This window comes from Streptococcus cristatus (assembly GCF_003943515.1).
GTDB lineage: Bacteria > Bacillota > Bacilli > Lactobacillales > Streptococcaceae > Streptococcus > Streptococcus cristatus_D.
In genome coordinates this window covers 346,029-576,714 of sequence record NZ_RJPT01000001.1, presented here as the reverse complement: position 1 = coordinate 576,714, position 230,686 = coordinate 346,029, and the positions used below count along the sequence as shown (strand labels likewise).

237 protein-coding genes, 2 tRNA genes, 10 pseudogenes and 1 riboswitch (2 of these 250 only partly in view) are annotated in these 230,686 nt (G+C 42.0%); of the genes and pseudogenes, 49 read left to right on the top strand and 200 right to left on the bottom strand.

The window, feature by feature from the left end; genetic code table 11:
* Positions 1-377, top strand: partial view of a nucleoside tri-diphosphate phosphatase gene (gene ntdP, locus D8791_RS03095; protein ID WP_005590859.1) — the 3' portion only. The gene continues 157 nt to the left of window position 1, outside the view; the window shows 377 of its 534 coding nt (coding positions 158-534); its start codon lies off the left edge, out of view; its stop codon occupies positions 375-377.
* A gap of 186 nt (positions 378-563) precedes the next feature.
* Positions 564-881 carry a DUF960 domain-containing protein gene (locus D8791_RS03090; protein ID WP_045498988.1) on the top strand — a complete coding sequence of 106 codons (318 nt, stop codon included), beginning with the start codon at positions 564-566 and terminating at the stop codon, positions 879-881.
* Between the two features lie 57 nt (positions 882-938).
* Here D8791_RS03090 and D8791_RS03085 read toward each other — a convergent pair whose 3' ends face one another.
* Positions 939-1,373 (bottom strand): GNAT family N-acetyltransferase, encoded by a 435-nt coding sequence (locus D8791_RS03085; protein ID WP_125446208.1) that lies wholly within the window; start codon positions 1,371-1,373, stop codon positions 939-941.
* A 62-nt stretch (positions 1,374-1,435) separates the two neighbouring features.
* Here D8791_RS03085 and D8791_RS03080 point away from each other — a divergent pair, with 62 nt between their 5' ends.
* Positions 1,436-1,861 carry a MarR family winged helix-turn-helix transcriptional regulator gene (locus D8791_RS03080; RefSeq protein WP_125446207.1) on the top strand — a complete coding sequence of 142 codons (426 nt, stop codon included), beginning with the start codon at positions 1,436-1,438 and terminating at the stop codon, positions 1,859-1,861.
* A 117-nt stretch (positions 1,862-1,978) separates the two neighbouring features.
* Here the strand turns inward: D8791_RS03080 and D8791_RS03075 are convergent, their stop codons facing one another.
* The 4 genes from D8791_RS03075 to D8791_RS03055 form a co-directional block, all read right to left on the bottom strand.
* Entirely contained in the window at positions 1,979-3,520 is a 1,542-nt protein-coding gene (locus tag D8791_RS03075; RefSeq protein ID WP_125446206.1) for an ABC-F family ATP-binding cassette domain-containing protein, read from the bottom strand.
* Between the two features lie 250 nt (positions 3,521-3,770).
* On the bottom strand, positions 3,771-4,427 hold the full coding sequence (locus tag D8791_RS03065; RefSeq protein ID WP_125446205.1) for a CBS domain-containing protein: 657 nt from the start codon (positions 4,425-4,427) through the stop codon (positions 3,771-3,773).
* 277 nt (positions 4,428-4,704) lie between these two features.
* On the bottom strand, positions 4,705-5,559 hold the full coding sequence (locus D8791_RS03060; RefSeq protein ID WP_125446204.1) for a bifunctional methylenetetrahydrofolate dehydrogenase/methenyltetrahydrofolate cyclohydrolase: 855 nt from the start codon (positions 5,557-5,559) through the stop codon (positions 4,705-4,707).
* A 139-nt stretch (positions 5,560-5,698) separates the two neighbouring features.
* Positions 5,699-5,929 (bottom strand): DUF1797 family protein, encoded by a 231-nt coding sequence (locus tag D8791_RS03055; protein ID WP_005592360.1) that lies wholly within the window; start codon positions 5,927-5,929, stop codon positions 5,699-5,701.
* Positions 5,930-6,170: 241 nt separating this feature from the next.
* Between D8791_RS03055 and D8791_RS03050 the strand changes: the two genes are divergently transcribed.
* Positions 6,171-8,444, top strand: a complete 2,274-nt coding sequence (locus D8791_RS03050; RefSeq protein WP_125446203.1) for an ATP-dependent Clp protease ATP-binding subunit — start codon at positions 6,171-6,173, stop codon at positions 8,442-8,444.
* A gap of 125 nt (positions 8,445-8,569) precedes the next feature.
* Here the strand turns inward: D8791_RS03050 and D8791_RS03045 are convergent, their stop codons facing one another.
* The 8 genes from D8791_RS03045 to D8791_RS03010 form a co-directional block, all read right to left on the bottom strand.
* Positions 8,570-10,624 (bottom strand): cation:proton antiporter, encoded by a 2,055-nt coding sequence (locus tag D8791_RS03045; protein ID WP_125446202.1) that lies wholly within the window; start codon positions 10,622-10,624, stop codon positions 8,570-8,572.
* A gap of 12 nt (positions 10,625-10,636) precedes the next feature.
* Positions 10,637-10,891, bottom strand: coding sequence for a hypothetical protein (locus D8791_RS03040; protein ID WP_015605557.1), 255 nt, complete (start codon positions 10,889-10,891; stop codon positions 10,637-10,639).
* 47 nt (positions 10,892-10,938) lie between these two features.
* On the bottom strand, positions 10,939-11,487 hold the full coding sequence (gene mnmM / locus D8791_RS03035) for a tRNA 5-(aminomethyl)-2-thiouridylate-methyltransferase MnmM (protein ID WP_125446201.1): 549 nt from the start codon (positions 11,485-11,487) through the stop codon (positions 10,939-10,941).
* A complete protein-coding gene (mnmL, locus tag D8791_RS03030) occupies positions 11,481-12,428 on the bottom strand; it encodes a tRNA modification radical SAM protein MnmL/YtqA (RefSeq protein ID WP_125446200.1) in 948 nt (315 codons plus the stop codon). The genes mnmM and mnmL overlap by 7 nt, the downstream gene beginning before the upstream one ends.
* Positions 12,429-12,487: 59 nt before the next feature.
* Positions 12,488-12,787, bottom strand: coding sequence for an MGMT family protein (locus D8791_RS03025; protein ID WP_185760544.1), 300 nt, complete (start codon positions 12,785-12,787; stop codon positions 12,488-12,490).
* 102 nt (positions 12,788-12,889) lie between these two features.
* A complete protein-coding gene (locus tag D8791_RS03020; protein WP_125446198.1) occupies positions 12,890-13,540 on the bottom strand; it encodes a phosphatase PAP2 family protein in 651 nt (216 codons plus the stop codon).
* On the bottom strand, positions 13,530-14,087 hold the full coding sequence (locus D8791_RS03015) for an ECF transporter S component (protein ID WP_015605562.1): 558 nt from the start codon (positions 14,085-14,087) through the stop codon (positions 13,530-13,532). Before D8791_RS03015 ends, D8791_RS03020 begins: the two co-directional genes overlap by 11 nt.
* Before the next feature lie 144 nt (positions 14,088-14,231).
* Positions 14,232-14,369: riboswitch (FMN riboswitch) on the bottom strand.
* Positions 14,370-14,449: 80 nt separating this feature from the next.
* Positions 14,450-14,959, bottom strand: a complete 510-nt coding sequence (locus D8791_RS03010; RefSeq protein ID WP_185760543.1) for a tRNA (cytidine(34)-2'-O)-methyltransferase — start codon at positions 14,957-14,959, stop codon at positions 14,450-14,452.
* 305 nt (positions 14,960-15,264) lie between these two features.
* Between D8791_RS03010 and trkA the strand changes: the two genes are divergently transcribed.
* Both trkA and D8791_RS03000 read left to right on the top strand, forming a co-directional pair.
* Entirely contained in the window at positions 15,265-16,614 is a 1,350-nt protein-coding gene (gene trkA / locus D8791_RS03005; RefSeq protein WP_125446196.1) for a Trk system potassium transporter TrkA, read from the top strand.
* A gap of 4 nt (positions 16,615-16,618) precedes the next feature.
* Complete coding sequence (locus D8791_RS03000) at positions 16,619-18,058, top strand: TrkH family potassium uptake protein (protein WP_125446195.1); 1,440 nt, start codon at positions 16,619-16,621, stop codon at positions 18,056-18,058.
* A gap of 47 nt (positions 18,059-18,105) precedes the next feature.
* Here the strand turns inward: D8791_RS03000 and tnpA are convergent.
* Together tnpA and D8791_RS02990 are read right to left on the bottom strand one after the other, a co-directional pair.
* Positions 18,106-18,486: pseudogene (gene tnpA / locus D8791_RS02995) on the bottom strand (IS200/IS605 family transposase).
* Between the two features lie 197 nt (positions 18,487-18,683).
* Positions 18,684-18,863 (bottom strand): annotated as a pseudogene (locus tag D8791_RS02990) (hypothetical protein); the annotation flags it as partial.
* Between the two features lie 151 nt (positions 18,864-19,014).
* Here D8791_RS02990 and D8791_RS02985 point away from each other — a divergent pair.
* Both D8791_RS02985 and D8791_RS02980 read left to right on the top strand, forming a co-directional pair.
* On the top strand, positions 19,015-19,809 hold the full coding sequence (locus tag D8791_RS02985; RefSeq protein ID WP_125446194.1) for an ABC transporter ATP-binding protein: 795 nt from the start codon (positions 19,015-19,017) through the stop codon (positions 19,807-19,809).
* Between the two features lie 50 nt (positions 19,810-19,859).
* A pseudogene (locus D8791_RS02980) lies at positions 19,860-20,049 on the top strand (beta-carotene 15,15'-monooxygenase); the annotation flags it as partial.
* A 294-nt stretch (positions 20,050-20,343) separates the two neighbouring features.
* On the opposite strand, the gene D8791_RS02975 reads toward D8791_RS02980, so the two are convergent.
* From D8791_RS02975 to D8791_RS02955, 5 genes and pseudogenes are all read right to left on the bottom strand, one after another.
* Entirely contained in the window at positions 20,344-21,120 is a 777-nt protein-coding gene (locus tag D8791_RS02975) for an ABC transporter permease (protein ID WP_125446193.1), read from the bottom strand.
* A complete protein-coding gene (locus tag D8791_RS02970) occupies positions 21,107-22,060 on the bottom strand; it encodes an ABC transporter ATP-binding protein (RefSeq protein WP_125446192.1) in 954 nt (317 codons plus the stop codon). The genes D8791_RS02975 and D8791_RS02970 overlap by 14 nt, the downstream gene beginning before the upstream one ends.
* Complete coding sequence (locus D8791_RS02965; RefSeq protein WP_125446191.1) at positions 22,060-22,656, bottom strand: TetR/AcrR family transcriptional regulator; 597 nt, start codon at positions 22,654-22,656, stop codon at positions 22,060-22,062. The genes D8791_RS02970 and D8791_RS02965 overlap by 1 nt, the downstream gene beginning before the upstream one ends.
* Before the next feature lie 231 nt (positions 22,657-22,887).
* Positions 22,888-22,998 (bottom strand): annotated as a pseudogene (locus tag D8791_RS02960) (SAM-dependent methyltransferase); the annotation flags it as partial.
* A gap of 99 nt (positions 22,999-23,097) precedes the next feature.
* Entirely contained in the window at positions 23,098-24,711 is a 1,614-nt protein-coding gene (locus tag D8791_RS02955; protein ID WP_061910604.1) for a ribonuclease Y, read from the bottom strand.
* A gap of 277 nt (positions 24,712-24,988) precedes the next feature.
* Between D8791_RS02955 and D8791_RS02950 the strand changes: the two genes are divergently transcribed.
* Complete coding sequence (locus D8791_RS02950) at positions 24,989-25,471, top strand: S-ribosylhomocysteine lyase (protein ID WP_125446190.1); 483 nt, start codon at positions 24,989-24,991, stop codon at positions 25,469-25,471.
* A gap of 96 nt (positions 25,472-25,567) precedes the next feature.
* Here the strand turns inward: D8791_RS02950 and D8791_RS02945 are convergent, their stop codons facing one another.
* The 6 genes from D8791_RS02945 to D8791_RS02920 all read right to left on the bottom strand — a co-directional run bounded on the left by D8791_RS02945 (position 25,568) and on the right by D8791_RS02920 (position 31,478).
* A complete protein-coding gene (locus D8791_RS02945) occupies positions 25,568-26,257 on the bottom strand; it encodes a response regulator transcription factor (protein ID WP_125446189.1) in 690 nt (229 codons plus the stop codon).
* A 9-nt stretch (positions 26,258-26,266) separates the two neighbouring features.
* Positions 26,267-27,691 (bottom strand): NADP-dependent phosphogluconate dehydrogenase, encoded by a 1,425-nt coding sequence (gene gnd, locus D8791_RS02940; protein ID WP_048766212.1) that lies wholly within the window; start codon positions 27,689-27,691, stop codon positions 26,267-26,269.
* Positions 27,692-27,853: 162 nt separating this feature from the next.
* Positions 27,854-29,317, bottom strand: a complete 1,464-nt coding sequence (locus D8791_RS02935; protein WP_125446188.1) for a flotillin family protein — start codon at positions 29,315-29,317, stop codon at positions 27,854-27,856.
* 181 nt (positions 29,318-29,498) lie between these two features.
* Positions 29,499-30,182: a Bax inhibitor-1/YccA family protein gene (locus tag D8791_RS02930; protein ID WP_125446187.1), complete on the bottom strand. Its 684-nt coding sequence runs from the start codon at positions 30,180-30,182 to the stop codon at positions 29,499-29,501.
* A gap of 19 nt (positions 30,183-30,201) precedes the next feature.
* The gene (locus tag D8791_RS02925; protein ID WP_048766208.1) at positions 30,202-30,693 is read right to left on the bottom strand and encodes an HDIG domain-containing metalloprotein; all 492 of its coding nucleotides are present in this window, start codon (positions 30,691-30,693) and stop codon (positions 30,202-30,204) included.
* A gap of 44 nt (positions 30,694-30,737) precedes the next feature.
* A complete protein-coding gene (locus D8791_RS02920; protein ID WP_125446186.1) occupies positions 30,738-31,478 on the bottom strand; it encodes a TrmH family RNA methyltransferase in 741 nt (246 codons plus the stop codon).
* A gap of 141 nt (positions 31,479-31,619) precedes the next feature.
* Here D8791_RS02920 and D8791_RS02915 point away from each other — a divergent pair, with 141 nt between their 5' ends.
* Positions 31,620-31,898, top strand: coding sequence for an acylphosphatase (locus tag D8791_RS02915; protein WP_125446185.1), 279 nt, complete (start codon positions 31,620-31,622; stop codon positions 31,896-31,898).
* A gap of 81 nt (positions 31,899-31,979) precedes the next feature.
* Positions 31,980-32,900, top strand: coding sequence for a membrane protein insertase YidC (yidC, locus tag D8791_RS02910; RefSeq protein WP_125446184.1), 921 nt, complete (start codon positions 31,980-31,982; stop codon positions 32,898-32,900).
* A 270-nt stretch (positions 32,901-33,170) separates the two neighbouring features.
* On the opposite strand, the gene D8791_RS02900 is transcribed toward yidC, so the two are convergent.
* Positions 33,171-34,106, bottom strand: coding sequence for a dihydroorotate oxidase (locus D8791_RS02900; protein WP_125446183.1), 936 nt, complete (start codon positions 34,104-34,106; stop codon positions 33,171-33,173).
* Between the two features lie 222 nt (positions 34,107-34,328).
* On the opposite strand from D8791_RS02900, the gene gdhA reads away from it, so the two are divergent.
* From gdhA to D8791_RS10290, 3 genes are read left to right on the top strand one after another with little or no spacing between them, the layout of a single operon-like run.
* Positions 34,329-35,675, top strand: coding sequence for an NADP-specific glutamate dehydrogenase (gdhA, locus tag D8791_RS02895; RefSeq protein ID WP_005590909.1), 1,347 nt, complete (start codon positions 34,329-34,331; stop codon positions 35,673-35,675).
* A gap of 31 nt (positions 35,676-35,706) precedes the next feature.
* Positions 35,707-36,192, top strand: a complete 486-nt coding sequence (locus D8791_RS02890) for a GNAT family N-acetyltransferase (protein ID WP_125446283.1) — start codon at positions 35,707-35,709, stop codon at positions 36,190-36,192.
* Complete coding sequence (locus D8791_RS10290; RefSeq protein ID WP_185760542.1) at positions 36,193-36,333, top strand: hypothetical protein; 141 nt, start codon at positions 36,193-36,195, stop codon at positions 36,331-36,333.
* A gap of 66 nt (positions 36,334-36,399) precedes the next feature.
* On the opposite strand, the gene D8791_RS02885 is transcribed toward D8791_RS10290, so the two are convergent.
* From D8791_RS02885 to D8791_RS02855, 7 genes are all read right to left on the bottom strand, one after another.
* Positions 36,400-37,044, bottom strand: a complete 645-nt coding sequence (locus D8791_RS02885) for a TetR/AcrR family transcriptional regulator (RefSeq protein WP_125446182.1) — start codon at positions 37,042-37,044, stop codon at positions 36,400-36,402.
* Between the two features lie 16 nt (positions 37,045-37,060).
* Complete coding sequence (locus D8791_RS02880; protein ID WP_125446181.1) at positions 37,061-38,065, bottom strand: NADP-dependent oxidoreductase; 1,005 nt, start codon at positions 38,063-38,065, stop codon at positions 37,061-37,063.
* A 264-nt stretch (positions 38,066-38,329) separates the two neighbouring features.
* Positions 38,330-39,070 carry a M15 family metallopeptidase gene (locus tag D8791_RS02875; RefSeq protein ID WP_312023723.1) on the bottom strand — a complete coding sequence of 247 codons (741 nt, stop codon included), beginning with the start codon at positions 39,068-39,070 and terminating at the stop codon, positions 38,330-38,332.
* Entirely contained in the window at positions 39,067-39,756 is a 690-nt protein-coding gene (locus D8791_RS02870) for a histidine phosphatase family protein (protein WP_125371891.1), read from the bottom strand. The genes D8791_RS02875 and D8791_RS02870 overlap by 4 nt, the downstream gene beginning before the upstream one ends.
* 108 nt (positions 39,757-39,864) lie before the next feature.
* On the bottom strand, positions 39,865-40,566 hold the full coding sequence (locus tag D8791_RS02865; RefSeq protein ID WP_125446180.1) for a histidine phosphatase family protein: 702 nt from the start codon (positions 40,564-40,566) through the stop codon (positions 39,865-39,867).
* A 109-nt stretch (positions 40,567-40,675) separates the two neighbouring features.
* Entirely contained in the window at positions 40,676-42,013 is a 1,338-nt protein-coding gene (locus D8791_RS02860) for a PFL family protein (RefSeq protein ID WP_125446179.1), read from the bottom strand.
* A gap of 11 nt (positions 42,014-42,024) precedes the next feature.
* On the bottom strand, positions 42,025-42,291 hold the full coding sequence (locus D8791_RS02855; RefSeq protein WP_125446178.1) for an ACT domain-containing protein: 267 nt from the start codon (positions 42,289-42,291) through the stop codon (positions 42,025-42,027).
* A gap of 243 nt (positions 42,292-42,534) precedes the next feature.
* On the opposite strand from D8791_RS02855, the gene D8791_RS02850 reads away from it, so the two are divergent.
* On the top strand, positions 42,535-45,816 hold the full coding sequence (locus D8791_RS02850; RefSeq protein WP_125446177.1) for an LPXTG-anchored zinc carboxypeptidase: 3,282 nt from the start codon (positions 42,535-42,537) through the stop codon (positions 45,814-45,816).
* A gap of 227 nt (positions 45,817-46,043) precedes the next feature.
* Here the strand turns inward: D8791_RS02850 and D8791_RS02845 are convergent, their stop codons facing one another.
* The 3 genes from D8791_RS02845 to D8791_RS02835 all read right to left on the bottom strand — a co-directional run bounded on the left by D8791_RS02845 (position 46,044) and on the right by D8791_RS02835 (position 47,705).
* Entirely contained in the window at positions 46,044-46,382 is a 339-nt protein-coding gene (locus tag D8791_RS02845) for an inorganic diphosphatase (RefSeq protein WP_125446176.1), read from the bottom strand.
* A gap of 181 nt (positions 46,383-46,563) precedes the next feature.
* A complete protein-coding gene (locus tag D8791_RS02840) occupies positions 46,564-46,782 on the bottom strand; it encodes a TnpW family protein (protein ID WP_125446175.1) in 219 nt (72 codons plus the stop codon).
* Positions 46,783-46,940: 158 nt separating this feature from the next.
* On the bottom strand, positions 46,941-47,705 hold the full coding sequence (locus tag D8791_RS02835; protein ID WP_125446174.1) for a class I SAM-dependent methyltransferase: 765 nt from the start codon (positions 47,703-47,705) through the stop codon (positions 46,941-46,943).
* Positions 47,706-47,910: 205 nt separating this feature from the next.
* Here D8791_RS02835 and D8791_RS02825 point away from each other — a divergent pair, with 205 nt between their 5' ends.
* A complete protein-coding gene (locus tag D8791_RS02825; protein ID WP_306453057.1) occupies positions 47,911-48,093 on the top strand; it encodes a tyrosine-type recombinase/integrase in 183 nt (60 codons plus the stop codon).
* Between the two features lie 82 nt (positions 48,094-48,175).
* Here the strand turns inward: D8791_RS02825 and D8791_RS02820 are convergent, their stop codons facing one another.
* The 24 genes and pseudogenes from D8791_RS02820 to D8791_RS02700 all read right to left on the bottom strand — a co-directional run bounded on the left by D8791_RS02820 (position 48,176) and on the right by D8791_RS02700 (position 71,570).
* On the bottom strand, positions 48,176-49,057 hold the full coding sequence (locus tag D8791_RS02820; RefSeq protein WP_001018995.1) for a class II fructose-bisphosphate aldolase: 882 nt from the start codon (positions 49,055-49,057) through the stop codon (positions 48,176-48,178).
* A 172-nt stretch (positions 49,058-49,229) separates the two neighbouring features.
* Positions 49,230-49,315, bottom strand: a tRNA-Leu gene (locus D8791_RS02815).
* Positions 49,316-49,446: 131 nt separating this feature from the next.
* The gene (gene rbfA / locus D8791_RS02810; protein WP_005590924.1) at positions 49,447-49,797 is read right to left on the bottom strand and encodes a 30S ribosome-binding factor RbfA; all 351 of its coding nucleotides are present in this window, start codon (positions 49,795-49,797) and stop codon (positions 49,447-49,449) included.
* A gap of 329 nt (positions 49,798-50,126) precedes the next feature.
* The gene (gene infB, locus D8791_RS02800; RefSeq protein WP_125446172.1) at positions 50,127-52,934 is read right to left on the bottom strand and encodes a translation initiation factor IF-2; all 2,808 of its coding nucleotides are present in this window, start codon (positions 52,932-52,934) and stop codon (positions 50,127-50,129) included.
* 16 nt (positions 52,935-52,950) lie between these two features.
* A complete protein-coding gene (locus D8791_RS02795) occupies positions 52,951-53,250 on the bottom strand; it encodes a YlxQ-related RNA-binding protein (RefSeq protein ID WP_125446171.1) in 300 nt (99 codons plus the stop codon).
* Positions 53,243-53,539: an RNase P modulator RnpM gene (rnpM, locus tag D8791_RS02790; protein ID WP_045498837.1), complete on the bottom strand. Its 297-nt coding sequence runs from the start codon at positions 53,537-53,539 to the stop codon at positions 53,243-53,245. The genes D8791_RS02795 and rnpM overlap by 8 nt, the downstream gene beginning before the upstream one ends.
* Positions 53,540-53,550: 11 nt before the next feature.
* Positions 53,551-54,786: a transcription termination factor NusA gene (gene nusA, locus D8791_RS02785; protein WP_312023724.1), complete on the bottom strand. Its 1,236-nt coding sequence runs from the start codon at positions 54,784-54,786 to the stop codon at positions 53,551-53,553.
* A 61-nt stretch (positions 54,787-54,847) separates the two neighbouring features.
* Complete coding sequence (gene rimP / locus D8791_RS02780; RefSeq protein ID WP_185760541.1) at positions 54,848-55,336, bottom strand: ribosome maturation factor RimP; 489 nt, start codon at positions 55,334-55,336, stop codon at positions 54,848-54,850.
* Between the two features lie 146 nt (positions 55,337-55,482).
* Entirely contained in the window at positions 55,483-57,357 is a 1,875-nt protein-coding gene (pknB, locus tag D8791_RS02775; protein ID WP_125446168.1) for a Stk1 family PASTA domain-containing Ser/Thr kinase, read from the bottom strand.
* Positions 57,354-58,094 (bottom strand): Stp1/IreP family PP2C-type Ser/Thr phosphatase, encoded by a 741-nt coding sequence (locus tag D8791_RS02770; RefSeq protein WP_125373759.1) that lies wholly within the window; start codon positions 58,092-58,094, stop codon positions 57,354-57,356. Before D8791_RS02770 ends, pknB begins: the two co-directional genes overlap by 4 nt.
* Before the next feature lie 18 nt (positions 58,095-58,112).
* The gene (gene rsmB / locus D8791_RS02765; RefSeq protein ID WP_185760540.1) at positions 58,113-59,429 is read right to left on the bottom strand and encodes a 16S rRNA (cytosine(967)-C(5))-methyltransferase RsmB; all 1,317 of its coding nucleotides are present in this window, start codon (positions 59,427-59,429) and stop codon (positions 58,113-58,115) included.
* Positions 59,419-60,357, bottom strand: coding sequence for a methionyl-tRNA formyltransferase (gene fmt, locus D8791_RS02760; RefSeq protein WP_125446166.1), 939 nt, complete (start codon positions 60,355-60,357; stop codon positions 59,419-59,421). Before fmt ends, rsmB begins: the two co-directional genes overlap by 11 nt.
* Positions 60,358-60,457: 100 nt before the next feature.
* Entirely contained in the window at positions 60,458-62,863 is a 2,406-nt protein-coding gene (locus D8791_RS02755) for a primosomal protein N' (protein WP_125446165.1), read from the bottom strand.
* Between the two features lie 51 nt (positions 62,864-62,914).
* Entirely contained in the window at positions 62,915-63,229 is a 315-nt protein-coding gene (rpoZ, locus tag D8791_RS02750) for a DNA-directed RNA polymerase subunit omega (RefSeq protein WP_005590937.1), read from the bottom strand.
* A gap of 26 nt (positions 63,230-63,255) precedes the next feature.
* Positions 63,256-63,888: a guanylate kinase gene (gene gmk, locus D8791_RS02745; RefSeq protein ID WP_005590938.1), complete on the bottom strand. Its 633-nt coding sequence runs from the start codon at positions 63,886-63,888 to the stop codon at positions 63,256-63,258.
* A gap of 112 nt (positions 63,889-64,000) precedes the next feature.
* Entirely contained in the window at positions 64,001-64,534 is a 534-nt protein-coding gene (locus tag D8791_RS02740; protein WP_125371540.1) for a DUF177 domain-containing protein, read from the bottom strand.
* Between the two features lie 145 nt (positions 64,535-64,679).
* Positions 64,680-66,065, bottom strand: coding sequence for an amino acid permease (locus D8791_RS02735; RefSeq protein ID WP_185760539.1), 1,386 nt, complete (start codon positions 66,063-66,065; stop codon positions 64,680-64,682).
* Between the two features lie 185 nt (positions 66,066-66,250).
* Positions 66,251-66,444 (bottom strand): annotated as a pseudogene (locus D8791_RS02730) (DUF7716 domain-containing protein); the annotation flags it as partial.
* Entirely contained in the window at positions 66,441-67,184 is a 744-nt protein-coding gene (locus D8791_RS02725; protein ID WP_125446163.1) for a GNAT family N-acetyltransferase, read from the bottom strand. The pseudogene D8791_RS02730 and the gene D8791_RS02725, both read right to left, overlap by 4 nt.
* A 20-nt stretch (positions 67,185-67,204) precedes the next feature.
* Positions 67,205-67,903 (bottom strand): 3-oxoacyl-ACP reductase, encoded by a 699-nt coding sequence (locus D8791_RS02720; protein WP_125446162.1) that lies wholly within the window; start codon positions 67,901-67,903, stop codon positions 67,205-67,207.
* Positions 67,896-68,132, bottom strand: coding sequence for a DUF2829 domain-containing protein (locus tag D8791_RS02715; RefSeq protein ID WP_125446161.1), 237 nt, complete (start codon positions 68,130-68,132; stop codon positions 67,896-67,898). Before D8791_RS02715 ends, D8791_RS02720 begins: the two co-directional genes overlap by 8 nt.
* A 95-nt stretch (positions 68,133-68,227) precedes the next feature.
* Positions 68,228-69,373 (bottom strand): tyrosine-type recombinase/integrase, encoded by a 1,146-nt coding sequence (locus tag D8791_RS02710; protein WP_125446160.1) that lies wholly within the window; start codon positions 69,371-69,373, stop codon positions 68,228-68,230.
* 233 nt (positions 69,374-69,606) lie between these two features.
* Positions 69,607-70,593 carry a RhuM family protein gene (gene rhuM, locus D8791_RS02705; RefSeq protein ID WP_125446159.1) on the bottom strand — a complete coding sequence of 329 codons (987 nt, stop codon included), beginning with the start codon at positions 70,591-70,593 and terminating at the stop codon, positions 69,607-69,609.
* A gap of 212 nt (positions 70,594-70,805) precedes the next feature.
* On the bottom strand, positions 70,806-71,570 hold the full coding sequence (locus D8791_RS02700; RefSeq protein ID WP_125446158.1) for a helix-turn-helix domain-containing protein: 765 nt from the start codon (positions 71,568-71,570) through the stop codon (positions 70,806-70,808).
* A 167-nt stretch (positions 71,571-71,737) separates the two neighbouring features.
* On the opposite strand from D8791_RS02700, the gene D8791_RS02695 reads away from it, so the two are divergent.
* The 8 genes from D8791_RS02695 to D8791_RS02655 all read left to right on the top strand — a co-directional run bounded on the left by D8791_RS02695 (position 71,738) and on the right by D8791_RS02655 (position 76,431).
* A complete protein-coding gene (locus tag D8791_RS02695; RefSeq protein WP_125446157.1) occupies positions 71,738-71,935 on the top strand; it encodes a helix-turn-helix domain-containing protein in 198 nt (65 codons plus the stop codon).
* 13 nt (positions 71,936-71,948) lie between these two features.
* Entirely contained in the window at positions 71,949-72,587 is a 639-nt protein-coding gene (locus D8791_RS02690; RefSeq protein WP_125446156.1) for a Rha family transcriptional regulator, read from the top strand.
* Between the two features lie 468 nt (positions 72,588-73,055).
* The gene (locus D8791_RS02685; RefSeq protein WP_125446155.1) at positions 73,056-73,553 is read left to right on the top strand and encodes a hypothetical protein; all 498 of its coding nucleotides are present in this window, start codon (positions 73,056-73,058) and stop codon (positions 73,551-73,553) included.
* 162 nt (positions 73,554-73,715) lie between these two features.
* Positions 73,716-74,048, top strand: coding sequence for a DNA-binding protein (locus tag D8791_RS02675; protein WP_125446153.1), 333 nt, complete (start codon positions 73,716-73,718; stop codon positions 74,046-74,048).
* On the top strand, positions 74,041-74,322 hold the full coding sequence (locus tag D8791_RS02670; RefSeq protein ID WP_125446152.1) for an XRE family transcriptional regulator: 282 nt from the start codon (positions 74,041-74,043) through the stop codon (positions 74,320-74,322). The genes D8791_RS02675 and D8791_RS02670 overlap by 8 nt, the downstream gene beginning before the upstream one ends.
* Entirely contained in the window at positions 74,309-75,112 is an 804-nt protein-coding gene (locus D8791_RS02665; protein WP_125446151.1) for a putative phage replisome organizer, read from the top strand. Before D8791_RS02670 ends, D8791_RS02665 begins: the two co-directional genes overlap by 14 nt.
* 15 nt (positions 75,113-75,127) lie before the next feature.
* Entirely contained in the window at positions 75,128-75,952 is an 825-nt protein-coding gene (locus D8791_RS02660) for an ATP-binding protein (RefSeq protein WP_125446150.1), read from the top strand.
* A gap of 20 nt (positions 75,953-75,972) precedes the next feature.
* Positions 75,973-76,431, top strand: a complete 459-nt coding sequence (locus D8791_RS02655) for a hypothetical protein (protein WP_125446149.1) — start codon at positions 75,973-75,975, stop codon at positions 76,429-76,431.
* A 1,329-nt stretch (positions 76,432-77,760) separates the two neighbouring features.
* On the opposite strand, the gene D8791_RS02645 is transcribed toward D8791_RS02655, so the two are convergent.
* The gene (locus D8791_RS02645) at positions 77,761-78,114 is read right to left on the bottom strand and encodes a type II toxin-antitoxin system PemK/MazF family toxin (protein ID WP_125446148.1); all 354 of its coding nucleotides are present in this window, start codon (positions 78,112-78,114) and stop codon (positions 77,761-77,763) included.
* On the bottom strand, positions 78,098-78,313 hold the full coding sequence (mazE, locus tag D8791_RS02640; RefSeq protein ID WP_125446147.1) for a type II toxin-antitoxin system PemI/MazE family antitoxin: 216 nt from the start codon (positions 78,311-78,313) through the stop codon (positions 78,098-78,100). The genes D8791_RS02645 and mazE overlap by 17 nt, the downstream gene beginning before the upstream one ends.
* Positions 78,314-78,446: 133 nt before the next feature.
* Between mazE and D8791_RS02635 the strand changes: the two genes are divergently transcribed.
* Entirely contained in the window at positions 78,447-78,881 is a 435-nt protein-coding gene (locus tag D8791_RS02635; protein WP_125446146.1) for a DUF1492 domain-containing protein, read from the top strand.
* 1,331 nt (positions 78,882-80,212) lie between these two features.
* Here the strand turns inward: D8791_RS02635 and D8791_RS02630 are convergent.
* From D8791_RS02630 to D8791_RS02510, 22 genes and pseudogenes are all read right to left on the bottom strand, one after another.
* Positions 80,213-80,668, bottom strand: coding sequence for a GNAT family N-acetyltransferase (locus D8791_RS02630; protein WP_125446145.1), 456 nt, complete (start codon positions 80,666-80,668; stop codon positions 80,213-80,215).
* A 17-nt stretch (positions 80,669-80,685) separates the two neighbouring features.
* The gene (locus D8791_RS02625; RefSeq protein ID WP_125446144.1) at positions 80,686-81,111 is read right to left on the bottom strand and encodes a GNAT family N-acetyltransferase; all 426 of its coding nucleotides are present in this window, start codon (positions 81,109-81,111) and stop codon (positions 80,686-80,688) included.
* A gap of 63 nt (positions 81,112-81,174) precedes the next feature.
* A pseudogene (locus tag D8791_RS02620) lies at positions 81,175-82,184 on the bottom strand (S41 family peptidase).
* 51 nt (positions 82,185-82,235) lie between these two features.
* Complete coding sequence (locus tag D8791_RS02615; protein WP_125390256.1) at positions 82,236-82,481, bottom strand: hypothetical protein; 246 nt, start codon at positions 82,479-82,481, stop codon at positions 82,236-82,238.
* Positions 82,482-82,570: 89 nt separating this feature from the next.
* Positions 82,571-83,026: a hypothetical protein gene (locus D8791_RS02610; RefSeq protein WP_125390175.1), complete on the bottom strand. Its 456-nt coding sequence runs from the start codon at positions 83,024-83,026 to the stop codon at positions 82,571-82,573.
* A 6-nt stretch (positions 83,027-83,032) separates the two neighbouring features.
* Positions 83,033-83,533 carry a hypothetical protein gene (locus tag D8791_RS02605; protein WP_125390176.1) on the bottom strand — a complete coding sequence of 167 codons (501 nt, stop codon included), beginning with the start codon at positions 83,531-83,533 and terminating at the stop codon, positions 83,033-83,035.
* A 219-nt stretch (positions 83,534-83,752) separates the two neighbouring features.
* Complete coding sequence (locus D8791_RS02600) at positions 83,753-84,400, bottom strand: imm11 family protein (RefSeq protein ID WP_061422405.1); 648 nt, start codon at positions 84,398-84,400, stop codon at positions 83,753-83,755.
* Positions 84,401-85,178: 778 nt separating this feature from the next.
* Positions 85,179-85,565: a Cdi1I family immunity protein gene (locus D8791_RS02590; protein WP_125390178.1), complete on the bottom strand. Its 387-nt coding sequence runs from the start codon at positions 85,563-85,565 to the stop codon at positions 85,179-85,181.
* Positions 85,566-85,679: 114 nt separating this feature from the next.
* Entirely contained in the window at positions 85,680-86,021 is a 342-nt protein-coding gene (locus tag D8791_RS02585) for a barstar family protein (protein WP_446677526.1), read from the bottom strand.
* Positions 86,022-86,152: 131 nt separating this feature from the next.
* Positions 86,153-86,578 carry a PIM7 family immunity protein gene (locus D8791_RS02580; protein WP_125390180.1) on the bottom strand — a complete coding sequence of 142 codons (426 nt, stop codon included), beginning with the start codon at positions 86,576-86,578 and terminating at the stop codon, positions 86,153-86,155.
* Positions 86,579-86,588: 10 nt separating this feature from the next.
* Positions 86,589-86,771 (bottom strand): hypothetical protein, encoded by a 183-nt coding sequence (locus tag D8791_RS02575; protein ID WP_125390181.1) that lies wholly within the window; start codon positions 86,769-86,771, stop codon positions 86,589-86,591.
* Between the two features lie 16 nt (positions 86,772-86,787).
* Positions 86,788-87,105 carry an Imm40 family immunity protein gene (gene imm40, locus D8791_RS02570; protein WP_125390182.1) on the bottom strand — a complete coding sequence of 106 codons (318 nt, stop codon included), beginning with the start codon at positions 87,103-87,105 and terminating at the stop codon, positions 86,788-86,790.
* A gap of 109 nt (positions 87,106-87,214) precedes the next feature.
* Complete coding sequence (locus D8791_RS02555; RefSeq protein WP_260471672.1) at positions 87,215-89,491, bottom strand: RHS repeat-associated core domain-containing protein; 2,277 nt, start codon at positions 89,489-89,491, stop codon at positions 87,215-87,217.
* 227 nt (positions 89,492-89,718) lie between these two features.
* Positions 89,719-90,141 (bottom strand): hypothetical protein, encoded by a 423-nt coding sequence (locus tag D8791_RS02550; protein WP_125390183.1) that lies wholly within the window; start codon positions 90,139-90,141, stop codon positions 89,719-89,721.
* Positions 90,142-90,165: 24 nt separating this feature from the next.
* The gene (locus D8791_RS02545) at positions 90,166-90,591 is read right to left on the bottom strand and encodes a hypothetical protein (RefSeq protein ID WP_125446140.1); all 426 of its coding nucleotides are present in this window, start codon (positions 90,589-90,591) and stop codon (positions 90,166-90,168) included.
* Positions 90,569-92,209 carry a hypothetical protein gene (locus D8791_RS02540; protein ID WP_223367642.1) on the bottom strand — a complete coding sequence of 547 codons (1,641 nt, stop codon included), beginning with the start codon at positions 92,207-92,209 and terminating at the stop codon, positions 90,569-90,571. The genes D8791_RS02545 and D8791_RS02540 overlap by 23 nt, the downstream gene beginning before the upstream one ends.
* 329 nt (positions 92,210-92,538) lie before the next feature.
* Entirely contained in the window at positions 92,539-93,078 is a 540-nt protein-coding gene (locus tag D8791_RS02535) for a T6SS immunity protein Tdi1 domain-containing protein (protein WP_125390185.1), read from the bottom strand.
* A gap of 12 nt (positions 93,079-93,090) precedes the next feature.
* Positions 93,091-93,567 (bottom strand): hypothetical protein, encoded by a 477-nt coding sequence (locus tag D8791_RS02530; protein WP_125390186.1) that lies wholly within the window; start codon positions 93,565-93,567, stop codon positions 93,091-93,093.
* Positions 93,568-93,571: 4 nt separating this feature from the next.
* Complete coding sequence (locus D8791_RS02525; RefSeq protein WP_185760538.1) at positions 93,572-95,311, bottom strand: pre-toxin TG domain-containing protein; 1,740 nt, start codon at positions 95,309-95,311, stop codon at positions 93,572-93,574.
* Positions 95,301-95,960, bottom strand: a complete 660-nt coding sequence (locus D8791_RS02520) for a DUF4176 domain-containing protein (RefSeq protein WP_125446138.1) — start codon at positions 95,958-95,960, stop codon at positions 95,301-95,303. Before D8791_RS02520 ends, D8791_RS02525 begins: the two co-directional genes overlap by 11 nt.
* The gene (locus tag D8791_RS02515; protein ID WP_061422386.1) at positions 95,957-96,241 is read right to left on the bottom strand and encodes a hypothetical protein; all 285 of its coding nucleotides are present in this window, start codon (positions 96,239-96,241) and stop codon (positions 95,957-95,959) included. Before D8791_RS02515 ends, D8791_RS02520 begins: the two co-directional genes overlap by 4 nt.
* 11 nt (positions 96,242-96,252) lie before the next feature.
* Complete coding sequence (locus D8791_RS02510) at positions 96,253-96,678, bottom strand: hypothetical protein (RefSeq protein ID WP_061422385.1); 426 nt, start codon at positions 96,676-96,678, stop codon at positions 96,253-96,255.
* A gap of 288 nt (positions 96,679-96,966) precedes the next feature.
* On the opposite strand from D8791_RS02510, the pseudogene D8791_RS02505 reads away from it, so the two are divergent.
* Positions 96,967-98,352 (top strand): annotated as a pseudogene (locus tag D8791_RS02505) (IS1182 family transposase).
* A gap of 91 nt (positions 98,353-98,443) precedes the next feature.
* Here the strand turns inward: D8791_RS02505 and D8791_RS02500 are convergent.
* The 16 genes and pseudogenes from D8791_RS02500 to D8791_RS02425 form a co-directional block, all read right to left on the bottom strand.
* Positions 98,444-99,844 (bottom strand): amino acid permease, encoded by a 1,401-nt coding sequence (locus tag D8791_RS02500; RefSeq protein WP_125446137.1) that lies wholly within the window; start codon positions 99,842-99,844, stop codon positions 98,444-98,446.
* Between the two features lie 131 nt (positions 99,845-99,975).
* Positions 99,976-101,964: an ABC transporter permease gene (locus D8791_RS02495; RefSeq protein WP_125446136.1), complete on the bottom strand. Its 1,989-nt coding sequence runs from the start codon at positions 101,962-101,964 to the stop codon at positions 99,976-99,978.
* On the bottom strand, positions 101,957-102,724 hold the full coding sequence (locus D8791_RS02490) for an ABC transporter ATP-binding protein (RefSeq protein WP_125446135.1): 768 nt from the start codon (positions 102,722-102,724) through the stop codon (positions 101,957-101,959). Before D8791_RS02490 ends, D8791_RS02495 begins: the two co-directional genes overlap by 8 nt.
* Before the next feature lie 535 nt (positions 102,725-103,259).
* Positions 103,260-103,391 (bottom strand): hypothetical protein, encoded by a 132-nt coding sequence (locus D8791_RS10575; protein ID WP_005590956.1) that lies wholly within the window; start codon positions 103,389-103,391, stop codon positions 103,260-103,262.
* 195 nt (positions 103,392-103,586) lie between these two features.
* A complete protein-coding gene (locus D8791_RS02480) occupies positions 103,587-103,934 on the bottom strand; it encodes a class Ib ribonucleoside-diphosphate reductase assembly flavoprotein NrdI (RefSeq protein WP_125382193.1) in 348 nt (115 codons plus the stop codon).
* A gap of 9 nt (positions 103,935-103,943) precedes the next feature.
* Positions 103,944-104,288, bottom strand: coding sequence for a hypothetical protein (locus D8791_RS02475; protein ID WP_125446134.1), 345 nt, complete (start codon positions 104,286-104,288; stop codon positions 103,944-103,946).
* A 178-nt stretch (positions 104,289-104,466) separates the two neighbouring features.
* On the bottom strand, positions 104,467-105,033 hold the full coding sequence (locus tag D8791_RS02470) for a TetR/AcrR family transcriptional regulator (RefSeq protein ID WP_125446133.1): 567 nt from the start codon (positions 105,031-105,033) through the stop codon (positions 104,467-104,469).
* 184 nt (positions 105,034-105,217) lie between these two features.
* Complete coding sequence (locus D8791_RS02465; protein ID WP_125446132.1) at positions 105,218-105,619, bottom strand: DUF3021 domain-containing protein; 402 nt, start codon at positions 105,617-105,619, stop codon at positions 105,218-105,220.
* A 10-nt stretch (positions 105,620-105,629) separates the two neighbouring features.
* Positions 105,630-106,085 carry a LytTR family DNA-binding domain-containing protein gene (locus D8791_RS02460; RefSeq protein ID WP_125446131.1) on the bottom strand — a complete coding sequence of 152 codons (456 nt, stop codon included), beginning with the start codon at positions 106,083-106,085 and terminating at the stop codon, positions 105,630-105,632.
* 20 nt (positions 106,086-106,105) lie between these two features.
* The gene (locus D8791_RS02455) at positions 106,106-106,969 is read right to left on the bottom strand and encodes an ABC transporter permease (protein ID WP_125446130.1); all 864 of its coding nucleotides are present in this window, start codon (positions 106,967-106,969) and stop codon (positions 106,106-106,108) included.
* Positions 106,970-107,187: 218 nt separating this feature from the next.
* Positions 107,188-107,836: pseudogene (locus D8791_RS02450) on the bottom strand (ABC transporter ATP-binding protein); the annotation flags it as partial.
* 148 nt (positions 107,837-107,984) lie between these two features.
* Positions 107,985-109,985: an ABC transporter permease gene (locus tag D8791_RS02445; RefSeq protein WP_125446128.1), complete on the bottom strand. Its 2,001-nt coding sequence runs from the start codon at positions 109,983-109,985 to the stop codon at positions 107,985-107,987.
* Complete coding sequence (locus D8791_RS02440; RefSeq protein WP_015605636.1) at positions 109,966-110,745, bottom strand: ABC transporter ATP-binding protein; 780 nt, start codon at positions 110,743-110,745, stop codon at positions 109,966-109,968. Before D8791_RS02440 ends, D8791_RS02445 begins: the two co-directional genes overlap by 20 nt.
* Before the next feature lie 83 nt (positions 110,746-110,828).
* Positions 110,829-111,587, bottom strand: a complete 759-nt coding sequence (locus D8791_RS02435; protein ID WP_125446127.1) for a TraX family protein — start codon at positions 111,585-111,587, stop codon at positions 110,829-110,831.
* Between the two features lie 111 nt (positions 111,588-111,698).
* Positions 111,699-112,679, bottom strand: coding sequence for a sensor histidine kinase (locus D8791_RS02430; protein ID WP_125446126.1), 981 nt, complete (start codon positions 112,677-112,679; stop codon positions 111,699-111,701).
* Positions 112,663-113,349: a response regulator transcription factor gene (locus tag D8791_RS02425; RefSeq protein ID WP_037615348.1), complete on the bottom strand. Its 687-nt coding sequence runs from the start codon at positions 113,347-113,349 to the stop codon at positions 112,663-112,665. The genes D8791_RS02430 and D8791_RS02425 overlap by 17 nt, the downstream gene beginning before the upstream one ends.
* Positions 113,350-113,554: 205 nt before the next feature.
* Here D8791_RS02425 and D8791_RS02420 point away from each other — a divergent pair, with 205 nt between their 5' ends.
* Positions 113,555-114,814 carry an NRAMP family divalent metal transporter gene (locus D8791_RS02420; RefSeq protein ID WP_125446125.1) on the top strand — a complete coding sequence of 420 codons (1,260 nt, stop codon included), beginning with the start codon at positions 113,555-113,557 and terminating at the stop codon, positions 114,812-114,814.
* 118 nt (positions 114,815-114,932) lie between these two features.
* On the top strand, positions 114,933-116,138 hold the full coding sequence (locus D8791_RS02415) for a DUF2974 domain-containing protein (RefSeq protein ID WP_125446124.1): 1,206 nt from the start codon (positions 114,933-114,935) through the stop codon (positions 116,136-116,138).
* 61 nt (positions 116,139-116,199) lie between these two features.
* Here the strand turns inward: D8791_RS02415 and D8791_RS02410 are convergent, their stop codons facing one another.
* The 4 genes from D8791_RS02410 to metG all read right to left on the bottom strand — a co-directional run bounded on the left by D8791_RS02410 (position 116,200) and on the right by metG (position 121,312).
* Positions 116,200-117,516 (bottom strand): McrC family protein, encoded by a 1,317-nt coding sequence (locus D8791_RS02410; protein ID WP_125446123.1) that lies wholly within the window; start codon positions 117,514-117,516, stop codon positions 116,200-116,202.
* On the bottom strand, positions 117,497-118,615 hold the full coding sequence (locus tag D8791_RS02405; RefSeq protein WP_446677525.1) for an McrB family protein: 1,119 nt from the start codon (positions 118,613-118,615) through the stop codon (positions 117,497-117,499). Before D8791_RS02405 ends, D8791_RS02410 begins: the two co-directional genes overlap by 20 nt.
* Positions 118,616-118,790: 175 nt before the next feature.
* Positions 118,791-119,117, bottom strand: a complete 327-nt coding sequence (locus tag D8791_RS02400; protein WP_125446121.1) for a hypothetical protein — start codon at positions 119,115-119,117, stop codon at positions 118,791-118,793.
* A 197-nt stretch (positions 119,118-119,314) separates the two neighbouring features.
* Positions 119,315-121,312, bottom strand: coding sequence for a methionine--tRNA ligase (metG, locus tag D8791_RS02395; RefSeq protein ID WP_125446120.1), 1,998 nt, complete (start codon positions 121,310-121,312; stop codon positions 119,315-119,317).
* A 365-nt stretch (positions 121,313-121,677) separates the two neighbouring features.
* Between metG and D8791_RS02390 the strand changes: the two genes are divergently transcribed.
* Positions 121,678-122,148 (top strand): DUF805 domain-containing protein, encoded by a 471-nt coding sequence (locus tag D8791_RS02390; RefSeq protein WP_125446119.1) that lies wholly within the window; start codon positions 121,678-121,680, stop codon positions 122,146-122,148.
* Positions 122,149-122,272: 124 nt separating this feature from the next.
* Here D8791_RS02390 and D8791_RS10570 read toward each other — a convergent pair whose 3' ends face one another.
* The 29 genes and pseudogenes from D8791_RS10570 to D8791_RS02230 all read right to left on the bottom strand — a co-directional run bounded on the left by D8791_RS10570 (position 122,273) and on the right by D8791_RS02230 (position 147,503).
* Positions 122,273-122,530, bottom strand: coding sequence for a hypothetical protein (locus D8791_RS10570; RefSeq protein ID WP_223367634.1), 258 nt, complete (start codon positions 122,528-122,530; stop codon positions 122,273-122,275).
* Positions 122,531-122,903: 373 nt separating this feature from the next.
* Positions 122,904-123,740, bottom strand: coding sequence for an energy-coupling factor transporter transmembrane component T family protein (locus D8791_RS02380; RefSeq protein WP_125446118.1), 837 nt, complete (start codon positions 123,738-123,740; stop codon positions 122,904-122,906).
* A pseudogene (locus D8791_RS10720) lies at positions 123,733-124,536 on the bottom strand (energy-coupling factor ABC transporter ATP-binding protein); the annotation flags it as partial. The gene D8791_RS02380 and the pseudogene D8791_RS10720, both read right to left, overlap by 8 nt.
* 27 nt (positions 124,537-124,563) lie before the next feature.
* Positions 124,564-125,418: pseudogene (locus D8791_RS10715) on the bottom strand (ATP-binding cassette domain-containing protein); the annotation flags it as partial.
* Positions 125,419-125,424: 6 nt separating this feature from the next.
* Entirely contained in the window at positions 125,425-126,186 is a 762-nt protein-coding gene (locus D8791_RS02370; RefSeq protein ID WP_125446116.1) for a nucleoside phosphorylase, read from the bottom strand.
* Positions 126,187-126,802: 616 nt separating this feature from the next.
* On the bottom strand, positions 126,803-127,162 hold the full coding sequence (locus D8791_RS02360; protein ID WP_125446115.1) for a TfoX/Sxy family protein: 360 nt from the start codon (positions 127,160-127,162) through the stop codon (positions 126,803-126,805).
* A gap of 9 nt (positions 127,163-127,171) precedes the next feature.
* Positions 127,172-127,588 (bottom strand): VOC family protein, encoded by a 417-nt coding sequence (locus D8791_RS02355; protein ID WP_125390212.1) that lies wholly within the window; start codon positions 127,586-127,588, stop codon positions 127,172-127,174.
* Positions 127,589-127,644: 56 nt separating this feature from the next.
* Positions 127,645-128,448: a helix-turn-helix transcriptional regulator gene (locus D8791_RS02350; protein ID WP_125446114.1), complete on the bottom strand. Its 804-nt coding sequence runs from the start codon at positions 128,446-128,448 to the stop codon at positions 127,645-127,647.
* A 156-nt stretch (positions 128,449-128,604) separates the two neighbouring features.
* Positions 128,605-129,591, bottom strand: a complete 987-nt coding sequence (gene trhO, locus D8791_RS02345) for an oxygen-dependent tRNA uridine(34) hydroxylase TrhO (RefSeq protein ID WP_125446113.1) — start codon at positions 129,589-129,591, stop codon at positions 128,605-128,607.
* 136 nt (positions 129,592-129,727) lie between these two features.
* Positions 129,728-130,219 carry a DUF6773 family protein gene (locus D8791_RS02340; RefSeq protein ID WP_125446112.1) on the bottom strand — a complete coding sequence of 164 codons (492 nt, stop codon included), beginning with the start codon at positions 130,217-130,219 and terminating at the stop codon, positions 129,728-129,730.
* Between the two features lie 9 nt (positions 130,220-130,228).
* On the bottom strand, positions 130,229-130,906 hold the full coding sequence (locus tag D8791_RS02335) for a CPBP family intramembrane glutamic endopeptidase (protein WP_125446111.1): 678 nt from the start codon (positions 130,904-130,906) through the stop codon (positions 130,229-130,231).
* Entirely contained in the window at positions 130,903-131,379 is a 477-nt protein-coding gene (locus D8791_RS02330; RefSeq protein ID WP_125446110.1) for a DUF6773 family protein, read from the bottom strand. The genes D8791_RS02335 and D8791_RS02330 overlap by 4 nt, the downstream gene beginning before the upstream one ends.
* A 44-nt stretch (positions 131,380-131,423) precedes the next feature.
* Positions 131,424-131,918, bottom strand: a complete 495-nt coding sequence (locus D8791_RS02325; protein WP_125446278.1) for a DUF6773 family protein — start codon at positions 131,916-131,918, stop codon at positions 131,424-131,426.
* Positions 131,919-131,937: 19 nt separating this feature from the next.
* Positions 131,938-132,135: a helix-turn-helix transcriptional regulator gene (locus D8791_RS02320; RefSeq protein ID WP_125446109.1), complete on the bottom strand. Its 198-nt coding sequence runs from the start codon at positions 132,133-132,135 to the stop codon at positions 131,938-131,940.
* Entirely contained in the window at positions 132,119-132,310 is a 192-nt protein-coding gene (locus tag D8791_RS02315; RefSeq protein ID WP_125446108.1) for a potassium transporter, read from the bottom strand. Before D8791_RS02315 ends, D8791_RS02320 begins: the two co-directional genes overlap by 17 nt.
* A 134-nt stretch (positions 132,311-132,444) precedes the next feature.
* The gene (locus tag D8791_RS02310) at positions 132,445-133,008 is read right to left on the bottom strand and encodes an ECF-type riboflavin transporter substrate-binding protein (protein WP_061910022.1); all 564 of its coding nucleotides are present in this window, start codon (positions 133,006-133,008) and stop codon (positions 132,445-132,447) included.
* 11 nt (positions 133,009-133,019) lie between these two features.
* Positions 133,020-133,865, bottom strand: a complete 846-nt coding sequence (locus tag D8791_RS02305; protein ID WP_062005582.1) for an SAM hydrolase/SAM-dependent halogenase family protein — start codon at positions 133,863-133,865, stop codon at positions 133,020-133,022.
* Positions 133,866-134,089: 224 nt separating this feature from the next.
* A complete protein-coding gene (locus D8791_RS02300) occupies positions 134,090-134,683 on the bottom strand; it encodes an MptD family putative ECF transporter S component (protein ID WP_125405287.1) in 594 nt (197 codons plus the stop codon).
* A 513-nt stretch (positions 134,684-135,196) separates the two neighbouring features.
* Positions 135,197-135,889: a methionine ABC transporter permease gene (locus tag D8791_RS02290; RefSeq protein WP_005591809.1), complete on the bottom strand. Its 693-nt coding sequence runs from the start codon at positions 135,887-135,889 to the stop codon at positions 135,197-135,199.
* A 1-nt stretch (position 135,890) separates the two neighbouring features.
* A complete protein-coding gene (locus D8791_RS02285; RefSeq protein WP_062005501.1) occupies positions 135,891-136,955 on the bottom strand; it encodes a methionine ABC transporter ATP-binding protein in 1,065 nt (354 codons plus the stop codon).
* Positions 136,945-138,321, bottom strand: a complete 1,377-nt coding sequence (locus tag D8791_RS02280) for a M20/M25/M40 family metallo-hydrolase (RefSeq protein WP_125405284.1) — start codon at positions 138,319-138,321, stop codon at positions 136,945-136,947. The genes D8791_RS02285 and D8791_RS02280 overlap by 11 nt, the downstream gene beginning before the upstream one ends.
* Positions 138,322-138,527: 206 nt before the next feature.
* Positions 138,528-139,403: a MetQ/NlpA family ABC transporter substrate-binding protein gene (locus D8791_RS02275; RefSeq protein WP_125446107.1), complete on the bottom strand. Its 876-nt coding sequence runs from the start codon at positions 139,401-139,403 to the stop codon at positions 138,528-138,530.
* A gap of 86 nt (positions 139,404-139,489) precedes the next feature.
* Positions 139,490-140,323, bottom strand: coding sequence for an amino acid ABC transporter substrate-binding protein (locus tag D8791_RS02270; RefSeq protein WP_125446106.1), 834 nt, complete (start codon positions 140,321-140,323; stop codon positions 139,490-139,492).
* A 204-nt stretch (positions 140,324-140,527) separates the two neighbouring features.
* Complete coding sequence (locus D8791_RS02265; RefSeq protein ID WP_125446105.1) at positions 140,528-141,664, bottom strand: amidohydrolase; 1,137 nt, start codon at positions 141,662-141,664, stop codon at positions 140,528-140,530.
* Positions 141,665-141,769: 105 nt separating this feature from the next.
* Positions 141,770-142,864, bottom strand: a complete 1,095-nt coding sequence (locus tag D8791_RS02260; protein ID WP_185760534.1) for a DUF4352 domain-containing protein — start codon at positions 142,862-142,864, stop codon at positions 141,770-141,772.
* 451 nt (positions 142,865-143,315) lie between these two features.
* The gene (locus D8791_RS02250) at positions 143,316-143,885 is read right to left on the bottom strand and encodes a hypothetical protein (protein ID WP_125446103.1); all 570 of its coding nucleotides are present in this window, start codon (positions 143,883-143,885) and stop codon (positions 143,316-143,318) included.
* 29 nt (positions 143,886-143,914) lie between these two features.
* The gene (locus D8791_RS02245; RefSeq protein ID WP_125446102.1) at positions 143,915-144,325 is read right to left on the bottom strand and encodes a peptide deformylase; all 411 of its coding nucleotides are present in this window, start codon (positions 144,323-144,325) and stop codon (positions 143,915-143,917) included.
* A gap of 80 nt (positions 144,326-144,405) precedes the next feature.
* On the bottom strand, positions 144,406-145,305 hold the full coding sequence (gene scrK, locus D8791_RS02240; RefSeq protein ID WP_062123547.1) for a fructokinase ScrK: 900 nt from the start codon (positions 145,303-145,305) through the stop codon (positions 144,406-144,408).
* Between the two features lie 311 nt (positions 145,306-145,616).
* Positions 145,617-147,503, bottom strand: a complete 1,887-nt coding sequence (locus tag D8791_RS02230; RefSeq protein WP_005591796.1) for a sucrose-specific PTS transporter subunit IIBC — start codon at positions 147,501-147,503, stop codon at positions 145,617-145,619.
* Between the two features lie 195 nt (positions 147,504-147,698).
* On the opposite strand from D8791_RS02230, the gene D8791_RS02220 reads away from it, so the two are divergent.
* Positions 147,699-149,153 carry a sucrose-6-phosphate hydrolase gene (locus tag D8791_RS02220; RefSeq protein ID WP_048792259.1) on the top strand — a complete coding sequence of 485 codons (1,455 nt, stop codon included), beginning with the start codon at positions 147,699-147,701 and terminating at the stop codon, positions 149,151-149,153.
* On the top strand, positions 149,134-150,099 hold the full coding sequence (locus D8791_RS02215; protein WP_125372473.1) for a LacI family DNA-binding transcriptional regulator: 966 nt from the start codon (positions 149,134-149,136) through the stop codon (positions 150,097-150,099). Before D8791_RS02220 ends, D8791_RS02215 begins: the two co-directional genes overlap by 20 nt.
* 276 nt (positions 150,100-150,375) lie before the next feature.
* Here D8791_RS02215 and D8791_RS02210 read toward each other — a convergent pair whose 3' ends face one another.
* The 8 genes from D8791_RS02210 to D8791_RS02175 form a co-directional block, all read right to left on the bottom strand.
* The gene (locus tag D8791_RS02210) at positions 150,376-154,194 is read right to left on the bottom strand and encodes a pullulanase (RefSeq protein ID WP_125446101.1); all 3,819 of its coding nucleotides are present in this window, start codon (positions 154,192-154,194) and stop codon (positions 150,376-150,378) included.
* A gap of 396 nt (positions 154,195-154,590) precedes the next feature.
* Positions 154,591-154,797 (bottom strand): hypothetical protein, encoded by a 207-nt coding sequence (locus D8791_RS10565; protein ID WP_125446276.1) that lies wholly within the window; start codon positions 154,795-154,797, stop codon positions 154,591-154,593.
* A gap of 55 nt (positions 154,798-154,852) precedes the next feature.
* The gene (locus D8791_RS10560) at positions 154,853-155,068 is read right to left on the bottom strand and encodes a hypothetical protein (RefSeq protein ID WP_125446100.1); all 216 of its coding nucleotides are present in this window, start codon (positions 155,066-155,068) and stop codon (positions 154,853-154,855) included.
* Positions 155,069-155,719: 651 nt separating this feature from the next.
* Positions 155,720-156,157, bottom strand: coding sequence for a transcription antitermination factor NusB (nusB, locus tag D8791_RS02195; protein ID WP_185760533.1), 438 nt, complete (start codon positions 156,155-156,157; stop codon positions 155,720-155,722).
* Positions 156,150-156,539, bottom strand: a complete 390-nt coding sequence (locus D8791_RS02190; protein WP_045500744.1) for an Asp23/Gls24 family envelope stress response protein — start codon at positions 156,537-156,539, stop codon at positions 156,150-156,152. Before D8791_RS02190 ends, nusB begins: the two co-directional genes overlap by 8 nt.
* A 30-nt stretch (positions 156,540-156,569) precedes the next feature.
* On the bottom strand, positions 156,570-157,130 hold the full coding sequence (efp, locus tag D8791_RS02185; protein ID WP_125446098.1) for an elongation factor P: 561 nt from the start codon (positions 157,128-157,130) through the stop codon (positions 156,570-156,572).
* 61 nt (positions 157,131-157,191) lie between these two features.
* Complete coding sequence (locus tag D8791_RS02180; RefSeq protein ID WP_125446097.1) at positions 157,192-158,253, bottom strand: M24 family metallopeptidase; 1,062 nt, start codon at positions 158,251-158,253, stop codon at positions 157,192-157,194.
* A gap of 66 nt (positions 158,254-158,319) precedes the next feature.
* Positions 158,320-159,726 carry a Cof-type HAD-IIB family hydrolase gene (locus tag D8791_RS02175; RefSeq protein ID WP_125446275.1) on the bottom strand — a complete coding sequence of 469 codons (1,407 nt, stop codon included), beginning with the start codon at positions 159,724-159,726 and terminating at the stop codon, positions 158,320-158,322.
* 66 nt (positions 159,727-159,792) lie between these two features.
* Here D8791_RS02175 and D8791_RS02170 point away from each other — a divergent pair, with 66 nt between their 5' ends.
* Positions 159,793-160,755 (top strand): asparaginase, encoded by a 963-nt coding sequence (locus D8791_RS02170; RefSeq protein ID WP_125446096.1) that lies wholly within the window; start codon positions 159,793-159,795, stop codon positions 160,753-160,755.
* A gap of 167 nt (positions 160,756-160,922) precedes the next feature.
* On the opposite strand, the gene D8791_RS02165 is transcribed toward D8791_RS02170, so the two are convergent.
* From D8791_RS02165 to D8791_RS02150, 4 genes are all read right to left on the bottom strand, one after another.
* Entirely contained in the window at positions 160,923-161,180 is a 258-nt protein-coding gene (locus tag D8791_RS02165) for a DUF896 family protein (protein WP_062123395.1), read from the bottom strand.
* A 20-nt stretch (positions 161,181-161,200) separates the two neighbouring features.
* Complete coding sequence (gene glyS, locus D8791_RS02160) at positions 161,201-163,240, bottom strand: glycine--tRNA ligase subunit beta (protein WP_125378896.1); 2,040 nt, start codon at positions 163,238-163,240, stop codon at positions 161,201-161,203.
* 2 nt (positions 163,241-163,242) lie between these two features.
* Positions 163,243-164,160 carry a glycine--tRNA ligase subunit alpha gene (gene glyQ / locus D8791_RS02155; RefSeq protein ID WP_125446095.1) on the bottom strand — a complete coding sequence of 306 codons (918 nt, stop codon included), beginning with the start codon at positions 164,158-164,160 and terminating at the stop codon, positions 163,243-163,245.
* 198 nt (positions 164,161-164,358) lie between these two features.
* Positions 164,359-165,120, bottom strand: a complete 762-nt coding sequence (locus tag D8791_RS02150) for an elongation factor Tu (RefSeq protein ID WP_125446094.1) — start codon at positions 165,118-165,120, stop codon at positions 164,359-164,361.
* Between the two features lie 581 nt (positions 165,121-165,701).
* Between D8791_RS02150 and D8791_RS02145 the strand changes: the two genes are divergently transcribed.
* The 5 genes from D8791_RS02145 (at position 165,702) to serS (ending at position 170,402) form a co-directional block, all read left to right on the top strand.
* Positions 165,702-166,691: a PTS sugar transporter subunit IIB gene (locus tag D8791_RS02145; protein WP_125446093.1), complete on the top strand. Its 990-nt coding sequence runs from the start codon at positions 165,702-165,704 to the stop codon at positions 166,689-166,691.
* A 44-nt stretch (positions 166,692-166,735) separates the two neighbouring features.
* Positions 166,736-167,539: a PTS mannose/fructose/sorbose transporter subunit IIC gene (locus tag D8791_RS02140; protein ID WP_005591779.1), complete on the top strand. Its 804-nt coding sequence runs from the start codon at positions 166,736-166,738 to the stop codon at positions 167,537-167,539.
* A gap of 18 nt (positions 167,540-167,557) precedes the next feature.
* Positions 167,558-168,469: a PTS system mannose/fructose/sorbose family transporter subunit IID gene (locus D8791_RS02135; protein ID WP_045500727.1), complete on the top strand. Its 912-nt coding sequence runs from the start codon at positions 167,558-167,560 to the stop codon at positions 168,467-168,469.
* A gap of 70 nt (positions 168,470-168,539) precedes the next feature.
* Positions 168,540-168,911, top strand: a complete 372-nt coding sequence (locus D8791_RS02130; RefSeq protein WP_125446092.1) for a DUF956 family protein — start codon at positions 168,540-168,542, stop codon at positions 168,909-168,911.
* Positions 168,912-169,124: 213 nt separating this feature from the next.
* Positions 169,125-170,402: a serine--tRNA ligase gene (gene serS / locus D8791_RS02125; RefSeq protein WP_125446091.1), complete on the top strand. Its 1,278-nt coding sequence runs from the start codon at positions 169,125-169,127 to the stop codon at positions 170,400-170,402.
* A gap of 287 nt (positions 170,403-170,689) precedes the next feature.
* Here serS and D8791_RS02120 read toward each other — a convergent pair whose 3' ends face one another.
* On the bottom strand, positions 170,690-172,648 hold the full coding sequence (locus tag D8791_RS02120; protein ID WP_185760531.1) for a peptide ABC transporter substrate-binding protein: 1,959 nt from the start codon (positions 172,646-172,648) through the stop codon (positions 170,690-170,692).
* Positions 172,649-172,926: 278 nt separating this feature from the next.
* Between D8791_RS02120 and pbp3 the strand changes: the two genes are divergently transcribed.
* Entirely contained in the window at positions 172,927-174,204 is a 1,278-nt protein-coding gene (gene pbp3, locus D8791_RS02115) for a D-alanyl-D-alanine carboxypeptidase PBP3 (protein WP_125446089.1), read from the top strand.
* 193 nt (positions 174,205-174,397) lie between these two features.
* Here pbp3 and sufB read toward each other — a convergent pair whose 3' ends face one another.
* The 9 genes from sufB to D8791_RS02070 all read right to left on the bottom strand — a co-directional run bounded on the left by sufB (position 174,398) and on the right by D8791_RS02070 (position 184,471).
* On the bottom strand, positions 174,398-175,810 hold the full coding sequence (gene sufB / locus D8791_RS02110; protein ID WP_125446088.1) for a Fe-S cluster assembly protein SufB: 1,413 nt from the start codon (positions 175,808-175,810) through the stop codon (positions 174,398-174,400).
* A 17-nt stretch (positions 175,811-175,827) separates the two neighbouring features.
* Positions 175,828-176,265, bottom strand: coding sequence for a Fe-S cluster assembly sulfur transfer protein SufU (gene sufU / locus D8791_RS02105; protein WP_125446087.1), 438 nt, complete (start codon positions 176,263-176,265; stop codon positions 175,828-175,830).
* Positions 176,252-177,484: a cysteine desulfurase gene (locus tag D8791_RS02100; RefSeq protein WP_125446086.1), complete on the bottom strand. Its 1,233-nt coding sequence runs from the start codon at positions 177,482-177,484 to the stop codon at positions 176,252-176,254. The genes sufU and D8791_RS02100 overlap by 14 nt, the downstream gene beginning before the upstream one ends.
* Positions 177,485-177,525: 41 nt before the next feature.
* On the bottom strand, positions 177,526-178,788 hold the full coding sequence (sufD, locus tag D8791_RS02095; RefSeq protein WP_125446085.1) for a Fe-S cluster assembly protein SufD: 1,263 nt from the start codon (positions 178,786-178,788) through the stop codon (positions 177,526-177,528).
* Between the two features lie 41 nt (positions 178,789-178,829).
* The gene (gene sufC, locus D8791_RS02090; protein ID WP_005591767.1) at positions 178,830-179,600 is read right to left on the bottom strand and encodes a Fe-S cluster assembly ATPase SufC; all 771 of its coding nucleotides are present in this window, start codon (positions 179,598-179,600) and stop codon (positions 178,830-178,832) included.
* An 83-nt stretch (positions 179,601-179,683) separates the two neighbouring features.
* Positions 179,684-180,856, bottom strand: coding sequence for a glycosyltransferase family 4 protein (locus D8791_RS02085; protein WP_125446084.1), 1,173 nt, complete (start codon positions 180,854-180,856; stop codon positions 179,684-179,686).
* Entirely contained in the window at positions 180,847-181,593 is a 747-nt protein-coding gene (gene mecA / locus D8791_RS02080; RefSeq protein WP_125446083.1) for an adaptor protein MecA, read from the bottom strand. Before mecA ends, D8791_RS02085 begins: the two co-directional genes overlap by 10 nt.
* Before the next feature lie 111 nt (positions 181,594-181,704).
* Entirely contained in the window at positions 181,705-182,547 is an 843-nt protein-coding gene (locus tag D8791_RS02075) for an undecaprenyl-diphosphate phosphatase (RefSeq protein ID WP_125446082.1), read from the bottom strand.
* 88 nt (positions 182,548-182,635) lie between these two features.
* Positions 182,636-184,471: a DUF2207 domain-containing protein gene (locus D8791_RS02070; protein ID WP_260473499.1), complete on the bottom strand. Its 1,836-nt coding sequence runs from the start codon at positions 184,469-184,471 to the stop codon at positions 182,636-182,638.
* 190 nt (positions 184,472-184,661) lie between these two features.
* Between D8791_RS02070 and D8791_RS02065 the strand changes: the two genes are divergently transcribed.
* Positions 184,662-186,227, top strand: a complete 1,566-nt coding sequence (locus D8791_RS02065) for an ABC transporter substrate-binding protein/permease (protein WP_125446080.1) — start codon at positions 184,662-184,664, stop codon at positions 186,225-186,227.
* Positions 186,224-186,964 (top strand): amino acid ABC transporter ATP-binding protein, encoded by a 741-nt coding sequence (locus D8791_RS02060; RefSeq protein WP_005591761.1) that lies wholly within the window; start codon positions 186,224-186,226, stop codon positions 186,962-186,964. The genes D8791_RS02065 and D8791_RS02060 overlap by 4 nt, the downstream gene beginning before the upstream one ends.
* Positions 186,965-187,056: 92 nt before the next feature.
* On the opposite strand, the gene D8791_RS02055 is transcribed toward D8791_RS02060, so the two are convergent.
* The 18 genes from D8791_RS02055 to D8791_RS01970 all read right to left on the bottom strand — a co-directional run bounded on the left by D8791_RS02055 (position 187,057) and on the right by D8791_RS01970 (position 201,555).
* The gene (locus tag D8791_RS02055) at positions 187,057-187,272 is read right to left on the bottom strand and encodes a capsule biosynthesis transcriptional regulator (RefSeq protein WP_001130035.1); all 216 of its coding nucleotides are present in this window, start codon (positions 187,270-187,272) and stop codon (positions 187,057-187,059) included.
* 110 nt (positions 187,273-187,382) lie between these two features.
* Positions 187,383-188,279, bottom strand: coding sequence for an SPFH domain-containing protein (locus D8791_RS02050; RefSeq protein WP_125446079.1), 897 nt, complete (start codon positions 188,277-188,279; stop codon positions 187,383-187,385).
* Positions 188,280-188,372: 93 nt separating this feature from the next.
* Complete coding sequence (ilvA, locus tag D8791_RS02045) at positions 188,373-189,623, bottom strand: threonine ammonia-lyase IlvA (RefSeq protein WP_037586260.1); 1,251 nt, start codon at positions 189,621-189,623, stop codon at positions 188,373-188,375.
* Positions 189,624-189,689: 66 nt separating this feature from the next.
* The gene (gene ilvC / locus D8791_RS02040) at positions 189,690-190,712 is read right to left on the bottom strand and encodes a ketol-acid reductoisomerase (protein ID WP_125378910.1); all 1,023 of its coding nucleotides are present in this window, start codon (positions 190,710-190,712) and stop codon (positions 189,690-189,692) included.
* A gap of 169 nt (positions 190,713-190,881) precedes the next feature.
* Positions 190,882-191,358: an acetolactate synthase small subunit gene (gene ilvN / locus D8791_RS02035; protein WP_005591757.1), complete on the bottom strand. Its 477-nt coding sequence runs from the start codon at positions 191,356-191,358 to the stop codon at positions 190,882-190,884.
* Positions 191,351-193,051 carry an acetolactate synthase large subunit gene (locus tag D8791_RS02030; protein ID WP_125446078.1) on the bottom strand — a complete coding sequence of 567 codons (1,701 nt, stop codon included), beginning with the start codon at positions 193,049-193,051 and terminating at the stop codon, positions 191,351-191,353. The genes ilvN and D8791_RS02030 overlap by 8 nt, the downstream gene beginning before the upstream one ends.
* Positions 193,052-193,212: 161 nt before the next feature.
* A complete protein-coding gene (locus D8791_RS02025; protein ID WP_125446077.1) occupies positions 193,213-193,812 on the bottom strand; it encodes a response regulator transcription factor in 600 nt (199 codons plus the stop codon).
* The gene (locus D8791_RS02020; protein WP_125446076.1) at positions 193,809-194,915 is read right to left on the bottom strand and encodes a sensor histidine kinase; all 1,107 of its coding nucleotides are present in this window, start codon (positions 194,913-194,915) and stop codon (positions 193,809-193,811) included. Before D8791_RS02020 ends, D8791_RS02025 begins: the two co-directional genes overlap by 4 nt.
* A gap of 4 nt (positions 194,916-194,919) precedes the next feature.
* Complete coding sequence (locus D8791_RS02015) at positions 194,920-195,654, bottom strand: ABC transporter permease (protein WP_125446075.1); 735 nt, start codon at positions 195,652-195,654, stop codon at positions 194,920-194,922.
* Between the two features lie 12 nt (positions 195,655-195,666).
* Positions 195,667-196,542: an ABC transporter ATP-binding protein gene (locus tag D8791_RS02010; protein WP_125446074.1), complete on the bottom strand. Its 876-nt coding sequence runs from the start codon at positions 196,540-196,542 to the stop codon at positions 195,667-195,669.
* Entirely contained in the window at positions 196,529-196,723 is a 195-nt protein-coding gene (locus D8791_RS02005) for a hypothetical protein (RefSeq protein WP_125446073.1), read from the bottom strand. The genes D8791_RS02010 and D8791_RS02005 overlap by 14 nt, the downstream gene beginning before the upstream one ends.
* 2 nt (positions 196,724-196,725) lie before the next feature.
* Positions 196,726-196,902: a hypothetical protein gene (locus D8791_RS10285; RefSeq protein WP_185760530.1), complete on the bottom strand. Its 177-nt coding sequence runs from the start codon at positions 196,900-196,902 to the stop codon at positions 196,726-196,728.
* A gap of 148 nt (positions 196,903-197,050) precedes the next feature.
* Positions 197,051-197,641, bottom strand: coding sequence for an SP0191 family lipoprotein (locus tag D8791_RS02000; RefSeq protein WP_125446072.1), 591 nt, complete (start codon positions 197,639-197,641; stop codon positions 197,051-197,053).
* Positions 197,642-197,935: 294 nt separating this feature from the next.
* On the bottom strand, positions 197,936-199,600 hold the full coding sequence (gene fakA / locus D8791_RS01990) for a fatty acid kinase ATP-binding subunit FakA (protein ID WP_125446071.1): 1,665 nt from the start codon (positions 199,598-199,600) through the stop codon (positions 197,936-197,938).
* A 2-nt stretch (positions 199,601-199,602) separates the two neighbouring features.
* Entirely contained in the window at positions 199,603-199,968 is a 366-nt protein-coding gene (locus D8791_RS01985; protein ID WP_005591747.1) for an Asp23/Gls24 family envelope stress response protein, read from the bottom strand.
* 145 nt (positions 199,969-200,113) lie between these two features.
* A complete protein-coding gene (gene rpmB / locus D8791_RS01980) occupies positions 200,114-200,302 on the bottom strand; it encodes a 50S ribosomal protein L28 (protein ID WP_001140948.1) in 189 nt (62 codons plus the stop codon).
* Between the two features lie 135 nt (positions 200,303-200,437).
* Positions 200,438-201,103 carry a LiaF transmembrane domain-containing protein gene (locus tag D8791_RS01975; protein ID WP_125446070.1) on the bottom strand — a complete coding sequence of 222 codons (666 nt, stop codon included), beginning with the start codon at positions 201,101-201,103 and terminating at the stop codon, positions 200,438-200,440.
* 5 nt (positions 201,104-201,108) lie between these two features.
* The gene (locus D8791_RS01970) at positions 201,109-201,555 is read right to left on the bottom strand and encodes a LytTR family DNA-binding domain-containing protein (RefSeq protein ID WP_125446069.1); all 447 of its coding nucleotides are present in this window, start codon (positions 201,553-201,555) and stop codon (positions 201,109-201,111) included.
* 404 nt (positions 201,556-201,959) lie between these two features.
* On the opposite strand from D8791_RS01970, the gene D8791_RS01965 reads away from it, so the two are divergent.
* Positions 201,960-202,223: a SemiSWEET family transporter gene (locus D8791_RS01965; RefSeq protein WP_005591744.1), complete on the top strand. Its 264-nt coding sequence runs from the start codon at positions 201,960-201,962 to the stop codon at positions 202,221-202,223.
* Between the two features lie 53 nt (positions 202,224-202,276).
* Here the strand turns inward: D8791_RS01965 and D8791_RS01960 are convergent.
* Positions 202,277-202,349, bottom strand: a tRNA-Thr gene (locus D8791_RS01960).
* Between the two features lie 214 nt (positions 202,350-202,563).
* Here D8791_RS01960 and D8791_RS01955 point away from each other — a divergent pair.
* The 4 genes from D8791_RS01955 (at position 202,564) to D8791_RS01940 (ending at position 204,317) form a co-directional block, all read left to right on the top strand.
* The gene (locus D8791_RS01955) at positions 202,564-203,016 is read left to right on the top strand and encodes a DUF3290 family protein (protein ID WP_125371117.1); all 453 of its coding nucleotides are present in this window, start codon (positions 202,564-202,566) and stop codon (positions 203,014-203,016) included.
* Positions 203,016-203,645, top strand: a complete 630-nt coding sequence (locus D8791_RS01950) for a DUF421 domain-containing protein (protein WP_005591742.1) — start codon at positions 203,016-203,018, stop codon at positions 203,643-203,645. Before D8791_RS01955 ends, D8791_RS01950 begins: the two co-directional genes overlap by 1 nt.
* Positions 203,646-203,780: 135 nt before the next feature.
* The gene (locus D8791_RS01945; RefSeq protein WP_045500673.1) at positions 203,781-203,984 is read left to right on the top strand and encodes a CsbD family protein; all 204 of its coding nucleotides are present in this window, start codon (positions 203,781-203,783) and stop codon (positions 203,982-203,984) included.
* 123 nt (positions 203,985-204,107) lie between these two features.
* Positions 204,108-204,317, top strand: coding sequence for a site-specific integrase (locus D8791_RS01940; protein ID WP_125446068.1), 210 nt, complete (start codon positions 204,108-204,110; stop codon positions 204,315-204,317).
* A gap of 636 nt (positions 204,318-204,953) precedes the next feature.
* Here the strand turns inward: D8791_RS01940 and D8791_RS01935 are convergent.
* The 13 genes from D8791_RS01935 to D8791_RS01865 all read right to left on the bottom strand — a co-directional run bounded on the left by D8791_RS01935 (position 204,954) and on the right by D8791_RS01865 (position 216,462).
* Complete coding sequence (locus D8791_RS01935) at positions 204,954-206,003, bottom strand: DUF389 domain-containing protein (protein ID WP_000126416.1); 1,050 nt, start codon at positions 206,001-206,003, stop codon at positions 204,954-204,956.
* Positions 206,000-206,323, bottom strand: coding sequence for a potassium channel family protein (locus D8791_RS01930; protein WP_000825751.1), 324 nt, complete (start codon positions 206,321-206,323; stop codon positions 206,000-206,002). Before D8791_RS01930 ends, D8791_RS01935 begins: the two co-directional genes overlap by 4 nt.
* On the bottom strand, positions 206,320-206,679 hold the full coding sequence (locus D8791_RS01925; RefSeq protein ID WP_000397555.1) for a hypothetical protein: 360 nt from the start codon (positions 206,677-206,679) through the stop codon (positions 206,320-206,322). The genes D8791_RS01930 and D8791_RS01925 overlap by 4 nt, the downstream gene beginning before the upstream one ends.
* Positions 206,604-206,906 (bottom strand): TMEM175 family protein, encoded by a 303-nt coding sequence (locus D8791_RS01920; protein ID WP_006151097.1) that lies wholly within the window; start codon positions 206,904-206,906, stop codon positions 206,604-206,606. Before D8791_RS01920 ends, D8791_RS01925 begins: the two co-directional genes overlap by 76 nt.
* An 864-nt stretch (positions 206,907-207,770) precedes the next feature.
* Positions 207,771-208,109, bottom strand: a complete 339-nt coding sequence (cadX, locus tag D8791_RS01905) for a Cd(II)/Zn(II)-sensing metalloregulatory transcriptional regulator CadX (RefSeq protein WP_005592288.1) — start codon at positions 208,107-208,109, stop codon at positions 207,771-207,773.
* Positions 208,110-208,120: 11 nt separating this feature from the next.
* Positions 208,121-208,735: a CadD family cadmium resistance transporter gene (locus D8791_RS01900; RefSeq protein WP_061910621.1), complete on the bottom strand. Its 615-nt coding sequence runs from the start codon at positions 208,733-208,735 to the stop codon at positions 208,121-208,123.
* 707 nt (positions 208,736-209,442) lie between these two features.
* Positions 209,443-211,593, bottom strand: a complete 2,151-nt coding sequence (locus tag D8791_RS01895; protein ID WP_125446067.1) for a heavy metal translocating P-type ATPase — start codon at positions 211,591-211,593, stop codon at positions 209,443-209,445.
* A 19-nt stretch (positions 211,594-211,612) separates the two neighbouring features.
* Complete coding sequence (locus D8791_RS01890) at positions 211,613-212,062, bottom strand: CopY/TcrY family copper transport repressor (RefSeq protein ID WP_045593559.1); 450 nt, start codon at positions 212,060-212,062, stop codon at positions 211,613-211,615.
* Positions 212,063-212,310: 248 nt separating this feature from the next.
* A complete protein-coding gene (gene rpsI, locus D8791_RS01885) occupies positions 212,311-212,703 on the bottom strand; it encodes a 30S ribosomal protein S9 (protein ID WP_002902303.1) in 393 nt (130 codons plus the stop codon).
* Positions 212,704-212,721: 18 nt separating this feature from the next.
* On the bottom strand, positions 212,722-213,168 hold the full coding sequence (gene rplM / locus D8791_RS01880; RefSeq protein ID WP_003026230.1) for a 50S ribosomal protein L13: 447 nt from the start codon (positions 213,166-213,168) through the stop codon (positions 212,722-212,724).
* Between the two features lie 183 nt (positions 213,169-213,351).
* Positions 213,352-214,215 carry a DegV family protein gene (locus D8791_RS01875; protein WP_125446066.1) on the bottom strand — a complete coding sequence of 288 codons (864 nt, stop codon included), beginning with the start codon at positions 214,213-214,215 and terminating at the stop codon, positions 213,352-213,354.
* A gap of 211 nt (positions 214,216-214,426) precedes the next feature.
* Positions 214,427-215,158, bottom strand: coding sequence for a 23S rRNA (guanosine(2251)-2'-O)-methyltransferase RlmB (rlmB, locus tag D8791_RS01870; RefSeq protein ID WP_125446065.1), 732 nt, complete (start codon positions 215,156-215,158; stop codon positions 214,427-214,429).
* Positions 215,159-215,922: 764 nt separating this feature from the next.
* Positions 215,923-216,462 carry a hypothetical protein gene (locus D8791_RS01865; protein WP_260473498.1) on the bottom strand — a complete coding sequence of 180 codons (540 nt, stop codon included), beginning with the start codon at positions 216,460-216,462 and terminating at the stop codon, positions 215,923-215,925.
* 45 nt (positions 216,463-216,507) lie between these two features.
* On the opposite strand from D8791_RS01865, the gene D8791_RS01860 reads away from it, so the two are divergent.
* Positions 216,508-217,398: a helix-turn-helix domain-containing protein gene (locus D8791_RS01860; RefSeq protein WP_125446064.1), complete on the top strand. Its 891-nt coding sequence runs from the start codon at positions 216,508-216,510 to the stop codon at positions 217,396-217,398.
* Between the two features lie 175 nt (positions 217,399-217,573).
* Here D8791_RS01860 and tig read toward each other — a convergent pair whose 3' ends face one another.
* The 5 genes from tig to truA form a co-directional block, all read right to left on the bottom strand.
* Entirely contained in the window at positions 217,574-218,857 is a 1,284-nt protein-coding gene (tig, locus tag D8791_RS01855) for a trigger factor (protein ID WP_005591726.1), read from the bottom strand.
* 429 nt (positions 218,858-219,286) lie between these two features.
* Positions 219,287-219,850 carry a TIGR01440 family protein gene (locus tag D8791_RS01850; protein WP_125446063.1) on the bottom strand — a complete coding sequence of 188 codons (564 nt, stop codon included), beginning with the start codon at positions 219,848-219,850 and terminating at the stop codon, positions 219,287-219,289.
* Between the two features lie 12 nt (positions 219,851-219,862).
* A complete protein-coding gene (locus D8791_RS01845; RefSeq protein WP_015605737.1) occupies positions 219,863-220,345 on the bottom strand; it encodes an ECF transporter S component in 483 nt (160 codons plus the stop codon).
* Complete coding sequence (locus tag D8791_RS01840) at positions 220,335-221,096, bottom strand: bifunctional hydroxymethylpyrimidine kinase/phosphomethylpyrimidine kinase (RefSeq protein WP_125446062.1); 762 nt, start codon at positions 221,094-221,096, stop codon at positions 220,335-220,337. The genes D8791_RS01845 and D8791_RS01840 overlap by 11 nt, the downstream gene beginning before the upstream one ends.
* Positions 221,086-221,835, bottom strand: a complete 750-nt coding sequence (gene truA, locus D8791_RS01835) for a tRNA pseudouridine(38-40) synthase TruA (RefSeq protein ID WP_125446061.1) — start codon at positions 221,833-221,835, stop codon at positions 221,086-221,088. The genes D8791_RS01840 and truA overlap by 11 nt, the downstream gene beginning before the upstream one ends.
* 121 nt (positions 221,836-221,956) lie before the next feature.
* On the opposite strand from truA, the gene D8791_RS01830 reads away from it, so the two are divergent.
* Positions 221,957-222,424 (top strand): NUDIX hydrolase, encoded by a 468-nt coding sequence (locus tag D8791_RS01830; RefSeq protein WP_125446060.1) that lies wholly within the window; start codon positions 221,957-221,959, stop codon positions 222,422-222,424.
* Positions 222,425-222,451: 27 nt separating this feature from the next.
* Here the strand turns inward: D8791_RS01830 and D8791_RS01825 are convergent, their stop codons facing one another.
* The 7 genes from D8791_RS01825 to D8791_RS01795 all read right to left on the bottom strand — a co-directional run bounded on the left by D8791_RS01825 (position 222,452) and on the right by D8791_RS01795 (position 229,483).
* Positions 222,452-223,603, bottom strand: coding sequence for an ABC transporter permease (locus D8791_RS01825; RefSeq protein ID WP_125446059.1), 1,152 nt, complete (start codon positions 223,601-223,603; stop codon positions 222,452-222,454).
* A gap of 3 nt (positions 223,604-223,606) precedes the next feature.
* A complete protein-coding gene (locus D8791_RS01820; RefSeq protein WP_125446058.1) occupies positions 223,607-224,287 on the bottom strand; it encodes an ABC transporter ATP-binding protein in 681 nt (226 codons plus the stop codon).
* Positions 224,284-224,862 (bottom strand): TetR/AcrR family transcriptional regulator, encoded by a 579-nt coding sequence (locus tag D8791_RS01815; RefSeq protein WP_125446057.1) that lies wholly within the window; start codon positions 224,860-224,862, stop codon positions 224,284-224,286. Before D8791_RS01815 ends, D8791_RS01820 begins: the two co-directional genes overlap by 4 nt.
* A 278-nt stretch (positions 224,863-225,140) precedes the next feature.
* Complete coding sequence (locus tag D8791_RS01810; protein WP_125446056.1) at positions 225,141-226,496, bottom strand: bacteriocin secretion accessory protein; 1,356 nt, start codon at positions 226,494-226,496, stop codon at positions 225,141-225,143.
* Between the two features lie 14 nt (positions 226,497-226,510).
* The gene (gene comA, locus D8791_RS01805) at positions 226,511-228,664 is read right to left on the bottom strand and encodes a peptide cleavage/export ABC transporter ComA (RefSeq protein ID WP_125446055.1); all 2,154 of its coding nucleotides are present in this window, start codon (positions 228,662-228,664) and stop codon (positions 226,511-226,513) included.
* Positions 228,665-229,016: 352 nt separating this feature from the next.
* Positions 229,017-229,277 carry a hypothetical protein gene (locus tag D8791_RS01800; RefSeq protein ID WP_005591092.1) on the bottom strand — a complete coding sequence of 87 codons (261 nt, stop codon included), beginning with the start codon at positions 229,275-229,277 and terminating at the stop codon, positions 229,017-229,019.
* A gap of 32 nt (positions 229,278-229,309) precedes the next feature.
* A complete protein-coding gene (locus tag D8791_RS01795; protein ID WP_125371132.1) occupies positions 229,310-229,483 on the bottom strand; it encodes a class IIb bacteriocin, lactobin A/cerein 7B family in 174 nt (57 codons plus the stop codon).
* Positions 229,484-229,709: 226 nt separating this feature from the next.
* Here D8791_RS01795 and rnhC point away from each other — a divergent pair, with 226 nt between their 5' ends.
* Positions 229,710-230,594 (top strand): ribonuclease HIII, encoded by an 885-nt coding sequence (rnhC, locus tag D8791_RS01790; RefSeq protein WP_125446054.1) that lies wholly within the window; start codon positions 229,710-229,712, stop codon positions 230,592-230,594.
* Positions 230,595-230,597: 3 nt separating this feature from the next.
* Positions 230,598-230,686 carry the beginning of a signal peptidase I gene (lepB, locus tag D8791_RS01785; RefSeq protein WP_125446053.1) on the top strand. The gene runs 541 nt beyond the window's last position, so only the first 89 of its 630 coding nucleotides appear in the window; its start codon is at positions 230,598-230,600; its stop codon lies beyond the right edge, outside the window.

Genomic DNA, 230,686 nt, shown 5'->3' with positions numbered 1-230,686 from the left:
GGCGCTGGGTAACACGAGAGCCTGCCATTGTCTATTTTCATAAGAAATATTGGTTTAATATCATTGCCATGATTCGTGATAATGGCACTTCATACTACTGCAACCTTGCTAGCCCCTACTATCTGGACAATGAAGCCCTCAAGTACATCGACTATGATTTAGATGTTAAGGTCTTCACAGACGGAGAAAAACGGCTGCTTGATGTAGAAGAGTATGAGCGTCATAAAAGGCAAATGAACTATTCGGATGATTTGGATTTCATTCTCAAGGAAAACGTCAAGATTCTGGTTGACTGGATCAACAACGAACGCGGTCCCTTCTCCGATGCTTATGTGAAAATTTGGTACAAACGTTATGTTGAACTAAAGAATCGATAAAGTTGTCAAAGAGCGCAAGCTCTTTTTTCTTGTTTTCTTTCTCAAAAGACCTTCGTCCAGCAAGGAAGCAATTTCTTGCAATTCCTACTTATTTCTTGTATGATAGAACCATCAATGCTGCTAGTAAAGCACTAGAGGACCAATTTCTGGTCCTCCACAGCAAATTTCTAGAAAGGAGTGAGTCTCATGGCTTTTACCAATACACGTGGTCGCTATGCCAGCTTTGGCGCCATCACTAGCCTTCCAGATGATGTGATTGACACTTTCTGGTACATCATCGACAACTTCCTCAAAGATGTTTTCCCTTTGAATAATCTGATTCGCTTCGAATTGATCAATAACGAAGGGAAGCTGACTTTTCGCTTTTCTGAGGACCATCTTGATACACTCATCTCCTTTGATTTCACCTATAAATTTGACCCATTCTACCCTCGCATGATCTACGTTGTGGATAATAACGGCAGAGAGACGGTCATGTTAGCTGATGAATACTCTATGTTTTAAGAAAGAAAAATCCAGTTGATACACCGTCACTATGAGCGGTTCTTCAACTGGATTTTTTCATTTTTTGTAAATCATCTTGATATGAGGCGTTGATTCAAAGATAAAAGGCTCTCCTTGAGTCACAAAACCGAATTTTTCATAAAGGCCCACGACTTGCTCCTGAGCTTCAATCTCAATCATTTTTCTCGGCCACTTTTTCTTACAAAGAATCAAGATTTCCTCTACCAATCTATTCCCTAGGCCCTTTCCCCTGGCTGACGGGGCCGTCACAAGTCGACCAAAAACGACTTTTTCAGCTTCCTCAAACACGCGAACATAGGCATCTACTTCCTCTTGTTTATTAACATGAAAAATGTGAACAGCTTTTAAGTCTTTTTCATCCAATTCATGGTAGATTCGCTCTTGCTCGACGACAAAGGTATCGATTCGCAGTTTTAAAAGCTTGTAAAACTCCAGCGTGTCCAACTCTTGCAAATATTTTTTATGCCACATGCTTGTTTCCGTCCTTGCTTTATTATATAATCATTGTAAATGCAACTATCAAAGGAGTTCTTATGGATTACCGTCAGTTATTTCGTCAAATGGGATTCATCTCCCGTCAAGCCATGATGAAAATGAATCAAGAAGCTAGCCAATACGGGCTTGATAATAATCTCTTTCTCATTCTTACTCGTATTGTCGAACATCCCGCCATCCATCAATCTCAGCTGGCAGAGCTGGTTCAGATTGACAAGACTACTCTAAGCCGGTCTCTAAGAAAGCTGGAAGAAAGGGGCTTGATTGTCAAGAAAACCAAGCAAGAAAATAAGAAGTTCAAGGAGCTCTATCCACTGACTCCTGCACTAAAAGTATATGATAAGCTGATTGGCTACGAAGACAGATATATTCAAGCTGGTCTGCATCAACTAACATCGTCTGAACTCTTTCAGTTGGATCATATCTTACAGAAAATCCAAAACTCCCGACAAGAAGAATTATAACACATAGTTGTATTTGCAACTATTGGATATTAAAAACTAAAGCTATTAAAAGCGGCTGCTTGCAAGTGACTGAGAAGATACCCTCGTCTCTGCAAGCAAAACCGGCTTAATAGCTTTTTAAGTTAGTTGATTGAAATCCCAGATCTGATCCATCCAGCCTTCATAGAAGTCCGGCTCATGGCAAACCATAAGGATGCTCCCTTTGTACTCTTTAAGCGCACGCTTGAGTTCATCCTTGGCATCTACATCCAAGTGATTAGTCGGCTCGTCCAGAACCAGAACATTATTTTCTCGGTTCATGAGGAGGCAAAGTCGAACCTTGGCCTGCTCTCCACCTGAAAGGACCTGGATCTGGCTCTCGATGTGCTTGGAAGTCAGACCACATCTGGCCAGAGCTGCTCGGACTTCTGCCTGATTAAGGGCCGGAAAGGCGTTCCAGACTGCTTCCAGCGGTGTCTGACGATTGCCGCCTTCTACTTCCTGCTCGAAATAGCCCAGCTCCAGATAGTCCCCACGCTCGACTTGGCCTGCGATAGGCGGGATAATCCCTAGCAAACTCTTGAGCAAGGTCGTTTTTCCAATCCCATTTGCCCCGATGATGGCCACTTTCTGATTGCGCTCAAAAGTCAGATTAAGAGGCTGGGTCAGCGCTCGGTCGTACCCAATCTGCAAATCCTTGGCTTGGAAGATAAAGCGGCCAGGTGTACGGGCAGGCTTGAAGTCGAAGGATGGTTTTGGTTTCTCACTTTGCAGCTCAATAATGTCCATCTTATCGAGTTTCTTTTGGCGAGACATAGCCATATTACGGGTCGCTACACGAGCTTTGTTGCGGGCCACAAAATCCTTGAGGTCTGCAATTTCCTTCTGCTGGCGCTCGTAGGCTGCTTCCAGCTGAGATTTTTTCATCTCGTAGACTTCTAAGAATTGATAATAATCCCCAGAATAGCGGGTCAACTGCTGATTTTCCACATGGTAGACGATATTGATCACATCATTCAAGAAAGGAATATCATGGGAGATCAGGACAAAGGCATTTTCATAGTTCTGAAGGTAACGCTTGAGCCAGTCAATATGCTCCGCATCCAGATAGTTGGTTGGCTCGTCCAAGAGCAGAATATCCGGTTTTTCCAGAAGCAATTTGGCCAAGAGAACCTTAGTCCGCTGTCCGCCAGATAGCTCTGTCACATCGCTTTCCATACCGTAGTCCATGACGCCCAGAGCCCGTGCGACCTCGTCAATCTTGGCATCTAGAGTATAGAAATCCCGGCTCTCCAAGCGGTCCTGCAGTTCGCCCACTTCTTCCATGAGGGCATCCACATCCGCTCCATCCTCAGCCATGCTCATGTAGATTTCATTGATGCGGGCCTCGGTCTTGAACAGCTCGTCAAAGGCCGTACGCAAGACATCTCGTACAGATTGGCCCTGCTCCAACACGGCATGCTGATCCAGATAGCCAGCCGTCACATACTTGGACCACTCGACCTTACCTTCGTCCGGCAGCATTTTACCCGTCACAATGCTCATAAAGGTTGACTTCCCCTCACCATTGGCACCGACTAGGCCGATATGCTCTCCCTTGAGCAGACGGAAGGATACATCCTCAAAAATAGCCCGGTCACCAAAACCGTGGCTGAGATTTTTTACTTCTAAAATACTCATCTTTTCTCCTCTACATTGATTGCAGTTCCTTGATTATACCATCTTAGGAAGCCAATTGGCAAGAAAATAAAAGAGGCTGGGACAAAAGTCCTAGCCTCTCAATTTTCTTTGGATTGTCGAGCAAGACGCAGTGGTTGAGTGGGCTCTACTACGCTGATTTCATCAGCTTTTACAGCCCTACTCAACTGTGCGGAGGTGGGACGACGAAATCGAATTCTAACCAATTACCGATTTCTGTCCCACTCTCACTTTATAAAACTTTTGCACTGGTGCGGGTAATATCTTCTACTTTTATATTGTGTGCTTCAAACTTGGCCTTCAAGGAAACCAAGTCAATATCTCCGTCAATTTGTACCTCAATGACAACTTTACCGTCCTTACGAGGAATATTGACTGTATTTGAAATATTGAGGTTTTCTTCGACAAGTAATGCGATAATATGCGATAGGACACCAACCTCGTCTTCCGTGACAAAGCGCATCCGAACGCCCTTTTCGCCATAACCAGACACTTCTAGAAAAGCCTTGAAAATGTCACGATCTGTAATGACTCCATAGACCTGCTCATTGTCCACAACCGGTAAAATTCCAATTTTATTTTTCAGCATCAAATAAGTCGCATCTTCCAGACTAGCATACTGGGAAATCGTAACGACATCGTGAATCATCACATCTTTTACTTTGGTTTTATTCAGAAGATAGTTCATTTCATAAATAGATAGACTCGTTGCCTTTGATGGACTTGCTTCTGCGATTGTTCCTTCTGTCACAAGACCCACCAGCTTATCATTTTCAATCACGGGCAAACGGTGCAATTTTTGGTCGCGCATAATATCCGCCGCATGCGCAATCGTTGTGTCTGGGCTAATGTATACAACCTTGCGTGTCATAAAATCTTTTACTGCCATGAGAAGCCTCCTCTAATTTCTTTTTCTAATCTTATTATACTGTATTTTCCAACTAATTTCAAACGCTTTCACAATTTTCTCTTATGTTTTCAAAATTTAGAAAAATCAGGCAGGCTACCTATAAAAAAGCTAGATTCTCCTATGAAAAAACGAGGGGGAACGTTTGACCCAGCCTCGCTTTAGACTATCTCTATAGTTTCTTGTCTAATACCTCTAGCGACAAGATTACCAAAAACAATTGAAAGAAAAAATCGATCACCCAAATACTACTTTTCTATTACTTCTCTAAACTTCTGACAAAGGCCTGGTAAGTCTGTTCCATTAGCATGGTAATCGTCATCGGCCCGACTCCCTTTGGAACTGGAGTAATGAGACTAGCCACTTCTGCCACTTCGTCAAATTTAACATCGCCAATCAGCTTGCCATTTTCATCCCGGTTCATGCCGACATCAATAACGACGGCTCCCTCCTTGACAAAGTCCTTGGTTACAAAGTGTCCTCGTCCGATAGCCACCACTAAAATATCAGCTTTCTTTGCAATTTTTGCTAAATGATGGGTCCTTGAGTGCGTCAGAGTAACGGTCGCATTTTTAGACAACAGAAGCTGAGCCATGGGTTTGCCGACAATATTACTACGGCCAATCACCACCGCATTCTTTCCTTCCAAGTCCACCTTATATTCGCGGAACATTTCCATGATCCCTGCTGGTGTAGAAGGGATCATCAAGGGATGCCCTGACCAAAGTCGCCCCATATTGGTCGGATGAAAGCCATCTACATCCTTATCTGGATCAATGGCTAATAAAACCGCTTCATCATCAATGTGGGCTGGCAAAGGAAGCTGGACTAGGATTCCGTGCCAAGCTGGATCCTGATTATATTTAGCAATCAAGGTCAGCAATTCTTCCTGACTCGTTGACTCGGGCAGACGCACGACTTCACTGCGGAAGCCTGCAGCTAGAGCAGACCGCTCTTTATTTCTCACGTAAACCTGACTGGCTGGATTGTCACCCACCAAAATCACCACTAAACCAGGTTCCTGACCTGTCTCCGCTTTTAACTTTGCTGTTTTTTCTGCAAGTTTCGCTTGAAGCTTTTCTGCTAAAGCTTTCCCATCAATAATGTTTACCATTCTTTTCTCATTTCTTTTTCACTATATTTATTCATTATATCAGAAATCCTTCTGTCCCACTTATACATTTTTCTTATATAAAGTTATAGGATGAAAGACTGAGCTTGACGAGCAAAATAAAAAAGCAGAACCCTGCTTTTTAGTATAATAATTCATAAATTTCCATGGCAATCAAGTCAATACTATCGAAAGTATAAGTCTCACGCGCTGCCACATCACGCAGCGTAAAAATTGGTCCATTTTCTTCGTCGTAGCTGTACGCCACTTCGGCAACAACCACTCCTTCACGTTCAAAATTACGTTTTAAATTTCCACCATCTTTGGCCATAGCTTCCAAACGATTGATGATTCTAACTAAATGTGATTCCATTTTATTTCTCCTATTTACTTGCTTCTCTCCTATTTTACCATAAAAAGAAACTGAAATACCAGTAAAAGACCATTTTTTTCTCTTTTTCGCGCTATAATTTCTCAAAAAATCAGTCTCAGGGAGGATTTTGTAGTAAATTCTTGCATTGTGCAAGAATACTGATATAATGAAACTATAATACTTTGACTATTTTTGACCATTTAAAAATAGGTGGATCTACGGCCAAAGAAAGAGGTAGAATATGCTTTGTCAAAATTGTAAAATCAATGAATCAACCATCCATCTCTATACAAATGTAAATGGGAATAAGCAGCAGATTGACCTTTGTCAAAACTGCTACCAAATCATGAAGACAGACCCTAACAATAGCCTTTTTCGAGGACTGACTCAGGCTAATAACCAAGGAATTGATCCAATTGACGATTTCTTTAACAGTCTTGGTAATTTCCAACAACCCCAAGAACCAAATCCAAATATCCCGCCAACTCAATCTGGAGGAGGCTACGGTGGCGGTGGCTATGGTGGCAATTCCAACCGTGGATCTGGCCCGCGCCAACAGGCTCCACAAAAGCCCAAGGGTCTCCTAGAAGAGTTTGGTATCAATGTGACTGAGATTGCTCGCAAAGGAGAGATTGATCCTGTCATCGGTCGGGACGAAGAGATAACCCGTGTCATCGAAATCCTCAACCGCCGCACTAAGAACAATCCTGTCCTTATCGGAGAGCCCGGAGTCGGAAAAACAGCCGTAGTCGAAGGCCTAGCCCAGAAGATTGTGGATGGGGATGTGCCTCATAAACTCCAAGGTAAGGAAGTTATCCGCCTGGACGTTGTCAGCTTGGTACAGGGGACTGGTATCCGCGGCCAATTTGAAGAGCGGATGCAGAAGCTCATGGACGAGATTCGCTCTCGTCAAGATGTCATTCTCTTTATCGATGAAATCCATGAAATTGTCGGAGCGGGTTCTGCTGGCGATGGCAATATGGACGCCGGAAATATTCTCAAACCAGCTCTGGCTCGTGGCGAACTCCAATTGGTTGGAGCGACCACTCTCAATGAATACCGTATCATTGAGAAGGATGCTGCCCTCGAGCGCCGCATGCAGCCCGTTAAGGTCGACGAGCCAACAGTAGAAGAAACGATTACCATCCTCAAAGGAATTCAGAAAAAATACGAAGACTACCATCACGTCAAGTACACAGATGCGGCTATTGAAGCAGCTGCCCTTCTCTCCAACCGCTACATCCAAGACCGCTTCCTGCCAGACAAGGCTATTGACCTCTTGGACGAAGCAGGCTCTAAGATGAACCTAACCCTCAACTTTGTTGATCCTAAAGTCATTGACCAACGCCTGATTGAGGCCGAAAATCTCAAGGCTCAGGCAACCCGTGACGAAGACTTTGAAAAAGCCGCTTACTTCCGCGACCAGATCGCCAAATACAAGGAACTTCAGAAGACGAGCGTACTGGATAACGATATCCCAATTATCAGCGAGAAAACAATCGAGCACATCGTGGAGCAAAAGACCAATATCCCAGTTGGAGACCTCAAAGAAAAAGAACAGTCTCAACTGGTCAATCTCGCCAGCGACTTAAAAGCCCACGTCATCGGTCAAGATGATGCCGTGGATAAGATTGCCAAGGCCATCCGTCGCAATCGGGTCGGACTGGGAAGTCCTAATCGCCCAATCGGTAGCTTTCTCTTTGTCGGACCAACTGGTGTCGGTAAGACTGAGCTGTCTAAGCAACTAGCCATTGAGCTCTTTGGCTCGGCTGACAGCATGATTCGCTTTGATATGAGTGAATATATGGAAAAACACAGCGTGGCCAAGCTGGTCGGTGCGCCTCCAGGCTATGTCGGCTATGAGGAGGCTGGTCAATTGACTGAGCGCGTCCGCCGCAATCCATACTCGCTCATTCTGCTGGATGAGGTGGAAAAAGCCCATCCTGATGTCATGCACATGTTCCTGCAGGTTCTGGATGATGGCCGCCTGACCGATGGTCAAGGCCGGACTGTCAGCTTCAAAGACACCATTATCATTATGACATCCAATGCCGGAACGGGCAAAGCTGAAGCCAGCGTTGGCTTTGGAGCAGCTCGTGAAGGCCGCACCAACTCCGTCTTGGGTGAATTGGGCAACTTCTTCAGTCCTGAGTTCATGAACCGCTTCGACGGCATCATCGAATTTAAGCCACTCAGAAAGGACAATCTACTGCAAATCGTCAACCTTATGCTGGACGATGTCAACCAGCGCTTGGCAATCAACGACATTCATCTGGATGTCACGGAAAAGGTCAAAGAAAAGCTAGTTGATCTGGGCTACGATCCGAAAATGGGTGCTCGCCCACTGCGCCGCACCATTCAAGACCATATCGAAGACGCCATTACTGACTTCTATCTGGAAAATCCAAGCGAAAAAGAACTCAAAGCTATCATGACCAGCAATGGAAAAATTCTCATCAAATCAGCCAAAAAGGCTGAAGCAGAAAAAACTAAGCTCGATGAAAGCCAAAGCTAACTGATTTTAACTCTGCGTCTTGATAAACTTTTAAAAACAAAACAAGAAGAGAACGGCTAAAGCATGCCGTTCTCTTTTTGAATTCTAATTAATTTTTAGTGGAGCTCACTGGATAGCCTTATCTTCTAGCGCTCTCTAGCGTAATTAACCATGTCATAAGGTAGGGTGTTGGCTCTCTCTTTCAGTGAGTAATTTTCTAAATTATTGACATTTTGGCGCAGGCGTTTTGCATAGCTACTTGAGATCAATTTCTTTTTCTCGTATTCAAAGATAATTTTTCTCTCCAAATAATAGCCCCAGATCATTTCTGAGATGTTATTGGGCTTGAATCGCGCAATAACACGCTCGACGAAGGCACCACTACCGATGATCTCCGTTTCTCTTAGTCGAGATTCCTGCAAAAAAGTAATTAGAGAAGGCTTATAGATACCCTTTAGATGTTCCAAACTTTCGATAATGACTTCGGTATTGGACAGATAAAGCTCTGCTATATCCTCCATATCCTCAGCAGTTAGATGCTTAGCTCCACCTTGCCTCCAAGAACGCCATCTAGCACCAAGGGTGACGATTTCATGGAGCAACATGCGCAATACGCGTAGGGTAACGAGAAACATATAGGTAAAGCGAGAAACTAAGTTTCGATTGATGCCCTGCTCAATATTATGTAGGTAACGCTGATAAAGATGATAGCTACGATCGCTGATTTTTCCTTCCTCAAAAGCTTGCTCCAAACCATCATTTTCGATACTCAAAATCAATAATTTCAGAGCTGCCAAGTCTCGCTGAGTAGCCTTGTCTTCCTGTTCAAGGATTAGGTTTTCGATACGACCATGGTAATTGTCAATAGCCGCATAGAGAGGTGCCTTAGCCTTGGTTTGCTTGAGGCCTGCTTCCAGCTCACTCACCACTTCATTTAAAATAGCAATGTGCATCAGGTGCTCGTTTTCTTCTTCTCTTTCCTCAGACAGATGAGGAAGTGTGAGCAAACCCGTCAGAAAGCTAAGAAAGGTCACACCTGCTACCAAGAAAAGCAACAAAGGATGATCTTGCTCCAACTGACTCGGAATCAAAAGAATAGTCGCAATGGAGACAGTTCCTTTGACACCTGAAAAGGTCAGCAGCAGCATTTCCTTCAGGTAGTTTCCAACATTCTTGTGCAATCTTCTGATTCGAATGAAGTAAAAAGTGAACAGCATAAGAAACCGAAGGGCAAAGAGTAGAAGAGTCAGAAGGACAATGCTCACGAGTAGCAAGAGATTATCGTAAATCGGGCTCTTTAAGATTGGCTCTGCAATCATCTCCAGCTCTATTCCTAAAATGATAAAAACAGAGCCATTGAGCATGAAGTTCACTGTATTCCAGATGGTTTCCGTGACCGAATCCACCTGAGCTTCCAGAAGCGTTATCCGCTTGAAACGGCTAGCCTTAAAGATACCTGCAACGACTACTGCGATAATCCCTGAGACATGAATCTCCTCTGCTAAAAAGAAGGTAACCAAGGGTAGGCTCAGCTCCAGCAAGAGCTCACTAGCAATATCTGATACCTGAGCACTCATCAGCAGTTTATGCAACCAGCGATTAAGAGCTGCGCTGGCCATCCCGACGGCAAAACCACCGATAATGGAAAGAACTAAGGATATACTAGCTTTTCCTAGAGAAAAACTTCCTGTAGTCCAGGCCAAAAGAGCCACACGAAAAGCAACTAGACCAGACGCATCGTTAAGTAATCCCTCTCCTTTTAGGATATTTTCCACCCGCTTGGGGAAGGAAAAACGTTCTGATAGGGAAGCAAAGGCAACCAAGTCTGTCGGACCCAAAGCGGCTCCTACGGCAATGCAGGCCGCCAAGGGCAAAGCAGCCCAGAGAAGATGGGCCAGATAGCCCAAACCAAGCGTTGAAATAAAGATAACTGGAAAAATCAAATACAAAATGATTCGCCAGTGCTTGAGAATACTGGTAATATTGCTTTCCTCAGCCTCCCGAAAGAGCAATGGTCCGATTACCAGGGCTAAAAATAGCTCTGTATCTAAATGAAATTTCCCCTGAGGAAGGAGAAAACCAAGCGAAATTCCCAGCACAATTTGCACTAGAGGTAAAGGAAGCTGGGGCAGCAAGCGGTTGGTTACATTCGATACAACCAATAAGAGCAAAAAAACAATCGTGTAGAGAAGGATTTCCACTTTGAACCTCCTTTATCTTTGCTGGCAGCACTCTTTAAACAATTCTTTTTGCGCTGAAATCTTTTGATCAATTTTGGATAGATCGCGGTGCTCAATCATCTTTTGGCAGCGCTCCATCTCTAGATTCACCAATTTTTTCTTGATTCGCAGCATTTTTTTGTTCATTTTGGCCTCGTCCAAAAAGCCAGCATTCGTTTCTTCATTAGCAGACTCGACGTATTTGTTTCGTAAGCCAGCTAATTTTTCATGCAAATATTGTTTATCCATTTTTCTCCAAATGATTCCTCAGAAAGTTTTTAGCAACTTTGGAAACCTTATTTTTCTTTTAATTTCTCAATCATAACCAAAAAAGGCGGATTGTTAATCTGATTGATAGTCTTGTAGAGGGCGACGGTGAAGTCCTGCTGGGACAGTTGACTGACGAAGTCTAGCACCGCATCTTTTTCAAATTCGCCCCCTTCATGTCCATAGTAAATCATGATAGCAGCGCGACCGCCTTTTTCTAAGCCTCGGCAGACCTTTTCCAAAGCTTCCAGCGTCGTATCAGGTCGAGTAATGACAGACTTGTCCGCCGAAGGCAGGTAGCCAAGATTAAAAATAGCAGCCTTGAAATGGTCCGTGTATTGGTCCAAAGTCTCATGCCCAGCCAAGATTAGCTGAACATTATTCAAGCCAGCTTCTGCCAAGCGCTGGCGTGTCTTTTCCACAGCCTGCTCCTGAATGTCAAAAGCATAGACTTGCTTGGCCAACTGAGCTAGGAAGAGGGTGTCATGTCCATTGCCCATCGTAGCATCCACTACGACATCTTCCTTGGTCACGACTTCTGCCAAAAAGGCATGGGCCATCTGTAAGGGTCTCAACATACGAATCTCTGCTCCTTTGCTTTACAACCTTGCTTGCTGCCACGACGACGCATTTCTGCCTCAATGGCATTAAGAACTTCCCATTTATTGAGGCTCCACATGGGGCCAATCAACATATCTCGCGGGGCGTCGCCAGTGATGCGGTGGATGACGATATGCTCGGGGATAATCTCCAGCTGGTCACAGACGATAGAGACATACTCCTCCTGACTGAGCAGCTGCAGCCGCCCTTCATGATAATCCCGCTGCATACGGGTATTGGTCATCAAGTGAAGCAAGTGAAGCTTAATCCCTTGAATGTCATTGTCCGTCACACAGCGGCGGACATTCTCCAGCATCATCTCATGGGTCTCACCCGGCAGACCGTTAATCAAGTGAGAAACAATCTCCGCCTTGGGAGCCAGCTTACGAACGCGCTGGACCGTCTCCACATAGAGCTCATAAGAATGGGCACGATTGATGAGGTCCGAAGTCTCCTCATAGGTAGTCTGAAGGCCCAGCTCTACAGTCACATGCATACGTTCAGACAGGTCAGCCAAGTAGGCAATGGTCTCATCAGGCAAACAGTCCGGCCGAGTCCCGATATTGAGACCAACGACACCTGGCTCGTTAATGGCTTGTTCATAACGCTCACGGATCACCTCAAGCTTCTCATGGGTATTGGTGAAGTTCTGGAAATAGACCAGATACTTGCGAACATCTGGCCACTTGCGGTGCATAAAGTCAATTTCCTTATAGAACTGCTCGCGAATGGGCGCATCTGGTGCCACAATGGCATCACCAGAACCCGAAACGGTACAGAAGGTGCAGCCTCCATGCGCCACCGTACCATCCCTATTGGGACAGTCAAAGCCCGCATCAATAGGCACCTTAAAAGTTTTTTCACCAAAAAGTTTTCGATAATAATCATTCAAAGCATTGTAAGATTTCATACCTTCCATTCTACCACAAAAAGGAGCCTAGAAACAAAAATTTCCCCCTTCACTAAGAAAGAAGAAAATCATGCCTCCCACTGATAACGCTTGAGGTCCACACAGCCATTGGACTTCAAGTCTACTCCCTCCGCCCAGAGCAAGTGTGCTTGGTCTTCCCAGCCTGGTGCGAGGCGCCCTGCCGCATTGACCACCCGATGGCAAGGATGCTTGCCATCATAAAGCTCCGACTGGCTGAGAATCTTCCCGACTAAACGGGCGTTTTTAGGCCGCTCAATCAAACGAGCAATCTGACCATAGGTCGCCACGCGCCCAGAGGGAATCTCATCCACAATAGCTAAAACCGACTTGATGATTTCTGGATTCAAAACAGACAACCTCCTCCTAACCTCACTTGCTCCTATCTTAAAAGAAGAGGTCTTCTTTGTCAAGGTAAAAAGGCTGGCAAAACCAACCTTTCTCATCTCTATTTATTTCTGCTTTCCCTTGAAGCGCCATTGAAAGCGCAGCTTGTCATAAAAGGGAAATTCGATATTGAGAATGGCAAAACCCAGCAAGGCTCCTCCAATCACATCTGTCGGATAGTGCACGCCCAGATAGACTCTGGATGCCATAATCGTGAAGATAAAGAGCAAGAGCAAGCCCTGTACCAGACGTTTGATTTGTTGATTCTGCATCCGTTGCTGGACGATAATGATCAAGGTCCCCACCACAATAGCTGTCGCCATAGAATGACCACTTGGGAAAGAATAACCACCCTCTTCAACCAAGTGCAAAATACTAGGTCGGCTTCTTTGGTAAACGAGTTTAATCAGCTTAATCAAAATCCCATGTAAAGCCAGATTTCCCGCTAGCAAGGCAGCTTCTAATTTCCATTTTTTATAAAGGAAAAATAGGACAAGGACAGACACCCAGATAATAATTCCTAGCGGGTCAATGAAACTGGTGACCAGTTTGAAAAATATCGTCAAAGCTGTGGGCAAGTTCCCTCGCAGCCAAGTTTGAATCGGAGTGTCAAAGCTGGTCAGCTGCTCTGGATAAAACTTGACCATGTAGCCTAGTATGACGAAAAGTAAAAGGGCAAAAGAGCCCTTTGTTAGATAAGATTGTTTATTTTTCATAGCGTTTTAGAACGGGCGTCAAAAGCGTGTAAATCAGCCAGAAAGCCACCGCCCAGATTACTCCTTCTAATAGGTTAAAGGGAACAATCATGGTCAGTAGATACTTACTTACACCAATAATCTGACCGATATCAAAGTTTGCAAAACGAGCATAAAGCGGAATGGCATAAAAAGCATTCAGCGCCAACATACTTGCAGTCAAGGAAAGAATTCCTAGGAAAGATGCAAGCAAATAGCTCATCAAATCTCTCTTCTTTTCCCAGAAAAGAGCAAAGAAGAGGACAAAGACCAGAATCGCCACAATATTGATTGGCAAGCCGATCAAGGTTTCCACTCCATGACCATTTAAGGCCAATTTTAAAACAGAGCGAATGAGCAGAACTGCTACAGAACTCTTAAAATCCAAGAGAACCAAAGCTAATAAAATTGGAATAATCGAAAAATCCAATTTTAGAAACTCGGCTACCAAAGGGATTTGATAGAACATGAGCAGGAATGATAGTGCAGATAGAGCCGCAACTATCGCCATTTTGCGCGTATTTGTCATAACAGGTTCCTCCAATTTATAAAAATTAGAGAAGCTGGAAGGCTGCTAACACAAGGCCCGAAAAATCCTTTCACAATTTATAAGAGTATATAAAATGCCCCTTAAAATAAGGTTAAAACGACCAACCGGCCAGGCAATAACGCCTTTCGTCTTCTCCCATCCAGACTGTACTGTCGGTTGTGGAATCGCACCACATCAGCTTTCGCTCGCGGACTTATTTGGCTAAAATAGCTAGTCAAATTTACCGCCGGTCGGGAATTTCACCCTGCCCTGAAGACACTCTTATCATAACAAAAAAAGCCTGCCAGAGCAAGCTTTTTGATTGATGTAATAAATATTATTTCAATTCAGCTATTTTTCTTTTACTTCAACTTATCCGCTTCGTACTCATGTACCAAGTCCAGTCCTGCAAAGTTCTGCTGCCGTAAGGCTTCGTAGACAATCATGCAGACCGTATTAGAGACATTTAAGCTGCGGACATGCTGGTCATTCATGGGAATGCGCAAGGCCTTTTCTGGATGCTGACGCATAAAGTCCTCTGGCAAGCCTTTATCTTCACGACCAAACATAAAATAATGCGGCCCTTCTGCAGCAAAATTCTCCTCCGAGTAGACCTTCTCAGCAAACTTAGAAATCAGATAGAGCCGTCCGTCCATCTGCTTCATAAAGTCATCCAGACTCTCATAGAAGCTAATATCCAGCTTATCCCAATAATCCAGTCCAGCCCGCTTCATCTTACGGTCATCAATAGGAAAACCCATGGGCTTGATGATATGGAGGGGAGAATTGGTCGCTGCGCAAGTACGAGCAATATTGCCTGTATTCTGTGGAATTTGTGGTTCAAAAAGGACGATATGATTTTGCTGAGACATGATTTTTTCCTGATTTTCATTAGAATAAAAAAATAGCCACACTGCCCGGAGTCAAGCTCAGCAAACAGCGTGGTTAAGGCATCATTAACTTACATCACAACAGGTTTGATGTAAATCAATGAGGGTACCTTCCTAGTATATCATTTTCTTCCGACAAGTCAATAAAAATGACCTCAAAAAGTGAGATTTTTGTAGGATTTCTTTTGAAACAGCTTACTATTCTGTAAAAAATGACTTTATTGAGATTTATAGATGAAATTTTATATAAAAAAAGGTATGATAGATACATATTCGGGAGGAATAATATGAAAATTATCGTCGTCGGAAGCGGGAAGGTCGGAGCCGCCCTTTGTCGCTCGCTCGTTGCTGAAAAGCATGATGTCGTTTTAATTGAACAAAATGAAGCTGTTCTAAATCATATTACAAAACGTTACGATATTATGGGCATCGTTGGAAATGGTGCGAATTTTAAAATCTTGGAGCAGGCAGATGTTGCCCACTGCGATATCTTTATTGCCATGACTGAGCAGGATGAGGTTAACATGGTTTCAGCCGTTCTCGCAAAGAAAATGGGGGCCAAAGAAACCATTGTCCGTGTGAGAAATCCTGAATACTCAAATGCTTATTTTAAAGAAAAAAATATTCTAGGCTTCTCTCTGATGGTCAACCCTGAACTCCTCGCTGCTCGTTATATTGCCAATATTATTGATTTTCCTAACGCTCTGTCATTGGAGCATTTCGCCAATGGTCGAGTGACCTTGATGGAGTTTAAAATCAAGCCAGAAAGTCATCTCTGCCAAATGAGTCTCTCGCAATTTAGGAAGCATTTCCCTCACGTTATCATCTGTGCTATTGAGAGAGAAGGAAAACTCAGCATTCCAGATGGTGAGTTCACCTTGCAGCCATCTGATAAAATCTTCCTGACTGGAAATCGTTCAGAAATTGTCCACTTCCACAATAAAATCCGACCAAGGGTCATCAAGAGCCTCATGATTATTGGGGCAGGTAAGATTGCCTATTATCTCTTAAACATTCTCAAAAATAGCAAGATTGAGCTCAAGGTCGTCGAGATCAATCGCCAGCGTGCAGAGTTCTTCAGCCAAGAATTCCCTGAACTCTACGTGGTCAATGGAGACGGTACAGCCAAAGATATTCTACTAGAAGAAAGAGCTGCGCATTACGATGCAATAGCTACTTTGACAGGCGTCGATGAAGAAAATATCATCACCTCAATGTTCCTCAACAATCTTGGCGTTCAAAAAAACATTACCAAGATCAACCGGACAAGTCTCCTCGAGATTATTGACAATCAAGATTTCGCAAGTATTGTCACGCCAAAAGGGATTGCCGTTGATACCATTATGCACTTTATCCGCGGACGGAATAACGCACAGTTCTCCAGCCTAGAAGCCTTGCACCATGTAGCAAATGGCCAAATTGAAACACTCCAATTTCAGATCAACGAAGGAAATAAAATGATTGAACAGCCTCTTTCTCAGCTCAAGTTGAGGAGCGGGGTGCTGATTGCAGCTATCATTCGTCAAGGCGTAGCCATCTTCCCAAGTGGAGATGATTATTTGGAAGTCGGAGATAAGATCATCGTGACAACCTTGATTCAAAACATCGATAAGATTTACGATTTGTTAGAGAGGTAGCCCCATGAATAGACCTATGATTCGCTTTCTCCTCTCCAAACTCCTGCTCATCGAAGCAGCCCTCTTGTTGGTTCCAACAATCGTTGCACTGATCTACCGTGAAGATCTTGAAGTCTTCCTTTCGATCGGCGCGACAATGATTATTTTAGTGATTTTGGGTGGATTAGGTTCAGCCTTTAAGCCTAAAGATGCCCACATTTACACTAAGGAAGGGGTACTGATTGTTGCCCTTTGCTGGATTCTCTGGTCCTTCTTTGGCGCTCTGCCTTTTGTCTTTTCTGGCCAGATTCCTAATCTAATTGATGCTTTCTTTGAAGTCAGCTCTGGCTTTACCACTACTGGTGCTACGATTTTAAATGATGTATCTGTCCTTTCCCACTCCCTCCTCTTTTGGCGTAGTTTTACCCACTTGATTGGAGGAATGGGGGTGCTGGTCTTTGCCTTAGCTATCATGGACAATGCTAAAAACGGCCACTTAGAGGTCATGAAAGCGGAAGTTCCTGGACCAGTCTTTGGTAAGGTTGTGTCGAAATTAAGAAACACCGCCCAGATTCTTTATATTATCTATCTAGCGCTCTTTGCCCTTTTTGCCTTTCTTTATTTCCTCGCCGGCATGCCACTCTTTGATAGTATCGTCATCGCAATGGGAACAGCTGGTACAGGAGGCTTCACTGTCTTTAACGACGGAATTGCCCACTACAACAGTTCTCTAATCACCTACCTTGTCAGCTTCGGCGTTCTGACCTTTGGGGTAAACTTCAATCTCTACTATTATCTCTTGATTCGAAGATTTAAAGCCTGTTTTCATGACGAGGAGTTGAAAGGCTATCTCTGGATTGTCCTCACTGCCACTATTTTGATTAGCTTCAATGTTCTCCATGTTTACGGGGAATTTGCTAAAAGCTTAGAAATTTCATTTTTCCAAGTTTCCAACACCATTACTACGACAGGATTCGGCTATGGAGATACCGTACAGTGGCCCCTCTTCTCACAAGTCATTCTGCTGCTGCTCATGTGTCTAGGAGGTTCTGCTGGCTCCACCGCTGGCGGTTTCAAAGTAATCCGTGCCATTATCATCGGCCGCATCGCTAAAAACCAAATCCTTTCCACGCTTTCGCCAAATCGCGTTCTAACCATGCATATCAACGGTGCTGTTTTGGATAAAGATACCCAACACAAGGTTCTCAAATATTTAGCTGTTTATATTTTGATTATCGCAGCTTTGATTTTCATCATCAGTCTGGACAATAACAATCTAATGACTGTTACCAGTGCTGTCATCAGTTGTTTCAATAATATCGGACCAATGATTGGGACAACCGAGACTTTCTCTATCTATAGCCCATTTTCTAAATTCCTCCTCTCTCTTGCCATGATTGCAGGACGTTTAGAAATCTATCCAATCCTACTTCTATTCCTACCAAGAACCTGGTCTAATAGATAGCAGGAAATAGCTATCGTTACTTAACTAATGCCCGTAAAAACGGGCTTTTATCTTGTTCTAAAACTACCATCTAAGAACGCTTTAGCACTTAACCTTTCAAGGGCAATGCCATTTTTCTCTTGCTTGCGAATCTATTTGGCAACTGTCTTTCCGTTTAGGCCAACGGTACTTACATATTTATAAAATATCCCGTGAAATCAAAAATCGAAAGTTTTGGAGGGATCAAGATAAGTATGTGAACATGATCTGGCATCATCTGTCCCTCAGTAATTTCCACACCTTTGTATTGACATAGATGACAAAAAATCTCAATGGGATCTCGTCTTATTTTGTAGTAAATGGTTTTTCTGCGATACTTGGGGAGTAAAGATGATATGATATTTGCACATCCATTCGGTATGTAATAAACTGCAACTAGTTTTAGCCATTTCCTTTTCCTCCTTTGTCTTACCTGAACAAATAGATTCTACCAGGAAAAAGAAATGAAAGGTCAAATCCTTAGCAGCTACCAGCTTAGCTGGTGGTTTTCTTGTTTTTCTCTACGAGAAAAACTGACTTGAAGCCATAATGAAAATAAGACGGAAGGTCCTTCTTCCGTCTTATTTCTGGTCTCGAGACTCTGGAATCAATCGATTCCAAGCTCTTCGTTCTTCTTCTGCTGCTGGGTTTCCTTGTGATTATCATAGCGATTAACCAAGAACTTGGCGATTTCTTTGAGGATAGAATAAGTCGGGATTGCCTCGATCATCTCTAGTACACCATAGATATTGCTGGATAAGAGCAAGAGTACCATGATGATAATAGGAAGATCCTCATCTGACACCAGATAAAGAAGATAATCATTAGCAAAAGGACCTACATCAACTTACTTTTATAAAACATCTGACTCCTCCTATCGGTTATTTTATCCTAAATTTTGTTATAATAAAGAAGATTTAACGAAAGAAAGAGTAAAAATGGAAAAAATTATCAAACTGGAAAATGTAAGCTTGGCTAAACAAGGCCGAACCATCTTAAAAGATCTCAACTGGCAGGTGAAAAAGGGGGAGCATTGGGCCATCCTCGGTCTCAACGGCTCAGGAAAATCTACTCTCCTGCGCTTGCTTATGGCTGAGCATTGGAAGACTCAGGGCAAGGTGACAGTTCTGGGTACGGAATTTGGTGCTGGCGACATTCCTCATCTGAGAACTAAGATTGGAGTAGTCGGCTCCTTCATTGCTGAACGCCTTCCTAGCCATCTCACTGCCGAAGAAGTCGTCCTGACAGGCAAGTATAAAAGCAATATTCTCTATGCTCCTTACGGACAAGAAGAACTGGATCAAGCTAGGGAAATGCTGGCTTCCATTGGCGGACAAGATTTGATTGGTCGGAGCTACGCCAGTCTGTCTCAAGGGGAAAAGCAGCTCTTGCTGATTGCGCGCAGTCTCATGGAAAAACCAGAACTGCTTATCTTAGACGAAGCGACCAGCGGTCTGGATCTCTTTGCCCGCGAGCGCCTGCTGGATCAGATTGGTAAGATTACACAGATGGACCAGGCTCCAACTATCCTCTATGTCACCCACCATGTAGAGGAAATCACTGCTGCTATGGATCATGTCCTGCTCCTAAAAGAAGGTGAAATTATAGCCCAAGGTCCTAAAGAAGAAATTTTTCAAAAAGAGGTCATGAATCGCTTCTATCCTCAGCCAGTCGAGTTGATTGAGCTGGGAGAAGACCGCTATTTCATCAAGGTGGAGAACAGGTTCTTATGAAGTAATTTGCCAACATCATCTTCAGTCTGGGATACTTTCTGATTCTAACCATGACTGCGATTGCCTTGCTTTTCCTGTCTGGACAGATTCTACTGTCCCGCACTTACATCCCTTTGAGGATTGCTGAGGACCCAATTCATCAGTAATCCTTGGTATTTCTACCCTATCCTCCTGTTCTCTCTCCTCAGCCTCTTTTTAATATGGCTTCTGCTGGAAAAAGTTCAGACCAAGCATCTTTTTTAGATTTTGTCCTTCACTTGACTGATGCCCGTAACGAGATTTTACCTTGTTCTAAAACTACCATCCAAGAACGCTTTGACATTTAACTTATCAAAGGCAAGGTCATTTTTTCCCAATCACGTATATTAGAAACTCTCTTTTCATTTAGGCCAACGATACTCACATAGTTCCTTCTCACCCAATCAATTGTCATAAAATAACCCCTCTTGTTCTTCAATCTGAACAGGAGGGGTTGTTTTGAATTTAAATGAATAAGACTTAGCTTTGTGTTATTAGTATTTTCATCACTTCATTTTAATCGTAATCAGCGTACCTCCACCAAGCTATTGTTGCGATAAGACCTAGAATATTGACCCCAAATAAACTGACAATGCTCCCAAAATTCAATGTTGCTTTTCCTGCAATACCACTGGCGAGTGCAGGAATCGCCCATGGAATGTATCTTCCAAAGTTAAGAGCAGAACCAAGTTGAGAAAAAATAATTGTAAAAATAATAAATGCCAATGGAGACAAATAGCCCCGGCCTAAACAAGCAAAAAAAGCCACCGGAGTAGAGAGTATGATCGTAAGAGTAGTACAAAGAACAAAAGTAAGTATACCTTTGAAAATCACCGTTAAGTTCCCACCATCAAGTCCAATCAAATTGCCAGCCAACAATCCCAATAAAAGTGCAAAAATTGATAAAATATAGCTCCATAGAGCGATAACGATAAACTTGGATAATACGATTGTATCTCTTTTTATCGGAAGCGCTAATAGGTCTATCATCGTTTTATCAGAATATTCTCTACCAAAAACCCAAGATGCTGTAAATCCAAAAATGAGCAATCCCCCAACAGAAATGACTTGTGATATGGTCATTAAGTATGATGACCAGTCTGTTATCCTCATCATTTCCATTTTTGCAGAAATCAAACCAAGATTTTTGAAATTCTCTGGATATTTCATCATAGTTGCAAACAACCCAACAATAAAAGGAACTAAACAGATAGAACAAGCAGTTACGATGGAAAGTTTTGATTTTATTAACTTTCTCCATTCAATTAAAATACAGGAACTAAGCTTTTTCATTCGAAACACCTCTATTATAGTCATTCAGTATTCTTAAGAAATAATGCTCTAAATCTTCTTTTTCAACAGCCAGCGATTTGGGCGGATAACCTGCATTAACCAGCAATGTAGCAATTTCTTCCGGATATTCCACAGATTTTTTATCAATTAGTTCTAAGAAATCGATATTATTTTCTGTGTCTGATTGAATGTTTACCTGATAGCCCTGGTTAGATAATACTTCTTTCATGGCCTTATTATTAGATCCAGTTACTAGTAACCTCTTTTCTAAGTACTGCTCTAATTCATTGCTTTCAACTTCTCTTATAAGTCTGCCTTCATGTATAATGACTATTCTAGTAGCAATTTTAGATATTTCTTCCAGATTATGACTTGAAATAAGAACAGTTGTACCTAGATTATTTGCCAATTCCTTTAACAGCTCTCTCACTTCAATAACTCCAAAAGGATCTAATCCATTTGTTGGCTCATCAAGAATTAGGATTTTAGGTTTATGAATAATCGCTTTTGCAATTCCTAAACGCGCAACATTTCCTAAAGAAAGATGCTTCTCCTGTTTATGTTCATATTGCTTTAGTTTTAATTTTTCAATGACCCAGTCAATATTATCTTTATTAACCCCTCTTAATTTACTAACGATTTCTAAATTTTCTCTCACAGTTAAGTCTGGATAAGAATAAGGTGTCTCAATAATATAACCTATTTCATTTCGAAGTTCTAAATTACTCAGATCTAACTTTTTTCCTTGGATATAACATTCTCCTGATGTAGATTTTATCAATCCTAACATCATTCTCATCGTTGTTGTTTTCCCTGCACCATTTAGTCCTAAAAAACCTACTATTTCACCAGGTTTTATCGATAGATTCAAGTTGTTGACAACATTTTTTGTTCCATATCTTTTAGAAAGGTTTGCGGTTCTAATTGCTTCTTGCACCATTACCTATCCTCCTTAGTAATTTGCTCAACAATTCCTTGTATGACTAACTTCAATGTGATATCAAATTGTTCTTCACCGATTTCCTCGATGTGTAATATAGTCATAGCAATCGTTCTAAATAAAGCAGAGACGATTTCTACCGATACATTTTCTCTAATGTTGATTCGGGATACAATTTTTTTAACCATCCTATCATCTATCAGATGATGATTTGTTATCGCCTCTTTTGGCAATTTTCTTACGAGTAATTCCATTTCATGATTTTTAAATATGGTATACATAAATGAATAGCGAAAATCTTGATAAAAATCATAAAGTAACTGTACCAGACGATTTGTATCTATCTTGGCTTCCATATCTAATTGTTCTGTCAGGCGATCCATAACATCTATTTGATATTCTTCTAAGACCGCAAAAAATAACATTTCTTTTGAAGAATAAAAATTATAAAAAGAACCTTTAGAAATATCTACCATTGCTGCCATCTGGTCAACTGTGGTTTTCTTAACCCCATATCTTTGAAGGCATTCCTTTGCAACTTTATGTAATTTCTTTCTAATTATTTCTTTTTCTTCAGTAGTAAAAGCAGTAGCCATAATTTCCTCATAAAAACGCTGTGACGTTTTTTGAATTTACAGTCATAGATTATCATATAAACTGAAAAATGTCAAAAGTCTTATATCTTCTTTGTAAGGAAATATAAGACCTTACATTCACAAGAACCTTAATTCTCTTCTGTTAGAGCTACTTATTTGATTTTCATGATTAAAAATACAGTGCTGAAAGCTCCTATTATCTGGCTTTTCTCTCTGTATCCTTATTGTGTCTCAAGTTCCTTCTCGCAATTTCTCAATCATGATCAAGAAAGGCGGATTGTTAATCTGATTGATGGTCTTGTAGAGGGCAACGGTGAAGTCCTGCTGAGACAGGTAGCTAAGATTAGTCGAGCATTGTTCAAGCCAGCTTCTGCCAAACGCTGACAGTTTACTACTTCATTTAAAACAAACAAAAAGGTCGAGACAAATGTCTCAACCTTTTTATTTTGCATAATCAACTGCTCGCATTTCGCGAATGACTGTGACCTTAATATTTCCTGGATATTCCAAGTTGTTTTCAATCTTTTCACGCACATCATGTGCCAAGATTGTAATCTTATCATCCTTGATTTTCTCTGGACTGACCATGATTCGGATTTCACGACCTGCCTGAAGGGCAAAGCTTGTCTTAACCCCTTCAAAGCTGTTTGCAATTTCTTCCAAATCTTGCAATCGCTTGATGTAGCTTTCCAGCGACTCACTGCGAGCTCCTGGACGAGCTGCACTTAGGGCATCAGCTGCTGCAACGATGACTGCAATAACGCTCTCAGGTTCCACATCTCCGTGGTGGCTAGCAATCGTATTGATAACAACTGGATGCTCCTTATACTTGCGAGCCAACTCAGTTCCAATTTCCACGTGGCTGCCTTCTACTTCTCGATCGATGGCCTTACCAATATCATGGAGGAAACCAGCACGACGAGCCAAGTTCGCATTTTCACCCAACTCTCCAGCGATAACTCCAGCCAATTTGGCAACCTCAATCGAGTGGCGGAGAACATTTTGCCCGTAGGAAGTACGGAACTGCAAGCGACCCATGATTTTCATCAAATCAGGATGCAAGTTTGGTGCTCCGATTTCATAGGCTGCGGCTTCACCATACTCTCGAATACGGTTATCAATCTCTAAGCGATTCTTTTCGACCAATTCCTCGATACGAGCGGGATGAATCCGACCATCCTTGAGAAGTGCTTCCATAGTCATCCGAGCAATCTCACGGCGAACTGGATCGAAACCTGAAAGAGTAACCACTTCAGGCGTATCATCAATGATAACATCAATCCCTGTCAAGCTTTCAAAGGTTCGAATATTACGACCTTCACGTCCGATAATCCGTCCCTTCATGCTGTCATCAGGAAGATGAACCGTTGAATTGGTCTGCTCAGCCACATAGTCACCAGCAATCCGCTGCATAGCTTGAACCAAGATATCCTTGGCCACCTTGTCCGAGCGCTCTTTGATATCCTGCTCCGCTTCCCGAATACGAGTTGCAATCTCCTTAGACAGCTTGTCCTCGGTCTTGGTCAAGATAATCTCACGCGCTTCCGTCTGAGTCAGGGATGCTACCCGCTCAAGCTCAGCTTCTTTTTGCTGCTCTAGCTCAGCTACTTGTGCTTCACGCGCATCAATGTGTTTAGCTTTATCAGTAAGACTCTGTTCTTTGTGCTCCAAAGTCTTTTCCTTGTTGGTTAAATTGTCATCTTTGCGGTCAAGACTACTTGCGCGCTCTGTCAAGCGGCTTTCAATTTGTTTTAACTCTTGACGCTCAGACTTAAATTCTGCATCAACCTCTTCACGATATTTTCTGGCTTCTTCTTTTGCCTCCAAAAGTGCTTCTTTTTTAAGCGAACTGGTTTCGCGCATCGCTTCTTTGACAATCAAATCCGCTTCGCGTTCTGCCTGACCGCGTAAATTGGTTGCTTCTTGTTCAGCATTTAAAAGAGTAAGTTCCGCGGCTTCTTTAGATGCTTTCATCTTAACCGCGATTCCTACATACCCAATCACTAAACCAATGATGGCAGCAAAAACAAAAGCAGCTATCGTATATAAGCCCATGTTTTTACTCCAAATCTATTTAATTATTGAATTCAAAATTCCTTTTTATTCTATCATAAATAGCAGAAATTCACAAATCAATTTTTTGAAAAAGAAGGCCGTTTTTTGCCTATTATTGAGCCAAAAGGCGCTAAATCAAAGAATTTAATATATAAAATTTTTTTATTTCCTAACTCTTATTTTTTTATGCTATAATCAAAAGGAAGTGTTTGAAATGTCGCTTTTAAAACCTGATCTCATTTTCAGGTTCCAATTTTAAAATTTTAAAGGAGAAATCATGTCTAAAGAAGTTATCGTTGAAAGTTTTGAGCTTGACCATACAATCGTAAAAGCACCCTATGTTCGCCTTATTGGAGAGGAAACTGGTCCCAAAGGAGATATTATCTCTAACTTTGATATTCGCTTGGTGCAGCCAAATGAAGACTCTATTCCGACTGCTGGCCTGCATACCATCGAGCATTTGCTGGCTATGCTTGTTCGCAAGCGGATTGACGGTATGATTGACTGCTCGCCTTTCGGTTGCCGCACAGGTTTCCATATGATTATGTGGGGACAGCACTCAGCGACTGAAATTGCTAAAGTCATCAAATCTTGCTTAGAAGAAATCGCTGAGACAACTACTTGGGAGGATGTCCCTGGCACCACTATCGAATCTTGCGGTAATTACAAGGATCACAGCCTTTTTTCTGCCAAAGAATGGGCGAAACTCATTCTCAGCCAAGGAATCTCTGACAATGCTTTCGAGCGCCATGTCCTCTAAGCAGAGGGATTTTAATCTTCTAGGATTTTATTATTTGCGCTAAAAATGAAAAAAATCAACCCGCCCTTCTGGAAACAGAGGGCGGGTTTGTTCTTATTATTCCTGCATAGCATAGCCGATACCACGGACAGTTTTGATATAGCTGGTCTGTCCAGCAACATCAATCTTACTACGTAGATAGCGAATATAGACATCGACTACGTTGGTTTCAGTCGCGCCCTCATACTTCCAGACACGTTCCAGAAGCTGCTCGCGGCTCATGACCTTTTGGTTGCTCATCAGCGTCACTAGCAGATCATATTCTCGTCGTGTCAAGGCAATCACTTCCTCTCCACGATAGACGATATGATTTTTCAAATCAACTCGTAGATTGCGGTAAGCAGTCGGTGTTTTCAGCTTGCTACAATGCTGGTCAATAAAGTCCCGACCTCGAAAAATATCGGAGACTTTCTCAACCAAATCACTGATAATAAAAGGCTTTATGGTATAGGAGACAGCAAAGCGCTGAATCTCATCTGCATGTTCTTTGATTTCTTCACGGCTGGTTAAGACGATAATGACCGAAGCCGGTTTGAGCAAGCTCAGTTGCTTGGCAAAGTCACTAGCAGTCATATCCTGCAAGTCATAATTAAGCAAGAGCAGATCATAGTCATTTTCTCTGGCCAACGCCAAACCTTGACTTCCTGTCTCAACTACATCCAGAAGATAAGCTTCCTTTTGCAGTTCCAAAGTCACAAATCGTGCAAGATTCTTTTCATTTTCTACTAATAAAATTCGCTTTGCCATAGGCCTATCCTATTTTTCGTCATACCAAGAGTAGTGGAAGGTTCCTTCTTTGTCTTTACGTTGATAAGTGTGAGCACCGAAGTAGTCACGTTGCGCTTGGATCAAGTTAGCTGGAAGGTCCGCTGAACGGTAGCTGTCAAAGTAAGTAATAGCAGCTGAGAAGGTTGGTACTGGTACACCTGCTTGAACAGCAAGAGCTACGATATCACGCACTGCTTGTTGGTACTTAGCAGTAACATCCAAGAAGTACTCATCCAAAAGAAGGTTAGCAAGATCTGCATCGCGGTTGTAGGCATCTGTAATTTTTTGCAAGAAACGTGAACGGATGATACAGCCATCACGCCAAATAGATGCGATGTCCGCAAATGGCAAGTTCCAGTTATTTTCTTTAGAAGCCACACGCAATTGAGCGAAACCTTGTGCGTATGAAATGATTTTTGAGAAGTAAAGGGCTTGACGGATCTTTTCGATCAACTCAGCCTTGTCTCCTTCAAACTTGAAGGCAGCTGGTTTTGGAAGCACCTTGCTAGCATGTACACGCTCTTCTTTGTAAGTAGAGATATAACGGGCAAATACGGATTCAGTGATCAGTGATAATGGCACACCAAGGTCAAGCGCTGATTGGCTGGTCCATTTACCAGTTCCCTTGTTGCCTGCAGCATCAAGGATGTAGTCTACGATTGGGCCGTCTTGACCTTCATCATCTTTACGGCTCAAGATATCAGCTGTAATTTCGATCAAATAGCTGTCTAATTCGCCCTTGTTCCACTCAGTAAAGATTTCAGCCATATCTTCTGCAGAAAGACCAAGCAAGTGTTGCATGAGGTCATAGCTTTCTGCGATCAATTGCATGTCACCGTACTCGATACCGTTGTGGACCATTTTCACATAGTGACCAGCTCCATCAGGACCGATGTAAGTCACACATGGTTTGCCATCTTCTGGCGCTTTAGCTGAGATTTCTTCAAGAACATCAGCTACCAATTCATAGGCTTCTTTTTGTCCACCAGGCATGATAGAAGGACCTTCAAGGGCACCTTTTTCACCACCAGAAACCCCTGTACCGATAAAGTTGATACCTGAGTTTGCCAATTCTTCATTACGACGGATGGTATCTTTGTAGAAAGTGTTTCCTCCGTCAATCAAGATATCTCCCTTGTCAAGGTGTGGAAGAAGGGCTTGGATAGTTGCATCTGTACCAGGTCCAGCTTGAACCATAAGCATGATACGGCGAGGTTTTTCGATAGATTGAACGAAAGACTCTACATCGTAGCTTGGAACAAATTTCTTTTCAGGGTGGCAAGCGATTACGTCTTCTGTTTTTTCTTTGCTACGGTTGTAAATGGCAACTGTATAGCCACGAGATTCGATATTTAGGGCAAGGTTACGACCCATTACGGCCATACCTACGACACCAAAGTTAGCTTTTGTCATTTTCTACTCCTATAATCTTAGTTGTTTAATCTGTTATATTTTAACATTTTTACATGGTAATGAAAAGTATTTAGCTGATAGAAATGCTTTTCTGATGGATGATAAACAAACAGCCAGAAGTTCCGACTCCCAGCTGTTTGTATAGCTTAGACACATTTGGATTTATTTCTCATCAACTTCGATGACAGCTTGCTCATCTTGTTTTAGCTTGTTAACAGTCATATTAACACCAAGAGCTCCTGCTAGGAGTTGACGAATATCGAAGCCTGCACCTTGCGACACTTGGTCAATACTCTGCATGATATCACCAACCATCTTAGAAGCATTGCCTTCACCATACATAGTGATTTTGTCCACTTTAGTAAGCGGCTCTGCTACAGCACGGGCAATTTCTGGCAGTTTGTCTACAATCATCTCAGTAATCGCAGCTTCCTGCATCTTCTTCATGGCTTCTGCTTTTTTATCCAAACCTTCTGCTTCGGCTTCTAATTTAAGACGAATAGCCTCCGCTTCAGCACGTCCCTTAGCTTCAATAGCTTCAGCTTCTTGCAGTTGCGCAAATTTCTCAGCCTCGGCTTGAGCCTTGCGTGCTTCGGCTTCTTTTTGTGTTTCAAAGAGCTCCGCCTCGGCTTGACGTTGACGCTCAATCAATTGTGCTTCCGCTGCTTGTTGACGAGAGTATTTCTCCGCTTCAGCCTGTTTGCGGATGTTAGCATCCAGTTCTTGCTCCCGAACCTTAACTTCGCGTTCCTTGACTTCAGCTTCTTTCTCTTGCTTCATGATATTAGCTTCGGCAGCCACACGTTCTTGCTCGCGACGCTGCACTTCCGCCTCAATCCCTTTAGCTGCATCAGCCTTAGCTTGAGCTATATCCGCTTCCTGCTTGAGGGCTGCTTGCTTCAATTTCAACTCATTTTGCTTTTGAGCGATTTCTAAGTCAGCAGCTACGCGCTTATCGTTAGCCAATTTGTCTTGCTCAGCTTCTACTTCCTTGCGCTCACGTTCAGCTTTAGCCTTCGCAATTAAGGCATCTTTTTTGATGGTTTCGACATTTTCGATACCGAGATTATCAATCACACCACCTTCATCAGAGAAAGACTGAACGGTAAAGGCAATGACTTCTAATCCCATCTTAGCCAGATCCGGAGCTACGTTGTCCTGAACTTTTGAGGCAAATTCCTGACGGTCATTGACCATCTTACGTAATTCCATCTGACCAATTACTTCCCGAAGATTTCCTTCTAGTACATCTTGGACAGAGTTAGAAATATCAGTGGTATTCCAATTAAGGAAGTTCTCTGCCGCACGGTCAATCATTTCATCAGTAGTACCAATCTTCAACTTAACAGCCGCATCAGCACGAACGTTGATAAAATCAAGTGTTGGCACAGACTCAGAAGTACGGACGTCTGTAGAAAACTGCTCAATATCCAGATAAGAGCGCTGCTCTACAAAAGGAATCATGAAGCCAGCCTTACCTCTCAAATGGCGCTGCTTACGCAGACCAGTAATAACGACTACTTCATTTGGCTTAGCATTGACATACCCCTTAGCCAAAAGAATAATAAGCACAATGGCTGCAACGATTGCAAAAATCAACCAGCCTGGGATAAATAACATATCCATAGAAACTTCCTTTCTTTTTCCAGAGCAATAGACGAAGGCATTGCCCAAATATATTTTTAGTTAGTATATCAAAAAATTAACAGTTTGCAAAACTTTTACTGCTAATCCTATTCAACTTCCAAAATGCCCCTTCAAACAAAAAGATAGCTTCCCATTTATTGAGGAAGCTATCCATCTTTTATTAGTCATTTCTTCCAAAGATACGAAGGATGCTGAGGAAAAGATTGATAAAGTCGAGATAAAGGCTCAAAGCCAGAGAAAGGGCCCAACCAAGTCCAGCCTGTCCGCCTGTCTGCTCATAGACATAGCGAATTTTTTGATTGTCCCAAGCAATCAAACCAGCGAAAATGACGACGCTGACATAGCTGACAATATAGTCTATCATGTCGCTACCCAGGAAAATATTGACAAAACTCGCGATCACAATCCCAATCAGACCTGCAATCATAGCACGGCCCATACCAGACAAATCTTTTTTGATGATGACACCCATGGCTGCCATGACAAGGAAAACGGCCGCACTAACTGCAAATGCTTTAAAGACCACACCTCCTGTGTACATGGCCACAATGAAACTCATGGTAAAGCCGTTTAGGGCTGAGTAACTCAAAAAGAGGGGGAGAGCAGCTGGACTATTGCGAAGTCCCATACTGGAAGCTGACCAAACCAAGGCCACCTCAAGGAAAATCGCACCGTAGTATATCCAGCGGTAATGGAGCAGAATATCTACTAGAGCTGTCTGGAAGGTCGTCAGCATTAAGCCTGAAACCAGAGCAGAGATGGCAATTCCCATCCCGACAAATCCGTAGACCTTAGAATAAAAACTAGAAAGTCCACTGTTTTCTTGAATAATTGTATTGTTCATAATGTCTCCTTTTTACATTTTAACTTTTCATCATCTTTCGATGATACTTTTTACGCCCACTCAGCTTTTGTCGCCAAGGCGCCGTCGCTTCTTTGATCGCCCAATACTTGTCCACCATAGTTACAACGAAGGACTCCTTGTAGCGGGGTGGTGCTAAGGTCGCTCCCCACATATGCTTGATGATAATATCTTCCTCAACTCGATTGAGCTTGGTAATCTTGCGGGCATTTCGGACTGCTAGGCGGGGATGTACCCAGGCATGACTCTTTTTAAACTTGGTTTCACGCCAGTCATAATAAAATAGGTCATGCAATAGAGCGCCCCGTGCTGTACTGCGGGCATTCCAGCCAAATTTTTTTGCAATTTTATAACTAGTATAACTGACATTGATTGAATGTTCAAGCCGATTGGAATGAATATGATGGGTAATCCCTTTTAAGCGTTGGACGCTGGGCTTCTCAATCAAATGCCCCACATAAGCCATAAATTCATCATCTTCTCTGTAAGGCATGTCATCACCTCCATTTAGTTTTATTATAGAGAAATTTCTAAAAGTTAGCTTAAAGCAAACATCAGGATGCCGGCTGCCACAGCTACGTTCAGACTTTCAGCCTGCCCCTTCATGGAAATATGAACCAAAACATCAGCCGCATCCGTCATTTCTTGGCTGATTCCCTGACCTTCATTGCCCATGACTAGGAGGAAATTCTCATTTTTTTCGACCTTTTGATAATCAAGGGAATCCTCTGATAAAGTCGAAGCCAGAATTTGTAAATCATTCTGACGAGCCAGAGTCAGCATATCCTCTCTGCTCACGCGATAAATGGGCAGATGAAAATGGCTACCCTGCATAGAACGCAAGGTTTTGAGATTGTAAATATCAGCGGAGTAGCTAGAGATGAAAACTCCTTGATAACCCGCCGCATCCGCTGTTCGGATGATGGTTCCGACATTGCCAGGATCCTGCACATCTTCTAAAAAGAGGTAGGCACCTTCCAGCTTTTCTGGAATATTCTGCTCCTCAAAGGCTAATTCTGCAACGATTCCCTGAGGGGTCTTACTATCTGCCAAATCACTCAGAATCTCAGGACTAACAAAAATTATCTGAGAAAATGCTGCCAAGCGCTCTTCGTACTCTGCCAAGGCAAAAATTCGCAGAATCCGTGCCTGACTGGCCAGAGCCTCCTCAAAAAGATGCCAGCCCTCAATCAAATACGACTCGCTACGATATTTTTTTTGATGCAGCTTTTTAGCTTTTTTTACCACATTATTGGCTTTTGAGGTTATAATATTCATAAATACATTATAACACAATCTAGCAGTTTTGAACTCATCCTCTAGACTTAGCTTCAGAGAAAATCTTGTCTCCAGCAAGCAACCGCTCGCTGCGCTATGGACTGAGAAGCGAGTTTCAAACCGCTACAAAAGGAGGTAACGATGCAAAAAGTAAGAATGATTGCGCAAGGACGAGTCCAAGGCGTCGGCTTTCGTTGGGGCGTTTACTCCCTCGCTCTGCAAATCGGCGGGATTACCGGTCGTGTCTGGAATAATGACGACGGTACAGTCGAAATTTTGGCTCAAGCTGAAAGCTCTGCCCTCATGGCCAAGTTCATTCAAGGAATCCGCAAGGGACCAACTCCTTTTTCAAAAGTCAGCTATTTAGATGTCACCATGGCCAATTTTGATTCCTATACTGACTTTAAAATTGCAAATTAGGTCTGTAGAACTATTGTATATTTCCTTAAAAAACAGTAGAATAGATAGGTATTATTTTTTAGAAACAAAGGAAATGAACTCGTGAAAACATTTAAACGTATTTTATTCTCTGGAATGAGCTTGTCCCTCCTTCTATTATTGACAGGGTGTGTCGGACGAGACAAGGCTGGCAATCCTTCTGGTATCATTTGGGATGTGCTTGGTCAGCCTATGGCAGATAGCATCCAGTTCTTTGCCAAGAATTCAGGTCTCGGTTACGGTCTAGCGATTATTATCGTTACCCTTATCGTGCGGCTGATTATTTTCCCACTGGGAATCTATCAGTCTTGGAAGGCGACTCTTCAGTCAGAAAAGATGAACTACTTCAAGCCCATCTTTGCCCCTATTCAAGAACGAATCAATAATGCCAAAACCCAAGAAGAAAAACTGGAAGCCCAGCAAGAACTTATGGCTGCTCAAAGAGAAAATGGTCTCAGTATGTTTGGCGGTATCGGCTGCCTCCCTCTACTCATTCAAATGCCTTTCTTCTCAGCCCTCTTCTTCGCTGCCCAATATACAAACGGTGTAGCCAGCAGTACTTTCCTTGGCATCAATCTTGGAAAACCTAGTCTGGCCTTGACTCTCATTGTCGGTGTACTCTACTACATCCAGTCACTTCTCTCCCTACATGGTATCGAAGATGAGACCCAAAAAGCGCAGATGAAGAGTGCAACTTATATGAGTCCGATTATGATTGTTGTCTTCTCCTTCATGTCACCAGCGGCTGTGACCCTCTACTGGGTAGTCGGTGGTTTCATCCAAATCATCCAACAATTCATCATTAACTACTTAATGCGTCCTCGGATCAGAAAGCAAGTAGCAGAAGAATACAAAAAGAATCCTCCGAAAGCCATGAGCAATGCAGGCCGCATCAAAGATGTGACACCAAAAGCGAGCCAAGCAATCACTCAAAACAATAAAAAGAAAAAGAATCGCAACGCTGGTAAACAACGTTCTAGATAAATAAACTATCCATTTCCCTCTGAGATTTCCTATCTAATCTTGGAGGGATTTTTTTCTGCTCTCCCTTAAAATACTAAAAGAGAGGCTGGGACAAAAGTCCTAGCCTCTCAATTGTCTTTGGATTGTCGAGCAAGACGCAGTGGTTGAGTGGGCTCTACTACGCTGATTTCATCAGCTTTTACAGCCCTACTCAACTGTGCGGAGGTGGGACGACGAAATCGAATTCTAACGAATTACCGATTTCTGTCCCACTCTCTCTTTCTTAAACTTTTAATCAATATACTTCAATTTTCCACGGAAATCAGCCAGACTTTCATAGCCTTTTTCTTCCATAATCGCCTTGAGTTCGGCAGTGATGCGCTTGAAGGCTGCCACACCTTCTTTATGAAGGGTTGTTCCTACCTGCACCATACTGGCTCCACAGAGGATATGCTCAAAGGCATCGCGCCCTGTCAAGACACCCCCAGTTCCGATGATTTGGATTTCTGGTTTCAGGCGCTGGTAAAAGGCATGGACATTGGCCAGAGCCGTAGGCTTGATGTACTGGCCGCCAATACCGCCAAAACCATTTTTAGGACGAATGACCACTGACTCATCTTCTATATAAAGACCGTTTCCGATCGAATTGACACAATTGACAAACTTGAGCGGATAGTTGTTAAAAATCGCAGCAGCCTGATCAAAATGTACAATATCAAAGTAAGGCGGCAGCTTGATTCCCAACGGCTTAGTAAAATAAGCAAAGACCTCTGATAAGATACGATCAGTCGTTTCGAAATCATAAGCAATCTGTGGCTTACCTGGAACGTTTGGACAGGAGAGATTGAGCTCAGTAATCCCTTTAAAGTCGCTTGCCTGCACTTTCTTGAGAATGGTGTGGGTTTCTTCTGGCGACATACCAACCAAGGAAAGGAAGAAAGTGCGATTTGGTTCGCTTTCTTGCAGCTCCAGCAAGTAGTCAAGATAATAATCTAAACCATTATTGGGCAGGCCCATGGAGTTGATAGAGCCCAATAGCACATCCTGATAGCGAGGCTCTGGGTTTCCTTGACGAAATTCCAGCGTTGCCGTCTTAGTCACAAAGGTTCCTGCAGCAGAGTTTTTGACTTCTTCTAACTCTTCCACTGTCATACAAGCAACTCCTGCAGCATTCATCAGGCAGTTATCAAAATCAAAACCCGCAATTTTTGTCTTGGTTGTTGTCATTATTTTGACCTCTTATTCCTTAATTTTCTCTATTATATCATTAAAATTCTTCCTATAAAGGATTTCTCCTAATTTTCTAGCAAAAGGTTCGGCATTTCCACCTAGAATCTTCAAATAAATATTATGGAAATTTTCAGAAAATTCAACTTTTTTCTTTACACCCTAAAAAAATTCTGCTATAATGGCTCGTGTAATAAAATATAACAACAAAAGGAGAACGATATGACATCTGCTAAAGAATATATCCAAAGCGTGTTTGCAACTGTAAAAGCTCGTAATGGGCATGAGGCCGAATTTCTCCAGGCGGTTGAAGAATTCTTCAGCACTTTGGAACCTGTATTTGAAAAACACCCTGAGTATATCGAAGAAAATATCTTAGCACGTATCACTGAGCCTGAGCGCGTGATTTCTTTCCGTGTTCCTTGGGTTGACCGTGATGGAAAAGTGCAAGTCAACCGTGGTTACCGTGTTCAATTCAACTCAGCTGTTGGACCATATAAAGGCGGACTTCGTTTCCACCCAACTGTAAACCAAGGAATCTTGAAATTCCTCGGATTTGAGCAAATCTTTAAAAACGTCTTGACTGGACTTCCAATCGGTGGAGGTAAAGGGGGATCAGACTTCGATCCTAAAGGAAAAACGGACGCCGAAGTCATGCGCTTCTGCCAAAGCTTCATGACTGAGTTGCAAAAATACATCGGACCATCACTTGACGTCCCAGCTGGCGATATCGGTGTTGGTGGACGTGAAATCGGTTATCTCTACGGTCAATACAAACGCCTGAACCAATTTGATGCTGGTGTCTTGACTGGTAAACCTCTTGGATTTGGTGGTAGCTTGATCCGTCCAGAAGCAACTGGTTACGGTTTGGTTTACTATACTGAAGAAATGCTCAAAGCTAACGGTAACAGCTTTGCTGGTAAAAAAGTGGTAATTTCCGGTTCTGGTAACGTAGCCCAATACGCTCTTCAAAAAGCGACTGAACTTGGCGCTACTGTTATCTCAGTATCTGACTCCAACGGTTATGTCATCGACGAAAATGGTATTGACTTTGATCTTTTGGTTGATGTTAAAGAAAAACGCCGTGCTCGTTTGACTGAGTACGCAGCTGAAAAAGCCACTGCTACTTACCATGAAGGTTCTGTATGGACTTACGCTGGGAACTACGACATCGCTTTGCCATGTGCGACTCAAAACGAAATCAATGGTGACGCAGCTAAACGCTTGGTTGCCCAAGGTGTTATCTGCGTATCTGAAGGAGCTAACATGCCTAGTGACCTTGATGCGATTAAAGTCTACAAGGAAAATGGAATCCTTTACGGACCTGCTAAAGCTGCCAATGCTGGTGGTGTAGCTGTATCTGCTCTGGAAATGAGCCAAAACAGCCTTCGCCTGTCATGGACTCGTGAAGAAGTTGACGGCCGTCTCAAAGACATTATGACCAACATCTTCAACACAGCTAAAACAACTGCTGAAACATACGGTCTTGGTACTGACTACCTTGCAGGAGCAAACATTGCTGCCTTTGAAAATGTAGCAAACGCTATGATTGCCCAAGGTATTGTTTAATTAGTCGATACATCCTATCGGAGGACAAATGATGAACTTACGGCCGATGGAAGTAAGAGACAATACAGCTGTAGCGCAACTCATTCGAGCTAGCCTAGAAGAATTCGGGCTTGACAAACCAGGAACTGTCTACTTTGATTCTCATCTAGATCATTTGGCCGACTTCTATCAACTGCAAGAGAGAGCAGCTTACTTTGTTCTGGAAGATGAAGGACAGCTGGTTGGCTGTGGTGGCTTTGCACCTGTGTCCGATAAAATTGCTGAATTACAAAAACTGTATGTCACTAAAAATAGCCGTGGCAAAGGTTATTCCAGCAGGTTGATAAAGCGGATATTCCAGGAAGCCCGCCTAGCAGGTTATGAACAGCTTTATCTAGAAACCTCTACTGAACTGGCTACGGCCGTGGCCATCTATCAACACTATAGTTTCACAGCATTGCAACAACCGCTTACTAACGCCGTTGGCCACCCAGCTATGAATATCTGGATGATAAAATCCCTCTCATCAGATGAATAGATGGCAATATACTATGGTCGAATCGAGGGCATCAGTACCAAGCTCCTCAACACAGCTAAAACAACTTTTAAAAATGTAGCCAAGGCTATGATAGTTAAGGTATTGTTTAAAATTCATTTGCTCAATCCTCAATCATTATGATTGGGGATTTTTATATTGGTTTTAAAAAAGCTCACTATTTTTAATAGTAAGCTTAAAAATCAAAATTCACTTTACTTCTACTAAGGCAAAAGACAGGCATTCAACTATTTCGTTTACTGCTTCATCTATGTCTAGGTCCTCATTATTATTCAACATCATTGGAAGAGCATAAGAAAGACTCAAGGCTAGAATATAACGAACGATTCTTTCGTTTGACCAATCTCGGATAACACCATTTTCTTTAAACTGATTCAGAACTGGACTAATTGGCTTAATGATAGAGTGAATAATAACATTCCCTAACTGGTCAGAAATATTTTTATCAATAAAAGAACGACTCAAGAGAATTTTAACTTGCATTTGATTCTCCTGAATGAAAACTAGTCTATCTCGAACAATGCTTCTCAAAAACACTGGAAAACTCTCTTGGTTTGCTGTAAATTTCTTCTCAGAAAAATCAGCAATCACATCTGGAATAACTTGCTCAAGAAAAGTCGATAAAATTGCTTCTAAGATGCCTTCCTTAGTTTTAAAGTAACTAAAAACTGTCCCTTCTGAAACTCCAGCCTCTTTAGCAATAAGGCTGGCTGTTGTATTTTCAAAGCCAATTTCTGAAAATAACTTTAGACTTGATAATAATACTTGACGTTGTTTTAAACTCAAATTGCTATTTTCTAATGCCTGGGCATACTTTTGTTCTAAACTTTTCATCACTAGCATCTCCCTGCTACCCTCTTACTTTTACGACTTTCTTACCTCGAGTGTGTCCCGACTTCAGACTACGATATGCCTCTCTAACTGACTTTAGAGAAAAATCATAAACCTGATCAATATTCAGCAGAACTTTCCCATCTGAGACCATTTCCGCTAGAACTTTAAAATCATCATATGTGGAATGTCTAGGACCCGTGAACTGAGCTCCTCTTATCATAACATATGGTAAAGGTACTAGCGTTCCAATAGCCGTACCCTTCAATCCCAAACTAAAAGCCAATTTAACATAATCACTTCCATAGCAATCCAAGAATTTTGTAATCGGCTTTGGACTTGCTGATAGAAGAGCATTCTGGATGTTCTCTTCGTAAGCAACTGGTATTGCACCTAAGGACTTCAAATATTCTGAATTTTTCTTACTTGCAATTCCGATAACCGTTGCCCCCTTAGCAACTGCATACTGTACTGCAATACTTCCAATACCACCTGCCGCTGCTGAAATAACTATAACATCTTTAGAACTTAACTCAATTTTTCTAAAAGCACCTCCCACTGTTAGAGATGCCACACCCATAGTAGCTGCGTGGTTCATATCAATCATCTCTGGTTTCGACACAATTTCCGATTCATTGACACAAACTTCTGTTGCCAAAGCTCCCCTCTTGGTCCCCAATCCAGGGTCACTGATCATTGTTCCAAAAACCTTATCTCCTACTGAAAACCGACTTACTCCTTCACCAATTTCTGTGATGACTCCAGCAAAATCCCGCCCGACACCTCTTGGAAATAGAGATGATTTTGGCTCAAGCCAACGACTTGGCTTCTTTAGTTTCGTCATAAAAGATAGAAATCGGAGTGGCTTTGCCCCCTCAAAAGTCTTATAATCAATAGGATTTAAACCAACAGCATGAACTTCTACCCTAACTTGATTCACTTCCAAAACATCAGATTTAATGTTCACCAAATCTAGCACTTCTTCATCACCGAAACGACTATATTGTATTGCTTGAACAACCATTTTATGAACTCCTTTTTTCGTCTACAAATTGAGTGAGCGCTCAATCACATTGTGATTATACGCTCATTTCCCAAATATGTCAATCTACGAACTTGTATTTCTATAGATTGCTTAAATAATCAGGTTCTTAATAAAGAGATATTACTTTCTATCTCTTAACATGTATTAAAAGCAGCAGCCGCAACTCCAGAACTATTGTTTATTTAAAAATCAGCTTGCTCACTTGAGCAGCTGATTTTTTGTCTATACATCAACTGTAAATGCTTACCGAGCTGACTCTTTCAAAAGGGCCAGATATTCCTCTAAAACTAGGTGATGTTTTTGCATATATTGGGCCGACTCTACACCAACATAACGATAGTGCCAATTTTCAAAATTCACACCAGTAATATCGCTTTTCCCTTCAGGATAGCGCAGAATAAAGCCATATTTAGGGGCAATTTCCGCAATCTTATTTGCTACCTCATCATTCTGACCTTCTGGCTCGCTCATATCAATCGCCAAGCCTGTCTGATGCTCACTGGCACCTGGCAGCTGGATCCGCTTTTGCACTTCTTGCTCCGCTTCTTGCCGAGACAAGCCTTCTTCTTCAGCCAAGGCTAGGGCTTCTTCATAGAGCTCTGTCTGCTCCGCTCGGCTACGATAGCCCGAAATCAAGGTTTCTCCCGGTGCAATAGCCCGAGCTGCAGCTAAAAATTGTCTGGTATTTTCAGCAATACGACTATCTACCTGAATATCATCAATTTGGGTCAACTTAGGATGTGACTCTTCCTGTAAATGGCTACGATTGACCAAAATCAATTCCCAATCATCAACTGACACCTTGGGCAAGTCAGAGGTCCAGACTCCCAAACCACGACTAATAAAAGTTAAGAAGTCTTCATCCATGTCCTGAAATCGCAGTAGAGCAAACAGCAAACTGATCCCAATTCCTAGAAATAAGAGCCTATTTATTAGTCGAAACAGAGAGAGTTTTCTCTTTCTTTCGTGGCGACCTCTTCTCAAGCCTTGTCCTCCAGCTCTTTCGCTCCAACTTCACGATAGGACATATCACCGATGGAAACAACCGAAAATTGTCCATCTTCATAGTCTACGATGGTCACACTACCATTGCCTAGGCCATGAGGTTGCATGCGATTAATAAGGTAGACAAAAGTTCCGATGGTCATGCCATGACTAACTACCAAAGCATTGCCACCGCCCGCAGCCTCCAGCTCCTCAGCAATCTCTGAGAAGCCTTGCCAAATTCGGCCACTGAGTTTTTCCCAATTCTCAGTCCAGCCAGCCGTGTCGACTTCTACTAAACCTTCTGCCAGCTCGGCATAGCTGAGTTGATGGACATGATCGATATTAAAGACCCTAGGCATGACCCCCATAAAGAGCTCGCCATCATAGCCACCATCAAAACTGCCAAAACACCACTCTCGAATGCGCTTGTCAAACCTATAAGGAATCTTTCCAGTCAAGCCCAGCTCTTCCAGAATAATTCCCATGGTCTGAATGGTTCGACCCGAATCACTGGATCTAGCTAGTTTAAAATCAATACCCGCTTTTCGCAAACCTATTCCTAATTCATGAATGCCACGTTCACCTTCTGCTGTCAATGGACTATCACTCCAGCCCTGAGCTCGTCCGATTGTATTAAACATCGTTTTGCCATGTCGGATGAGGTATAATCTTGTTTTTGCCATACACTTCCCCCTTATTCTCCTCTCATTATATCACGTTTCTGAAAAAAAGCAGTTTCTAAGATTGAAAGAAGACAGCTCAATAAAACTTAACTATTTCCATGATTTCTTTTAACTGTTTATTTCAGCGTCCAAAATTTTGGCACCAACTTCACGGTAGGATACATCTCCCAAGATCTGAATCGTAAATTGCCCTTTTTCATATTCAACAACTGTCACACTGCCGTTGTCAACCTCAGGATTTTTGCTAATGGCTTTATCAATCAGATAAGCAAAAGTCCCGATGGTCATACTATGGCTGACAACCAAAGCATTGCCTCCACCAGCAGCTTCCACTTCTTGGGCAATAGCTGTAAATCCAGCTAAAATCCGTCCGCTGAGTTGCTCCCAGGGCTCAGCCCAGCCAGCCGTATCCACTTCAACCAAGCCGTCGGCCAATTCTGGGAAAGTCAGATCTTTATAATTGTCAGTATCACGCACCCTTGGAATCACTCCACGGAAAAGATCGCCACCATAAGCCCCGTCAAAGCTCCCGAAGCACCACTCTCGAATACGCTTGTCAAACTTATAAGGAATCTTTCCTACCAAATCCAGCTCTTCTAGGATAATCCCCATGGTCTGAATGGTTCGACCAGAGTCGCTCGAGAAAGCCTTGGTAAATTCCAAGCCAGACTCTCTTAGCCCAATCCCTAGCTCACGGATACCACGTTCGCCTTCTTCAGTTAAGGGAGTGTCCGACCAGCCTTGAGCCCGACCAATTGTGTTAAACATAGTCTTACCATGACGGATGATGTATAATTTTGTTTTTGCCATGAATGTCTCCTTTTTTCATCAAGGCCACTCGTCTAAGGGTGGCTTATTTGTCTCGCACTTGACTGAGCAAGACAGAGGGAAAGGGTCTGTTTAGACAGACCCCTATTACTTAGTTTTTGAAACTGTGAATTGGCGCAGGAATCTGACCGCCCCGCGCGATAAAGTCGGCTGACGAAGCCTGATTGACCTTCATGACTGGAGCTGTTCCCAAGAGCCCGCCAAATTCAATCATATCGCCTTCCTTGCCCTTCGGAATAATCCGCACAGCTGTTGTCTTCTGATTGATGACACCAATAGCTGCCTCATCCGCAATCATGGCTGCGATAGTTTCAGCCGGTGTCGCCTCTGGGATGGCAATCATATCCAAACCGACCGAGCAGATAGCTGTCATAGCTTCTAGCTTTTCTAGATTGAGCGAGCCATTTTGCACAGCCGCAATCATGCCCTCGTCTTCTGACACAGGAATGAAAGCACCAGACAGTCCGCCCACCTGATTGCAGGCCATGACACCGCCTTTTTTGACTTGGTCATTGAGCAGGGCAAGTGCCGCTGTCGTACCATGGGTACCGACTGTTTCCAAACCCATTTCTTCCAAGACACGGGCCACTGAGTCCCCGACTGCTGGCGTCGGCGCCAAACTCAAGTCAACAATCCCGAACTTGACGCCCAGACGCTCGCTGGCCATCTGACCGACCAACTGGCCGATACGAGTGATTTTGAAGGCCGTTTTTTTGACCGTTTCAGCCACCACGTCAAAGCTCTCACCACGGACCTTTTCCAAAGCCCGTTTGACAACACCAGGCCCAGAAACACCGACATTGATGACCACATCTGCTTCACCGACACCATGAAAAGCGCCCGCCATGAAAGGATTGTCCTCTACCGCATTGGCAAAGACAACTAGCTTGGCCGCCCCCATGTCAGAAAGTTGGGCCGTTTCCTTGATAATGCGCCCCATATCTGCAACTGCCGTCATATTGATGCCGGTCTTGGTTGAGCCGATATTGACAGAGGAGCAGACCTTGTCCGTCTCAGCCAAAGCGCGCGGAATGGAATTAATGAGGATTTCGTCTCCTTTTTGATAACCCTTTTGGACCAAAGCAGAGAAGCCACCGATAAAGTCCACACCGATTTCTTTTGCTGCCCGATCCAGAGCATGAGCCAGAGGCAGATAATCCGTAGCATCGGTAGCTGCCCCAATCAGAGAAATCGGAGTCACGGAGACGCGCTTGTTGACGATAGGAATTCCCAGCTCAGCTGCAATCTCATTTCCGACTGAAACTAAATCTTTCGCTTTTGTCGTAATTTTTTGGTATACCTTGTCCGCCGCCCGCTCAATATCCGAGTCAATGCAGTCCAAGAGAGAAATGCCCATGGTAATGGTTCGAATATCAAAATTCTGCTCCTCAATCATGGCAATGGTTTCTGTAACTTGCCTAATATCCATGTGCCCTCTCCTTAGATATTGTACATAGCGTCAAAAATCGCTGCGCTTTGAATATTGATTTTGACATTAAGCGTCTGACCAAAGGCCTCAAATTCACTACGAAGTGCTGCAAAATCCTGCTTTTTGTCGCTAGAAACGACAGCCATCATGGTAAAAAACTCGTCCAAAACCGTTTGAGAAATATCGTCAATATTGAGCCCCAGCTCGGCAATTTTAGTAGCCACACCAGCCACAATCCCTGCCTTATCTTTTCCAACAACCGTAATAATCGCTTTCATCGTTTGCTCCAATCATCTTTATTGCTAATATTGTAGCATAAATGCCTAGTTTTTGCATGAATTTTCAGAAATCCACACTGCGAATATCGCAGGCTGTTTAAATATCAGACTCAAATACTCTTCAGAAATTACACATATCTCTTCCTTTTGTTAGAAGTTTATTTTTTATCTATGTTTTTATTTGTAAACGGTTTCAAAACCTGTTATACTAAATTTAAGAACACATTAAAAAGGAGGTTTCTTATGAAAAATTCTTATAAGAAACGCTTATACACACAAGCCCTCAGCCTATCCGCTGCGGTTCTCTTAGCCGTTTTAGCTCAAGGAAATGCGGCAGCTGATACGCTTAACCCTGCTGAACCTCCGCAAGACAGCAGCAAAATCAGTTCTCTAGTGGAGCAGCCTACACCTTCAAGTACAGAGAAGGCTGAAGAACCTTCGACTACTCCACAAGCTGAACCACTAGAGAAAAGCAGCCCATCTGAAGCTGCTTCTGACAAAGCCGACAGCAAGTCCCCAAGTCTTCCTACCACAAGCCCAGAGGAAAAAGCAGCTGATGCTAGCCAAAAACTGGATACTACAACTAAAACAGAAGTCCGCGCAGCTAGCTCCCAAGAAAACAAGGTTCAGCTTGCTGACAGTAAAGTTTACATGTCCGAAAAAGCCAGCATTGAAGAAACTATTCAAGAACAGGGAACTCAAGCTGGTAAAATCACTTGGACACTGGACAACAAGCCTATTAGTGAGTGGAAAACTTGGAAGATGGATGATGGCACCTTCACAGGCGATCCATTTGTCGCTGTAGAGGAAAAAGCTGATGGAAATGACCTCAAGGTTTCCCTTAAATTTAATGAGCTATTTGGTCAAGACTTAAGCCTGCGGACACCAAATAATATCCGCAGAACCTACCGCAACTTTATGGGTACTCATGAATTAGTCGGAACCAGTGAAGATCTAGGCCTGACCATTCGCAAGAATATTGTCCTTCGTCCCTACGAAGATTTCCATACCCACGATGAAATGCTGGCAGCTATCGAAAAGAGCCGACAAGATGCTAACAAAGACCGACTGGTTCAAATCGAAACAATTGGTAGCAGTGCCCAAGGTCGCGATATCAAGTTGGGTATCATCAGCTCCGACCAAAAGAGCATTGACGACTATCTCAGCACAACTAATCCGCAGGCCTTGATCAAACCAGCTGAAATGTTAGCTGCTCTGAAAAATGGTAGGCTGGACTATAAACTTCCAGTCCTTATCAATAACACCCATGCTGACGAACAGCCAGCCATCGACATCATCACTGGGCTCTTCAATACTTTTGCGACCAAGGAGCAAATTTCTTTCCAAACAACTGACGCCAACGGTGCTGCTAAAACTATCACCCTCAATGTCAAAGAACTCCTCAAGAAATTCATTTTCCTCTTTGACTTTACTGAAAATCCTGACGGAGATGTTGCCAATACGCGTGCTCTTGCCAACGGAATTGATCCAAACCGCGACACTAGCTATCAGGCCAATCCAGAAACCCGTACTGTAGCTGGACTCATTAACAAATGGAATCCAATTGCACTTTATGACATTCATGGATTCGTTAAAGAATTCTTGATTGAGCCAGCGACACCGCCGCACGATCCAAACTTTGAATACGACCTTTTGTCTGAAAATATGCTGAAAAACGCCCACCACATGGGACGTGCCGGCGTCGCTAACTCTAAGTATGACAGCTATATCATCCCTAAACTAGACTGGGGCGATGGCTGGGATGACTCCTTCTCTGGCTACACTGGTGTCTATGCTATGTACCACGGCATATTAGGACATACTATTGAAATCCCTGAGGGCAATCAGGAATCCTACAAGGCTGGCTATCACGCCGTCCTTGGAGGTATCTCTTACCTGTCCCAAAATCCTGACAAGCTCATGGAAATGCGCCTTAACTTCTATCTCCGTGGCATCAACAAGGTTGAAGATCCAAAAGCTGAAAATGAGTTGGTCGGACCTGACGGCAAGGTTGTTGGACGGGTGAAAAATGGTCAGAAAAAATTCTTCCCTGACTATTATGTTATCCCAATGGGACTCGACAAAGACAATGATTCCCAACAAGCCTTTAACATGATTGAATACTTCAAGAGAAACGGTGTTGTCATTCAAGAATTGAAGGAAGATGTTGGCAACTATAAGAAGGGCGACCTAGTTGTCGATATGGCTCAAGCCAAGCGTGGCTATGCCAACCATATCCTCTACAAAGGATCAAACGAATCTGCTTGGGCTGCCATGTATGCTGAACTTTTGGTAAACTTCCCAGATATGAGAGGCTTTAAAGCTGAACCTATCTTTAAAGATAAACTCTTTGATGGCAAGCTCGGTGAAGTCACTGCTCTCCGTGCTACTCGGACGCGCGATATCAACTACTCAGCACCTTACTATGTCATCGCCAATACATCTGACAGCGCAGTCAAAGCTGTCAACCAAGCCATTCGCCAAGGTAAGAAAGTCTATCTGACAGAAGATGGCTATATCGTTGATACATCAACCTTTGCAAATCTCTTAGGTGATTATGCTATTTATGGAGATGCCTTGTATAAGGTTCCAGAAGGGCCAAGTTTGAAAGCAATGAAGATCTATGCACCTCCTCATCAATTCTACTGGGCAGGAGTGGGCTCACCTACTCATACCGCTCTGGCATTGAAAAATCTAGGTTTTGATATTGTCGATACGCCTGAGGAAGCTGATGTCATCGTCCTTGAAAGCAACAAGTTTGACAAGTCTATTCTTGGTCGCAAACCAACCATTGTAGTGGGGGGCTCTGCTATGCAACGCCTTGAAAAACTCGGTGTTCTAGATGGATTTGATGCGGAAAGATTCTCTGGCGGCAGCGATTTTGAAGGGCTGATGAAGGCTATTATAGACGATAAAGATCCATTGACTAGCGGCTATAAGAAGAATGATCTCTTCTATTCTAATTCTGGAAACTGGATCGCAAAAGCTCCTGCCAACTTCAAGACTTTGGCGACTATTGCAGACAGTGACTACTACATTGCAGGCTGGTGGCCAGGCAATGAAAAATTAGCTAATAAAATCGTTGCTATTTCTGGTAATTACAAGGAACATCCGCTCTTCGTTTATGCTGGAAATCCAACCAATCGTCTGCATACCATTCACTTCTACCGTTGGGTATCGAACGCTGTCTTTGGCAATCAATTGGCTGAGCTGAAAGATATGCCTATCACTCACAAACCAAGTGTCGAAATTGTAGAAATTTTGAACCAAAAACCTCAGCCAAAACAAGCAGGCAAAACAGCCGACAAACCGACAGCTCCGAAAGCAAAAGAAGAGCAATTAGAAAGCCTAGCTCAGAAAACAAGCGAAGCACAGCCTAGCGCTACAGCTCAAAAAGCAACAAATACTCAGCAGCCTCAGCTCCCACAAACAGGAAGCAAAGAAAACTCTGCTCTCTTTACAGTTGCAACGATTCTTCTGGCTACAAGCGGTGGTCTCTTCTTACTCAAAAAGAAAGAAGTCTAAGCATTTCTCGTCTGCTAGATAAACCTTTGCTTACGATAGCCTCTTAAATATAAAAATCGTATGGACAAATCATTTCAGATTCATCCATGCGATTTTTTTCGTGACTTATGATCTTGCAATTTGATCCGATATTGAGGAAAGCTCAATCGGATATAGACTTTCATTATTAAGCTAAATCAGTTCGAACAGCGCTAACAAGAAATGATTTCTGCTCTTTATCAGGGATTTTAGGGCCTTGAATCATTGCTCTCTTCCACCATCTCAATCCAAGAATCAAAATACTGCTCCATAAAATGAGTTTGCTCCGCTATCAAAGTTTTATTAATCTCCTCATTAACAGGAACCAAGATCCACTTGTCTTCTATATCATCACGCCGATGAATGATAGCAACCAACTTTCCTGTAAAATTTTCCAGAGGCTGCTGCGGGTCATGGGAAATAATATACACATCCTGCTCTTCGCCATCTCCACCCATCATCTCAGGGATATAACCATAATTAATCGGATAAACATTCCCAAAAGAATCTTCAAAACCGACCGGCCGATCAATAATAGCACTAAACATTTTTTCCTTGTATTTCACCCTTTCTTTACCTCCATCAGCTACTTTCTAGATTCATTATACAAGAAAAATCCCGCCGGAGCGAGATTTTCTATCTATAGCCTGATTATTCGTTTATGTTTCCTATATTATGTAAGCCTTGCACCACATGAAATTAGAATAGACTTCGCTGTTTTTCCTGTCGCTACTTGTCAAGGACTTTTTCATCAAAATCATCTTTTTTTTCGTCCGATTCTCTCCTAAGCTCCCTCAGCATTATTCTTGTAAGTTTATCTTGCATTGTTTCAGTTGTATTTTCATTAAAATGGATAAGAACCTCAGAGCTGCTCTTTCCAATCTTTCTCTTTGTGCTAATGCCTTTTTTATCTGTATTTTGAGTTCTTCCATAAATTCTCCTTTCCATTTTTGATTTTTTGACACCAAAAAAGGAAGTATCGGTAATTTGCTTTTACTTCCTCTCTTTAATTTTATTTAATTGTTTTACTTCTACAAACTGGGATTTAGATTTTAACCCTTACGGAAAATAAAACAGCCTATTCTCCTGAAGTGTATTCTATAATATTATAGTTTAATGCAGAGTGTAGCTATATAGTCATTTCCATAACGTGATAATCGATTTCTTTTGTCACACGATTCATAAAAATCTATCATAGCGAGACCATTTTTAAGTTGTCCTCTAATCTGAGTTTCTAAGGTATGGCTAAATTCATATCCATATTCTGGATTGATGGTTATCTTGCCTTCCTCTTCAAGCTCTTTTGAATTAAAAGGTAGTGAAAACTTTAAAAGTAATTCCTCATCGGGTTTATCCCATACAGTGTCAGCATCATACATGTATATCCAAGGGTTCATAAATCCGATCATTAACAAACCGCCCTTTTTCAATACTCGAGAGGCTTCTTTATACATGTTTTCTAAATCTTCTATATATACATTTGAAACCGGATTAAAAATAATATCAAACGTTTCATTTTCAAATGGAAATTGTTTTGTCATATCGCCTTGAACTGTGTTGATTTTTAAGCCTTCTCTTTTAGCAACCATCTCATCTCTTTGTAATTGTGATGTAGAAAAATCCATTATGGTTACATCATAACCTTTTGCAGCAAAAACGGGACCCTGCTGACCACCACCACAAGCTAACCCTAATATCTTTTTTCCGTTGGCTTTTTCAAACCATTCTTTCGGAACTTTTTTCCCAACAGTTAAGGCAACAGAAATTGGATTATTTCTGGCTTCTTCTAATTCTTCATGTGTCAATGGCTCAGTATAGTTATTTTTTACATTATTCCATCTATCTTCATTTAATTTTATATAATTGTCCATCTTATAATCTCCTCGTAATTCTATACTATTTCGATTTAAGTTAGATGTGTTGCCATCACTTGACTTCATTTTATTATACCATATGTTCAATTACTATTTTTTATGCCATCTTTAACATATTTGAAGCTTTTGTACTAGCTATTCCTATCATTCTAATGCAAATGTTGAACGTCGTCGCTCAAACTCTCGTACTAATGATGATTCTATTTCAACTCACATTTTTCGTCACACACATATCAGCTTTTTAGCTGAGCAAGGAATTCCACTCGAAGCAATTCAAGATCGTGTTGGGCACACACGAGGAAGTCGTGTTAGAGATATCTATTTGCACCTTACACAAAAAACAAAAGATCTCATTATTCCTGTATTAGATTCGTTAACTAAATAAGTGTGGCAAATTTGTGGCAAAACAAAGAAAAAGGTTTATCCAAAGTGGATAAACCCTGTTATATCAAGCTTTTACAAACTTCTCAAGCTTTACCTTCTGAACCGAAGACGTCAATACGTTCTTCAACAGATGCTTGGATAGCTTTGACACCGTCAGCCAAGAATTTACGTGGGTCGAAGAGTTTCTTCTTGTCGTATTCTGCTTCGTTTGCTTCATAGTCGCGAGCAAATTTACGAGTTGCGTTAGCAAATGCGATTTGACATTCAGTGTTAACGTTAACTTTGGCAACACCAAGTTTGATCGCTGCTTGGATTTGGTCATCAGGAATACCTGAACCACCGTGCAATACGATTGGGAAACCTGGAAGAGCTTCTGTCAATTTCTTCAAGTGGTCAAGATCAAGACCTTCCCAGTTTGCTGGGTAAGGACCGTGGATGTTACCGATACCAGCTGCCAAGAAGTCAATACCAGTTGCAACCATTGCTTTAGCGTCTTCGATTGGAGCCAATTCACCTTTACCGATGATACCGTCTTCTTCACCACCGATAGTACCAACTTCAGCTTCTACTGAGATACCTTTAGCGTGTGCTTTTTCAACAACGTCTTTAGCCAATTTAAGGTTTTCTTCAACTGGAAGGTGTGAACCGTCAAACATGATTGAAGTGTAACCAACTTCGATACACTCAAGTGCATCTTCGTAGTGACCGTGGTCAAGGTGGATCGCTACTGGTACAGTGATACCCATTGATTCAACAAGGTTAGCGATCAAGTTGCGAGCAACTTTATAACCACCCATATATTTAGCAGCACCCATTGAAGTTTGGATCAAAACTGGTGCTTTTTTAGCTTCTGCTGCGCGCAAGATAGCTTGAGTCCACTCAAGGTTATTTGTGTTAAATCCACCAACTGCATAACCATTGTCACGAGCTGCTTGGACAAATTTTTCTGCTGAAACGATTGCCATTTGTAATAGGCCTCCTCTAATTTTTTGTGGAATGAACCACTTACATTGTTTATTTTATCACTTTTTCACTAAAATTGCTAGTTTTTCCTGAAATTTTAGGTAATTCCCAAGTAATTTTTAAATTCGGGTTCTTTGAGAAAACAAAAAAACTGACCGAAGTCAGCTAATCCTATGCGGAGAGAGGGACTTGAACCCTCACGACCTAAAGCGGTCACAGGATCCTTAGTCCTGCGCGTCTGCCAATTCCGCCATCCCCGCGATCGAGTACTTTACTAGTATAACAGGATAATCTCCACTTGTCAACACCTTTTTTCAAAACTTTTAAAAAGTATTTTCAAAAATAAAAATGAGACAGGACTCGTAAACACTGCCCTATCTCACTCTTTTCATTAATGTTTTTCTAAATTGCGTAACATTTGATCAATCTTATTACCGTACTCAATAGACTCGTCTTTGACGAAGGTCAAGTCTGGAATCTTATACATCTTGAGGTTTCGGCCCAGTTCACGCTTTATAGTACCGGTTGCCTTTTCCAAGCCCAGCTGTGCCTTTTGATTATCCGAAGCCAGGTCACTCATGATGCTATAGTAGACCTTGGCCATAGACAGATCGCCCAGCATTTGAACGTCAGTAATGGTCACACCTTGGACACGTGGATCACGGACTTTCTTTTGCAAAATCTCATTGACTTCACGCTTGATTTCCATCCCTACACGGTCGGTACGAAAATGATTTGCCATAGGATTTCCTTTCTAATTTTTTCTTCTGCAATATAAGGCTGGGACAAAAGTCCTAGCCTCTCAATTGTCTTTGGATTATCGAGCAAGACGCAGTGGTTGAGTGGGCTCTATTACGCTGATTTCATCAGCTTTTACAGCCCTACTCAACTGTGCGGAGGTGGGACGACGAAATCGAATTCTAACGAATTACCGATTTCTGTCCCACTCTCATATTTTTAGTTTTAGTTGAATGAAATTTGCTCTAAACTCTTTGCGAAAAAAGTGCTTGGGATAGAAGTATCGACTTCCACCCAATATGCTTTTCACTGGAAGTTCTCGACGGATTTCTCTTATTTCTTAATTTCTTCCATGATATAGGCTTCAATCGTATCATCCACTTGGATATCATTGTAACCATCAATCATGAGACCACCTTCGCGGCCGTTAGTGACTTCTTTCACATCATCCTTGAAATGCTTCAAGCTAGCCAACTGACCATCGTAAATTACGACGCCATCACGGATGACACGAACCTTAGAATCACGGGTAACTTTACCATTGATAACCATGAATCCACCGATAGTACCAACCTTGGAAACTTTGAAAGTTTCGCGGATAAGGGCTTCCCCGATGATTTTTTCTTGGTATTCTGGGTCCAGCATTCCTTTCATGGCATCTTCCATTTCTTCGATAACCTTATAGATAATACTGTGAAGACGGATTTCTACATCATCAGCTTCTGCTTGCTGGCGAGCTTGCGGTGTAGGGCGAACGTTAAATCCAATGATAAAGGCATTTGAAGCTTCTGCCAAAGTTACATCGGATTCATTGATAGCACCAACCGCTGAGTGGACAATGGTAATCTTAACGCCTTCCACTTCAATCTTCTGCAAGGAAGCAGCCAAGGCTTCTACAGAACCTTGTACGTCGGCTTTGATAATGACGTTAACAGACTTCACTTCACCAGCTTTGAGGGTATCAAAGAGATTTTCTAGACTGACACGATGAGTAGCTTGACGTTGTTTAAGAAGGGCACGTTTAGCACGTTCTTCACCAGCTGCACGCGCAGCTTTTTCATCTTCATAGACGGCAAAGTGGTCACCTGCCATCGGAGTTTCATTAAGACCTGTGATAGAAACCGGCGTAGATGGACCTGCCACTTTGACACGACGACCTAAGTCATTGGTCATAGCACGGACACGTCCGAAGGTATTTCCGACAACGATTGGATCTTGAACATTCAGCGTACCTTGTTGGACAAGAAGTGTTGCAACTGCACCTTTTCCTTTATCCAAACGGGCTTCAATCACGGTACCAATGGCGCGAACAGTCGGATCTGCCTTGAGTTCTTGAATTTCTGCTACAAGCAGAACTGTTTCCAAAAGCTCATCGATGTTTTGGTTGAATTTCGCAGAGATTTCAACAAACTCAGAATCTCCACCCCAAGCAGTTGACATAACACCATGCTCAGCCAATTCACCAATCACGCGCTCAGGATTGGCACCTGGCTTATCGATCTTGTTGATGGCCACAATAATTGGCACATTAGCGGCTTTAGAGTGGTTGATCGCTTCAATAGTCTGAGGCATAACACCGTCATCAGCTGCTACGACCAAGATGGTAATATCGGTAACAGAAGCACCACGCGCACGCATCGAAGTAAAGGCCGCGTGTCCAGGTGTATCCAAGAAAGTAATCTTCTTGCCATTTTCCTCAATCTGGTAGGCACCGATATGCTGAGTGATACCACCTGCTTCACCTGTCGCAACGCGAGAGTTACGTAGAGTATCCAAGAGGGTTGTTTTACCATGATCAACGTGTCCCATGATAGTGACAACTGGCGGACGTTCTACTAATTCATCTGGATTGATGTAGCCTTCTTCAACAAAGAAGCGCTCAATATCAGCTGTGTCAACTTCTACCTTCTTCTTAGCTTCGATACCGTAATCCACCATGAGGAGCTCAATAGTATCACCGTCAAGAGATTGGTTTTGCGTTGCCATTACGCCCATCATAAAGAGCTTCTTAACGATTTCAGCTGGCTCGCGCTTGATCCGTTTTGCGATTTCCGCAACGGTCATGCCATCTGTGTATTCGAATTCGCTTGGCAACTCATGGAACTTGCGTTCTGTAACAGGTTTTGGAACCTGATTCTGGTTACCTTTTCCTTTTTTATTTTTCTTATTGTTATTCCAGTTACTGTTTCTTTGATTTCTCACTTGATTTTGACTATTTCGATTCTTTTGTTGTTTTCTTGGACCTTCTTCTTCGCGATCAAAATCATCGCGCTTCTTATCTGGTCGAGCTTGCTTTTTACGACGAGTATCTACCGCAGCTTGTGCTGGTGCAGGAGCAGCCGGTTGGACTGTTTCAGCCGGAGTAGCTTTAAATACTTCAGCAGTTGTTGTCTCTGCTTGGACTGGCTCTTTTCGTCTATTCTGGCGTTCCTGCGCTTCTTTAACTGCTTGAGCCTGTTTGAAACGCTCCTCACTAGAACGTGCGTACTCCGCATTTTGCTCTGCTTTCAGAGCTGCTGCCCGAGCCTTAAAGTCAATTTTCGGCCCTTGAGGCTGTTGACGGTTCTGACCGTTAAATCCTTGATGATTCTGACCATTCCGACGGCCATCTTGACCACGATTATCACGACGGTCATTGCGGCGCTCTTGGCGATCATTGTTGGCCTTGCGGTCATGACGATCACGCTCATTACTTTCCTTCTGGTCAGAATTTTGTGGTTTCCGATTTTGTTGCTGCTTACGACGCTCTGCTTGTTCCTTGGCACGTGCTTCACGCTCTGCCTTAAAATTTCGACTTTGTGGTCGCGCTGGAGCCGGTTTGGCTGGAACTTCAGCCGCCGCTGCTTCAACAACTTTTGGCTCTTCTTTTTTAACAGGGGCCACTTCTTTTTGGACTGGAGCAGCTGGTTTTTCAGCTACTTTATTTGGTGCTGGCTGGGAATTCACCTCTTTTTCTGGAAGAGGCTTAGCAACTTCTTTAGTCTTAGTCGCGAAGCTAGCCTTGATGCGCTGGCTTGCTTCTTCTTCTACGCTGGAAGAATGGCTTTTGACTTCTAGCCCTAATTCCTTAGCCCGAGCTACTACCTCTTTACTTTCCTTCCCCAATTCTTTTGCGATTTCGTACAATCTAATTCTAGACAATTCTTGTCCTCCTCTTCTATTGCATAAGAGACCTCATTTTCTTTGTAAAACCAGCATCTGTGATGGCGGCTACTTTACGAGCTTTGCCAATCGCAGTGCTTAATTCCAGTGTTGAAAACACGGTTGACACTTCTATCTTGTAATAATGGCTTTTATCAGTCATTTTTTTCGTCAGATTTGGTCCGGCATCCTCAGCTAGAAAGATCAGATGAACCTTTCCTTCTTGGATGGCTTTAACGACCAATTCTTCTCCTGAAATGATGCGGCCAGCCCGCTGGGCCAAACCCAGCAAGTTTGCTAGTTTTTCTTTATTCAAGACCCAACTCTCTTCTCTTGACCTTGTGATCGACATAGGCAATCAGCTCGTCGTAGAAGCTTTCTTCTACTTCCATACTGAAACTACGGTTAAATACCCGTTTTTTCTTGGCTTGCTGAGCTTCTTCATTATCTAGCTTGATATAAGCGCCCCGCCCATTGGCCTTGCCTGTCGGATCAATGAAGACCTGACCTTCTTTATTCTTGACGATGCGCAACAGATCACGCTTGTCAATCACTTCATTTGATACAACTGATTTTCTTAAAGGGATTTTTCTTGTTTTTGCCATATCTGCCTCCCTTATTCTGTGGCTACTGCTTCACTTTCTTCGAGTTCGATTTCAGTTGCCACTTCTGTATCATTCAGCTCTTCCGCTTCAAATTCTGCTGAAGGAGCATCTACTTCGGCTGGTACGTAATCTTGGCCAAATCCACCAAGCTCGTTGGCTGCTTCCATTGCTTCAAATTCGCTGGCTGACTTGATATCAATTCTAAAGCCAGTCAAATGAGCTGCCAAGCGAACGTTTTGACCACGACGACCGATAGCCAGAGAAAGTTTATTATCTGGCACAACAACCAAAGCTCGCTTATTGTCTTCAGCATGGAAAATAACTTGATCGACCTCAGCTGGAGCAATGGCATTGTAGATGTACTCTGCTGGATCGGCAACCCATTCGATGACATCGATATTTTCCTCAGTCGGAATCATACGGCCACTTTTGGTATCGTATTTGGCTGGGTGGAATTTGCTGGTAATCTTCTTGATATTGGCACCACCACGTCCGACGATGGTTCCGATCGCATCCACGTTTGGATTGTGACTGCGAACCGCTACCTTGGTCCGATCGCCCGCTTCACGAGACACGCTCATGATTTCAACAGTTCCGTCGTAAACCTCAGGAATTTCCTGCTCCATCAGGCGCTTGATCATTTCTGGATGACTACGGCTAACGAAGACATTGACACCACGCGGATTGTCTTCTACTTTGTAGACAAATACCTCGATGCGGTCATGAGAGGCAAAGACCTCACCAGGAATCTGGTCTTGCTTCGATAGTTGCGCTTCGATGCTACCAAGATTGACATAGATAAAGCGATTATCAAAGCGCTCCACTGTTCCTGACATGATTTCATTTTCATGTTCTTTGTAGGTATTGTATGTGATGGCACGAGTTTGTTTGCGCATCTTTTCCATGATGGTCTGCTTGGCAGATTGAGCTGCTACCCGGCCAAATTCAGCTGGCGCTTCTTCAAACTTGATCTTATCTCCCAACTCATAGGCAGAACTGATAGCCAAGGCGTCCTTGAGACTGATTTCCAAGCGGCTGTCAAAGACCTCGTCCACGACTTCACGGACAGTATAGACATGGAAATCACCTGTTTTTTCATTAAACTCAATGGCTGCGCTGTCTGCCTGACCGTAGCGACGACGATAAGCAGAGCGAAGGGATTCTGTCACTGCTTCGATAATATCTTCTTTTTTAATACCTTTGTCCTCTTCCAAAATACGGAAGGCCTCTAGCATTTCTTTACTCATCTTCATGTAACTTTTGCTGAAGCAAAAGTATTCCTTTCTTCATTAATATTGCGATTTGTTATTAAAATTTAACGGCCAATCTTGCTTTTGACACTAGACTATATGGAATTTCAACTTCTTTTTTGCGTGTTTTGTCCATATATTCCATAAGCAAAACATCATCTTCAAATCCAAGTAGAGTTCCTTCAAAAACCTTGTTTTTATCCAGTGCCTTATAAAGGCTGACATGGATATAACTGCCGACTGCAGCTGCCACAGCTTCCTTGGTCTTGAGCGGGCGCTCCAAGCCTGGACTGGTCACCTCCAGAAAATACTGGTCAGGAAAAGGATCTGGCTTGATAGAGTCCAACAGAGGACTGATAATATCGGTCAAATCTGCTGTATCGTTGACCGTAATCCCCTCGGGCTTGTCTACAAAAACACTGAGAACATGGTCACCGCCCATCTTTCCATACTCAATATCCACCAATTCATAAGGTTCTTGGATGGCTGGCTCAATGACTTCTCTTACTAATTCAACAATCGTTGCGATAAGACTGCACCTCCTCACAGACAAGAGGCGAAGATATTTCCTCGCCTCTCTTTCATATTTACTAAGATGATTATAGCATAGTCTGCCTTGAAAATCAAGGGATACGCTTTTATTTATCTACAAAGCCTAAAATAGACTCGATAAGATCTCTGCAACTAGCTGCCTCACTGATGGCTCGTCGATGCGGTTGTAGAGCTGCTCGAAGAGCTCGAGTGACTTTCCTCCTCACTCGTGCTGCTTGAAGAGGATGATGGTTGTGTTCGCTCACTTGAACTAGAAGAGCTAGTGACTGTGCCATCTGTTACGTAGAAAGTAATCTTGGTATTTGATTTCAATTTGATACTTTGTCCAGCTGCTGGAGACTGGGATGTCACCAAATCAGCTTGACTTGACTCTACAGAACGATCGATAACACGCTCAATTCGAGACGCAGAAATTCCCATCTCCATCAGATAAGCCCGTGCATAGGCATAGGAAACTTGGAGATGACCGAAGTCTGGCATTTCAACCCTAGTCACCGTTTTAGCCACTGTCAGGGTAATCTGTTTGTTTGATGTCACATCGTAAGAAGAACCTGCAGCCGGTGTCTGGCTGATAACAACTCCCTCTTCAACATCAGAATTCTCTTCTTCTACAATCTTGATTAGCTTTTCAGGGATATTGTAGGTGCTCTTCAGATGTTCGACCGCTTCAGAAGATTTTTGACCAACATAGTTTTCTACCGTAAAGGTTTTTGAGCCTTTAGAGACAATCAAATCCACTTTACTATTTTCCCGACGCTGGCTATTTACTGGCGGATCTGTCTTGATGACCTTGCCTTCTGCCACATTGTCACTGTAGTCTTCTTTGATTTCCCCTACTTCGAGGCCTTTAGCAGTAATGGTCGAACGGGCTTCCGCCACTGTTTGACCTGCTACATCTGGTACCGTAGTATTGGCAGGACTTTTATAGAGCAAGAAGAAGAAGGCTGCAAAAACCAAGAGAATGGCTAAGAACATAACCTTGTATCTAGCTCTCAAATGGCGTTTTTTCGGCTTCTTGACTGGAGCTTTTAAAACAGGGGCCTCTCTCTTCACATCAGCCGTAGCTTTAGGAGCCACTGCTTCTGCGACAGGACTTGGAGCTGACTGAGGAATTGGAGGAACTTTTGGCAAAATTTTAGTATCTGCCTTTGCCCCATCATCAAAGACCAGTTTCTTTTCATTTCGACGGTCATAAGATAAGCTACTGGACAAATCAACATACATCTCTGCAACGGATTGATAGCGATCGCTCAGCTTTTTAGCCGTCGCCTTAATGACCACATTTTCCAAGGCCTGAGGGACATTCGGATTTTCTGCGATGATTGAAGGCAGAGGCTTTTGGAAATGCTGCAAAGCAATCGTTACAGCACTATCTCCGTCATAAGGGATATGCCCTGTCAGCATCTCATAGAAAACAATCCCCATGGCATAAATGTCGCTCTGAACAGTAGCTTTAGAACCACGCGCCTGCTCTGGCGAAAGATAATGCACCGACCCCAGCATCGAATTGGTCTGAGTCAGGCTGGTCTCTGCGAAAGCCACGGCAATCCCAAAGTCTGTTACCTTAGCATCGCCATCTGGTGTCAAGAGGACATTTTGTGGTTTTAGATCACGGTGGACAATCCCGCGTGTATGCGCCAGGCGCATAGCCAGTAGGATTTGCCCCATGATTCTGACTGCTTCTTCGTTTGAAAGTGGAGAATTTTCTTTGATGTAGCGTTTGAGGTCAAGCCCAGACACATATTCCATGGCCAGATATTGCTGACCATCTTCTTCTCCAATATCGGAAATCCGGACAATGTAAGGATGATCCAAGTCCGCCATTGCTTTGGCTTCTCTTTGGAAGCGGGCAACTGCAATAGGATCTGTCTGATAATTGGTTCTAAGAACCTTTACAGCAACTTCCTCACCATCAAGTATCAGATCTCGCGCCAGATAGACATCTGCCATGCCTCCACGGCCAATCTGTTTGATGATTTTATATCGCCCGGCAAAGATCTTGCCGATTTGAATCATTCCTGTTCCTCCTTGTCAAAACGAACCAGAGCAACTGTGATATTATCCAGCCCTCCAGCATTGTTGGCAAAGCGAATTAAGGTTTCAGTTTTTTCAGATAGGCTGATATCGCTGGTGACAATATCATAAATTTCGCTGTCTGAAATCATATTAGTCAGACCGTCACTATTGAGCAGAAGGTAATCACCAGCTTCTAATGTGATCATGCCGTAATCAGGCTGCACTTCGTCTTTTTGACCGATAGATTGAGTGATAATATTCTTCTGCGGATGGCGTTCTGCCTCTTCTTGTGTAATCTGTCCAGCCTTGAGCAAAGCATTAACAAGTGAATGGTCACTGGTTAATTGGCTATATTCCTCACCGCGAATCAAGCCAATTCGAGAATCACCAATATGAGCATAGATAGCTTGATTATCAATAATGGCTAAGGCTTCTAGCGTCGTGCCCATACCCTTGTATTCCTCGTCCTGACCAAATTGGTGGATGCGCTGATTTTCTTGTTCCAAATGCTCTGCAAACCATTCACGGACTTGGTTCACTGAGTCAATCTGAGTATCAACCCATGCAGCACCCAGGTCTGTTACAGCCATTTCGCTGGCAATGTTACCAGCTCTGTGGCCACCCATACCATCGGCCAAGATAATCATGGTCTTGCCAGCCCGATTTACAAAAAGATTGGCATAATCTTGATTATTTGTCCGCTTTTGACCAACATCTGTTAATATTGAAATTTCCATACTGTCAGTTTCCTCCTCTTAGTCCGATATCTTCCTAAATTGACTGATAAAAAATCCATCGCTTCCGTATAATTCCGGCGTAATCAAGATACAGCCGTCTTTCACGATATCTTCTCTTTCATGTTCTAGTCTAACTTGCTCAAAATTTGGGTGTCTTTCTAGAAATTTCTTGACTACATCAAAATTCTCTGCAGACACAATCGTGCAAGTACTATAAGTTATTATACCACCTTTACGTAGACTTTGACAAACGCTGTCTAATATATCCAGCTGAATTTTTTGTAAATTTTCAAAATCAGCGTTTTCCTTATTGTACTTAATATCTGGTTTGCGGCGAATCAAGCCGATACCAGAGCAGGGAGCGTCCACTAGGATTTTATCAAATGCATTTGAACCAAAAGTCTCAAATACCTTGGTCGCATCCAGTTTTTTAGTGGTGATTTTATCTGCCAAGCCTAGACGTTCTGCATTTTGGCGAATCAAGTCCAGCTTATGGTCGTAAAGATCCAAGGCTGTAATCTGACCACTCGTCAGATAGGAAGCCATGTGCACAGCCTTCCCACCTGGCGCACTGCAGGCATCCAGAATCTGCTCATTCCCTTCAATATGCAAGGTTGGAGCAACCAGCTGACTAGACTCGTCTTGAATAGTAATCAAGCCTTTTTCAAAGAATTCATGACCAGCAAAATGGCCTTGTTTCTTGACCAAAGCTGAAGGAGCCAAGAGCGAATCGTCCGCACCCAAAACTGCTTTAATTTCTTCCTTTCGAGCCACATCCGTCACTCGAATGCTGGCCTTGTTGCGCTCAAAGAGACTAGCAAAGATGGCTTCCGCGCGTTCTTCCCCGTATTCGTCAATCAACACCTTGACCATCCAGACCGGCAGAGAATACTGGACTGAGTAGCGCTTGTTCTTGCGGTTGATAGTAGTCGGATCAGCTGCGCCTTCCCGCTCGATTTTCCGCAGGATGGCATTGACATATTTTTCACTACCACGCTTGCGGCCTTTGGCAATCTCAACAGCTTCATTGACGACAGCGTGCTGGGGGATTTTATCCAGATAGAGCATCTGGTAGAGGCTGAGCTCAAGCAGAATATAAAGCCAGTTATCTAGTTTATCCCTGTCTTCCACCCAATGAGCCAGTTGCCATTCCAGAGTAATTTTGCGAGCGACTGTTCCATAGATCAGCTCCGTAACCAAGCTTTTATCAGCTGAACTGAGAGCACTCTGTTTCAGAGCCTTGTTGAGGGCAATATTGGAATAAGCTCCTTCTTCAAAGACTTCTTTCAGGATTTCCAGAGCAAGCTCGCGGGCTCTTTTTTGCTTACTTTCCAAATTCATCACCTACCGCTAAGTTCCGGCCCAGACCGTTAAGAAAGTCCTTGATGTCCATCTTAGGCTTGCCGAATGGCTGCACCATCTTTAGAGAAAGGGCTCCCTGACCCGCCGCGACCACCAATTCTTTCTTATTGATTGTCAAGATTTCACCTGGACGACCGCTGCCTTTTACTTGGCTAACCTCGTAAATTTTGAAGCGCTGACCAGCTAAAAGGGTATGGGCCACCGGCCAAGGATTCATGCCCCGAACCTGATTGAAAATCTGACGACTGGTCTTTGTCCAATCAATCCGCTCTTGCTCTGGGCTGATATTCGGTGAAAAAGTCACCAACTCTGGATCCTGAGGCTGGGCTTGAATCTCTCCCGCTACATAGGCTGGCAAGACTTCTAAAAGAAGATCGCGGCCAATCACAGCTAATTTTTCAAAGAGAGTTCCGACATTATCAGACTCTTCAATGGCTGTTGCTCGACTGGCAATCATATCACCAGCATCCATCTCCTTGACCATCTCCATAATGGTCACACCCGCTTCTTGGTCGCCATTTATCAAGGCATAATGAATAGGCGCTCCGCCACGGTATTTTGGCAAGAGAGAGGCATGGACATTCACTGCGAAGTTAACACTGTCCAGCAAACGGCTAGGCAGAAATTGTCCAAAGGCTGCTGTCACGATGCCGTCAGCTCCTAAGTTCATAAGCTCTTCCAAGTCCGCGCTTTTAGCCAACTTTTCTGGTTGGTAAACTGGCAAGCTGTTGGCTAAAGCCACTTCCTTGACCGGTGTCATGCGGATTTCCTTTTTGCGCCCCACCGCTCGGTCTGGTTGAGTAACCACCGCTAAAATTTCATATTGTTCGCTTTCCAGTAGGCCTTTTAAGACCGTTGCTGAAAAGTCAGGCGTTCCCATAAAAATTAATTTCACTGTCATTTCCTCAAATCTGTCGCAGAAACCTGTCACCTGCGACTGTTTTTCTTTCTATTATATCAAAAAAGCGAGCAAAGCTGACAGCTCTCGCTCACTTTTGCCATCAGATAAAATTCTGGGGTTCATTATCAATACTGAGTCGCAGGTCCTTGTTTTCCGCTTGCTGCGTTAGTTCCAAGACCCGATTGAGCGTAGCTTGCAGGTCATCCTCAAAGCGATACTTAAGTAAAATCTGATAGTGGTAGAGATTGTGGGTTCGGGCAATTGGTTTGGGTGTGGGACCCAAAATTTGCACCTTGTCCGATAGGCCACTCCGTAAAATATCCATGACCTGATAAGATTTCTTGACTACCGTTTCCTCATCCTTGTGTGATAGGGTCAGCCCGACTGTATAGTAATAAGGAGGATAGCCCAACTGCCGACGGATTCCCATTTCATAAGCGTAGAAGCCTTCGTAGTCCTGCTTTCTGGCAAAGTCAATGGCATAGTGATGCGGGTTGTAAGACTGGATAAAGACTTGTCCAGCTTTTTCAGCCCGACCTGCCCGACCTGCTACCTGAGTTAGCAGCTGAAAAGTTCGTTCTGAAGAGCGAAAATCTGGCAGATTTAGAGCTGTATCCGCATTGAGGACACCGACCAAGGTCACATTAGGAAAATCCAAGCCCTTGGCAATCATCTGAGTTCCCAGCAGAATATCTGCCTGCCCCTGACCAAAGGCCTCTAGGATTTCTTCGTGACTGCCTTTCTTACGGGTCGTATCCACATCCATGCGCAGAATGCGAGCCTCTGGAAAGAGAGTCGTCAGCTCATCATAGGCCTTCTGCGTTCCCGTACCATAGTAGCGAATGCTGCGACTAGCACAATTAGGACAGGTTTGCGGAATGTCCTTGGTGAAGCCGCAGTAGTGGCAGTTCATGGTCTTGGTATCCATATGCAGGGTCAGAGAAATATCACAGTTGGGACAGGTGTCCACCGTGCCGCATTCCCGACACATGACAAAGCTGGAATAACCTCGCCTATTGAGCATGAGAACCGTCTGCTCACCCTTATTCAGACGATCCTGAATAGCTTCTAGCAAGACTGGAGTGAAATTACTAGCTTCATTTTGCCCGATGTAATCTCGGAAGTCTACCACTTGAACCTGAGGAATCTGCGCCAGCGGATTGGCCCGCTTGGTCAGCTGCAAAAAGTCATAGACTCCTCGGCTGGCTCTGGCCCTGCTTTCCAAACTCGGAGTCGCCGAACCCAGCACTAAAACAGCTTGATTGTAACGAGCTCGCAGGAGAGCAACCTCTCTGGCATGGTAGCGAGGATTGGAATCCTGCTTGTAGGAAGACTCATGCTCCTCGTCAATGATGATGGCTCCGATATTTGTCAAGGGGGCAAAGATGGCCGAACGAGCACCAACAACGACCTGAGCTTCTCCTCGCTCCACCTTGCGCCACTCATCGTACTTCTCACCATCAGATAGACCAGAATGCAAAATAGCTACCTTGTTACCAAAGCGCGAGATAAAATGATCGGTCACTTGAGGAGTCAGGGAAATTTCCGGCACCAGCATAATCGCGGTCTTTCCTTGGATTAGAGCCTCCTCAATCACCTTGAGATAAACCTCGGTCTTGCCACTCCCCGTCACTCCTTCTAGCAAAACGGGCTGAGCGTCAGCTTGGCCGATTTTTTGACAAATCGCAGTGACCGCGGCTGCCTGCTCCTCATTGAGAAGCAGTTTTTTATCCTGTCGCTCCTTTTGGAAATGCGCTGCAGACCGGCTGACCTCTCTCTCCTCTGTATGGAGAAGCTCCTTTTCTAAGAAAATGTTGACCACTGCAGGCGAAAAGAGCTTGCGTAAATCTTTGAGAAGACCTGATTGCGGATTTTCCAGCAGATAAGTCTGAAGTTCCTGCTGCTTTTTCGCTCGAGTAGAAGGCAGAAACTGAGTCAATTTCTCTCTATCCACCTGATACCAAATTTCTGTCTTGATATGCTTACGGTCCGTCGCTTGGTATTCCAAGCGAATCTTACCAGCCTGAGTCAAGCGCATGAGCTTAGACTGACTTTTCTTATCCAAATCAGAAAAACGAAGACTAGCTTCCTGATCGAAAATGGCCTGCCGCTCCTCAACCGAGAGCTGCTCCGTTGGATAAAGCAACTTGTCATAGCTGGAATTAAGAAGACTTGGCAACATGGCCTTCAGGATGGAAATTTTATAGGAAAAGACAGACTGGCGCAACTGGTCAGCTAACCAGAGCTGCTCCGCATTGAGAACTGGTCTAAAATCAAGAACTTCTGCAATATCTTTCAATTCTCCGATATGGCCAGCCAAATCTTCAGCTTCCTCATCGGCTAAGCCAACAATCAGCCCCTGAATCAACCGACCGCCCTTACCAAAAGGCACATGCACCCGCATCCCAGCTTCCAGCATTCCTGAAAACTCCTCTGGAACCGCATAGCTATACGGTTTGTCCGTCTGCATCAGAGGAACATCGACAATAACCTTGGCAACTTTCACACTCTCACCCCGCTTTCCCTAAACGAAAAATAAGATTGAGTAACCCCAACCTTAAATTTTCTCACCCTCTTCTTTTTCTTTGGCAATTTGTTCTTTGATCTTGCGCTCTTCTTCTTCTTTACGCAAACGTTCTTCTTCCGCACGACGGCGAACTGCTTCGCGTTTTCCTTCTGGATCTGGATGAATCACAACATTACCAGATTCAATTTCTTCCAAAGCACGTAGCGTTGATTTCACTGACTTGAAGTCCTGAGTTGGCTTAGCACCAGCTTCTAGCTCATGGGCACGCTTAGCTTCTAAGATAACCAAAGAATATTTTGACGGTACCTTGTCCAACAAGGTATCAATAGACGGTTTTAACATCATAACTATTTACCTAATTTCTAACTTTATTAACGGACGACTGCTTCATCCTTAGGAAGCATGTCTTGATAGTGACCGATAACACGGTCCACACGAAAATGCTCGGCTTCAATCACACGTTTCACACGTTCGGCTGCCAAAGGCACTTGGTCGTTGACAATAGCGTAGTCATACTCTCGCATCAAGGCAATTTCTTCTTTTGCTTTCTCAATCCGCTGAGCAATAACGTCTGCACTGTCTGTACCACGGCCAACCAAACGGTCTTTCAGCTCTTCCAAGTCTGGCGGAGTCAGAAAGATAAACACAGCATCGGGCACTTTTTTCTTGACTTGGAGTGCTCCTTGAACTTCGATTTCCAAGAAAACATCTATCCCCTTATCCAAGGTCTCATTGACATAAGTGAGTGGAGTCCCGTAATAATTGCCAACATACTCTGCATACTCGAGCATCTGCCCTTGACGGATCAACTCCTCAAACTCTTCACGAGTGCGAAAGAAATAATCAACACCATCAACTTCTCCAGGACGCTGCGGACGAGTCGTCATAGATACAGAATACTGAAACTGATTGTCCGTACTCTCAAAAATTTCCCGTCTTACTGTTCCTTTCCCAACACCTGAGGGCCCAGAAAAGACAATTAACAAGCCTCGTTCTGTCATCATATCTCCTTCACAGTCTTTCTATCTAGTGTAACAAAATTGCGCTCATATTTCAAGAAGATTCAAAGAGATTTCCTTGATAATCCTCCAGAATTCTGCTAGATTTTAGACGCTTTTATTCATCAAATAAGCCTTGAAGACTAGCGAAAGGACTATTGGCTTCTTTCTTCTCCATTTGCTGCTTTTGGTAGTCTTCCTCCGTCAGCACCTGCCAGTCATTTCCCGTAGGCATACTCGCACCAGCTTCCTCTTCAGGAGTCAAAACTTTTAGCGGAATATGAAGTAAAATATTGTCCGCCACACTGGCTGCCAGATCGATCACATCTCCCTCAAATGGTAGAACCAAATCATCTTCCAGCAAATCTTTTTGTACAGAGCCATCTTCGACAGAAGCAAAGACTTCATGAACCGTGTAGGCTTCCTCCCTATCAACTGGAGCCATACTGCGACTAGAAGCAAGGGTAATCTTGTAGGTCAAGGTGTAATCCAAAAAATAAAGCCCATTTTCATACTGAGCCTGACCTCTGGCCACGATCTTCTGGATATCTAACACTTCACGATTACGCTCTTGTAGCTCTTGCGCCAAATCAAACTCTTGATCAAACTGCAAGCCGCCAGCATTCTTCTTAATTTCTTGAATATTTAACATTTCAGCCTCGTTTTATATTATTTCTTTCTTCATTATATCATTTTCTCGACCAAATACCTATACCCCAAACAGCCAATGAAACAACTAAAAAGAAAATCTCTCAGCCAGCTAGACTGAGAGAAAACATGTTTTTCCTACAAAGGGGTTATTTTCGGAATTTGAACTGGCTGTAAAGACCAAAGACGATGATCCAAACAGCTGATCCGATTGCTCCCACTACCGTTGACTTTTGTAAGAAAAGAGTAACAAAGACAAAGGCAAAGAAGAGCATAGTCAAAGGATTGAGAAACTTGTAAGCTGGCATAAGATAACCATCTGCCATAAAATCTGGTGACTTACGATATTTGAGGTGGGCCAGCATGGTCAAACCATAGATGGCGATGTAGACACCAGATGAGGAAGCTGTAATCAGTGCAAAGGAATCTGACACTCCCGGCAGAATCTTGATGAAGGCTGCAAAGGCAATGACAGCCGCCGAAGCCAAAATCGCATTCTGCGGAACATTTTGCCGAGATAACTTCCCAGCTCCTATTTTCTCAAGAAAAGGATTGGGCGTATCATGGGCAATCTGATACAAATGGCGACCTGTTGAGTAAAGGGTCGAGTTCAGCGCGGAGGCCGCTGAGGTCAGAACCACGAAGTTAATCAAGGCTGCCGCCCATTTGAGCCCAGCTAACTTAAAAACGATAACAAAGGGAGAGTCAGCCGTTGCTAGTTTTTCCCAAGGAATGATGGCCATAATGGCAAGGAGAGAACCCCCGTAAAACAAGACAATCCGCAAAGGAATTTCTTTGATGGCCTTTGGCAAGACCGCCCGTGGATTAGCCGTTTCAGAAGTGGTAATCCCGATAAATTCAATGGCCTGATAGGCAAAGAAGACCATCTGGAAAGCCATGACAAAACTTACAAAGCCATTAGGGAAAAGCTGAAAACCTCGGCCAATATTCCCAAGACTAGCTACTCCGTGAGGCGTTTCAAAGCCTGTCAATACCATAAAGACAGCCGTTGCAATCAAAGCAATAATAGCTACAATCTTTATCATAGCAAACCAAAATTCGACCTCACCGAAAACTCGAACCGCTATCAGATTGACCAAGCTAAGAAGGGCTAGAAAGACAAGCTGAATCATCCAAGCTGGCCAGTCAGGAAACCAGTACTGCACATACTGGGCAACAGCCGTAATCTCAGCCATTCCGATAAAAATCAGAGAAATCCAGTAGGACCAACCAGAAAAATACCCCCAGCCAGTTCCCAAATATTTGGTAATAAAGTTGATAAAGGTATGCTGGTCAGGGTCATAATAGAGCATTTCCCCAATCGCCCGCATCATCAGATACATGAAAAGACCCGTCAGCATGTAAATCAAGATGATAGACGGACCAGTCAGACTAATCGAGCGCCCCGCCCCCAAGAAAAGACCCGTGCCGATGGTTCCAGCAATGGCTATAATCTGAACATGCCGATTTTGTAAGCCGCGTTCCATCCCGTTCTTTTCTGTTTTTTCGTTGTTTTTCAACTCATTTTCACTCATTCGATCATTTCCTTTCACAAATCGCTTTATTGTATCACAATTCAGACAATTCTGCTAGATTTTTTTATTTTATCTAAACATTTACTCTAGAAAGTTTATGTAAAAAAGCCAGATTCATAGTCTAGTAGAATCATTTATAACAGATAGGATAAAAACATTGTGTGTTGTTCTTATAAAGAGACTCCTAGCTCTAACTCCCTTACTTGTCTAGGATAAACATCCCTGTCATCCACACTTGTCGATAATCAGCAAACAAATTGCTGGCTTGGAAATTCCGTTCTCCCGTATCCTTATCATACAAACAAAAATCATCATCTAGATCTTCCGATTTTACAGCCTCAACGATGTCTTTTAAGAAATAGGTTTGGTTTTTCTTCATTGGTCAAAAGTCCCTTTCCATTCATAAGCCGGATAATCTCCTAGGCACTGATAGCCCAAGCTTTCTGCGACCTTTTTGGAGGCTTCATTGTGCGCATCCAATAGAGGAAAGAGTGAGCGTTTTTGAGCTTCTAAAATCATCTGGGCACCCAAGATTTTGGCCAAGCCCTGCCTTTGGTAGGCTGGCCTGGTAGCAATTTCAATCTCAAAAGCTCCATGATAGACCAATCCTGTCGATACGCCAGCGATGATGTCCTCTCCTGAATAAAGTAAAAAGCCAAAGCCACCCGCCGCTTGAAAATGGTCAAAACCGGAAAAATCACCCTGCAAATCTTGAGACCAGGCTTCCTCAGCCAAACGCTCATAACTCTCCTCATCAATCGGACAAAGATGGTAGTTTGCTGGTAGCCTGCGCTGCCATTTCTCCAAAGCATCTGTGTCAAAGGCAACCTTGTCCGCAAAAGCATAGCGAGTAAACTGGCCCAGCTCACTCTGACCATCCAGAAACTCTTGCCAGCTGGACTCCTCGGAGATAATGACCTTGTCAGCTAAACTATATTTTTTGCTAAATTCCTGCCACAAATTCGGATCCACCTGACCAGACGGAAAGATGAAATTTCCTAGTTGGTAAAGGCAGGATGTCTCAGGCGCATTCATAAAGAACTGCCCTAGACTAGCATCCAAACCGTAAAGTACCATATTTTTAGTCCAGGATTGGAAAAGGTTCTTAGCTTTTTTCATTGTTCGCATCCTTCATTCACTTACTTCAAGCTCCAACCACCGTCGATTTTGATAATCTCGCCCTGCATAGCAGCTGCCTTACCACTGGCTAGAAATAGGCTGACATCAGCCACTTCCTGAGGATCCAGCCAGCGCTTGATCGGCGTTTCCTCAGCAACCCAGTCTGCCAGTCCACCTGGCTCAAAATCCGCAGCAGTCATGGCTGTCTTAACAGCGCCTGGCGCCAAGCCAAAAACTTGGATATTTTGATCCGCATAGTCCAAGGCTATCTGCTTGGTCAGGCCAGCCAGAGCATGCTTAGAGGCTGTATAAGCAGCACCGCCGCCGCCAGCCAGAAAGCTAGCAATCGAGCACATATTAATGATGATACCAGACTTTTTCTCCAGCATTTTCTGCAGGTAAAAGCGGGTGATTTTCATGGTAGCGGTCAGATTGAGAGCAAAAATCTGCTCCCAGTCCTCGTCGCTGGTCTCGTGCAAGGGACGATAATCGTCCAAAATACCGGCCGTATTACAGAGAATGTCCACCTCAGGCAAGCTAGTGAAAAGTGGTGTCAAATCCTCTGTCAAATCCATTTTAAAAAAACGTAGTTCATTTAGAAACCCCGGATTTTCACTCTTGTCCACCCCATAAACGCGGTAGCCATTTTCCAAAAAGGTCAGAGCCTGAGCTCGACCGATACCAGAGCTAGCTCCCGTCACTAGTACCGCCTTAGTCATCCACTTCCACCCAATCTGTCGCGAGGACATCACAAGGAGTTGGACTCCACATGGAGAAGCCCTCCCCTTCGCCTGAAACATTGATGAGGAAATAAGGTGTCACCTCGAGAGCCACACCATTCTGCTCAATCGTATCAAAGAGCTGGACGTAGTTCTCTGCCCCACCCCAGCCTGTCCGCACATATTTTTTCTTGACCTTAAGGCCTGGTAAAATTTCTTCAAATGTCATGGTTTTCTCCTTTATTGTGTATAAACCTTGATTTGATAAGGTTTATGAACCTCTGAAATGAGGTAGTTTTTAAATTTGTTCACCTTTTTGTGGACTTACAAGTCATTTATGGCTTTTTCGTAGTATGAAACAGCCTCTTTTTCTTTGTCCTTGGATAGGTGACTATAGATGTCCATGGTCATAGCCAAGGTAGCATGGCCTAACCGGTATTGTAATTCTTTATAACTGATACCAGCGTTGAGCAATAAACTAGCGTGAGTGTGGCGAAAGGCGTGGAAGGTAAAGCGGGGTATTCCAATTTCTTTGCAGCGTCTATCCAGAGAATCTTGCCTTGTGGCCATATTCTGATATTCTTTGGTCGGGATAGCAAATACTACAGACGGAGCACGCGCCCCATCTTCTACGAATAGTTGTCGCTGCCTATTTTTGTAGAGCTTCAGCATATTGACTGTTTTCCGGTCAATGCTAATCACTCTGACCCCTGCTTTACTTTTAGGCGGGCCTACTAGATCCACCAGCCTATTATAATTCTTTGATATGCTGATGGTCGCATTCTCTAAGTCAATATCAGACCATTCCAGAGCCACAGCTTCCCCAAAGCGACAACCAGTCGCAAGCAGTAAGCTATACAGCACATAATCAAAATAATGACTGTATTTTTTAAATGCCAGCTTCTCCATATAGCCTAAAAGAGACTTCAAGTCCTCCGGAGCGATAAACTTGATTGCTTTACTCTCACGCTTTGGCTTCCTGGGCAGGATAATATCCCTCGCTGGGTTGAATGGCAAAAGCTGCAGTGAAACGCCATATTTTAAGATACGACTGTTTATCGAGTGAACCACACCAAAGTGAACCAAGCGACTTGATAAGTCATTGATGAAACTCTGGATATAACTAGCGGCCAGCTTATCCAATTTCATCTTTCCAAAAACCGGGATTAAGTAGCTATTCACCATTCTTTCTGTCGCTATGAAGGTTTGGGGTTTGACAGTCAGCCGGTAACTTTCTAGCCATAACTCAGCCAATTCTTGATAATTCTTCACCCGTACAGTTTTATGAACTGTTGACCCGTTCACTTTAAAGTCAAGCTGCGCGTGCTGGGCTTTGCTCTTGACCTCTTTTCTTGTTCGTCCCGTGATACTGGTCTTTACTTTCTTCCCTGTTACCTGATCCACTCCCAGATAGACACTTGCGCGGTACACGTTGCTACCGTCTTTCTTTTTGACTTCTGTTATTTTCATGATATACCTTTCCATCAGCAGGCAAGCTGTTATTAAAAAGATTTTAGATTGAATTAGGTTTATATCATGCTAGGAGTCACAAGAACCCCTCTATTTTCGATTTTAATGAGTTGGATGGTCAAATATACCAGAAAAGAAAACACGCGCTTAAACGGGTTTATATTGCGTTTTAAAACGTGGCATGTTTTGGGTGAATAATCTAGGTCAAAAAATGAGATCGTGAGGATATCAGATTATTTATCTGATAGGTGCTTGATTTGTCTTTCAAAGTCCGAGTTTATCTTTTGGGTTTTGTTAAACAGTTGATACTCTGCTTTTGCTTTATCTTTCGCAGCCTTGGAAGTGATCTTCCCATGACCTTCTAAAATATCGTATTCTTGGAAAGTCAAAAATCTGTCAATGCTTTGGGCTAGTTGCTGCATTGTCTGAGCTTTTCTTTGTTCAATTTGCCTTTCCAGGTAATCAAAGTAACTAGATATACCTCGTTCAAGGGAACGAATCTGTTTTTCTGTTAGATAATTCTTTGCTATTTGGGTATCTGATTGCAATATACGACCGTTAGGGGAGTTTTTCCATGTTGTAAGACCCATGTTGTCTTTTGTATGATCTGCTTTCGTGTAGATGATTTCCGCAGCAGTTTGGCCCGTAATTGCATAATGAAACTTATTCTGTACATCCGCATAGAATTGCTTAGTCAATGTACTTTGTGGATCATAGTCGATAGAGATTTCAGCGAAAATATCTGTAATCTGTAACCATATACGGCGCTCACTAGCCCGGATAGAGCGCACGCGCTCCAAGAGCTCACGGAAATAGTCTTTTTCCAGCAAGTTCTCGCCTTGCTTCAGGCGCTCATCGTCCATGGCGAAACCTTTTATCATGTACTCACGAAGTACCGAAGTAGCCCACTGTCTAAACCTCGTAGCTTTTTGAGAATTGACACGGTAACCAACTGAAATGATAGCGTCAAGATTGTAGTAAGTGACTAGGTAATTCTTACCATCGGTCGCAGTTGTTTCCATTTTGGAAATAACTGAATTTTCTTCTAATTCACCTTCTTCAAAGATATTTTTTAGGTGCTTACTGATTGCAGGAACACCGACATCAAAAAGTCTAGCCATTTCTTTCTGACTAGCCCAGATCGTTTCTCCTTTGATGATGACACTAGCTGTCTCGTTGTCGTTATCAGCGGTATAGATTAAAAACTGCAGTTCGTTCATGAGATCCTTTCTAAAAAATTATGAGCAGTTGAGTTACAAGCCTAATATGACGTTGAACTCCGAGCGAACGCCGAGAAATCACGCGCATTATGAGCGTTAAAGCTGATTTAAAAATTCTACTCTTTGCTATCGTTTTGGCATAAATAAGACTTGAATTAAAAATAGGCGAGAATTTTTTGTAAAGATTAGTAATAGATAGTGTACAGTTTTTTCTAACCTTCTAAATCATTAAAAATTACAGAATTACTAAAATCTTCATCCCCTTTTTTATAACCACTATTTTTGTATCCATATAAGTCAAATCTTATTTCTTTCCCTATTTTTTCTATATCTATAAAAACTGGATAAGAGACAGGTTGATCATCTAATAAAGTAAGGTTGGTAATAATTATATCTGAAAAATCGCTTTTTTTAATAATTTTATACCTTTTATACCAGTTGCTAAGAAATTTTTCTACTAGACTTCCTAAAGCGCTACTATCCAACTTCTTTATAAAAGCTTTGACATCTTGAATTGGCAATGAATTTCCTTCCATATCAGAGCGGAAGAAAATTAGTCTCATAGCCACTATTTTCTCATTATCCATAACAGGGGTTAATGCCCCATCAAATGACTTCCCAGGTATTCCATCGGTTTCTATACAACACTTATAAGTCATTAGTTCTGAAGGATTAAATTCTACATAATTATCATTTCTTTCAATAGAAAATGGCCTTTCTTCCATAATTTTCGCCTTGGATAATGAAACTTCAGATAAAAAATTGAAGATAATTTCTTCATTATAGACACTAAAAAAATCAGAAATAGAAATATCAAAATAATCTAGTAATTTTTCCAAAGTATCAAACTGTATACCTTTACTTTCATTATTCATTAATGAAGTTAATGTTGGACGTGACAACCCAGTCTCAATTGATAGTTTGTTTATACTGATATTATTTCTGTTTAATAACTCTTTTAAATTGGTTTGTATCATTTGATTACTCCTTATTCAGTTTATATTTTACAATACACCTTCAATTTTATCAAATGATTGTAAAAAATGCTTGACAATATTTTTTGATTTTTGTAAACTGTAGGTACATATTACAATTTTTTAATAAAAATGTAATGTATAGATTACAACAAAAAGGAGGGATGTGGATGAAAAATAACTTTCGAGTTCTTTTAGCAAAGCAACGTAAAAAAGTTTTAGACGTGCATAAAGCTACAGGGATTTCAAAGACTACACTTACTAGTTTGTACTATGAGCGTACAAAAAATCCTGAAGCAGAAACCTTGCTAAAGATTGCTGACTATCTAGGAGTCACACTTGACGAACTACTAACACCAGAAGAGTAAGAAAGGAGCCCCAATGAACCTAGTCTACATGGACGGCAAGAAAGAGCCGTATACAACCCACGAAATAGTGGCAGAGCATGCTGAAATAGAAATTATTTCAGTCAGAAAACTAATTGATAAACACAAAGAAGATTTAGAAGTCTTCGGGGTTTTGTCATTTGAAATCCATAAACCTGAAAAAGGATCATTAGGCGGACGGCCTAGAAAAATCTATCGCTTAAACGAACAGCAAGCGACTTTATTAGTGACTTATCTAGGGAATACCCGACCCGTTAGAAGCTTCAAGACAAATCTAGTAAAAGCATTCTTTGAAATGCGGGATGAGCTATCTCAGTTTAAGCTGCAGCGTGCTTTAGAGAAGCCAAAGCGCAAGACTTTACACGACAGCATAGAAAGCTGGAAGGAAGCTCCAAAACACGCGCATAGCACCATTACAAACCTTCTGCTAAAAGGCACTAGCGGCATGAATAAAAAGCAACTGATGGCAGCGCGTGGCGGTCTGACAGGGATCGATAGCCTGACTAGTGCCGAGCTTGTCAGATACCAAGCCTTAGAAGATATGGCTATTGCTATGATTAACCTGGGCATGACCTATCAGGATATTAAGTCTATGGTCTTCAGACCAAAAGAAAACGCACCACAAGGCGCGTGAGAGCAACAAAAAAGGCTTAGCAATAACCACACCGCAGAGCCTTTCACACTATCACTAAAACATAATAAACAAGCAGGCAAGCTGTTATTAAAAGGGTTTTAGTAAAGATTTATACCTAGATTATAGCATATCTAGGACACTTTGACCATACGGAGAGCGCCAACTCTTAAAACTGGAGAGAAAAAAGTATTAGGTGCCGGTATCGCCATTAGGTGTCTATGGATATGGGACAACCTAAACCACCCTAAGAAAATTTCACACAGCTAGACTATTATTTTGGCACAAGCTTACACGACCAGAGGGAAAACGATAAGTTTGGGGCGGTTATCCGCTGGGAATAGTCTAGGCTTGCAGAAAGAAGTATTGTACAAGGAAGCAGATAAGAAATAAGTCTTTTTATCACGGAAAAGCATGCTCATTGGCATAGCAATTACACAGAAAAAATCAAAAATAACGAGGTAGAACAGTATGTCAACAAAAACAACTTATGGAAATCTAACAAAAAACTTGGATAGAATCGCCGATAATTTGCACCAAATCGGAGAGCAAAACAACTTAGTCGATTTATCTTTGCTATCTGTTCAGTTAGGGGCTATCAAGGAGGATTTAGCCAGGTTGCTTTGGGTTGAATTGCCCGAACTGAATGACGGCAGCAAATTAGAGAAACTTTTTAATAAGTCAACGGGTATGTTTTTCAGCCCTGGCATTTTTGAAATTGACGCAATGAGACAGGCCTTTTTCAAGCGACAAGCTCAAGCATTCTTTACGTCAGAGGAGGAGCAACAGGCATATCTTACTTACACAGAAAAGCTATACTTAGGAGCTACTAAAACTTTTAAAGAAATCATGAAAGATACTAATCAAAATTTACCCAATTCTAGTTATCAAGAAAAACAGGCACGAAATATCGAGCAATTCACAGCAGATATCAGCAACAATGTACAACACAAGGAGTTATCAAAATGAGCGAGCTACTAGGTGCAATTTTAACACTACTACTGTTCTTTCTGGCCGGCGTATGTGCTGAGCTGTTTCACTCCTGGGCTATTGCTTACAGACGCCGAGGATATATCACCAAACGGCAACTCAGAAAGATGGAAAAATGGCTTGAAACAATGGAGGCCTGCCATGACAGAACTTGAAGAAAGAATTCTAAGACTGATACCCGTAGGGGCAGACGAGCCACGCGCAGGGCGGGATATAGCCAATGTGCTAGGGCTGGAGATGAGAGCCTTACGAGATCATATTCTCCGGCTTATCATTCGCTATGGTATTCCCATTGTGGCCAAACGTGGGGCAGGTAACGGCTACTATATCCCTGCTAATGATACCGAACGCCTAGCAGGTATCAGGGAACTAAAGGCTCAGTATGACACAGAAGGAAGGCGTCTAGATGTGCTTATCAAAGCTGATTTAGAAAGCTATAAAGAGCTGCTGAAGGGAGCTGATCAGAATGTTTAGTCTCAGCAAAGAAAGTGAATATGAACTAACCCATGGCGTTCTGGAGCTTGTGGAGAACTATCTAGAAGCGCGTGAGAAGGTCAAACCACGCTTAACGGGTCTAATCTCAGCCCAGCAAGCCATGGACGAACTGGACATAAAATATAAGACACTGCAACGGTGGGAAAATGCAGGGCTAAGACGATACAAACCACCGCTAGAGGATGCTAGAAAAGTGTATTACAGGGTTAGCGAACTTTTAAAATTTTTGGGGGTGGAAAATGGCAAAGACTAAAATCTATTTTTGGCTGAAAATTGACAAGAAATTTTTTGAGAATCTTTTTATCAAGCGGCTTAAAAATATGCCAGGCGGTTACACTATGACGGTGATATATATCCGCTTAATGCTAGAAAGCTTGGAAAGCGACTGTATTTTATATTACGAGGGATACCTTGAAACTCTTAAAGAGGAGTTGGCTCTAAAATTAGATGTGTCCGAAGATGATATCCAAATGACTATGACCTATTTTACAAAATGCGGACTCATTCAGATTGATGAAGATAAAAATGCAGAGCTAACACAAGCAAAAGCCTTGGTACAACAAGAAACTAATCATGCAGCTTATATGCGGAGTTATCGTAAAGAACAGCAAGAAAAAAGCAAAAATCTTACAATGTTACCCGAAGACCTCACAACGTTATCTATGTGTAAGACAGAGATAGAGATAGAGAAAGAGATAGAGATAGAGTTAGAAGAAGAGATAGATAAAAAAACTTCTGCTGCTTCTGCTGCTGAAATTTCTAGTTACTACCAAACCCGCATAGGAATTATAGACGGACAACAATATCAAATACTGACTGACTATCTCACTCTTGACGGTATGGAGCTAGAGGTTATCAAGACTGCCATAGACAAGGCTGCAGATAACGGCAAGCGATCTTTTAGCTATATCAATTCAATACTCAAGAACTGGAGACAGAACGGTATTAGAACCATGGTACAAGTCGAAGATGAACAGAGACAGTTTCAGCAAAAGAAACTAGGTCAGTCTGATGACGATATTCAAGACCCGTTTATCTACTGACGGAGAGGAGAATCAATGGAATTACTGAATACAGACCAGCTCAATGAAAAAATAAAGGTCACTGATGAGCTTTGCCCAATTCATCAGATTAACCTGGTACAATTCAAAAAGCCAGATGGTTATACATCACCCTACTGCATGGAATGTACTAGGGAGAACATTAAACAGACAGAGCTAGAGGGCGTAGAAAAAGCCCTAGGGCATGATCTGGACTCTTCAACCTATGACATGCTAGCGCGTGAAAGTACGGTGTCAAATGAGCTAAGAGAGGCTTCTTTTAGCACTTTCAAAGCTGAGACAAAAGAGGAACACGAGGCCAAGGAGTTTGCTATCAAGCAAGCTAGGCAGTACCTAAACGGTATGACAGGAAACACGCTGATTATGGGCAATCCAGGCACTGGTAAAAGCCATTTATGCTATTCCATGGCCAAAGCTATCAACGAGGGCTATAAGGCTAAGAATGAGCCTAAGAGCGTCCTCTTTGTCAGCATTGCTGAAATCGTCACGCGCATTCAGTCAGGCTGGCAGTATAGGCAGAGTGATTTTACAGAGTATGACGCCTTGAAGCTACTGACCGAGGTTGACTATCTCTTTATTGACGATCTAGGCTCAGAAAGCGTTATGAATAGCCGAAAAGATGAGGCCAATAACTGGGTACAGACCTTTCTTTTCAAGGTTTTTGATAAGCGGGAAACAACTATCATCAACACCAACCACAACGGCAAGGAGCTGGCCAGAATCTATAACGACAAGCTAGTTAGTCGAATCGGAAAACGATCAGAGGGAAATGTATATAACATGACAGACATCAAAGACAAGAGGATGAAGCGTAATTTTTAGCCAAAGAAAGGAGGAAGCTCGTGACAGAATCAACATACTTTGAACAAGCAGATCAGGAACTGGAGGAACTCAATCGCAAACGTGACGATTTTATGGCGGATGCAACACCAGTGTGTCTTGAAGATACGCCTAAACTGATTGAACTAGGTGAGAAGCTCCGGATGGAAGACGCCAGCATAAACGCCTATGAATTATACAGACACCCTGAAGCGCGTGCAAAGTTATTCGCCCAAATCGCGGAAGCCTGCTTCTTGCTGATTGCAGATAGTTCACCAGTAACAGTGCAGCCAACACAAGCACAGCGGATCCATTTTTGCGAGTACCTAGAAGGGCAGTTCCAGAATATCATTAAAAAGTTGATTGCAAGCACAGATAAGCAAGCTCTGGAGTCTTTACTTGAAGCCCTGCAACTGCCCAAAGAAAAACAAGCTCAGTTTATCCGTAATGTGGTAGCAAGCGGCTTACTCAGTGAAGAATAGCAGCAAAGGGGCATTGCCTCTTTCTGTGGCTTAATTGCTACTTATCCCAATAGATTTGGTTTTTTTACATGATAATTTGTAGTAGTGTGCAATTTACAAAACAAACAAATACTACATATTTGACGGTTTGACCTTTGAAATAAGTCAGCTATATCAAGGATTTTGACTGGTTCGAGCGTTCCAAAAAAAGGGTGCGGTAAGCGTTCCAAAAAAGGGTGTGGTAAGGGTTAGGTTGAATATTAAAAAAATGCTAAGATTAGGCTAAGGTTGCATATATAAAAAGTATAAGGTTAGTATAAGGTAGCATAGATCAAAGAGGCTAAGATTAGGCTAAGGTTACATTTTTAAAAGCCCTAAGATTGACCTAAGGTATTTATATTTTTTAGAGTCGTAGAATGTAAAGGTTTTGGTTAGGTACAGCTACTTTTTAGAACCATAGAACGGTAAGGTTTTGGTAAGGTATCTAACTTCTCCAATGGTGAGGTTTTGGCTAGGTAGTGGCAAAAATATGCCTAGAAAATGGTGGGGTTACATGTACCTGAACCTCGAGCGAACCCCGAGAAAGTGGCCACATCTCCCTATCATTTATCAAGCAGATAAGAGCAATAATAACCCTCCTTAACTCCCTGAGAAATGACAAGCAGATAAGCGGAGTTTTTAGCCATCTTATTTCGGATTTTCTCCTTGCAGAATGGTAGGCAGATAAGGACGACAATAAGCCTTCTTAATTGCTTACAAAACGATAGGGGGTTAAGACGAATTTAAAAGCTCTTTATTTTCGTTTTTCTCCTTGTCAAACGGTAAGGAAATAAGACAGGAAATAACATCGCTTATTTTGATTTTGCTCCCTGAAAAACTGTAAGGAGACTTATTAGCCTCCTTAATTTGGATTTTCTCCTTACAAAATGATAGGGAAATAAGAACTAAAATAACTCTCCTTATTTTCCTACAAAATGACAGGGAGATAAGAGCAATTTAAAAGTCTGTTATTTTGGATTTGTTGCTTACCAAATGATAAGCAGATAAGCAAAGAGATAACTTGCCTTAATTGCTTGCAGAATGATAAGTAAATAAGGGAGCTAAAAACGTCCCTTAATTGCCTATCAAACCATAAAGAGATACGTGGGCTAATCCCTTACCTACGAACTTGAAGCTAGAGCGAACATAGAGAAATAGCAAAATATCCCCTATCATTTATCAAGCAGAGAAGGAACAAATAACTTGCCTTATCTGTTTACAACATGCTCTCTGGTTCTGAAAAGTTCCTACATATTCCACCAATCGTTGAAAATACAAAAAGCCAAGGCGCTCCGCCTCAGCTTAATCGATTCATGCTTCAAAGATGAAATTATAGAGTTGAACAACCTTCTGAAAGCTTGGTGTGTCCATGGTGGTGATTTTTTTCGCCTGGCGTTCTCGAAAGTCGAAGGTGTAAAGCTGGAGCGGATTCACTGATCCGTCTACCTCAGAGGATAGGACAGGAACCAGCAAGCCTAGCTTTTCTAGTTTCTTCTGGCCATGCGTGACAGGGCAGACGGCAACGAAGCCAGTGCGTTCTGAGTATTCCTTACGAGATACCACCACAGCAGGGCGGCGCTTCTGTATCTCACGCCCGACAGATGGATCAAAGTCTATCCAGATGATATCCTGCTTTTCTGGGACATAGTTAGATTTCGCTGTCAAGTAGTTTCACCCCTTCAAAATCATTTTCCATACGGAGGTCAGCCGCTTCAGCGAATGGATCTGCAATCTTTGGAGCTAGGACGATCACATTATCAGCGCCTTTGTAAACGACCATTTCTTGACCTTCCGGGACATCAAGCGCCTTGGGAATGGTCACAGTCAGAGAGTTCCCAACTTTACGGGTTTTTACTGTATTCATTTCTTTTCTCCTTTATTTGTATATATCGAGTATATACAAAAACAGAGAGAAAAGCAAGCAAAAAGCCAGCCTTGCGACTGACTCCTTGGTATAGATTTGATAGATTTATTATACCATAAGAGGAGGCTAAGGCATGACACCAGAGCAAGTAAAAGTAAAGTTAGAAGGTATTAGATGGTTAGATAAAGAGATTCAGAGTTTGCAGTTAGAACTTCAGTATTTAGATCAAGGTTTATTTAAAAAATCAACTCTGACACAAACCAAAGTCCAGACTAGTAGAGTGAACAATACGGAGAATGAACTTGTCTATGTTTTGAAGTTGAAAGAAGATATACAAGAGAGACTTTCCAATCTAATCAATGAACGTTTAGAAACTTCTAAACTCATTGACAAGCTGAGCGATCCTCTTGAAAGGTCAGTATTGCGGATGTTCTATGTCAATCACTTGGAAATATGGAATATCGAAGACAAGATAGAAAAGTCAAAAACTACAATTTACAGGATAAAGAGTTCAGGAATAAAGAATCTTGCTAAGCTTACGAGTGATGGAGCTTCTAAACTTACTTAGCAAAGCAGCTTCTTCCGCTGCTTGCCTTTTGGCCAAATGCTTCAGGCTATCACTTATACTGTTCAACATTCGGAAACTACCCCCTGTTTTTTTGAACGGGGCTATATTGTTTCAGTTTTAAAGGAAGCGGCCTTTTCCGTGTGAAAAATTCCCTTTTTGAAAATTTTAAAGCAGAAAGAAATACGGTATTATTAGGCTTTTAAGTTGATTTTTTAGCTATAAGGCTACCCATTGACTAAGGATATTTATAAAAACAACCTAGTACTAACAAGTTCTTACACATTCCACCAGTTATCGTGAGGACGAAGCTACGCATGATCGAGCCGAGAGTGAACCAAGAAAGATTTTCATTTTTTAATTGAACAAGGAGCGAACAAAGAGGACTGCAAATATCGAGAGTAATAAAAGATTAATAATATCAAAGGCAGGGGCTATGGGCCTACCCTCTACTCTTTACGGCCTTCACACCAGCACTATACATTTTTTCACGGGACAATTAAGAAAAGGAGTGTACTTTTTACGGCCGATATGGACATAAGGATAAGAATAATTCTTCACAGATTTAGATTAAGAGGAAATATGATATAATCAAGATATAAAGGATAGAGGTTGAAAAGTATCCGCCTCCAACGCGCCACTTAGCTAGTGGGTCGAGAAATGCGGGCGACATTCGGCGGTCCCGCCTATCCTTCCTTATAGCTAGCCCTTAGAAACGATTCTAGGGGCTTTTGTGAGATAAAAAAATAAAGGTGACCCACCGCCTCCACAGCAAGCTGCTTCATGGGCGTTAGACCACCTTTATCTTAACTTAATTATAAGTTAAAAAACTAATTGACGCAAGAATATTAAGGGTATACCCTTTTGGGTAGTCGAAACAGTAAAAGGAACTGACTTAGGCGCCGACCTAAAATAGGTCATTGGGTGCCAAACCAGTTCCTTTATTTATTTAATTATACAACATTTTGATTAAAAATCCAAAGTAATATTGTAGTCTAGCAAAGTACTTGTTGTACTTTAGGAAGTGAGGCATGGTATAATAGCTTCAGGTAATAAAAAAGCACGTTTGACCGTGCTAGTTTCTTGCCTGCTGAACTCATCAAATTTCACGCCCTTTTTAGGGCTTTTTTTGTTCACCTTTTTGTGGACTCCTGAAGAATATCAAAGATGAACTAATATTGGTATTCTTGCTATAAACCGCTATAAATCACTGTAAAGAGACACTAAAGAATATATAAAATCATGGTTTTTCTAAATTTCTTCAAATGTCATGGTTTTCTCCTTTTGTTTATTGGTATTCATTTACGAATTTGCTGTTAGCAGTCATAGGTAAGTTAAAGCTTCTTCTCCATTTCCACAAAGAGGTGAATATCGCCATTGCTTTCCTGCGGAATGCGCCTCACCACTTCAAAGCCCATGTTGAGATAAAGCTGCTGGGCTCGGTGATTGAAGTCAGCCACGTATAACCTGATGACTTGGGGTGCAAAATTTTCTATGATAAAGTCCAGAATTTCCTGCAAGAATGTAGCACCCTGACCTTTTCCGCAGTGCTCCGGCTTCATCCCCAAACCAAGCTCCAAAATTCGCTCTCCTTTCTGCTCTAAGCAGAAAAATCCATAGAGTTCTCCTTCTCTCAGAACTTGATAATAACGGTCTCCACGCGCTTCTAGGGAGACCATTTCTTCATAATCCTCCAGGTCATTTTTCATGTCATAAAAATCATAAGGTGCCTCGTAATGCCAGTCCTTAGCAATTTCTAAAGCATGCTGCTGGGTTAATTGTTCAATCATCTCTAGTCCTCTTTTCTCTAAAATTTCCAATAAAATCGTTTTTGGTCTGCTTTTTCACTGCAGCCGAGGCTGCGATAAAATTCATGGGCTGCGGAGCGGGAAATGCCTGAATTAATCCGAATTCCTGTGTAGCCTGCAGCTTTTGCCTCTTCACGCAAAGCTTGCATCAGTGCTCTGCCATGTCCCTGCCCTTGAAAATCCTGAGCGACGGCCAAGGCCAAGAGATTGAGCAAGGACGGGAAATAGAGACAGTCGTAGCTAGCCGCATGAGCGTAACCTATGACCTGTCCATCTGCTTCAGCGACCAAAATCAAATGCTGGTCATTATCTAGCAGCCTTTTCAGTTGCCCCTCCGTCGCTTCCCTATCGAAATCATAGCCCAAGCACTCAGCATTGAGTCGCTGAATGGCTACGGCGTCTTCTAGCTTTATCTTACGAATCATCTGTCACCTCGTTCTACTCCTTATTATAGCAGAAAAGCAGTCTCTTTGACTGCTTTCAATAAACTATTCTCCTAACTGTTTCTTCAACCAAGACTCCGCCTCTTCTAAAGGCTGGTCTGTTAGGAGATCTGGCTGAATTGCCTCATTCGCATAAAGCTTGCCCGTGCGATCTAGGATACTCGAAGTAGTCAAGAGCAAAACCGCTCCATCATATAGTTGATAATAGTTATTTCCCGTAGTATAGCTTGCCGTTTGCTGACCAAATATTTTAACATTTTCCAGTCCCTTAAAAGCTAAAACAGTCATCTCTCCTGAGCTACCTGTCTTCCCATTGGTAAGGACAGCTATTGGCACTTTCTTTGCTTTCTCATCAGTCTGCTCCAGACCAAGCTGCTTCAGAACATCTGATCGAGAAACCGCACTCTTGCTTCCATTTTTATAAACGAATTGGAAGAGATCTTCATCAGGTAAAATAGAGGACAATCCAGCAATCATCGGATACATATTCCCGCCAGTATTGTCTCTCAAATCCACAAGAACCGCCTGATAGTCATCCTTTTTAAGAGCTGCTGACAGTTTCTTGGCATAAGCCTCCGCTGCCTGCGCATCACCTGTGAAAGCAGGAACTTTTAAATAGAGAATTCCCTCCCGATTTTGCACTTCAGGCTGATTTTTGCTTGCTGGACTATTTTCAGGACTATCCTGTGGACTTAAAAAATAAGAATGCTTTCCGCCAGCCTCTTTGGTTAATTTTTCCAAGACAGGATAGGTGTCTTGATAAGTCTTGGCTGATTCAAGCTTCTCTAAGGCTTTCTTTTTCTCATTTTCCCAATCTTTGTCAGTATAAAGACCAAAATCAAGCTTTCTTACGACCGATCGAGCGTAGTCCTGCGGACTAGGTGGAAAAAGAAAAATACCATAATCTGGACCAAAATAGGCTAGAAAACCTATTAACAAGACAATCAAAGCCAGTACTGTTCCCAAGCAACCTAAAAGGATTTTTTTCATCATCGCACACCTTCCTAGTTAGGATTCCTGAGCAAATTATAGCAAAATAGAGACCTGTTTTCCACGTCTCTACCTTACATTTATAATAGGCAATCTTACATTTTTGTAAGATTAGCTTATTTCCATCTTTCACTCTTGGAAAATGCAATCATGAGACCAGAACCAGCTAGAACTGCCAGAATAAGAAGACAAATATTTTTCAGAGGATAGAGCCAGTCTTTATTTTCCTCATGCCATCTTGACTTCCAAAGGCCAACATAGTCAGCGCTCATATGTTCGGGTTGATTCAGCTGGATATTGATTACAATCGCCAGTAAAAGTAGGGCAAACAGCCAAACCAATAATAGGAAATTTAATCTGATATTTCATATCTATCAACTAATCTGTAATTGAAGACCAATTATTCGTATCAGGAAAATCCATATTCTTGGAAAGACTAATTAGTTTAATATCATTTAAATTTAGGTTTAAGCCAAAATTCTTGAATATTGCCACACCTATCAATACCAGCAATAGTATTTCTGAAAAATTCAACATAGCTAAGATCTTCACTCAAAATTTCAGAACCAATTTTAAGCCAACCTGATTGCTCATCATAATATGTTTCCCAATTTTGAGCATAGTCAATTCGAAAACTATCCCCCCCATTAATATCATTATCTGTAACAACAATTACACCTTTATCAGATTTAGGAGGAACCAAACTTCTTTTTATCCAAGAAAAGTCGTTATGATAACCCCAAAATTGAGTGGACTCCATATTTTCTGAATTAAAACCTAAAAATAAATATATAAAATTAAAAGTAATATCGCTATTTATTGTTGGAGCAGCTATTAATTCCTTTGTATCTATTTTATATATTAACTCCTCTTGCTGAGTATACTCTTTTTTTATTATTTTAAACATATTTTCCTACCTATTAGTAAAGTTAAAGTGTACAACTTGGTTTGTATCTAAATCAACAACTAATTCCCATATACCACTGCTTCTTCCATTAAATGTACCCTCCACTTCCCAACGCAAACCATTTGGTAAGTACTTATCTTTTACAGGGATTCCACCATCGATAATTTCTTGAATAATTAAATCTGTCCCAGCATTATCAACGAATGGCCTAGCTTTATCACCTATGTATTTGCCACGTTTAATAACATCATTTGCATGATTTTTGACTGTTTCCGTCATAGTTAATTCAGAAGCTTGTATATTTTTAGAAATAACATCATCACTTCTAGCTACATCTTTTGCCGTATCCGTGGTCTTATCCACCGCCTTGACCGCATCTGCCACATCATCGCCATGCTTAGATAGTTGTTCACTAGCTTCCTTGCTGAACTCCTTGCCAACTTTCTTGCCAGCTTGTTCTGCAGCTTCTTTCGCACCCTTAGCTACTTCATCACTATGCTTAGCCAACTGCTCACTAGCTTCTTTGCTGAACTCTTGTTGGGATCACAGACATGTTCCAATGTATTCTGTAAATGTGATTTTTTGATAATTATAAAGAGTAGAGTAATACTTCAAAATTTCATAAAAACACCCTGAAAGCTAGATTTTTTATTCTAACTTTTAGGGTGCAGGTCTCCTTTCTGTCAATGGACTTCTTCATTTTTGGAGTAGGAACCTAACTGACTATTATTCATATATACCATGTTTTTCTATATATTCTTGTTCCTCATTATCTTCAGCAACTCTATAGAATGCAAAACCAGTCCACTTATGTTTCATAACCATTTGACGAAATTTCTCTGATACATATATCACAGTAAAGTTTTTCGAAGCGCGAAAAACATCTACTCCTTGACACTTTAAGGAGTCTATTCTTTCTCCTTTGGGTTCGAAAAAATAAACATCGTATTTCTCATTATAACGGTATTTACTATTTTTCATATCAAATGCATCAATTACACAGAGAACATGTAAAACAAAATAATTTGTATTGATGCTTCCAGTAGCTACATCAATTAATTTTACAGGATAAAATTCTAAATTGGGGTATTCTTTTTTTAGTATTTTTACTACATTCTTTCTAAATATAGGCCATGAATCAATATTACCTAAGTAATCACTTTCCTCTGTCATCTCCAATGAATTATAATAGAATTCTACATTTGGCCACGACTCTACTTTCTTTTCAGAATATATTATTGTATGAAATCTACCTTTAGGATAATTTTCATATTCGATGTCATTGATATTATTACCATCCCCATAAATATAGCATTTCTTTTTTTCAATAACCTTATCTACAAGATCCATATCATATTTTAATTGATAAAACATTAGTCTAAACCTTTCCAATAATTCGAGTAAAGCATTTTTCCATCTTACATACCTAACATATATCAATAATCCTCTTCGTTAGCTCTAACAGTTATTAAGGGACTAAAATCACCTTTTTAATTTTAGAACCCATCCTAACAAACTTGCTCAATAAAAATTACTTGTCCAGAAAGGAACTTCTTTATATTTTTTTGAGTCAGATACAAGTCGCTTATGTCCGAATTCAACCTCAAAATAATCATACAAATCCAATCCATAATAGATAATATCTAAATCTACAACAGATAAAATGGGCATTTCCTTGTTTTCAAATATCGGGAGAAAANGATGCCCGTATAAAGGAATTAGAGGTGGAGCTGATTCTAGCATTTTTCTTATTTTCTTATTTTTATCTTCTACTCTATCAGGCTCTAGTCCCCAGGAAATCTCCCAAACTATTTCATCGATATTTTCCAAAATTCCATTATAAGGACTCGCTAATCTTTCTTTTATAGCTGCTATGTTTTCAACTGAAAAATCTCTCCAGTTATAAAAACGTTCTGAAACAGGCAGTATATTTTGATAAAATTCCAACCACTGCTGGGGAAATTTTACATTATATATTTTCTCAATTTTTCTTACTTCGTCATCGCTTAAGCCTTGCTCTATCTGGATATTATTCTCAAGCAATAGCTTTTTAATCTTAGCTATTTTCATTTTCAAATCATTTTGCTTCATATCTATTTTCAATACTCTATTTAGAAAATCTTAGGTAGACGTTATTATGCTTTCTACACCTTCAATATTCCTCATAAAAAACCTCGATATCTTTATCTGAAATACTCATATCAGACTCTAGTATAAAATTCTTTATATTTTTTATTTCCTTATTCGTTAGAGACTCAGCTTGAAACTCAATAATGAAGTCAACCTTATCTTCATTTCCTGAAATGATAATGATAGCATCTTCAATATATTCTCCCAAAAATATTCGTTTCAAATGCAGATATCCCGTTGCGGGAGTGGAGAAATATTCCTTCCAATTTATAGTCTCTGAATAGTCCATGTCTACATTCCTATAGAAAAAGTGAGAATGGTCTATTTGATGACTAGTATCCAATAATTTCAATAATCTATCTATCACAACTAACTCATTTATAGCTATTCTCAGTTCAATACCTAACATAATCTCATTCCTATATAAATAATTTAAAGATTGGGCTATTAGTCCGTGTCTTACTATGACTTCATCTCAGACTCTTTATATACTTGCACTTGTTCAAACTTCGATGAAGTGGCATTATTCAATGACATAAACATTAAATTTTTTTCTTCTACCACCAACTATGTATCTCTCAACACCTTCATCCCACCACAAAACAATGTCAGATAAAATCTCTAAAAAAACATTTTTAGAAACTTCATCATTGATAAAAAGATATTTTGCATTATTTATAAAAATATTAATGCTATCTGGGACTATACAGTCAGGACGCTCAAGACGATCAGCTAGTGCATCCCAATTACCATCTTGAAGATCATCAATATTAAAACCTTCCGCTAATATCTGTACAGCATCTNTTTCACTCTGTACTGTTTTTCCATCAATATGTAGATAAAAATAACCAGAGAATTTGAACATTAAATATATTTTCTCTAATTTTGTTATTCGTTTATATACATTCACCTTATTTCACCCTTATAAATTGTTCTCAATGCTTAGTTGTGTAGTACAAACTAGCTTCTCTTTCTTTGACTCTTAGAACAGTTTATCTATAAAACATCATTATCCTGCCAGAAGAAATGTGCATCCTTTAAATCAAGATGTTCTATCTGAATATCACGACAAACAATTGTCATTTGCAACAAACCAATATCAAATATACACTTCACAAAATCAGGATTCTCCTCATAAATTTGTAAAGAAATTTCTTGACCATGATGATGCAATTCTCCTCTAGTCATATTTTTAACGTATTGATCTTTTCTCCACTGAATATCTAAAGCATCATTGCTATACTCTACTTTTGCGCATACTAAAAACTTAACTTCCCAGTATTTTTCTTTGTTATGATAATCTTCTATGCACAAAGAAACCTCATCTCCAAAATAGGATATCTTTAAATCTAGTATTCCCATTTCCCAATAATCTATTGCTGCAATCTCTTTTTGTTTAGTTATTAAATTAAATAGTAACATAACTCTCTCCTTACCATTTATCCCAAGGAATATGTCCCGCAGGGCTTTTTACATCAACATTATTCCCATGAATATCTAACGGTTTCCCATTTTTATCATAAATGTGCATATGAGTATAATCTGTACCAACATTATCAGGTGGGTCAATACGCACTCTCATTTTCCCATTTTCCTTAATCTGTGTAGTAAACACTTCTATAACTTCCTTATTATTCTGAAACGGCTATTGCAAAATAAAAATTTTCTCCATTACTATTTGTATACTGTTTAATATAATTTTTGGCCATAGAAATCGACTTTAGTGAATCATTATCTTTATTTTTAGGAGAATAATACCAGCTATCATAAGTTAAATCAAATATATCACCTTGTCTTGAATACACATCTCCACCAAGAATAACAAACTTCTTTGATTCTATCCAGTCTATATATGCCAAAACATCTTTAAATGTATATGCATAATTTGTAACACCAAACTCTTCTAACGAACTACCTCTATTTTCAAAATTATATTTACTTAATTCCATATTGTTTAGCTCCTACTTTTTAGGTCTAAAGAACCTATGATTTACAGTATTATCAGGTTCAATTATATATTCGAATACTCCATCCTTACCTTTATAGGATCCCGGAATTTCAAGTTTTTTCCGTACAATACCGTCTCCACCTGTTATTGTTGATAATTTCCCTTCTGATCCAAATGATTCTACCGCTTCTGGAAATGAGTGTAGATCTCCTTGTTTCATTTGTTTTTTTTACCTTATCCGTAAATGTGATATCTTCTAAAGGATTTATCTTTATCCCGTCTTTAACATCATCTACTTTATCCACCACACGAGTAGCATCTTTAGCTTTATCAGCTGCCTTCGCAACTTTTGATGCATCATTGACCTTATCCAGTGCTTTTAAGCCTTTACCAGCTAATTTCCCACCCTTTAAAACTTTACTAATTCCAAAAGAGGCTAAACCAGCTGTTAACCATCCTGCTGCTTCTAAGCGACTAGCAGCTTCACCTGTTTCTGGATCTTTCCCTGTAGTTAAACGGTATATATCACTCACAAAGAAAAACTCTCCGAGTAAATAAGGTATTTTTTTAAAGCTATTTACTGTATTCTGCCAAACGAGTCTATTCCCTGCTTCGATTTCCTCTTTCGTGCGTGTGTCTGTTCCTACAACTGATTTGAAATCATAGCTTCTTGACAAAGTGGCAATCGCAGACATATCCCCAGAGTTTGCTTTTTGGATGAGTTGCTGTAATTCACTGGCTGTCAGTTTTTTCTTTCTAGCATCATCTTGAGCCTTAGTCGTTTTGGGATCACAGACATGTTTCAATGTGTTCTGTAAAGCTGGAGTCCAGTTACGGTCAAGATTGAGTCCTTCTCGGATCGTCGGTGAGGTATTGAGTCCAGTCGCTAAACCATATTCATAGCGAATCTGTTGGCGACGGCGTTGTTCAGCTTGGGCTCTTGCGTATGCTGCTTGTTGTTGTACATAAGCATATGAACTCTGTCCACCATAACTTCCACCTTGGTAAGTTGCCACATTTGGTCCAAAAGCTTGATAATAACTTGCTGGTGCTCGGAAGTTGCGGTCTGTTTGAATGCGACGATCCGTGTATTCACGTAGTGATACTGCACGGCCTAAAGCATCTTGCCCGACAATACTTTGTTGGTAGAAACGTTGTAGACGAGTATTGATCTTACGGCGTTTCGAGCCTCCGCCTCCACCTAACCAAACCATATTATGCCCACTCGGGTCGGTATAGTTAACGGGATTGTTCTGCACATAGCTATAGCGGTTCTGACTAAGAGGATCTGTGTCCTCACCTGGGTAGCTATCCCCGGTTAAGAAAGTACCTCCCTGACTATCATAATACCTTGCTCGTAAGTAGTCAAGTCCACTATCGTCACGAGCTTCGCCGTTATAGGCAAATGGCTGACCTGTCGTGTCTGTGCTTATCTTTCTTGCCCCATAGAGATGATAGCGACTGGATGCGACGGCTTGTCCATCCTTGGTCAAGCCTGTCACAGAGCCTGATTGGTTTGTCAAGTAGTTGTAGCTATCGCCTGTTTGGTTGTTGAGGTAGCTAGCTCGACCCTTGCCATAGCTATAGGTCTCACGAGCCTTGCCATCATGGTCATAGGTTTCGAGGACTTCTGTATGTTCACGATTGACATCATTGACATAGTTGCGTTCCTCGTAGTAGTTGTAGGTATCCTCTCGTGTGGTATAAGGGATGAGGACATCCTGAACTTGACTGGCATAGGTCACTTCTCCCTGACCCGGTAAGTTACCGAGTTCCGGTGGGTTGACGACGATTCCCTCCTTGGTCGCTCGGTCCTTAGCCACTTTCTGGTGGTAGGCTGTCGATACATCGTCAAAGATGCTGTGCCAGATGCTTCCTACTGTTTGCGGTAGGGTGGATAGGGCTTGTAGGACATTCTGAGTAAAGCCATACCAGAAGAGGGAGTTTTCTTCCCCACTCGGGGCTGTGTATGGTGATTTACGGCCTGACTTGGTATCCTTTGACTTACGTTGGAAGAGCTGATAGGTGTTCTTGCCTTCCTTGCGACTGGCAGTGAAGACACGGTTATCATCCCCGTCATAGAGCGCAGCCATGAGAAGCCCCTTCTTGTCCTTGATCGCAAGCAAGCGGTTTTCTGTATCGTAGATGTAGTCTAGCTTTTCTGAGTTCTTTTCAGAAGCGATGCGATTGCCATTCTTGTCGTAGGTATAGGTGATGGTACCATCTGGCCCTTCCAGTTTGGTCAAGCGGTTATGGTCATCATAGGTAAAGCGTGTCTGGCTCTCCTTACCATCGACTGTCTCGTTGCTAGTCAGTTTATTGCCCGCTAGGTCATAGGTGTAGGAGAGCTTAGAGAGTTCCTTACCAGATGCATCCGATACGGTCATGTTTTCCACTTGACCGAGAGTATCGTATGTGTAGGTATGGACTAGGGTTTCACCATCCTGCTTAATGGTTTCCTTGGCGATATAGCCACCATCGTCATACTCATAGCCGTAGCTGGAGATGAGCTTGTTCTGCTCGTCTACTGTGAAACTAGTATAAAATAAACTAGGGGAAAATTTCCCCTAGTTAGAAATTGAACTAAGTCACAAATTGTATTTGTGAAAGTGATTTATACTTTCTCAATTTTTACATCATTTTCAGATAGAATATCCACTAAATATTCTGTCGACATTATGAAATAGTGATGAAGCTTTTTATTAGCTACTTTTGCAGAAGCGACCAAATCATCAAACTCTGTATTCTCGACCTCATAGATATAGTTGGTCAGATAAAGTGGTCTGTTCTCTGCCAATCCTTGCTCCCAGTATTTATCTCTTAATTCTAAACTTTCCTGGACTGTTCGGAAAGCCCAGATCTTTGTAAAGGTAAATTTAAATTTTTCTGAATCTTCCAAGTAGGCAATTAAAGTATCCCCATCTATATTTATCTCAATACCATAGTCACCAAAAGGGATGAAGCCCGGTTGAATTTCCGTCCATTTTTCCATATCATTTCTCCAAGTTCTATTTTCTGATAATTGTACTAAAGTCATGTACTTGTTTGATTAGCAAATTTTCTAGTATTGGCTGATATCTAATTTCAAATTTGCAGAAACAAGAATCTCCACTACACTATCTTGAGTTATGATTATATAATGTCGTGAATGCAAAGTTCCTAAATCATAATATGATGTGTATTCCAGTTTTCTCACTAATTGACTATTCTTGACTTCGTAAATGACATTTTGGAAATTATTTTCTTCAAATTTTTTAAACATCTCTTTATCCAGAATTGCAGATAAATACAATTTCCTGCTAAAGAATCGTGCTTCATCATAATAAATACATGATAATTTAAAACGGTTTCGCTCTCCAATCAGCCTAATTTCTTGACCATCTGACAAATTTGTCAACAAGACCTTTAACCTATAGTTATCTACAGGAATCAAACCTTTAAAGACTTCTACCCATTCTTCATTTTTAGTCTCCATATCTAATTTCATATGAAACCCCTCCTTTTGATTGCCTTATTTGAAATTCCAGTGTTGGTCCTAAATCACTTGTACTTCCAGGTCTAACAACAACCTTTGTTCCATCATCTAAAGTACCCCTATACCCTTTACCAAATGAAGTATTAATTTCCGTTACATTTTCTAAGGGTAATGAATTGAAATCTTCAAGTGCTTTATTATAACCTCCATGTGATTTAAAGTTTTTTGTTCCACTTTTTCCTGAAATATCTTCCATTCCCGAAACAAATTTATCAGCAATTTCTTGACTAGTTAGAGCCCTTGTCCCGTCTTTGACATCATCTACTTTATCCACCACACGAGCAGCATCTGACGCCTTGTCCACCGCCTTTGCAGTATCCGTAGTCTTATCCACCGCCTTGACTGCATCTGCTACATCATAGCTATGCTTAGATAGTTGTTCACTAGCTTCCTTGCTGAACTCTCGGCCGACCTTCCGGCCGCTCTGCTCGCTTGCATCGCCATAAAGATCCCGAAGTATACTCTGATACTCCGCACTCTCACCCGTACTCTGGTAGAGTCGAGCTGTATGCTTGCCAATGTCCTCTCCATAGCGGAAATTATCCAACCCCGCAAAGGCGAACTTCTTGTAACTAAAGTCATCCCAAAGATTCCCCAAACGGCTTCTAAAGAAGTCCTTGGTCGCACCATAGCTCTCCCGTGCTAGTGTGCTCAGATAGTTGTCAGACAACATCGTACGAGCTTGTTTTAAATAAGATAGGCCCTTTTCAATCTTGGGCACCTGTGACAATCGGCTTACCAACTTGCTCTTGCCGGCTATCTTGGCTAACTTAGCCGGACCAATAAATGAAACGATCTCACTGATGATTTCTCCCGCAGCCTGTCCACTTTCATAACCCGAAAACTGTCCAGCTAGTTCGATTTTATCACGAATCGGTTGCTGTTTCAAATCTTTGGCATGACGGGCATCATGTAGAATCGACCCCATGAGACTACCATTACGAGTACTGTCGTCTAAGGCATTAATCAAATCATTCACTTCTGGAATCATTGTGACTAATCCATAAGCAGTCCCAAGCGTATTTAGTAAGACTTCACCAAGAGCATTCTTCCCACCTTCTAGATCATCCTTCATCCACTGCGGAGTTTCTTTCCCCATGAGAGAATTATAACCAAACGCCAGACCCTCGTGGGTGTATTGGGCAAGATCAACACCAAATTCTACAGCTCCAAATGTTGCATCACCTAAAATGCCAAAGGCTGCATCCCCAAAACCTTTGATGTAGGCCCAGTTCGGATCATCCTTCATCCATTCAGTCATTCCGTCTAAACTATCAGAGAGGCCCTTACGCCAATCTCGCAACGTGGCCTGAATTGGATGGTGAAGACGCCAATCCTTTTCTATCCTCTCCTTTTCCTTGTCTTCCAATTCCTTGGCTTTTTGTGCCTCTAGCTCGGCTTTCTGGACACTCTCATCTATCTGATCATCTATCTCCTTGACCTTATCCGCCATGGGGGAAAGATTGTTCACTACTTGGCTGATAATAGGATCGCTATAGTCTAGCCCATTTGTCTGCTGCAGTTGACCCAGCAATTCTTGCAGATATTGGAGACTAGTCTCCGTTGCCAATGCGGTGCTTTAGTTATTTGATCTAATAAAAGAGCTAACATTTCTATTATTGATGCATTTATATATATTGAACAGTCATTTCTTAGGTGCCTCTATTCTGAATGAAAGATTAGGCCATTTGAATCTTTATCATGTTAGATAAAGATGATGATAACTCCCTATCTAAAAAGGCCAGCAAAGCTGACCATTTGAATTATTTTATAGTATTATCTATGTAGCATTGTTAAAAAAACATGAAATGTCTGCAATCACCTTCAGACAAAAAAACAAAAGTTAGACAGAAAAATCTAACTTTTGGGGTGAGGTTCAATAGGGTGGTGATATCATTATCAATCATCCATTACTCCGCCTGTCAGCTGGTACATGAGGTAAATGTGCTCCAAGACTTTTACCTTATCCATATGATCCACATCTTTTACGCCTCCCAAGGCCAGTAAAGGAACAAAACCGAAACATTGGTTGTAAGACAGGGCACCATGTTTTGACACAGCTTGTCTATATAAATCAAGTTCAAAGTTATCAGTCACATATGAATTATCTAAATACTTAAGAAAATATTTTAAGCTTTTTATAATAATGTCGCAGTCTTGAAGATTATATTTCACAATGCCCACAAAATCATTTTTCTCCCAAGTAATAACATCTCCAAAAGCTGTTACAAACATGGGAAAAGCGATGTCTCCTCTGAAATAACTATCTTGGAGAAGCTCAAGATAGTCATCTGGATTAATGACTTTTAGATAACCATCAAAAAAGGTTCCCAGACCATCCTCCTGCCAAATTTGAACTAACTCAGCTGGGACTTGTTCCTTATACTTTTCAATCACTTCTTGGGGCATATCTGCCACTTTTACAAAATTTTCTAACATTTTTCTAAAAAATTAACCCTCTGCGGCAATTTTCAGAAAAGCCTGCTTGAAGTCTTCGTACATCTCAAAAGCAATTCTCATGACATTTTCAAAGTCATCATAATTGGCAATCACTGGATCCATGATTCTATAGTCCGGAGAGATGAGCCTCCTAGAAAACTCCATCAGTGGGGTCCCAAGTATAACTTTGTTTTGAGAGTCCCTAACAACCCATATCAATTCTACTAATCCTTTAAAGATACTAATATGGAAGCCAAAAGTATACCCATCTTCTTTAACAGGCTCAATATAAAAGAATTTTTCACGTCCATCAAATTTAGCTATATACCCTAAATCTTCAAAAACGTCAAATACCAACTCGCCTGTAATGATATTTAAGCGTTTTTCTTCAGGCGTTCTATCTAAGCTAAATTTATCCGAAAGCTCCTTATACCGCTCCACAAAATTTATAGCTTGCAAAGCCCCTTCAACTCTGCTGTCTAATTTCATCTGTCTACTCCTTTGTAAATCTTAGTTCAACACCGTATTCTTTGGCAATTTCCTTAAACTTTTCAATATCTGGTAAATGTTTATTACTGTCTGGTATTTCCAATATATGTTTACCCTCTAGTTTTAAACCATCAATTTCTGGATATTTATTTGAACGAATTATTTCACCAACCGAGTATTTATTCTGAAGTTCCTGTAAATACCCTCTAAAGGTTTCTTCTTGAATCTTATCCAAATCGGTCGCCTTGCGAGATATAATTTCTCCCGCAGTTGGGTCATATGAATCTAAGCGTTTTCCGTTTTCCAAATTCACTTCGTGATGTGGATATATCTTTCGCTCCTGGACAGTTTCATTAAAACGATTACCTCGTGCTATTGGAGAGTTTTGAGTAAAGAAATCACTATCTTGTTTCCAAGTGAGACGATCGCTTACTCGCCTACCTCGGTTGGTGTTCCGAACAACATATTCCTGATACCGTTCTTCCAGTTCCGCATTCTTAAAGACACCGTCTCCATCAAGCAATTCTTCCACAGCTTCTTTGCTGAATTCCTTGCCAACTTTCTTACCAGCTTGTTCTGCAGCCTCTTTAGCACCCTTAGCTACATCATCTACCTTGTCAGCTGTCTTTGCGATTTTCCCTAACTTACCCGCTTTGCCAGCTTTGAGGAAGGGTAATATATCTAAGGCGAGCCATAAACCTGCTTCTAAGCGACTGGTCTCCTCACCCGTAACTGGATCAATCCCTGTAATCAAGCGGTAAACGTCATAGATTCCAAAAATTTCGCCTAAAATATGCTGGCCAGTTGTGAGGGTCCTATCCCAAACTTCTTGATTTAACCGAGCCAATTCAGCTTGAGAACGATAAGGCACGGTCCTCTCCATCGTCTTATCATAGCGATAACTCTTAGAAAGCTCACTAATAGCCTGAAGATCGCCTTTGTTAGCTTTCTCAATCAAGTCTTTGGTCTTTGCATCCAGCTTATATGGTTGCATGGAAGCCTGAACAGGACGCTTACTGTAATAGGAATCTACCAAGGAACGAGCTAGTTTCTGCTGAAGCATGACCCTATAATTGGACTGGTGACTAAGTAGCTGGTATTGCGTTACAGATAAAGCAAAGTTTTGATTCGTATAAAGTGCCTTGGCCTTTTCAGTCGCATACTGCGGCCCCTGAACAGATCTCAGTACTCCAAGTTGGGCATTCTGTTGCGAGATAATACTGGAAAAAGTCTCTGGTCTAGGCAAATCATTGAAAGCTGACATCTTATCCGTTGTATCCGTCAAAATTTGCTTAGCCGCACTCAGATTACTGGATATATCCGAGGTTGAAGACGCATCCAGTGTGATTAAGTCTGATATCCTTGAATAAGTTCCAGATAGACTCTGCCGAATAGTGGCCAAGCCCTGACTAATCCCTGGAAAGATAGTGCCCAACTCTGCCAGATAGTCCGTATCAATCACTGCATCCTGAGCACTCTCTCCCACCTCCGACTGAAAGGTGCTAATCAATGCCTCGTAGTCAGCTGACATAATCTCCAAAGCTGTCAGATAATGCGTCATCATAGGCATCTGGTGGTTCTTAACTTTAGCATCAATAGCTGTCTTGACATCTCCCTGCAGTGCCTGACTCTCTACAATCTGATTCAATTTTGAGCGGGCTAATTCAACCTGCCCCCGCATCAGCTTGATTGAAGTAGCCAATTTGGTCTTGTTGCTCTGCACTTCATTCATATCAATCTTCATTGGCAACCTCCACATCATAAATGGTAGAGTAGACAGATCCCTTGAAATAGAACTCTCTCAACTCCTTATCGCAATGCTGGCTGTCTTTTGCATCACTGTAACCTTCGGAAATCACCCGCTTGATAAAGAGATTACTGATGTAGAGAGGCAATGTATCAAAACGCATACCGTAAGGATAGACATGTCCTGCGTAATCAATGTATGACTGAGAATCCAATTGCAGTCGACGACCAGATAGAACTGCATAAAAATCCATCTCCTCCGAAGCAAACTGCTCAACCAACTCGGTCGGAAGCAGCTCCTTATCCAGCTCCACAATCGTTCCCAATGGGTAGATCTTACTGAAGGCCAAATCAACTAAAGCAAAAAAGCGAATAAACACAGAAAAGGATACACGATAGGCGGTCTCAATCCGCTCAATCTCAACTTCTTCCTGATGATAATGAAAACTGAATAGAAGCGGAGCCCCAATAAATGGCTTGTACCTGCATTTGGACTCTCCTTTCAGAAAAGCAATATAGCAGGAGCGCAACACTTTGGGATGACCCGCTAAGGTCATGCCAATCGTGCGTAAATGTTGGTGTTCTGCTTCACACAGACTCATCTCCTCTAATCCCTGCTCGAATATATACAACTGCAATTCGTTCATTTCTTCCCCCTCGAACTTTGAATATTGGATGCTTCCGTATGATCATCAGCAACTTTATTCTGTGCTGCACGGTTCATATTTACCACATCCGTACTGGTAAAAGTCCGCAAACTACTTAATGAACTGTTTAATAGCGTAATATAGTCATTAAAATTCACAAAAGGGGTTAAGTCTGAGTTGTTAAATTCCAGCGGAGTCATATCAAAAATAGAGGATACATAAGTTTCAGCAGATTTAGTAGTACTTTCCCATACTGACAAATCAACTTTTGTTTCTGACATTTAATTTCCTCCTACGAATAGCTGAGAGCTATGGAGTAGTAACTATCTGCTTCTGTAAATGCCATCGAACTCTTTCTTAGTAAACTATCTGCTTCATCTTGAAGTTCCTTAATTTTACTACTAATCTCACCTTTATTTGAAGTTTGTTTAGACTGGTAGGTCATTAGATTTTGTTTAGCATGGGTGCATTTCTCTAAAAATCTACCCTTTACACTTCCTCTAAAACGAGACCCATCTACCTTCTCCAGTCGAGAAAAATCATTGCTCAGTAGTGAATTGATATTTTCAATTTGTTGGTCTAACTCACGATTTGCCTGCTCTAAGCGCTCAATCTTAGCAAGTAGCTCTTGACGTTGAGCTTGCAGATTGTTGCCTTTCTTTATACTTGTCTGATATTTTTCCATATAAAAATTGGCTAGTTGAGGATTTGACTTCATAAAATCTGACAATTCCTTCCGTTTTTATATCATTGTCACTATCCACATTCTACCATATTTTATTACTGATTTCTAGAAAATATAGATGAATATTGACAGAGAAGAAATTGCAAAATTATCATATTACTGCTCTTATATCCTCATAGCAGATTCGGATCATATTCAAAAAAGAAACTCTTCACAGAGTTTCTCAGATTGAAGACAAAGTCCTTAGAACATAAGTTTCTAAGGGATTTTATTTGTGTGAAGTCGTATAATAGAGGTAAGAAGGGTTGTGAGGTGCTCGCTATGTTTCACAAAGAAAAAACAGATTATAATCGTTGCCAATACGGCTTCCATACGATAGACGAATTGGTCCCAGAAGATCACTTTCTTCGCCAATTGGAAGCAGAGGTTGATTTCGACTTTATCTATGACTTGGTTGAAGAAACGTATAGCCCCGATCAGGGTCGTCCTAGTCTAGATCCCGTCATGTTGGTCAAAATCCCTTTGCTTCAATGTTTTTATGGTATTCGTTCCATGCGCCAGACCATTAAAGACATTGAAGTAAACGTAGCTTATCGTTGGTTTCTTGGACTAAGCTTGGATGACAAGGTGCCTCATTTTACTACATATGGAAAGAATTACAGTCGTCGTTTTCAAGATAAAGCACTGATTACTGAGATATTTTCACAAGTACTCCATCAAGCTTTATGTGCTGGTTTGATTAATCCTTCTGAAATATTTGTGGATGGTACCCATATCAAAGCGGCAGCTAACAGTCAGAAGTATCATAAGTAAATGGTTGCCCAACAAGCTAAATTTATGAGTGAGCAGTTGGAAGTTGAGATTGATTTAGATAGGAGAAAACACGAAAAAAAGTCCTTAAAGCCCGCAAAAGAAAGCGAGGCTAAAGAAAAGAAAATATCAAGGACAGATCCTGAGAGTGGTTGGTTCCACAAGGGTGAACACAAGGAGGTATTTGCCTATTCTGCCCAAGTAGCTTGTGATAAGCATGGTTGGGCCTTGGCTTATACGGTTGAGGCAGGAAATGTTCATGATAGTCAGGCTTTTCCTACCCTTTTTTCAAAGTTAGAAGCTTTCTCCCCACGCTACATTATTGCGGACTCTGGCTATAAGACCCCAGCTATTGCCCATTATTTATTAAAGCGAAACATTATCCCTGTCTTCCCTTATACCCGCCCCAAGGGAGTAAGGGGGAACTTAAGACCCAGTGATTTTGTTTACGATTCCTATTATGACTGTTACCTTTGTCCAGAGAACCAAGTGTTTACCTATTGCACGACGACCCGAGCAGGCTATCGTGAGTATAAGAGTGATCCAACAGTATGTGTCGCCTGTCCCCTATTATCCGTTTGTACTCGAAGCCAGAATCAACAGAAAGTCATCACAAGACATGTATGAAAGGACGCGCTTGAATTTTGTGAAGAGATTCGCCACCAAAAAGGGATGAAGGAGCTCTATAAGAAACGCAAAGAAACTATTGAGCGGCTCTTTGGGACAGCCAAAGAATACCACAATCTCCGTTATACAAGAGAGAAAGGCAAGTCCAAGATAGAAGATAAGATTGGGCTTACTTTGGCGTGTTTGAATCTCAAAAAACTAGTAAAAATGAGGGTGGGCAAGCCTTTTTATTTTGTTCTAAATCCGATTTTGGGATGGAATAGCAGATGATGAGACAAAATATTTTTGAAAATACAAAAAGACAAACGCCAAAAATGACGTTTGTCTACGTTCTGAGAAACTCTTCACAGAGTTTCTTGCATTATCTTTCTTTCACTTCTATTTCCGAATGGCGGTAACCATAGCCAAAGTAAATCAAAATTCCTAAAAGTAGAGCGATGCCAAAGGCCAACCAAGTGTCCAAAGTGTACTGAGTCATAAAGGAAAGGCAGATGATAATAGATAAAATCGGAGTTAGAGGCACTAGCGGAGTTTTAAACTCTCCTGCCTTGGGCTGCCCCTTTTCCTTCCGCAACTTCAAAATGGCAAAGGCCAGCATAATCAGATAGGTCAATGTACAGATATTGAGGAAAGAGGCGATGCTAGCAAGAGGAAAGATACCCGCACAAATAGCTGAGGCAATCCCCACTAAGATAGTAGCATTTTGAGGCACGCGACTAGTAGCAGTTAATTCCTTGAAAGACCGCGGTAAAAGTCCGTCACGCGCTATACTGTAAATCATCCGAGACAAGGCATAGGTCATGGAGATGCAGACGGTAATCAGGGTCAAAATCGCTACGATAGAAACATAATTGGCAGCCCAATCTAGTCCAATACTGCGAAGGGAGAAGGCTACTGCATCTGGAACATTTAGCTTGGTATAGTGTACCAAGCCTGTCAAGACCAAGGTTACTAAGATATAGAGGATGGTCACAATCCCAAGGGAAAGGACAATGCCGCGTGGCACATTTTTTTGAGGCTCTTTGATCTCATCCACGGACATAGAAATCGACTCAAAGCCCAGAAAAGCAAAGAACATCAGAGAAGCTCCAGCCATAATCCCCGTCTGACCGCCATAGATCTGACCAAAACCGAAAGGAGCAAAATTGGACCAATTCTCAGGTCGAAGATGGAAAAGCCCAACGAGAATAAAGAGAGCCAAGGCTGAGAATTTGAGGACGACCAAGGCTGAATTAAAGCGCAGGGCTGCTTTTGAATTCAGAAGTACCACGCCTGTCACAAAGACCAAAACCAGAATAGGCAACAAATCCACATAAGTCCCTGCTTTTGGATTGAATGTGCCATTCAAGGCTGTCGGTAGCTGGATATGAAAGCCGCTCAAAAGCCCTTTCAAATAAGAACCCCAGCCAGAAGCTACACCTGATATAGCTGTCATAAATTCCATGATGGTCAGCCAACCAGCCAGCCAAGCCGGAAATTCCCCTAAAACAGCATAAATATAGCTGTAAGCTCCGCCATTAGCCGGAACTCGAGATGCAAACTCCGCATAAAAAAGGGCAGAGATGCTGACACATAGGGCAGAAATCACGATCGACACAATCAGAGCTGGGCCTGCATAAGTCGCCGCCCCAATTCCTGTAACCGTGAAAATCCCTGTACCGACCATGGCACCGATTCCCAAAAGAATCAAATCCACCAGCTTCAGATGCCGACGCATTCCCGTCCGGTTTTTACTAGCATCTTTTTTTCGAAAAATATTCATAGCAATCTCCCTCCAAAGCATAGATGGTTTATTATATCATAGATTGTTGGATTTACCAAAGTCTCTTTTTATCTGCCCCTTTTTCATCGGGTAAAGAAAAGCAAAATAAGAAGCTGGGAAAACCCAACTTCTTACATAGAAACAATCGTACGATAACTGCGGGAAGTAATCATGAAGACGATGACATAGCTGATAAAGAAGACCGCACAGACACCCAGTGTCACAGCCAGCATGAGAGCTGAGTTAAGAACACCAAGAGCAGACAAGATCAAGCTCAGCATATGATAGGCAAAGGTCAGATGGATAAAGGCAAAGGCCAGCGGCAGGAAGAAAACAATCAAGATCTGTTTCCGAATGGTTTGTCTGATTTGTTTCTCATCCAGACCGACCTTTTGTAGAATCACAAAGCGATCCCGATCCTCGTACCCTTCTGAAATCTGCTTGTAGTAGATGATGAGGATGGTTCCCAGCATAAAGACGATTGACAGGAAGATGCCGATGAAGAACATGCCACCCAGCATGCCTTTGATTTCTTGCTTATCAAAAGCTGTTACCGAACCATAGACCGCCTGATTTTCAGGCAAGGTCTGATTAAACTGCTGCAATTTTTCTTGGTAAGCATCCCTCAGATTGCGCTGTTCTTCCGTTGACAACTTTGTATCAAGCCAGCCATAATAATTAAGGTTTACAGCATATTTATCCGTCATTGCAGAGAAGATTTGGTCAGGGTTTTTAAGAACCATGTAGATTTTCTCTGGGACGATCATGTTCATCTGGTCTGGCAAATTGCCAAAGATAAAGTCTTCTTTGAGTTCTTCCTTGATTTTAAAGGTCTGACCAGCCAACTGCAAGTCTTGCTTGGGATCCAGTTTCACTCCTTGCTGGTAGAGTGCCACCTCGTCATCCCCAAGATTCAGAGTTTTCCCTGTCATATTCTGATAATCTGCTTCTGAAATAGCCAAAATATACGTTTTTGGTGTGACAAATTTTTGAGCGGCAACGTTGATATCGAGCTGGTTGCCAGCACGGCTTGTCACTCCCATCGTATAGTATGGATAGACACCTTTCTTTGTAACTGGTAACTGCTGCTCATTCACAAACTCTGTCAGCACTTGGTCCATCTGCTCACCTGTGGTTCCTTTTCCTTGAATGCTAAAATCATGAGGAAACATAGCTTTCTGCATGTAGTCACCACCGGCATAGATATTAGCTCCGCCAGATAAGGTCACCAAGACCATGGTTGATAGGATAGCAATTGTTGCCAGACCCACCGCATTTTTCTTCATGCGGAAAATTAGGTTGGAAACGGAAATCATATTATTGGGTTGGTAATAATAAGACTTCCTCTTTTTCAAAAATTGCAGAAAGACTGTAATTCCAGCATTAAAGAGCAGGTAGGTTCCCAGAATCACAAAAAGTACCGCGACAAAGAATGTAAAAATTGCTGATAGAGGATTGGTCACTCCTAGTGCAAGAAAGTAACCATAAGCCAAGGCTGCAAGCCCAAGTAGTGTCTGCAGGAATAAAAAGCGACTTTTCTTTTCTCCGCTATTCTTTTCTTTGACCAATTGCAATGCATCAAGCTTTCTCAGGCGCAAACCATTGCTAATCATCAAGCAGAAAAAGACAAAGGCATAGAAAATAGCAACCACGATAACGACAGCAGGCTGAAAAGTTGATGCCAAGACGACCTTCATCGCCATGATTTTCAGCAAAAGAGCATAGATCAGCTGGTCAAACAAGAGTCCAATCCCTAGTCCAAGGATAAGGGTGACCAGACCAAATACCAGTAATTCGATCACCACCATGACAAAGAGGTGGGATTTATTGAGCCCTAGCACACTGTAAAGCCCCAGCTCTTTGGAGCGATTCTTGAAAACAAAGCTATTAGCATAAAAGACGATAATGCTAGTCGTGATGCTGACAATCACCATCCCAAAAGATAGCACCATAGAAACAGCACTTGCACCGGTCATTTTTACTAAATTGGGATTAAAAGTCAGGGAGAAAAAGATATAGGAGATGGCGATAGCCAGACAGGTCGCCAGTGCGAAAGGATAATAAAGCTTACGATTCTTGATTAAGTTAGAAAGCGCAAGCTTACTAGTTAATCTAAGCATGAGCTGCCACCTCACTTGCCATGACCGTCAGCGTATCGGAAATCTCTTGGAACATCTGCCGCTCGGTCTTGTTGCCGCGAAAGATTTGGTTATAAAGAATCCCGTCCTTGATAAAGAGCACCCGCTTGGCCCGACTAGCCGCTGAAGTCGAGTGGGTTACCATGAGAATGGTTTGGCCGCGGTCGTTGATATCGTCAAAGACATCTAAAAGAGCAGCCGAAGACTTGGAATCCAAGGCTCCTGTTGGCTCATCTGCCAGCAAAATCTCAGGCTCGGTGATAATGGCGCGGGCAACTGCCACCCGCTGCTTCTGACCACCAGAAATTTCATAAGGGAACTTCTCTTGCAGCTTGTTAATCCCTAACTCATTGCAGGTTGTGACCAACTTTTGCATCATCTCGGTAATAGGACGACGAGAGAGGACTAGCGGCAGCAGGATATTATCCTTGACCGATAATGTATCCAGCAAATTAAAATCTTGAAAGACAAAGCCCAATTTCTCCCGGCGGAAGCTGGAAGCCTGACTGTTTTTGATGGTAGCCGTGTCAGTTCCATTGAGGAAGACGCGACCCTCAGTCGGCTTGTCCAGCATAGCTAGGATGTTGAGAAGGGTGGATTTCCCAGAACCTGATTCCCCCATGATGGCCACGTATTCACCTTTTTCTACCGTAAAGTGAATGTCTTTCAACGCCTCTACTTGGCTGCCCTGAAAGCGAGTTTTATAAATCTTTTTCACATGTTGTACGTCTAATAATGTCATACTTAAACCTCTTTTTTTATTTATGTGTAAAATGGTTATTTAGCTCATCTTTCAATACTTTGTTAGCTAGCTCTACTCTACTATTGCCTGAGCCACTGCCCCTACTGAAAGCAAACTAAAAACGATACTATTATCATACCGAAAAGCCCGATATGTTTCCATAAGCTAATCTTTCATTTTGGACGCTAATCTTACATTTTTGTCACTTAGCGATCTTCCCATTATGGAAATACCTGATTTTCATTAAAGGGAAAGGGCTGTATGATTTGGGTTGCTTTCCCAGTTTGCCTCCCTAAACTTTCAGTTCTATTTGAGCAAAAAGGCGGTGGGACGAGGCTGGGACAAAAGTCCTAGCCTCTCAATCGTCTTTGGATTGTCGAGCAAGACGCAGTGGTTGAGTGGGCTCTACTAGGCTGATTTCATCAGCTTTTACAGCCCTACTCAACTGTGCGGAGGTGGGACGACGAAATCGAATTCTAACGAATTACCGATTTCTGTCCCACTCTCATCCCAGCCTCTTCACTGCATCTGCTTCTTAATGACTATATTGTAACCAGAAATAATACTGGCTTGATGCACAGCCCAGTCTGGTTTTTTCGATTTCTTCCTTAGAAATCTTTTGCGCCATTTGTGTTTTTTGTTTATGATTGAAGAGATTTGTTTTCATAGTGGGCCTCCTTTTATTTGGATATTATTTGTGATTTGTTTTTCCTTACACCTATATGATATAAAATTCCCCGTCCCACTACCATCGAATAACCTTTCATTTTGAGATTTAAACTTACATTTTTGTCATTTTAAAAAAGATGAGTGATTATCACCCATCCTTTTCCCATATATTTATCATATAAATAATCTGTTCTTAGAGTTTAGCCAAGTATTCCTGCACAAGTTTGATGTCTTCTTCCTTGCCACCTCGGTCAATATCGCAGATGTGCGGCAGCCCATATTTTTCGATAATCAAAGCTGTCGCCCCGCAGAAGGTCCGTCCATGCTTCACCGAATCTCCATTATTGACAAAACCCTTAATCAAGCTTGAATGTTTCTTAATAAAGCGCTTAGTGGACCAGGGAATTTTCCCAGCCCCAGCATTTCGCGTAATGAGAATGCAGGGTTCCTCCAACTTTTCCTTGATGCTTTGTGTCGGATAACCCAGCGATTCTGCAAATTGCTTCCCAACACCCGTTACCGAATCATAAACTATAATCATTTCCTCTCCCTACTTTCTCAATAAAAGCACTGCCCAAAAAGCAGCAAAGCCTATAACCGCCACATCCGATATTAGTTGTAAGAGAAATGCTAAATCAGGCATACTGTGAATATAGAGCAAGATACTGATCGTCGTCAAGGCCAAGACCACCAGCTTGACAGCTACCGCCACGCTCGGCATTACAAGCAATCCAACCAAGATACAAAGGAGACCACCAATCAGAAATGACTGAAAGCCTAAACTTAGGCCAAAGCCAAATTCCACCCCACCATAACCAAGAGTCAAAAGACCAATCACAACTAGGCAAAGCCCCAAAATAGTCCTTCCACTCAATAGATTTCCATCTTGTTTCATCACATTTTCCTCACTTTCTATTTGAATGAATATCCTTAAATGTTCATTCATGTCTTCTAAAAAAATATTTTCCTCTAATTTGCTTTCTCCATCGCTCTATATCACACAAATCCACCTCCTTACCTGAATGAATATTATTTTAAATTCATTCACCTCATCTTCCAAGAAAAGGAAATTTCTATTTAGCAAAAATTCCCTTTAAAAAATACTTCACCAAGGTCTCGATACTCTCAAAATAACCTGGAAAATCCTGCTCTGTCACATGCATGTCAATGTAGTAGATCAAATCATAAGCCTTCATGATTTGAGCGACTTCCTCTTGTGAAAAGCCCTTCTCCTGCAAACGCTGGCTGAAAGTCCGAATCAGAAACTGGTGAAAGGCATTGGCCGCGCGGCCAGCATCCTGATTATAGTAGTCGTGCAAGATCTGAGAAATGCCCGGCTTGGTCCACTCAGCTAAAATTTTATTAGGCGAAATCAATTCAAAAGTAACTGCAAAAAGCTGCTCAACGACTGCCTCTGGCTCACCCTGCCAATCCACGCGCTGCATGGTTTCCTCACGTATGCGGTTATTTTCCACTACATAAACCTCTAAAAAAATAGCTTCCTTGGACTCATAATACTTATAAAAGGAGCCGACAGCCATACCAGCACGCTTAGTAATATCTGAAATATTCGTCTTTTTATAGCCCTTCTCAGCAAACACCTGCCTAGCCTCAGCCAATAATTCCGCTTTTTTGTCCATGACCTTCTCCTTTTGTGAATGAATTGGATTTTCTATTCATTCAAATTATAACACTTTTAAAATCTTTGTCAAGAAAAGCGGAAATCGTACTTTGGAAAGAAGACGGCAGTTTGAGATAATAGCTCCTTTGTTAAACAAAAAAACAAACAAGTTCTCGATAAAACTTGCTTGCATCTTGGATACATTAATGTTTTCTACGATTTCTCAAGGCCTCGTTGATTTTCTTAGTTTTGATCATCGAATCGACGGAAATAAGAAACCAAACCAAGAGGTAGATCAAAACAAAACTTAGCCAGAAGGACCAACCAAAGAGCATGGTCCCCCAGCCATTGCAGATCATAGCTAGACTAACGATGGTTGCTGTCACTACAAAGTGGCAGAAAAGTAGGAAAGGAAATGGAAAGCGGTCTGTCGCGTCAAAGATATAGCTTGCTACTCCAATTAAGGCACTGACAAGGAGGACATTGAGAATTGAACGCGGAGTTAAGAGACTTGTTTTTCCTGAAATAAGGCTTACCAGCAGAAAGACCAAGCTACCTGTTCTCAAACCATCTTGCATACCGATCAGAATTTTTTTAAAGGTCATGATTTTCCTCCTAAATTCCCAAATAGTCCATGAGCAACTTGACATAACGGCGACTGACATCGGTTTTGAGCTGATTGGTCAGCTTAGCAGTCATGTTGCCCGAAAAGCTATCCGACAAGGATTCCAGATGATCGATGTTAATGACTGCGTGGCGAGATACCTGGATAAAATTGCGACTATTGAGACGATTTTGAAAGCGAGTCAGCGTTTCTGTCGTTGTGTAAATGCCCTCGGTACTGTAAATCATCAGGGTTGTTTGATTGATATCAGCCAGGATAATATCTTCCGTCTTGAGCATGACCAGCTTATCATCCGATTTAATAGGCAGGACACCACTTGGTCCAGCCTTGAAGTTTTCCAAATAATCTAGGACAGCCTTGGCCTCACCAGTCAGCTGATCCGCTTTCACGACCACCAGCGGGTCTTGGGAGGAAATCTGAGCATCTTCTTCAAATCTTGTCTGCAAACCTAGGCCTCCTACTTTCTTTACTTGAAGCTCATCCGTCGATTCAGCAGCCAATTTTGACCTAGCCAGAACAGGACTGCTACCGTGAGCACTACTCCAACTATATAGTATGTTTCTTGGCTTGTCAAGAGCTGTTGCCATTCGATACGGATACCTAGGAGCTTCTCAAATTCTTGCTGAAGCTGACTCTGGTCCGCAAAAACTTCTGTCAGAGAATCCTTCATCAGGACTTGTCTGAAGAGGGAAGCCATGTAGGTTGAGGGAGTCACTTTCATGAGATTTTGGGCAAGGCTGGGCAGAGTCCCAATCGGAATATAGGTTCCCACTAGAAAACCAGAGGCTGCACCGATGACCGTTGCGTATTGCCCCAAGGAATTCACCGATTTGAAATAAGGAACAACTAGCGCATTGAGGAGACTTGCTAGCAAACTATTGAGCAGCATGAGTCCGACCAGCTGGGGAAGAAGCGCACTATCAAAGGAAATCTTGTCTGCTAGGATAAAGTAGGTCAGCATGACAGTAAACATGAAGACTTGCATGACAAAGCCAATCACAAAGGCACTGATTAAGTAGCTAAACCGCAAGCCCCATTGCCCCAAATCTGTGATAAAGAGGTCAGCGGTCACCTTTCTTTCTCGGTCTTCAGTTTGTTGTGAAAAAGCTGATAGGGTAGTTGTCAAGGCGGTGACAGCCAGTGTTCCGCTAATCAACCAAAAGTCGAGCAGCTCCGTCGCATGGCTACTGTCTGACCAAGAGCCTTTCATGTTGTTCTTTAGAAAAACCAAATATAAAACAAAGGGAATAATGGCTCCAAAGAGAGATAGGATCACCCCACTATGATTGCGAAAATAAAGTAAAAAGTTTCGTTTGATCAACATTAACATTTAACGTACCTCTCTTCCTGTCAGGGCCATAAAGGCATCATCCATCGTCCCTGCTTGAAATTCAAATTGTTCAATATAGGAACCAATCTTGCTCAGCAAAGCCAAGGCTTCCTTAGTCGTCTCAGGATAAAAGAAAAATTCATTCTCCTTGCCTTGCTCCCATTCGCAGCTAGTCGGCAAAGCGGCCTTCAAGCCCTCTGAATCTTGGGTTAAAATCCGCAAAACATTGCGGGCATATCGCTCCTTGATCTGGTCGGCAGAGCCTTGCGCAATGACTTGACCATGGTCTACGATATAAATCTTATCCGCGTCATCAGCTTCATTGAGATAGTGGGTAGTCAAAACTACGGTCATATTTTCCTTCTGCTGCAAGTCTTTGAGCAGCTTCCAAATGCTTTCTCTAGTCTGGATATCCAGGCCTGTCGTCGGCTCATCTAGAAAAAGTAGGTCAGGGCTATTGAGCAGGGCTCGCGCAATGTCCACCCGTCGCTTTTGTCCACCAGAAAGGGTCCCATAGCGTTGTTTAGCAAAGCTAGCCAGCCCCAGTTGCTCGATCAATTGCTCAATCTTACCAGTTTCGACCTGCTTGTACTGCTTGGCACGGATTCGCAGATTTTCAACTACTGTCAAATTGGCATCTAGCACACTATTTTGAAAGACCACGCCCAGCTTGGTTTGTTCTGCATAAGTGATTTGCCCAGATGTCGGCTGCAAAAGTCCAATCAGCATCTGAATCGTTGTCGACTTTCCTGCGCCATTTGGCCCTAAAATGGCTGTAAAACTACCTGCCTCAATTTCTAAATTCAGGCCATTAACCGCTACCTTATCGCCATAAACCTTGCTTAGATTTTTCGTTTCTACTAACATGTTCTTTCCTCCTGTCTTAACTTCTGAGACCATGATAGCAAGTCTTTTTTGAAAAATCTCGGCTTTTTGGACAAGCGGTAAAATGAGAGAGATGAGAGGTAAAAATCCAGACACCAAAAAATCCCCGACCAGAGGTCAGGGAAACTTATTAGCGGGCGACAATCTTGCGGTAACTGCGAGAAGTTAGTAAGAATACTAAAATATAGGTCAGGAGGAAGACGCCGCAAGTCGCAAGTGTTGTCTGAATTAAGAGAGGTAGATTGGTCACTCCCAATAGAGCAACAATCAAGCGCAACATATGAAAGACTGCTGCTATATGTAGAAAAGCAAAGATAAGAGGTAGGAAGAAAACAGTCAAAATCTGCTTGCGAATGGTACTTCTAGTCTGCTTTTCATCTAGACCGACCTTTTGCAAGATGATAAAGCCATCACGGTCCTCATAGCCTTCAGAGATTTGCTTGTAGTAAATCACGAGAACAGCTCCTAGAAGGAAGATAACAGAGAGGAAGACACCGATGAAGAGCAAGGTTCCAGTAAGTTCCTGATAGCTCTTTTCTGCGCTATGACGGTCACTGGCCATTGCGTAGCTACCATCTTGGGCCTGTTCCTGATCCAAAGTGTCCCTCAGTCCCAGCTGGACTTGCTCGACAAATTTCTTACTGCCCTTAGTCTCTGAAGCAACTCCAATGTAGTAATAATGTGCAACATTTAGCCCAACTTCTTTACTATCATTGACCACCATATAGAGGCCCTGCTCCATGGCCACATCGTTTGGATTAGGTATTTCCCCATGCGTAAAATTCGACGGTAAAATCTGCTTAATCTTCCAATCCTTGCCATTTACTCGGAGTGGCTTGTCCTTATTTAAGGAAACATTTTTTCCATAGACAAGAGTTTCATCATCTGCCAAGTCTATCTTTTTCCCTGTCATTTTTTCATAATCCTTATGATTGATGACCGTAATCGTACCAGCAGACTTGGTCAAGATACTTGGATCCGAATCCAGCTCGCTTTGCATTGGAACCGTCACATCATTACCAGCTAATTTCATGATGAAGGCTGATTGATAGAGATAGGTAGTATAGCTTGGCTTCTTCAGCCCTGTTTCCTGAGCGACTTGCTGGACCTTGTCCAACAGTGTTTCCGTCTGATCAGTTGATGTCGGCAGGACAACGCTGACATTGTAATCCTTTGGATGCAAGGTAGTAATATAATCCTGACCTCCAACATAGATATTAATTGTACCAACCAGAGTCACGAGGAGCATAGTGGACAAGATGGAAATAGTTGCCAATCCTGCTGCATTTTTACGCATCCGTGAGATAAGATTGGAAACAGAAATGAAATTCTGGGTCTTATAATAGTAGCTTTTTCTCTTTTTGAGAAATTGCAAGAGTGTAATCGAGCCTGCATTAAAAAGCAGATAGGTCGCTAGAATAACCATGATCACAGCTATAAAGAAATTGCCGATAGCAGCGACAGGTTTGGTAACGGTCAAAGCCATATAATAAGCCACACCCATGAGCAGGAGCCCCAGCAAGGTTTGCACCCAAAGGAAGCGTCCCTTCTTCTCGCCAGCTTTCCTTTCTTTCATTAGATTAAGAGAGCTATAGCGTAGAAGGCGGGTCGAGTTAAGCAACAAAATCACCGCAAATGCGACACCTAGACTGACTAGAGTCATCCAGACATTTTGCCATTGGAAGGTCGAGGCAAGAACTGCCGGCATTCCCATCAATTTCAAAAGAACGGCGTAGAGCATCTTATCTAAAGCTAGTCCAGACAAGACTCCCAGACCGACCGTGCCCAGATAAAAGACACAGAGCTCAAAGAAGGTCATAAGTAGCAGGTGGCGTTTTTCCATCCCCAGCACGCTATAAACACCGAGCTCCCGCGAACGGTTCTTCATAACAAAGCTATTGGCATAGGTGATAAGGATGAGCACCGCAATCTGAATGACCTGGATACCAAACTGCAAGGTCATGCGAGCCGCTGTACCACCATAAGAGCTCTCCATATTAGGGCTATGAGCCAGTGAGACAAAACTATACAAAATCGCTGTTGCCAGTACCGTCGCCAAGGCAAATGGATAATACAAACTGCGATTTTTGATCAGATTTGATAAAGCCAGTTTACTCGTTAGTTTGAACATAGTCGCCCACCTCACTTGCCATAACAGTCAGAGTATCGGAAATCTCTTGGAACATCTGCCGCTCGGTCTTGTTGCCGCGGAAGATTTGATTGTAGAGAATCCCGTCTTTTATAAAGAGCACCCGCTTGGCCCGACTAGCCGCCGAAGTCGAGTGGGTCACCATGAGAATGGTTTGGCCGCGGTCATTAATGTCATCAAAGACATCCAAGAGAGCAGCCGAAGACTTGGAATCCAAGGCTCCTGTCGGCTCATCCGCCAGCAAAATCTCAGGCTCGGTGATAATGGCGCGGGCAACTGCCACCCGTTGCTTCTGACCACCGGAAATTTCATAAGGAAACTTCTCTTGCAGCTTGTTAATCCCCAGCTCATTGCAGGTTGTAACCAACTTTTGCATCATCTCAGTAATAGGACGACGAGAGAGCACCAGAGGCAGGAGAATATTATCCTTGACCGATAAAGTGTCCAGCAAGTTAAAATCTTGAAAGACAAAGCCTAATTTCTCCCGGCGGAAGCTGGAAGCCTGGCTGTTTTTGATGGTTGCCGTGTCAGTTCCATTGAGGAAAACACGGCCTTCGGTCGGCTTGTCCAGCATGGCTAGGATGTTGAGCAGGGTGGACTTCCCGGAGCCCGACTCCCCCATGATGGCTACATATTCGCCTTTTTCTACCGTAAAGTGAATGTCTTTCAAGGCCTCTACTTGGCTGCCCTGAAAGCGGGTTTTATAAATCTTTTTCACGTGTTGTACATCTAATAAGGTCATTATGATCTCCTTTTCTATAATTCCATTTTAATACAGAAACAGCTTTATTTCCATATTTTACTAATTTTTAAATGCCAATATTTTTATCTCTGTACCAGATAAGCAATTAGTGCGATAATCCAGAGATGGGCTGGGTAAAAGATATAGAAGAAATACTTGCCCCACTTGCCATTATAGCCTCGCTCGCCATTGTAGAGATGTAGGAAGGGCAAGACGGTAATAAAGGCCCAGTCTGAATTGTAGAGCATCATCGAAAGGGTCGCTCCCATGGTTGGGTAGATTTCAATGCTTAGGCAAAAGAGCAGAAAAGCCAAGACCATGTAAGAAAGAGTTCTAAGAGCAGGCTGATTGCGGAAGATATAGCTAAGCAGCATCAAAGGAATAATGGTCATGCCGCCTTCTGTCAAAAAAACTCCTGCCAAACCAATTAAGACTGCCGCTCCAATCCGCAAATAGCGTTTCTCATCCATAATCTCTTCACTATTTTTGGAGAGACCAAATACAAGATTGAGCACCAGAACGCCACAGGCTAAGCTGAGAAAGATATTATTCTCAAGATGAATCCCTTTGCTATGAAAGAGCATGGTCAAGATGGTATTGCCCAGCTGCATAATAGCCGCCCAGATAAACAAGCGCGCATTGTAGGCCAAGCGGTTGCGCGTATGCAGAAAGCCTTCTACTGCGCTAAAAGCAAACCAAGCGGCTACACAGCGGGTCAGCAGGTGAAAAATCCCGTCCCAGCCCGTCGGCAAAAGCCCTGGAATCTTACCAATATGATCAAAAACCATTAAAAAGGCCATGAAAAGCTTGAGTTGGAAAGCATTTAATCCTCTTGTTTTCATTTCATATCTCCTTGTCTTCTTTATACATCTATCTTACAAAAAAAGAAAGGTCGGTACCATAACCTAACCTTTCAATTTCACTGGCCAACCTTACAAATTTGTAAGAATGCCTTATTCAAATATCATCTTCTTCTCTGAAAAGCTAATCATGACAGTTGTTCCCTGTCCGACCTGCGAAGCGATGCTAATCTGATGCCCCAGCTCATCTGCGATTTTCTTGGACAGATAAAGTCCCAAGCCAGACGATTGCTGGGTCAAACGACCATTATAGCCCGAAAAACCTCGCTCGAAAACCCGCAGCAAATCCGCATCCTGAATGCCCAAACCGCTATCTTTGATATAAAGCGTATCCTCCTGAAAATAAATTTCAATCCCGCCTTGACTGGTGTATTTCAGACTGTTTGACAGCACTTGCTCCAAAATAACGACAAACCACTTTTTATCTGTGATGATGGTTCGGTCCAGATCATGCAGATTGAGGCTCAAGCCCTTTTGGATAAAGAAAATCGCATACTTCTTGACAATCTCCTTGACCAAATCTTCAACATTTTCCTTTTTCAAGACCAAATCCTCGTGGAAACTCTCCAGACGAAGATACTGCAAGACGATATTGACATAGGACTCGATCTTAAAGAGCTCTTGCTCCAGCTGGTTCTTGACCTTCTTGTCCTCAATCTCTCCGACCAGCAATGAACTAGCTGCAATAGGCGTCTTAATCTGATGAGCCCAGAGCGTATAATAGTCCATCAGGTCATTTAACTTCTCCCTCTCCTCAATCGCACGGTTCTTCTTGTCCATTTCCAAAAGAGCCAGTTTCTCAAAAAGGAGAGCCTCTAAGGCTGTCTGAGGCCGACCTGAGGCATAAAAGAGCTGGTTACGATATTCCTTATAGGCACTAGCTAGATCCATTCCCAAGAAAAAGCTAGCGAGGAGAAAGGCTAAGAGCAACTGATACTCTAGCAGACTGCGCCCATCCTCGAAAATAAAGGCAAACATCCCCATAATTGAAAATACAATCAGTAAGAGTAACAAGATGAAGCGACGGGAATACAGATGATGCTTCAAAAAGAAAAATTTATCCTGCATGTCCATTGGTTAAACCGTACCCTATCCCTTTTTTCGTCTCAATGAAATGCTTCAGACCGTGCTCCTCCAACTTCTTGCGCAGGCGGGCAACATTGACGGACAAGGTATTATCATCAATAAAGAAATCGCTGTTCCAGAGCTCCTTCATCAAGTCATCACGCGCCACGATGCTACCGGAATGCTCAAAAAGCACCCGCAAGATTTGAAATTCATTCTTGGTCAGCGTCACAAGCTCGCCCTCATAGACCAAATCCATGGATTTAAGATTTAAAATCACGCCCTGATATTCCAAAAGGCTTTGATCCGTTCCAAACTCATATGAACGTCGCAGCAATCCTTGCACCTTGGCCAGAAAGACATTATTGTCAAAGGGCTTGGTCACATAGTCATCTGCGCCCATATTGATGGCCATGACGATATCCATGGACTGGTCGCGCGAAGACAGAAACATAATGGGCACCGTCGAAATCTTCCGAATTTCTTGGCACCAATGGTAGCCGTTAAAGAGGGGCAGGCCAATATCCATCAGCACCAGCTGGGGCTCCTCCTTGACAAAGGTCGTCAAAACCTGCATAAAATCTTCAATCGCCACAACCTGATAGCCCCACTGCTCCAGCATTTTTTTGATCATTTGACGGATGACCGCATCATCCTCGACCAGTAAAATCTTGTGCATTTCATTTCCTCACTCATTTTTCTTACTGCTATTATATCAAATTCTCCCTTAAATCACAGAGACTTTTTTAGTCTGAAATTCTTTTTGTTTTCAGAAAGTTTCAAGAAATCCTTCAATAAGTGTTGACAAAGACAGAGTAAAAAGATAAAATAACACTACATTCAGAATTGTCTGAAAATTCATTTTTTATAATAAGGAGATTATTATGCTAGAACAAACTCAGACATCTACCTGGCAGTCAAAACTGAAAGCCCTCGGTCCTGGGATCCTTATGGCCTCTGCTGCTGTTGGTGGCTCTCACATCGTTTCCTCTGCTCAAGCAGGCGCCAAGTATGGCTGGGCTTTGATGGGACTGGTCATCTTGGCCAACCTCTTCAAATATCCCTTCTTTCGCTTCGGTGCTGAGTACACCTTGGAAACTGGCCACAGCTTGGTTGAAGGCTATGCTCAAAAAGGAAAAGTCTACTTGGGCATCTTCTTCGTTTTAAATGTCTTCTCCGCCTTGGTCAATACAGCAGGGGTTGGGATTCTCTGTGCTGCTATCATCGCCAGCGCCTTTCCAAATGCCCTTGGACTCAGCATTACTCAATGGTCTCTGATTCTCATCATCCTGATCTGGGCAATGCTACTATTTGGTGGCTACAAGTTTCTGGATGGCCTTGCCAAATGGATCATGTCCGCTCTAACCTTTGCAACCGTTATTGCGGTCATCGTTGCCATTATCAAGCATCCTGAGTACGGAGCAGACTTCGTTGAAAAGACACCTTGGCAGATGGCTGCCTTGCCTTTCATCGTTTCTCTAATGGGCTGGATGCCAGCTCCAATCGAGATTTCAGCAATCAACTCCCTCTGGACTGCTGAAAAAGGAAAATCTGTCAATATCTCTGTCACAGACGGTCTCTTTGACTTTAACGTTGGCTATATCGGTACAGCTATTCTGGCCATCTTCTTCGTCGCTATGGGCGCCCTCATCCAGTATCCAACTGGTCAAGCAGTTCAAGATGCTGGCGCTGCCTACATCCAACAATTCGTTGGGATGTACGCATCTGTCCTTGGTGATTGGACACGGATTCTGATTACTTTCATTGCCTTTCTCTGTATCTTCGGTACCGTTATTACCGTTATCGATGGCTATTCCCGTGTAAATGCTGAATCTCTACGCCTTCTTCTCAATGAAGAGAAGACTTCTCAAAAAACTCTGCATATCTGGATGACCGCTACAGCTATTATCGGTGGCGTTATCATCTACTTCTTCCAAGGCAGTGTGGCTCTCATGCTTCGTTTTGCCATGATTGCTTCCTTCCTGACTACTCCATTTTTTGCCCTTCTAAACTATCTCCTCGTTACAAGCGAGAATAAACATCTGAGCAAATGGCTAAAAGGTCTTTCCATCCTTGGTTTGATCTTCCTCTTTGGCTTCGCCTTATTCTTTATCTACGCCATCCTCATCGGTAAGGCTTACTAGATCAAAAGAGCTGGAAATTCTGAAGGATATCTTCAGGTTTCCGCTCTTTTCTTTTTCCTTTCTGACAACCTGCCCCACTTATGCTATACTGGAAGAAGATAGAATATTGGAGATACATATGGGAATAATTTTTGATTACCTAGACCAAGTAGCTTACGACAGTATCTACGATACCCCCTTTAATGAACTGGATATGCTGATGCTGACCGAGATAACTTATCTGCCTTTTGACCAGATTGTGTCTGATCAGATGTCCCCCGATTGTACTTGCCGCTTCTTTGAAGCTGCTGAAAAAATGCCTCAGGATTTATCCATGTTGGTAACTAAAAATCGTCTGAAACTTTTAGAAAAGGTAGCCAGCTCCACCCGCTTCAAAAATATCAAGCTCATGGGCTATGTCAATGATATTGATCCTGATGTTCAAAAGCAGTTTGCGGCTATGATTTTCAAAATCAAGCCTGAGACCTATGTCCTGACCTTCCGCGGAACTGATGATTCCATTATTGGCTGGAAAGAGGACTTCCACATGACTTATATGGATCAGGTACCAGCTCAAAAAACGGCGGTCAATTATCTGCGAAAAGCCATGGATGCTCTGCCTGGTCAGTTCATCCTGACTGGTCACTCAAAGGGCGGAAATCTAGCCTCCTACGCTGCTAGTCAGATCGAGCCAAAATATCAAGAGCGAATTCAGAGTATTTACAGCTATGATGCCCCTGGACTGAATCACTCGGTCATCACCAGTCAAGGCTACCAGACTATTTCAGACAAAATAAAGCGCTACATTCCGCAGGGCTCTATCGTCGGAATGATGCTCGAAACGCCCAAGCAGGCTCAGATTGTCAAAAGTACAGCTATCGGCGGTCTGGCCCAGCACGATACCTTCTCTTGGCAGATTAGTGACCAGACTTTTGTCCTACTGGACAACCTCAATCCAGACAGCCTTCAAGTAGATAAAACTCTGAAAAACTGGGTTGATAGCGTTTCTGATGAGGAATTAAAAGACTTTTTTGACCTCTTTTTCGGTCTCATCCTAGATGCTGGTATCAGCTCCATTAATGACCTCACCAAGCTGGAAAATTTCAACAAAATCTTGGCTGTTTTTGAAAATGCCAATGCTCTCACAGATGAGGAGCGGGAAATGCTGACGCGCCTGGCTAAACTACTGGTAGACATGCGCTACCAGTCTTGGAAAGACGACATGAACCTGCTGAAGCCTAGTAAACTTGTTCAAGAGGTCAAGGAAAATCTATCCGAATTCACTAAGAATCTTCCTTTCACAAGCAATGATCCCGCTCAAACAGATGAACCAAATGAGCAATAAGCTATAAATACAGCACTTGGCAACTCTCTAATATAAAAGAAAAACAGGTATAGTATCACTACTATTCCTGTTTTTCATATGATTTAGAAGAGCTATTAATCAAATCTACAAGCTCTTTTATACTTTTTTTCTCATTCGATAAATCGTATAAAAAGACTTTTACAACTATTTTCTTTATATGCTCATTTTTCTGACCTTCTTGAATGTAAGAAGGAAAATTTTTCAAATGGACTTCTCTATGCTTAGGATAAATTAAAATAACATTTTCAACATCATATTTATAGGCATAAGCATACATTTGATACATATCTGATTGACTGATTCCATAATTTTCACTCAAATCGCTTATCAGCTTTTTCCATTTGGTGTCTAGAACAATAGATTTATTATTGTCTAGTTTAGTTCTATCCTTCCCTTGTTTAGACATAATAATATCTGGTTTCAATCCGAATTTTTTCGGAATATCAAATAAATATTTACTTCGTTTCTGTGTTTCTACCTTCCATTCAGAACACTTATTTTTCAACTGCTTAGCTATGTATGCCTCAAATATTTTTTCCATAGGAAATAGTAAGGCATTGACACTTTGAATTCCTTTAAAAGTTGAAAAGCTCTTATTCTTCAGAAAAACTTCTGACCAATCTATTAAGTTTTGATAGAACTGAATATTACGATCTTTTTTCACTAGAGAAAAATCCTTATCAATATTTGTTGACTGATTAACCATTTCAAACTCAGCCAATAAACGTTTTGCTAACAATTGATTTTTTCCATTTGATGAAATCTTATTCAATTTGAGAAGCGTCGTTTTTATCAAACGATTTTCAGGACGATTGATATGAAACTCATCATAAGCCATATAAAATCTATCTTTGCGGACAATATTTTGCTTGATATGCTGGTTAACTAGCAACTTTCCCTTGAAAAAAGGAAGATTATCCTCAAGTGTAATATAATCAGACTTTAAACCTTTTTTCAACAACTCTTGAACTTCATTCAAATACATCTGAATAAAAACTTCATAAATTGGTAACTTAGAATCATTTAGCTGGGCATTTTTAAAACTCTTTCCCTTAAATTCTTTCAAACTAGATAACATTTTAAGAAAAAGCTTTCGTAATTTACAATCATCACCAATATCGACCTTAGGTAAAATCTCAATCTGAACTTTATTATCGATATTAATAACACCTACATAATTTCGAGGCTTGATAACTTTGACTCCTTTATGAGATGAAATCCTCAAAAAGTCTGATAATCGTTCCTCAACATCATCACCAGAATTTTCTTCGATAAATTCTTCTAATAAGGTGAAATTTCTTTCTCCTAAATCTTCTTTTTTTATCCCTTGAAATTCTCTAACTGTCAGAATCTTCATTTCTACCCACTTCTCCTGGATTTGAAGTACTAGCATAGATGGCAATATAATTCTTTGACTCCTTAAATGCTTCCTCATTAATTTTATAGGTAGGATTTAAGTCAATATCTGGGCTACTTTTAAATAGATTGTCATTACTTTTGACTGAAATAAATTTACTAGGATCTTCATTTTGGGGATCAATTCCTAAAACAAGCATAATTTTTTCGTAATCTTCATAGAAATATTCTTGAAGCAATGGAATAGTCTTGTTTTTAAAGATAGATTCTAACTGATCGATAGTTGGTTTTTCCTTATTCTTAAGTGGCATAAAGAAGGCATGCCCTAATGTATGCTCCCTGTCATAAAGAACTTCAATACGTTGGTTCATTTTTTCTAACATCTTTTGAATGTCAATCTTTTTATTATCTTTATTATCCTTATTATCTTTATTATCTTTAACAACTACATTCTTTAGTAAACTTATATCTGGCATCATTTCAATAAATTCAAAACGACGTCGAAGAGCTGTATCCATGAGAGCGATAGAACGGTCTGCTGTATTCATGGTCCCTAGAATGTATACATTTTTTGGCACAGAAAATTCTTCTTGGGAATACGGAAGAGTCACTGACATTGCTTCTTCCTCTCCGTCACGCTTCGAATCTTCAATCAAAGTAATAAGTTCTCCAAATATTTTAGAAATATTCCCACGATTGATTTCATCAATAATAAAAACGTAGTTATTACTCTTATCACTAGCAGCTCTTTTNCAAAACTCTTTGAAAACCCCATCTGAAATTTTATAGTTTAGATCACTTCTCCCTCTTCTCACACCTCTTTTTCCTAAAAACGGCTTAATCCCCTCAATAAACTCCTCATAACCGTAAGACTGGTGGAAAGTTGTAAATGCAATTTGACCAGCAGCTTTTAATTTATTATAATTTGAAATATATCCGACATAATTATCATTATTCGACCCATCTCTGTTAAAATCTTCATCAATTATGTCAACTGCGTATTTGATAGAATTGTAAGTTTTACCAGTTCCTGGAGGACCATAAAGGATTGTATTGACTGATGGTAATTTATACTCTGAGTTTTCTTTTTTTGAGCTCATTTTCTCTTCCTCATCACTTTCCATAGGTTTATTACTCTTTTCTTCTAACTTTTTTAGAAACTCTTGAATCTCATCTAACAATTCATTCCCATCGTCATCAATCACTTTAAATATATGTGAAGTGAAAAAATCTTGTTCTATTTCAAAAGATGATTTCTTGTCTTTTATATATGTATTAAATTGATTCATATGTCTTAAATTGATTTTCTTTATCCTTTTTCGATTTATCTTCTATGCGACCTTTCGTAAATTCTATATTACCTACAGGCTCACTGGTAAGCTCCGTGATAACTATATAATCTTCTATACCAATAATGCCGTTCATCATATAGTACCTTTTTTGATAATATGATTCTTTTAACTTTTTCTTCTCATTATCAATTAAATATCTTCTCTTATTTTTAGATCGTGGATGAAAGTCTTTCTCAATTGGAATCCAACCAATATCGGAATAATCTTTTTTCACTTCATCAATTATTTTTGCTATTTTCTCTTTAGACATTCTTATTCCTTTTCAATTTGTAATAATTTAACAATTGATTTTTATTAATATCGTATTGACTGGTATATCAATACTTACTTTACATATTAAACAAACCAATTATCTACGTTCCCAAAACCTCCCAAACTTTCCGTCTGGGAGGTTATTCCTATGTTCTATTTTTTACCAAATAGTAAACTAACTCTCAATAAAATTCTCTACCCAATCAAACTTCCATTTGGGACTTTCTCATCCACAGTTAGGAGAGTCAGTTGGTCGCCATGCTCGGCTGAGAGGATCATACCTTGACTAATGCGGCCCATCATTTTGCGCGGTTTGAGGTTGGCTACGATTTGGACTTTTTTACCGACCAGTTCTTGCTCGTTTGGATAGTATTTGGCAATACCAGAGAGGATTTGGCGGTCTTCGCCGTCTCCTGCATCCAAGCGGAATTGGAGCAGCTTATCAGAGCCTTCAACCTTAGAAACTTCTTTGACTTCTGCGACACGGATTTCTACCTTATCAAAGTCGTCAAATTTGATTTCCTTGCGGTTAAGTTTAAGCTCCACTTCTTCGGGCTTCCATTCTTTTTCAACCGCAGGTTTGTTGCCTTCCATTTGTTCCTTGATATAGGCAATTTCTTCTTCCATATCCAGACGAGGGAAGATTGGCGTTCCTTTTTCTACAACTGTCAGACCTGCTGGGAGCTGGTCAATAGCTAGATTTTCCAGTGAAACTGCTTGAGGCAAGCCGAGTTGACTGAGGACAGCCTTGCTGGTTTCCATCATGAAAGGCTCAATCATATGCGCCACAACACGAAGGCTCGCTGCCAAGTGACTCATGACTGCTGCCAGTTCTTTGACCTTGCCTTCATCCTTAGCCAAAACCCAAGGAGCAGTTTCATCGATATATTTATTAGTGCGGGAGATGAGCGTCCAGACTGCTTCCAGCGCGCGTGGGTAGTCCACTGCATCCATGTGTTTATAGTAGTCAGTGATAGATTCAGCTGCCACTTGAGCCAGAGCTCCGTCAAAGTCTGTCACATTTTCTTCATAGGCTGGCACTTGACCGTCAAAGTACTTGTTAATCATAGAAACGGTACGGTTGAGCAAGTTTCCAAGGTCATTGGCCAACTCGTAGTTGATACGACCTACATAATCTTCAGGAGTAAAGGTTCCGTCTGAACCAACTGGAAGGCTACGCATGAGGTAATAGCGTAATGCATCCAAACCATAGCGTTCTACCAGCATTTCAGGATAGACCACATTGCCCTTGGACTTGGACATCTTGCCATCCTTCATAACAAACCAACCGTGAGCAATCAAGCGATCAGGCAACTTAATATCCAGCATCATGAGCAGGATTGGCCAGTAGATAGAGTGGAAACGCAGAATGTCCTTGCCCACCATGTGGAAGACAGTGCCATTCCAGAATTTATCATAGTTAACATGATCATCCTGACCGTAGCCAAGAGCAGTCGCATAGTTGAGCAGGGCATCAATCCAAACATAGACCACGTGTTTAGGATTTGATGGCACAGGCACGCCCCAAGTAAAGGTCGTCCGAGAGACGGCCAAGTCTTCCAAGCCTGGCTCGATGAAGTTTTTCAGCATTTCATTGAGACGACCGTCTGGAGTAATGAAGTTGGGCTGTGATTTGAAAAATTCTACCAAGCGATCTTGGTACTTGCTTAGACGAAGGAAGTAAGACTCTTCTGATACCCATTCCACTTCATGTCCAGATGGCGCAATTCCGCCCGTTACATTTCCAGCTTCATCACGGAAAACTTCGGCCAACTGGCTTTCGGTGAAAAATTCCTCATCAGATACAGAATACCAACCTGAATATTCACCCAAGTAGATATCATCTTGAGCCAAGAGTTTTTCAAAGACATCCGCTACAACCTTTTCATGGTAGTTATCGGTCGTTCGGATAAATTTATCGTAAGAAATATCTAAGAGCTGCCAGAGCTCCTTAACGCCAACCACCATGCCATCGACATAAGCTTGTGGGCTGATCCCAGCTTCCTCAGCTTTTTGCTGGATTTTTTGACCGTGCTCATCAAGACCAGTCAGATAGAAAACGTCATAGCCCATGAGGCGCTTGTAGCGAGCCAAGACATCACAGGCAATGGTCGTATAGGCAGACCCAATGTGGAGCTTGCCAGACGGGTAGTAAATAGGTGTCGTAATATAAAACGGTTGTTTTGTAGTCATTTTTTAATCCTTTCAAGGCTAATGAAACCTTTTTTGATAACACTTCATTATATCATATTTCCTAGCGATTGAAAGAGGGGACCTGACATTGATTTTAGACGTTCTTCTCTTAAAATAAATAAGGACGATAGGTTTTATTCCATAGTTTCTTTCGACGATAGTAATAGTAAAGAACAGCTCTATTCATCAAATCGGTTGAGAAACGATCTTCTTAGTTTGTTCATAATTCTTTTCTAGGGCTATAATAAAACACCTTGATTTAGCCATCTATTTTGTTCTGGCCAAAGATCGCTATTTCCCCAAAACTTGCCAATTCTTGCTAAATTATAGTAGACTATATAAAAAATATTTAAGGAGATTACTACATGATTGATGCATATAAAAAATTTTGGAAGGGCTATGTGGATTTCACCAGTCGCTCAACTCGCCCAGAATATTGGTGGCCAATTCTCTGCCATTTTTTAGTATTGGTACTAATACCTTGTACTTTTCTTCTGATTAAGTCAGTTTTGAACTCTGAGACTGGAGGAGCCTTATCTACCACCTTTGCTGGCCTGATGGTTGTCTATTACATTGCAATTCTGCTTCCCTCTCTCGCCATTCAAGTTCGACGATTGCGAGATGGTGGCTATCATTGGGCTCTTCTCTTTTTGCACTTGGTCCCATTTTTTGGTCGTTTTATTCTATTTATTTTTTATTGTCAGCCTACAAAATATGAACCCGTTAGCAATAATTCCTATAATAATATAGACTACCAAGATCAGCAATTTATCCAAAATCCCTATCAAGAGCAGCAAAATTACCAACAAAATTTTGTGATAACTGAAAACGAGTAAAGTCCATTGAATCAAACAAAAAGTATTCTACTTTAACAGGCCTCCCNAANAGTTAGATTTTTTGTGTCTAACTCTTTGGGAGGCCTGTTAAATTCATCTGATTTTTTATATTTGTTAGACCATGCTATTTTTCCACAGCCTCATTATAGATTCGAATCCAAGGAGCAACTTGATTTATCACATCTAAAAATTGTAATAAGTCAATATATTTTTGATCCGTATAAGGCCCAAAAGCCAGACGAATATCTTTGTTAGAACTCATTGGATTGTAATACAGATACAGGTGATGAATTTTTACATACCTTGTTTCTTCCACTTCCTCAATCTTAATGGTCACATCAGCTAAATCAGAAAGCCTGAGAAATTGGAAATAAGTATCCACCCGTATGATGGCATCCTTGTAAAGATAGAGAGATAGACTTTCACGCGCATAACGAGAGTCACTATAAATCAGTTGAAAATCCTTTTCAAGCTCTGGAAAGTGAGAGTAAAGTTCTTAACAGCGTCGCAAACTCTTTTCTCTATTGACTATAGCAAGGCAAGTAAAGAGACCACTCATCCCTATTAGCAAGATGATTGAAATCAGGGTCATTCTCCCCCCGACTTCATCTGTCTGTGACAAAGCCAAGAGCAAAACGAAAGCTCCTAGACCACAAAAAACAGGAAAAAGTAATTCCTTATAAAATTCAACATTTATTTTTTCTTGCACCAATTGATCCTCTCAATACAAACATGGCTCGTTTTCCACCTTTAGCCTATGCCCAAGGATTATAAAAGCGTCCTTGATTGACAACGAAAAGAAGAAGGCTGAGGGCTAGTAGAAGGACAGACACCAGGATTACAAGTTTGTCTAGTTTTCCGAAGGCTTGCTGGGTATACCAGGTCCGCTTTTTATTTTTCCCAAAGCGGCGCAACTCCATGGCCGTTGCGATCGTATTGATTCGCTCGAGCGAACTGAAGATCAGGGGAATGACGATTTGCAGATTGCCCTTGACCCGTTTGCTGAGGGGAGCCTTTTTGGATAATTCTTGTCCACGTGCCTCTTGAGACATCTTGATGAGGTAAAATTCCTCCTGTAAATCTGGAATATAACGCAGGGTCAGACTGACCGCATAGGCAATCTTATAAGAAAGGCCGATTTGATTCAGACTGGAAGCAAATTGACTGGGATGGGTGGTCATGAGAAAAATCACCGCTAGGGGAATCGTTGAGAAATACTTGAGCAAAAGATTCAAGAGATAAAAGAGCTCCTGAAGCGTGAGATTATAAGCTCCCCATCCTGTCCAGAGCAAATCCTTGGCTCCATAAATCTCCACCCCATACTGAGGAGCAAAGAGATAGACCATGAGAATATTCAACGCTGCAAAGGTTCCCGCAAAAGCTAGAACGAAAGAAATATCTTTCAGCCGAATCTCAGACACTCGAAATAAAATCAGGGAAGCCAGAGCCACAAGAAGGAGGAAACGCGTATCGTAGCTCATCATGGCTGCCACCGAAACCAAGATAAAAAAGATAAGTTTGCTGGCACCAGACAGACCATGGAGAAAAGTCTTTCCGGCATGATAGCCAATCAATTTTTGTTGATTAAACATGACTTTCCTCCTTTTTTCGCATGTAAAATCGAGTCAGAGCTAGCGGATCCACTTCCAGCTTTTCAGCTAAGCTAAAAATCGATGTTTCCTTTAAATTGGCCGCTGCAATCAACTCATGATTGGACAAAACCTGAGCAGGCGACTGGTCTGCTAAAATCTGGCCGTCCACCACCACAATGGCCCGATCAGAATAATCCAGCATGAGCTGCATATCATGGGTAATCATGATAATCGTGTGCCCCTGCTGGTTTAGCTCATCGAGAAAGTCCATCATTTCTGTATAGTGGCGCTGATCCTGACCAGCTGTCGGCTCATCCAAAAGGATAATCTCTGGATTTAGCACCAAAATAGACGCAATGGTCACCCGCTTCTTCTGACCAAAAGATAGAGCTGAAATCGGCCAACTGCGAAATTCATAGAGACCGCAAGTTTTGAGAACAGCATGAACTCTTTCTTCAATCTCTGCTTCTGACAAACCACGCAATCGCAGTCCTAGAGCCACTTCATCAAAAATCATGGTGGTCGAAATCATCTGATTGGGATTTTGCAAGACATAGCCAATCCGCTCCGCCCGCTCCTTGATAGAGTCGCCCTTGATATCCTGTCCCTGCCAATGATACTCCCCTTCTGTATCAACAAAACGACAGAGAGCCTTTGCTAGAGTGGACTTGCCAGCACCATTTTTCCCAACGATCGCTATCCGCTCACCCTTAAAAATTTTCAGACTGATATCCCGCAAAATAGGTCGATCGCTCTGATAGGCAAAGGAAACATGGTCAAGTTCTAAAAGGGCTTCGTGCCTACTGTCAACCTGCTCTGTTTTTTGCTCGGTCAGATTCTGCGAAAGTCCTGTAAGTTCCAGCTTGGTCAAATCAGCCAGATGAGCCACCCTCGTCACATCAAAACCAAGCTGCCGCAAGGCCGTAATATAGAGAGGTTCTCGAATCCCATTTTCTGCTAAGAGGTCCGTCTTGAGCAGATCATCCGGCGCACCGTTAAAGAGGATTTGCCCATCATTGACAAGGACAACTCGGTCAACAGGTCGATAAAGTACATCTTCCAAGCGGTGCTCGATGATGATGGTCGTGGTGGCAGCTGCTCTATGAATCTGATCAATCAAGTCAATCGTGTCCTGACCAGACTTGGGATCGAGATTGGCCAAAGGCTCATCAAACAGCAAAATTGGACTCTCATCAATCAAGACACCCGCCAGACTGACCCGCTGCTTCTGCCCGCCAGACAAGTCTTGAGGACGATGGTCCAAAAGCTGCTCTAGGTCTAGCTGCTTGGCCCAACGCAGAACCTTCTCCCGCATCAAGGGCAAGTCCACCATATCATTTTCCAGAGCAAAGGCCAGATCCTCTGCCACACTGAGTCCGATAAACTGCCCATCTGTGTCCTGCAAGACCGTGCTAACAAGATTGGACTTGTCATAAATACTGCTATCAAAGGCTGGCTGCCCCTTAATCAAGAGTTGGCCACTGGCCTGACCCTTGTAAATATTGGGAATAATGCCGTTTAAACACTGACCCAAGGTTGACTTACCAGAGCCAGACGGTCCAATCAGAAGAACCTTTTCCCCTTCATAAATGGTCAGATTGATATGCTTCAAAGTCGGCTCCGACTGAGCCTGGTATTGAAAACTAAAATCTTCAAATTGAATAATTGGTTTTTTCATGTTTTTCTATAAGGCCAAAGCGATCTGAATCGCCAGATTGGCCACCTTGTCTTTCTCGTCTAAGTCCGCATGATTAGCCAGATTGCGCATGTCCCAAGCCTCCTCAGACAGATGATCCGCCGCATAAAAGAACTGGCAAATTTGAACGCCACGAAAGGCCGCCAGAGCCGCTACAGCCGAGCACTCCATATCCACACAGATAGCTCCTGCCTCTTTTCGCCTGCGCAGCTTGTCCGCAGTCTCTCGGAAAATACCGTCGGTCGTCCAAACCTTGCCCAAACTATGGGAAATCCCTCGCTGTTCAAGGAATTTCAAGAGAAAATCCTGCGAGCCGACATTGACTACGATCTCCGAACTAGCCGGCTGGTAATGATAGCTAGTCCCCTCATCACGCAAAGCTGCTGTCGGAATAATAACGGATGTTTTTTTGATGTCTTCGTCCAGCACACCACAAGTCCCAAAGAGAACCAGCTTTCTCATACCAAAAGCAATCAAATCCTCCAGAATAGCCACACAAGCAGAAGCCCCAACTGGTGCATTAAAAAGAGCTAGTTCCTGTCCATCCGCAAAGACCCGATATATAGGAATTTCAATGTTGGCCATGGATGTCGTCGTAATCAACTCATGGTCAAAATCCGCCAGCATTCGGGCAAAGGTCTCCCGAGCAAAGCAGGACACTGCCGTTTGCGGAAAGCCTTCAATAGGCTCTATCAAATCCTCTGGATTGATGATGGCCTTACGATTTTGGTCAAACTCTTCAAGAATCATCGACTTGTTTTGTCCCTTTCTTTAGCATGAAATAGCCAGCTAATGTCCACTGACTCTATCCTACTATTGTATCATAAAAAGGCTGTCTACTGACTATCACCAGCATATTTTCTAGCTAGCCAAGGATATAGGCAGACTCTATAGCAAGGATGGGTTCAAGAGCGCATTTCAAAACAAAAAAGAGATACTCATCATATTGACTATTAAATCATAATCTCTGATTTCCACCAAGCACCTTAGATATAATGTCTTCATGTTTCAAAAAATTGAATTTCTGAATTCCAATAATTACGGTGCACATCTAGAATTTTTCAGAAAAGTTTGTAGGTGCTTAATTATCTAGTATTTCTATCTAAACCAACGTGTATATACGCTGAGTACTTCTGTTCTAAAGAATTAAAATCCAAACTCAGTGTGGTTATAAACCACCTTTGCTCCCATACTTCTAAAACATGCTCCTTCTACAAAACGAACTCTGGCATTGGCATAAAATCTGTGCAACAAAATACGAAAAAACTGTATCCATGAAGAGTCTTTCCGACTGAAAGCTTCATCAATACAGATTCTGAGAATATATTTGAATTTCTAAGAAAGCAAAACTCATTCTGAGCAATTCTTACTTTTTATCATGCTGCGTCAGCTCCTGATTGTAGGCCAAGGCTAGCTTGATCCAGTAAGACAGTTCCTTTTGTCCCTCGACATCTAAATCAATATAACCACGATAAAGCCTGCCTTTCATCACTGTGACACTGGTACCATTTTTAGGTAGGACCTGCTTTTCCATTTCCTTACCGATGCGGACCATGACAAGCTCTTGACCTCTCGAACTCACAGTAACAGACATCTTGCCTCGGATCATAAAAGCCAATCCACCAAACATCTTCTTCTCTTCTACCTCTTCTTCAAAAACATGAGGGGGAAGTTCAGTAGCTAAAATGGTACGAATCTGTTGAGCTAAAGATTTACTATATGCCATCGCTCTCCCCTATTTCATCATCACATCCCAGCCGATACCAAAACGGTCAATCAAGCGGGCATAAAACTTAGCAAAAGCTTGATTCTCTAGAGTATAGAGAATCCGTCCACCTTCAGTAAGCTTAGTCAAGAATTCATCGGCTTCTTCTCTACTATCTGGACTCAGAACCAACCATTGATTAGGCTGATGATTGCTAGGAATAGATAGGTCATTAAAAACACCTACATCTTCACCATTCAGGGTTAAGTTTTCCGTATCTAAGGCAATCCAGGCAAGCTTATCCCGTTTTTCTGCAGGAAGGTTTGCTGGGTCCATCATCTCACTGGCTCGGACAAGTCCCTTTATCTCTGTCTGAAAAAGATCTGCATAGAAACGAAAAGCTTCTTCGGCCTGACCATTAAAACTTAAAAACACGTCTAATTTCATTATTGTTCCTCCAATTTTTTATATCTGAGAATAAATCTCTAGTATCAGTTTATCAATTAGGATAAAATTTTTCTTATTCTCAATTGCGCTTGTTTGGCTAGGGAACGCATGATTAAAACTGGAAGATTAACTGTAATAGGTGGATCGCTGGGCAAAGGCCTGCGCATGCTGATTTCCTCCTGATAGATGCTATCGCCTGAAAAAGCGAAAGGCTCATCGCTGCCCCAGCGAAAGTTATGCTTCAAGACATAGTTTTTAGTTAGGTGTAAATCCTCCAGCAATTCACAGGCCAAAAGATAGTAGTGACCATCGGGTACATTTTCAAAAGTAAACCGGCTCTCCTGACTTAGTGCTACTCCGATAACCGGCTCTTCTTTGGGAATGCGGGTTTTAAAAAGCCCGACACAGCTAATGCGTGGTTCATACCCCTCAGGATAAGATAGCGCCACGGTCAAGCGATTGCCACTTTTACAGTCGGGATCCTGATGCAATAAAGCTCCCTTCTCATCCAGCTGTTTGACCATAAAATCATAAGCCTTGGTTGATTCTTGATAGTATTTTTTAGGCGAAAGTCCAGTATGCCGCTTAAAAGTATTAGAAAAACTGCCTAGACTATCATAACCAGCTTCCATGGAGGTCTCAGTCACATTTTGCCGACCTTCCACAATCTCCTGAATACCTTTTTCCATCTTAAGAGCTTCCACATATTGCTTGATAGAAAAGCCCATCTTTTTCTTGAAAGTTCTGGATAGATGGGAAGGGCTATAGTGGAAATGCTGAGCCAAATCGGTCAGACTCAGCTCTTGATCTGAATGCTGACGCAGATAGGCTGCCACTTCTTCCATGATAGCTTTAGACATAGACTTGCTCCTTTCCCATTTATTTAAGCCCATTATATCACATCAAAAAGAAGGGACAAAACATCGAAACCTGAATAAAGAAAAGCTAAGCTGCAAATAAATAATGAAAAAACTTTAGACACTATCCGTCTAAAGTTTTTTATCTTCACGATTAAATTACTGAACTACCAATGTTTCCAAGCTTTCTCCAATCGCAGCCAAACGTTCCACCACTTCTGCTTGGCTCAGACCGTTTTCAGTCACATAGCGGTTGCGAGGGTGAACGCGGCATTCATGAGAACAGCCACGGAGGTACTTGTCTTCATTTTCTTCTGAAGTCAGGATGCGGCGGTTACACTCTGGATTGCCACAGTTGACATAGCGCTCACAAGGAGTACCGTCAAACCAGTCTTTCCCAATCACGACTGGATCGACATGGTTGATATCAACGGAGATACGCTCATCAAAGACATACATCTTGCCATCCCAAAGCTCACCTTGAACTTCAGGATCCTTGCCGTAAGTTGCGATTCCTCCATGCAATTGACCGACATCCTTGTAGCCTTCACGCACCATCCAGCCTGAGAATTTCTCACAGCGAACACCACCTGTACAGTAAACAACCACGCGCTTGTCCATGAACTTCTCTTTATTATCACGAACCCATTGCGGCAACTCACGGAAGTTGCGGATGTCTGGACGGATAGCTCCACGGAAATGTCCTAGGTCGTACTCGTAATCGTTACGTGTGTCTAGGACAACAGTGTCTTCATCAAGAAGGGCTTCTTTGAACTCTTTTGGTGACAAGTAAGCTCCTGTCGTCTCCAGCGGGTTAATGTCGTTGTCAAAATCATTGTCTTCCAAGCCCAAGTGCACGATTTCTTTCTTGTAGCGAACAAACATTTTTTTGAAGGCTTGCTCATTTTCTTCGTCAATCTTGAACCAAAGGTCTTCCATGCCCGGAAGGCTGTGCACATAATCCATGTATTTTTGAGTTGTTTCATAATCACCAGAAACCGTTCCATTGATTCCTTCATCTGCCACCAGGATACGGCCTTTCAGACCGATAGATTTACAGAAGGCCAGGTGATCAGCTGCAAATTTCTCAGCATTCTCAATTGGAACATATTTGTAGTAAAGTAGGACGCGAATATCTTTTGCCATAAGATTTCAACTCTCATTTCTCTATAAATTTTCTGAATTTTTTAATTCATCTATTTATTATAACCTGATTGAAAAAACTGGGCAAAAAATTTGTTTGGAAAATAGCAGAGCTGGAATTTCTATGCAGAAAAGCAGCTTAGCCCTCTTTCTCCAATTCTTCCAAATACTTTTCAAAGCGCTTCTTCTGCCACTTGCTGAGGGTCTCTAAGAGAATATTGACCAGCAGCATGAAGGGAAAGTGAATGACAAAAGTAATTAAAATAACAAATAGGAACATAGGGTGAAAAACACTGTTATGATAAATAGCATGATTGAGCTGAAAATTCTGGCAGGCGATCAAAAGGGTCAGAAATCCTGTCGTAGCCAGCACACCCCAGATAGTCAGACTGAAACTATTGTAATAATTAGCTCCCAGATACTGAGTGCGACACATGAAATAAAAACTGCTGATGAGAATCAGAAGCAAGAAGGGCTGATAGTGAACGACTCCCCCATTCATTGCTACAGAACCCATATATAAAGCTAAACTGCCACATAGCATGAGACTGAAACTCTCCATACCAGCCTTGTTGACCAGTTGTTCTTCGCGTTCGTCTAAGATTTGACGTTTAATAAGTTTTATTTTCATTTCAAACTCCTATACTTCTACCCCAAAAATAGGGATTAACAACATAAGAATGGCAGGAAGTCCGTTATTGATCATGTGAACTGCAATACTGACTTCCAAGCGCCGAGTTCGATAAGCCAGCAAGGTCAAAATCACAGAGGCACCACCATAAATCACAAAAGACATGATATTGGTTGGGCCATGAAAAAGCGCAAAGAGCAGTCCGCCTATGATATAGCCCCAGCTTTCATAGCCTTTAAAGATTTTTTGAGGAATGATGCCACGGAAAATAATTTCTTCTGCGATAGGCGCTAAAACTCCAAGCATGATGGATAATAAAATGATATCTCCTCTTCGGAACTCCTCCATCAAAGATGCCTGATTAGCCGTTGTCACCTCGCCATGCAGCCATCGGAGCAATACCGTCCCAAGGACAGATATGAGCAACATGCCTAAGAGACCTAGAGCAATTCGCTTCCCGTCTCCTTTTTGAAAAATTTTTCCAGATGGAGATAGGATGCCAGTCTTCTTTGCTACCGCGACAAATACCAGTAAAATGAGGATTATCAGCAAAATCCCAAGACCAATGGTCCATTGTTTGGGAAATTGATAAGTTATTGCTAGCTGCTTAAACAGCATAGGGAGGATATACAAGGCCAAGGCTAAAAAAGCGCAGCCAACCCAGATCAATCGTTTCCACCAAGTCATTCTTTATCCTCCAATTCCTGATCGAGCTTTGCCTGACCTTTGCCGTTTAGGTAAAGACTGATCTTGTCCATGGTCAAGCTCCCAAGCATAAACAGTATCATTGCAAGAGCCAGCTTGAGCAGATACAAAAGGCTCAACATGCTAGTCAGATTTTCCCGCTGACCAAAGAAATCAATGCCTATAAGGATGAGAACGAAGACAATGCCACCGCCAAAACGCTCTGGCCATTTTTCCTCTCTCACCATATCACCAACATCAATCCCTAGGCTTACGCGACGAAGCAAGGCATATAGACCTACTAGAGTAAGCAGAATACCCTCTGGCAGATAGGCTAGTAAGCTTAGATGGAGGACATAGGCTTTGAAAAATACAGAGATAGCTAAGAAGAGGAACATTCCTAGCACCAGTTCTCCCGCAACTTTGCCGTCCAATTTCTCTGTTCGTTCATCTTTTATAACAGGCTGCTTCTTCATTTTCTTTCTCACTTTCTTATTTATAAGTTAAAGATTCATTGATTCTAATTCTCATCATTTTCTAGTTCTTGGTCCAATAAAACCTGTCTCTTCTGATAAAAATGATCGACCAACTGATCAAATATACTAGAAAAGGCAGTTATCAAAGCTAAAATAAAAATAAATTGCAAAATTGGATGATGGCGAAAGAATGGTCGAAGAGCTGAATTTCCACTCCACATCTGAACAGCCACGATTACAATCGCTAAGATAGCTCCATTGGCCAAACGACTTCTGAAACTCCTATGCCCAATAGATGGCTTGTCGCGTCTGATATCAAGTCCCAACTGCCAGCTCCTAATTCCTGCATATAGCTCCATCCCTAAAATAATCAAGATTTCTGGTAAGTAGCCTTCTACTGGCACATGCCAAATCATGATTTTGATAAAAATAGAGATAAGGAGCAAGATGATCGCAAAAAAAGCTATTTCATTTCCTAATTTTCGCTCAAGTTGTAAAGTCCGCTCGTCTGTATAGACTTTTTGTGGTTTGTCCTTCATTTTCTTTCTCACTTTCTTCCTATTCTTCCCAAAACAACTGATCCAGCGTTTTATTGAGGCATTTGCAAATGGCCAAGCATAGACTAAGACTGGGATTGTACTTGCCTGCCTCAATCAGGCCAATGGTCTGACGGGTCACACCGATAGCATCAGCCAAGTCGCCTTGAGTCATGTCATGCTCAACCCTTGCCATTTTTAACCTAAGATTTTTTGCCATGGCCACCATCCTTTTCGTATTTCTTTTGCCCGCCTATGGCGTAGAAAGTAGAGCCAAGGGCGACATCAGCACAAGCGATTATGATAAAGGTTTGATTTTCCTGAATCATGCCCACAATTAGTAGAATTGTCGCCGATACAAGACAAATAAACTGAGCATTCACTTTTTTATTCATATCTGCGTTCCTTTCATCTTCATAAGTTCATTATACAATATATTTTAAATAATGCAATATATAAATTACATTTTGTTTTTTATTTTGTACAAAAAAAGATTGGGACTTTCCCAATCTTGTAAAATCTAGTTTGATTAATCTTTCTTAAGGCTGCCTGAGCGAGTCTGAGTACGGGCGTAGGCAAGTAAGAGCAAGGTTCCTGCTACGGCAACTGTCACTCCATTGGACAGAGTTGCCACAAAGCCTTGCACAAAGACCTTATTGACCGGCTCGCTATAAATCAAAATGTCTCCAATCGGAGCGACCAAGAGCCAGACAAAAGCATTGGCCAAAAGCTGGAAGATATTGAAGTTGACGATGTCCTTCACTTCAAAAACACCTTCTGCTGCACGGATGCGATTTTTAAACAAACCAAGAATGAAACCAAAGAAGGCACTAGCGATGATCCATGACCACCAGAGACCGTAGCCAGCCATAGCGTCTTTGATAACGTGGCCAATCAAGCCCATCAGGAAGCCGACAAAGGGGCCAAAAACGACACTGAAGAGGGCCTGAACCGCATATTGCAGCTGAATACTGGTATTTGGGACAGGTGTTGGAATGCTAATCATTCCGATAACTACAAAAAGTGCAGCTCCAATCCCCGTTGCAACAACTTCTTTAATAGTAAACTTTGTATCTAACAATTTCTTTTTCATAATGTTCTCCTTTAATTTTCTATACGTTTAATCTCAATATGCCATTGAGCACCAACACCAACATTATAGGCCTTGGCAAAGGAACCTTGGTTGATAGCCAAGCCCACCCGATAGAGGGAATTGATGTATAAAATTGGCTGACCAATGCGGACATCCGCAAAGGACTTGCCATAGGTCACTTGGTTTTGATAAACCAACATATCATTGTTGTAAATAGTAACTTCGAAACGGTCACCAAAGCTTGGCTCCAAGGTGCAGAACTCCTCGCGCGTAATCGAAGTCCAAAGGGAGCCAAAGCGAACATCCAAAATGTCAATAGCTCCGCTGACCAAATTATCTGCTAGTCTCGTCTCCACAACAGGGATTTCGACAATTTCTTCGACACTCAGCTCTGGGCCAACTTCCTCAAAACTAATATGGCCGCTAGCCAGCTTGGCACCTGTGTAGGCATAGACATCTCGCCCGTGGAAGGTATAAGAATGCTCGGTATTCTTGCGACGATTTTCCACCTCTGAAATCTCACGAATAGCTACGATACCGACATGCTTTTTGATAAAGGACAGAGTACCATTATCAGGTGTCACGATATATTGATTTTTACTGGTCTTAGCAACCACGCTTTTCCGCTTGGAACCCACTCCCGGATCTACGACCGAGACAAAGGTCGTTCCCTCTGGCCAGTAATCTACTGTCTGAAAGAGACGGTAACTGCCCTCAAAAATATTGTAAGGGGTGATGTCATGGGTCAAATGATGGATTTTCAGCGTTGGTGATTCCTCCAAAGCCACTCCAATCATAGCCGACACTGCTCCATCTACCAGACCGAAGTCCGACTGCAGCACTAATATGTTGTTCATCTTAATCCTCCCAGGCCCTAAGCCTGATATTCTCCAAGTCTTCTAATCTTACCAAAATTAGGCTCTTTTCGCTAGAGCTGGAGGCATAGATTTTTTTTATAACCGTCTATTTCTCAAAGATATAGCATGCAAGCTAGTTTTTTTCTGGATCAAACTTATGCCAGAACAATTCCTTGAGCAAGCTAAGATAGGAAAGTCCGGCAGCTGTCGTCTTGCTTAACTTTTTATGACTGAAAATCAGCTTTTTCACTGCGTTTCTTTACCAGATATTGGCCCAGCAGGCCACCGATTAAAGCACCTGCCACTACCATCACGATAAAACTAGCAATGGTCGGGAAATCCAACGGCAGCAAAATCCGATTGATGTATTCTGCTGTCTTACCACGAGCCACCAAGCTATCAATATAAGCTCGCCGCGCTAGCCACATGAGGATAATAGGGCCCGAATTGACAAAAGAGAAACAAACAAAAGAAAGCAGATTCCAGAATTTATTTTTGTATTTGCCCAAGCCTGCAATCGTGTCCGCCAAGAGACCGAACACCAAGCCCGGCAAACCAGCAATCATAAAATGACCAGACAGGAGGAAAAAACCTCCCATTATTAGGCCTACTAAGCTGATCGCTCCAAATTTTTTAATCTTGCTTTGCAGCAACATATAAACGCTTCCACCAAAAACTGCAGCAAAGACTGGAGCATAGAGCATATTGCCAGCATTGTCAAAAAAGTGCCCTACTAGTACTCCTAGTCCGACACAGAGAAAGTAGAGCAGAGCAAAAACTCCCGTCCATTTCAACTCTTTCAGTGTTAACGATGTCATTATTGAATCCTTTCTAATTGTGAAGTTAAAACTTCATAAAACTATTGATAGCTACATCCTTGATACGTGCAAATGCGCATTTCATGCTTTGCCATCCTTCCTGCAGGAGGAAGTTTTAGCAAGGTTTGTAGATCTAGCATCCTTGATAAGCTTTCTTCCTAGGAAAACTAGTTGTTTATTAAAGCAACTTTCCTCGTCATGGGCAAAATCCAGCACTGCCAAGAAGTAATGTATTATGCTATTTTTCTATACTTAGCTTTATTTATTATAGCATTATGAAAATAGAATGTAAATTAAATTTTCAGACTTTTCAAAGGATGATAGTTGACAAAAGGAGGCTGGGACAAAAGTCCTAGCCTCTAAATTGTCTTTGGATTGTCGAGCAAGACGCAGTGGTTGAGTGGGTTCTATTACGCTGATTTCATCAGCGTAATAGAGCCCTACTCAACTGTGCGGAGGTGGGACGACGAAATCGAATTCTAACGAATTACCGATTTCTGTCCCACTCTCTGTCTAGCGATGACTGATCTTTCTAGTTAGGAAATCTCCCAGAAACTGGATAAAGAAGATAAGAAGTAAGAGCAAAACAGTCGCTAAAATGGTCACGTCTTGGTTGAAACGTTGATAACCGTAGGCAATCGCTACGTTCCCAAGGCCGCCTGCACCGATCGCTCCCGCCATAGCCGTTTCACCTACTAGCGAGATTAGGGTCACTGTTGTCACCCGAATCAAGTCTGGTAAGCCTTCACGCAGGTAAACACCGATGATATCCCATGAGTTAGCTCCAACTGCCTGCGCTGCTTCAATCACACCGCGATCTAACTCTGATAGAACCACCTGCACCTGACGGGCAAAGAAAGGGAAGACCGCCAAAGATAGTGGCACCAAAGCTGCTGTTGGCCCAATCCCTGTCCCCACAATCATCCGTGTGAAAGGATTGATCAAAGCTAGGAGAATGATAAAGGGAATTGCCCGAAAGATGGATGTGACCTTGTCCAAGATGAAAAAGGCTGTTTTATTTTCTAAAATACCGCCTGGCGCTGTCAATACCAGGAAAAGTCCAGCGATCAAGCCTAGAATCCCACCGATCAGGAAGGAAATAATCGTCATATAAAGGGTCAGATAAATCGCTGTTCCCCAGCCAGCCTGACCAGCCCAGCCCATCTTATAGACATTGGGCAAAAATGTTTTAATCAAGTCTATCAATCTAAATTCCTCCCTTAAGCACCTTTAATTCTACGCCAGCAGCTTGTAAATTGCTTTGAGCAGACGCAAGATTTTCTGCATTTCCTGACAAAATGACTACCATCTCCCCGACAGGCACATTGTCTAAAATCTCAATGTTAGCATGTAAAATATTGGCTGAAACTTGATACTGCTTGTAAATATCGTTGATAATGGCTGTATCTGTCACCGTACCAGCATACTTCAAATGCGCCAAGACAGAATCCGCTGGCAAATCTTGCACAATCTTCTGTTGATTGATTTTAACCATCGCTTCAGTGATACCTGTTGCCGTTGTGATAAAGTCTTGGGTCAATTCATTCTGTGGATTGGTAAAGATATCCAAAACCGAGCCTTCCTCGATCAATTTCCCATTCTGCATAACAGCTACACGATTAGCAATATCTTTGACAATCTGCATTTCGTGCGTGATCAGTACAATCGTCAGTCCCAACTTTTGATTCAAATCCTGAAGCAAGGCCAAAATTTGCTTAGTTGTTTTAGGATCCAATGCCGAAGTCGCTTCATCTGAAATCAAGATTTTCGGATCATTAGCCAAGGCTCTAGCAATCGCCACGCGCTGCTTCTGACCACCAGATAGTTGAGACGGATAATTATCCGCTCGATCTTCCAGACCAACCAATTCTAAAAGTTTACGAACTTTCTCCTCTTTTTCAGCAGCAGACAGGGAAGAGTGCTTCAAGGCAAATGCGACATTTTCCTTGGCCGTCATCTGGGCCATCAGATTGAAATGCTGGAAAATCATGCCAATGTCCTTACGCTTTTCCCGCAGTTGAGCCGCATTCAATTGGACACTTTCCTTGTCATACAGGACTGTTCCATCTACAGTAATTCGACCACCAGATGGCTTCTGCAGAAGGTTAATAACCCGCACCAAAGTTGACTTTCCGGCACCAGAATAACCTACGATACCGTAAATATCCCCCTGATTGATGTGAATGGTCACATCTTCAACCGCCTTGATGACACGATTTTTCTGTGTAAAAGTGACATCAATACGGTCTAATTTGATAATTTCATTGCTCATAACTTCTGATTAACTCCTTGATTAATTCAATATGGGTATAATAATCGGCAATCTTGACATTTTCATCGCCACCATGATCTCGACTATTGGCATTTCCCAAGCCAAAAGCAGCCATCGGAACTTCCAAAGCCTCAAAGACTGTATGCATGGGTCCTGTTCCTGCCGATGTCGGAAGCACCGAGATGCCCTCTGGATAAAAATCCTTGGCCAGTTCAATCACATTCAGGATAGAAGGGGCACTCATATCACTACGATAGCTCATTTCTCCCAGTGTATAGGTTAATTCTACCTTATCATAGCCATTTTTGTCCAGTTGCTTGCGAATCTTGTCCAAGACATCATGGGGCTCTAAGCCTGGTACCAAGCGCACTTCCATCTTGGCAGATGCATATGCTGGGAGGATGGTTTTGACTCCTTGTCCCTGATAGCCTGAACCGAATCCTTCAATGTTAATGGCTGGCTCAAAATAGAAGCGACGCAGAAATTCCTGCCTGTCCTCTTTCAAGACTGGAAGCTGGAGGCCGTAAATTTCTTTCAACTCTTCTGGTGTTTTCAGAGCATACTGGGCAATCAAAGCCAGCTCTCGCTCATTGGGCTCCTGTACTTGCTCATAGATGCCCTCCACCAAAATCCGACCGTCAACACTACGCAGGCTAGAAATAGCATCCATCAAGTACCAAGAAGCTGAATTAATGACACCGCCATAGCTAGAATGGATATCGACTTCTGCACTGCGAACAGACATATCAAAGGTGACAATGCCCTTATTCCCACCAGAAATCTCCAACTGACCTAGATTATTACGCGTGCCCTGCTCCCAGACCAGCAAATCTGCTCCCCGCAAATGTTTCTTATGCTTGGCCAGATATTTATCCAAGTCTGTCGAAGCTGACTCCTCTGCTCCCTCCATCATGAAGATGATATTGACTGGCAGCGAACCATGCTCTCGGATATACTTACGTACCGCTGTCAAACGCGCAGTAATGTGGCCCTTGTCATCATCGACCCCGCGACCATACATAACACCATAGTGGACCGACAAAGTAAAAGGATCGTTAGTCCAAGGCTGGTCATTATCGGCCGGCACCGTATCATAGTGGTGATAGAAAATGATAGTCTTGGCCTCAGGATTGTCCGACTGAAACTCTGCCAATACAAAGGGAGCCGTGTAACTGTCATCAATCATCACTTTAGCACCCGCGGCAGTGAAAATTTCTCCCAGATAGGTAGCTACCTCCTTGAGCCCAATTTGCTGGGCAAAGATAGACTTTTTAGAAATCAAAGTCCGCAACACCTCAAAATAGTGTTGGGCCACCTCATCATTTTCAAACTTTTTAATTTGTTCACTCTCAGTTGAGAAAGGCATGTGTAACTCCTACTAATCGCATCTCTTTAAAGATTATCTGCTATGATTCACGAAAGAGCAAAGACTTGCTGTCAGGTAAGTCTGTAACTCTGCGTTTTAATATTGCTAAGTCATCTCCGCTGATAAAAACTCTAACTAATAGCAGATAAAGGGCTGGAGAAATCCATTCCCCGCCCTTTCTATCTTCAATTATTTTCTATAAAATCTTACCAAACTGGTTGATCCATACCATCTGAAGATTCTTCAATGACTTTTTTAACTTCGTCAGTATGGTAAGCCTTGATGATTTTCTTGATGGCATCTGCCTTGTCAGATTTTTCCCAATCTTTCTTAGCAGCAATCAGATTGTACCACAGTTTAGAATTTTCATCTGTCTTTTCTTTGTAAAGAGCGCTCTTGTAGTCAATACCAGCTTCACGAACGAAGGTATTGTTGACAACCGCTGCATCTACAGAAGTAAGAGAAGCTGCTGTTTGAGAAGCATCCAATTCAGAAATTTTCAAGTTTTTCTTGTTTTCTTTGATGTTAGCAACAGTCGCAAGTTTAGTTGAATCCACATCTAACTTGATCAAACCAGCTGCTTGAAGAAGGTTCAAAGCACGGCTTTCGTTTGTCGCATCATTTGGTACGGCAATGCTTCCGTTTTCTGGAATATCTTTTACATCAGTATATTTGTTTTTACCATCTTTAGTACCAGAGTAAAGGCGGATTGGTGCGATATATGTATCTGCTACAGACACCAAATCAGCATTGTTTTCTTTATTCCAGTTTTTCAGGTAGTAGTAATGCTGGAAGGCATTGATGTCTACATCACCATCGCGAACTGCTTGGTTAGGTTGAGAATAGTCTGTAAATTGGGTAAAGTCCAATTTAACACCTGCTTTATCCTTATCAAGGATTTCCTGAACCTTATCCCAGCGCGCTTCCTCTGTATCGCTGAGGCTCATCACACCAACTTTTACAGTCACTGTTGCACTGTCTGCTGACTTAGCGTTTTTTGATGTTGAAGACGAGCAAGCTGCCAAACCAAATGCTGCTACAGCTAAGAGTGCTGTTGCACCAAACCATTTTTTCAATTTCATGAGATAATCTCCTTATAAAATATATTTTTTTCTAGTGAAAGGGTTGTAAGTTATTTCCAATTGCTTAAGGCAAAGAAAATCAGAACTTACTTGATATCCTTGGCATCTGGCAAATAAGTGCCGCCAAAGAATTCTTTTGATAATTTTTCAAGTGTGCCATCCTCGTAGAGTTCCTTGATCCGCTTGTTCATGAAGCTTTGAAGTTCTTCTTGTCCTGAAGCAAGGATTGGATAGACATAGGGTTGTTGGTCACTTGGAAGTTCAATCACTTCGACATTATCTAAACCTTGGTCTTTGATGATGGTATCTACTGTGATACGCTCAAAGATCTTGTAGTCTGAACGGCCATCATTCAAATTAGCCAAGATTTGCTGGATTGTACCATCTGTGTAGTTGATGGTTGTTGGGTTTGAACTGTGCTCTTCATTGTACTTTTCCAACTGCTTAGCTGTTGAAGTACCTTGAACAACTTCAGTAGACTTGCCTCCGATATCGTCCAGCGACTTGATATTTACTCCTTTACGAACCACCAAGACGGTTGGGTTTTTAGCGTAAGGGTTGGTATAGAGGTATTTACCAGCACGGTCTTCTGAATAACTGATGTTATTGGCACCGATTTGGTAGCGGTCACTGTCCAAGCCAGAGAAAACAGAAGCCCATTTGGTCTTGTTGAAGTTGACTTCGTACTTATCTGAACCTTTGAAGATTTCACGAAGCACTTCAATTTCGTAACCAGTTAGTTTTCCATCCTTATCCTCATAAGAGAAAGGCTTGGTTGTTCCAACCGTTCCGACTTCAATCGTCTTTTTCTTTGTAGTACTATCTTTACTCGCAGAAGACGAGCAGGCTACAAGCAGCCCAACTGCAAGACTTCCTACCACAGCAGTGGCAGTGTATTTCAATATCTTTTTAATATTCATATCTCTATCTCCTCCTAAAGAGCATGTTTCTATCATACCAAAAGTCGAAAATCCTGACCATTATATATTTTTTATCAAGGTGATAGATTTTCTTTATCACTGATTCGATTATTCAAACTATTTGAAAATATCGAAATCTTGTTTTTCTATGATAACAAAAGAAAAGGTCCTTGCCTAGTTCTTATTTTCTATGAAAGACTATAGTTATTTCTTATAGTGCTTGAGGAGGAAGAGGGCGTTTTCGACATAGTAAGGCACAGAGACCTGAAAGGCTGTATCGTCAATCGTCATGCTATCATGGTGCAGATCAGGCGCATCTGCTGCACCATTTGATCCGATAAAAGCAAAGACACCAGGGATTTTTTCTTGGTAAAAGGCAAAGTCTTCGCCGGCTGAAGATGGCTGGGCAGGTACTAGCTCCCCGATATTCTGAGAATTTTTAAAAATAAGCTCGGCTAATTCTGGATCATTATAGGTCACTGGCGGAGTCTGATCCCAGACAATAGTGACCTTAGCACCGAAATTCTCCGCCGTATGCTCCACAATGCGGAGAAAATCTGCCTTCAAACGTTTTTGCAAATCAGGGTTAAAACAGCGAATCGTGCCTTCAAAAAAGCCATTTTGTGGCAGGACATTCCAAGTCGCCCCAGCCTCAATGTGGGTCACCGATAAAACAACTGGCTCAAAGGGCGAGACAGTCCGAGAAACCAATGCCTGAAGATTTTGAATCATGCTGGTCAGAGTCAGCACCGTATCTACTCCCAAATCTGGCCGAGCCGCATGGCTGCTGACTCCCTCAATAGTCACCTTAAACTTCTCTACGCCTGCCATCATGGCTCCCGGCTTCAAGGCTATTTGCCCAGCTTTTAACTGGGGCATATTATGAAAACCGATAATCGCAACTACATCATCCAACAAGCCCGTAGCCAGAACTTGACTGGCTCCTTGAGAGGTTTCCTCGGCTGGCTGAAAAATCAGGCGAATAGTCCCCTGTAAATCTTCTTCCATAGCCTTGAGCAACTCTGATGCTCCCAGAAGACTAGTCTGATGAAAATCATGACCACAGGCATGCATGACACCAGGATTTTGGCTAGCGTAAGGCAGACCTGTCTTCTCTAAAATGGGCAGGGCATCAATATCTGCCCTCAAGGCGATCACCGGCTCTCCCTGACCAATTTCGGCAATCAAGCCCGTCTCTGAGCCGGAGTCCAAGATTTTAATCCCTAAGTCTTGCAAATAACGGCTTAGAAAGGCCGTCGTTTCATACTCTTGGCCAGACAGCTCTGGATGCTGATGAAGATAATGACGCGTTTTTACTAATTTATCATAGAATTGTTTCATGGCAGGCTCCTTTACTCTACATATCTATTCTCCAGTATAGCACAAAGCTAGACTAGGAAACAAAAATAGAGAGCAGAATGAAGCATCCGCCCTCTCATCTTGCTATTAAGATATATCGCCTTCAAAAGCTCTGACGATGGATTCATAAGAATAATCACGCTCTAGGACCCATTTGCCATCTGTTTTGACAAATTTCAACTGATAATCTCGTTCTGGCGTAAGAAGAGGACGTGAATCCATTCCAGCCATCATGTCATTGGCATAGCTCTTATCGGTAGCTTTGTAGACGTCACTCAGACTTCCATATTCAGAACGATGCTTATCATAAAAATCTTGACGGTAGGTATACATGGTTTTATTTAGACTGACCGTTCTCGGTTTGATCTTGATAACGATTGAATTTGGCATGTACTGGGCTACTGTGTAGTCAATTTCTGAGCGTTTGGCATTACTTTTCACATAAGCATCAATGAAAGCATTGATTTCATCCTCACTAAAGGGATAATCATGCAATTTACGTGTGAAATCTGCTGCAAAAGCTGCTCTATAATCTTTTTTATCTTGCTCCAAATCGCCGCCTAAAACCAAATCGCCTTTGTCTTTGGAGGATTTTGTCTTTGCTTCTCCTCCCAAGAAAACAGCATTGAGGTAATCAGAAGCTAATTTCTTTGATTCGTCAACGTGATTAGGATATTTCGCAGGATCAACCTTTAGTTTGATGGCTTCTGCTTTTTCATCGGAGCCATAGGTTTTCTTCTCATAGTGAAGTTCATATTTCTTGCCATCTTCAACTTTAAAGACCAGATTACCAGAAAGAGTTTTTCCTTCCGCTAAATCTTCATAGCTCAGTGTTTTGAAGTTTTCTTTATCATCATAGACTCCGACTGGCTGGATTTTTTCGCCTTCTGAATCATAAAAACCAATGTCTGAGGAGGAAATCATGATCTTATCATTTGTTTTATTTTTAATTTCCAAAGACAAGGCCAAGTATTTGGCATCAGCTGATCCGTTGCTTGGCATAATGAACTGACCATCCTTAATCTGGATATCAACCTGCCCATTGCTGGCTGACTTTTTGACAGTTGTCTCCTGACTTGGCTTACCAGAATGTTTTTTATTTGGACTTGGAAGCAAGGCACAGGCGGTTAAGCTCATCCCTGCCATAAGCAAGGCCGTGTATTTAAATACTTTTTTCATCATTGTCTCCTAATTTCTTAATACTGTGACTTTTCTATTTTATCATACTTGGCTAAACTGGTAAATAGCGTTTAAAATTTGAGTCATATAAAGATGTATTCTTGCGATTATGAATATAACTAAGCACCTCAAAAAGCTTGAAAAGTGCGGTCTTAAGTAAAACAGGCAAAATTTCTAACTCTCATATAAGAAATTGGTTACAAAAAAGAGAGTGGGACAGAAATCGGTAATTCGTTAGAATTCGATTTCGTCGTCCCACCTCCGCACAGTTGAGTAGGGCTGTAAAAGCTGATGAAATCAGCGTAGTAGAGCCCACTCAACCACTGCATCTTGCTCGATAATCCAAAGACAATTGAGAGGCTAGGACTTTTGTCCCAGCCTCATTTATCTTTTATCCAACTAATCTTACATCGATAAAATAAGCAGATCAAATCCCTACTCTATAATAATATTTCTACAGAAAAAGCCACTTGATATGCGGAGCAAGAACGGAAATTTCCTGATGAAGTTCATTGAAGCTAGTATTTTTCACATCAGCCAAGTCTAAAGAGACAGCACTCTCCTCTTGATTTTTGGGATAGAAATATAAAATTCGACTGGTCGGTTCTGAAGATGTCATCCTAGGTCGAGATATATCGTATTCAATTTGTTCAATCTCCTGCCACAAGAAGTACTTCTCTCTTTTAGCAGATAAGCCTCTCAGCCTTATTCCCATCTCATCCATCTCTAAAATCGGTGGTTTATGGTGCGAAATATAGCCTAGAACGATCATAAAAATAGCGGCTATGCCCATTCCCCAATAGATTGGATTGAGCATATTGTTACTTTCTTCAGTCGTCTGCCTGCTTCCTTGGTCTTCTTTGTTGGTAGAAGCCCTATGAACCAGTTGATTGCTACTATTTTGACTTGTTGACTCAAGGGAGGCCTTATTCATAGATTCAAAAGCCATGATAAAAAAGATAGCAAAGAGTAAGAAAAAGCCTATGGCATAAAATGTTGCTCCATTGCGCTGATATACTTTCATTTTAGTCCCATCCTTTCCAGGTATATTTCCTATATGAGAATGCCTTCCAAATGGTCTAATTCATGCTGGCAGATTTGTGCTGGAAAATCCTCTAAAGTAATGGTCTTCTTCAGCCAATTCTGATCCAGATATTCGACCGTGATTTTCTGGTAACGAATGGTTGACCGACTGCCTGTCAAAGACAGACAGCCTTCTTCCGTTTCATAAGCTCCTGATTTCTGAATGAGAACTGGATTAAACATGACCATGGGCAACATACCATACATAAAAATAATCACCCGCTTTTGGAAACCAATCATATTCGCTGCAAGACCGACACAAGACTCTCTATGCGCCAACAAGGTATCCTGCAAATCTTGAGCCAAGAATAGATCAGCTTTCGTGGCAGGAACTGATTTTTGCTGTAAAAAGAAAGTATCTTTCACAATTGCTTTTTGCATCTTTCACCTCAAATGGAAGAGGCTGGATTCCCTATCTCAGCCTCCTTAGTTTATTTGAACACTCTCAACGCCTTGTTTACTTATTTTGCATAGCGTTCGCTAATATCTTTTGCGAGGACAAAATTTCCTAGTGTTGCTGAGCCATTTCCTGCGACAGCCGGTGTGACAATGTAGTCACGCACATCTGGCACTGGCAGGTAGCCATTGAGCAGGACAGTGAATTTCTCACGAACACGATCCAACATGTGCTGCTGCGCCATCACACCACCACCAAAGACAATGACATCTGGACGGAAAGTCACTGTCGCTTGAATAGCTGCCTGCGCAATATAGTAAGCCTGAATATCCCAGACAGAGTTATTGAGCTCAATGTTTTCACCACGCACACCTGTCCGCGCTTCTAAGCTAGGACCAGCTGCTAAGCCTTCCAAACAGCCCTTGTGGAAAGGACAGACACCGTTAAAGCCTTTTTCCACATCCATTGGGTGCTGAGCTACATAGTAGTGTCCCATTTCTGGGTGGCCTGTCCCCCCGACAAATTCACCACGTTGGATTGCACCAGCGCCAATTCCCGTTCCAATCGTATAATAAACTAGATTTTCAATGCGACCGCCAGCATTATTGCGGGCTACAACTTCACCATAGGCAGAGCTGTTGACATCTGTCGTAAAGTAAATAGGCACATTCAAAGCACGACGAAGCGCTCCTACGATGTCTACATTTGCCCAATGTGGTTTTGGAGTTGTCGTAATGTAGCCATATGTTTTTGAATTAGGGTCAATATCAATTGGACCGAAAGAGCCGACTGCCAGACCAGCTAGATTGTCAAAACGAGAGAAGAACTCAATCGTTTTATCCAGTGTCTCAATCGGTGTGGTTGTAGGAAACTGTGTTTTTTCTACAACATTAAAATTTTCATCGCCCACAGCACAGATAAACTTCGTTCCACCAGCTTCTAAACTTCCGTACAATTTTGTCATTTCAAACACCTCTTGTATTCTTTATACTCCATTATAGCATATTTCCATATTGGAAATGGCTCTATATTTTAGATTTTCCTCTGTAAATCTTAGTACTCAAGTAAAAAGAGAGTGGGACAGAAATCGCTAATTCGTTAGAATTCGATTTCGTCGTCCCACCTCCGCACAGTTGAGTAGGGCTGTAAAAGCTGATGAAATCAGCGTAGTAGAGCCCACTCAACCACTGCGTCTTGCTCGACAATCCAAAGACAATTGAGAGGCCAGGACTTTTGTCCCAGCCTCTTTCCTTTGTTGACTTTCTATAGCTAAGATTAAGCTTTCACTTCAATAATCGCATCGCCTTTAGCAACAGTTCCTTCTGCTACTGGAGTCACAGAAGCGTAGTCAGCTGTGTTAGTCACGATAACCATAGTCGTGTCATCCAGACCAGCTGCTGCAATTTTAGCTGAATCAAAAGTTCCAATAATATCGCCAGCTTTGACTTTAGAACCTTGAGAAACTTTTTGATCAAATCCTTCGCCATTCATAGACACTGTGTCAATACCAACGTGGATCAGGATTTCAGCACCATTAGCTGTCTTCAAACCATAAGCATGGCCTGTCGCAAAAGCAATTGTCACTTCTGCATCGGCTGGGGCATAAACAACACCTTCAGTTGGTTTAATCGCAATCCCTTGACCCATAGCTCCGCTTGAGAAAACAGGATCATTTACATCGCTCAAAGCTACTGCACTACCAACGATTGGAGAAATGATTGTTTCATCTTGGAGAGCCGCTGGAACATTACCAGTTGTTTCTTCTTCGACCAGACGCTCTGTAGTAGCATTCGTAGCAACTTCAGCTTCATCTTCGTAACCAAACATGTAAGTAAGTGCAAAACCAAGAGCAAATGATACAGCTACCATGAAGAGATATTGGAAGAGTTGTCCATTACCAATGTAAAGCATGGTACCTGGGATGATAGTGATACCATTACCAGTACCAGCAAGGCCAAGGATAGAAGCCAAGCCACCACCGACAGCACCAGCGATCAATGAAAGGAAGAATGGTTTGCGGTAACGCAAGTTAACCCCGAAGATAGCAGGCTCTGTAATACCAAGGAAGGCAGAAAGAGCAGCTGGGAATGCAAGAGTTTTAAGTTTAGGATTTTTAGTTTTGACACCAACAGCAACGGTTGCAGCACCTTGAGCTGTCATAGCAGCTGTGATGATTGCGTTGAATGGGTTAGCATGGTCAGCTGCGAGCAATTGCACTTCAAGCAAGTTGAAGATATGGTGTACACCTGATACGACAATCAATTGGTGAACTCCACCGATCAACAAACCACCTAGACCAAATGGCAAGCCAAGAATAGCTTTTGTACCAATAAGAATGTAGTTTTCAACAACGTGGAAGACTGGTCCAATAACGAAAAGTCCAAGAATTGACATCACCAAAAGGGTTACAAATGGTGTGACCAAAAGATCCAGAACATCTGGAACAACCTTACGGACAGCTTTTTCAAACTTAGCTCCGACAACCCCAATAATGAAGGCTGGAAGAACAGAACCTTGCAAACCAACAACTGGGATGAATCCAAAGAATTTCATAGCAGTCACTTCACCACCTGATGCTACTGCCCAAGCATTTGGAAGCGAGCCAGATACAAGCATCATACCAAGAACGATACCAACGGCTGGATTTCCACCGAATACACGGAAGGTTGACCAAACTACCAGACCTGGTAGGATAATGAAGGCTGTATCTGTTAAGATTTGAGTATAGGTCGTTACATCATCTGGAAGCGTCATTCCAAGAGCGTTCAAGAGCCCGCGAACACCCATGAAGAGACCAGTTGCTACGATAACTGGGATGATTGGCACAAAGACATCACCGAAAGTACGGATGGCGCGTTGGAACCAATTCCCTTGCTTAGCAGCTTCTGCTTTCATGTCATCTTTTGATGAAGTCGGCAAACCTAAGGCTACAACTTCGTCATAGATTTTATTAACCGTACCTGTACCAAAAATGATTTGATATTGGCCTGAGTTAAAGAAAGCTCCCTGAACTTTTTCTAGGTTCTCGACAGTATTTTTGTCGATTTTACCTTCATCTTTAACCATGACGCGCAGACGAGTCGCACAGTGGGCTACACTGTTAACGTTCTCACGTCCACCCAAGGCTTCGATGACCTTTTTTGCAATTTCAGTATTATTCATTTGCAAAAATCTCCTTATAAATATTTTTAACTTTTGAAAGCGATTTTATCACCTTTACGAATATTATTTTACCATGATTCAGAGATATGTCAAGCGTTTTGCAGAAAAAATATTTTTTTACTGTTAAATGTTGATTTTTCAGCAGAAAACGTTTACTATAGTAATAAGAAATAATATGATTCGGAGGACAAAAGATTGGCTTGGACGACTGAAAAACGCTACAAACGCTATGAAGACTGGACTCAGGAAGAGCTACAGCAGATCAAAGAAAACATCGCTAAATCTCCTTGGCGGGCTAACTACCATGTGGAGCCTCAGACAGGTCTGCTCAATGACCCCAACGGCTTCTCTTATTTTGACGGCAAGTGGGTGGTTTTCTACCAAAACTTTCCTTTCGGGGCTGCCCACGGTCTCAAGTGCTGGGTTCAATTAGAAAGCGATGACCTAGTTCACTTCACTGAAACTGGCCTTCGAGTGCTGCCAGATACTGCTCTGGACAGCCACGGTGCCTACTCAGGCTCTGCCATGCAGTTTGACGACAAGCTCTTTCTCTTCTACACCGGCAATGTTCGTGATGAAAATTGGGTGCGTCACCCCTATCAAATCGGTGCCTTGTTAGACAAATCAGGCAAGCTCGAAAAAATCGACAAGGTTTTGATTGAGCAGCCTGCTGAAGCGACCGACCACTTCCGCGATCCACAGATTTTCAATTACAAAGGGCAATTCTATGCTATTGTTGGTGGGCAAAATCTGGACAAGCAAGGCTATGTCAAGCTTTACAAGGCTGTTGACAATGACTATACCAACTGGGAAGTCGTCGGTGATTTGAACTTTGCCAATGACAAGACGGCCTATATGATGGAGTGTCCTAATCTAGTCTTTATCAACGACCAGCCAATCCTGCTCTACTGCCCTCAAGGTTTGTCTAAGGACGTACTGGACTATGGCAACATTTATCCAAATATGTATAAAATAGGTCAATCGTTTGACATAAATAAAGCCGCGATGATTGATCCTAGCCCTATCCAAAATCTGGACTACGGTTTCGACTGCTACGCCACCCAAGCTTTTAACGCACCTGACGGTCGTGCACTCGCTGTCAGTTGGCTAGGCTTGCCTGATGTGGAATACCCATCTGACCGCTTCGACCATCAAGGAGTGTTCTCCCTCGTCAAGGAATTGACCCTGAAAGACGGCAAGCTCTACCAATACCCAGTCCCAACAATCAAGGACTTGCGAGCAGAGGCTCAGCCTTTCGCTCCTCTGGCAGAAAGCAAGAACAGCTACGAACTAGAGCTAAATCTCGCTGCGGACACCGAACACGAAATCGTCCTCTTTTCAGACAAGGATGGCAAGGGCCTACGCATCAATTTTGACCTCAAAGCAGGTCAAGTGACCGTTGACCGCAGTCAGGCAGGTGAGCCACTCGCTCTGGACTTTGGAACCAGCCGAAGCTGTGATATTGACAAAGAAGCCACAAGTGCTACTATCTTCATCGATAAATCGATTTTTGAAATTTTCATCAATAAAGGAGAGAAAGTATTTTCCGGCCGTGTCTTCCCGAGAGAAGACCAGACAGGCATTGCCATTACCAAAGGTAATCCAACCGGTACTTACTATGAATTAGATTATGGTCGCAAAGCTAACTGATGTAGCAAAACTAGCAGGAGTCAGCCCTACAACTGTTTCCCGCGTCATCAACAGGAAAGGCTACTTATCCGACAAAACGATTTCCAAGGTTGAGGCAGCCATGCGAGAATTGGCTTACAAGCCTAACAATCTGGCGCGTAGCCTCCAAGGAAAATCAGCCAAGCTAATTGGGCTCATCTTTCCTAATATCAGCAATGTTTTTTACGCAGAATTAATTGGTAAATTGGAACACGAGCTCTTTAAACAGGGATATAAAACTATCATTTGCAATAGCGAGCATGACTCAGATAAGGAGCGTGAGTACCTTGAGATGCTCGAGGCTAATCAGGTGGATGGTATCATCTCCGGCAGTCACAATCTAGGCATCGAAGACTACAATCGCGTGACTGCTCCCATCATTTCCTTTGACCGTAACCTTTCACCAGATATTCCAGTTGTCTCCTCAGACAACTATGGCGGTGGAGTGCTGGCTGCTCAGACCTTGGTCAAGGCTGGCGCTCAAAATATCATCATGATCACCGGCAATGACAATTCCAACTCGCCGACCGGCCTGCGCCATGCTGGTTTCGCCTCTGTCCTGCCGGACGCTCCTATCATCAATGTGTCTAGCGACTTTTCTCCAGTCCGAAAGGAAATGGAAATCAAACACATTTTGACCCACAAGAAGCCAGATGCTATCTTCGCTTCAGATGATTTGACAGCCATTTTAGTGATGAAAGTCGCTCAGGAGCTAGACATCCAGATTCCTGAAGATCTAAAAATCATCGGCTACGACGGCACCTACTTTGTGGAGAACTACTACCCTCAGCTGGCAACCATTAAGCAACCGCTGAAAGAGATTGCCAAACTTCTGGTCGATTTACTGCTACAAAAAATTGACAAGCAAGAAGTCACAACAACGGGCTACTTCCTGCCGGTGAACCTCTTGCCAGGCAAGAGTGTGTAATTTTCATTCAATCCCTACTAAATAAGAAAATACGACTTCCATTTTGGAAGTCGTATTTTATCTATCACGGCTGAGAAATATGGATTTCTACAACTGCTGAGTTTGGGACAAAAGTCCTAGCCTCTCAATTGTCTTTGGAATGTCGAGCAAGACGCAGTGATTGAGTGGGCTCTACTACGCTGATCTCATCAGCTTTTACAGTCCTACTCAACTGTGCGGAGGTGGGACGACGAAATCGAATTCTAACGAATTACCGATTTCTGTCCCACTCTCACTTTATTGTTTCTTTCTAAAAGTGAGCAAGCCAGTAAAGAAGGCAAGAGAAGCACCTAAAAGTGCAAGCAGAGAAGTTTCTGTGCCAGTTTTTGGCAAGACTTTTTCTGTCGAAGCAGTCTCACTAGGACTTACTTTGTCCTGCTGTGGCTCTGCAGCAAGTGGTTTTTGACTCTCTGACGATGGAGATGTAGATGGAACTTGAACAAGCTTATTCGACAAGCTAGGACTAGGGCTTTGTTCTTTTTGAAGCTCCTTAACGCTGCCTTGAGACGGATTTTGCTGGATATCTTTACTTGTATCTTGAGGTTTTTCTTCTTGAGCTGGACTCGCCTTTTTAATCCGCAAAATTGTCGCTGTCAGCGGAGCTAGAGTCAATCCATTACTGTTTCTAGTGACACCTGCTAGATTTGAAATAGCAGAAACGCCTGCGCTATTGCCATCAGCCACAACCTCTGCACCTGCTAGATGCTTGTAGGTTTCACCAAAGTTGAAGTTTCGCTCCTTTTTATCCGCATTGACAAAGACTGCATAAATATCGCCATTCGAAGCAACCACTTGGTAGCCAAGGACAAGGTCTTCTTTCTCAACGCCATCCTTGCCAGGCTGGGTGATGAGGGTCACATTTTGATCTACTTCTGCTTTGGAGCTGCGGGTAAAGGCGTCCGTTGATTTCCGTAGACTAATCAAGCCCTTCATATAAGCACGGCTCTTGGCATTTTCAGGGAATTTCTCCGAATCAGTCGCCTTGGTCCAATCAAAATGATTGACCGCGTCGCTCGAATCATAAGAATCATGAATGAAATACGGGTATTCAAACGGCGTGCCATCTTCATTGGTCAATAAATGCGCTTTGTTTGGAACCTTGTCTTCTGAGACAGGATATTTATAGGCAGGATCGCGGAATTGCTTGGTCCGGCCGTACTCTTGACCAGAGTGGATAAATGGTGTCCCTTGCGAAGTCAGAATCATCAGATTTCCTAGACGCAGGCGGCGATGAATCTCTTGATTATTGGCAGCCACTGCCGGATCTTTCTTGATCGACTGCGCAATGATATCAAAGAGCGTCAGATTATCATGGGCTGCGATGTATTGAATCACATCCCCTGGACTATCCGCCTCAAAATTGGTTGGCTGCGCCTTGATGTTTTTGAAGACATTTTCCACACTGCGCTTGCCACCAGTGATAAAGGCTGGTGTTCCCTCATTTGGATAACCCGATTTCAAGGTGTTGCGAATATCATCTGAGAAGACCGCTACCGTGTCTGTTGACTTCATCCAAGATTGGTCAGCCGGCTGGACAGCTTTATTTTCATCACCTGCATAAGTCTTCCAGCCCTCACCTAGCATAATGAGATTTGGGTTGAGCTTCTTGGCTTCTTCGTAGGCTGTTTGGATGGACTCAGCATCGTGGTCTCCCATCATATCAAAGCGGAAACCATCTACCTTGTACTGCTCTGTCAGATACTTGATCGAATCCACCAAGATCCGTCTGCTCATATAGTGGGTAGTCCCCAAGCGGCCGCCACCAAAGCTAGTTCTCGGTGTGCCATCCGCATCCATAAAGTGGTAGTAATTGGGCTCCAAGTCCTCGAAAATAGAGGTCTTAGCCGTATGATTATAGACCACATCCATGATAACGCCCATGCCACGCTTATGAATTTCGTTGACAAGGTTTTTGAATTCCTCAATGCGCTTGGCTGGATCTGTCGGTGCGCTGGAGTACATACCTGTCAACGAAAAGTAGTTTTGCGGGTCATAGCCCCAGTTGTAGTTGCTGTTGCTGGAAGCGTACTTGTCCATACGCTCAGCATTTTTCAGCTCATTTACAAAGTAATAACTCAGAACTGGCAAGAGCTGAACGTGGGTCACTCCCAAGTCTCTCAAATAATCCAATTTCTCAATGAAAGCTGAGAAGGTTCCAAATTGAGATTTCAAATCCTTTGAAATAGCTGGATCTGAAGTGAAATCACGAACATGTGCCTCATAAATCAAGGCATCTTCCCGCTTCTTAAAGTTCGGAATATTGGCATAGGTTAGGTCTTTTGGTCCATATTCACTTGGATCTACAAAGGCCGCCTTAGCAATCTTGTAGGCATCCCCCTTGTCCGCATCTTCACTGTTCCAAGCGGCTAAAGACTTAGCATAAGGATCCAGCACCAGAACTTTTTTGCCTCCACGGGTAATTTCATAATGATAGAAATGTCCACGATAGTCAGAAATCCCTAGACCGCTCTCAGGCGTCAAGCTGCCAGTCCATGTGCCAGACTCACCCTTCTGCATAGCTATGCGCCCAAGGACCTTGTTCTGATCTTCCTTGTCATAGACCACCAAATCAACTTGATCCGCACTCGGTGACCAGAAGGTCAGGTCTACTTGTTTGCCCGCCTGAGAAACACGTGCGCCCAAATCACCGTCATACTTGTAAAGGCTGTCCTTCAACTGCCAGTTCATGCTGGTTTTAAATTGGTCGTTGCCATATTTGATAAGGTAAGGTGACTGAGCTTGATTAAAATCACCGATTAACTTTGCGCTTTTATTCTTAGAGTCCAGAACCACATCTTTAACAGTGACTTCTCCGCCATCTTTGTTGGTAATTTTTAGGTTTTTCAGAATGTCTTCTTTTTTAGCGTTTTCTAAGGTAGAGAAGGTCGCCTCAATCTCTGTCAAGCTAACATGCTGGGCTCCTGTCATGCGGATATCATTGACAAAGTAAGGGTTGGTATAAACCGTTGGATCCGCATCACGCAAGAAAATCTGGCTAGTCTTACCCAAATTTGCAAAATTATAATCCTGTTTTTGAATCTTCACATCATCTCCTGACTTGCTTTCATCTAAAAGCAGGAAGCCAATCATCTTTGCAGCCTCTTTCAGAGGAACATCTACGTAGCGACCGTATTTCCCAGTCTTTTCAAAGTCCACGCCATCAGGCCAATTTTGACCTGGATTTTGCACATCTCCCCAGAGCCAAAGGGATTTCTTATCATACTGACCATCTGTGCGATAATAATTGATCCGAAGCATTCCTTCTTTCAAAGGCTCGGAGGTATGAGGATTATAGTCTTTGTCAAACCAAACTTCATTCATCTGAGGGCTGAGCAGCTCAACCGTCTTATCACCCGTAATATTTTGACCTGCTGTATTGTTGATTAAGAGACTAACCTTGCTTCTTTTCTCTGCCATCTTGACATCAAGGTAATAGCCATAATCATCTTTTTTGGCTGTTGCAAAGCTGGTCGCTCCGGTCGGCCAACCTCCCTTTTGACTAGAAGGCGTTTCAACATCATCCCAAGTCCACAGACCTAAGCTATCCAGATTTTCGGATGGTAGATTTTTGAAATGGAAACGCATATGGCCATCTGCGATAGCATCCTTGGTCGATGTCTCTGACTGATCAGTTGACGCTGGCTTTTCTGTCTCGTCAGATGCAGCTGTTTCCTTGGCTTCTTTCCCAGCTGCTTCTGGAGTCGCACTAGAGTCTGCCCCCTCTGTCGGCTGAGCAGCTTGATTTACTACTGCCTCAGGCTGGGCGCTTTTCTCGATATTGCCTTTTTGTTCGCTTTCTTTTTGCGCTGAACTATCCACTTCCTCGGCTTTTGCTTCATCTGCTGGCTTAGGCAAAGCTTCTGAATTAGCAGCTGATACTGTTTCCGTTGCTGGGCTAGTCGTAGCCTTTGTCTCATCCGCTTTGACTAACTGGGCACCTCCAAAGAGAAAGCCAGACGCAATCACGACAGATGCTACTCCGACTTTCAAGCGACGAATTCCAAAATAATGACGCTTTTCACTGGTCCGAGACTGTAGATGATAGTTTCTTTTCATAAATAAAAAAACTCCTTTATTTTTTCCTATAGAAAATACGTGTGCAAACGTTTTCTGTATTTATTATACAGATTCTCTATCGAAATGTAAAGGTTTTCATAGATCATTTTTTTATTCCAAAGCTTTATGTATGATTTCAGATTCCTTTCATACGAAATCTACCAGCTCTCGCTTTGTTGTTTAAGATAATGAAACTAAAAATTTCTTTAGACTCATCAAAAAAAGCATTTCTTCCGTAAATCTTTTCTTTAAACGTCTTTTTTAATGCAGTTCAATCCCTGATTACTTTTGGGTGTGATAATCACTACCGCTTTCTTTAGGCTATCACCTGCATTTCAATAGCACCGTCCGTTTTTTAGAAAGATAAGATTTTCCCAAACTTTAAAGAAGATCGAACTAATCTTTATAGAAAAATCTTCTATAAATTCGAGCAATTGTTAAAACAATGATTAAAAGTATAGCTATTATAGACAATACTATTTTCCCAAAACTTATTTCCGAACGGATTATAAAAATGTGAAAGAGAGGTGCCAATCCTACACCTATAGCAATTAGATAACTAGCAAAGTTTATTGCACCAAGACCTGCAAAAAAATGTTTCATTTTAAATACCCAACTTTCCACCTTTCATTTTCTAGTGACTCTCTCTAAATCAGTTTCATTGCTTACTTCTTACCTTTTCAAAGAAATTTGATAGTAAATGTGCTCCACTGAGGGCTATTACTATGTCAATTGGTAAGAAATAGTAATCCCATATAAAATGAGACAAAATCAATAATAGAAATAGAATGCAATTAATATAGCTATTCTTAAAATGTTCTGCGATTTTATGATATAGAAATGCAATAATAACTGAAATCAAAACAATCGTCATGCTTATCCTCCTGTAATCTGCAAATAATCCATGTATTCACCTGCTCTAAGTTCTTCCTCTTCTTGGAATTTTTCAAGTACCTTAAAGCTTTTAATAATACAAACTATTAGATACTTCCTATCTCCTATTATAGCAATTATTATTTAATCCATAAAGTTTATATGTAGAAATACCATACAAAAACTGACGGCAACTTTTTCAACATTATCAAGTTTACCAGCAATTTAAATTTTCCCGTATAGGCCTATTCAAATAGGTATTAAATCCAAAGATTCCCCTCAAAAACTCTCTTCTAAAGAATTGCTCTTTAGGCGATTTTCTATTATCTCTTTCTTTTCTTACTTAGACTGACTAGACGATTCCTCATCTCTAAAAAACCTAGTAAAAATCCTAAGAAACGAAAGCGATTTATCCTATAAACAGAGATGAAAAGAGCGTCCTAGATCTATATTGCCATGAATCTATAGGAAAAGTAAACAGCCAAGACCTAGATTCCTATGAATTTATAGTAAAAGTAGCTAGCCGAGGCCTAGGTTACCACGAATCTATAGGAAAAAGGACCAGCCGAGACCTAGGTTGCTATAATGGAAACCTTTTAATCATTATTAGCAACTGCGACTATCAAAAAACAAAAAAGCTGAGACAGTCGTCTCAGTCTTTTTCTTCTGTTATAAATTGGCTTAAAATACCATTGATAAACTTACTTGATTTTTCATCAGAAAATTGCTTGGAAAGTTCAATGGCTTCATTGACCGCTACTCGCTCGGGAGTATCAAACTCTGTCATTTCAAAGATGCCTAATCGCAGGATATTCTTTTCCACCAAGGTCAGACGCTCAACTGTCCAGCCTGCTTTCAAGTGCTGGGCGATTTTCTTATCTAACTCTTCCTTGGATTGAGATACTCCTGTGACCAAGTTGAGTAGAAATGCTGGGATATTGACTTCAGCATCTGTCTGCTCTTCGTCCTTATCATAGGTATAGGCAAAGCGACAAGACTCAATGGCATCCCCTTCATACTCTAGGCTCATCAAAGCCTGAAACGCCCGCTGGCGTAGCTCTCTTCTAGATTCTAACAAAACATCAGTCATTGAGGAAATCCTCATCAAACAGATCTTTCAAATCTGGTTTTGGTGATTTTTCTGGAACAATACCTGCCACATGGATATTGACAGCAGACAGCTCTACTTCAGCCATATCGTTCACAGCACTTTTGACCGCCTTTTGGATCGCAACTGCAACTGTTGGCACACTAATGCCGTACTCCAGATAGAGGTAGATATCAACTGATATGTCGCCACTTTCATCCGTATGCAGCGCAACACCGCGTCCAAGCGTACGCATAGAAAGGCTATCTGACATGCTTTTATTTGCAAAAGAATGAACGCCCTCTACCTTAGCCGTAGCAATGGCAATAATTTTTTCCAAGACTCGTGGCGCAATAACGATTTCGCCTAATTGTTCGTTTGCCATAAGAATTCCTTTCTATATGAAAGATTGAAATTACGCACGAGAAACGTAAGTTCCTTCTGCTGTATTGATGACCAATTTTTGTCCAACTTCGATGAAGTCTGGTACGTTGACAACAAGACCTGTTTCAAGAGTTGCTGGTTTACCAGAACCTGTTACAGTAGCACCTTTGATAGATGGTTGTGTTTCTGTTACTACCAATTCAACAGTTGTAGGTACTGTCACACCGATCACTTCTGATCCGTAGAATTGGATTTTCACGTCTGAGTTTTCAAGGATGTATTTCAATTCTTCTTCTACGTTGACTACTGGGATTTCGTATTGGTCATAAGTCTCAGTATTCATGAAATAAGCAGTGCCATCCATTTGGTACAAGTATTGTGCTGGTACTGTTTCGATGATTGCTTGCTCAAATTTTTCTTCTGGACGGTAGCTAGTATCAAAGGTAGAACCAGTACGGACATCACGCAATTTCATACGCATGATGGTATTTCCCTTACCTGGTTTGTGGTGGCTTGCTTCCAAGACACGGATCAATTTACCATCAGCAGTTTCAAAAGTCATTCCAGCTTTCAGCTTGCTTGCTTCAATCATTTGTTTTTTACCTCTTTAATAAATAATTTACTCTTTATTCTACCATAAAGCTTGATAATTCTCAAATCACAATCAATTCTTTTGGAGCGAGGGTCAAGACCTCACAACCAGTCTCTTTAATCAGAAGGTCATCTTCGATGCGAACGCCGTATTTGCCATCCAGATAGATACCCGGTTCATCCGTCAGGACCATGCCAGCCTTGATCGGCTCTTCTGACTTACCAAAGTAAGGAATCTCATGGATATCCAGTCCAATACCGTGACCAATCCCGTGGCTGAAGTAAGGTCCGTAGCCTGCATCATTGATAATTTGACGAGGAATCCGGTCAAAATCAATACAGCTGAGTCCAGCTTTAGCCGCTTCTATCAGAGCCTGATTACTACGCAAGACAATGTCATAAATCTCCCGCTCTTCATCTGTCACCTGCCCCACATGAACAGTCCGCGTCATATCGCTGACATAGTGGTTATAATAGCAGCCAAAGTCCATGGTCAGGGTTTCACCATTTTGGATGACCTTGTCACTAGCCACACCGTGCGGCATAGCAGACCGATAGCCCGAAGCGATGATGAAGTCAAAGGAGGCACCTGAAGCACCTAACTGGCGCATACGGGCATCTAAAAAGTTCATAACAGCCAGCTCTGTCGTCTGACCGGGTTTGATAAAGTCCAGTACATCTAGGAAGGCTTGGTCCGAAATCTGACAGGCCTTGCGAATAGTCACGATTTCTTGCTCATCCTTGATCATGCGCAGATTTTCGATAAAGCCTGTCATCGGCACCAGCTCATGACCAGCAAACACACTTTCCAGCATCTTGAAGTAAGCATAGGAAATTTCATCGTCAAAACCGATTTTCGCCAACTTGTCGTCTGCAATGATATTAGCAATTTCACCAACCGCATCCCGCGTTTCAACAATATCAAAGCCTTCAACCACGCCCTTGGCAATCAAGGTATAGCGAGAATCTGTCAGGAAAATCCGTCGTGACTTGCTGATGAAAACCGTCGCTTCTGTGCCACTAAAACCAGTCAGATAGTAAATATTTTTCAGATTGGTTACTAAGACAGCATCGCATTCTGTCTGAGCCAAGGCTGCTTCAAATTTTTCAACTCTTGATAACATGAGAAAACCTCCGTAAAATAATTCAATTGAGTATCGTAAAATAAAAATTCTGTTGATGAAGAGTCGCTACTCTTCGTCTTTTGTTTCTTTTTGCGCCTTTTCCACATTGCGCTGATAAGCCTGAATCTGTCGCTCCAACTCCCGTTCGATTGCTGGTTCTGGCGCATATTTCTCTTCCCAGTCATCTGGTTTGAGGATTTTATGAGTCACGGGATCAAAATGCGCTTTTCCATCTGGGAAAATTTTCCCCATATTGGCCTGATGAACAATATCGAAAATCCGCTCAGGATCAACTCCCATCAAGACAAAGCTACCGTAAGTAAAGTAGAGCGTATCGATCAGAGCATCCACTTGACCAACTAAAGAAATTTCTGCCTTGCTCTTGCTACGAACCTTGGCAGCGGCCTTATCTAAAGCCTCATGCATTCTGGCCATCGACTGATCAAATTCTTCCTCTGAAGAGCTGGCAGCTCTGAGAAATTCAACCAACTCTTCCAACTTGAAGTCAGCACGGTGCCGAGCTTCCTCTGGTGTCCAAGCAATGGGTTCTTCCTGCGTAGACTCATCCATGACACCATGGAAAGTCTTGACCTTATTGAAATGGTGATCACGGGACACAAAGACTTTCTCACTCGCTAAAATACCAAAATGTTCTAGTGCCCGATGAATCCCATCCTGACTATTGCTGCTAGTCGTATGCTTGGCTACTTCCTTGACAGAGCTGGTACCATTTCCCATAGCAATAGACAAGCCAACTCCCGATAGCATTTCCAAGTCATTGTCAGAGTCTCCGAAAGCCATGACCTGATGGATATCAAAGCCATACTCTTGACCGACTAGACGAATCCCCTCCAGCTTTGACATCCCTTGATTGATGATGTCCGCTGCATAGGGGCTCGAACGAGTAAATTTCAAATGTGGAAAATCCGCTTCAATCTTTGCACTCTCAGCCGGATCCGCCAAAATCAGGACTTGATAGATAGGCACTTGAATCAATTTCAGCAGATCTTCTTCATGCTGAGGCAAGGCCTTGCTCACAATCTTGTTAAAACCGTGGCTCACCGTCCGAGTCATGCTCCTAGGGATAAACTGGGTAGCCCACTGGGAAAAGGAACTCATACCAAAGGTCATAATTTTTGAACCTTGCATGGCCTGTTCTGTCCCCAAGGAAATTTCTTTCCGGTGCTTCTTGGCATAGGCAATCAAATCACGCAGGCTCTGCTTATCAATCGGTGTGGCAGAAATAACCCTGTCCTTTGAAAAAATATACTGACCATTGTAGGTGACAGCAAAGTCTAAATCCAGCTTGTCCATAAAAGGCTTGACAAAGAAGGGGCCGCGGCCTGTTGCTAAACCGACCAAAATCCCTTGTTCTTGCAAACTCTTAATGGCGGCCTCTGTCGATTTCAAGACGGTTCGACTGTCATTAATCAAGGTTCCATCTATATCAAAAAAGACGGCTTTTATTTCCATTGATTTTCTCATTCTTTCCTTTTATGATACAATAAATTATAACACAATTCGCGGAGAAGCACATCTATGAATAAGCAGATTTTAGTTTTACATACTGGTGGAACCATTTCCATGCAGGCTGACGGAAGCGGTGCCGTCAATAGCAGCCAAGACAATCCCATGAACCATGTAGCTGTTCCCTTAGAGGGTATTGAGGTGACGGTCGTTGATTTCTTCAACGTTCCCAGTCCTCACATCACTCCCCAGCACATGCTGGAACTCTACCAAAAAATCAAGGCTGACGCTGAGCACTACGATGGTGTGGTCATTACCCACGGAACTGATACTCTAGAGGAAACGGCCTACTTCCTTGATACCATGGACCTGCCTGACATCCCTGTCGTTTTGACCGGAGCTATGAGAAGTTCAAATGAACTCGGCAGTGACGGAGTTTATAATTACCTGACTGCTTTGCGGGTGGCCAGTGACGAGAAGAGTCGAGGCAAGGGCGTTCTCGTCGTCATGAATGATGAAGTGCATGCTGCCAAATATGTCACTAAAACCCACACCACCAACGTCAGCACCTTTCAAACTCCGACGCACGGTCCTCTAGGCCTCGTTATGAAGCAGGAAATCCTCTATTTTAAAACAGCAGAGCCCCGTGTCCGCTTTAACCTGACTAGCATTTCAGGTCTGGTGCCCATCATTCCAGCCTATGCTGGCATGACGACAGAACTGCTGGATTTGCTGGATTTGCAAAAGCTGGATGGTCTCATCATCGAAGCCTTTGGTGCTGGCAATCTGCCAAAAGAAACTGCGGAAAAATTAACAGAGATGGCAAAAGCTGGGCTCCCCATCGCTCTGGTTTCTCGCTGTTTCAACGGCATTGCTGAGCCTGTCTACGCCTATGAAGGGGGCGGTGTCAAGCTGCACCAAGCCGGAATCATGTTTGTCAAAGAGCTCAATGCACCGAAAGCCCGCATAAAGTTGCTGATTGCCCTCAATGTCGGCCTAAGTGGTCAAGCATTAAGAGACTATATAGAAGGATAAAAACCGGCTTGTCTGCTCACTTGCTAGGCATTATTTCTTGATTTTCCTTTATAAATGCTGTATCCTTCGATATAAAGCTCCAAGTTCATAATTATTCTTAGCCTCAAGCAAAGTTATAAATTCAAAAAAAGACTCCTAAATCATAAATCGGAGTCTTTTTTCTTATTTTATGAATTTGGGTCATCCAGACTGCGGCCATGAAGACCTTTCTCGCGTTGAACTTGACGCAATTTTTCAGGTGTCACATCATTGCCTTCCTCGTCGACAATCTTGATGCCTTCAATGTGATGGCGAACAGAGCGACGGTAGCCCTCGATATACTCTTCACGAAGCTTGGCTTGTTCCACTTTTTCCTCAGCAGTTAAGCCTTCCGTTTTTTTCTTTTTAGCCAGTTCGTTGATGCGTTCAATTTTTTTAGGATCCATGATTCTACCTCTCTTACCTTTTATTTGGTATTAATCTGATTAAATTGCGCCATTTGTCCCGCCTTAGCCGTCAATGAAGCTAGGAGAGCTAGGCGGTTGTTACGCACAGCTTCATCTTCTGCCATAACCATGGTATGGTCAAAGAAAGCGTCAATAACTGGACTGAGGGCAAAGAGTTGGTCCAAATTGGCAGCTAAGTCTGTAGTCAGCTCCACTGCTTCAATGGCAGCTGCCAAGTCTTTTTCCTCTTGATTTTCAAAGAGTGCTGGATTGACAGCTGTCTGCCCTTGGGCTTTCTCAGCTAGATTGAAGACACGAGACAAGCTCTCTACCGCTGACTTGAAGTTATCTTCCTTAGCTTTTTCTGCTAGAAGCGCAGCTGTTTCTACCAAATCGCGTACAACGAAATGAGTGCTTTGAAGAACAGCTGTCACGATATCCTTCGGAATGCTGCGGTCCATCATTTTCTCAACACGGGCACGGAAGAAGTCCAGCACGGCCTCTTGATTGTCATAGCTTAGACTATCAAACTTGAGTTCGTAAAGTCGACCAAGAAGCTGAGCCAAGTCAATGTTCCAGCCAAACTTGTCCAAGATACGCACAACACCTTGAGTCGCACGGCGCAGTGCATAAGGGTCATTGGAACCACTTGGAATCAAGCCAACTGAGAAGAAGGACAGAATGGTATCCAGCTTATCAGCCAGCGCCAAGACGGCTCCGACCTTGGTGTCAGGCAATTCGCCATCGGCTGAAGTCGGCATATAGTGCTCCCGAATGGCAGCCGCCACCGCAGCATTCTCACCAGCCAGAAGAGCATACTTCTCACCCATGATGCCTTGCAACTCATCAAACTCACCGACCATGCCAGTCAGCAAGTCAAACTTATAAATAGCCGCTGCACGAGCCAAGTCAGCTGTCTCAGCAGCATCCAATCCTGCTTCTTGCGCCAAGAGAGCCGCAATCTTGCCCGTCCGCTCCATGTGCTCTGCTAGAGAGCCTATCTTTTCGTGGAAGGTCACATTGCTCAGCTTTTCAACCAAGTCAGCAATAGCCAGCTTTTGGTCTTCCCGCCAGAAGAATTCCCCATCTTCCAGACGAGCCACCAAGACCTTCTCATTTCCTTTGATGACATTTTCTAGATGCTCTGCATTTCCGTTGCGGACAGAGATGAAGTGCGGCAAAAGTTTGCCTTTAGCATCGCGCACAACAAAGTAACGCTGGTGCTCTTTCATGGAAGTTACCAAGACTTCTTCTGGCACCTCTAAGTATTTGGCATCAAAATTACCTAAGAAAGCAGTTGGATATTCGACAAGATTCAACACTTCATTGAGCAAGTCTTCGTCAATTTCGATAGAAACACCGTGCTCCTCTTCCAGTGCTCGAATCTGCTCGACAATCATATCTCCCCGCTCAAGAGGGTTGGTTATTACAAACTGAGCCCGTAGATCATCTTCATAGGAATCAGCTGAAACAATCTCCGTCTCTTTGCCCAAGAAGCGATGTCCACGGCTTGTACGGCTGCTCTTGATGTCCAAGAAATCCAAGTCAAAGGCCTGCTCATCTAAGAGTACAGTTAAGGTGTGGACCGGACGGATGTATTCAAAGGTGTTGTTAGCCCAGTGCATGCTGACAGGGAAGGTCAAAGCTTGCAGAACTTCTGTCACTGCTGGGATGATTTCCTCTACCGGGCGACCGATCTCTTCCTTGGTCACATAGACGTATTCCTCGTCCTTGATTTCACGGAAAGTAATGTCCTCAACCGTCAAGCCCTTGCCACGAACAAAGCCTTCGGCAGCCTTTGTAAAGTTGCCATCAGCATCAAGCGCGATTTTCTTAGAAGGGCCTTTGAAATCTTCGGTCAAGTCAGACTGCTTGTCCGCCAAGCCAACTACGCGCACCGCCAGACGACGAGGCGTTGAGAACATTTCAATTTTCTCAAAGGTCAGACGATGGTCTGTCAGGAAGGCTCCCATCTTGTCGCGCAGCTGCTTCATGCTCGGTGTCACGACATAGGCTGGCATTTCCTCCAAGCCTAACTCAACTAATAAATTTTTTACCATGATTATTCTCCCTCCTCTGCCAAGAGTTTCTCGCGAGTCTCTGCATCCAAAAGTGGGTAGCCTAGACGCTTGCGCTCAGCAACAAAGGTCTTAGCCACAACACGAGCCAGATTACGAATACGAGCGATATAACCAGCCCGCTCTGTCACAGATACAGCACCACGCGCATCCAAGAGGTTAAAGGTATGCGAGCATTTGAGAACATAATCATAGGCCGGGTGCACTAGATGCTCGTCCAGACAGCGCTTGGCTTCTGCTTCAAACTTCTCAAAATTCCCCAAGAGCAAGTCTTGATCGCTGACCTCAAAGCTATACTTGGAATGCTCATACTCAGGATGCGTGAAAATTTCGCCATACTTAACGCCATCTGCCCACTCAATCTCATAGACAGAGTCCACTTCTTGGATATAAGAAGCCAGACGCTCCAGACCATAAGTCACCTCAGCGGTCACCGGTTGAGTTGGCAGACCTCCGACCTGCTGGAAGTAAGTGAACTGAGTGATTTCCATCCCATCCAGCCAAACTTCCCAGCCCAGACCAGCCGAGCCAGTTGACGGATTTTCCCAGTTATCCTCGACAAAGCGGATGTCGTGCTCCAGCGGATTGATACCCAAGAGCTCCAAAGACTGCAAATAAAGTTCTTGGATATTGCTTGGAGAAGGTTTCATAACCACTTGAAATTGATGGTGCTGGTAAAGACGGTTCGGATTTTCCCCATAACGACCATCTGCCGGCCGACGAGACGGCTCTACATAGGCCGCATTCCAAGGCTCTGGCCCAATAGCCCGCAGGAAGGTATAGGGACTCATCGTTCCCGCCCCCTTCTCATTATCATAAGCCTGCATGAGCATACAGCCCTGGTCATTCCAGAACTGCTGTAAAGTCAAAATAATTTCTTGAAAAGTCAATTTTTTAGACATTTGTTACTCCTTTAATTTCTTGAGATTCTTGCGAAGCGTTCAAAAGGGAACGATTATTTCCCTTTTGAAAAGCTAGTACATCGCCTAGACAAACCGCCCATAGCGGTTGTCGTTAGTCAATCGAACCTTTAGGTTCGCAATTGACTTTGGCGAGGTAAAATGTTAACTTCTTAGACATTTGTTACTCCTTTAGTTTGTTTATATTTCTTTGTCTATTATTTTCTGCTGTATGAACCAATCCAACAAGGGAAGTGTTTTATCTGTGTTTGCCCACCGATGATAAGAATCAAAGACCGCTTGCACGCTGCCTAGATTTTCTACTAGCTTGTCAACTGTCAAAAAACTGCGCCAGTATTCATAAAAAATACTAGCATAATTCCCTTGATAAGTCGAAGTACCGAAATCATTCAATGAGTGCCAACCGTGCTTTTTCTGAAAGAGCTTTACGAGAGCCTGATTACAAGCTTTTTCCACTCGAAATTCCTCAATTGTAAAGAAATACTTGCGGCTAATATACTCAACCATCCCTTCTTCAAACCAGATATAGGCACCGTATCCATCAAAGTCATCTAAAAAATGCTCCGACCAATGAGCTAACTCATGGCCGACAATCTGCAAGAGAGAATTTTCAGACAAAGACTGATAGTGGTTTGCTATTGCTTGAGTTTGGTGAGAGGTCTCGTAATTCTCCAACTGAAGAAGATATAAATCTTTCCAAACCGTCAATTCGGGAGTCATAACCATCCGCCTATCATTTGTATAGGCTGGTACAGGAATTTCCTGAATAATTTGCGTAGCAGAATCAAAATCAGACCAAATGATGGCTTGCGGTAAATCATAAACTGCAAACTCGTCTTTTAAAAAAGCTAGGTAATCCTGCAACTTTACGGCATTCTTTGCGACGAAATCTCGAAAAGCTGCTAATTGGTTCTCGTCTTTTACAAGGTAAAGGTTCTCCACGAATCTCCTTTCTTTCGAACAATAGACTCAGTACGCAAAAGAACCACATCCGACAGTCCTAGGCTCTTCAACCTAGGGGCGTCAAAACGCGGTTCCACCCTAATTTATTACTTCATTACGTTTAAAAATATTAACCGAAAGCGCCATCTGCACTGCTTCCCTACCTGGCTCCCACCAACCCAGACTCGCTAAAAAGTAGACAATGAGAATTCTTTCTAGAAAAGATTATATCAGATAATAGATAATTTGTAAAATACTTCTTGGACTTCAGCTATAAATTCTTTCTATATAAATTTACTTTCTAATCAATTTATCAGATAAGCATTTTCATAGAAATTTTCATCCACTTTCATATATTAACCTAGTTACATCGGCAATCTAATCTTCATCTAATTATTTAGTGAGAAGAAAAGATAAAAAAAGATTGATATAACAGCATTTTTCAATAGAAATAGAATTTGAAAATAATTGTCGCTTCGATTCAGGTACTTGCATTTTTCATGAAAACGTTTTATAATAATAGTTAGCCTTAAAGTTTTCTTAAACTTAAGTCAAACATTTTATAAGGAGGAAAAACAATAATGAGTATTGGAATCATTATTGCCAGCCACGGTGAATTTGCTGCCGGCATTCATCAGTCAGGTTCTATGATTTTTGGTGAGCAAGAAAAAGTTCAAGTTGTAACTTTCATGCCAAACGAAGGTCCTGATAATCTGTATGCAAAATTCAATGACGCTGTGGCTTCGTTTGATGCAAACGATGAGGTATTGGTCTTGGCTGACCTTTGGAGTGGGTCACCATTTAACCAAGCTAGCCGTGTCATGGGTGAAAATCCAGACCGCAAGTTCGCGATTATTACAGGTTTGAACCTGCCTATGCTAATTCAAGCCTACACAGAGCGCATGATGGATGCAAACGCTGGCGTAGATGCTGTCGTTGCAAACATTATTAAGGAAGCTAAGGAAGGCGTAAAAGCACTTCCAGAAGAGCTAAATCCAGTCCTAGAAAGCGCTGCTCCTGCTGCTGCACCAGTTGCTCAAGCAGCTATCCCAGAAGGAACTGTTATCGGAGACGGCAAGCTCAAAATCAACCTTGCTCGTATCGATACTCGTTTGTTGCATGGACAAGTTGCAACAGCTTGGACTCCAGATTCAAAAGCAGACCGTATCATCGTTGCTTCTGACTCAGTAGCTAAAGATGAACTTCGTAAAGAACTCATCAAACAAGCTGCACCTGGTAATGTTAAAGCAAACGTTGTTCCAATTGATAAGCTGATTGCTGTTTCAAAAGATCCACGTTTCGGTAATACGCACGCTCTTATCTTATTTGAAACTCCACAAGATGCCCTACGCGCTATTGAAGGAGGTGTGCCAATCAAGACTCTCAACGTCGGCTCAATGGCTCACTCAACTGGTAAGACAATGGTCAACAACGTTCTGTCAATGGACAAGGACGACGTGGCTACTTACGAAAAATTGCGTGATCTCGGAGTTGAATTCGACGTACGTAAAGTACCAAATGACTCTAAGAAAGATTTGTTTGATTTGATTAAGAAAGCCAACGTGCAGTAGAATCAAACGTTTTGCTTTTATTAATTTACGAAAGGATTTAGAACATGTCTATTATTTCTATGGTTTTAGTAGTCTTTGTTGCCTTCTTAGCTGGTCTAGAAGGTATCTTGGACCAATTCCAATTCCACCAACCATTGGTTGCATGTACCTTGATCGGTCTTGTAACTGGTAACTTAACTGCTGGTGTTATCCTTGGCGGATCTCTTCAAATGATTGCTCTTGGTTGGGCAAATATCGGTGCTGCTGTTGCACCTGATGCTGCCTTGGCTTCAGTTGCTGCTGCTATCATCATGGTTCAAGGTGGAGATTTCACTGACAAAGGTATCACAGTTGCAACTACAATCGCGATTCCTCTTGCCGTAGCTGGTCTCTTCCTTACTATGATCGTGCGTACTATCTCTGTTGCCTTGGTTCACGCTGCAGACTCTGCTGCTAAAAAAGGGGATTTTGCTAGCGTTGAACGCGCGCACTTTGTAGCTCTCCTTCTTCAAGGACTTCGTATCGCGATCCCTGCAGCCCTTCTTCTTGCTATCCCCGCAGAAGCAGTGCAAAAATTGCTTGCTATGATGCCTGATTGGTTGGCAGGCGGTATGGCTGTCGGCGGGGGAATGGTTGTTGCCGTTGGTTACGCTATGGTTATCAACATGATGGCAACTCGCGAAGTATGGCCATTCTTTGCTATCGGTTTTGCTCTTGCTGCTGTTAGCCAATTGACTTTGATTGCCCTCGGTGCTATCGGTGTAGCAATCGCCCTTATCTACCTCAACCTTTCTAAGAAAGGCGGAAACGGTGGTGGCGGTTCTGCTACATCTAACGACCCAATCGGCGATATCCTAGAAGATTACTAAGAAAGGAGCTGCTATATCATGACTGAAAAAATTCAATTATCTAAATCAGACCGTCAAAAAGTTTGGTGGCGTTCTACTTTCTTGCAAGGTTCTTGGAACTATGAACGTATGCAAAACTTGGGTTGGGCTTATTCTTTAATTCCAGCTCTCAAGAAACTTTACACTAAAAAAGAAGATCAAGCTGCTGCTCTTGAGCGTCACTTGGAATTCTTCAATACTCACCCATACGTTGCTGCTCCAATCATCGGTGTAACACTCGCCCTTGAAGAAGAAAAAGCAAACGGTGCAGAAATTGACGATGCAGCTATCCAAGGGGTTAAAATCGGTATGATGGGACCTTTGGCTGGTATCGGTGACCCTGTCTTCTGGTTCACAGTTCGTCCGATCCTTGGAGCACTCGGTGCATCTCTTGCTCTGTCAGGAAATATCATCGGCCCACTCCTCTTCTTCGTTCTTTGGAATGCGATCCGTATGGCCTTCTTGTGGTACACTCAAGAATTGGGCTACAAGGCTGGTTCTGAAATCACTAAAGACATGTCTGGTGGTATCCTTCAAGACATCACTAAAGGTGCTTCAATCCTTGGTATGTTTATCTTGGCTGTTTTGGTAGCACGCTGGGTAAACGTTAGCTTTGCGCTTCAATTGCCATCTACAAAACTCTCTGAGGGAGCTTACATTAACTTCCCTAAAGGTGCTGTAACTGGCGAGCAACTTCAAAAAATCTTGGGTGATGTTGCAGGCGGATTGAGCTTGACTCCTGAAAAAGCAAATACCCTTCAAGGACAAATTAACTCTTTGATTCCAGGTTTGATGGGACTTCTCCTTACCTTCCTCTGCATGTGGTTGCTTAAGAAGAAAGTTTCTCCAATCACAATCATCATCGGACTTTTCGTTGTTGGTATCGTTGCCCGCCTTATTGGTTTGATGTAATTAAAAAGAAGGTTTCGGCCTTCTTTTTATTATGGTATAATAGCTATAGTATTTAAAAGGGAGAGGTTCTATGGCGCAATCGCAAAATAAATCGATTGAATTTCAAACGACAGGGGTTTCCTATCTGGGTTTGGGTGGCAAGGTTGGAAAGTTTTTGATCGGTGATGTCGCACTGGAATTCTACGCTGATGCCAATGTAGAAGACTATATCCAGCTACCTTGGTCTAGCATCCAGCAGATCGGTGCCAATGTCTCTGGGAAAAATGTCAGTCGCCATTTTGAAGTGTTTACAGACAAGGGCAAGTTTCTCTTTGCTTCCAAGGACACTGGAAAGATTCTCAAAATTGCACGGCAACATATCGGAAATGAGAAAGTTGTCAAATTGCCTACCTTGATCCAAACAATTGGCCAATTCATTAAAAATCTATTTGCAAAAAAATAGAAAATCCTGTATAATCTAGGAAACGGATAAGTAAGACTATCGCTTCTTTCAGAAAGTCTGCGGGTGCTGCGAGCAGATAGGAGCCTAGTGTGAAATTCTACCGTTGCAATACAACTACATACATAATCAAGTGCACACCTGTGAAGTTGGATGGAACCGCGGCCTAGCCGCTCCAACAGTTTCCTCGGTGTGCTTTTATTTTTTGGAGGTTTTATGTTAGATTTAAAACGTATTCGGACAGACTTTGATGCTGTCGCAGAGAAATTAGCTACCCGTGGCGTAGCAGCTGATGTGCTCAATCAAATGAAGGAAATTGATGAGCAACGACGTGATTTACTGGTGAAAGTAGAAAATCTCAAAGCAGAACGCAACACCGTTTCTGCAGAGATTGCCCAAGCCAAGCGCAACAAAGAAAATGCAGATGACAAGATTACAGCCATGCAAAAACTATCTGCCCAAGTCAAGGACTTGGATGCTACTTTGACTGAATTAGATGCTAAATTGACCGAGTTCACCACAACCCTGCCAAATATTCCGCACGATAGCGTGCCAGTCGGGGCAGACGAGGATGACAATGTAGAAGTCCGCCGCTGGGGTACACCTCGCCAATTTGACTTCGAAGCTAAGGCTCACTGGGATTTGGGCGAGGATTTGGACATCTTAGACTGGGAACGTGGCGCAAAAGTTACGGGAGCCCGCTTCCTCTTCTACAAGGGCTTGGGAGCTCGATTAGAGCGCGCTATCTACAACTTCATGCTGGATGAGCATGGCAAAGAAGGCTATACGGAGGTCATCACTCCCTATATGGTCAACCATGACTCTATGTTTGGTACTGGGCAATATCCTAAGTTCAAAGAAGATACCTTTGAGCTAAGCGATACTAACTTCGTTCTGATTCCGACTGCTGAAGTTCCACTGACCAACTACTATCGAGATGAAATTTTAGATGGCAAAGAATTGCCAATCTACTTCACAGCTATGAGCCCATCATTCCGCTCTGAAGCTGGTTCTGCCGGTCGTGACACACGTGGTCTCATCCGCCTGCACCAATTCCACAAGGTTGAAATGGTGAAATTTGCCAAGCCAGAAGAATCTTATGAAGAGCTAGAAAAGATGACTGCCAATGCAGAAAACATCCTACAAAAGCTCAATCTGCCTTACCGTGTCGTTGCTCTCTCTACTGGCGACATGGGCTTCTCAGCTGCTAAAACCTACGACTTGGAAGTCTGGATTCCAGCTCAGAACACCTACCGTGAAATCTCTAGCTGCTCTAACACAGAAGATTTCCAAGCTCGTCGAGCACAAATCCGCTACCGTGACGAAGCAGATGGCAAGGTCAAACTCCTTCATACTCTCAACGGGTCTGGACTGGCTGTTGGACGCACAGTCGCTGCTATCTTAGAAAATTACCAAAATGAAGATGGTTCTGTGACCATTCCTGAAGTTCTACGTCCTTACATGGGCGGTTTGGAAGTCATCACACCAAAATAAGCAACGAAAGGTCCGAAACAATCGGACCTTTTCTTATTTCTCCTTAAGGAGAAACTCAACAGTTCAGAAAGAGAAACGAAATATAGGATTTTATACTTTAAAAAGAGGCTGGGACAAAAGTCCTAGCCTCTCAATTGTCTTTGGATTGTCGAGCAAGGCGCAGTGGTTGAGTGGGCTCTACTACGCTGATTTCATCAGCTTTTACAGCCCTACTCAACTGTGCGGAGGTGGGACGACGAAATCGAATTCTAACCAATTACCGATTTCTGTCCCACTCTCCTTTTCTGTTACTTAACGTGACTTGCTAACTCTTCTTGAGCTTTTTTATTTGATTCTTCTTTTTCTTTTTCCCATTTTTCCAAAGCTTTTTGATAATCAGCTACTGTCAGAACCTTATCTTGAAGCTCCATTCCCTTAAATACATAGACATCACCCTTGATACCTACATAAGAGTAGGCTTTGGTAAATGGTACGACCTTTTGAACCATTGGTGAAGCCCCTGCAGAAATAGATGGGATCACAATAGAACTATCTGTTAACCAAGCCTGCGCTGCTGCATACTTCGTATAGCGAGCATTGGTATCTTGCTTTTCTGCATCTGCCTGATCCAAAAGCGCTTTGTAGTCCGTTAAACCAACCTTAGAAGCAAGATCTTGGTTTTGACCTTTTGTCAGACCAATATTGTCCAAGATATCCCCTGTTTCTGGGTTAAAGATATTCAAGTAAGTCACTGGATCTTGATAGTCTGCTGACCAACCAGACATATTGAGGTCATAGTCCTTTTGGGCAGCTGTTTCTGCAAAGTAAGTAGAGTTATCAAAATCGTCTGATGACATTTGATGCACGTCAATCACAACGTTTTCTTGGCCTAGAGCTGCCTCAACAGATTGTTTGAAAGAGTTGGTCCGTTGTACCATGATTTTATCTGTCTGGTCAACTGGTACATCTAGATGAATCGGGAATTCAACTCCCTGTGCTTGCAAAGCTTCTTTTGCTTTAGCAAATTCTGCCTTGGCCTTTTCTGGGTTGTAAATGCTATCTTGGGCATCAGCTAATTTGACACCTTGCCATTCATCCCCATAAGAAGCCAGCTGTGATTCAACAACATCCGAGAAATCCTTGCCATCTACTTGCACAAAACTAGGAGGTACAAGCAGGCTTCTGATGATCTTCGTTGCTCCTTCATTACCATTCATCTGAGCACCAAAGGATTTACGGTCAAAAGCGAAGTTAATTGCTTGGCGAAAGTCTTTATTTTGAATTGCTTCTTTGCTGGCAGCCTTTTGGGCATCTGTCTTAGAAGTGTGGCTATAAGCCTGACGATTCAAGTTAAAGGCATAGAAATAGCTAGTTGAGTTTTGTGGAGTAAAGATGATGTTGTCTTTGTATTTCTTTTCTACTGATGCATAGTTTGAGCTAGTCGGATAGAGACGAGCTTGTGTGTATGCACCATCAGTAAAGTTACGGATCAACGACTCTTGGTCAGAACCATCGTAGTAAGTCAACTTGACATCTTCGATCTTCACATTGTCCTTGTCCCAATAGTTTTGGTTTTTAGAATATTCGATAACAGACTTAGAAGTAAATGACTTTAATACATACGGACCATTGTAGAGGATACCGGAAGGTTTCACGGTACCAAAGTCCTTGCCTTCTTTCTTTAGAAATTCTTCGTTAATTGGGAAGAGAATGCCCATGGTTGTCTTAGAATTCCAGTAACTTTCTGGCTGATTCAGGGTGTATTGGACTGTATAGTCGTCGATTGCCTTGACACCTACAGTAGAGAAATCATTGCTTTCCCCTTTGATATAAGCAGCTAATCCCTTGATAGAGTTTTGCACGATTGGTAATGCTTCTGATTTTTCATCTGCAGCGTGCTTGAGCCCTGTTACAAAGTCTTGTGCCTTGACAGCAGCATATTCTTCACCTTCTGCTGTGTACCATTTAGCGTCCTTACGCAACTTATAAGTATAAGTTAGGCCATCTTTAGACACAGTCCAGTCTTCAGCCAATGAAGGGATAAGATTCCCATATTGATCATTTTCTAAAAGACCGTCGACCAAATTGGCAATGACGTCAGAAGTGGAGGAGCGATTGGAGTTTACATAATCCAATGTATCTGGATCTGTATTATAGACATAAGAATATGTCTTTGCCGAGCTGGTGCTTGACTTGCCACAAGCAGCTAAGAATAGCGCTGATGCTGCAACCAAACCAGTAATAGCCAACCATTTAGATTTTTTCATGAGCAAATCTCCTTCTTTAGATTATGTATTATTATACATCATTTTTAGACAAATACAAGTCTTATTTAAGAAAATTTTAAAATTCTATGCATTTTTCTTATTTTTATTGAAACAAAATATAGGAAAATTTCTATGCATTTTCATATATTTTCATAAAAATACAAAAAATATTATAAATAATAACCTGTTCAATATTTTACAAGGATTCTTGAATAGGATTATCAAAATATCGGCTTTTTTATGTTACAATAGATTTATTACTAATCTAGGGGAAAGAAATGAAAAAATTTTTTGTATTCCTACTGCTATTCTTTGGTCTGATTGCCAAGCCTGTTCTAGCAGATGACTATGAAATTGCCGCTAAAAGCGCCATTGCTGTCGATGCAAACTCAGGAAAAATCCTCTATGAAAAGGAGGCTACAAGCCCACTAGAAGTCGGTGCTATCACTAACATCTTGACTGCTTATCTGGTTTACGAGGCCATTGCTGATGGCAAACTGAGCCTAGAAACTGAGGTTGATATCTCTGATTATGCTTACCAGCTGACAGTAAATCCCTCTATCGCGAACCTGCCTCTGGAAGCGCGTCGCTACAAGGTAAAGGACTTACTGAATGCTTCTCTTTTAGCAAGCGCCAACAGTGCTACCATCGCTCTGGCAGAAAAAGTTGCTGGAAGTGAAGAAAATTTCGTCAAGATGATGAAAGCTAAACTCAAGGAATGGAATATTTCTGATGCAATCATTGTAAATGCTACTGGTACGGATATTCGTTTACTAGATGGTTCGCTAGAAACTACCAATAACGAAGAGGAGTCCGCAGAGAATTCTAAAAGCAAGAAAAAACAAGAAACTGTCAATAAGTTCAGTGCTTATGATATAGCCGTGATTGCCTCACATCTGATTGATGACTACCCAGAGGTCCTTGGCGTCACTTCCAAATCTCATGTGAATTTTGCAGGAATCCAACTAGAAAATCCTAATTTAATGTTGGAAGGTTCTCCTAGTTTTCGGACAGGAGTGAAGGGTTTGAAGACAGGCGGGTCTGAGCAGAATGGTGCTTCATTTGTCGGTGTGACAAGTGAAAAAGGGATGCGATTGATCACAGTCGTTTTAGGGGTCGCACAGGAAGATAACGACCCTAATACCCGTTTTGGCGTTACATCTAGCCTAATGACCTACGTTACACAAAATTTCTCTCCTACAGTCCTTGTCAAAAAAGGGGAAAGATACAATAACTCTCAAGTAGCTGTTAGAGACAGTCAAGAGGATAAAGTCGCTGCAGTTGCCAGTGAGGACTTGGTAATCTTAGAACGGATAGCCAATCAGGCTGAACATAAAGTCACCTTTACTCCAAGTCCACAGGAGCTGCAGGCACCCTTGAAAAAGGGTAGTGTAGTGGGCACCCTCACTTATACAGATTCTGAGCCAATCGGCCAGGGCTACATCGAAAATAAGAAAACTTCTATTTCTATGATTACAGAAAAAAAGGTTGAAAAAGCTATCATTTTCAAAGTCTGGTGGAACGATTTTATCCGCTTTGTCAATGAGAAGTTATAAAAGAGATACCGCGAATCAATTGATTCGCGGTTATTTGTATGGTTTGTAAACGTTTAACGTAATCAAAAAAAGTTCTTTGAGGGTTAACTCGCAATCGAGTATTCCGCTACTGTTTAACAGGTCCTCTAAATCTTTTAAATACTTTTCTTAAGCAAAGATTTATTCACAATTAAAAAGAGGCTAACGCCTCTTTTTATCCAACTGACCCTTCCATTTCATAGCTGATGAGACGGTTGAGCTCAACAGCGTATTCCATTGGCAGTTCCTTGGTGAAGGGCTCGACAAAGCCCATGACAATCATTTCAGTCGCTTCGGACTCCGACAAGCCACGGCTCATAAGGTAGTAGAGCTGCTCTTCTGAAATCTTAGAAACTTTAGCTTCATGCTCCAAAGCCACCTGCGAGTTGTGAATTTCATTAAATGGAATAGTGTCTGAAGCAGATAAATCATCCATAATAATGGTGTCACACTCGATATGGCTGACAGATTTCTTAGAATTGCGAGCAAAGGTCACTTGACCGCGGTAGTCTACCTTACCTCCGCCCTTGGCAATGGACTTGGAAACGATAGATGAGCTGGTGTGTGGCGCATTGTGAATCATCTTAGCCCCTGTATCCTGATGCTGACCAGCATTGGCAAAGGCAATAGAAAGCATGGTACCACGCGCCCCTTCTCCATCAAGGTAAACAGATGGGTACTTCATGGTTGTTTTGGCACCCAAGTTTCCATCAATCCACTCAACTGTCGCATCTTTCATAGCCCGCGCTCGTTTGGTTACAAGGTTGTAGACATTATCTGACCAGTTTTGAATCGTCGTATAGCGCATATAGGCACCGTCAAGGGCAAAGATTTCGACAATAGCCGCATGTAAGCTGTTGCTTGAATAAGTAGGCGCTGTACACCCTTCTACGTAGTGAACACTTGCTCCCTCATCAACGATAATCAAGGTGCGTTCAAATTGACCGGAATTTTCATTGTTGATACGGAAGTAGGTTTGAAGCGGAATGTCTACCTTAACACCTTTTGGCACATAGATAAAGGTACCACCAGACCAAACTGCAGAGTTAAGGGCAGCCAACTTGTTGTCTGTCGGCGGAACCAACTTAGCAAAATACTGCTTGAAGAGCTCTGGGTATTCCTTAAGAGCTGAGTCGGTATCTGTGAAGATAATTCCAAGTTTTTGGAACTCTTCCTTCATATTGTGGTAGACCACTTCGGACTCATACTGGGCAGCTGCACCAGCAAGGTAAGCTCGCTCCGCTTCTGGGATCCCAATCCGCTCAAAGGTTTCCTTGATCTTCTCAGGCACTTCATCCCAGCTTCTAGCAGGCTTATCAGAGGCCTTTTGGTAATAAATCAAGTCATCAAAATTAATTTCTGACAAATCTGGACCCCAAGTCTGCATCGGCATTTTCTTGAAAACCTCGTAGGATTTGAGGCGGAAATCCAGCATCCACTCTGGTTCATCCTTGGCTGCAGAAAGCTCACGAATGACCGCTTCATTCAGCCCTTTCCCTGTCGAGAGAACAGGTTCAACATCGTCATGGAAACCAAACTTGTACTCACCGAGATCAATCGGTTTTGGTTCTACTCTTTCTTCTGACATAATTTCCTTTCACATTCTTACTTTTTATCTTCTTCAATCGCTCGCTTGAGGGCATTCCAACCCAAGGTCGCACACTTAATCCGCTGCGGGAATTTGGCAACGCCAGCTAAAAAGGCTCCATCTCCCAATTCTTTCTGGCGACTATCTTCTTGGCCCTGAACCATCTGCGAGAAGACTTCTGCTAATTCCAGCGCTTGCTCTTTTGTCTTGCCCAGAACCGCATCCGTCATCATGCTGGCCGAAGCCGTTGAAATGGTACAGCCGGAATTCACAAAAGCAATATCCTCAATCTGATTTTCAACATTAAACTTCACAGACAGGCTGATAACATCGCCACAGGTTGGGTTATTGAGAACTACCTGCTCCACATCTTCCAGCTTCCCATGATGATGGGGGTGAGCCGAGTGATCGGTCACAACCGCCTTGTAAAGACTGTCTAACTTAGAAAGTGCCATTGAAAAACTCCTTTGTCTTTTCTAAAGCCTCTACCAGCTTGTCACAATCTGCATAGGTATTGTAGATATAAAAGCTGGCCCGCACAGTCGCTGGCACCTGTAGATAGGTGAGCAAAGGCTGAGCACAATGGTGACCCGCTCGGACAGCTACTCCTTCGTAGTCCAGAGCCGTTGCGACATCATGTGGATGGAGACCATCCAGGTTAAAGGCAATCACGCCTGAGCGCTGAGCCAAATCCTGAGAGCCATAAATGGTCAAGCCTTCCACTGCCTGCAGCTTAGGAAATACGTAGGCAATCAGGTCCCGCTCATGCTGGGCAATGGCATCCATGCCCAATTCTTCCAAATAATCAATGGCCGCCGCAAGACCAATTGCTCCTGCCATATTTGGAGTGCCGGCCTCAAACTTCCAAGGAAGTTCCTTCCAGGTCGCTTCCTGCTCATAGACAAAATCAATCATTTCGCCACCGAACTCGACTGGCGACATCTGCTCTAGCAGTTCTTCCTTGCCATAGAGAACCCCGATACCAGTAGGTCCAGCCATCTTATGCCCCGAAAAGGCGAAGAAGTCCACATCCAAATCCTGTACATCAATCTTCATGTGCGGAATGGATTGAGCCCCGTCCACCACCAAAAGCGCTCCTTGCTGATGAACCATCTGGGCAATCTCCTTGATAGGATTGATGACACCGAGAACATTAGAAGCATGAGCCAGAGAGACAAACTTGGTCCGCTCATTGAGCTTGGCAAGGAAATCCTCCATATCCAGAGCACCATCTTTGAGATAGACATAGACTAACTTGGCTCCGGTCTTCCTACAAGCTTCCTGCCAAGGAATGACATTGGAATGGTGCTCCATGATCGAAATCAGCACTTCATCACCAGGCTGCAGCCTTTCAGCCGCAAACTGAGCCACCCAGTTAAGCCCCGTCGTAGTTCCTCGTGTAAAGAGAACCTCTCTGCTAGAAGCCGCATTGATAAAAGACCGAACTCTTTCTCTGGCTGCTTCATAGGCTGCTGTCGCCCGCTCGGCTAGCGTATGCACACCGCGGTGGACATTGGCATTGTCTCTAAGATAGTAGTTTTCAATAGCCGCTAGCACCTGCTTGGGTTTCTGGGTTGTCGCCGCATTGTCCAAATAAACCAAAGGCTCATCATTGACAATTTGGTCCAAAATGGGAAAATCTTGCTTGATTGCTTCTGCATTAAATCCAGACATGAAGACTCCTATCTAACTAATACGGGACAAGGCCCAGCTTTTTATCTTTTTGCGAGAATAATATCGATATTTTCAATCATTTCATCACGGACTTCTTTAACAGGGATTTCCACAATTACTGAGCCCAAGAAGCCACGCACGACCAAACGTTCAGCCGTCGCCTTGTCAAGACCCCGACTCATGAGGTAGTACATATCTTCTGGATCCACCTGGCCGATAGAAGCCGCGTGACCAGCTGTCACATCGTTTTCATCAATCAAGAGAATTGGATTAGCATCTGAGCGCGCTTGATCAGACAGCATGAGAACCCGGCTTTCCTGCTGAGCATCTGCTCCCTTAGCCCCTTTGATAATATGGCCGATACCATTGAAAGTCAGGGTTCCTTTTTCTAGGATAACTCCGTGCTGCAGGATATTTCCGATAGAATTGCAGCCATAGTTGGTTACGCGAGTGTCAATCCCTTGAACCTGCTTACCGCTAGAGAGAGCCACCACTTTCATATCCGCATGGCTGCCCTTGCCATAGAGGTCGCTGTCAAAGTCAGCCACGACATTGCCTTCGTTCATAACGCCGATAGCCCAGTCAATCATGGCATCATTATCCAGCTTGCCACGACGACTGATATAAGCCGTTACATTTTCGCCCAAACGATCAATAGCTGAAAACTTAATCTGAGCTCCAGCCTGAGCAATAACTTCGACAGTGATATTGGCAGTTACTGGAACAGACCCTTCACCATAAGTTTCCAAGCGTTCCAAGTAGTTAACCTTGGAATGCTTGCCTGCTATAATCAAAATATGCTTGTTAAAAGGAACATCGCTTTCGCTATCCTGATAAAAAATTCCTTCAATCGGCTGGTCAATCTCAACATTGTCCGGCACATAAAGAACCGCACCGCTGTTGAAATAGGCAGTGTGATAAGCCGCCAATTTGTCCTCGTCGTACTTGACTGCGGACATAAAATGCTTCTCTACCAACTCTGGAATTTCTTCCAAAGCAGAGTGGAAATCAGTGAAGACCACACCTTGCTCTGCCAAATCAGCTGGCAGCTGCTCAAGGACCGTTTGGGTTCCCATTTGGATAAACTTGAGATTATCTCCGAGAGCCGTAAAATCTGGCACACTGGTCAAAGGCTCGCTGTTGCTAATACGGCCGTCACCCAGATTCCAGCGGTGAAATTTGACCCGCTCAATGACTGGCAAGTCCAGTTGATCAATCTGGTCAAAGGCCTGCTGACGGAGATCAGTCAACCATGTTGGTTCTGCGTGAATTTGTGAAAATTCTTGAATCAATTCTTTTGTCATGTCATTCTCCTATCTTTTATCAAAGTCAAAAGAATGTTTGACTAGACTTCTTCAGTATAGTTGAAGCCCAACTCTTCAGCCAATTTGGCATAGCCTTCTTTTTCCAAGCGAACTGCCAATTCTGGACCGCCAGAAAGAACAACTTTCCCCTCCATCATGACATGAACTACGTCTGGAGTGATATAGTTGAGCAGGCGTTGGTAGTGGGTGATGATCATAGCGCCAAAGCCCTCTCCACGCATAGCATTGACCCCTTTAGACACGACCTTAAGAGCGTCGATATCCAGACCTGAGTCAATCTCATCCAAAAGCGCAAAAGTTGGCTCTAGCATGAGCAACTGCAGGATTTCATTACGTTTTTTCTCACCACCTGAGAAGCCTTCATTGAGGTAGCGCTCAGCCATCTCTTCCTTCATGTTGAGCAGTTCCATCTTTTCATCTAGTTTAGTAATGAAGTCACGGACAGAGATTTTTTCATCGTCTTCCTTGCCAGCATTCATGGCCGCACGGAGAAACTCTGCATTAGTAATGCCAGGAATTTCACTAGGATACTGCATTGCAAGGAAGAGTCCCATACGAGCCCGTTCATCCACTTCTAGCTCCAAGATATTAACCCCATCAAAAAGCACCTCTCCTTGAGTTACTTCGTAGTTAGGATTTCCCATAATGGCTGCAGACAAGGTAGATTTCCCTGTTCCATTTGGACCCATGATTGCTGCAACTTCTCCCGTTTTCAGAGTAAGATTTACTCCTTTGAGAATTTTTTTCCCTTCAATTTCAACATGAAGATCTTTGATTTCTAAGACAGACATTTCTTTTTCCTTTCTTTGCTTAGCTGATTTACATACTTTAGTATACCAAAAAAAAGCCCAAAAGGCTTTTATTTTGTTTAGAACTATTCTTGTTTATGTTTCTTTTGGTATCTCTTCTCTCGAACTTCTTCTCGATAAGAGGAGTTTCCGATAAAGCGCAGGATATTGAGCAAAGGCGTCCTCTGCGGCCCCAGAACCCCTATTAGTTCTACCAAGAGTTCGACACCTAGCAGAAGACCAATTACGAGGAGGAGTCCACCGATGCGAGTCGATACATTTAGCAGGAGGGAAATCATAGAGAAAATCATCGAAATCCCATAGATAACCAGAACTGTTCCCCGATGTGTTAATCCCAAGGACAAGAGTCTATGGTGAAGGTGGTGACGGTCAGGCTGGTAAAATTTCTGACCAGACAAAGTCCGACGAACGATTGCTAAAAAGGTATCGGTAATCGGTACACCCAAGATAATCATAGGCGTGACAATCGCTACTGCCGTCGCATTTTTCAAGCCCTGTAGAGAGAGGACCGAAATCATAAAACCGATGAAAAGAGCCCCCGTATCCCCGCCATATATAATGGCTGGATGATAATTGTAAGGAAAGAAGCCAGCAATAGACGCTACTAAGACCAAGATTGTCAAAGTCAGGAATAAATTATGACCCGGCAAGAAAAAGTAGGAAACAATGCCCATGGTTAGCAAGGAAATAATGGAGACCCCGCTAACAAGGCCGTCTAAACCATCCATGAGATTGACCGCATTAGTAATAGAGACAATCCAGAGAATGGTCAAAATAAAAGATAGCCAAGGTGGGAAAAAAAGATGGGGACCACCAAACGGAATCTTAAAGTCATCCAAGCGGAAATCCGTCAGCCACCAAATCAGACAGGCAGCTAGCACAATCCCCCCTAACTTCATCAGAGGACTTAATTCTTTAATATCGTCGATAAGCCCCGTCAGGGCAACAATCAAGCCCCCCAACACCACAGGCCAAATATAGTCAAAATAAGTCTGTTCAAAAAAAGTGACGCCAACAATCTGTGGCATGAAAACCAAAGTCGCCAAGGTAAAAGCCGTTACAACTGCCAGACCGCCTGCACTCGGCATGGGCTTTTTATTGATTCGTCGAGCATTAGGATAGTCGACTGCATCCATTTTAAAAGCCAAGAGCCGAACGAGGGGAGTCAACAAAACTCCGACAAAAAATGTCGCTAGTAGCACCAAAATGAACTTCAATGGAAAAGCAATCATAAGCATTCAACTTTCTGCAACTGTTGGATGGCTTCTGTCACCAAAAGCAGACGTCCGTGTTCTTGTAGGACAGCACGAGTAATATCTGTATCCTCAGCAAATTCACGCATTTTAGCCAGTAACCAAGCTGGATAAAGTTCTGGTTGCTCTTCCAAATCTACCAAAATAGTCAGGTAGTAGGCAGAGTCATATTTATAGAGTTCTGACAGGTCTATTGGGTAGTCAACCGTTTTAGCGAAAGAAACGACGCTGCGCAAATCAGTAAATGACAAAATATAGTAGACATAACGGTCTAGGTTCTCTTCGTCCTTCTCCTCTGAAGAATCCGCAGAATCCTCCTGATCAGCCTCGGCTGCCTCTAAAGATTTAACCGCCTCTAGGTCATCCTTACTCTTTTCAAAGATATTTTTTTCCAAAGTCTTTAAGAATTTATCTGGAGACATCTGGCTGAGCTCATCTAGGTCTGGTAGATTGCCCAAATCTTCAAAATTCAAATTCTTATCAATCTTGGATCTCGTCACAAAGACATCCAGCTTGTCTGGTTTAGGCGTCACTCGAAAGCTGAGCATGCCACTGTCTAAAAAGCTTTCCGGCATTTCCAGCTCATCCAAAATGGTATAGAAAAATTCTTCTGTTTTTTCTTGGGGAACTAGGAAATCTGCAATTTCCATTCCGTGTTCTTCCAAATCTTCCAACTGGATGGTGATTTTAATCGTCGAATCATTAATCTGTTTCACTTCCATCTCATCAACCTCATACTTTCATAGTCTTTCTATTATACTAAAATTCTAAACTTATTTCAAAAAAATAACTGGTCAAATAAGAAAAGGCTGGGAAAATTTCCCGAGCCTTGATCAGCCAATAATGACCTTAATCAGACCGTAAACCAACAGCAAAACTCCGAGTCCGATCCGATATTTACCAAAAATTGTAAAGTCATGATTCTTGACATAGTCTGTCAGGAAGCGAATCACGTAAAGACTGACTCCGAAAGCCACTCCCATCGCTACCAATAAAAGGAATAATTGGTCGAAACCTAAAGAATTACCCTTGATAATAAATTTCAGGATTTTCAGCCCACTTGCACCAAACATGATTGGAATACCCAAGTAGAAAGTAAACTCTGTTACAACAGATCGGCTGACACCATTCAAGAGACCACCGACAATGGTTGCACCTGAACGGCTGGTTCCCGGAAAGAGGGACAAGACTTGGAAAAGACCGATATAAAGAGCTGTTTGATAAGGAAGTCTACTCAATTCTGTAACAGTCGGTTCCACCTGCTCACGTTTTTCCAAATAGATAAAGGCAACCCCGTAGATAATCAGCATGATTGCAACGGATACCAAATTATAAAAATGCGCTTCAAACCAATCGTCTAGGAAAAGACCGATGATTGCGGCTGGCAAAGCAGCAACGACTACCTTGGCCCAGAGCTGCCAGGTCAGCTGAATTTGACGAGCTGTTTTTCCTGGTTTAAAAGGATTAAGCTTATCAAAATAAATCACCACAACCGCTAAGATAGCCCCCAGCTGAATGACAACATTGAACATTTCCATGAAGGCTGGATTTTCATTTTTATATTTGATAAAATCTTGAATCAGAATCAAGTGGCCGGTACTCGAAATGGGTAGCCACTCTGTAATTCCTTCAACGATCCCATAAATAATAGACTTTAAAATTTCAATAATAAACATAGATAACTCCTAAAACAACTTTAACATTTATTATACCACATATTGGAGGAGAGGAAAAGCTCTCTCAAGGGCTTTTGCCAGCTTTTTATCAAAAGGCTCCGCCCCCGCCGCCTCCACCGCCACCAGAGAAGCCACCTCCTGCTCCGCCTCCCGATGAAACAGAAAAATGACTGGCCGTCGAAGCAATGTGGCCATAATTTGAAAAACTATGGGAACTTGCGTAGAAAATAGGATGAAGATTGTATTGTAGATAAGTATTCATAGACGCGTTTTCCAAGGAAATCTGACGCAGTTTCATGACCCGACTAACACGATCCGCATAGCCAAATAGGGTAGCATAGACCAAAAGCCGGTTCCACAGGACAATGCCCTCCACCTCGGTATCGTATAGGCGAGCGATGTAGCGTAGCATATTCGCAAAGCTATTCCAGAGATAGAAATCATGGGCTCCCTCATCGCTCAGGACACCATCCCGCTGATATAACTGTAAGGCTCTGCCCAGCAGAACGGTCAACACCGAAGCAACAGCTGCAAGCGGAAGATAGAACCAAATAAAACCGTCTAGCTTGATCAAATAGACAAAAAAGGTCAAGAGAGACAAGCCAAAAGCAAGGAAACTTGCCGTTAAAGCCAACCACAAGAGAAGCTTTTCTCCTCGTTTCAAAGGACGATAGTGATCCAGCAAGTTTAGCTCCTGAATCTCCCTTAGCACTTGTTCAGACAAGATGTTTAAATTAGTTGAAAAGCGATTCTTTATCCGATTTCCAATTTGGCGAATTCGTGCCTCATCTGCTGATTTTTTATTTTTATAAAGGTCTTCTGAAATCTGATAAGACTCAAACAAGTCTGCTACAGCTGCTTGTTTATGGTCGCCAAATGCCATCTGTAGGAATTTTCCTTCAAAGTCTGATAAACCTTTTTTAGAAGTTAGTTTCAGGATTGGCTTGTCTGCAGTTCCTAAAAGCTCGATATAGCCTCGATCCATCAAATCCAGCAAGGTCGCCTGCACCAAATTTTCAAATTTCAAATGCGCTCGTCCACTACTGGTCGGATCGACTTCTCTCATATCCACAGCAAAGATATTAGCCGCTACAATGAGAGGAGCCAGATCTTGCGGAGCTTCATAGAGGCGAGCGTCTTTAGGAAAAGCTTGACTAGGACGAATCTTCATCCGAAAGATCAGATAAAATATCCCCGAAAGGATCAGCAAGAAAAGACTTAAAAGTGGCAGATAGACTTCTCCCAAGCGATGATAAAACTGGCTCTTAGCTACAATCTCTTTCTCAACTGCTTGAAAAGTCTGTAGATAGTCGGTTGCTTTTGGATCCTCTGCTGCCTGATGCAAGGCCTGTCGATGCCAATATCCATGCAGTTCGATCTTCTTCCTGCTAGGTAAATGAGATAGCTGTATCCGATAATCCGCACGATTTCTATCTATAGTGGCCGATTGACCAAAATAACCTGTATGAACATACATGTCTGTTAGGGACCAAGTTCCCAAGCCCCAGACCTTAATCGTCACATTTTGCAGCTCCTCCTCCCAATCACTGATCGGTGTCCATTTGAGCTCTGCTATATCTTTATGGAGGAAAAGAAGATTGGTCAAGTTCCATGTGACTGTTACTTTGACCGTGTCTCCCTCTTTACCTGCATTGTAAATCTTGACTTCGTAGCCATCTCCCAAATCTGTGACTCGTGGCTCAAAGTCATATTTTACGACTCCATTGGTTTTCACGGAGACTTTTGGATCTGAATCAATAGCAAAGCCTTCTGGCATCTTTCCTGCCGAACCCAAAGACACCATTTGGCCATTGTAATCATCATCAAAATGATAAGTCACCTCTTCTGTATAGGTGGCTGTATTATCGGCGTGGATCTCCAAATTTCCTTGATATGACTGGATTTGATAGTCTAAAGCTGACACTGTCCCAGCAAAAAATAAACTCAAAAAAAGAATAAAAATCCCTGACAAGTACCTTTTCATAAACCAAAGTCCTTTTCTAAATCTTTATTCTATTATAGCATTTTTCTCAAGTAAGGGCTTACCAGGATTGAAAAGTCGAATATTTTTCGGTAGAATAGAAAGAACCATTTTAGAAAGACTCGGAGAGAATATGAAAAAATTCATTTTAACCTTATTGACAGCCCTCCTCGTCTGTCTGGGGACCTTTACCGTAGCTCAGGCGGATGATTATCTTAGAATTGGGATGGAAGCGGCCTATGCCCCTTTCAACTGGACCCAAGATGATGATTCGAATGGCGCTGTCAAAATCGAAGGAACAAATCAGTATGCCAATGGCTATGATGTCCAAGTTGCCAAGAAGATTGCTCAGGAAATGGGCAAGGAACCGCTCGTTGTAAAAACTTCTTGGAATGGACTGATTCCAGCCTTGACCTCTGGTAAAATCGATATGATTATCGCTGGCATGAGCCCAACAGCCGAACGTAAAAAAGAAATCGCCTTTTCTAACAGCTACTACACCAGTGAGCCTGTTATGTTGGTTCGAAAAGACGGCAACTACGCCAATGCCAAGACCCTCAAGGACTTCAAGGATGCTAAAATCACCTCCCAGCAAGGTGTCTATCTTTACAATCTGATTTCTCAGTTGCCTGGAGCTAAGCAAGAGACCGCCATGGGAGATTTCGCCCAAATGCGTCAAGCTCTAGAATCTGGTGTTATTGACGGATACATCTCTGAACGTCCCGAAGCTCTTACAGCTGAAGCTGCCAACTCTAAGTTCAAAATGATCCAATTTAAAGAAGGCTTTGAGGTCGGCGAAGAAGATGCCTCCATCGCTGTCGGTATGCGTAAAGACGACAGCCGAATCGAGCAAGCTAATGCAGCTATCGCTAAACTCTCAACAGATGACCAAGTCCAGCTGATGGATCGGATGATTAAAAATCAACCGGTGGACACCGATACTGACGATGCTGAAGACACATTCTTCAATAAAGTTTTTAAGATTTGGAAGGAAAATTGGCCGCAGTTCTTACGCGGAGCTGGTTTGACCTTGCTCATTTCCATTACAGGAACAATCGCTGGTCTCCTCATCGGTCTGCTGATTGGGGTCTATCGGACAGCGCCCATTTCAAAAAATAAGGCTCTAGCCTTCCTACAAAAACTATTCGGTTGGTTCCTCAATGTTTACATTGAAATCTTCCGTGGTACTCCTATGATTGTACAATCCATGGTTATCTACTATGGAACGGCCCAGGCTTTTGGCATTTCGATTGACCGGACAGCTGCAGCCATCTTTATCGTTTCTATCAATACTGGTGCCTACATGAGTGAAATTGTCCGCGGTGGTATCTTTGCCGTTGACAAGGGACAATTCGAAGCAGCTACTGCGCTCGGAATGACCCACGGTCAAACCATGCGCAAGGTCGTCCTGCCACAGGTGGTCCGCAACATTTTGCCTGCAACTGGTAATGAATTTGTCATCAATATCAAGGATACTTCTGTCCTCAATGTCATCTCCGTGGTAGAGCTCTACTTCTCAGGAAATACCATTGCAACTCAGACCTATCAGTATTTCCAAACCTTCACCATTATCGCAGTCATTTACTTCGTCTTGACCTTTACTATCACTCGAATCCTACGTTTCATCGAGCGGAAGTTTGACACAGATCATTACACAACAGGTGCCAACCAAATGCAGACGGGAGAATTGAAACAATGACCGAAACAATTTTAGAAATTAAAAATCTCAAAAAATCTTATGGGGAGAATCAAGTCTTAAAAGACATTTCTCTGACTGTCCACAAGGGCGAAGTTATCTCCATTATCGGAAGTTCAGGTAGCGGAAAATCAACCTTTCTCCGCTCCATCAACCTCCTCGAAACACCTACTGCTGGCGAAATTCTCTACCGCGGAAAAAATGTCTTGGATGAAAATTACGACCTGACTCATTACCGCGAAAAATTAGGCATGGTCTTCCAAAGTTTCAATCTTTTTGAAAATCTCAATGTCCTAGAAAATACCATCGTAGCTCAGACAACCGTACTCAAAAGAGAGCGTGCTGAGGCAGAAAAGATTGCCAAAGAAAATCTGGAAAAGGTAGGTATGGGTGAGCTCTACTGGCAAGCCAAGCCTAAACAACTTTCAGGTGGACAAAAACAGCGGGTTGCTATTGCGCGTGCGCTTTCTATGAACCCTGATGCCATCCTTTTCGATGAACCAACTTCAGCTCTTGACCCAGAAATGGTTGGCGAAGTCCTGAAAATCATGAAGGAATTGGCTAAAGAAGGCCTGACTATGATTGTCGTGACCCACGAAATGGAATTTGCCCGCGATGTTTCCAGCCGTGTTATCTTTATGGATAAGGGCGTCATCGCAGAAGAAGGCACTCCACAAGAATTCTTTACCAATCCTAAAGAAGAACGAACCAAGGAATTCCTACATCGCTTCTTGAAATAAACAACCAATCAAACAAACAAGACGGAAAAAGATACATCCGCCTTGTTTTTTATTCGCAAAATAAAAAAGCGGGTTTCCCCACTTTTTGAAGATTAGTCTTCAAACTTTTCATGATTCTTATCGTAGAAATCAATCAAGCCAAGAGCTGTTTCAAAAGAAATATTCTTTACTTTTGCACGTCCTTGAGCAAGAGCAATAATTGACATTTCACGCGCGTTTGTTTCTTTACTAATACGGTAACCTGTAATTTTTTTGTCACGAACCCATCCAACGACTGACTCTACTTTTTCAAAATTTGATTTAGCCATTTCTTACTCCTCTCTAACTTATTTCGAATACTAATATAATGGTTTTTATACAGTTTGTCAACTTAGAAAAACCAAAACAAACAAATTAAATAATTCTGAATATTCTATATTTATTTAGCTTTGAGGGCTGAAAGGATCTGGGTGCGAATACTCTCCACTCCATCAGGATTTGCTGGAAGGAAGACCGTGTTATTTCCTTGCTTATCTGCAAAATTATTCAAGGTATCTAGATATTGGTTGGTCAAGAGGATGGACATAATTTGTTCTTCTGTCAACTCAACATTGGCGCCTTTGAGCTCCTTAATTGAGTCTGCTAAGCCGTCTACGATTGCCTTCCGCTGCTCTGCAATACCGACCCCATGAAGACGATCTTTCTCAGCCTCAGCTTCTGCTGCAGTAACGATTTTGATCTTATCTGCTTCTGCCAATTCCTGAGCTGCCACCCGCTTGCGTTGAGCCGCGTTGATTTCGTTCATAGACTGTTTAACTTCTGCATCTGGCTCAACCTTGGTAATCAAGGTCTTGACAATGATGTAGCCATAAGTCGACATTTCTTCAGCTACCTGCTTTTGAACTTCTAGGGCGATCTCATCTTTCTTTTCAAAGAGCTCGTCCAAGGTCAGCTTAGGAACAGAGGAACGCAAAGCATCTTCGATGTAGGACTTAATCTGCGCTTCTGGCCGCATGAGTTTATAGTAAGCATCTGTCACATTGTGTTCATTTACCCGATACTGGGTCGCAACATTCATGGTCACAAAGACATTATCCTGAGTCTTGGTCTCAACAATAATGTCGCTTTGTAGCAAACGCAACTGAACACGAGCAGCGATTTTGTCAATTCCCAAAGGCAAACGAACATTCATCCCACTTGTACTAGTCTTGTGGTAACGACCAAAACGCTCAATGATGGCAACAGATTGCTGGCGCACGACATAAAGCGAGCTAAATGCCAATAGACCACAAAGAAGAAGAAAAATGAGAAAGAAGAAAAAGAAATTCAGTAACATAAGCGCATCTCCTTAATTTAATATAGTATATTCTAGCACAGTCCTCACTCACTTGCAATTAAAAAGCGGGGTTTTACTAAAATATTTTTAGGATCAGACTAACATGTTGTAAAGCGTTTCATTTCCGTTTAGATTGATGAAGGAAGGATCAAAATGCTCGATTCGATTGATCAGGCCTGCATAGTCATGTTTATTGGCCAGAGCAATCCCAATCAGGACTGGTCCGGTTCCTTTGCTGGCTCGCTTGATGTATTCAAATCGAGTGATGTCATCATTTGGCCCTAAAATATCATTTACAAATTCACGTAAGGCGCCGGGCCGCTGCGGGAAATTTACTACAAAATAATGCTTGATTCCATCATAGATGAGGGCACGCTCTTCCATTTCAGGCATACGGTTAATGTCATTATTTCCGCCCGAAATGATACAGCAGACAGTTTTTCCTTTGATATATTCTCGCAACACTTCCAAGGCAGCCACGCTAGCTGCACCAGCAGGCTCTGCGATGATTCCTTGTTTAGAATAAAGATCAATCAAGGTTTCTGAAATCAAGCCTTCATCAACCCCGATAAGTGTTTCTACATTCTTCTTCGTTGCTTCATAAGTAGAGGCCCCTACCTTTTGGACTGCGATACCGTCCGCAAATTTGTCAATTTCATTGAGTTTGACAGGACCGCCTGCTTCAAAAGCTGCTCTCATACTGCGGGCGCCATTAGCCTCTACCCCAATCACTTCAATTTGTGGCTGGCTTTCCTTGATGTAAGTGGATACTCCTGCGATGAGACCACCGCCTCCTACTGGTACTAAGACCAAGTCTAAATCGATAGACTCCCGAGCTGTATCTTCTAGGATTTCATAAGCAACCGTTCCCTGACCTGCTTGAACATGAGCATCATCAAAAGGATCGATGAAAGTCCGATTTTCCATCCGAGTGAATTCCATAGCCGCCCGAGCAGAAGCATCAAAAGTATCTCCTACTAGCTTGATGGTCACAAAGTCGCCACCAAAGAAACGAACCTGCCCAATTTTTTGCTGAGGAGTTGTGATAGGCATAAAAATAGTCGCTGGGATTTTCATTTCATTACAAGTGTATGCGACACCTTGAGCGTGATTGCCCGCAGAAGCGCAGACAACCCCGCGTTCTCGCTCTTCTTTACTCAACTGAGAAATGGCATAATAGGCACCACGTATTTTGAAAGAACGGACACGTTGGGCATTTTCCTTTTTAAGATAAATCTTTGCCCCGTACTTCTCTGACAAGTAATGATCATAATCAAGCGGTGTATTGACGACAACATCTTTTAATACCTTATGAGCACGGACGATATCTTTTGCTGTTAACATTCCTTTTCCTTTCCAAATGAGGTAAACAAACTCAGCTGGGATTCCAGCTGAGTTTTCCACACAATCTTAGTTGTAGATCTTGAAAGCATCGTCGTCGTTTTTACCAACGAATGGCATTGCTTTACGCAATTCCGCACCGACTTTTTCAATTTCTAGGTTAGCTGCTTGTTCACGGTAAGCTGTGAGTTTTGGACGTCCAGCTTTATAGTCATTTACAAAGTCATTTGCAAATTTACCATTTTGGATATCTGCAAGAACTGCTTTCATATTTTCTTTGACTTGCTCAGTAATCACACGTGGACCTGATACATAGTCACCGTATTCAGCAGTGTTTGAAATAGATTGACGCATTTTCTTGAATCCACCTTCATAGATCAAGTCAACGATGAGTTTCATTTCGTGCAGCACTTCGAAGTAAGCCAATTCTGGAGCATAGCCTGCTTCTGTCAATACTTCAAAACCTGCTTCGATAAGGGCAGTCAAACCACCACAAAGCACAGCCTGTTCACCAAACAAATCTTCTTCAGTTTCTTCTTTATAAGTTGTTTCAAGCAAACCAACACGAGCTGCACCAACACCTTTACACCAATCCATCGCGATGTCTTTGGCATTCCCAGTCGCATCTTGGTAAACCGCGTAAAGAGCTGGAACACCGAAGCCTTCTTCAAAAGTACGGCGAACCAAGTGACCAGGACCTTTTGGTGCACACATGAAGACATCTACATCAGCAGGCACTTTGATAAATTCAAAGTGGATATTGAAACCATGAGCAAATCCAACGGCATTTCCAGCTTCCAAGTTAGGAGCGATTTCTGTTTCGTACAATTCTTGTTGAATTTCATCTGGAGCCAAGATCATGATAACATCAGCCAATTTAGCTGCTTCTGCTACTGTGTATGTGTCGAAACCATCTTCTTTAGCCTTTTCAAATGACTTACCAGGACGAACACCGATAATCACATCATGACCTGTATCACGCAAGTTTTGTGCATGAGCATGACCTTGTGAACCATAACCGATAACGGCGATCTTTTTACCGTCAAGTGCTGCTACTTTTACATCTTTTTCGTATTCCATTGTTACTGCCATAATGTTTACTCTCTTTTCTATTTTTATTGCCTCTTAGGCTGTTTTAACAAATTTAAGCCGGATTTTATACTCACTGAAAATCAAAGATCAAACTAGGAAGCTAGCCACAGGCTGTACTTGGGTACGGCAAGGCGAAGCTGACGTGGTTTGAAGAGATTTTCGAAGAGTATTAATCACGGGTAAAGCCAGTTGCCCCAGTCCGTGCGATATTGCGAATGCCGTAAGGACGGATGACTCGTAAGAGCGCTTCGCTCTTTTCTGCATCGCCCGTCATCTGGATAGTGATCGAGCTTGGCGCCACATCGACTACCGTTGCCCGGAAAGGCTGGATAATGGCCAAGATTTCTGCACGCTTAGCAACTGGTGCTGATACCTTGATCAAAATAACTTCTCGCTCTAGGTGAGGATGATCTGTAATATCTCGCACCCGAATCACATCAATCTGGCGATTAAGCTGCTTGATAATCTGCTCCACTTCATTGAGGGAATTTACATCAATGATAATGGTGATCCGAGAAACATTTTCATCCTCGGTCGCACCTACAGAGATACTTTCGATATTGACCTGACGTCTGGAAAGCACACCAGTGAAGCGGTTCAGAACACCCGAACGATTTTGGAGTTTAGCTGTCAACATTCTACGCATGGAACTTCACCCCCAACATCTCATGATTGCTCTTGCCAGCTGGCACCATTGGAAGCACATGCTCCTTGCGAGAAATATCTACCTCGATAAACATCGGTATATCTTCCTTTAGGACTTCCAAATCTTGAGCAATGGTCTCGGGATTATCAAATTTATAGGATTTGACACCATAAGCCTGAGCCATTAGCTGAAAATCTGGTAAACTGTCAAAGACTGACTCGGAGGTCCGACCATCATAGAAGGCTTCCTGCCACTGACGAACCATCCCCAACGAATGATTATTGAGCATGATAACCTTGATCGGAATCTTGTAGATATTTAGGATAGCCATCTCTTGATTGGTCATCTGGTAGCCGCCATCTCCAACGAAGAGAACTACTTCCTTATCTGGATTGGCAATCTTGGCTCCAATCGCTGCTGGAACACCAAAGCCCATGGTTCCCAGACCACCAGACGTAACTAGCTGACGCTCGTTGCAATAAGGATAATACTGGGCTGTCCACATTTGGTGCTGGCCAACGTCCGTTACCACAATAGCGTCTCCCTTGGTCAACTCACCCACGCGCTCAATAACAGCCTGAGGTTGGACAACTCGTTCCTTCTTATCATAGGAGCGCACCCGCTCTTTGTCTCGTGTCACCTTTTCTATCCACTTGCTGGTATTGTTGTGCACTTGCTCTTCTTCAAGCAACATTTGCAAAGCTTTCTTGGCATCTCCTACAATAGGAATATCCACGCTGATGATTTTACCGATCTCTGCTGGATCGATATCAATGTGGGCTACCTTAGCACTTTTAGCAAAGGTCTTAGGATTACCAGTCAGACGGTCATCAAAACGACATCCAATGCTAATCATGAAGTCTGCTTCCGTCATAGCAATATTAGCCGCGAAAGAACCATGCATGCCACCCATACCTAAGAACAAAGGATGATCTGTCGCAATCGTTCCCTGACCCAACAATGAGGTCACTACTGGAATCTGATACCGCTCCGCAAAAGCAACCATCTCCGCTGCTGCTCCTGCATAGCTAATACCGCCACCAGAAAGAAGAACGGGTTTTTTAGCCTTAGAAAGCTGTTTAAGAATCTTCTTAATTTGTAATTCATTAGGCTCAATTGTTGGTTGATAGCTTGGTAGATGCAACTGAGTGTCATAGATAAAGTCCGTATCCAGAGCTGAGACATCCTTTGGCAAATCAATAACGACTGGCCCTGGACGACCTGTGGTCGCAATATGAATAGCCTCCGTAATGATTCTTGGTATGTCTGCCGTCTCCCGTACCTGATAATTGTACTTAGTGATAGGAGTAGTAATACCGACAATGTCTGCTTCTTGAAAGGCATCCTTACCAATGCCTGGTGTCGCTACCTGCCCAGTAAAAACCAAAAGGGGAACACTGTCACTCATGGCGTCCGCAATACCAGTAATGGCATTGGTCGCTCCCGGACCACTGGTGACAACGGCTACACCGATTTTACCAGTTGATTTAGCGTAGCCTTCTGCTTCATGAACACACCCCTGCTCATGGCGACCAAGAATATGGCGGATACCTTTAAAGCTATAAATAGCATCATAGAGGGGCAAGACTGCACCACCAGGATAGCCAAAAATAGTATCAACACCAAGATTTTTCAAGGTTTCCAAGACCAGCTGCGAGCCGGACTTAGGAGTTTCTAATTGGATTCTTTCCATATTTCCCCTTTCATTTATTTACAATTTTCTAAAAATTCAAAAAGCTTTCTACTATGATAACATTTTTGAAAAAAATTGCAAGTATCGCGGATGTTTTTTTTCATTCTGATTGAAAAAGATAAGAAAAGCCCGCTAAATCCGAATGTAGCGAGATAATTATCTTATATCCATCCTTGATCTTGAGCAATTCGGACAGCTTCCGTACGATTGTCTGCTGCTAGCTTGGTCAGGATGGTCGACATATAGTTGCGAATAGTTCCATTTGATAAATAGAGTTTTTCAGCAATTTCTTTATTAGAAAGCCCAGTTGCTGCTGCCTCTAAGACTAGAAGTTCCTGATGGGAGAGGGGATTTTTATGAGTCATCAGCACTTCCATAAGTTCAGGCGAGTATTCTTTTTGCCCAGCCAAGACAGTGTGGATGGTCTTCATCAGATCCGCAATGCTACGTTCCTTGAGTACATAGGCATCAACATCCGCCTTGACCGCCCGCTCAAAATAGCCTGGCCGCTTAAAAGTCGTCACAATGATGACCTTGACAGCTGGCTGATGCTCCTTCACCCATTCTAGAACATCCAGCCCTGTCTGATAGGGCATTTCTACATCCAAGATGGCCACATCGACTGGACTGGTCTTGAGTAGCTCCATAGCTTCACGACCATCTGCCACTTGAGAAACACTAGTAACATCCGGCTGCAATTGCAAGAGCTGGCTAAGGGCATCCCGCAGCATACTCTGGTCTTCTGCTAATAATATCTTCATCGCTCTTCTCCTTTAACCCTATACGGCAAGCGCACGCGAATAATAGTTGGCTTGTGATTGCTGATGACCTCCACTCTACCGTCAAGCCCCTCCAAGCGCTCTCGAACTGAATGTAGCTCTAGGCCAGTGACTCGCTTAAAGCCTCGGCCATCATCTTCAACTTCCAAGATCAAATCGCGATCCTGACTATACAAATCAATTCTGGACTTCTTGGCCTCCGCATGCTTGATAATATTGGTTGCCAACTCCAACAAAATCATACTAATGGTAAACTGCATTTCCGTAGGGATGCTGGCAACATTGAGCTGATTATGAAGCTCCAAGTCAATATCGCTCATTTCCAGCATGGTTCGGATTGTTGCTAATTCTTCATCCAGCGTCCGCGTCTTGAGATTGTCTACAATCCGTCGAACATCTGCCATAGCCTGCTTACTAATTCGTCGCACTTCCTCCATCTCTTTCTCCGCCTGCTCGTAGGCCTCCATTTGTAGGAATTGCTGGGCCAACTCTGTCTTGACACTGAGCATGGCAAAGGTATGTCCCAAACTATCATGTAAATCCCGTCCGATTCGATTGCGCTCATTTTCCGCTAAGAAAAGATTGAGCTGAGCATTCTGCTTACTTTTTTCCTCCTTGAGCTGTTCAGCAACTTGGATGCGATGCAGACCTAGCGTCAAGAAATCCGCAAAGAGAAAGGTCGTTGAGAAAAAGACCAGATAGCCAGTGCTCAATTGATGTTGCAGATACACCCCGACCAGAAGAGCTGGTTGGACAGCTAGGAAACTCCAAAAGCGCCAAGATTTAAGGGAAATATCATTGTAATGATAAACAAGAAGATTGGACAAATAAAAAATATACCAAACGAAGCCCACATTCAGCCAAATGGGAGTGTAAAAAATGTAAGCAAGCATGACCCACCAGGATAGAGCCTGGTAGAAAGGCTTTGTCTCCATGAGGATAGTGTAATAGGCCACTATTAACAATGCTGTCCAAAGCAAAGTCAAAAGCGGGTACTCACCACTGATGACACCCGCTATCGGAAAGATGATAAAGACCAGAGAAATATGAAACATATGATGTATGTTTTGGAACTTTTCCCACATATAATTATTTAACCTCAATCCGTTTTTTGAGCTGAAGGACTAAAATGCTAAAGAAAATGGTGTAGGCTAGGACGATTAGCATGGCAGAGAGATTCCAGTCATGGTGTTCCAAATAGGCAGAAACCACCTGCATGAGCTGGTAACTCGGAGTTAACTTGCCGATGGATTGTAGCCAGTCTGGAAACATAGTCAGAGGAAACCATAGCCCACCCAAGACTGCTAAAGCCATATAAACGATATTGCCAACAACAGACATGAGCTGGGCACTGGGCAGGAGACTGACCAAGACGCCCATGGCGATAAAGACCATACTGCCGACCAAAAGAATTAGGGCAATCACTAGCCAGTCCATCATGGGCACATTGACTCCACGAACGAAATGTCCGACAGAGAAGACCACGATAATGGAAAGCAGAAAGGTCAGTAAAGTACTAAAAAGCTTTGATATATAATATTCTACCATAGAAACGGGCGAATGCTGAATCAATTTTTGCCAGTTATTGGTCTTGTCCGACTGCAAGGTGCTGGGAATGCTAAAAAAGGCACTAGACATGATACTAAAAAGTGTCATAGAAAAGAGATAGGTTCGGAGCACAAGCGCCGGTACATCAGAACCTGACATCATTCCTGAAAAGATCAGATAGAAAACGCTGGGCAGCCCGATAGAAAGCAGGTAGTAAGCCGCCTGCCGCTTCATCAAAATTAACTCCATTTTCATTAAACTTGCCATATTTTTCATGATGCTGCTCCTTTACTCTTGTGTCGTCTCAAAAATACTATCCAGCAGGGTTCGATTGCGGACTTCGATTTCTTCAATCGTACAGCCATGCTGCTGCAGAATTTGCCAGACTTGACTGGCATCCTTGGTCGCAAAGGATAAGGCCTTTTGCTTGATTTCAATCTCTGTCACACCAGCTATCTTTTCCACGATTTCTTTATAGGAAAGGGGCAGGGTGAAGTGTTTTTCCTGTTCTTCCTTGCGCATGGCATAAGGCGTGGTATCGCGGATTAGCTCTCCCTTATGAAGCACCAAAATCCGATCAGCTGTATGCTCCACTTCTTCAATATAGTGGGAAGAATAGACAATAGTCACGCCTTGCTTCTTGAGCTGATCCACAATTTCCCAGAAATGCTGGCGCGTCGAAGTGTCCATAGCCGAAGTCGGTTCATCTAAGAAAAGAATCTTTGGACGGCCAATCAAGGCTAAGATAAAGGAGAAGAGACGTTTTTGACCACCAGAGAGCTTGGAAGCCAGCTGGTTCTTTTGCTTGTCAGAAAAGCCCAACAAGGCATCGATTTCCTCTTCAGACAAGCTATTGGGATAGATGGATCGAAAGAAAGAGAGGAGTTCCTTGACTTTCAAATCCCCCACCACTGTATTTTCCTGTGGCAAAATGGCAACCATCTCTTTCAAACGATTATCTGTTGGCTTTAGCCCCTGAACTAGTGCTTGACCAGAAGTCAGGAATTTATCGCCTAGGAGACAGTCCATCAGAGTTGTTTTACCAGCTCCGTTGGGGCCAATCAGAGCCACACAATCCCCTTCTTCAATGTCAAAGGAAATGTGGCGTAAAATCTCCTTCCCCCGAATGCTTTTAGATAGCTTTTTCACTTCAATCAATTTCATGATCTTCCTCCTTAATAAAATCATAGATGAGCGGCCAGATGACAAAGACAACTAGAATCACTCCCCATACTCCTATATAAAATTGCTGGGGTAGAAATTCTAACAGAAAACCCGGTATCATTTGAAAACACCATACACCCATTGCAACTCCAATAAATAAGAGGGTCAAGTACTTTTTCATTTCTACTTTCTCCTCTTGCTTAACTTAGCCACTTCCTTTAGGACATAGCTAGCCATTCCCAAGCTAGCAAAAATCTCCCAAGGAAAGCGGTAAAGACCTACTCCGCTCATTCTTGCCAACTGATAAAACATCATCCCAACAAGACTCAAGACTGCTACTTTTATCAACCATATTCTCATGTAACTACTCCCTATTTCTTCATTTCTTACTTGTATTATAAAACTTCCCGCATCTTCCGACTAGATGATTTTGTCACTAGACCATATGACAAATGTCATGGTTTCTAGACAGCAAAAAAAAGACGAGATGACTCGCCTTTATACACTCTTATTCTTCTTTCAAGCCGCCTAATTTCATACCTAAAATAAACATTGAAGGAGAGGTGTCTTTTATGTCATTAAGTCCCAAGTCTTTAAAGAAAGATAGGCTTGCTACTTTCGCTATATCCATTTTCTCAAAATCCAGATCAACTATGGCCTGTAATTTCTTATCAGCTGTTACGGAGTATTCAATCGTCACTCCTTCCATATTCTTAGCTTCCACGTAGTTTGGTTCTGATTCCATTCCTTCTCGAATGATAGCTGTCATTTCCTCTGGACTCATAGTGGCTGCAGCACCACTAGCTTCTTCTGGCAAATTACTCAACAGCTCCATTCGAAGTTTCAAGAGTTTGTCTCCTCGATAGGTCACCGTATCACGATGATGGATGCCTTTGAGGTCTCCGACCAAGGTTTTGGAGACAACAGCTGTACTTTCAGAAGAAGCGCTAGTAGAAGATTCACTTGAGCTTGAGCTAGAACTTGTTTTAGCAACTTTTGATTCAGCTGGAACTTTCGGACGATGCTTGCCAGATTTTGGAAATACGCAACCTGTCAATAACACAGAAGCAGAAATAACAAGAATAAATAACTTTTTCATAGTACACCTTTTCTTTTTCTTTTTCTTTTTATTTTTATTTTTATTTTTATTTTTTTCCAGTATACCATAATACCACTATCTTGTCTAAATCTTACATATAAAAAAATCAAAGAGGCTGGGGCAAAAGTCCTAGCCTCTCAATTGCCTTTGGATTGTCGAGCAAAGACGCAGTGGTTGAGTGGGCTCTACTACGCTGATTTCATCAACTTTTACAGTCCTACTCAACTGTGCGGAGGTGGGACGACGAAATCGAATTCTAACGAATTACCGATTTCTGTCCCACTCCCAAATAAATTATTCTACACTAAAAATATATGGATACACTGGCTGATTTCCTTGGTGGATCTCAACTTCTAGATCTTCATATTCTTCCATCAGATCTTGAGCCAAGCCATTTGCCAATTCCTCGTCACCATCTTCACCGATATAGATGGAAACAATTTCACTGTCCTCATCCAACATCTTCGCAAAAGTTGCCTTCAGAGTTGTCAACATATCTGGATTTGACACAAGGATTTTGCCATCAACCATACCCAAGTTATCATTTTCATGGATCTCGAGGCCATCAATGGTCGTATCACGAACTGCAGTCGTAATGCTACCGCTGACCACGTCGCTCAAGGTAGCTGTCATTCGCTCATGGTTCTCTTCGATAGTTTTTCCACTATCAAAGGCCAAAAGACTTGTCAAACCTTGAGGAAGCGTACGCGTTTCAATCACTGTCGTTGGTTGCTCAAGCACTTCTGCTGCAGATTGAGCCGCCATGAAGATATTTTTATTGTTTGGCAAGAAAATGATATTGCGCGCATTCACCTGGTCAACAGCCTTGATAAAGTCCTCTGTAGAAGGATTCATAGTCTGACCGCCAGAAATGATATAGTCTACGCCCTGAGCCTTGAAGATTTCAGCAAGACCTTCACCAGCTACTACTGCAATAATAGCGTACTCTTTTTCTTCAGCTGGTTTAGCAGATTTTTCTTCCTTTTCAAGCTGGGCTTCGTGCTGGTTACGCATGTTGTCCACTTTTACCTTAACTAGACTACCATACTTAAGACCTTCTTGCATGACAAGACCTGGATCCTCTGTATGGACGTGCACTTTCACGATTTCATCATCATTAACTACCAGCAAGGAATCTCCAAGCTCATTCAAATAATTACGGAATTCATCGTAGTCAAAGTCCTTGACATAGGTTGGTCCTTGCTTCAAAGCCACCATGATTTCTGTACAATAACCAAAAGTGATATCTTCTGTCGCCACATGGCCTGCTACAGACTTGTGGTGTTCAGCATTGATCATCTGGCTCATCGTAGCTGGAGTCGCTTGGAAATCTTCTGATGCGATGTATTCGCCAGTCAGGGCAGATAGGAAACCTTCATAGATAAAGACCAATCCTTGACCACCAGAGTCCACGACGCCAACTTCCTTGAGAACTGGCAACATATCTGGCGTTTTAGCAAGGGCAGTCTTTGCTCCTTCAAGAGCCGCTTTCATGACTTCGACAGCATCATTTGTTGCCTCAGCTTTCTTCTTAGCACCGATAGCTGCACCGCGGGAAACGGTCAAAATCGTTCCCTCAACTGGCTTCATAACAGCCTTATAGGCCACTTCTACACCAGATTGGAAGGCAAGGGCCAAAGCTTGTCCATCAAGCTCATCTTTGCCTTTTACGCTTTGCGAAAAACCGCGGAAGAGCTGAGACGTGATAACACCAGAGTTCCCACGCGCACCCATCAAGAGTCCCTTGGCAAAGATCGCGGCTACTTCACCAACTGTTGAAGCTGACTTATCAGCTACTTCTTTGGCACCATTTTCAATGGTCATGCCCATATTCGTTCCTGTGTCACCATCTGGAACTGGGAAAACATTTAAAGAATTGACATATTCAGCCTGTTTATTTAAACGAGTTGATGCCGCCTGCACCATTTCTTGAAATAAACTAGTAGTAATATTTGACACGATTATTCTCCTACAACTTTAATATTTTGGATATAGACATTCACTGTATGGGCAGTGATCCCAAGTTGATTTTCCAAACTAAACTTAACGCGTTCTTGGATATTTTTGGAAACTTCACTAATTTTAATGCCGTAGCTCAAAACGGTATAAACATCAACTGCAATACCACCATCCTCAGACGTTTTTACTACCACACCCTTGGCATAGTTTTCTTTACCCAAAAGAGCTTGAAAGTTATCTTTAATTGCATTTTTGCTGGCCATTCCAACCACACCAAAAATTTCGGTTGCTGCACCGCCGACGATGGTTGCAATGACATCATCAGTCAGCTCAATTTGACCATCTTTTGTATTGATTTTTACAGTCATCATTTGTACCTCAAAAGTATTTTATAGTTTATTTTACCATATTTTAGACAGGGTGTAAAAGAGGAAGGGCAGAAATAAACTGTCTGGTCTGAAAATTCAACAACAAAAAAGGGAAGGAATAAATCTTTCCAATCCCTTTCATGTATTAAACGCGTTCAACTTTACCTGACTTAAGCGCGCGAGCTGAAGCCCAAACTTTTTTAGGTTTTCCGTCGATCAAAACAGTAACTTTTTGAAGATTTGGTTTAACAGCGCGTTTTGTTTGGTTCATCGCGTGAGAGCGGTTGTTTCCAGATACAGTCTTACGACCTGTAAAGTAACATACTTTAGCCATTAGTGTGTTTCCTCCTATTAGATCTAATATTACGGATGTGCTAGCACCACATACCGTACTATATTATCAAAAAACTTAGCTTTTGGCAAGTAAATTTTCCCAAACTTTGCAATTTCTGACCAATAATCCGTTTTCTTAGATGTAGACAATCTTCAAAGCTCCAAAGGCGACATCCCCGCGCACATATAAAGTCTTGTCTTTTTCATTGACATTATGCGGATCGACCACTGTACCGAAAGCATTGTCCACATTTAGCTCTACTCGCCAGTTACTTGGGATGTAAAGCACCGCACTACCGAAAGATACTTCCACATCAAAACTAGCAGAATCACCTAAAATTCTGGCATTATCAAAATAGACGGCCGCACTGCCAAAAGCACACTCTACTTTATCATGGATAAAATTATCCGAGTTGATATAGCGAGTGCCGCTGCCAAAGGAAATCTCTCCTTCCTTTGTAGACAAGCCCTTGCCAGACAAATAACGGACACCCCAGATCCTTCTTGGCTTGAAAATCATGTTAAGGCCAATGCAGGCCAAAATACCACCCATTATCAAGGTGCCTGTGGAGATAGCCAAGAAGTGGTAGACAGAATTAGCAATTATCAGAGCAATAATCGTCATGATCAGAGCAGCCCCAAAATCTCGCTCCAAGAAATTTTCCAAGGCAAAATACGCAAACATGCCGACCAAAATCAGAGGCCAGATATTAAAATTGAACATAGGAATACCAAAGTTTCCCTGAAGCAAAATCCAGCCGGCTAAAACCAAAAAACCGACGCCTAGAATTGTTTTTTTCATAATGATTACCTCACTTCACTTAACTTTTCTTTTAGTAGTTGATAATAATGCCTTGAAACATGCACTTTCTTATGCGTTTCAGAAAACTGGACGGAACTGGTACCCGAGAAAGACTTTTCTAGAGAATAAATCGCCCTAGCATTAGCAATAGTTGACTTGGAAATTCTGCAAAAATAGCGAGGCAGCAACTCCTCCAGCTCGTAGAGTTTCAACTTGACTTCATAGGCATCATTGCGCGCATGGGCAAAGATTTTGGCTCCGTCCGTCTCGAAAAAGAGAATCTCCGCCAAGTCCACAAAATACTCACTATTTTCCTTATAAAAGAGAATGGCTGGAGCAGTCACTTCATTCAAAGCATCTTGGATCTTCTGAATCCTCTCATCAATCCGCGATACTCGAATCACCAATTCTGTATCAGCCAAACGATCGTCTAGCTCAATCCGAACCTTCATAAGCACTCCTCCCCTCTTTCTATCTTCATTATAACAATTTCTTGAAAAGAAACAAGGGACTTTCAGTAAGTGGTCAATATGGGCTGGTAAGTGGTTATTTTAAAAGATTAAAATGAAATAAAAAATCTTGAATTTTCCCAGCATAAGGCTTCAAAGAAATTAATCATTACCCATTTTTATCAACACGACAATACTGATTTACTACTATTTCTATGATCATAAGCTCTCTATCCAGCCTAACAATGGATAAACCAGGTATGAACAATTCTAACGCTCCTTCTCAAACCACACTTGGCTATTTCGCTTAGTTTTAGATAAAAACTAAAACCTATTCTCCATACTGGCTTACGTCTCATTTGACAATTTTTTCCGTTTTGATATAATGGACGCTAAGGAGGTATCGTATGTCAAAACAAAAAATTAATCGTTTTGTCGGATCTATTGGAGCTTTTATTGGAATTCTTGTATTCGTCGCTTATATTCCACAAATTATCGCAAACTTACAAGGATCCAAAGCTCAACCTTTCCAACCACTATTCGCAGCAGTTTCTTGCCTGATTTGGGTTATCTACGGTTGGACAAAAGAACCTAAAAAAGACTGGATCCTCATTATTCCCAATGCTGCGGGAGTGATATTAGGTGGCCTAACTTTTCTTACTTCTTTATAAGAATTATATAAACAAAACCAGCAACCCCATAAAAAAGGTGCTGGTTTTCTTTCTGCCGATTGCAGGGTTCGAACCTGTGACCTACGCGTTACGAGTGCGTTGCTCTACCAACTGAGCTAAATCGGCCTCTACCTGTCTCTTATTCTAGCACTCTGAATGATTTTGTCAAGTTCTATTGGTAGTTTGGGAACTCGAATGAAGTGCAATATTCTACTTAGGAAGATACAGCTTCCATATTTCAAACAAGTTCTAGAAAACTTTATTTTTTCTATATAAAGCTATTGATGTAGCTGATTAATTGTTTTATAATAGCTTGAATTCAAAAAAAGTGAGGGATCTTATGAAATTCTATTCATATGACTATGTACTGAGTCAGATTAGCCAGCAGAATTGGGTGATGGTGATTGTATCCGCCTGCTTGGTTTTGGTGACGGGATTTTTCGCCTTTAAGGCCTATAAAGATAGACGAGGAAGTAAGTTCCGTGAATTGTCCATTATTTCTATTTTGACCCTAGTAGCCACTGTTTTGATTAGCATTACGAATTTCCAAAGTAATCAATCAAATGACAATCAATTCCGTAGCTCCTTGCATTTTATTGAGGTTGTCTCAAAAGAATTAGGCGTTGAAAAGGAAGAAGTCTACGTCAATACTTCAGCTACTACAGATGGCGCAATCATCAAGGTTGGCAAACAATTCTACCGTGCTATTAGCGGAACCGACCAAGATAGCTATTTATTAGAAAAAATGGAACTGTACAAATCAGACGTTGAACTCGTGGAGGTTGAAAAATAATGAGCTTTTTTATTACAATTGCGATTAAGTTAGCTTTGGGACTTGTTTCCCTCGTTTTTGTCATCAATGTGACAGGTAAAGGGAATTTAGCACCAAGCTCTGCAACAGACCAAGTACAAAACTTTGTTCTCGGTGGCATTATCGGCGGGGTCATCTACAACAGCTCCATTACTATCCTTCAATATGCAGTCATCCTAATCATCTGGACCATTCTGATTTTGCTCTTAAAATGGCTGAACACCAATGTTTCCTATATCAAACATCTGATTGACGGGAAGCCAACCATTATCATCAAAAACGGGAAATTAGACCCTGAAGCCTGCCGTTCAAAAGGGCTATCTGCATCAGACGTCGCTTTGAAATTACGCTCCCAAGGAGTCTTCCAATTAAAAGAAGTCAAAAGAGCCGTCATTGAGCAAAATGGCCAATTGATTATCGTAAGAATTGGTGATGAAAATCCGAAATATCCGATTATTACGGATGGAGTTGTCCAACTTGAAATCTTAGAAACTATCGGCAAGTCAGAAGAGTGGTTGATGACCGAATTACAAAAAGAAGGCTTTGAAAATGTCTCCGATATCTTCATTGCAGAATATGACAAGGGCGAAATTAATGTTGTGACTTATTAAAAATGTTTTGTCATTTCGTAGCAGTTATTTGCTTTTTATTACCAAAGAGTCTATACTATATCTATTATCTCGCTTGAATGAGTATCAAACCGCATCCAACTTAGATAATACACTAAATAAACGGAGGAAATTTCCATGTCAATCGAAGAAAAATTCAACCAAGCTAAAGGTTCTCTCAAAGAAGGCTTCGGTAAACTTACTGGCGATACAAAAACTCAAGCAGAAGGAACTGCTGAAAAAGTAGCTTCTAAAGTGAAAGAAGTCGCTGAAGACGCAAAAGGCGCTGTTGAAGGTGCTATCGCAGGCGTTAAAAACATTATCAAAAAAGACGAAGAATAATCAGCGTCTCTCGTTCTTATAGAAAAAAACACTCTTATCCTATGCTTTTAGCAGAACTAGGGATGAGGGTGTTTTTCTATATTGCTAAGGCATTGAATTTTCAGAATAGAACAAAAGCATCTCATGAATGTCAAATTGAGACTTTTTCTACGATTCTTTTATAAACCGAGACACACTGGTGCTACTCTTGCTAAACAAGCAGGCGTTTCTCTTGAAGCCATTTCAGAAGCACTTACTCATAGTAATAAAGAAGTTACAAAAACTTATGTAAATACAAAAGATATAGTGAATCGAACTGTAGGTGATATTGCATTTCGTGGCTTGAAAAAGTAATGGTGGAAAAATGGTGGAAATTTTGGTGGAAATAATCTATTTTGGCATCAAAAAAGACATCCAAGAGAGTTCTCTTGAATGTCTGTAAACGTTGATATAATCGTGTTGATTAACGTTTTGAGGCAACTAACTCTGTCAGTTTGCAGCCACATTTGTAAGCGACTAAAGTCGTAACAACTGTGTCAATTGCACCAATTTAGTATGGAAATATAAAAAAGAACACCAAGAAAGGTGCTCTTTGTAAGTATAATAATTCTTTCGAATTAACGTTTACTAAATTGTGAAGCTTTACGTGCTTTCTTAAGACCTGGTTGGAAAGATTTTTCTTTGAATAAATTTCAAAAGCTTGTAATATCAATGTTTCCACAAGTTTTCAAAACTCAAAATTTCATCCAATTCCAACTAATTTCATCTGAATGGTGTGAACTTTATCCTAAAAATACACGAATTGAGCTGATAAATACTAAAAGTTCACACCATTAGTTAAATTATTTTTTGTCACATACATTTTTTTAGATGATAGACCTCCTAATTTATTTCTTATAGCATTTGAGCAAACCTCCGTTATCAGAAAACAACCAGAAAGAAGAACAAACAAGAAAAACACGGCGTAAAAACCGATTCAGTTCATTGTCCTCAATCCTTGTCTGCTTCATTTTCTTTTACGAGATCGTTTTGTGAATCTTTTTCAGAGAGTTTTTGATCAATATACTTGTCAATGTTTTCATAAAATTCCTTGGTCGCTTCACTATCTAATGTTGGCGAGTTCTGAACTTGATTCACTTTCAATTGAACAGATTGAATACCGTAAGAGGCTTGTTTTTGGTGGAGTGTTTCTAATTCTTCTTCTGAAATCGGATCTCCAACAACCGTCAAGACCAATTCATTGTTACTTGACTTGTAGACTTGATTAATAACCGTATAATTGGCGAACTCTTTTCCTACAAACTGTTTGATCCCTTCTTTGCGCGCTTGTTCTATTGTCAGAGTAACTGCCGAATAGCTAGCTGGAAGAATCAACAATACAATCAAAGATATCAAGCCAATTCTCATTTTAATGCTCAGCTCTTTAAATGAAGTTAAAGGAGATTTTCTCATCAAAATTCTTGTTCCAACAATGTTGGCTAGCATGATAAAGACACAGTTGATCAAGAAAAGATAGAGAGCCCCCAATAAAAATCGTACATTCCCATTAGCTAAACCATAGCCAGCAGTACAGATAGGCGGCATCAGAGCTGTAGCAATGGCTACTCCTGGCACGATATTGTTTGCTTCTTTTTTCCTTGAACCGATCACACCAGCAATCCCACCAGCAATAGCAATGAGGACATCCCAAATGGTTGGAGAGGTTCGTGCAATCAACTCGCTACTTGCATAAGACAAGGGAGAAATCCAGAAATACAGAGTCGAGACAAGCAAACTGACCAACACTTGAGTCAATAAAACCTCTAGAGATTGCTTGATTAAACGCGTATCAAAAATAGCTAAACCGAATCCCAGTCCAACAATCGGTGTCATGAGAGGTGAAATCAACATGGCTCCTATAATGACAGCTGTTGAATTCATATTTAGTCCGATAGAGGCAATAAAAATTGCACACATCAAAATCGCTGTATCTCTCAATCGAACATGAAGGTCATCGTATAATTTCTCACGGTATTCCCGTGTTGAATAATTGGCAGTCATTTGTCCTCTCCTCTTTCCTTATTTAAATTGGTATAATAATTAAAAATAACAGCTGATAAACAGCCAAAAAATATGAGCCCATAAATCGTCAAGAAGACACTGGTAATCCTTCCAATCAAGGTCACAGCTAGGAGATCCCCGTAGCCGACAGTCGTCGAAGTCACAAAAGCATACCAAAGACCGTCTCCGTAATTTGTGATAGCAGGTTCAACTAGGAAAAGCACGCCTCCTGACCCAAAAACAAAGGTCACAAAACTCAGAGCAAACCGAGTAAAACCCGTAACCTGCATAATATGCCATAACATTTTTAAACGTTTCATTTGTTCTCCTTATTCATACTAGCTCCTGACCGAGCCGTTTTTTTCCAATAATCAAAGTGAAGATAGGACATGATCTCCATCAGAGAAAGATAGACAAACTGATAGATCTGATTTAAGCTGATTATCAACTGATATTGTTTGAAAAATGACTGGAAGAAAGACCAGATATGACTGTCTTGAATCAGTCCCTTCTTAATATCAGACAGGATATTAGCTAAAGCTCCCAAGGACTGAAACGGTAAATCCTTGACATTTATATAGATCCGGTCCACCACATCATTCAGACTGGTATCTTGGATGGCATGAAATTCTCCAAAGAGAACTCCTGCCGCTCCAAGAGTAGAAACAAATTCCACCAAATAATTTCTGAGGAAATTTTCTCAACCTTTTCCCATAATGTGTTTAGTGCCATCCATAACGATCCCAACCAGAAAAAGGAAAGAAAACAAGCAAAGAAATTTTGCCGTAAATCCCAAAAAGCTTCAAGACTTGGTGTTGTTGGTTTTTCTAACTCTAAAACCAAGATGGTCATAATAATTGCTAGAACAGCATCTGTCAATACAATTAATCTGTCTTTCTTCATCGGATTGCATCCCCTTTCTTTTTTGTAACATTCTATCTTATCGCATAATATTGGATATTCTTTCATAATCCGACTACAAACAAAAATAAACCAAAAAGTATGTCCCTATTATACTATATTTAACTCTAGAAGTATTCATCCATCTAATTAATAAATATATCATATTTCACAATAAGTGAATACTATCAAAGATTCATCCCCTTTCACTTCATCATGTAGTGTTGCTTAGATTTATCAAAAACAACCAAATTTGTATTAATTTCAAGTATCACCTAGTTACAAAAATTTGGGGTGAACAGAAAAAGCATCCCGTATTTTTGATACGAAATGCTTTCAATAAGTTTAAATAAGTTTTAACGTTTACTAAATTGTGATGCTTTACGAGCTTTTTTCAAGCCTGGTTTGGAAAGTATGGGTTTCAGTTGGACTAAAAACAGCGTATTATCAAGGCTTTTCAGAACGATATCTACTGATTAATTTCATAAAATATGAATCAATAGATTATAAATAGGGGAATAGTTTAGGTCTGTAAGCATTAAAATAATACACCTAACTTTGATCACCATTTTTTTAGTTATTCACTCTTTTTTCAGATAGTGTTTTTAAAGTTATGATATAAAATGCCGCAATTAAAACACTATACATCATAATCGGAGGATAGACAATTAAGGATAGAATCAATCCCACTCCTTTAATTATTAGGTCAGGTATCAATAACTTTCTATATTGTGCGGTAGCTTCAAGTAATTCTTTCTGATCTATATTGGGTTTATCAATTACTTTATGTAAAAACCAGTTTGCTACCGTTGAAACAACAACGATTATAATCTCCCTATAATCATGGAAAAGTAGTAAAAATAGTTGTTATCCTAGTTGATTAAAAAAATCTCTGATTTCCTCATCCTTTATAAAATAATATATAATTTTCCCCTCTCTTCTAGTGTCCAAGATGTTTTGATTGGCTAGTTTACGAAGATGGTGGGAGGCAGATGCCATACTGAGATTTAATAAACAGGCTATATCGCAGACACAGAGTTCTTCGACGGCAAGGAGATAAAAGATGATATTTATCTGTTTATTATCGGTAAATTTTGATAAAATGCGAAGTGATTTTTGGACTTCTTCCTTTTCAAGGTAGTTCGTTGCGGTTGTAACATTTTGTTGATTAATAACATCCACTTGACAGATACTATCTTTTTTCATAATTTTTTCTCCTAGCCCAACACAGCCCATAGCATGTCAAAGCTGTTGTTTTCAATCAGGATATACATCCCCAATCCTAAATAGACAACGGCAATAAACCATCTGCTATATTTTTCCAAAGTTTCTCCAACAGAAGGGACTTGTACCAATTTTTGGGCAGAAAAAATCAAGAGATAAATCATGACTAGAAAAGTAAGTAAAGTCACTATCAAATTCGCTAAATTTAAGGTGGTAAAATATGGGACAAAGACACCAATATTGTCAGCGCCACAACTTGCAAAAGTAATCATAGCGACTAGAAAAATCAGGTTTTTATTGTCTTTTCGCAAACCATCTTTTGCAATAGCTTCTCCATCAGAATCTCCTAAAAGCAAAACTTTGAGGCCTAGGAAAATTGGAATCAAACCGAGTAAACCTAAAATCTCTTTACTAGGAATATAATTTAAGACAAATGCAAAAAGCAAACTTAGCAATATTAGACTAACAGAGCCTAGAAATTGTCCTAAATAGATGTTAATGATGTCCCTTCTGCTTTTTCTTTTGGCAAAAAATAACATTAGAATAATAAGTAAGTCTACGGCTGTCCCAGAATACAGGATTATTGAAGTAACAATATTTTGAATCATAAAATACCTCATTCAAATATATTTTTGAATGTATTCTAACATTAAACTTTGTAGATGTCAACTTAAAATCCACCAATTAATAATTGCATGTCAATATTTGTATTGTGAAACTAGTTTCAGAAATATATAGTCTTAAAGTATGTCCACTGCCAATGGTTTTTTCAATATTTAAGAGGAGATTTATAATGGTTCATTTCTATAAATTTATAAACGAGTTATATATTTTGTTTAACCAATTATTAACTATTTTTATCAATAATCTCTTCATTAATTTGTACTTTTTAATTTTGATTTATTTTTCGTGCATATTTTATATGAATTTAATTCTAATACATTTTAAATAAAAAATACGCAATTTTAATTGGCACTGACCCCCGTAAATGAGAATTAAATAAAAACACCTCCAAGTTGGATTTGGTACAATATAATCAAATGCTCATGGAGGTGGCTTTTTATGGTTAAAAAACGTGTGGAGACGGTGGTATTATTGTCAAGAAAATAGAATAACAAGCTATAAAACTGTCGAAATAGGTGGCTTTTAGGATTTTAACAGAAATCAGTTCTATAATAAAAAAAAAAATCGTGTTGGTAGAAAAATCGTCTACTTCTACCAACACGATTTTACAAAGAGCCATTACTTACATCTCTTTTTCTCCTGTAAAACTATTGTATCTTGATACTTTAAGGAGTTTCAATCATTCGATCTGTTAACCGTTATTTTTGGGATCTAAACGTAATAACATAGCATTAATGGCGACGATGACTGTTGACACAGACATTAGGATTGCTCCTAATGCAGGGCTTAATGTGATACCAATAGGAGCCAAAATTCCTGCAGCTAGAGGGATAGCTATAAAGTTATAACCAGCTCCCCAAAATAGGTTTTGTTTCATTTTACGAGTTGTTTTGTGTGCTAATTCAATGAATGATTCAATATCTCCTGGATCGGATTGAGTCAATATGACATCAGCTGAATCCAATGCAACTTGAGTTCCAGCACCTATAGCTATACCAACATCTGCTAAGGCAAGAGAAGGAGCATCATTTACACCATCACCTACCATGATAACTTTCTTTCCTTCATCTTTAAGTGTTTTAACTAACTCATATTTGTCTTGTGGAGATTGATTTGATCTATATTCAATCCCTAAATCTACTGCCGCGCCTTGAGCCGCTTTTTCATTATCACCTGTTGCCATAATTGGTTGAATATTGTTCTTTTTAAGAGCTTTAATTAACTCTTTACTCGTTGGTTTTAATTCGTCCCCTAAAGCTACAGCACCAATGGCATCATCGTTTTCTACTAAGACACTAAGAGTTGCTCCTTTTGGAGTATCCATATCAAGATTACGTCCATAGGCTTTTTGACTGATTAATTGGTAACGGTGCCCACCTGCTTTACCCTCTACTCCAGAACCCGAAATCACATCAATCGAATCAAAAGATGCTGGACGTATATTTTGCTGCTCGGCGAAACTTATAATTGATTGAGCAATTGGGTGGCTAGATCCTCCTTCAATACCTGCCAATAAGGCAATGATTTCCTCTTTTGTATATTTGTCATTAAGAAGTTTTACATCTAATACTTTAAATTCACCAGTTGTTAAAGTACCCGTTTTATCTAAAATCATCACATCTGCATCTTGAGCTATTTCTAAGGCTTGGCGGTCTTTTACTAGTAAGCCACGGCTAGCTCCTAAGCTTGTGCTACGGGCGGTTACCAATGGAATAGCCAGACCCAATGCGTGCGGACAAGCAATAACTAATGTAGTAATAGTAAATATAACTGCCGTTGGGATATCTCCAATAATCATCCACACTACAAAAGCAATTAGCGCGACAATAACAGCAATATAGAAGAGCCACCCTGCAACCTTTTGCGCAATACTTTCTGCCCTGGAAGGCTGACTTTGAGCTTGGCTAATTAAAGTCTGTACTTGAGAGATAAAGGATTGATCACCTGTCTCAAGCACTTTAATATAAAGTGCCCCTTCTCCATTTGTTGAGCCCCCGATTACTTCATCGCCAGGGCCTTTTTTAACTGCTTTTGATTCTCCAGTCAAAAGAGCTTCATTTAAACGTGATTCGCCACGCTCGATAATCCCGTCTGCTGGCACATTTTCTCCGGCTTGAACACGAATTAAATCACCTACCTTTAAGTCAGCAACTGGTCGTGTTTCAATTGAATCGTCTTCTAATACAACGTGAGCATCTTTCGGCACTAACTTAGCCAATTCTGCTTGTGCGTCTCCTGCTTCTCCAATAGCTTTCATCTCAATCCAGTGACCTAATAGCATGATTAATAGTAATGAAGCAAATTCAAAGAAAAAGTCCATCACGTGTTCACCCGTTACGTAGGTAATGATCACAGCATAAATACTGTATAAATATGAAACACTTAAACCTAAAGAAACGAGTGCCATCATTCCAGGTTTTTTTTGTTTAAATTCGTCAACTGCACCTTGATAGAATGGACGTCCACCATAAATAATTAATATAGTAGATAAAATAGCTACTACAATATCAGAATATGGAAAAGTAAACTGGAATGGTAGTTCAAATCCATGCAAAGGGACTAAGAGCATAATAATGATTCCTAGTGGCAATGACTTTAAGAAAAGTTCCTTAAAGCTTCCGTGATGATGGTGGGCATGCCCACTGTGTCCGCTGTGATTATGCCTACTGTGCCCGCTGTGATCATGTCCACTGTGCCCGCAGTGATCATGCCCAGCATGATGTACTTGATGTTGATCCTTACGGTATCCATGTTCATCTGTGATTCCATGCTCGTGTTTTAACTTATCCATGTCGTCATAATCATGGTGATTATGGGACGAATATTTGTTGTCATTATTCATTTTAAATTCCTCCTTATGCTTAATGATGATGCAAATGACATTCGCATTGTTCTTCTGGACAATTGCAATCCACTTCTTCTACTGCGAAAGATTTTTTCATCTCTAATATTTTTTCTAGTCGATCTATATCATCGAAGCTTAAAACATGATCTTCAATGATGCTTCCTATTACATTTCCGACTTTCTTATTGCAAATCCGTTTAAAAATATCTTCTGCATAATTCCTTACGGCTTCTTTCTCTTCAATATTGGCAGTGTAAATAAACTTTCTACCTTCTTGCTCTGTATTTAGTACGCCTTTTCCAACTAATCGACCTAAGATCGTTTTGATAGTGGATTGTGTCCAGTCCATTTTTTCTTGCAATACGGAAATGACTTTTTTACTAGTTACTCGATCATTTGCCCAAACTACACGCATGACTTCCCATTCTGCATCTGTGATATAAGTATTAAATTCTATTGTGCTCATTCTCCTTCTCCCCTAGTTGTCTACAGATGTAAACAAACTTGTTTAAAATAAGTTTACCATTGTAAACGAATTATGTCAAGTCTTTTTATTAAATTCTCACTTTTTGGGGTCAGTCCCTTAAAACATGCTATTTTTATCATTGATAAATATTAATAGCTAACTTTCCGAAAAACAACTATTTTTTATACAAAAAAGACATCCAAGAGAAAATTCTTGAATGTCTGTAAACGTTGATAGTATCGTATTGATTAACGTTTTGAGAACTGTGATGCTTTACGAGCTTTCTTAAGACCTGGTTTCTTACGTTCTACCATACGAGCATCACGAGTAAGAAGGCCTGCGCGTTTCAATGAATCGCGGAAGTCTGGGTCTACTTGAAGAAGGGCACGAGCGATACCGTGACGGATAGCTCCTGATTGACCAGCGTAGCCACCACCATCAACGTTTACGAAAACGTCGTATTGACCAACAGTTGAAGTAACTGCGAATGGTTGGTTGATAACCAAACGAAGGTCAGCGTGTGGGATGTACTCTTCAACATCTTTTTTGTTTACAGTGATTTTACCAGTTCCTGGAACAAGGCGAACGCGTGCAACAGCGTTTTTACGACGTCCAGTACCTGCATATTGTGCTTGTGACATACTTTATTGTTCCTTTCCTTAGATAAGTCCTGAAATATCAAGAACTTCTGGTTGTTGTGCAGCGTGAGTGTGCTCAGCGCCTACAAATACTTTCAACTTCATACCTTGAGCACGGCCAAGAGTATTGTGTGGAAGCATACCTTTAACTGATTTTTCGATCAAACGAACAGCGTTCTTAGAGCGAAGTTCACCAGCAGTGATAGACTTCAAACCACCTGGGTACATTGAGTGAGTGTAGTAAACTTTATCAGTTGCTTTTTTACCAGTCAATTTAACTTTTTCAGCGTTGATAACGATTACGAAGTCACCTGTATCAGTGTGTGGTGTGAATGTTGGTTTATTTTTTCCACGAAGTACGCTTGCTACAACTGCAGAAAGGCGTCCAAGAGGTACATCAGTAGCGTCTACTACATACCATTTGCGTTCAACTTCACCTGGCTTAGCCATGTATGTTGTTTTGTTCATGATTTCTCCTATATGAATATCGTTTTTGTTTACAGGGCGGATGTTCCGGTCCGCGGGTTATTTGAAAGGTTCCGGGGCCTTACAAATGGGGTAAACAATACCGCCTACTATCATACCAAATTTTCTAGCCAAAAGTCAATATATTTGATGCAATTATTTATAAAATAACGATTTCATTTCTATTTAGTCTGAAAGTTCACTGCCAATGCTAAAGAGTCCTAGAGTACCTGGCCCAGTATGTGTCGAAATAACCGGACCAAGAGGCAGGATAAGGACTTCTGTAACCTGTCCAGAAGCCAAAAGCTGCTCCTTGACATTTTCAGCGACTTCTTTTTCTCCTGCATAGGCGACCACCACCCGCGGATCAGAAATCGTCTCTAAAGTCATCCGAACCACCTCAGCCTGCGCCTTCTTCTTGCCTCGCACCTTAGCGACCGAATCCAGACTTCCGTCAGCTGTGACTGCGATGATGGGCTTGATATTGACCAAGCTTCCCATAAGAGCCGCTGCCTTGGAAATGCGGCCACCCCGCATAAGATGATTAAGATCATCTACTAAGAAATAGGTCTGGACTCTAGGAACTAGACTTTGGAGCAAGTCTGCCGTCTGCTCCAGACTTTGACCTGCCGCTCTCGCTTCTACAGCCTTCATGACCAAGAGCCCTTCACCCATTGAAGCTGCCTTGGTATCAAGGATGGTGATGATCGCCTCAGGATAATCCTCTAAGACCATCTCCCGCGCCATGACTGCACTTTGGTAGGTCCCAGACAAGGCTGAAGCAAAGGCCACATAGAGAACCGCTGTGCCCTCCTGAGCATAATGGCGGAAAACATCTTCAAATTGACCGACATTGATCTGGCTGGTAGTCGGCTTGCTGCCAGACTCCATCTTGTCTAAAAGCTGCTCACTAGTCAACTTATCTGGTCCGACTGTCTCATAGGTTTGGCCGTCTAGCTGAATAGTCAAGCCCAGAACCTGCACATCATGTTCTTGGGTCCAGCTTTCTGGCAGGTCTGCCGTCGAATCCGTTAAAATTTTAAAGGTCATCTTTTTTCTCCATCATTTTTTAGTTACCAAAGAGAAGGCTTCTCCATGGACATAAGCGGGTTATTCGTGGTGATTTGACTGCCACCATATCGGGACTAGCTACTGGAAATTTCTTGCTTCTTAGGAAAGCTATTTTCGCTCGGTCAGTCTAGGATTAGTTCAAACGTTTCTGTTTGATATTTTTCTAACGCATAAGCTCCTAGTACTTGCATTAGCCCACCCGATTTCTAAAAACTTCATACATGAGAATGCCTGCTGCGACGCTGGCATTGAGGCTTTGGACATGACCATTCATGGGAATGGTCAGCATTTCGTCCACCTGCTTCTTGATGTTGCTGGAAATCCCCTTGCCCTCGTTGCCGATGATGAGTGCCAGCTTGCCTGCCGTATTCCACTTATGAACAGGCGTCCCCTGCATATCCGTCCCAAAAATCCAGAAGCCGGCTTCCTTGAGCTTGTCCAGAGTCTGGCTGAGATTGGTCACACGGGCAATGGGAATGTGCTCGATAGCGCCCGTAGAGGTCTTGGCCACAACTGGTGTCACGCCGACTGCTCGGTGCTTGGGAATGATCACTCCAGTCACATTGGTCGCGTCAGCCGTGCGCAAGATAGAGCCCAGATTATGCGGGTCTGTCAAGCCATCCAAAATCAACAGAAGAGGATTCTCTTCCTGCTCCGCTTTTTTCAAAATATCCGCCAAATCCGCATAGGCAAACTCTGATACCCGCAAGACAAATCCTTGGTGAACGGCTCCATCCGTCATCTCCTGCAAGGTTTTCTTGGGTGTCCAAGAGATGGAGACCTTCTTTTCTGCCGCCAAATCTTTCAGCTTGCTCACGTTTTTGCCACGCAAGTCGTCCTGAATGTAAAGTTTATTTCCCGTATTGGCCATCAAGGCCTCGGTCACAGCATGCACGCCGTAGACAATATCATTTTTTTCCATACTAACAGTATATCACAAGCTCCCCCAAAAAATCTGTCTAAAAGCTAAATATCTCTCTATGACAGCCTAGCATTTCTCAGCAATCAGCTAAAAACTGCTTTTCGTTATCATATTTATTTTTGGAATAATTCCGTATTTGAGACCTAGAAACTAAAGGAAAGTGACTGGCCGAGGCCTAGATTATTATGAATCTATAGGAAAAGTGACTAACCGAGACCTAGAATGCCAAGAAAATATAGGGTAAGTGACCAGCCGAGACCTAGAATGCCAAGAAAATATAGGGTAAGTGACCAGCCGAGGCCTAGATTACCATGAATCTATAGGAAAAGTGACCAGCCAAGGCCTAGATTGCCATGAATCTATAGGAAAAGTAGCCAGCCGAGACCTAAGTTGCCACGAATCTATAGGAAAAGTGACCAGCCGAGGCCTAGGTTGCCATGAATCTATAGGAAAAGTAATCAGCCGAGGTCTAGGCTAGACTCACTTTCTCTAAGCAGTCACACCAAGAAATTAAAGTTCTTATCCTAGAGCCGAATAACTAAACACGATACAAAAAGAATTTGGGACAAAAAGATTTCAATTTTTAAAAATCTTAATTATTAATCCCTTCAAATCTATAATTAAATGCGAAAAGCGAACAAAGCAGAATTCTGATTACCAGAAAACTAGTTTTGTTCGCTTTTTATATTTGAGTTCAGACTTTTGTCCCACTCTCTTTCTCTCTAATTCAACAACTAGCAATCAACATCAGCAAGTTGTATGATTTAGTTGTTCTTAAGCGCTTCCTTGATTTCACCAACTGTTGCAGCAACACTTTTATCTTGGAAAAATTTTAATTCTTTATTGCCATTCTCATCGGTTGTCTCTACGGGATTACTGTAGTCATCTGTAGAGCTAGTTGTAAAACCACCTGATTTGTCTGCAATGATTAGTTTACTGTCTGATAAACCTGAAAAGTAGTCATTAATTTCTTTTTCAGATTTACCTTTTAGTAAATTCTTATAAATAGAAATGGTCTGATTTTCGTTTGTTTTACCGATTGTAGTTTCTGCAATAACTGGCTTCAGCAAAGTATATGAAGCAATTCCTAATGCTACGACTGACAAAGTTAACAGCATCTTTTTCTTAGCCATTTTTTGACCTACTTTCTTATTCCAAATTCCATATCCTACACAGACCTCTAGCCTAACATAGAGTTTGTTAAGAATATATAAGAGAATGACACAACATAATTTACGACTTGAAATTTTTTTATATTTCTTTGCATTCCTCCTTACTAAATTATATAATGTAGTCAGAATCATGTAGTATTGTTTTAACTATTTTCAAGTTTTTTTGGAGATTATGATATGAGATATGATTTTGGAAAAGTTTATAAAGAAATTAGAAAGTCTAAAAACCTCACTCAGTCAGATGTGTGTGGCAATGTACTGTCTCCTACAACACTCTCTAAGATAGAGAATGGGCTTGTCGTTCCAAAGTATGAGAACATGGCTTTTTTACTTCAACAAATTAATATGAGCTTTGATGAATTTGATTATATTTGTAATCTTTACCATCCTAGTGAGCATACCGAAATATTAAATCAAATCAGCAATATTCATTCAATTAGTGGAGTAAGAGAACTTGAAGCTATTCATAAACAATGTGGATCTTATCTAAAAACTCATTGTGATATCTCTATCCAAAAATTGCACCAATCTTTGACCGTTGTACTTCAAATTAGAAAGAATGGAATTTTAAATATAGATAAAGTGACACAAGATATCGTTGACATTTTATGGAACGATTTACAACATCATGACACATGGTACGCAGCAGACTTCAACATTTTAAACTCTATTCTTTTTGTCCTTCCTACGGAGACTATTCTAGATACCACTCAATTAGTTCTTCACAGACTAGAAAAATACTCTGATTTCCAAAATATCCTTCCCATAAAACTAGCCCTTCTATCAAATTTATCTACCTTTTATTTTTATTATAAACACTTTCCGATGTGCAGTCATATCTGTTCGATTGTTATTAAAACAGCAAAATTACTTAAACGGTATGATGCAATTGCATTTCATTCGGCCAGAATCGGAATTTGTGATGCTGATGAAGAGCTAATACAAAAGAATCTTGAAATATTACGTTTGCTAGAGGAAGATGAGTTATTAAAAATTATTGAAAACGAAATATCTGTATTTCATGCTATTAAAGCATCAAACGAAATGGGTATTCCATGGATGTTGTGATATGAGCTCTATAATTTCTACAGTGGTTAACTCCTTGTAGGAATTGTAGAGCTTATTTTAATTTAGAGATTAGCTTTCCTATTTTAAAACTATCCTTCCAACATCAAAAAAAGAGAGAACAAATCGTTCTCTCCTGTGCTTACATTGTCATCCACTAGGGTTGACTAGAAGCTATTTATTTTACTTTAGCAGTGCTTGTGATGACTTCAACTGCTTTTTTAACAGCAATATCATGTTTAAGCATTTCTTCTGAAAGCAATTGGCGAACGCGGTCTGCTTCCATGTTGTAGTCTGTTGCCAATGAAGTGATTTCTGCTTCAACTTCTTCAGCGCTCGCTTCAAAGCCTTCTGCTTTCGCAACTGCTTCTACAACAAGGTTCGTCTTAGTGCGTGCTGCAGCATCTGCTTCATATTGTTTGTGAAGGTCTTCTTGAGTTGTACCAGTGATTTGGAAGTACATATCAGGAGAGATACCTTGACGTTGCATGTTGCCGAGGAATTCGTTCACAGCTCGATGAACTTCTTCGTGAATCATTTCTTCTGGAAGGTCAACGATTTCTGCATTTTCTACTGCAAGATCAATCGCTGCTGCTTCAACTGCATCGTTGTAAGCTGCTTCTTTCGCTTCTGCTAATTCTTTACGGTATTTTTCTTTCAATTCAGCAAGAGTTTCAACTTCTTCGTCGATGTCTTTTGCAAGTTCATCATCAAGAGCTGGAACTTCTTTTTCTTTTACTTCATGGATTGTTGTAACGAATTTTGCTTCTTTACCAGCAAGGTCAGCTGCTTGGTAGTCTTCTGGGAAGGTTACAACAACGTCTACTGTTTCACCAGCTGAGTGACCAACCAATTGGTCTTCGAAACCTGGGATGAATTGACCTGAACCAAGTCCAAGTGAGAAGTTATCGCCTTTTCCGCCGTCAAATTCAACACCGTCAACAGAACCCACAAAGTCGATGACAACTGTATCACCTTCAGCTGCTGCTCCATCTTTCAGAACCAATTCAGCCAAGTTGTTGCGTTCACGCTCAATGCGCTCATCAACTTCAGCGTCAGTAACTTCCTTAGAAACTTCTACAGATACTTCAAGGTCTTTGTAAGCACCCAATTTCACTTCAGGTTTTGTTACAACATCAGCAGTGATGACCCAGTCTTGGCCTTTTTCCATTGAAGTCACATCAATTTTTGGTTGTGCAACCACTTCAAGACCAGCTTCTTTTACAGCTGCTTCATAAGCTGCTGGAAGCAATGCATTCAAGACATCTTGATAAAGTGACTCTTCACCAAAACGTTGGTTGAAGACTGGACGAGGAATATGACCTTTACGGAAACCTGGTACAGCAATATTTTTCTTAACTGCATTAAAAGCACGATCCAAAGCAGGTTTGATTTGGTCTTGACCGATAGTAAAAGTCAATACACCACGATTTGTTTCTTTGTTTTCAAATGATACAGACATTCTGTCAGTTCTCCTTCAAATTTTTTGCATACAATCCATTATAACATAAGTAGCAGTTTTTTCAAGCGACACCTTTTATTTTTCGCCTTTTTCCCCTTTCATACGCTGAAATCCAAGCTACTTTTTACTCTTTTTTGACCATTTGCCCAACTCTTAGCAGACAATATTCTCCTACCACTGTGGGTTTATTTCCCTCACCAGCACGAGAATCAACAGGCAAAGTCTACCATTTGGGAAAAGAGAGTGAGGCAGAAATCGGTCATTCGTTAGAATTCGATTTCGTCGTCCCACCTCCGCACATTTGAGTAGGGCTGTAAAAGCTGATGAAATCAGCCTAGTAGAGCCCACTCAACCACTGCGTCTTACTCGACAATCCAAAGACAATTGAGAGGCTAGGACTTTTGTCCCAGCCTCTCCTCCTCTATCCTACTAGGATTTTCGAATCCTATCTTCAATATATGATGCTCTTGCTCCGCCAATTAACTTGGGACGACTGGCAAGGGCAGTAACGTGAGCCTGACCTAAACTGCGTAGCTGAGGGCGAATCGGAACCTGAACATGCTTGACATGCATTCCGATTGATGTATCCCCCACATCCAAGCCAGCATGGGCTGTGATAAACTCAACCTCCACAGGATCTTCCATATAATCAAAAGCTGCTAACTGGCCACTCCCGCCTGCATGGAGGCTGGGCAGGACATTGACAATTTCTAGGTCTTTCTTTTCTGCCAATTCTCGCTCTACGACCAAGGCGCGGTTGAGGTGCTCGCAGCCTTGAACGGCCAAGTAAATCCCCCGAGCTTGCAGAATATCTAACAAGGTCTTGACAATGACCTGACCGACTTCCCTACTGGAGTGCTGGCCAATGTGTCCCCCCATGACTTCACTAGAAGATAGACCTAGGACAAAAATATTTCCCTTGACCAAACCCGCCTTGTCCAAGACATCTGTGGCAATCTGTCTGGTCTCCTTTTCAAGTTTCTCTAAATCCATCTTTGACCTCACTTACTCTGGCTGAAGGGCTCTTTTCAAGACAAGGGGAAAGGCTCTGTAAAGGGCATAGCCGACCACCAAGCCAAAAATATTTTGCATGACATTGCCCCAAATCGCTGCGATAGCTGCACCCGGTCCACTCAAAATGCTACCAAAGAGAGCATAGCCACCGACCATGGCAAGTCCGGCCAAGAGCAAGCCGATATAACGCTGCTTGCCAGTGAAGCCGGCAAAGTAGCCTTGAAGACCATGGCAGATGAGGCTAAAGACCATCCACTGAGGATAGCCAGCCACCAGGTCAATCAAGAGACCGGACAAGCCCCCAACCAAGGCTCCTTCCTTACGACCAAAATAAAATGCGGTAAAGTAAATTCCTGCATCTAGCAAGGTCAGAAAGCCAGTTGGCGTCGGGATTTTAAAAAAGTTTCCTAAAACAATGGATAGGGCTGTAATGACAGCCAGCAAAGCGATTTTTCTTGTCTGATTATTTTTCATATTGAATAACTCCATACTGATCTGAGCGCTGGATAGCGCGGTAAACAAAATCTTTTGAATAGTTGACGGCTTCAAGAGGTGATTGGCCTGCCAAAAGCTGACTAGCTATGCTAGAAGCAAAAGTACAGCCTGCTCCTGTGTTATTGTTTGGCAAAACAGGGCTTTCTAGTAGCTGAAAATCTTTGCCATCGTAAAATAAATCAAGGGCCTGATCTTGGCTGAAACGATTTCCTCCCTTGATGACGACATTTTGAGCTCCTAGTTCATGGAGGGTCACAGCCGCAGCCTTGAGATCATCCAAAGTCTTGATATCCGACTGAGTCAAGATCTCTGCTTCTGGTAGATTGGGCGTGATAATGGTCGTATAAGGGAAAAATTTGATCAATTCATCTCGGAGGGCCGAGACTTCCACATCGTGAGTTTCCTTGCAGACTAAGACAGGGTCTAGCACGACTGGTATGCCCGCTTGCTTTTTGATGAAGTCCAGAGCCTGGTCTACAATGGCAACCGTTGGTAACAAGCCCAACTTGATAGCCGAAAACGGCACATCTTTGAGCGAAGAGAGTTGCTGCGCAAAGACCTGCTCGTCAGTCGGAAGAACTTCAAAGCCCTTGTCCGTCATAGCGGTCAAGCAAGTCACCGCTACAAAGCCATGCAGGCCATGGACCGTATAAGTAGCTAAATCCGCATAAAGACCACCACCACTAAAAATATCATTGCCAGAGAGGGCTAAAATCAACTTATTCTTCATAAATAATCTCCTTTAGATAAAGACCATTAGGCGCTGCGGTTGGCCCAGCTAGCTGCCGATTCTTTTCTTCTAAAATCCGTTCGATTTGGTTGACTGGCATCCGCTTATTTCCAATCTTGAGCAGGGTTCCCACCATGTTGCGGATTTGCTTATAGAGAAAGCCATTGCCAGAAAACGTAAAGACTAGAAAATTACGTTGCGCATCAAAAGTCAGACTAGCCTTTGTAATCGTGCGAACCTTATTTTCCACACTGGTACCCGAGGCTGTAAAGCCCGTAAAATCATGTGTTCCCTCCAAGGCTTTAATGGCTTGCTCCATCAGAGGAATCTCCAAAGGATAGGGATAGTGGGTCGCATAGTGGCGCATCATCGGATTTTTTGGCCGACCAATATCCACCAGAAACTCATAGGTCTTGCTGTGCGGCTTGTAACGGGCATGAAAATCTTCCGTCACTTCCTCCACAGAAATGACATCAATATCCTCTGGCGTCTGGGTATCCAAGGCAAAACGCAACTTTTCTTCATCCCTAGCTGACGGGAGGTCAAAGTGAATGACCTGCCCAAGCGCATGAACGCCGCTGTCGGTCCGACCAGCTCCGTGGATGACAATGGGCTGGCCTTTGTTAATACGAGTTAAGGTTTTTTCGATTTCTTCCTGTACGCTCCGAGCATGAGGCTGGCGCTGAAAGCCAGCAAATTCATGTCCATCGTAGGAAATAAGGGCTTTATAACGAGTCATGTCATTATTTTAACAAGAAAAAAAGCCTGTCGCAAGAGAGAAAGAATAGAACTGTCTGGGTACAGAAAGTATTGACAGGAAGCTCTAAATCAAGTAAACTAAAAAACGCAAGGAGGACACTATGGCAAAGGATATTTCTTATAGGCAAGGACAGGAGCGCTTTCGCTATCGGGCTGCTGCACTCATCATTGAGGAGGAAGCCCTCTGTGTCATATCCTCTCCTAGCGAGGACTATTTCTATTCAGTGGGAGGGGCAGTCAGATTTGGAGAGACCTCCAAAGAAGCTGTCCAGCGAGAAGTTTTCGAAGAGACAGGACAAAAGTATGAGATTGAAAAGCTGGCTTTTGTTCATGAAAATTTATTTTCAAACTCAACCGGCATCCTCAAGGGACTAGATTGTCATGAGATTTGCTTCTATTATCTGATGAAGCCTCACGGCAAGCAATTTGACTACCAGCATAAGCAAGAACAAGTCCATTGGATTCCCCTGACAGACTTGGAAAACTATAAAGTTTTTCCAAAGGAAATTACACATATCCTCCAGCACCTCCAGACAGGTATCCAGCAGATCATCAGTAAAAAAGAATGAAGTGAACAGCATCACTTCATTTTTTCTTTATTCTCCCAACATGACCTGCTTAATAGTCAGTTGATCTATCCTTCTACTGGATAAATAGATTAAACTTTCATAGACTAAGACAAAGACTAGCAAAGTCATCAGGCAGACTCCAAAATCAAAATCATAGTCAACTTTCTGAGCTATGGATTTTTCCATCAATCTGAGTAAAAGCTGCATAATCCCGTATTGATAGCCTGTTCCTAAGACGAAGCCCAAAAAAGCAAGAAAGCGGTAGGGAGCAAACAAACTCTTATGGCACTCATTTCTGTTATAACCAAAAACCTTCATAATAGCTAGGGTTTCTTGATTTTCCTGCAGGAGTACTCCCAGCGACAGATAGAGGATTGCCACTGACAGGACAGTACCGATTGACATCATCATGCTCTGAATGGTCTCATCTGTCAATTCTTTCATACCAAATGATAGCTGAATCATAGCTGAAAAGCACATCGAACCAAAAATGACAAAGAATATTAATAATTTTCTAGACCAGAGCAGGCTGGCAGAAAGGTCTGTTAAAAAGGGACGGTCTTTCCTTATTTTCTTTCCTACTTTCCTTTTTGGTGACTTTTGACTAGAACTGACCCGCTTGAGCAAGTCTAGAGCAGGCAAACGTAGATAATAACTAGCGCAGAGAACGGCTAAAGCAGTAAAGGCTAGAGTCGGTAAGACAACGAGAAACAAGAATAGGGACCAATGTTGCATAATGGTGATTTCAGGCAAAACCCCGCTTTGATTACGCAACTGATAAAAATGCGGCATCATAGCAAAAGAAGATAAATAGCCAACGCCTGTTCCCAAACCAACTGGAAGACTAAAAATCCAAAACTTTCGGCTAATTTCCCAGTTTTTATAGCCCATAGCCTTTAAAATTCCTAATTCTGGCTTATGCTGGTCAATAAATTGCCGAATGTAAAAGAAGAGGAGGAGCATCGATGTCAGGGATAAAACAGCTCCGCTAACTGATGCAATTAACCAAGAAATCGCAACTTGAGCATCGTAAGTAGCTCGAATCTCAGGCGACCAATTTGTTTGATCTAGTAAACGGATATCCAGATAAAAATTTAGGAAGAGATTGGTCACAAAGACCGCACAAAAGCTAATAATTGATACAACGACTAATCTATACAAATCTTTTATTGAAAACATAGCTTACCATCCAATCTCATAGGCCGTCTTGGGCTGACTATTTGTCTCTAAGCTTTGAATCTGACCGCTATTGATATGGACAATGGTCTTAGCCATCTGAGCAATATTTGCATTGTGGGTCACCATGACCAGCGTAAAACCTAGCTCATCTTGAAGACTTGAAATATAGGCTAGAATCTGACGACCTGTTGCTTCGTCCAAGGCTCCAGTCGGCTCGTCCAAAAAGAGGACATTCGGTCTTTTAGCTAGGGCTCGTGCAATAGCCACCCGCTGCTGCTCACCACCTGACAGCTGACTTGGATAATGCTGAAGTTTATCACCTAAACCTAAAGCCTCCAAAATACGGACATAATCTTGGTTGCCTGCTAGGTTGGCGCCCATTTTGACATTTTGCTCCACTGTAAGATTTGGAAGTAAGAAATACTGCTGAAAAATAAAGGCAATCTGCGCTCGGCGAAAAGCCGTCAATTGAGCTTCTGTCAGCTGGGATAGATCTTCTTCATCGTAATAAACATGACCACTGTCTGGTTTTTCTAGGCCCGATAAAACGTTGAGCAAGGTTGACTTTCCAGATCCAGAAGCTCCCAAAATGACCAAGTAATCTTGGTCAGCAATCTCCAAGTCGATCCCTTTTAAAACTTCTCTTCCATTGTAAGACTTGCGAATTCCCTTTAATCTAATCATTCTTGCTTTCCTTTCATTTCCTTTAGGAGGGCAGTAAATACTTGCGTTAAGCGTTCTGTCACTTCCTCCTGACTAAAAGAATAAATACCCGATGCTATCATGCTAGCCAAACCATGAGAATAGATAAATAAATGCTGATAGACAAACTCTGCACTCTCTATGGACACGGGATAATCCTCCACAATCGACTCTAATATCTGCTGATAACTATGGTCTTTCTGAGGTAAAAAGTCCTTGAAAGACTCAATGGGGTGCTTGTGAGGATTTAGATAGAGAATTTTAAAGAGCTGAGGCTCCTGACTGGCAAAAAGGATATAGGCCATGCCAACTGCTCTGAAAGGCTTGGCTCGCTCCAAAGCCGAACGAATATATTGGACAAGAACGAATTCTGCCGCCCGAACAACTGAATGACTCAGATCCTCCATATTTTCAAACTGACTGAAAATAACCTTGGGGCTAGACTGTAATCGTTCCGCTAGAGAACGAGCAGTCAAACCAGCCAAACCGTCTTCTCTGACAATCCCTAGAGCTGCTTGGATAATTTCATCACGAGTAAATTTATTTTTAGGTGGCATCAAAACTCCTTTTAGATACAATCGTTGCGCAACATTTGTTTCTTAAAATATAATATCACACAGAACATTAAAAAACAAGTATAAAAAGAAGCCTTTCGGCTTCGATTTTTATTTGATAAATCCCCAAATAAAACGGGATCCTCATTTAGTCAACAAGAGGGTAACAAACAAACTCTTTTCCTCTACCTTTTAGGGATCTGTAAAAACCATGGTTGTACTTTGGTTTTTCATATTTGCGAGATAAGAACTTCAATCAAAACTTATCGACCATTCTTTCTTTAGTCTCTTCTCAAGAATTGATCCAAGTAATAGTCAAAGTAAGTTTTGCTTCCCGTAATGACTACCGCACGACCTTCAATACCATAACGTATCTTCTTGGCTTGGGCATCCGTTAAGCTTATTTCAGCCTCCACCTTAAAGAAGTTGCCTTTTTCCGTTTTCGTCGCATTGTTGTCAATGTTTGAAATTTTAGATTTGAGAACAAATTCTTTATTATTTCCATCCATTGCAGTGAAACGCAAAGTCTCACCTTTTTTCAGACTAGCAACATCTTTTGAAGTCACATAGGTTGTAATGACGACCTTTTTTTCCTTGGTCAAAACAGGATACAACTGAGCGAGCAACTTCCCTTCGGGAACTAGATTCGCTCCTGCTGTTTCAGGATTTAGGTGGAGAATACCATCTTCAGTTGCTGTGATCATGCCCTTTTGAGTGATACCACCTTGCACCTTGAGATTGTTTTCAACTTCTAAAATCTTTTGATTCAAGGCCGTCAATTCTTGACCAACTTTAGTCAACTGCTGAGCTTTCAAAGACTCAAGCTGACTATCCAAGCTCCCAGAATAAGCCTGCTGAGCACCGGAACCTGCATACTGCACTCGATAGCCCGAAAGAGCTGATTCAAACTGCGAAATCTGATTGTCAATCTGCGACAGAACTTGACTCTTTAGCTGACCTTGACTATCAGCAGCTGCTTGTGTCTCATAAGCCTGATAGATGCTATAGCCGGCATTAGTCGAAGGGACACTTGTCCCATTTTGGATGGCATTTCTAAGCGTTTGATAATCCGCTAATTTAGCATTAGTTTCATTGATCAAATTCCCCAGCTCTGCCTGTGAATTGCTGGCCGCTGAATTTTGAGAAGCAATGGTCGAATTCTGTTGTTCGGTATTACTACGGATGCTAGCAGCTTGACTTTTATAATCATTAAATGCCTGCTCATAGCCGAAGCGATCTTCTCCTGAAAACTGGCTAGTCCCCGTCTTCAGACTTTCTTGCAGCAGCTCCAACTGACGTTTCTGCTCCTTCAAGCTTTCTACTTGAGAGGAGAAGGTTTCTTTTTGAGTATTTTCGCTATCAGACTTATACTGAACTAAAAGATCCCCTTTTTTAACAACCTTGTTTTCCTTCAAATTATTAGTGACAATGGCATTGTTACTGGTTGATTGGATGTTAGCCAGAATCTTGCTAGGTTCAATAGAAGCACCTGAAGTAATAGTGATTTCTTTTTTAGCAAATAGGGAGAATAAGACCACAAAAATCAACAAGAAGAAAGTCGGTAAAATCACGCGCACAGAAAAGCTAGAATATCTACGGTTATAAAATTCGGCACTCTCTAAGTAATGTTCTTCCATCTTCTTTCTCCTTTCTAACTATTCACCAGATGAGCATAGAAGCCATCCTGAGCAACCAACTCTTCATGCGTTCCTTGCTCCACGATTTCACCCTTGTCCAAAACAACCACTTTTTCAGATCGCTCCGCAATGGTCAATCGATGGGCAATAAAAATGATGGTCTTGTCCAACTCCAAAAGGTTGTCAATGATCTTTTTCTCTGTCAAGATATCCAGATTGCTGGTCGCCTCATCAAGGATCAAAACAGGAGCATCGGTCAAAAGAGCCCGAGCCAAGGCCAAGCGCTGACGCTGACCACCTGAAATTCCTGAACCATCCGATGTCAATTCTGTTTGGTAATTCAAAGGCATCCGTTCAATATCTTCACGGATTTCTGCAATTTCCAACGCCCGAATGATTTCTTTCTGAGTCGTTCCGGGCTTGGCACCTAGGAGAACATTCTCCAAGATGGTACCATTAAAGACATAAGGCTGTTGCGGCAAGTAATTGATATGACGGCGCAAGACATGCTTGTCAATCTGATTGAGGTTGATATTATTAACCAGAATTTCTCCCTCGTTTGGATCGTAAAAGTTCACGATCATCTTGGCAAGAGTCGTCTTTCCAGAACCAGAAATTCCCACAAAGGCCACCTTGCTGCCTCTTTCAATAGTCAAATTAATATCCGACAGAACGTTTCGTCCATAGCCATACTTGTAGCTGACATTTCGCAACTCAATATCACCCTTGGTCATGCTCAAATCACGGATTGCTTTCTTATCCATAAATTCAGAGTCAACCAGATAAACCTCGTTCAAGCGATTATTGGCAACTTGTGCAGTCTGAAGTTTGGTTTGTAAATTGATAATATTCTCCAGCGGATTTGTGAAATAAACCAGCAAAGTATTATAAGTAATCAACTGCCCCAAGGTCATTTTATTGTCCATTACCAAAAGGGCTCCCATCCAAAGGATTGCAACATTCAGCAAGAGCTGAGCCGTCTTCTTCAAGCCGATTTGGATGTTTTCCATCCGACTATAGGCAAATGATTTCTTCAGATAGTCAACAAATTCTCTATCAATCTTTTGATAGCGGAAATCTTCACTTGTCAAGGATTTGATCGTCTCAATACCATTGATATCTTCGATAATGGAAGAAGACAGAATAGCATTGGATTCCATCGTGTCACGATTCATTTTTTCAAATGGCTTCATGAAAGCAAAAATCACGACGATATAGATTGGCAGCGAGAGCAAACTGATAAAGAACAAATAGAAATTTTGTGAGAACAAAACAATTGCCATAACGACAACGATAGAGACATCCAAAAAGATGGACAGAATGGTACTGGCCAAGGCATCAATGATACTATTGGCATCGTTGAAGCGCGATACGATTTCTCCTGTCCTTCTTGTCGCAAAAAAAGACATGGGCAGATGAAAGACATGCTTAATATAGGACAAAATCACATCAATCGAAAGGCGTTGGCCCAAAATGAGAAGCAGATAGCTCTGAGCATAAGTTAGGATCTGTTGCAAAATGTAGACGACTATTAGACCGAGAGAAATAATCCCTAAGGTATTCCTCATCTGATTCGGTACATAAGTATCAATAATCCCCTGCATGTAGTAAGAGCCCACGATATTGATGATTGTCACCAGCATCGTTGCGATAACGATATTGGCAATTAACCCCTTTTGTTTCATTAAAATCGGAACAAAAGACCAGAGACCGTTTTTCTTTTCCTTGTGTGGTCTATATTCTGGCGCTGGGGCGATGAAAATAGAGACACCTGTCCACTCTTGCGCAAACTGTTCCTTAGAAAGTTTGGTCATTTTTACAGCCGGATCCGGATCCGCAATATAAACCGAATGTTTATCGTGCCCAGTCACAACATAATAGTGAAGCAATTTCTTGTCTTTGATAACATGGGCGATAAAAGGATAAACGATCCCCTTCATGTCAAATAAAGACATATCCGCTTTAAAGGCTCGTGTTTCAAAACCTAACTCTTCGGAAACCTTCACGAGCCCAAAAGCAGTTGTTCCTCTTAAAGTTGTCTTGGCCATTTCACGCAAACTGGCCAAAGAATAATAGGAACCATAATAACCATATATCATGGCTAGCGCTGCTACACCACAATCTCTCGCGTCAACTTGAGCCCTATAATGACGCTTTGTAAATCTCATACAAACTCCTTTATTCACAAAAGTGTAAATTTGCTTTTATGGAGAACGACCCTCGCATAAAAACTCCTAATTAGTAAACATACTATTCAACACAAACTGCTTGTCAACTTTATCCATAGCGGTTCTCTCCAATAAAAAACAAGTATAAATTAGGGAGAAGAACTTTCATAACAAGCAAAAAATAGATATCTCTATCATACACTAATGTGGCGTATTTTTCCAATGGTATCAGTCGTTTTACTCCATGTAAACATAAAATTACTTAAAAAACAGACATAAAGTAACTTTTACACTAAAAAGCCTCTTGTCCAAATCAAGACGAACAAGAGGCTCTATGTCGAAACACAAAATATTAGTTAAAAACGTCTGGGCTTGCAGCACCACCGTTGTTAGCGCCACCACGATTGCTAGAGCCAGAACGTGATCCAATTCTAGAACGAATACGACCATATGCACGAATAGCAAGTCCACGTACAGTGCGACCAACTTCACGACCAATATCAAATACGGCACGTACAAGGTCACCACCGACCCATCCACCTTCTACTTCAACCAATTCAGCTTCAGTAAGAGGCATAAATTTTTGATCTAATGATTTAAAATCTTTGTTCATAAAATTCACCTTCTTCTATTTGAAATATTAAATTAGTTGAAAAGTCCTACTAAGAAACCTGAAACCAATGAGCCACCCAAAATAGCCAATGATACTGTGAAAATATCAACAGGGATACCGTAGAATGCCCATCCACCGTCGATCATCATCATTTCTTCTTCAGTCAACGCAGCAAATTGGTTGTCCATCATAGCAAAGTTTTCCATATGTGTTCTCCTTTTTTTACAAGGCTTCCTTAACCTTGTTAATATATTGTTTGTGGTCAGTTTTATTCAAACATCGCTTCAACACCTATATTATACAACAACCCTATCGGGTTCAACATGACATTGATGTCATGTTTGGAAGAAAAATGTGTAATTTTTTCATAATCTTTTAAATATCCTATTTTTCCCATTTTCCCTAGTTTCATTTTGTGGTACAATAGGGGCTATGGAAAGTATTACTTTGAGTCCTAAACAAGGAGAAATTCAGGCTTTTGTCCAGAAATATCAAGACAAGCTTGTGCCCAGTAAAAATCAGTATATCCAATATCTACTGAAATTGAACCAGGCAACTGTCAGTATCTATACTTCTGGCAAGGTTCTTTTCCAAGGAGAAAAAGCTGGTCACTATGCTGCTTTTTTTGGCCATCAAGCTGAAGAAACAGTCGACACTACTCAGAATGTTGCTCTTATTGGTACTGATGAGGTCGGAAATGGCTCTTACTTTGGTGGTTTAGCAGTTGTTGCTTCCTTTGTCAGTCCAGAACAGCACGCTTTCTTGCGTAAGTTGGGCGTGGGCGATTCGAAGGCCTTGACCGACCTTAAGATTCGGCAGCTGGCACCAATTCTGAAAAAGGAAATCCAACATCAAGCCCTGCTCTTGTCACCAGAAAAATATAACGAAGTGGTTGCCTCTGGTTACAATGCCGTATCTGTCAAGGTGGCCCTTCATAATCAGGCCATTTATCTGCTATTACAAAAAGGTTTAACACCAGAAAAAATCGTCATCGATGCCTTTACCAGTCAGCAGAATTATGACAAATATCTGCAAAATGAAAAGAATCATTTCCCTAATCCTGTTAGTCTCATTGAGAAAGCGGAAGGAAAGTTTCTAGCTGTCGCCGTCAGTTCCATTATAGCTCGCGATCTCTTTCTGGAAAATCTGGAAAATCTGAGTCAAGAGCTTGGTTATACTCTTCCGAGCGGGGCTGGGAGCAAGAGTGATCAAGTTGCTTGCCAGATCCTCCAAGCCTATGGAATGGCTGGCCTCCAGCATACCGCTAAACTTCATTTTAAAAATACAGAAAAAGCTAAAAAGCTCTTAGAAAGGTAGACTATGAAAAACAAGCACTTTGACTTCCGTGCCTTCCTCAAGGAGTGGGGAGTCTTTACCCTGATTGTCTCCGTCATCTTACTCACTCGCTG

Coding starts and splice junctions, on each gene's coding strand:
- D8791_RS03090 (WP_045498988.1), top strand. CDS start 564: ATGGCTTTTACCAATACACGTGGTCGCTATGCCAGCTTTGGCGCCATC.
- D8791_RS03085 (WP_125446208.1), bottom strand. CDS start 1,373: ATGTGGCATAAAAAATATTTGCAAGAGTTGGACACGCTGGAGTTTTAC.
- D8791_RS03080 (WP_125446207.1), top strand. CDS start 1,436: ATGGATTACCGTCAGTTATTTCGTCAAATGGGATTCATCTCCCGTCAA.
- D8791_RS03075 (WP_125446206.1), bottom strand. CDS start 3,520: ATGAGTATTTTAGAAGTAAAAAATCTCAGCCACGGTTTTGGTGACCGG.
- D8791_RS03065 (WP_125446205.1), bottom strand. CDS start 4,427: ATGGCAGTAAAAGATTTTATGACACGCAAGGTTGTATACATTAGCCCA.
- D8791_RS03060 (WP_125446204.1), bottom strand. CDS start 5,559: ATGGTAAACATTATTGATGGGAAAGCTTTAGCAGAAAAGCTTCAAGCG.
- D8791_RS03055 (WP_005592360.1), bottom strand. CDS start 5,929: ATGGAATCACATTTAGTTAGAATCATCAATCGTTTGGAAGCTATGGCC.
- D8791_RS03050 (WP_125446203.1), top strand. CDS start 6,171: ATGCTTTGTCAAAATTGTAAAATCAATGAATCAACCATCCATCTCTAT.
- D8791_RS03040 (WP_015605557.1), bottom strand. CDS start 10,891: ATGGATAAACAATATTTGCATGAAAAATTAGCTGGCTTACGAAACAAA.
- mnmM (WP_125446201.1), bottom strand. CDS start 11,487: ATGTTGAGACCCTTACAGATGGCCCATGCCTTTTTGGCAGAAGTCGTG.
- mnmL (WP_125446200.1), bottom strand. CDS start 12,428: ATGGAAGGTATGAAATCTTACAATGCTTTGAATGATTATTATCGAAAA.
- D8791_RS03020 (WP_125446198.1), bottom strand. CDS start 13,540: ATGAAAAATAAACAATCTTATCTAACAAAGGGCTCTTTTGCCCTTTTA.
- D8791_RS03015 (WP_015605562.1), bottom strand. CDS start 14,087: ATGACAAATACGCGCAAAATGGCGATAGTTGCGGCTCTATCTGCACTA.
- D8791_RS03010 (WP_185760543.1), bottom strand. CDS start 14,959: ATGTCTCAGCAAAATCATATCGTCCTTTTTGAACCACAAATTCCACAG.
- trkA (WP_125446196.1), top strand. CDS start 15,265: ATGAAAATTATCGTCGTCGGAAGCGGGAAGGTCGGAGCCGCCCTTTGT.
- D8791_RS03000 (WP_125446195.1), top strand. CDS start 16,619: ATGAATAGACCTATGATTCGCTTTCTCCTCTCCAAACTCCTGCTCATC.
- D8791_RS02985 (WP_125446194.1), top strand. CDS start 19,015: ATGGAAAAAATTATCAAACTGGAAAATGTAAGCTTGGCTAAACAAGGC.
- D8791_RS02975 (WP_125446193.1), bottom strand. CDS start 21,120: ATGAAAAAGCTTAGTTCCTGTATTTTAATTGAATGGAGAAAGTTAATA.
- D8791_RS02970 (WP_125446192.1), bottom strand. CDS start 22,060: ATGGTGCAAGAAGCAATTAGAACCGCAAACCTTTCTAAAAGATATGGA.
- D8791_RS02965 (WP_125446191.1), bottom strand. CDS start 22,656: ATGGCTACTGCTTTTACTACTGAAGAAAAAGAAATAATTAGAAAGAAA.
- D8791_RS02955 (WP_061910604.1), bottom strand. CDS start 24,711: ATGGGCTTATATACGATAGCTGCTTTTGTTTTTGCTGCCATCATTGGT.
- D8791_RS02950 (WP_125446190.1), top strand. CDS start 24,989: ATGTCTAAAGAAGTTATCGTTGAAAGTTTTGAGCTTGACCATACAATC.
- D8791_RS02945 (WP_125446189.1), bottom strand. CDS start 26,257: ATGGCAAAGCGAATTTTATTAGTAGAAAATGAAAAGAATCTTGCACGA.
- gnd (WP_048766212.1), bottom strand. CDS start 27,691: ATGACAAAAGCTAACTTTGGTGTCGTAGGTATGGCCGTAATGGGTCGT.
- D8791_RS02935 (WP_125446188.1), bottom strand. CDS start 29,317: ATGGATATGTTATTTATCCCAGGCTGGTTGATTTTTGCAATCGTTGCA.
- D8791_RS02930 (WP_125446187.1), bottom strand. CDS start 30,182: ATGAACAATACAATTATTCAAGAAAACAGTGGACTTTCTAGTTTTTAT.
- D8791_RS02925 (WP_048766208.1), bottom strand. CDS start 30,693: ATGCCTTACAGAGAAGATGATGAATTTATGGCTTATGTGGGGCATTTG.
- D8791_RS02920 (WP_125446186.1), bottom strand. CDS start 31,478: ATGAATATTATAACCTCAAAAGCCAATAATGTGGTAAAAAAAGCTAAA.
- D8791_RS02915 (WP_125446185.1), top strand. CDS start 31,620: ATGCAAAAAGTAAGAATGATTGCGCAAGGACGAGTCCAAGGCGTCGGC.
- D8791_RS02900 (WP_125446183.1), bottom strand. CDS start 34,106: ATGACAACAACCAAGACAAAAATTGCGGGTTTTGATTTTGATAACTGC.
- gdhA (WP_005590909.1), top strand. CDS start 34,329: ATGACATCTGCTAAAGAATATATCCAAAGCGTGTTTGCAACTGTAAAA.
- D8791_RS02890 (WP_125446283.1), top strand. CDS start 35,707: ATGAACTTACGGCCGATGGAAGTAAGAGACAATACAGCTGTAGCGCAA.
- D8791_RS10290 (WP_185760542.1), top strand. CDS start 36,193: ATGGCAATATACTATGGTCGAATCGAGGGCATCAGTACCAAGCTCCTC.
- D8791_RS02885 (WP_125446182.1), bottom strand. CDS start 37,044: ATGAAAAGTTTAGAACAAAAGTATGCCCAGGCATTAGAAAATAGCAAT.
- D8791_RS02880 (WP_125446181.1), bottom strand. CDS start 38,065: ATGGTTGTTCAAGCAATACAATATAGTCGTTTCGGTGATGAAGAAGTG.
- D8791_RS02870 (WP_125371891.1), bottom strand. CDS start 39,756: ATGGCAAAAACAAGATTATACCTCATCCGACATGGCAAAACGATGTTT.
- D8791_RS02865 (WP_125446180.1), bottom strand. CDS start 40,566: ATGGCAAAAACAAAATTATACATCATCCGTCATGGTAAGACTATGTTT.
- D8791_RS02860 (WP_125446179.1), bottom strand. CDS start 42,013: ATGGATATTAGGCAAGTTACAGAAACCATTGCCATGATTGAGGAGCAG.
- D8791_RS02855 (WP_125446178.1), bottom strand. CDS start 42,291: ATGAAAGCGATTATTACGGTTGTTGGAAAAGATAAGGCAGGGATTGTG.
- D8791_RS02850 (WP_125446177.1), top strand. CDS start 42,535: ATGAAAAATTCTTATAAGAAACGCTTATACACACAAGCCCTCAGCCTA.
- D8791_RS02845 (WP_125446176.1), bottom strand. CDS start 46,382: ATGTTTAGTGCTATTATTGATCGGCCGGTCGGTTTTGAAGATTCTTTT.
- D8791_RS02840 (WP_125446175.1), bottom strand. CDS start 46,782: ATGGAAAGGAGAATTTATGGAAGAACTCAAAATACAGATAAAAAAGGC.
- D8791_RS02835 (WP_125446174.1), bottom strand. CDS start 47,705: ATGGACAATTATATAAAATTAAATGAAGATAGATGGAATAATGTAAAA.
- D8791_RS02820 (WP_001018995.1), bottom strand. CDS start 49,057: ATGGCAATCGTTTCAGCAGAAAAATTTGTCCAAGCAGCTCGTGACAAT.
- rbfA (WP_005590924.1), bottom strand. CDS start 49,797: ATGGCAAATCATTTTCGTACCGACCGTGTAGGGATGGAAATCAAGCGT.
- rnpM (WP_045498837.1), bottom strand. CDS start 53,539: ATGGCAAAAACAAGAAAAATCCCTTTAAGAAAATCAGTTGTATCAAAT.
- nusA (WP_312023724.1), bottom strand. CDS start 54,786: ATGAGTAAAGAAATGCTAGAGGCCTTCCGTATTTTGGAAGAGGACAAA.
- pknB (WP_125446168.1), bottom strand. CDS start 57,357: ATGATTCAAATCGGCAAGATCTTTGCCGGGCGATATAAAATCATCAAA.
- D8791_RS02770 (WP_125373759.1), bottom strand. CDS start 58,094: ATGGAAATTTCAATATTAACAGATGTTGGTCAAAAGCGGACAAATAAT.
- fmt (WP_125446166.1), bottom strand. CDS start 60,357: ATGACAGTGAAATTAATTTTTATGGGAACGCCTGACTTTTCAGCAACG.
- rpoZ (WP_005590937.1), bottom strand. CDS start 63,229: ATGATGTTAAAACCGTCTATTGATACCTTGTTGGACAAGGTACCGTCA.
- gmk (WP_005590938.1), bottom strand. CDS start 63,888: ATGATGACAGAACGAGGCTTGTTAATTGTCTTTTCTGGGCCCTCAGGT.
- D8791_RS02740 (WP_125371540.1), bottom strand. CDS start 64,534: ATGTTAAATATTCAAGAAATTAAGAAGAATGCTGGCGGCTTGCAGTTT.
- D8791_RS02735 (WP_185760539.1), bottom strand. CDS start 66,065: ATGAGTGAAAATGAGTTGAAAAACAACGAAAAAACAGAAAAGAACGGG.
- D8791_RS02725 (WP_125446163.1), bottom strand. CDS start 67,184: ATGAAAAAAGCTAAGAACCTTTTCCAATCCTGGACTAAAAATATGGTA.
- D8791_RS02720 (WP_125446162.1), bottom strand. CDS start 67,903: ATGACTAAGGCGGTACTAGTGACGGGAGCTAGCTCTGGTATCGGTCGA.
- D8791_RS02715 (WP_125446161.1), bottom strand. CDS start 68,132: ATGACATTTGAAGAAATTTTACCAGGCCTTAAGGTCAAGAAAAAATAT.
- D8791_RS02710 (WP_125446160.1), bottom strand. CDS start 69,373: ATGAAAATAACAGAAGTCAAAAAGAAAGACGGTAGCAACGTGTACCGC.
- rhuM (WP_125446159.1), bottom strand. CDS start 70,593: ATGAACGAACTGCAGTTTTTAATCTATACCGCTGATAACGACAACGAG.
- D8791_RS02700 (WP_125446158.1), bottom strand. CDS start 71,570: ATGATACAAACCAATTTAAAAGAGTTATTAAACAGAAATAATATCAGT.
- D8791_RS02695 (WP_125446157.1), top strand. CDS start 71,738: ATGAAAAATAACTTTCGAGTTCTTTTAGCAAAGCAACGTAAAAAAGTT.
- D8791_RS02690 (WP_125446156.1), top strand. CDS start 71,949: ATGAACCTAGTCTACATGGACGGCAAGAAAGAGCCGTATACAACCCAC.
- D8791_RS02685 (WP_125446155.1), top strand. CDS start 73,056: ATGTCAACAAAAACAACTTATGGAAATCTAACAAAAAACTTGGATAGA.
- D8791_RS02675 (WP_125446153.1), top strand. CDS start 73,716: ATGACAGAACTTGAAGAAAGAATTCTAAGACTGATACCCGTAGGGGCA.
- D8791_RS02670 (WP_125446152.1), top strand. CDS start 74,041: ATGTTTAGTCTCAGCAAAGAAAGTGAATATGAACTAACCCATGGCGTT.
- D8791_RS02665 (WP_125446151.1), top strand. CDS start 74,309: ATGGCAAAGACTAAAATCTATTTTTGGCTGAAAATTGACAAGAAATTT.
- D8791_RS02660 (WP_125446150.1), top strand. CDS start 75,128: ATGGAATTACTGAATACAGACCAGCTCAATGAAAAAATAAAGGTCACT.
- mazE (WP_125446147.1), bottom strand. CDS start 78,313: ATGAATACAGTAAAAACCCGTAAAGTTGGGAACTCTCTGACTGTGACC.
- D8791_RS02635 (WP_125446146.1), top strand. CDS start 78,447: ATGACACCAGAGCAAGTAAAAGTAAAGTTAGAAGGTATTAGATGGTTA.
- D8791_RS02630 (WP_125446145.1), bottom strand. CDS start 80,668: ATGATTGAACAATTAACCCAGCAGCATGCTTTAGAAATTGCTAAGGAC.
- D8791_RS02625 (WP_125446144.1), bottom strand. CDS start 81,111: ATGATTCGTAAGATAAAGCTAGAAGACGCCGTAGCCATTCAGCGACTC.
- D8791_RS02610 (WP_125390175.1), bottom strand. CDS start 83,026: ATGTTTAAAATAATAAAAAAAGAGTATACTCAGCAAGAGGAGTTAATA.
- D8791_RS02600 (WP_061422405.1), bottom strand. CDS start 84,400: ATGTTTTATCAATTAAAATATGATATGGATCTTGTAGATAAGGTTATT.
- D8791_RS02590 (WP_125390178.1), bottom strand. CDS start 85,565: ATGTTAGGTATTGAACTGAGAATAGCTATAAATGAGTTAGTTGTGATA.
- D8791_RS02580 (WP_125390180.1), bottom strand. CDS start 86,578: ATGTTACTATTTAATTTAATAACTAAACAAAAAGAGATTGCAGCAATA.
- imm40 (WP_125390182.1), bottom strand. CDS start 87,105: ATGGAATTAAGTAAATATAATTTTGAAAATAGAGGTAGTTCGTTAGAA.
- D8791_RS02555 (WP_260471672.1), bottom strand. CDS start 89,491: ATGACCGTATCGGATGCATCTGGTAAGGAACTCTCTAAGCTCTCCTAC.
- D8791_RS02550 (WP_125390183.1), bottom strand. CDS start 90,141: ATGACTTTAGTACAATTATCAGAAAATAGAACTTGGAGAAATGATATG.
- D8791_RS02545 (WP_125446140.1), bottom strand. CDS start 90,591: ATGAAATTAGATATGGAGACTAAAAATGAAGAATGGGTAGAAGTCTTT.
- D8791_RS02535 (WP_125390185.1), bottom strand. CDS start 93,078: ATGTTAGAAAATTTTGTAAAAGTGGCAGATATGCCCCAAGAAGTGATT.
- D8791_RS02530 (WP_125390186.1), bottom strand. CDS start 93,567: ATGAAATTAGACAGCAGAGTTGAAGGGGCTTTGCAAGCTATAAATTTT.
- D8791_RS02525 (WP_185760538.1), bottom strand. CDS start 95,311: ATGAAGATTGATATGAATGAAGTGCAGAGCAACAAGACCAAATTGGCT.
- D8791_RS02520 (WP_125446138.1), bottom strand. CDS start 95,960: ATGAACGAATTGCAGTTGTATATATTCGAGCAGGGATTAGAGGAGATG.
- D8791_RS02515 (WP_061422386.1), bottom strand. CDS start 96,241: ATGTCAGAAACAAAAGTTGATTTGTCAGTATGGGAAAGTACTACTAAA.
- D8791_RS02510 (WP_061422385.1), bottom strand. CDS start 96,678: ATGAAGTCAAATCCTCAACTAGCCAATTTTTATATGGAAAAATATCAG.
- D8791_RS02500 (WP_125446137.1), bottom strand. CDS start 99,844: ATGAATATTTTTCGAAAAAAAGATGCTAGTAAAAACCGGACGGGAATG.
- D8791_RS02495 (WP_125446136.1), bottom strand. CDS start 101,964: ATGCTTAGATTAACTAGTAAGCTTGCGCTTTCTAACTTAATCAAGAAT.
- D8791_RS02490 (WP_125446135.1), bottom strand. CDS start 102,724: ATGACATTATTAGACGTACAACATGTGAAAAAGATTTATAAAACTCGC.
- D8791_RS10575 (WP_005590956.1), bottom strand. CDS start 103,391: ATGAAAACAAATCTCTTCAATCATAAACAAAAAACACAAATGGCGCAA.
- D8791_RS02480 (WP_125382193.1), bottom strand. CDS start 103,934: ATGATTATAGTTTATGATTCGGTAACGGGTGTTGGGAAGCAATTTGCA.
- D8791_RS02475 (WP_125446134.1), bottom strand. CDS start 104,288: ATGAAACAAGATGGAAATCTATTGAGTGGAAGGACTATTTTGGGGCTT.
- D8791_RS02470 (WP_125446133.1), bottom strand. CDS start 105,033: ATGGACAAAAAAGCGGAATTATTGGCTGAGGCTAGGCAGGTGTTTGCT.
- D8791_RS02465 (WP_125446132.1), bottom strand. CDS start 105,619: ATGACCTTTAAAAAAATTCTGATCGGTATGCAAGATGGTTTGAGAACA.
- D8791_RS02455 (WP_125446130.1), bottom strand. CDS start 106,969: ATGTTAATGTTGATCAAACGAAACTTTTTACTTTATTTTCGCAATCAT.
- D8791_RS02445 (WP_125446128.1), bottom strand. CDS start 109,985: ATGTTCAAACTAACGAGTAAACTGGCTTTATCAAATCTGATCAAAAAT.
- D8791_RS02440 (WP_015605636.1), bottom strand. CDS start 110,745: ATGACCTTATTAGATGTACAACACGTGAAAAAGATTTATAAAACCCGC.
- D8791_RS02435 (WP_125446127.1), bottom strand. CDS start 111,587: ATGAAAACAAGAGGATTAAATGCTTTCCAACTCAAGCTTTTCATGGCC.
- D8791_RS02430 (WP_125446126.1), bottom strand. CDS start 112,679: ATGGACATGCAGGATAAATTTTTCTTTTTGAAGCATCATCTGTATTCC.
- D8791_RS02425 (WP_037615348.1), bottom strand. CDS start 113,349: ATGCACAAGATTTTACTGGTCGAGGATGATGCGGTCATCCGTCAAATG.
- D8791_RS02420 (WP_125446125.1), top strand. CDS start 113,555: ATGCTAGAACAAACTCAGACATCTACCTGGCAGTCAAAACTGAAAGCC.
- D8791_RS02415 (WP_125446124.1), top strand. CDS start 114,933: ATGGGAATAATTTTTGATTACCTAGACCAAGTAGCTTACGACAGTATC.
- D8791_RS02410 (WP_125446123.1), bottom strand. CDS start 117,516: ATGAAGATTCTGACAGTTAGAGAATTTCAAGGGATAAAAAAAGAAGAT.
- D8791_RS02400 (WP_125446121.1), bottom strand. CDS start 119,117: ATGTCTAAAGAGAAAATAGCAAAAATAATTGATGAAGTGAAAAAAGAT.
- metG (WP_125446120.1), bottom strand. CDS start 121,312: ATGACTACAAAACAACCGTTTTATATTACGACACCTATTTACTACCCG.
- D8791_RS02390 (WP_125446119.1), top strand. CDS start 121,678: ATGATTGATGCATATAAAAAATTTTGGAAGGGCTATGTGGATTTCACC.
- D8791_RS02380 (WP_125446118.1), bottom strand. CDS start 123,740: ATGTTTAATCAACAAAAATTGATTGGCTATCATGCCGGAAAGACTTTT.
- D8791_RS02370 (WP_125446116.1), bottom strand. CDS start 126,186: ATGATTCTTGAAGAGTTTGACCAAAATCGTAAGGCCATCATCAATCCA.
- D8791_RS02360 (WP_125446115.1), bottom strand. CDS start 127,162: ATGGCATATAGTAAATCTTTAGCTCAACAGATTCGTACCATTTTAGCT.
- D8791_RS02355 (WP_125390212.1), bottom strand. CDS start 127,588: ATGAAATTAGACGTGTTTTTAAGTTTTAATGGTCAGGCCGAAGAAGCT.
- D8791_RS02350 (WP_125446114.1), bottom strand. CDS start 128,448: ATGTCTAAAGCTATCATGGAAGAAGTGGCAGCCTATCTGCGTCAGCAT.
- trhO (WP_125446113.1), bottom strand. CDS start 129,591: ATGGCAAAAGATATTCGCGTCCTACTTTACTACAAATATGTTCCAATT.
- D8791_RS02340 (WP_125446112.1), bottom strand. CDS start 130,219: ATGAAAATAAAACTTATTAAACGTCAAATCTTAGACGAACGCGAAGAA.
- D8791_RS02335 (WP_125446111.1), bottom strand. CDS start 130,906: ATGACTTGGTGGAAACGATTGATCTGGGTTGGCTGCGCTTTTTTAGCC.
- D8791_RS02330 (WP_125446110.1), bottom strand. CDS start 131,379: ATGAAGAAGCAGCCTGTTATAAAAGATGAACGAACAGAGAAATTGGAC.
- D8791_RS02325 (WP_125446278.1), bottom strand. CDS start 131,918: ATGAAGGACAAACCACAAAAAGTCTATACAGACGAGCGGACTTTACAA.
- D8791_RS02320 (WP_125446109.1), bottom strand. CDS start 132,135: ATGGCAAAAAATCTTAGGTTAAAAATGGCAAGGGTTGAGCATGACATG.
- D8791_RS02315 (WP_125446108.1), bottom strand. CDS start 132,310: ATGAATAAAAAAGTGAATGCTCAGTTTATTTGTCTTGTATCGGCGACA.
- D8791_RS02310 (WP_061910022.1), bottom strand. CDS start 133,008: ATGAAAAAGAAATTGTTAGATACAAAGTTTACTATTAAAGAAGTTGTT.
- D8791_RS02305 (WP_062005582.1), bottom strand. CDS start 133,865: ATGAACAACATATTAGTGCTGCAGTCGGACTTCGGTCTGGTAGATGGA.
- D8791_RS02300 (WP_125405287.1), bottom strand. CDS start 134,683: ATGACATCGTTAACACTGAAAGAGTTGAAATGGACGGGAGTTTTTGCT.
- D8791_RS02285 (WP_062005501.1), bottom strand. CDS start 136,955: ATGAGCAATGAAATTATCAAATTAGACCGTATTGATGTCACTTTTACA.
- D8791_RS02280 (WP_125405284.1), bottom strand. CDS start 138,321: ATGCCTTTCTCAACTGAGAGTGAACAAATTAAAAAGTTTGAAAATGAT.
- D8791_RS02275 (WP_125446107.1), bottom strand. CDS start 139,403: ATGAAATTGAAAAAATGGTTTGGTGCAACAGCACTCTTAGCTGTAGCA.
- D8791_RS02270 (WP_125446106.1), bottom strand. CDS start 140,323: ATGAATATTAAAAAGATATTGAAATACACTGCCACTGCTGTGGTAGGA.
- D8791_RS02265 (WP_125446105.1), bottom strand. CDS start 141,664: ATGAAACAATTCTATGATAAATTAGTAAAAACGCGTCATTATCTTCAT.
- D8791_RS02260 (WP_185760534.1), bottom strand. CDS start 142,864: ATGATGAAAAAAGTATTTAAATACACGGCCTTGCTTATGGCAGGGATG.
- D8791_RS02250 (WP_125446103.1), bottom strand. CDS start 143,885: ATGAAAGTATATCAGCGCAATGGAGCAACATTTTATGCCATAGGCTTT.
- D8791_RS02245 (WP_125446102.1), bottom strand. CDS start 144,325: ATGCAAAAAGCAATTGTGAAAGATACTTTCTTTTTACAGCAAAAATCA.
- scrK (WP_062123547.1), bottom strand. CDS start 145,305: ATGACAAAATTGTACGGAAGTTTAGAAGCTGGTGGAACGAAGTTTATC.
- D8791_RS02230 (WP_005591796.1), bottom strand. CDS start 147,503: ATGAATAATACTGAAATTGCAAAAAAGGTCATCGAAGCCTTGGGTGGA.
- D8791_RS02215 (WP_125372473.1), top strand. CDS start 149,134: ATGGTCGCAAAGCTAACTGATGTAGCAAAACTAGCAGGAGTCAGCCCT.
- D8791_RS02210 (WP_125446101.1), bottom strand. CDS start 154,194: ATGAAAAGAAACTATCATCTACAGTCTCGGACCAGTGAAAAGCGTCAT.
- D8791_RS10565 (WP_125446276.1), bottom strand. CDS start 154,797: ATGAAACATTTTTTTGCAGGTCTTGGTGCAATAAACTTTGCTAGTTAT.
- D8791_RS10560 (WP_125446100.1), bottom strand. CDS start 155,068: ATGACGATTGTTTTGATTTCAGTTATTATTGCATTTCTATATCATAAA.
- nusB (WP_185760533.1), bottom strand. CDS start 156,157: ATGACTGATGTTTTGTTAGAATCTAGAAGAGAGCTACGCCAGCGGGCG.
- D8791_RS02190 (WP_045500744.1), bottom strand. CDS start 156,539: ATGGCAAACGAACAATTAGGCGAAATCGTTATTGCGCCACGAGTCTTG.
- efp (WP_125446098.1), bottom strand. CDS start 157,130: ATGATTGAAGCAAGCAAGCTGAAAGCTGGAATGACTTTTGAAACTGCT.
- D8791_RS02180 (WP_125446097.1), bottom strand. CDS start 158,253: ATGTTATCAAGAGTTGAAAAATTTGAAGCAGCCTTGGCTCAGACAGAA.
- D8791_RS02175 (WP_125446275.1), bottom strand. CDS start 159,726: ATGGAAATAAAAGCCGTCTTTTTTGATATAGATGGAACCTTGATTAAT.
- D8791_RS02170 (WP_125446096.1), top strand. CDS start 159,793: ATGAATAAGCAGATTTTAGTTTTACATACTGGTGGAACCATTTCCATG.
- D8791_RS02165 (WP_062123395.1), bottom strand. CDS start 161,180: ATGGATCCTAAAAAAATTGAACGCATCAACGAACTGGCTAAAAAGAAA.
- glyS (WP_125378896.1), bottom strand. CDS start 163,240: ATGGTAAAAAATTTATTAGTTGAGTTAGGCTTGGAGGAAATGCCAGCC.
- glyQ (WP_125446095.1), bottom strand. CDS start 164,160: ATGTCTAAAAAATTGACTTTTCAAGAAATTATTTTGACTTTACAGCAG.
- D8791_RS02145 (WP_125446093.1), top strand. CDS start 165,702: ATGAGTATTGGAATCATTATTGCCAGCCACGGTGAATTTGCTGCCGGC.
- D8791_RS02140 (WP_005591779.1), top strand. CDS start 166,736: ATGTCTATTATTTCTATGGTTTTAGTAGTCTTTGTTGCCTTCTTAGCT.
- D8791_RS02135 (WP_045500727.1), top strand. CDS start 167,558: ATGACTGAAAAAATTCAATTATCTAAATCAGACCGTCAAAAAGTTTGG.
- D8791_RS02130 (WP_125446092.1), top strand. CDS start 168,540: ATGGCGCAATCGCAAAATAAATCGATTGAATTTCAAACGACAGGGGTT.
- serS (WP_125446091.1), top strand. CDS start 169,125: ATGTTAGATTTAAAACGTATTCGGACAGACTTTGATGCTGTCGCAGAG.
- D8791_RS02120 (WP_185760531.1), bottom strand. CDS start 172,648: ATGAAAAAATCTAAATGGTTGGCTATTACTGGTTTGGTTGCAGCATCA.
- pbp3 (WP_125446089.1), top strand. CDS start 172,927: ATGAAAAAATTTTTTGTATTCCTACTGCTATTCTTTGGTCTGATTGCC.
- sufB (WP_125446088.1), bottom strand. CDS start 175,810: ATGTCAGAAGAAAGAGTAGAACCAAAACCGATTGATCTCGGTGAGTAC.
- sufU (WP_125446087.1), bottom strand. CDS start 176,265: ATGGCACTTTCTAAGTTAGACAGTCTTTACAAGGCGGTTGTGACCGAT.
- D8791_RS02100 (WP_125446086.1), bottom strand. CDS start 177,484: ATGTCTGGATTTAATGCAGAAGCAATCAAGCAAGATTTTCCCATTTTG.
- sufD (WP_125446085.1), bottom strand. CDS start 178,788: ATGACAAAAGAATTGATTCAAGAATTTTCACAAATTCACGCAGAACCA.
- sufC (WP_005591767.1), bottom strand. CDS start 179,600: ATGTCTGTCTTAGAAATCAAAGATCTTCATGTTGAAATTGAAGGGAAA.
- D8791_RS02085 (WP_125446084.1), bottom strand. CDS start 180,856: ATGCTTATGATTGCTTTTCCATTGAAGTTCATTTTGGTGCTACTAGCG.
- mecA (WP_125446083.1), bottom strand. CDS start 181,593: ATGGAAGTGAAACAGATTAATGATTCGACGATTAAAATCACCATCCAG.
- D8791_RS02075 (WP_125446082.1), bottom strand. CDS start 182,547: ATGTTTATTATTGAAATTTTAAAGTCTATTATTTATGGGATCGTTGAA.
- D8791_RS02065 (WP_125446080.1), top strand. CDS start 184,662: ATGAAAAAATTCATTTTAACCTTATTGACAGCCCTCCTCGTCTGTCTG.
- D8791_RS02060 (WP_005591761.1), top strand. CDS start 186,224: ATGACCGAAACAATTTTAGAAATTAAAAATCTCAAAAAATCTTATGGG.
- D8791_RS02055 (WP_001130035.1), bottom strand. CDS start 187,272: ATGGCTAAATCAAATTTTGAAAAAGTAGAGTCAGTCGTTGGATGGGTT.
- D8791_RS02050 (WP_125446079.1), bottom strand. CDS start 188,279: ATGTTACTGAATTTCTTTTTCTTCTTTCTCATTTTTCTTCTTCTTTGT.
- ilvA (WP_037586260.1), bottom strand. CDS start 189,623: ATGTTAACAGCAAAAGATATCGTCCGTGCTCATAAGGTATTAAAAGAT.
- ilvC (WP_125378910.1), bottom strand. CDS start 190,712: ATGGCAGTAACAATGGAATACGAAAAAGATGTAAAAGTAGCAGCACTT.
- ilvN (WP_005591757.1), bottom strand. CDS start 191,358: ATGCGTAGAATGTTGACAGCTAAACTCCAAAATCGTTCGGGTGTTCTG.
- D8791_RS02030 (WP_125446078.1), bottom strand. CDS start 193,051: ATGGAAAGAATCCAATTAGAAACTCCTAAGTCCGGCTCGCAGCTGGTC.
- D8791_RS02025 (WP_125446077.1), bottom strand. CDS start 193,812: ATGAAGATATTATTAGCAGAAGACCAGAGTATGCTGCGGGATGCCCTT.
- D8791_RS02020 (WP_125446076.1), bottom strand. CDS start 194,915: ATGTGGGAAAAGTTCCAAAACATACATCATATGTTTCATATTTCTCTG.
- D8791_RS02015 (WP_125446075.1), bottom strand. CDS start 195,654: ATGAAAAATATGGCAAGTTTAATGAAAATGGAGTTAATTTTGATGAAG.
- D8791_RS02010 (WP_125446074.1), bottom strand. CDS start 196,542: ATGAAATTGATTGAAGTGAAAAAGCTATCTAAAAGCATTCGGGGGAAG.
- D8791_RS02005 (WP_125446073.1), bottom strand. CDS start 196,723: ATGAAAAAGTACTTGACCCTCTTATTTATTGGAGTTGCAATGGGTGTA.
- D8791_RS10285 (WP_185760530.1), bottom strand. CDS start 196,902: ATGAGAATATGGTTGATAAAAGTAGCAGTCTTGAGTCTTGTTGGGATG.
- D8791_RS02000 (WP_125446072.1), bottom strand. CDS start 197,641: ATGAAAAAGTTATTTATTCTTGTTATTTCTGCTTCTGTGTTATTGACA.
- D8791_RS01985 (WP_005591747.1), bottom strand. CDS start 199,968: ATGACTGTAAAAATCAATACAAAAGATGGTCAAATTGAGCTGACTGAT.
- rpmB (WP_001140948.1), bottom strand. CDS start 200,302: ATGGCTAAAGTATGTTACTTTACAGGTCGTAAGACTGTATCTGGAAAC.
- D8791_RS01975 (WP_125446070.1), bottom strand. CDS start 201,103: ATGAAAAAAACAATTCTAGGCGTCGGTTTTTTGGTTTTAGCCGGCTGG.
- D8791_RS01970 (WP_125446069.1), bottom strand. CDS start 201,555: ATGAAGGTTCGGATTGAGCTAGACGATCGTTTGGCTGATACAGAATTG.
- D8791_RS01965 (WP_005591744.1), top strand. CDS start 201,960: ATGTCAAAACAAAAAATTAATCGTTTTGTCGGATCTATTGGAGCTTTT.
- D8791_RS01955 (WP_125371117.1), top strand. CDS start 202,564: ATGAAATTCTATTCATATGACTATGTACTGAGTCAGATTAGCCAGCAG.
- D8791_RS01950 (WP_005591742.1), top strand. CDS start 203,016: ATGAGCTTTTTTATTACAATTGCGATTAAGTTAGCTTTGGGACTTGTT.
- D8791_RS01945 (WP_045500673.1), top strand. CDS start 203,781: ATGTCAATCGAAGAAAAATTCAACCAAGCTAAAGGTTCTCTCAAAGAA.
- D8791_RS01940 (WP_125446068.1), top strand. CDS start 204,108: ATGAATGTCAAATTGAGACTTTTTCTACGATTCTTTTATAAACCGAGA.
- D8791_RS01935 (WP_000126416.1), bottom strand. CDS start 206,003: ATGACTGCCAATTATTCAACACGGGAATACCGTGAGAAATTATACGAT.
- D8791_RS01930 (WP_000825751.1), bottom strand. CDS start 206,323: ATGAAACGTTTAAAAATGTTATGGCATATTATGCAGGTTACGGGTTTT.
- D8791_RS01920 (WP_006151097.1), bottom strand. CDS start 206,906: ATGAAGAAAGACAGATTAATTGTATTGACAGATGCTGTTCTAGCAATT.
- cadX (WP_005592288.1), bottom strand. CDS start 208,109: ATGAAAAAAGATAGTATCTGTCAAGTGGATGTTATTAATCAACAAAAT.
- D8791_RS01900 (WP_061910621.1), bottom strand. CDS start 208,735: ATGATTCAAAATATTGTTACTTCAATAATCCTGTATTCTGGGACAGCC.
- D8791_RS01895 (WP_125446067.1), bottom strand. CDS start 211,593: ATGAATAATGACAACAAATATTCGTCCCATAATCACCATGATTATGAC.
- D8791_RS01890 (WP_045593559.1), bottom strand. CDS start 212,062: ATGAGCACAATAGAATTTAATACTTATATCACAGATGCAGAATGGGAA.
- rpsI (WP_002902303.1), bottom strand. CDS start 212,703: ATGTCACAAGCACAATATGCAGGTACTGGACGTCGTAAAAACGCTGTT.
- rplM (WP_003026230.1), bottom strand. CDS start 213,168: ATGAACAAAACAACATACATGGCTAAGCCAGGTGAAGTTGAACGCAAA.
- D8791_RS01875 (WP_125446066.1), bottom strand. CDS start 214,215: ATGACCTTTAAAATTTTAACGGATTCGACGGCAGACCTGCCAGAAAGC.
- rlmB (WP_125446065.1), bottom strand. CDS start 215,158: ATGGAAAAAAATGATATTGTCTACGGCGTGCATGCTGTGACCGAGGCC.
- D8791_RS01865 (WP_260473498.1), bottom strand. CDS start 216,462: ATGATTCTGACTACATTATATAATTTAGTAAGGAGGAATGCAAAGAAA.
- D8791_RS01860 (WP_125446064.1), top strand. CDS start 216,508: ATGAGATATGATTTTGGAAAAGTTTATAAAGAAATTAGAAAGTCTAAA.
- tig (WP_005591726.1), bottom strand. CDS start 218,857: ATGTCTGTATCATTTGAAAACAAAGAAACAAATCGTGGTGTATTGACT.
- D8791_RS01850 (WP_125446063.1), bottom strand. CDS start 219,850: ATGGATTTAGAGAAACTTGAAAAGGAGACCAGACAGATTGCCACAGAT.
- D8791_RS01845 (WP_015605737.1), bottom strand. CDS start 220,345: ATGAAAAATAATCAGACAAGAAAAATCGCTTTGCTGGCTGTCATTACA.
- D8791_RS01840 (WP_125446062.1), bottom strand. CDS start 221,096: ATGAAGAATAAGTTGATTTTAGCCCTCTCTGGCAATGATATTTTTAGT.
- truA (WP_125446061.1), bottom strand. CDS start 221,835: ATGACTCGTTATAAAGCCCTTATTTCCTACGATGGACATGAATTTGCT.
- D8791_RS01830 (WP_125446060.1), top strand. CDS start 221,957: ATGGCAAAGGATATTTCTTATAGGCAAGGACAGGAGCGCTTTCGCTAT.
- D8791_RS01825 (WP_125446059.1), bottom strand. CDS start 223,603: ATGTTTTCAATAAAAGATTTGTATAGATTAGTCGTTGTATCAATTATT.
- D8791_RS01820 (WP_125446058.1), bottom strand. CDS start 224,287: ATGATTAGATTAAAGGGAATTCGCAAGTCTTACAATGGAAGAGAAGTT.
- D8791_RS01815 (WP_125446057.1), bottom strand. CDS start 224,862: ATGCCACCTAAAAATAAATTTACTCGTGATGAAATTATCCAAGCAGCT.
- D8791_RS01810 (WP_125446056.1), bottom strand. CDS start 226,496: ATGGAAGAACATTACTTAGAGAGTGCCGAATTTTATAACCGTAGATAT.
- comA (WP_125446055.1), bottom strand. CDS start 228,664: ATGAGATTTACAAAGCGTCATTATAGGGCTCAAGTTGACGCGAGAGAT.
- D8791_RS01800 (WP_005591092.1), bottom strand. CDS start 229,277: ATGAACAAAGATTTTAAATCATTAGATCAAAAATTTATGCCTCTTACT.
- D8791_RS01795 (WP_125371132.1), bottom strand. CDS start 229,483: ATGGAAAACTTTGCTATGATGGACAACCAATTTGCTGCGTTGACTGAA.
- rnhC (WP_125446054.1), top strand. CDS start 229,710: ATGGAAAGTATTACTTTGAGTCCTAAACAAGGAGAAATTCAGGCTTTT.